Below are 230,686 nucleotides of genomic sequence, written 5' to 3' on the forward strand. Positions count from 1 at the left end.
TTGTTTTTTTATTCCCATGACATTGCTTTCCACCATCTCTGATGTGAGCATTTGTCGCATTTCAGTTTTTCCGCTCGGATCTCCCACAAGCCCTGTCCCGCCTCCGACAAGTGCCATAGGGCGATGCCCGTGTCTTTGCATATGTGCGAGCGACATAATAGGAACAAGGCTTCCGACGTGAAGACTGGAAGCAGTGGGGTCAAAACCGATATAACATGTGATATTCTCTTTATTAAGAAACGCTTCTAATTCTTTCTCATGGGTTGTTTTTTCAATAAATCCTCGTTCATAAAGAACATCAAGCACACTCATTAGTCTAAACTCCTCCTTTTATCTGTAAAAGAGGCCGGGATATCCAAAAATTCTTCTTTTTTTGTTCCCAAAGTCCGGACCGAACCCGGGAACAAAATTTTTTTACTTATTTGCATATTCCACGGCTCTTGTCTCACGAATAACCATCACTTTGATCTGTCCCGGAAAGGTTAATGACTCTTCTATCTTTTTCACGATATCTTTACTGAGCAAAATCGCTTCTTCATCTGAAACCATCCCGCTCTCAACAATAACCCTGATTTCCCTTCCGGCCTGAATTGCATAAGAGTTAGCAACGCCTCTGAATGAATTCGATATATTTTCAAGTTCTTCCAATCGCTTAATATAATTTTCAAGCAGTTCCCTTCGCGCACCTGGCCTTGCTCCTGAAAGGCCATCTGCTGCCTGAACCAGAAAAGCGTAAACACTTGAAGGCGGGACATCTTCGTGGTGAGCTGCGACAGCGTGAACCACTTTTGGGGACTCACCGAATTTTTTGGCAAGCTTGGAGCCGATCAGCGCATGAGGTCCTTCAACTTCATGATCTATGGCTTTGCCAATGTCATGTAATAATCCCATGCGTCTCGCCATCTTCTGATTAAGTCCTAATTCAGCCGCCATGACACCTGTAAGAAATCCGACTTCGACCGAATGCTGCAAGACATTTTGGGCATAGCTTGTTCGAAATTTAAGTCTGCCAATATACTTAATTAATTCATGATGAATACCATGCACCCCTAATTCAAATGCGGCCTGTTCTCCGGCTTCTTTTATAACAGCATCAACTTCATGTCCGACCTTTTTAACAATATCCTCGATACGCGCGGGATGGATTCTGCCGTCTGAAATCAGGCGCATCAGCGATATACGCGCCACTTCCCGTCTCACCGGATTAAATCCTGACAAAATAACGGCTTCCGGAGTGTCATCTATAATAAGGTCAATACCTGTGGCTGCCTCAAGGGAACGAATATTACGCCCTTCTCTGCCGATAATGCGCCCCTTCATCTCATCACTCGGAAGCTGGACCACAGAAACAGTACGTTCCGCGACAAAATCACCGGCATATCTTTGGATCGCCGTGGCAATGATATTTTTAGCTTTTTTGTCTGCCTCTTCTTTTGCCTCATTTTCTATTCTTTTGATCAGCTTGGCCCCCTCATATCGCGCTTCGTTCTCCATGGCCCGAATCAGGAGTTCTTTTGCCTGTTCAGCGGTAAGGCCGCAAATTTTTTCAAGTTGCTTTTTCTGCTCTTCAACAAGCTCGTTATATTTCAGTCTGTCATGCTCAATTTCCTCTTCCTTCTTCAGCATTTTTTTTTCTTTGCGAGATACCTCACGCTCTCTTCGTTCGAACTGTTCATTTTTCCGGTCAATATTCTCTTCTTTCTGTATCAACCATTTTTCCTTTTTTTTTAATTCAGCCCGGGTATCTCTTGTTTCAGCGTCAAACTCACTCTTCATCTTAAAGTGTCTGTCTTTGGCTTCAAGTTTCGCTTCTTTTAAAAGGGTTTCGGCCCGGCGTTTGGCATCTTCTATTAATCGTAATCCCTCACTTTCAGCATCTTTGAGTTTCTGAGATACAATTTTACCTTTGGCCCAATAGGCAAAAGCAAAGCCTGCCACTATGCCGATCATGCCTATTAATACACTATATTCATTCATTATTTTTCTCCTTGACAAACTCAATTGATCCATATTCTTCATATTGTCGTCATATCTTAAAATATCAGATTATATAGTTCCCAAACGATTCATTCCATAAAGCAGAGAAAAAAGTCAATGGGGTGAGAAGAGTATTCAAAGACAGAAATATCCTACTTTGTCGCCCCCTAAAAATTTTCTTCAAAACAAAATTGAAAAGCGCAAAAAACCGTCATAACCAGATGCATTCATTCGAAAAAAACAAAAATCAGCAGATGCCTTTCCGAACAAATGATTGATTTTGATTTTTGAAAAAAAATTAATAAACTATAATGATTGATTTTTTGTTTGTCATGCCACCCAAATTGCCTTGTTTGCACCAGTTGCTTTCTTTTGATTTACCGTGAAAATACATTTTAAAAAGCCGGGTTTTTTATCTGAGAATATTTTCATAACCGGAGGGGGGGCGAAAAACGCGGCTTTTTTATGAGCGTTTACTTTGGCAAATTTTCTGACGTAACACTGTTTATTTTTATCAATTTTCGATGGTATCGTAAAAAATAAGACACAAGCTGTTTCAGCCTGATCATAACTAACTTATTTTACAAATAATAATCTCAAAAATCTGATTTTTCACAAAACCATCATTTTTATATTACAGCAAAACCTTTGCCACAATAAGTTTGAATTTTATCAATATATTAGCGTCTTCATAACTGAATTCACAAATATGGCAACACATATAGAAAAACCTTATGAGGTGAATTTGGGGTGAGACTTTCAGAAGAGCAAAACAATAAAAGGTATGTTATTTACTGAACTCGTGAGTCATAAATTCTCCGGGATTTCCGCGGTCGTTCTGATAACCGTCTGAAATCAATCCTCCTGAATTTTGTGAATACCTTTAAAATATCATTGTTTTCAGTTGGTTATAAAAAATTATAACTGACGAGTTACTGAAATTATAATTCTAAAAAATGACCCCCGCCACAGTGCCGTGTTGGTAGGCCTTTGAACCATGTATTCATGGTGGACACCCTGTAATTTTTTTAGGCTTTTTCTGTTCCGACAGAAACCTGCACACCAAAATCAGAGAGGGTTTCCTTTTATATAGTGTTGGCACAAAGAACATCTCCCAATCACGAACACGACAGGGGTCACACTCAATTCCGTCAATCTTATGCGTGTTTAAAGAAGTGATCCGACAGTTCAATTTTTCTTCAACGCAGAATGCCATGTATCCGGATGTGGCACTCCTGATAAAGCCATAGCCCGCAACCAGTATCCAATATCTAAAAATCGCTATCCAGTATTCAGCACCACTCAGCATTTTAACCTTATCATCATTGTTAAAGCCACACGTCATTTTGCCAGCATCACCTACATTAATACAAACATGTATCTACCAAACGTATCAGATTGTCGGATCGTTCGGATATATCTTGTAACAGCTCTGAATATTTTTTTTTCAGTTTATAGTTTTCACCGGCAATATTCAATGCAGCTAAAATCAAAATCGTTTGTTTTGTTATTATTGTTGATTTTCCTGATAATTGAATTTCAACCTTGGCTACTTCTTTTAACAGTAAATCAGCCACCTCTTTTGCTTTTGAGACTTCCGTTTCCGTTCCGAATGTGTATGACTGACCTAAAATTTCTATTGTTATAAGCTGTTCCAATGGTCTGTGGATTTTACCTTTTACGCCGCCATCCGCTTGTTTTTGTTAAGATACTTCGGTAATGTCCTTCAATCTGACCAACAAGTTGTCAATTTTTGACCGGATGAAAGCCTTTTCTTCGGCATGACCTTTTTCCACATCAGCCTTCTCTTGAAGTTCATGCTCTAGCCGATTAATTTTATTTATAAGCTGTGCATTGTCCGCTTTAAGGGACTGACACAGCTCGATTAATTTTTCAACCTTTTGTTCAATTTCTTCAAATTGTCGCAGTATTTCCTCATTTTCCAATCTTTCACCTCATATTGTTTATATAATAATCTTTCCTATAAATGAAAGTCAAGACATTTTAATTTGCCTGTCGTTTATAATGGTTTCAACCGTCATCAGATCATGAGGTGTGTTGACCCCGACAACTTCATTGGCATCAGTGCCAATCAGTACCCCGATAACTTTTTCTGCTTTATAGGCTATTTCGATAATATCCGTAAGATAAAACTCACCCTGGGCATTATCCGGCTTAACTTGTTGCAATGCATTTATTAAAATCTCCTTTTTTACGCAGTAAATACCCGTATTAATCGTTTTTATCTTTTTTTGTTCATCTGTTGCATCTGCTTCTTCAACAATTCCGACAAGATTCATTTTTTTATCAGTAAGAATCCTGCCATAGCCTTTGGGATTATCCACCTGAACCGCCAGAAGAGATACATCACGCTTTTTTTCTGTATGATCATCTATAAACTGCATAAGCGTATCAGAACGAATTAACGGCACATCTCCGCATAAAATAATGACATCTTCGATGTGTTCAGGTATGGCAGATATCGCGCACAGAACAGCATGGCCTGTGCCAAGCTGCTTTTCCTGCAACGCAAAAATAACATCATTATTTTTTTCTGAGACGACCTCCCGCACCTTCTCAGCCTGGTTTCCGATTACCAAAATGATATCATTGGTAATCATCTTTGCTGTTTCAACAACATACAAAACCATAGGTTTGCCAAGGATTTCATGCAAAACTTTGGCCTTGTCTGACTTCATACGTGTTCCCATACCCGCGGCAAGTATGATGACCGCAACCTTTTTTTCCTGCATTTTATTTTCCTTTCCGTTGATAATTGATAATTGATAAATCGCAAATCACAAATCGCAGGTCGCAAATCGCAAATCACAAATCACAAATCACAAATCACAAATCGCAAATCGCAAATCACAAATCACAAACACCTAACACCTAACACGCTTTCATATAAAAAAGGGCAAACCCCATTTTTCCGAGTCTGCCCTTTAATAAATAATATTCCCTTAATATTCAGAGTAATTGTCAAATACTTACTGTCATCTTGTTTCGCCCACCCTCATTCTGTGCATGGCTCTTTCCAAAGCCGCTCTGGCTCTTGTGAAATCTATTTCTTCTTTTTTCTGGTCATCCAGACGTTTTTGCGCACGCTCCAGAGCAGCCTTTGCGCGTTCCAAGTCTATATCGCGTCTTCTCTCGGCCGACTCTGCCAGGATGGTAACTTTATCAGGAAGTGCTTCTGCAAACCCTCCGCTGACAAATATGCTCCTTTCCTTTCCATCCGCATCTGTATAGCGGACAGCACCCAGTTTAAGCGTAGTCAGGAAAGGGGTATGGCCGACAAGCACACCAAATTCACCCAGGGAACCCGGAGCCATTACAATCTGAGCGTCCTCGCTGACAACAGATTTTTCAGGGGTGACAATTTCCAATCGTATATTTCCAGCCATTTTTTCCCCCCTATAATGGTTTATGCCTCAGCCATTTTTTTGGCTTTTTCAACAGCTTCCTCGATTCCTCCCACCATATAGAATGCCTGCTCAGGAATATCATCATGTTTCCCGTCGCAAATTTCCTTAAAAGCTCTTACCGTATCTTCGATCTTCACATACTTACCCGCTGTCCCGGTAAAAGTTTCAGCCACATGAAAAGGCTGTGACAAAAATCTCTGCATTTTTCTTGCCCGGGACACAGTAACCTTATCTTCGTCAGACAATTCTTCAATACCCAGAATAGCGATGATATCCTGGAGTTCTTTATATTTCTGAAGAATACTCTGAACCTGACGGGCCACCCCGTAATGCTCATCACCAATATAAGCAGCATCAAGAATCCTGGAAGTTGAATCCAGCGGATCCACAGCAGGATAAATCCCCAGCTCGGCAATCTGTCGTGACAAAACAACCGTACCGTCCAAATGAGCAAACGTTGTCGCAGGAGCAGGGTCAGTCAGATCGTCAGCAGGCACATAAACACACTGAACAGCAGTGATGGAACCTTTGTCAGTTGAAGTAATACGTTCCTGAAGCTCACCCAGATCAACCGCCAATGTGGGCTGATATCCGACAGCAGAAGGCATACGACCGAGAAGAGCTGAAACCTCGGAACCCGCCTGTGTGAAACGGAAAATATTATCAATAAAAATAAGAACGTCCTGACCTTCCTCATCCCGGAAATACTCAGCAGCAGTCAGAGCGGAAAGCGCAACACGGGCACGGGCTCCCGGAGGCTCGGTCATCTGTCCGTAAACCAGGGCAGCCTTAGGAAGAACACCTGAGTCCTTCATTTCATGATAAAGATCATTTCCCTCACGAGTCCGTTCTCCCACACCCGCAAACACGGAAATACCACCATGCTGCATGGCGATATTATGAACCATTTCCATCATAATAACGGTTTTGCCAACGCCTGCGCCGCCAAACATTCCCATCTTACCACCCCGAGGGAAGGGAACAAGCAGGTCAATAACCTTGACACCGGTCTCAAGCACCCGGACAGTTGTATCCTGTTCGGTAAATTTGGGGGCTTCCCGATGAATCGGCAGCATTTTGTCCTGGCTTATAGGACCCAGACCATCCACAGGCCGTCCCACAACATTCAGCACACGACCCAGCCCCGCCTCTCCCACAGGCATCATGATCGGTTTGCCAGTATCTTTTACCGACTGACCCCGCGTCAGACCGTCGGTCACATCCATAGCAATCGTGCGAACCACATTATCCCCGAGATGCTGGGCAACCTCGACAACAAGATTGTCCCCCTCATCACTGATGGCAGGATTGCTGATCAGAAGCGCTGTATAAATAGTAGGCAGCTTTCCCTGCTCAAACTCAACATCAACAACAGGTCCCATAACCTGTGTGATTTTTCCTATATTTTCTCCCATCAAATAGACCTCCGTTTGATAACTGATAACTGATAACTGATAATTGATAATTCTCAATTCCCAATTCCCAATCCTCAATTAATAATTATCCTTTCAATGCCTCCGCACCACCGACGATATCCATCAGATCCGCAGTAATAGCTGCCTGTCGGGCTTTGTTATATGCCAGAGTGAGATTCTCAATCATATCATTACACGCCTTGGTTGCATTATCCATGGCAGCCATGCGTGCGGCATGTTCGCTGGTAGATGTCTCCAGCAAACCGCTGTATATTTGAACATAAACATTTTTCGGAAGCATATCCCCCAGCAATTCACCAGGCGACGGCTCACAAATATGCTCCGCCAGGAACACACCCTCTTCTGCTTCCTCTTCTTCTTCAGCCAATTCCATAGGCGGTATCGGAAGCAGCTGCTTCAGGACAGGTGACTGCCTTGCCATGCTGATAAACTCCGAATAAATGATATAAACCTCGTCATAAATTCCGTCAAGAAAATCGTCAATCAGCTTCTGTCCCGCATTTGAAGCAACACTGAACTCAAAATTGCTTCCCACGACATTTAAATGCTCGCTTGCAATGAACTGTTTGTTATTGCGGCACCAGTCACGCCCCTTCTTACCGAAATTCGTAAATGAAACCTCCGCATCCTGTCCGGCCCTCTCTTTCAAAAACAATTCCGCCTTTGAAATCAGATTCGCATTAAAACCGCCGCACAGGCCCCTGTCGGAAGTACACAAAATGACATTTATCTTTTTTACGTCCTCACGTGGTATCAGCAAAGGGCTTGTCTCCTCGCCCGCCTTTTCCGCAAGACTCCCCAGCACATCAGCAAACTTTCCCGCATAAGGGCGAAACCCGTCCATCCTCGTCTGAGCCCCCCGCAGCCTCGAAGCCGCCACCATGTTCATGGCCTTGGTGATCTGCTTAGTCTTCTTTACCGCACCGATCTTCGTTTGGACATCTTTTAACGTTGCCATACGACCTCATAATAATTGAAAATTGAAAATTGAGAACTGAAAAATTCTCACTTCCCACTTCCCACTTCTCACTTTATAACGTGTCCTTAAATTCCTCGCCATATTCGCCCAGAGCTTTTGTCATCAGCTTGTCCAGATCATCAGTAATCTCCTGCTTGTCCGCAAGATCTGTGAAAATCTGAGGATATCTGTCTTCTATGAACGAATAAAGACCGGCCTCATATTTTGCCAGCGCATCCAAAGAAAGCTCGTCAAGAAACCCCCTCGTGCCCGCATACAGTATTGACACCTGCTTTTCCAAAGATAATGGCTGATACTGAGGCTGTTTCAGAATCTCAACAAGTCTGGCCCCCCGGGTCAGCTGTTTCTGAGTTGCAGCATCCAGATCACTTCCGAAAGCCGCAAACGCCTCAAGCTCACGATACTGAGCCAGATCAAGCCGCAGGGTTCCTGCCACCTGTTTCATGGCTTTCACCTGGGCAGAGCCGCCCACACGTGACACGGAAAGTCCCACATTAATCGAAGGTCTCACACCTGCGAAAAACAGACTCGGTTCCAGATAAATCTGTCCGTCAGTAATGGAAATAACATTCGTCGGAATATATGCGGACACATCACCGGCCTGAGTTTCAATAATAGGCAACGCCGTCAGGGACCCGGCACCCGCCTTATACATAGGACTCAGATCAGGAGCATTGTCAGCCAGCTTGGCAGACCTCTCCAGCAATCTGGAGTGATTATAGAAAATATCACCCGGATAAGCCTCACGTCCCGGAGGACGTCTCAGAAGCAGCGAAACCTGGCGATATGCGGCAGCCTGTTTTGAAAGATCATCATATATGATGAGCGCATGCTTGCCCCTGTCACGGAAATACTCGCCCATGGCGCATCCCGCATAAGGTGCGATATACTGCAACGTGGCCGGATCACTGGCGCAGGCCGAAACCACCGTGGTATATTCCATGGCACCGTATTTTTCAAGCACAGAAACCACCTGGGCAACAGTTGATTTTTTCTGACCGCATGCCACATAAATACAATAAACATCTGTGTTTTTCTGAGCAAGAATTGCGTCAATGGCACATGCGGTCTTACCGATCTGGCGGTCACCGATAATCAGCTCACGCTGTCCCTTGCCCACCGGAGTCATGGCATCAATCGCCTTAAGCCCCGTGTAACAGGGTTCATGAACACTCTTTCTGGCAATAACACCCGGAGCGACCACTTCCACTCTGGAAAACTCTTTTGCATTAAGAGGCCCCTTGCCGTCTATCGGCTCACCCATGGCCGAAACCACACGCCCCAGAACAGCCTCTCCCACAGGAACCTGTGCAATACGTTTTGTCCGCTTGACAATATCGCCTTCTTTAATATGGATGTCCTCACCCATAATGGCAACACCCACATTGTCTTCTTCAAGGTTCAGCACAAGACCCAGAATACCGCCCGGAAACTCAACCAGTTCCATGGCCATGGCTTTTTCAAGACCATATACTCTGGCGATACCGTCACCTACCGACAACACAACGCCGGTTTCACTCAGCTCGACTTTTTTGTCGTAATCTGTAATTTGTTCTTTAATGATCTGACTTATTTCTTCAGCTCTTAATTCCATTAAACCCTGATTCCTTTCTTGCATGCAAAATATGCATACGGCAAAGTTCTCGACTTAACCAAGTTGGTCATAATACCAAACAAATATGACATCATTGCCATCTTGTACACGAGCGTTTTCCCACAAATTCCTGCAGTATGATCTCGCCGCATTTTCACTGCCTGCCTCAGATCGCTTAATCAAAATCAAAGTTTATCAGACACCTTCACCGTTTCACATTGCATATTTTGCGTGTTCGGAAATTCTCCAACAGCAGTACCACCATCTTCCGATCTTATCCGCAACATCTTGAATTATTAAGCGAAATTAAAAACCTGCGAGCACAGGCTGTGATTTTAATCTGCGGGCAAACTTTTTACCGCTTATTCACCCCTTTTTAAGGATTCTCTCATATTAATCAATTGTGTCTTAATGCTCCCATCCAAAACAAGGTCCCCTATCCTGGTAACAATTCCTCCGATAAGACCGGGATCCTGTCTGACATCCAAAACAATCTCCTTGCCAGTCTTTTTTGACAGGGCAATACTAATCTTTTCAACGGTTTCTTCTGAAAGCTCAGTGGCCGAAACCAGGCTGGCACGTGCCACCCCTTTTAGCTCATCAGCCATTTTCTGATAAAAATCATTAATATTATTTAAGAATCCAATCCGCCCTTTGTCAAACAGCAAAAAGAGAAATGTCTTCACGATCCTTGAGAGTTCCAGCCTCTCCACCAGTGCCTGCAGAACCTTTTTTCGGCCGGCAGCATCGTAAAGGGGGTTACAAATTGCCTGTTCAAGTTTTTTTTCTTTTGCAATCAGAATTGAAAAACCATCAAGCTCTTCTCTGTACGTTTCCGCCTGGCCGTCCGCCTTGCCAATCAGCAGAAGCGCCTTGGCATAACGCCTTGCTATAGCTAAATTTTTCACTACGCTACCACCTTTCTACTTAAAAAAAACCTCAGCATCGTTCCCGGGTCGAAAGCACTGAGAACGAGACTGAGGTTTTCTCTACGCCACCACCTTCTCCAAGTATTCATCTACCAGTCTTTCCTGGTCTTTATCCGTAATCCTTTGCTTTACAACTTGTTCAGCCTTGATCAGGGCTTTCTCAAGTATATCCTGCTGAAGCTGTAATTTGGCACGTTCAAACTCATTTTCAATGTTCCGACTGGCCTGAACCTCCAGTTTTTCAGCAGCGGATTCCGCCTCCCTGAGAATTCTTTCCTTTGCCTCGTTGCCTTGTTTTATGTACTCAGCAACAATTTTCTCGGTTTCCTGCTCCAAAAGCAAAAGTTTCTTATTGTACTGAGCCAGTTCTGTCTCAGCATCTTTTTTTCTGACCTCCAGCTCGCTCAGTTGTTCCCGTATTCCTCTGATACGTGCATCCAGCGCCTGTGACACGGGTTTACGCAGTATCAGAAAGAGAGCGATTGCCAACACAGCAAAATTCATGACTCGGTAGGTGTCTGTGGCTATCCATCCCTTTGGTTCGGCACCATGGCCCTCATCGCCGCCCGAGCCCAGCGCCGCACCGGAAAAAAAGAACAGAACCGATACCATAAGACATATTATTACCGCTCTTTTCATCAGACAGCCCTCCCCAAAATTTTCTTACCGATATCACGTGCAAATGTATCAATCTCTTTCACCAGAGAATTTCTCACACCCTCTGCGTCTTTTGCAATTTTTTCCCGAACTTTTGCAAGTTCGGCAGCAGCCTTTTCATTAATCTTCCCCACGATCTCTTTTTCTTCATTCTCGGCAGCCTGAACCATAACATCCTTTTCTTTCAGCCCCTTTGCCCTGGCTGCTTTCATACCGGAAGAAAAAGCATCTGATTTCTCTTTTGCATCTTTTTGGGAAAGATCAATATCCCGCTCAAGACCTGTGACTTTTTCTTTTCTCTGACGCAATACATTTCGGATAGGCTTATACAAGATTGTATTCAAAATCCATATCAAAATGAGGAAATTAGCAATCTGTATAAAAAGGGACCCATCTATACTTACCATACAATATCCTCCACCGAATAAAATGATTTAAAACACCGCATGACATTAAAAAAATACACCCCAGACACACCTGAATTCTCCATCGTTCCCCTTTTTTGTGCCGTAAATAAAGAGGCTGTGAAAATCTGAGCATAAAAACGGTTTTCTTTATTTATCAATAAGGTATGCCGTTTGCTCATTAATTCATGGATAATCCGGGCTAAGTTTTATATCCTGATATTTGTAACATCAAGTTTCTCAATTTGTCAAGTTTTTTGAAAAATATTATTTCTTTTTCGGCTCGTCAGTGATTGCCAGCTTTTCAGAGGAATCCGGGGATTTTTTTTCAAAAACGGTTTGCTGTCCTTTCATGCCGCAGTTTCCATTAAACACCGCCCCCGTGTCAATTGAAATCATAGGTGCCTGAATATCACCGACAACACGGCCCGGGGGATAAACCTCGATCCTGTCCTTGGCATCTATGGTGCCGTTGACCTCCCCCATAATAATAGCCCCGTCAACAATAATATCCGCATTAATCACAGCCTTCTCACCAACAATGACCGTACCGCCGTTACTGGTAATCCTGCCCCTCACATTTCCGTCCAGCCGTATGGTCCCCTGAAACTCAAGCGTCCCCTCTATACTGGAACCATAACCCAGAAACGTGGAAATCGAACCCACCTTTTTCTTCCTGCCCATACCTCCCCCCGGTAAAAAAACAAACCCTGAAAACCAGACCTATTCCATCAGAAAGCGCCTCATACTCACATTCATCAGAACACCGACACACATCATCACAGTAATCACAGAAGACCCCCCGTAACTGATAAAAGGCAAAGGAACCCCCACCACCGGCATCAGACCCGTCACCATAGCCACATTAATAAAAACCTGCCAAAAAATCATAGCCGTCACCCCCACCGAAACAATCGTGCCAAAAGGCTCCCTGCACCCGTGCGCAACATTCAGCCCCCACACAACCAGCATCAGAAAAAGAAAAATCATAAAAAAAGAACCCGCAAACCCCAGCTCCTCAGCCAGCACCGAAAAAATAAAATCCGTATGCTGCTCAGGCAAAAAAGAAAGCGCGTTCTGAGGCCCCCTGCCCAGCCCCCTCCCCAAAAACATCCCCGACCCAATAGCAATCTTGGACTGAATAATATGATACCCCGCACCAAGAGGATCCAGATCAGGATTCAGAAACGTCAGTATCCGCTGCTTCTGATACCCCTTAAGACAAAACCACACCAAAGGCCCCCCCGTCACCGAAATAAAACCCAGACAGACAAACAACCGTTTCTCAACCTTCACAAAAAGCGTCATGGAAACAGCAATCAGCAAAACCACCATCGCCGTCCCCAAATCAGGCTGCCTCACAATCAGCATAAAAGGAACAGCAACAACAACAAACGGCCTGAAAAGCTCATAAAAAGTAAGACCATTCACATTTGCAACCCTCGCATAATACCGGGCCAGCATAACAATCACCGCAAGCTTCACAAACTCCGAAGGCTGAATCGAAACAACCCCCAGTCCCAGCCATCGCCTTGACCCCCCCGCATACTTACCAAAAACCAGAACACAAACCAGAAGAAAAACAGAAAACCCGTAAATCACATAGGCCCATTGCTCCAACAACTTGTACTCACACAAAAGAAAAACACCAATAATACCCCCCCGGCTCCGTACCAAAGCACCTGCCTCACCACCAGCAGCTTCCGCGGCGCATCAGACCCCGCGGTCACAGCCGAATATAACACAACCAGCCCCATGCACCCGAGAAGAAACATCAGCCCGAACAAACACCAGTCAAAACGCTGAACAAACGGTCGGTCAAACACAGACAGCCTCCTGAAAAAAAACAACACACCTCAAAAAAAAGGACCCCCCGAAAACTCATACAACACCGGAACATCCCCGGGATCAGAAACCACAGAAACATCCGGCACCCCCTGAAAACCCATAAACATCTTAATAAGCTCCCTCGCAATCGGAGCAGCCGTACCCGACCCATGCTCTCCGTGTTCCACAAGAACTGCCACGGCAATCCGGGGATCATCAGGCTCCGCATAAGCCACAAACCAGGCATGTGACTTCAGATGAAGCGATCTCACTCTGCGGTCACCGCTCTTTCTCTTACGGCTCACAACCTGGGCAGTCCCAGTTTTCCCGCTGATCCCAAGCCCCCTGACCCGGGCGACCCGGGCAGTCCCGGCTCTGCCATGCGTCACTTCCCACAGACCCTTTCTCACTATATCCAAATTCTTCCTGCTCACAGGAAGCCTGCCGACAATTTCCCTGTCGCCTCTGTAAACGGTCCGGCCCTCGACAGTCTCCCTTTTTTTCACTATCAGCGGCCGGTACAAAATACCACCGTTTGCAACAGCAGCTGTCAGCACAGCCATTTGCAACGGCGTGACAAGATTATACCCCTGACCAATGGCAATTGACAGATTCTCCCCTTTCTGCCACGGAACCCCCATACGTTTTTCCTTCCATTCTGATGTGGGGATCAGCCCCCGGGCCTCATGATTCAGATCCACATGAGTCAGTGTCCCGAGTCCGCATGCCCCGGCATAATCCGCAAGACGGTCCACTCCCAGCCGCAGTCCCACCTGATAAAAAAAAACATCACAGGATCCGGCCAGCGCTTTCACAATGTCAACTGAACCATGACCGCTTCTTTTCCAGCACCGGAAAATATTATTCCCATACCGATGGTATCCCGGACAAAAATATGTTGTATTTCTGTTGATAACTCCCTCTTCCAGCCCCGCAATGGCAGTCACAATTTTATAAGTGGATGCCGGCGGATATTCCCCCTGAATCACTTTGTTCTCCATGGGCCTGAAAGGATCGGAAATCAGCGCATTCCATTCTCTGTGAGACATTCCTCCGATAAAGGTATTGGGATCAAAAGACGGACTGCTCACCATGGCCAGAATATGCCCTGTGCCCGGATCCATGGCCACCACAGCTCCCGGAATTCCTTCCATAAGCAGTTCCGCTTTCTGTTGCAGTTCCTGATCAATTGTCAGAAAAATATTTTGCCCGGGCTCCGCATCAACGGTCCTCAGCACCCGGATCACCTGTCCTTTGGCATTCACTTCAACCTGACGCCCCCCCCGCTTCCCCCTCAGAAACCGCTCTGACGACTTTTCAACTCCGAATTTCCCGACAAAATCCCCGGTCCGATACCCCATATCTTTCCAATAACTCAGTTCGGCCGCACTTATCTCCCCCATGTATCCTGTCACATGCGCAGCTGTCCGTCCCTGCGCATAAAACCGCTTCTGCCTCACTTCAATAACAATCCCCGGCAGATCAAACCGGTGAACTTCAATTGCGGCCAGCACATCCCTCCCGATATCCTGTTTCAGCAGAACCGGCTTATAAGAAGGAATTCCTCTGCCGGCTCTGATTTTTGACATCAGCTGGCTCTTAGGAATATCCGCATACTTGGAAAGCTTTTCCAAAGTCATTTCCGCAGGCCCGGCATCTTTTAATATGATACTCAGATCAAAAGACGGCCGGTTGTCTGCCAGCAAATTTCCTTTGCGATCAAAAATCAGCCCCCTGGGCGGCTCTATGCTCTGCAGCCGGATGGACTGATTTTCAGAAAACCTCCTGAACTCCTCCCCTTCAAGCACCTGAAGCTGAAACAGCCGGCCTCCCAGAACAACAAAAGCCAGCATCACATAAATCATGGCCGTAACCAGTCTGTGCTTATACCAATTTCTGTCAGCAGTATCTAAATATTTATCCATACAGATACAAAAAACAGGAACAAAACTATTTGTAAAACCGTCATATGCCGACAACATTCAGTGCCTCACCCTTTCCTCGAGCCGGACACAGAACAATCGTCAGACACCGTTCCCCTCCTGCTTTGCAGCCTGTCTGTCCAGCAGCCATTCATCCCATTTTTTATAAATGTGATAAAAAACCATAAGAAAAAACACGCCCGTAAAAATTGCCCACAAAATCTGTTCAGCAAATGTTTTCAAAGCATTTTCCGGAAACTGATATTCTGTCAGAAAAACAAACACTCCGAAAAAAATAAAATTTTCAGTCAGCACTCCCAGAGCAGCCACAAACGGCAAAAGCATATAATTATTCACATGCAGAAATGTCGCAATCCATCTGGCTCCTGCAAACAGCCATAAATATGTCACTCCGTACAGCCCAAAAGGCCCCCCGGAAAGATTGTCCATGAAAAATCCCAGAAAAAACACGGAGAAAAGACTTTCATGAACAGGACGGAACATGCCCATAAACAAAATAAAAGGAACAGATAAGTCATAAAATTTTCCAGCTGAGAAAAAATCCGATATAAAGGCTGTCTGAAAAATAATCAGTCCGAAACATATAAACATGCAAAAACAGATTCTCACTGCCTGCCTTCTTTCTTTTCTATTTTGTCTTCTGAGGGGAATCCGAGGAAGTTTCCTCTTTCGGAAGCGAATGAAGAAAAAAAGGATGACTTGGCAGATTCAGCACAATCAGAACTTCTTCAAGTGTTTCAAAATCAACACTGGGTGTCACTGTGATTTCCTGAAAAATACCTGAATTGCTCCGGCTGACATCTGAGACTGTTCCGATACAGCGCCCTTTTGGAAAAACTCCGTCCAGACCGGATGAAACAACTCTGTCCCCTTTTGCAACGTCATATTTGCTCAGCACATACTCAAAAACATACCGGTCCGATCTGCCTCTGATAACTCCCCGTGCTCTTGTTTTTTGCAAAAGCGCATCCACCGCACTGTTCTGATCAATACTCAGAAGAACTTTTGAATAATAATATGACACATCTGTGACCAGTCCCGCAATTCCTTCGGGAACCACAACAGGCATTCCTTTTTTCACACCGTGGGTTCGGCCTTTGTCAATAATCACACTTCTGAACCAGGGAGAGGGGTCTTTGCTGACAATTTCGGCCGCAAGAACATCCTCGTTTATACTTTCCCGAAAATCCAGCAACTTGCGCAGCCGGAGATTGGAAAGCGCTGTTTCCTTGCAGCGGTGATTTTCCCTGACAGCATCCTTCAGCTGTTTTCTGAGCCTGTCATTGTCCTGCGCTGCGGAAACAAGAAAGAAATAATGGGTCCAGATTCTTCTTGCAAAACAAACAGAATAAGTTCTGACGTCCTGAAAGGGAGCCACAAAAAACATGACAATTCCGGCTCCGCAGGAAATATGTCTTTGTCTGGCGGAAACAGAAAGACCTGTGACACAGACAGCCGCCAGAACAATCAGACCGACAACAACCATTGTCCTTTTTGAAAACATAACCAGATATCACCAAACAACATTTATCCGCCGGCCAAAAAACATCAGCAAACTATATGACAACAAATCAGGTAATTACAACTTGTCTGAGAATACCGATAGTGTCAAGCGCTTTGCCGGAACCCAGCGCCACAGTTGACAAAGGGTCCTCAGTGACTTTTATGGGAAGCCCTGTTTCTTCGCTCAGAAGCGTATCCAAATTTGTCAGCTGACCCCCGCCGCCTGTCAGCACAATCCCTTTGTCAACGATATCTGCTGACAATTCCGGAGGTGTCTGCTCCAAAGCCATTTTCACAGTTTCAACAATAGCATCTATCTGCTCGGAAATGGCAACCCGTATTTCTTCGGTGCCGATTGTAAGAATTTTGGGAATGCCTGACACAAGGTCCCTGCCTTTGACGTCTATTGTCTCAAGTTTCTGAGGATCAGGATACGCGTTCCCGATGGTGGTCTTAATAATCTCAGCTGTTCTTTCGCCAATGAGCAGATTATATTTCCGCTTAATATACTGCATGACCGAGGCATCCATTTTATCCCCGGCCACCCGGATGGACCGGCTGTAAACAATACCAGCCAGGGAGATCACAGCAACTTCGGTTGTGCCGCCGCCAATGTCAATGACCATGTTGCAGGTCGGTTCGGTAATGGGAAGCCCCGCTCCGATTGCGGCAGCCATAGGTTCCTCAATCAGGAAAACCTCCCGGGCGCCTGCTGACTCGGCTGATTCCCTGACAGCCCGCTTCTCAACCTGAGTAATTCCCGATGGCACGGCAACAATGACTCTGGGTCTCACAAATGTTCGCCTGTTATGCACTTTGCGAATAAAATGACGAATCATTGCCTCAGTAACTTCAAAATCAGCAATGACTCCGTCACGCATCGGACGAATGGCCACAATGTTCCCCGGTGTCCGTCCCAGCATATTGTGAGCCTCAAGACCCACAGCCAGCACACGGTTTTTCGTTCTGTTGTCAGTACGCACCGCGACCACCGAAGGTTCACTTAATACGATTCCCTTGCCCTTGACATACACCAGCGTATTTGCAGTCCCCAGATCAATTGCAAGATCATTTGAAAATATACCTAGAAATCCATCAAACAGACTCATGTCATCCCTTCTGAGTGGTTAAGTATTCAGTTTAGTGTTCTATGTTTAATAAATAAAAAAACAAACATTGATCTTTATCAAAAATACGTTATTATTACAAGTGAAAAATATTTATTTATATCGCTATTCCGCCATGCTTGCAACATTTTTCATCACAACATCATGCAGCTCTGGTCTGAAAGATTTTATTTTAATATTATCACGTGACGGATGCACACGGTTGGTCAGCAGTATCACAATAACAGAACAATCAAGATCCATCCAGAACGACGTGCCGGTAAATCCCAGATGCCCCACACTCTTTTTTGAAAAACAGCGGCCGGAACTGGAATCACGCACAGAAGGGGTGTCAAATCCCAAGGCCCTGCCCGTATTTTCATGGCGTTCAAAAAATACGTTCAGGACATCCCTTTCAAATACGAAGTTTGAACAATGTCCCTGAAATGTTGCCAAGAGTTCTGACAGAAGGCTGCCAATATCCCCGGCAGTTCCGAAAAGACCCGCATGTCCCTGAATACCTCCGGTCACATAAGCATTGTCATCATGTACGGCCCCTTCCAGAACAATATCGCGCCAGGGGCAATGTTCTGTTGCTGCAAAATTTCGCTGTTGGGAGAGATCATCCCTGCCCGCGGAATAATTCTTTTGAAAATTTTCATGTTGTGGAAAAGGGCAGAGAAAATTTTTTACAAAAAAAAGATGTTCAAGACAAAGCGGTTTGTATATCTGCTCTGTTACAAAACGGTCAAGGGACTTTCCTGACACATTTTCAACCAGCCAGCCGAGAATCATAAACCCCAGATCACTGTATAACATCTGGCTGCCCACGGGGCATATCAGCGATTCGTTCACAAGAAAACTTTTTAAAGCCACGTTGCGCTCATCAGGGGAAAGCTGGCATAACTCTTTATAATACGGACGATAATCAGGAAGCCCTGAATTATGTCCGAGAAGATGTTTTATTTTTATCAGCCCCTTGTCTGTGTTTTTAAATTCAGGAATCACAGATTCAAGGAGCTGGTCAAGTTCCAACTCAGAATCCTGAATCAGCTTTATCACTGCCAAAGTGGTGGCAAGCGGTTTTGTAAGAGACGCCAAATCAAAAATCGTATCCTTTGTCATTACGCGTTTTGAAAATATATTCGCATAGCCATAGGCCTCAAAAAAAAGAGTCTGACCTTCCTTTAAAACCAGGAGTACCCCCCCGGGAAAAACATTATGCTGTATTGCCTGTCTCATCAACCTGTCAACTTGTATCATGATTTATCATTTGGGATTTGTTATTTGTCATTTATCACAGGCACTGTTGCAGGCTCCTGAAATAACAGTAAATGATCATCAGCGTCGAGCTTTGCTCCGAGTCCCATCGGAATTGTGAGATTGGGCTTCCCATGTCCCATATCAAAACCTGCAAGTATCGGAACAGGGGCTTCTTTGAAAATATCATCCACAATCCTCAAAATGGCATCCATCATACCGCAATCCTCAAAGGACCCGAGAATAAGACCGCCAAGTCCGTCAAAACAACCGGCAAGTTTCATCTGAGAAAGCATTCTGTCAATTTTATAGGCAGGCTCTCTCCTGTCTTCAATAATCAGAATGTGTCCTTTGAAATCAGGTTGAAAAGGAGTTCCCAGGAGGTGGCACAGTGTACTCAGATTTCCCCCTGAGACCGGCCCTGACACAGAACCATGTCTGACTGTAATCCCGTTTTCTGATTTTATTTTAAGACTGATATCGGATGAAATTGCTGAGAACATGGCATGTTTTGTCTGCTGATCCGCGTCTGCCAGGGTCTCCACCATAGGGCCATGAAAAGTGACAAGCCCGCATTTTGTATAGAACCCGGATAAAAGTGCCGAGATGTCACTGAATCCGACAAATATTTTCGGATTTTTCCGAATGGTTTCAAAATCCAGAAACGACAGTATTCTGATGGAACCAAAACCGCCTCTTGCACAAACAATTGCCTTTATTTTTTTATCGGAAAAAAGGGTGTTCACCAGCCTGGCACGATGTCTGTCTGACCCGGCAAGATACCCGTTTTTTTTAAAAAGATCATCAGAAACAACTGTATGAAATCCCATGGACTCCAGGATGTTTATCCCCCGGTAAAAGCTGTCCGTGTCAAAGGGACTCGCGGGAGCCGCTATTCCGATTGTATCACCCGGTAAAACCCGGGGAGGTACCAATGTTTTTTTTTTCTTAACATCCATGACAAATAATGATCAGCTGTCTGAAACAACATTTTTTGTATCTGAAAACGGCCGAATAAAGGCTAAGAACGGCTCATCATTCTCCTTGTTAATTGATAAATAAACCATTTTTTTATCTGATCCGCATTTTTTATTACAGGATAAAAATACATAAAAATCAAAAATATAAGTCAGATTATGCCTTAATATAAAAAAACGGGTCTCAAGTAATTCATCTTTTGTATTGACAGATCAGATTCAAAGTAATATACCTCCATTCAGTCGGGGCGTAGCGCAGTCTGGTAGCGCACTTGAATGGGGTTCAAGGGGTCGGAGGTTCAAATCCTCTCGCCCCGACCATAATTTTCCTTCCTTGTAAATGTGTTGAAACACATCCACAATATCAGGATCAAACTGGGTTCCAGCGCCTTTCTCGATTAATCTCAATATCTTGCTTTCTTCCATTCTCTCTCTGTAAATTCGATCAGAGGACATGGCATCATAAACGTCGGCCACGGAAAGAATACGCGCAAGAAAAGGGATTTCCTCCTTTTTTAACCCGTCAGGATAACCTGTGCCGTCATAATGCTCATGATGATGTCTGATGATCTGCTGCTCTCTGTCCCAAAGTCCGAGCTGTTTGACAATCCTCCCACCAATAACCGGATGCTCCTTGATTTTTTCGAATTCTTCGGCCGTAAGCCTTCCGGGCTTCAGCAAAATTTCATCTTTGATACCAATCTTACCGATATCATGAAGCCGTCCGGCAACTTTGAGAATATCAAGCTCTTCCGCACTACAGCACATCTCTTTGGCTATGGCAACCGCGATACTGGCCACCTGTTCCGAGTGTCTTTTTGTATAAGGGTCCCTGGCTTCTATTGTCTGTACAAGCGTGTTAAGAGTTGAAAAAAGATTTTCGTAAATATTCTCATACAAAGCAAGATTCTCAATGGCATAAGCAGCCTTATGGGTCATAAATGACAAATAATACAAAGCCTTCTCAGTAAAAAGCGCATGGCCGTTATGAACAGAGGCAGTCAGCACCCCAAATATTTTTCCCCGAATGATCAACGGTACCGCCATAAAAGACAGAATTTCTTCAGATAAATTCCGATGCACCCTGTTGTCCGAAATCAGAAGAGGTGATTTGTCTGACAACACCCCCATGATTAGTTTATGTTCCCCGTTCTCAGAACCCGGCCGATGATGGGAAAATATTTTTCCATCCGAACCGATATTGCTTGCAACATCAGATTGGTTCACAAAAGATGCTGTCACTTCAAACGGAAATTTCATTGTCTCGTTAACAACATAAAACCTGGACTCATCCGCATAGGTAATCTCCGTGGTCATGTCAACCAGACGGTCAAAGACATCCGAGCTCGTGCTGATCATGGAAAATTCGCTCATAATCTTGTTCAGAATGTGAAGTTCTTCAACTTTATGGCTCAGTTCCTGATTGAGTTTTTCAAGCTGCTTTTTTTTCTCAACCTCCTGTTTCAATATCAGATTATCTATAAACAGTTGCCGTTCACGCAAAACACGCCGCACGCAGATTTCCATCTGGTTCAGGTTCACCGGCTTAATCAGAAAGTCAACAACACCGTTTTTCAAAGTCCGGATCGTATTGTCCAACGAAGGAAAACCAGTCATAATAATTACAGGTATTGTATTATCAATCTTTGTTCTCAGATATTCTGCAAGTTCAAGTCCGTCCATTTCAGGCATATTAATATCGGTAAAGCAGCAGTCTATTTTCTCATTTTCCAGAATTTCTACTGCCTCAGACCCGTTCCTCGCGGTGATCACATAGTATCCCCTCTGCCGAAAATAGTCATTGGCAATTTCCAAGATACTTTCTTCATCATCTACGAACAGGAGCGTTTCTTTTTCTTTATTATCCATTGCTTAAAGTACCTAACAACACAAATTATAAAATCTGTAAAAACAATTATTTATAATATATCAATACTTTTCAAAGCTTGTCAAGTTTTCAAAGTTGTTGAAATATTCACTTGAAAATTAAAAAAAACATAAATATTATATGACATTATCCAAGCAGTTCGGACAGTCTTTACAACCTGTTGTTTTTATAAAATTTCCTAATTCCGATCTCAGGCACCGATAGCTTTTAATTTCAACAGGTTATTTTAGTTTATATAAAAAAGAGGTCAGGTGTTAATAAAAATTACAACTTTTTCATGCTTCGTTGTGACCGGCCGAGCATGACCGTTTATGAAAAAGTATCCGACATATTGATCATCACATAAAAAAACTTCGAACAGCCCTGAAAATATTCTCAGGCCATGCCGGCTTCTGAAAAAATGACCGAGTTGTAAACTTTAACACTGGTAAATTCGTCTATAGCCTACAGAAGACTAAGATAAGATTTATCATCCGAACACGATACACTCCTGTTTTTCAAAGACTCTTTTTCGCGGGTTGTGAGAAATGAACTCATCTGAATGATTCAAACTTACAATCTTTAACTGTATGCCTGATAAGTGATTCAAAATGCCAGTATATGAATATAACGCCCTGGATATGAAGGGTAAAACTGTCTCCGGAATTATTGATGCTGAAAGTTCCTCCGCAGCCCGTCAGAAGCTCCGCAGTTCCAGGATATTCCCTGTTTCCATAAAGGAAGCATATAAAACATCTGCCAAAAAAGAAAGCGGATTTTTACAAAAAACTCGTTTTCTTTCCCTCTCCCGTGTCAAACCTTCCGAAGTTGCCATGATGACAAGACAGTTGGCCACGCTGGTAGGCGCGGGGTTTCCGCTTGTATCAGGAATTGACACGCTGATACCTCAGACCAAATCCCAGGTGTTTAAAAAAGACCTGGCGCAGATCAAGGATTCAATTGTTGAGGGAAACAGTTTTGCAGCGTCCCTGTCCATGTATCCTGGAATTTTTTCCCAGCTTTATATCAACATGGTTTCCGCGGGTGAGAGTTCGGGAACCCTTGAAATTGTATTGGATCGTCTCGCTGATATTACCGAAAAACAGCAGGCATTAAAAAGCCGGATACGGTCAGCCCTGGCTTACCCTGTTCTGATGTCCTTTATCGGCGCGGCTGTTTTATTTTTTCTTCTGACATTTATTGTTCCCACCATATCCTCAATTTTTGAGGATATGAATCGGGTTCTTCCGGCTTCGACACAATTTCTTATCACCACAAGCCATATTTTTAAATCCTATTGGTGGGGTATTTTCATTCTGATGGCAGGAATAGTCATTGTCATTCGCAGTATGAGAAAAACAAAAAAAGGACGTCATTTTTTGGATAAAATCATCCTTTCGCTGCCGGGTATCGGCGGCTTATCTAAAAAACTGGCAGTGGCCCGGTTTTCCAGAACCCTCGGATCGCTTCTTGAAAACGGGGTTTCCATGCTGTCTGCCCTTGACATCGTAAAAAATATTGTGGGAAATGTGCTGCTTTCCGACGCAATTGCAGAAGCTTCTCAGGAAGTCGGAAAAGGCCAGGGGTTGGGGATGTCTCTGTCAAAAGGCGATGTTTTCCCCAGTCTTTCCATCCAAATGATCCAGGTAGGAGAACAAAGCGGGCAGTTGGAATCCATGCTGAACAAAATTGCCGATGTGTATGAACGTGAGGTGGAATCCACTGTGATGAGCATGACGTCATTGCTGGAACCAATAATGATTCTGCTCATGGGCATGGTTACGGGCTTTATCGTGCTTTCAATCTGCCTTCCCATTTTTGAAATGAATCAGCTTGTAAGATAAATGTACTGAGTGTGTATGAGTGTTTGACAAAACGAAGTGCCGGTGACAACGGAGGGACAAAATGAAAAATCGTGGTTTCATGCTCATTGAAGGAATTGCAGGCTTTGGCAGAACCTCCACAAGGAGCCTCTATAAATGCAAGCAAATATCCCAAGGGTGGCTATCTTGAAAAAAGCAACATGCCGAAAGACCCGTGGAAATATGATTATATTTACATGAGTCCCGGATATAGCGGCAAAGAATATGACCTCATTTCATATGGAAGAGATGGCGAGCCCGGTGGGGAAGGCTTTGACAAGGATATCATTTGTTGGGAAATTGAGTAACTGAATTTTTTTCTGAAAGGGAGAAATAATGAGTGTAATAAAAAAAATACTACCAAAAGCAACGAACAATAGCGGTTTTACACTGATTGAACTGATGGTTGTCATTGTAATCCTGGGAATTCTTGCCGGGCTTATCGTACCGAAAGTAATGGATAAGCCTGGAGAAGCAAAACAGGCTGCCGCGAGAATAGACATTAAAGCACTGGAATCCGCCTTGAAATTCTACAAACTGCATCACGGGACATATCCCACTACAGAGCAGGGATTGCAGGCATTGGTCGAGCCTCCTACTGGCGGGGCTTCCATAAATTCAAGCAAATATCCCAAGGGCGGCTATCTTGAAAAAAGCAAAGTCCCGACCGACTCCTGGGGAAATGAATTTATCTATCTTTCTCCCGGGGTTCATGGTGATATTGATATCATTTCATACGGAGCTGACGGCGTGCCAGAAGGCGAAGGCGAAAACGCCGACATTAACAGTTGGGAAATTGAATGATAAGTACCTGAGCAAAAGAAACCCGGGTTTTTCCGTCAGAGGAAAGCGCCTCATCCGGAAAAAAAGCCGGGTTTCTTCCCCCGTACCGTAGCTTTTTACAAATAAATGTTTGAAAACTTATGGTTAAATACTTACATATGCCGAATGCAGAGTGTGTCAAAAAGCGAAATGCCGAAGATGGGTTCACTCTTATTGAACTCATTGTCGTCATTTCGCTCATCAGCATCATGTTTTTTTTCACCATGCCCCGGTTCCAGGAGGCCATCGGACTCAATGAATCTCAGAAAGTCTCAGGCTGGATCATGGTGAAAACACAGACGCTTAAAGAGAATGCGGTTCGTAATCAGAAGCTTCACACCCTGCATATCGGCCTGGACAGCGGAACAATGTGGACAAGCAGCGGGGATGTAACAGAGGAAGCACTGGAAGAAGGCGAACTCAAAGGATATAAGATACCTGAAGATATAAGAATAACCGCTGTTGAATATCCGGTCAAAGGCAACGTTTCAATGGGCAGGGCTGATATCTGTTTTTATAAACAGGGCTATTCCGACAAAGTACTGATCCATATTGAAGACGACGACAATAATCAACGCTCCCTTCTTATAGAGCCGTTTCTGTCAAAAATAAAAATCTATGAAGAACATGTGGGATTTGAGGAGTGAAACTTGAAACCTGAAACTGGAAACTGGAAACTGGAAACTGGAAACTGGAAACTGGAAACTGGAAACTGGAAACTGGAAACTCGGGACTTGAGATTTGAAACTCGAAACTCAAAAGTCGAAAGTCGAAAGTCGAAACTTCAGAACCAAGTTTCAAGTTTCAAGTTTCAAGTTTCCGGTTTCACGCTGCTTGAAGTCATGGTGGCTGTTTCCATTATTTCCTTCGTGCTTGTGGCTGTTTATAAAATGCACGCTCAGACGGTTGCAATGACCATTGCTTCAAGATTTTACACAACTGCGCCTCTGCTGGCGCAGAGCAAGATCGCAGAATTGGAAATAAAATCTGCGGATGATCTGACAAGTGACTCAGGAGACTTTGGCGATGATTTTGCAGGTTACAGTTGGAGTGCATCCGTAGAGGATGTTGAATCTGAATTTCTCGGCAGTGTGGCGGAACGTCTGAAACGAATTGATATAAATGTAAACTTTAATGAGGGGGAATTCGTCTATACTTTCAGAACATACAGACTTGCGGACGAAAAAGGATAAAAAAACTCCGAAAAATATTTGCCGGACAGATGAGGTTTCAAACCCCGTCCGGCAAATTGCAAACCCCGTCCGGCAAAATTGTAATGAAAACTCAGAAGTCGCCAGGCCCTTTATGAAAAAACAGGAAACATCATCAGGATTTACGCTGATTGAAATTTTAATTGCAATTTTTATTTTCAGTATCATTGTCACCACTATTTTCGGCTCATTTACTTCTGTATTTTCCAGCGCAAAAATGATTGATGAGGATATTGATGCCTATGAAATGGCAAAGAACTGTTTTGACAGGATGATCCTGGATCTGCGGTCAGTCCGTATCTCATCGGAATTTAATTATATTCGCCCGGGGATTGGTACGGACAACCCTCCGGATCCGTATCGTATTGTGGGAGATATCAGTTATGCGGAAACCGGCAGTTTCTCAAGAATAAGATTTACCTCCCAAACCCATCTGCCTCTTGAAAAAAGCACGCAGGACGGAATTGCGGAAATTGTTTATTATGTTCAGAGTACAGATGATGATTCTTATGTGCTGAGGCGGGCAGACAGTTTGTACCCGTACAAACGGTTCGAGGGAAAGGTTTTTGAAGAAAAAAAGACTGACCCTGTATTGTGTGAAAATATCAAGTCTCTGGAAATTAAATATTATGATGACGAAGAGACAGAACATGATCATTGGGACTCCGAATCCCAGGAGTTCAAATATGCAACTCCCAGGGCAGTACGGATAAAACTGGAGTTCGGAGATGATTCTGCTTCTCTTTTGTTTGAAACTATGGTAAGCTTATTAGTTTACAGAGAAAAAGTTAAATAAAAGGTGTTAGGTGTTAGGTGTTAGGTGTTAGGTACTCAGAAAAAACTCATTATCCCAACATAAGCATCATACACAAATTGTTTGAACTTCATACATCAAAAACTGGAATAATGAGTTTAATCCGAGTACCTTAAGAAGAACAAAGTTGCCTGTTCCTAACACCTAACACCTAACACTTAACACCTAACACCCTAACACCTAAAATTTATGCCGTTAAAACTTCTGAAAAATAAGCGGGGAATGGCGCTTCTTCTTACGGTAACGATCACCACATTATTAATTGCGGCAACTTTGGAACTGAACCGAAAGGTACGGGCCACTGTAATGACCACAGCTACGACCCGGGATCGCTTTACCCTTTCATATATGGCATCTGCCGGTGTTCATGCGGCAATGGCTATGCTTATAAAAGATAAAATGTCAGACCCGGGGTCAGGTCTGGATTCTATTCAGGAAGACTGGGCCGATCCTGAAAAAATAAGCGAAGTGCTTCAGGCCATCCCTTTTGAAGAAGGAAGTGTGACATTTAAAATCAGTGATGAGCTGGGTAAGATTCAGGTGAACGCACTTGTGGATTTTCCCAGAGGACGCAAGTTTAAAGAATTCCAGGCAAGCATATGGGACAATCTGATTCGGCCTGTCATTTCGCTGGATGAGGACAGAGATATAAATGAGACAACAGCCATCATAAACTCAGTAAAAGACTGGCTGGATTCAGGAGATGACGATGCAATCACAGGCCTGAGCGGAGCAGAATCAGAACATTATCAGGCGCTTGATCCTCCTTATTCATGCAGAAATGCCCCGTTTACTGATCTTGACGAAGTTGCGCGGGTAAAGGGAATTAATCCGGAGCTTTTCTACGGAGCCGGTGAAATACCGGGGATTTCCGATTATATGACGGTTTATGGCATGACAAAAGCACCTCGGAAAGTTGACAAAAAAAACTTTACATATGAGGGGAAAATCAATATCAACACAGCAGAGCTTCCTGTACTCGGAGCGCTTGTGGGGCCGGAAAATCTGGAATGCGCCCAGGCAATTTACGATTACCGCCAGGAAAGTGAAGAAACCTCGGATTCAAAAAGGTTTATAAACAGCCTTTCAGGCTCTACCTGGTATAAAAACGCTCCGGGGTGCAGTGATGTCACCATCAACTCCAAGGTGATCACAAACTCAAGTAATTTTTTTCGGATCGAAGCTACTGCAAAATTACATGATATAGAATTAACCATATCAGCCGTGGTTTTCCGGGAGAGGGATAAGAAAACCCGTAAATGGAAATGCAGACCTCTGAGCTGGCAGACCCTTTGATAATTGATAATTGATAATTGAGAGAACTGGAAACTGACCTGATAACTGACAACTTATTATGAGTAAAAAAATTCTCGGCTTAGATATTCGACAGGACGCCGTGGCAGCGGTTCTGGTAAAAAGCGGCATCAAGGGAAACTGGATAGAAAGCTATGCGCGTGTGCCGACAGATCAGAAAGAAATTGAAACTAGTCTGCCTGCTGCCCTGGAAACGATTACCCGACAGATAGATACTGCCGGTTCCCTATGTGTAGCGTCTTTTCCCGGAGATCAGGTATGCTACAGAAATATTCAGATTCCGTTCAGAGATCAGAAAAAAATCAGGCAGGTGCTTCCTTTTGAACTCGAACCGACGCTGCCTTTTCCCATAGAAGATGTGACAACAGATTTTCATATCATCAATTTGCCTGATTCCAAAGACCACACGAATATTATTACGGCGACAGTTGAAAAGACTAAGCTGAAATTATACCTGAATACGCTCGTATCTCTGAAAATGGAGCCTGAAATTGTGACGGTCGGAGGATATGCCACGGCGCTTTGCCTGGCAAAATTTGCAAATATTCCTGAAGACTGCCTTTTTATGGACATTGATACGGATAAATGTTCAGTTTTTGTTATTATCTCCGGGCAAATATACCTTATTCGCTCTTTTCCGATTAATTCAAATGCAGGAAGAACGGAGTCCCTTTGCATTGAAGTACAGCGCACACTTGCCGCATTTGAAGAAATTTTTCCATTAAACTTAAATTACCAGCCAAATGAGATACATATCGCAGGATACGGCACAGATACCGATTTTACCAGCGGGTTTGAACCGGAAGCAGAACGGATACTGGGGATTCCTGTAAGACGGGCAGATATTGTCAAAGACACAGGAACCATTATAAGAATGCGGTCTTCCGCAAGTTCCCCGGAGATGAACTGGGAACAGGAGCAGAAAGCATCCGGCCAGATGGATAATGCGTATGCCCTTGCCCTGCTTGAAACGGAAGGACTGAACAGTTTAAATTTCCGCAGAGGTGAATTTGCACCGAAAAAACAATGGGCAGAGCATAAATCCAGCATTATCAAAACAGGTATTCTGGCGTCACTGATGCTGATTTTGCTTTTTTGTAACATGATGACAGATTCATATTCCCTGGAAAAAAAAGTGGCTGAACTGGACCGTCAGATAATTAATATTTTCAAAACAACATTTCCAGATGTGAAAAGAATTATTGATCCCCTGTCTCAGATGCAGGTTGCAATTCAAGAAGTAAAGAAAACAGCTGCTTTGCCAGGAGGAACGGAAAATATACGAACAACCGACATTCTTAATGAAATCAGCAAACGCATTCCTCAGGAGACTGATGTTGAATTTAAACGGCTTGTCATCGGAGAGAACAACATTCTGATTTCCGGAGACACTGACACATACAATGCCGTGGACGACATAAAAAACAAGCTTGAACAGGCAGATATTTTTAAAGAAGTCACGATCACTTCTTCCACTATTGCCAAAGGGGGCAATCGTGTGCGCTTTAAGCTGAAGGTGGATTTGTGATTGGGGCGAGGGGCTTGGGGCGAGAGGCTCGGGGCTTGTAATTTGTCATTTGCGATTTATTTGGGATTTCTCATTTTTAGGTACTCAGATGAAATTAAACAAACGAGAAAAATATACCGTTTTCGCAGGAGGGGCTTTTGTATGCCTTTTTATTCTGCTTCAGTTTATCGTGTTTCCGTTTATGGAAAAAAAGGAACGGCTTGAAAGAAATTTGCTATCGAAAACAAAAACCCTTGAAGAGATGCGTGCCCTTCAATCTGAATATAATGTCCTTACAAAACAGGCTGAATTATCGAAAATACGTTTTGCCCGAAAAAAAAAAGGCTTCACACTTTTTTCCTTTTTAGACAGGCTCGCGGGCGAAGCAGGCATAAAGGATAATATTGCCTATATGAAACCTTCGAAATCCGACAAAAAAGACAGCCCGTTCAAGCTTTCACTGGTTGAAATGAAACTTCAGGGTATTAATTTAAAGCAACTGACACCGTATCTGCATAAGATAGAAACTTCGGAAAACAGTGTATTTATCAGGAAGATTTCAATTACCAAAAAAGGGAAGGAAAAAGGTTTTATAAACGCTGTTTTACAGGTTGAAACATTTGAAATTTAATTTCAGATGGATACAGGATAAAATGGGGGAAGAAACCCGGCTTTTTTCCCCGTTCCCCGGATAAGGCGTTTTCCCCTGTTAGAAAAAGCCGGGTTTCTTTGCCGAATCGGATGTCCGTCAAACACACAGACACTCAAAGACTGTTGAACCCATGAATATTTTAAAAAAAATACTTCTATATTCCATATACATTATCGCGGCAACAGCTTTTTTTCTTTACTATCTTTTTCCGTCAGAGGAAATAAAAAAGTATGTTACATTAAAAATAAACAATGCCAATCCCGAGCTTAACATTAAAATTGACCAGATAAAACCAGCTATTCCTCCCGGGTTGAAATTTAGCAATGTCAATTTGTTTCGCGAAGAGAATTTACTCTTTGAAGCTGAACATATCAAAGTGGCTCCCGGACTGATGTCACTGTTTCGCCCTGAGACGGTTCTTTTCTTCAAAGGAAAATCATATGACGGAACCTGGGAAGGCAAAGCGTCCCTTGTAAAATCAGACACAGACTCACGCGTTCAGATTGCCGGGGCTGATGCGGTCCTGTCAGGAATTCAAATAAAAAAGATCAGCGCAATACAAACTTCTCCTGACTATGACATATCAGGAATACTTAACGGGAACATAACACACAACAGCAGCGAGGCGTCTGAGAAGACCACAGATACCAAATTTGTCATATCAGATTGTGAGATTGAACTTTCCATGTCTGATTCAAAACTGGGACTTTTAGCGCCTGTTTTAAAATCGAAAAAATTTATTTTCAAGACCATTAATGCGGATATAACAATTGATAACAACAGGAAACTTCAAATAAAAGAGTGTATTGCAAAGGGGGACCAGGCAAATGTTGATCTTACCGGTTCCATAGATCTAAAGACGCCTGTTGAAAAAAGTGTCCTGAACCTTACAGGAAGCATCAGCCCTCATCCTTCATTTATTGCAGATTTGGGAAGTGCGGCAGCATTAATTTTCCGGGAAGGATCATTTCCGTTGAGGATCAGAGGTACATTTAAAAATCCCAAATTATAGGGCCTTGTGTTAAATAAACCGTAAGCTGACACGCGGGGACTGACAAAAACGAGGGGTGCTATGAAAAAATATTTTATAATATTAAATGTTTTGTTAATAACAGGTATGCTTTATTTCAGTGTGAAAGCATTCTATCGAATCGCGACAGCACAACTGGATTACGGGTCTCCGGCCGAAACAGTTAACAGAGAGGTGACATCTTCTGAAAATGAAACCCGCCAGCCTCTGGCTCATTATGATCCGATAATCAAACGAAATCTTTTCAATACAAAAGAAGAAGAGAAAGTAGAGGAAAAAAAAGAAGAGCCGGAAGAGAAAAATGAAGAGTTGGAGGAAACCAAGTTAAAGCTGAAACTGTGGGGAACTTTCACCGGTGACACAGAAGAAGCATATGCTATTATTGAAAATATAAAAGAAAAAAAACAAAGCCTTTACTCCGAAGGGGATTATATTCCCGATTTTCAGGATACAATAATAGATCAGGTATTAAGGCAAGAAGTGAGACTGCTTGTAAAAGGTAAAAAAGAAGTGCTGAGAATGGAGGAAAAGAAATCCGGGTCCAAAAGAACTAGCAGAAAAAGGGGCAGATCATCAGAAAGGAGAGCATCCGCTTCCTCTTCACGAGAAGATGCCAAAAAAATATCATTGAAACGTTCCGAGATAGAAGAGGCAGTCAGTGATATCAATACTCTCATGAAACAAGCAAAAATACGGCCTCATTTTAAAAATGGAAAACCAGACGGCCTCACGCTGACAAGAGTTAAGAGAAATTCCATCTTTACAAAACTGGGGCTGAGAAGCGGAGATATTCTTACCGGTATTGACGGAAACGATATTGAATCCGTAGATGACGCCCTGAAGTTTTACAACAGTCTGAAGTCCGCTTCCAACGTAGATGTTGAAGTAAAACGAAGAGGCCGGATGCAACATATAAATTATTCAATAGATGATGAATAGGTTTGAAACTTGAAACTCGAAACTCGAAACTTGAAACTTGAAACTCGAAACTTGAAACTCGAAACTTGAAATTTGAAACTTGAAACTCGAAACCAGAGTTTTTTTCCTAACGCTCGATAATCAAATTTTGTTCTGTCATTCCTGCGAAAGCAGGAATGACAGGTCGGTTCGGATCAAAAAACCTGATTATCGAGTAACACATAAGACTTAACACACTTAACACCTGACACCTAACACCTAAACACTTTCACAGAATTACAGGAACAGCTTATTTATGAACTTTTCAATAAAATTTTTTGGTATTTTTTCTTTATCTGTAAGGGGATTGAAAACCATAGCACTTTTTGTTCTGATCTTTCTGATGCTGACATCTCAATTATCCTTGGCACAAAAATCCGGAAAATCTTCGGGGAAGTCAGAAGAAATGTATATTTCCTTAAATTTGACTGATGTTGATATTGGTGAATTCATCAGGCTTGTCAGTAAGGTGACGAAAAAGAACTTTATTATTGATGACCGGGTAAAGGGAAAAGTGACCATCATCTCTCCTGAAAAGAAAATTTCTGCAAAAGAACTTTACAAGGTTTTTGAATCTGTTTTGGAGGTTCATGGCTATGCCACGGTGGAAGCGGGTGAGGTGACAAAAATTGTTTCTTCGGGTGATGCACGCTCAAAGAATATTGAAACCATGGTGGAAGAGACATGGCGATCCTCGGAAGATAAGCTCGTCACCCAGCTCATGCCGTTAAAATATGCGGAGACTCGTGAAATCAGCCGGCTTTTTAAGCCGCTGGTTTCAAAGAACAGTAATATTCTGGCGTATGCCCCGACCAATACGCTGATCATAACGGATATTTACTCAAATATAAAGCGTCTGCTTAAAATCCTGAAAAAAATAGATGTTCCGGGTGTGGGGCAGGAAATTTCCGTCATTCCCCTTGAACATTCTGACGCTACAAAGCTGGTCAGACTTCTGACCACTGTTTTTCAGCAAAAAAGAACTAAGAAAAAAAGAACAACAGACACAATCAAATTTGTGGCTGATGAACGGACAAACACGATTGTATCGCTTGCCAGCGAGGATGACACGCTGAGAATCAAGGATCTGATTGCCCGGCTGGATAAGGAGCTGCCTCGCGGCACAGAAAATATACGGGTATATTATCTTGAATATGCCACTGCAGAAGATCTGGCAAAAGTTCTTCAGTCTCTGTCAACCAAACAGAAACGTACTTCTACGAAAAAAGGGAAAAAACAGGCCCCCATTGTTTCAGAGGCCACCAACATCACTGCTGACAAGGCCACGAACAGCCTTATCATCATGGCGGAAAAGGATGATTACATTGTTCTTGAAGAGGTCATCAAGAAATTAGACATTCCCAGGGCAATGGTTTATATTGAATGCCTGATCATGGAAGTCAATGTGGATAAGGAATTTAATTTAGGGACAGAGTGGATGGCAATGGGTGAGGCCAGTCACGACGGCACAGACGGCGGATTCGGTGGCGGATTCAGTGGCGGAGGCGACAGTCCGTACAGCAACATCAAGGGATTAGCTGTGGGTGCCGGAGGGATTGGCGTTTTGCCTTCGGGTTTTTCGCTGGGAATATTTAGTGAAGCCATTGAAATCGGAGGCGTTAAATTCCCCAACCTTTCAACAATGATACAGGCATATAAAAAGGACAAAAATACCCATATCCTTTCAACACCCCAGCTTCTGACCACAGATAATGAGGAAGCGAGTATCACTGTGGGAAAAAATGTCCCTTATCAGACAAAAACAGGAACCACCAGCACTTCCGAATCATATAACACTTATGAATACAAGGATGTTGCCATAACCTTAAAGGTTACGCCTCAGATCAGCAGGGATCGGATGATTCGTCTCAAAATTGCCCAGGAGGTCAGCAAGCTCGACACCACCGCACAAAGCGGGGATGAACGTCCCACCACGTTAAAGCGTACCATTGATACGACTGTCATTGTCCAGGATAAGAATACCATAGCCCTCGGAGGTCTTATTGACGACAGTTTTTCCTTAACAGAATATAAAGTCCCTTGTCTTGGCGACATACCAGGACTCGGATGGCTTTTCAAATCCATATCAAAAGGGCGTGAGAAGACCAATCTTTTTGTTTTTCTGACACCTCATGTGATTGAAAACCCTGCGGAAGCAGAAGAAATCTTTCTTAAAAAGAAAGAACACATTGACACGGTTGAGGAAGGCGGCATCAAGATGTACAATCAGCAAAATCTTGAGGAAGCTTTGCCAGAGCCTGTTGAATAAAGAAGTTCAGAGTTTCGCCTTCAGGTGGCTTCCTCATATTTCTTAATTTTCAGATAGGCTCCCAGTGTCTTTGCAGCTATTTTTTTTGCCACGAAGACACGAAGGCACGAAGGTTCTCGAACTTTCTTTATGTTCCTCAGTGTCTTCAGGCTGTTTTTTTGCCACGAAGACACGAAGGCACGAAGGTTCTCGAACTTTCTTTATGTTCCTCAGTGTCTTCAGGCTGTTTTTTTGCCACGAAGACACGAAGGCACGAAGGTTCTCGAACTTTCTTTATGTTCCTCAGTGTCTTCAGGCTGTTTTTTTGCCACGAAGACACGAAGGCACGAAGGTTCTCGAAGTTTCTTTATGTTCCTCAGTGTCTTCAGGCTGTTTTTTTGCCACGAAGACACGAAGGCACGAAGGTTCTCGAACTTTCTTTATGTTCCTCAGTGTCTTCAGGCTGTTTTTTTGCCACGAAGACACGAAGGCACGAAGGTTCTCGAACTTTCTTTATGTTCCTCAGTGTCTTCAGGCTGTTTTTTTGCCACGAAGACACGAAGGCACGAAGGTTCTCGAACTTTCTTTATGTTCCTCAGTGTCTTCAGGCTGTTTTTTTGCCACGAAGACACGAAGGCACGAAGGTTCTCGAAGTTTCTTTGTGTTACTTAGTGTCCAGGTGTCTTTGCGGCTATTTTTTTTGCCGTGAAGGACACGAAGACTCAGGGGGTTTCTTTGTGTTCCTTTGTGTCTTCGTGTCTTTGTGGCTAATTTTTTTTGCCGCGAGGACACTGGGAGCGTGTCTGAAAAGTAATTCCGAACACGGCCCGGTAAGTCGGAAAGGGGACAGGCTACGCATGTTCCTTGCTTTTCAAACAGGCTCTTATTAAGTGTCTGAAGACATGCAAACCGCCTAAAGGCGGAACTCCGAACTTTTTTTCAACCCAATGATCAATTATCAATTATGAAAAAGCATCTTTCACAAATATTAAGAGACAACGTCGGGATTTCAGAAGAAGACTATGAAGAAGTCCAAAGAATACGAATGGAAAAAGGGGGAAATACCGGCGAGATTCTCATCAAAAAAAAATTCCTTACAGAAGCGCAATTGCTTGAAGCATTGAGCATCCAATATGATATCCCTTTCTGGCCCAAGCTTCCTCTGAATAATATTGGAACAGATATCACCCATAATGTGCCCATGCAGTTTCTTAAAAAATATTTCATGGTTCCTCTGGAGAGCAACAGTAAAAAAGAAACTGAGGAAACAGATGAAACTTACCAGGAGTCTGAGGTGTCAGATGTCTCCGGGGAACCGGGATATATCATTGCCATAAATGATCCGACCAACCTCCAGCCCCTTGATGATTTGGTAAGGATTATCGAAGCGAATAATTTTCAAGTTGTTCTTTCAACCAAAGACACGATCCTTTCCGCCATAAACATATCTTATGACCTTAACAGAGGCTCTGCCGAACAACTGGTTCAGGATATGGAAATGGAGGAAAACGGCACCATGATCATCAGTGAAATCGAAGACACTGCGGATCTCATGGATGATACCAGTGATGCTCCCATTATCAAACTCGTGAATCACATTATTTCACAGTCTGCAAAAGCCCGCGCCAGCGATATTCATATTGAGCCGTATCAGGACAGTTTCAATGTCCGATACCGTGTTGACGGTATTTTGTATGATCTCCTCACGCCGCCGAAATGGATTCAGCCTGCCCTGACATCGCGAATAAAGGTCATGGCAAAAATGAACATTGCGGAAAAACGTCTTCCTCAGGATGGGCGTATCGAGGTCAAAATCGGGGATCAGGAAATTGATATTCGTGTTTCCACCATCCCTATTTCATTTGGCGAACGTGTGGTGATGAGACTTCTGAATAAGTCAACGTCACTTCTGACACTTTCGGATATTGGTCTGTCTTCCGAAACGCTTGACTTGCTTAAAGAACTTGTCACGTCCCCGAATGGAATTATCCTGGTGACCGGTCCTACCGGAAGCGGCAAAACAACGACGCTGTATGCGGTTTTGTCCTCCATCAACAAACCGGATATTAACATTATCACCATTGAAGACCCTGTTGAATACCAGCTCAGAGGAATCAGTCAGATACAGGTGAATCCCAAAATAGACCTGACTTTTGCACGGGGGCTGAGATCCATCGTCAGGCAGGACCCGGATGTTGTGCTTGTGGGTGAAATCCGAGACCGTGAAACCGCAGAGATAGCAGTTCAGTCCGCGCTGACAGGGCATCTTGTTTTTTCCACGCTTCATACAAATGATTCTGCAAGCGCAATTACCCGCCTTGTTGATATTGGGGTGGAACCTTTTTTAATTTCATCTTCGGTGATTGCTGTCGCGGCGCAAAGACTGGTCAGAGTACTTTGTCCCCACTGCAAAGAACCTTATACTCCGGATGACATGGCTTTGAAAACCATCGGTATTACACCGGCTCAGATGAGAAACCACACCATCTATCGTACCCGGGGTTGTCAGGAGTGTTTAAACACAGGCTACAAAGGGCGGATTGTCATTGTTGAAATCATGGTGATGGACGCTAATTTAAAAAGCCTCATCCTGAAGACTTATGATTCAAACCGGATAAAAAACGAGGCAAACATGATCACCCTGCGTCAGGACGGGATCCATAAAATTTTAAGCGGGATCACAACCATCGAAGAAGTGCTTAGGGTTACGCAGCTTTAAAGGCGAATTTATGATTGGTATTTACTAAACACAAATCTCAAATCTCAAACCTCAAATCTCAAATCACAAGTAAATAACAAATGATAAATCTCAAATCTCAAATCACCAAGCCCCTCGCCCCTCGCCTCATCCTCTTAATATTCTTTATTCTTTTCCTGCCCATTTCTCAGGCTTTTGCCGAAAATATCCTTGTAATAGATTCTGATAAGCAGTTCAATCTTGCAGAGCATTATTTTTCAACGGGCGAATACTTCAGGGCCATTGGCGAATATGAGCGGTTTGTATATTTTTTCCCGGAGGATGAAAGGGTTGAACTGGCAATGCACAAAATCGGCATGTCATATTTTGAGAGCAAGCAATTCAGAAAGGCTATAAATGCTTTCACAGCAATCATAGACAAACCCAATGAATTTCAAGTTTCAAGTTTCAAGTTTCAAGTTTCAAGTTTCATCACCAAGGCGTATTTTATGATTAGCAAATGCCATGTAAAACTGAATGCCCCGGGGGCCGGGATTACCAATCTTCAAAATCTGATTGCCATAGCAGAGGACAGGGATGTGCGGGATGAAGTCCATTACAGAATCGGATGGATATACCTTGAAACAGCGGCATGGGACAGGGCACGTTCATTTTTTGGAAAGATAAGCCCTGAAAATAAAGATAAATACCGGCTGAAAAAACTGTCTGCCGAGCTTGACAGGGAAAGTTCTATTCCTAAAAAGCTTCCCGGGCTGGCGGGATTTCTTTCAATCCTTCCGGGAGCGGGATATCTTTATTGCGGGAGATACCGGGATGCTGCAACCGCATTTTTGCTCAATGGCGCTCTGATGTATGCGGCGTATGAGTCTTTTGACAACGGCAATGAAGCCCTCGGAGGTCTCATTACCTTTGTCGGACTGGGGTTTTATACGGGCAGCATTTATGGTTCCATAAGCAGTGTTCACAAATATAACCGGACAAAAAACATGGGGTTCATCGAAAATTTGAAAAGAAACACAAAGATCGGGCTTTCAGGCGGATTAAAAAATGATGGTATTGCAGTCTCTTTTCAATATGCTTTTTAGGGTTCAACCAATCAATCGAAAAATTAGTACCTCGAAACGCCTTCCCCATCAACTTTGCCGCTCATGATTCATGGTCTTTGAAAAAGTCGGCAATATCTACCTGGATTGTTGCAGATACTCATTAACCATTAAAATTATTAGGACTTGACCTGAATGTACCCTTTGTGGTACATTTAAAATATGAATACTGACCCAATTTTATCAGTTATATTTTTTAAAAGCTTATCAGGACGTGAGCCTGTAAGAGAATGGTTAAAAGAATTGGATAAGGATGAGAGAAAAATTATCGGTGAAGTGATAAAACTTGTTCAGTTCCGTTGGCCTCTGGGAATGCCTGTGGTCAGAAAAATTGATACTGGTCTATGGGAAGTTCGAATTCATCTGGATAAAAAAAATCATATAGCCAGAGTATTTTTTACTGTTCATGCACATGAAATGATATTACTTCACGGTTTCATTAAAAAATCTCAGAAGACCCCGTTAAAAGAGATAAATCTGGCTCGCAAACGGAAAATTCAATATCTCAGAGAGGTAAAATAATGAACAAACACAAAGGTGGCAGTTTTGACGCTTTTTTAGAAGAGGAAGGTATTCTTGAAGAGGTATCGGCAAAGGCTCATAAACGTTTAATCAGTTTACAATTATCTGATATCATGAAACAATCCGGAATTACAAAAGTTAATTTGGCAAAAAGACTGCAAACCAGCCGATCTCAGTTAGATCGTATTTTAGACCCTGAAAATACAACAATATCCTTAGAGTCTTTAGAACGTGTAGCTCACGCAGTGGGGAAAAAATTACACATAGAAATTGCATAACCGTGATGCTGCCCACAGTAAAAGTACAGGGAAAAAAGATAAGAAAAGGAAAAATGGCCTTCCTTTTCTTATCTTTTTTCCCTGTACTTTTTTTCAGGACAACCTGACACACCTCAATAAAAAAGGGCGCGGAATATAAAATTCCCCGCCCTTTTCTTTTACTTACTCACGGCGTTAAAACCGCTTTGATGCGCTTATCATCGCTTACATATTTCTCCTAAGAAAAACACTTGCGATACCGCCAATTACCGTCATCAGCATAAGCATCAGCACAGAGGAACTTCCTGAGCCATTTGCAGCTGTGGTAATAAAACAGTTGTCATCTCCGTCATCTGATTTCTTCTTAAATTTTACAGAAATGGTTTGGTCCTTCATGACATTTTGCAATGTGTAAGTGCTATGAATGTAGTTACCTTCACTGTCGTTCACAGGCAAAATTTCATCTTCTGCTACTGATTCACCATCTACCAAAACATCTCCGATCTCATAACCATCAGCAGGTGTCAGAGTAAAGACACGGGCAAGCCCTTCATACACAGCAACTTCGCCAGAAGGATCTATGGTTCCGTTGCCTTCGACTGAAGCATTTACAATGTAAGTAACAGCTTCCGGAGAAGGCTTAAAGGTTGCAGCAATTGTATGATTGGCAACCACGTCTGTAAAGGTATAGACGGTTATGGCACCTTTGGATACACCATCAACCTTAACATCTGCCACGGCATAACCATCGGCCGGTTTTATAACAAACTGCTGGCTGTCCCCTTCATTAACTGTCTGAACTTCCGAAGGTTCTATGGTTCCGTTCAGTCCGAAAGAAGGTGTTATCATGTAAGTTTCCGGCGGAATCAGCTTAAAGCTTACACTGATTTCATGCGCTTCAGTAACATCATAGAAGGTATAGTCCGCTACTGCGCCTACAGAAACATTGTCCACCAGAACTTCATCCACCGCGTACCCGTCATCCGCACGCATAAAGAAAGTCTGATCTCCGTTTGCGTCCACAGGAACATAGCCGGAGGGGCTGATATTTCCATTCGCTCCTGAAGTGGCCACGATGTCATAAGTATCGACCAGAATCTTCTCAAAGGCTACAGAAATAGTACTGTCAGCATCCATAGATGAGAAAGTATAGCTCATCACTGCGCCTACAGATACGCCATTTACCAGAACATCAGCAACTCTGTATCCGTTGTCAGGTATCATTTCAAATGTCTGACTTGCATCCGCAACCACCAAAATTTCGCCTGACGGAGATATGCTTCCGTTTTCTCCTGATATCGTAGCTGTTATGATATATTCGGGTCCCGGCTCAATCGGTTCAAAAGTTACAGAGATATTATGATTCTGCATAACACCATAAAAAGTGTAACTGGTGATCTTGCCCTGGGATACTCCGTTAACCTCAACATCATCTACCGCATATCCATAATCAGCCTGCATTGTAAATGTCTGGTTCGTACCACCATACACATAGACATCGTCTGAGGGATAGATCGTTCCGTTCTCAAATGCGGTCGCTGTGATTATGTACTGGTCCTTCTGCTTGAAGGTTACATAGATGGTATGGTCAGCATCAACATCTGAGAAGGTGTAGCTGGAAACGGCTCCCACAGATACGCCATCAACTTTCACATCCTCCACAAGATAGCCGTCAAAAGGAGACATTGTAAAAGTCTTACTATTCCCCTCATCTACAAGCGTCTTACCTGATGGCCAAATGCTACCGTTTGCCCCTGATGTAGCCTGTATTTCATACTGTACAGCTTCTTTAAAAGTGACCTCAATGGTATGACCATCTTCGGTAACATTTTCAAAGGTATAAGTGGTAACTGCTTCTGCCAGAGGTTCTCCGTCAACGGTGACAACATCCACGACATATCCGGCATCAGGTGTTATCGTAAAGACCTGATTCTCACCGGCAACGACATCAACATCACCTTCGGGAGAGATGCTACCGTTTTCTCCTGCTGCGGCCGTTATTGTATAAACAAGCCCAACCGGTCTGAAAGTCACGTTTATTGTCTGGTCTTTAATGATGTTCAGGAAAGTATAGCTTGTACCAGCTTCTGCCTGAACTTCCCCGTTTACTGTGACAACATCCACTTCATACTCATCAGCAGGAATAAATGTAAACGTCTGATTTGCACCCTTATCCACAAGAACAGCACCTGAAGGATCAATTGTTCCGTTTTCCCCTGCTGTAGCTGTTATCGTGTATTTGTCAGGTTCAGCCAACTTAAAGGTGGCATTCAGGGCAATTTCACCTTCAGCAAAGGTGTAGGTATTACCAACCAGTTCTGCAACTTCTCCGTCAACGGTAACAACATCTACCACATATTCGGGATCAGGAATCAGAGTGGCTGTCCGTGTCAGGGTCTCATCTTCATTTACCGCAACAGTTACGGTTACAATTCCATTTTCTTCTTCTGTAACGGTTATCGGAGAGTCCTGAAATTTTACATATATCATACAGCCGATAACACCGCCGCACGCATTGCAGTCCGCACATTCATCAGACAGCTGATCACCATTGGCGCAAAGGGTGACACCGTCACTGCAAACAAGACCGCCCTCTTCCGCACAACAATCACTGCTGCATGAAATGTCTTCACAAGCTCCGGGCCACCAGCACGGGTCCAAAGCAGCGACTGATCTTGCTTCTGTACCTGGGTTAAAACACTCATCCAGCGAGTAAGTGGCAATTGAACCAAATGATTTGCCATTTATCATAACATCGCCGACTTCATATCCGGAGTGAGAATCGATTATGATCAGATCATCCCGAACCAGTATTCTGCCTCCGTCAATGGGTTCCCATGCGCCTACTTTCTCAAAAACTGCCACGATTTCATAGTTTTCAGTGACGTTTTCAAAGGTGTAGGAAGCCTGAGGTCCTTTGGAGTCTCCATTTACGGTCACATCTTTCAGAATATATCCGTTGTCAGCTTTTATGGCAAATGTCAGGGTTCCGCCAATAGCGACGCTGACGGTTCCTGACGGTTCTATGGTTCCGCCTGTTTCCGCTGTAGCGGTTATTGTATGAATATTAGTTAAAGGCTTAAAGGTTACATGAATTTCACCATCAGCGGTGACATTTTCAAACTCATATTTTGTCAGCGCACCTTTGGATTCACCGTTCACCTTTACTTCTGCCACGGTATATTCGCCATCAGGCACCATCTCAAAGAGCTGATTCTGGCCATGATCCACTTTAACATCGCCCACCGGGTTGATCGTGCCGTTCTCTCCGGATGTCGCTTTTATCGTATATTGTTTACCGCTCTTAAAGGTTGCGAGCAGTGTGTGATCTCCGCCCTCAGCAAAAACATATGTTCTTCCTGTGAGTTCCACAGCCTCGCCATCAACCAGAACCTCATCCACGATATAATCAGGATCAGGAATTATAGTGGCTGTCCGGATGTCATTCGCTACTGTGACAGTTACAATTCCGTTAGGTCCGTTTTCCCCTCTTATCGGAGATGTTTCAAAGGTTGCACATATACTGCATCCGTCATCAACGTCGCCAGTGTCATCAGGACAGGAACCAGGCCACCAACACTCGTCTATGGCTGCCGACGCTGACTTTGCACTTCTGCTGCCAGATTCAAAACACTCGGCCGGAAAAGAAGCATATTCGGCAACAGATCCTACTGACACACCGTTTACCTGAACATCCTTTACTTCATACCCCTCAGCGGAATCTATTATCGCTTTTTTATCCTGGATAATAATTGTTCCGTTCTCAAGGGTGTCGCAAACCAATATTCCCATGGACTTGAATACAGCAAGAATTCGATGATCAGCGTTAACATTTGTGAAAGTATAGGTGTTATCAACAACATCTGCCATAACGGAAACACCATCTACCAGCACATCATCCAAGCCATATCCTTCTTCATTAGGCATCATGGTAAATGTCTGACTCATTCCCTGTTCCACATAGATAATGTAGTCCGGGGAAATGGTCCCATTACCTTCTGCCATAGCTTCTATGGTGAAACCGGTGACCGGCGGTTCTTCCACATACTTCTTAATCGTGAGAGGATCAGGAATAAATGGGTCTTTTTCGATTCCGCCTTCAGCGCGTCCGTACACCACTTCTGCCGGAATGGTTATTGTCCCATCTGCGTCTGCGGGAACATTCAACGTATAGGTGAAATCAATGGGGCTGGCAGGTGTGTCAATCCAATACATCTTCAAAGTGTTGCCAACCAGTTCTTCACTCTCCGGCTTATTGTCTCCTCCGATGGAATACCCTTCGGTCCAGCCATTGGGTAATGTCGCCTCAAATCCGAGGGAATTCAGAGTTCCGGTGTATTTGATCTGATTTGTAACTGTCAGGGTTTCCCCTGGTTTATAATCGTCAGCGCTATGGGTTGCGGTCAGTGTTTCACCCGCGGCAGCATTGATTGTAAGCGGAGCCACATCCATGGTCTGAGGTGCGGGATCGCCGACCCGTGCATAGATCAGTTTGGCGTCAACAACTTTTTGGCCCTCTTCGCCTGCGGGAACATTCACCGTATACGCGAAATTGATGGGGCTGGCAGGGATGTCGGCCCAGGCAAAATTCACCTTATTGCCATCCTGCTTTGCAGTAATGGGAGTGCCGTCTTTTCGATCAACTGAAACATATGTCCAGTTTTCAGGAAGGGTAACTTCCAGACCCAGGGTTGTCAACGGGCCGGTATATACAATCTGAGGTTCGATCACCAGCTTGCTGCCTGCGAGATAATCCCCCGAAGTCTGGCTCGCACTCAGCGTTATGGTCCCTTCGTTCACAGTAAGATCGTCTGCCTGTGCAGACTTCATTTCTTCGTCTTTGAACAGATATGACGCCGTGGCAGAAATTGTCTGCACACCCGCCATTGCATTGGGAATCACTCTGTAGGTGAAATCAATGGGAGTGGCGGGAATATCTGCCCAGACCAGTTCCAACTCATTACCGGTCTGTTTTGCGTTGGCAGGCGCATCATCTCCGTTTATTGAATCTTCAGAATAAGTCCAGCCTGCCGGCAGTGCGATCTTAACCCCCAGCGCGTCTAACTGGCCGTCACTATACTCTATCTTACCTGCAAGGGTCAGTTCGCCGCCAGCCACATAACCTGTGTCCGGAGGAAGCTGGCTTATGGACAGCATACCTTCAACCGGAGGTTCACCGGATGCCTGGATTGAAAGAAGTTCCGGGGTTACGGAAATTTTTACCGGATTACTCGTTCCTCCGGTCGCGGGATCAGTATTTCCTGTAGCACGCGCATATGTCACACTGGCTGAAATATTCTGGTCATCCGCTATTCCTTTGGGAGTTACCGTATAGGAAAGTGCAACCGGGCTGGTAGGGATTTCAATCCATCCAAAATCCAAGTCTCCGGTATCACCAGCTTTTGGTTTCACAAAAGGATCATTTCCACTGGCTTCCACAAATGAAACAAATTCCCATCCGTCGGGCAATGTAGCCTTAATTCCCAACATGGAAACTTCGCCGGTGTATTCTACCGTGGTTGTAACTGTCAAATTTTCTCCGATAGTGTATTCAGCACTATCTGTGATGTGCGTCGCGGTCAGCGTATCCTGAGCATTCGCACAGGGCACCTGAAAAATTCCCCCCGCCAACGCCATAACGATTGCAAGCGCAAACGCCATGCTCATCACGCGAATAAAGCTTTTCTTAGAAGAATCCAGAAAAGGCCGCATAATTTTTTCTCCTCTTTTTTTCTTATAAACAATTTGAGACTTTTACAACTCTTCGCCGTCAGGAAATAAACATAAACAAATATTTCTCCCTTGGGCACTCGGAAAAAGACCGCCTGAGAACGGAACTCCGAACAGGGGTAGAATGAAATGTTTGAAGTTCCGCTCATAGGCGGTTCTGAAGGGTTAATACAGATTTGATCATAAGAATGAATCATACAAATTCTGATAATGTTTTTATCAGATTTCTACAGATTTTACTCTTTCACAATGATTTCACTAATCTCTGCTGAACACCCATCGCCAGAAACTGTATATGAAAATGTAAAAGGCGAAGCAGGGATGTTTATCCATGCAAAGTCAAGGGTTCCGGCAGCACCGGCTTTCGGTGTGATCTCAGGTGCATTGTCTCCGTCCACCACGTTCACAAAAGAACAGCCATCCTGCAATGTTATCTTGGCTCCCAGGGCTGTCGCGTTCCCCGCATATTCTATGGTTTGCGTAATCGTATCATCTGCCAGTGCGGATGATGCAAAAGCACAGGTTACGACCATTGCCAATGCAAAAATAAACGCAGTTTTAAAGTTAGTCATCTTGTTCCTCCTTACCATTTATCCTTACAACATTTATTGAATGCTAGATTTTTGTTCCACTTTATGTCTTTCATACAAAACAACCCCACCTGCAAAAAGATGAGGTTGTTTTATGTGAGTTACCGATTTTCAGGATTATTCCATACCCGGGGCAAATCCATCCGGAGTTGTCTCATCCACATGATATCCGTCTTCGGTATTGTAGAACTGAATTGCCCGAAGCAGTTCGTAAAAATCAATGGTCCAATCCTGGGTGTTCCCCATTTCCGGATCATCGTAATCCGAGCCATGAGGTTTGCAATTATAATCTGTCAAAGCATCATAACTCACACCCTGCTCATCCGGAGCAAACCCGTCCACACCAGTCTCATCGCAGTGATACCCATCTGCGTTATAAAGCTGGATGACACGAAGCAGTTCATCAAAAATAATCATGAAGTCATAGTCGTAATCTCCGCCGTTCAATACGATGCGCGCATCTTTATGCTCGAAGGAAGCAACGATTGTATGGGCAGCATCTATGCTTTCAATAGTGTAAGCGCCATCTGTAAGTTCCACTTCTGCACCATCTACCGTCACCATCTTAACTTCGTAATCTTCATCAGGCGTTACAGTAAATGTCAGACTATCTCCGTCAGCGACCATAATTTCTCCTGCGGGGTCTATGGTTCCGTTCTTCCCTGCAGAAGCTGTAATGGTGTACATTTTATCAAATCTTACATCAAAAGTATGGTCAGTGGCAATTTCATCAAAAGTGTAGCTGAAAGAAGTATTATCTTTTATGTCCTGCTTCTTATCGTCCACTTTCACTTTCTTGATGTAGTAGCCTTCTTTAGCCGTCACTTTGAGTTTCTGATCTGCGCCGGCAACCACTGTCACCACGCCATCTACGATCTCGTTATCCACGGCTTCCACACTTCCGCCGGATTCCTTTATTACCGTAATTTCAAATACACCCGGTTTAAAGGTCACATCTATGGTAGCAGGTCCTTCGAGTGGAGCAAAAGTGTAAACAGCAGATTTATCATCATTCAGCACATAGTTTGCACTGCCTGTTACATCAGCACCATCAACCGTGACGGTGTCAATTACATAATTATTGGCTGTGTCAGGTGTGATGGTATATGCCGGTGTTGAAAGAGCGGAATATAATGTTTCTTCTGCCGGAGAAATCTTTCCGTTTTCGCCAGCCGTTGCCGTCACAGCATATTGTTTGATCTTAAAAGTTACAGAGATGGTTGAATCCGCTGCGATAGCTGCATAATCGTATGAATATGTGCCGTTTCCGTTGTCTGTCAATGCGGCAGTATCATCTCCGAGTACTTCAAATGTTTCAACTTCATAATGAGCATCAGGTGTTACTGTATATGTCGGAGTTGCTCCCTCATTATACGTCATTTCACCTGCATCGCTTATTGTTCCGTTTTCACCTGCTGATGCTGTCACTGTGTATGTGGGGATCAGTTTAAAAGCTACATCTATAGCTATATTATCCCCTGCTACCAATCCAGTAGTAAAAGTATATGTGCCGCCAGCGGTTCCGTTGCTAAGTTCTGAAAGCTTATCCTGACCTCCAACCGTAAATATCAGCACTTGGTAGCCAGCAGCCGGAGTTACCGTATATGTCGGGGTTTGATTCTCCTCGTAAGTGGTTGTACCCTCAGGTTCTATGGTTCCTTCTGGTGCTGATACGGTGGCTGTCACCTTAGGTGCTCTTGCAATTTCAATATCTCCGCCCGTAATTGTCAGTTCTAAAGGTGTCATCGTATCATCAAGAATACCTTTGCTTGCGTCAGTTTCATCGTAAGTAATGGCAAATTTATAGGAACCATCGGGAATAGAGGTTGCAGCGTCAAAAGAAAGCTGTACCAGCGTTGTCTCCGCAGCTTCCGGAACCTGTCCGGCACTTCCTGCCAAAAGGACATGGACTGAACCTGTGCCAGGGGTGATGTTGCCGATCATCCAGGTACTGCCATCCATTGTCTGTCCGCCATTGCACTTAGCAAAAACTTCGGTGGGATATGTAATGTTAAAATCCGCCCCTCTGAAATTCGGGTGATTCTTTACCACAATATCCACCGTAATCCCCGTTTGTTCCTCTGCAATCGCCGAATCCCCCGTCAGATTCTCAATCTCGACATCGGCAGTCGCAGCCAACGCAGAAGATGCTGTTCCGCCGAAGAGAAGCAGCAGTGCCAGCAGAAAACTCACCCAATAATTTCCTCTTCTTTTCTCCATAATTACACCTCAACAAATTAAAAAGTTAAAAGTCAAAAAATTATAACACCTAAACCTTTTATATATGAATTAAGGGCTGAACTGAGATAAAACGAATGAGTCACACCGAACGACTGTTGAAACGTTTCCGTTCCACATCATCTTTTATAACTCATTGTTTTCATTATCTGCAAAATTCAACCCTCAATTTATACATTACATTTTATCAATTATTGCCAACAGGTCAAGAAGGTTAGCGTTTCCATCACCATTCACATCAGCAGCACCCGGACTCGGACTACCCATAAGATCAATAACAGCAAGGAGATCAAGAAGGTTAATATTTCCGTCTCCGGTCACATCTTCTGCTGGACCGGTTGAACCAACCGTCACATCTCCACCCGTAAGAGTAGTCCCTAATGCAGGAAAGACATTCGTAAAATTACCATCAGCATCGGGCATAGCTCCCAGTACGTCAACGGTTGTTCCATTTGTCGTATTATAGCCAGCACTCTCATTATCCAGTTCCGTAGCAGCTACATCTACAGAAAGCACATCTCCCTCAGCAGCATCCGCTTTTACAACTTTAAACTGTACATTAAAGATTATGCCCTCACTAAGTGCGGTAGCAGAAGCGGCAGCGATCAGCACTTCACCATTTGCATTTGCATCCGCAGCGTCAGTATGCTGATAAAATAAATCGCTCGCAGTTGCCTCACCTGCGGTGTACGGATCATCACTAAACCCCGTAGGATCTTTAACTGAAACGTCACCATCTGTAAGCCCGACAAATTCCAGTTCATCTTTATTAAAAGTCAAAGTAAAAGCCACTCCGCCAACATCAGCAGTTGCGGTAAAAGCTACAGGATAATCAAAAACAGTTCCATCTGCTGGGCCAGTTGCAGGACCCGTAGTCAGAGTTCCGGTTTGTTCAGCCGCAAACGCTGAACCGGCAAAGACAAAAAGCCCGATTAGCAGTACCATCCAACATGGTGTTGTTCTTTTAAAATGTTTCATTTTCTTTCTACCTCCATACCTAAAATTTATTTAAAAAATTTAACAACGAATTTAAGTTACATTGATTTGGTATTTCACCGGAAATATTCATATCACAGAGTTCATCCCCGGGTCGGGTTCGGCGATGCGATTCATAACCGATGCGCCCCGCTCATATCATCTGCTATCTTTTCAGCAATATTCTGAATCCTGCCTGCTCAAAATGATGATCTGTTGTGAACAGTTCAGTAATTCCAATATCTTTTGATACAATCATACTGATACAGTCCACAAGACCCCATTCTTTGTCCCTCACCTGTCTGAATTTCCGAAACCCTCTTTCCATAAGTGTCTCATCCGTGCTGACACATCGCCATTTTTTTGAATTTCTGACAGCTTCGATCATTTTTACGGCGACAGGTCTCAGACTTACCGCACTGAAGGCATTTCCGAATTCGAGCAGAACTGCGTCCGTTGTCACAAAGTTTCTCCGGGACTGTCTCAGTTCTTTCCTTATTTTTAAAGCCTGTGAATGAAAGACATCTCTTCTGTTTCCCATGGCAATAAGGGCTGACGTGTCAACAAAAACCAGTTACATAAGCGTTTCGGGGTTCCGTACAGATAATGATCGTGATTTTCGGCAAAATCTTCAATACCTGTGTCAACAGCAATTTCCTCAATATCAAGACTGTCCCACGGATCATCATGTGCGGACGTTTTTTTTTTCGATTTCACAGGATATGCCTTCCCTCACAAAAATTTCTTCTATTTCCGTAATCAGCCGTAAAATCTTTTCATTCGGAAGTAAGCTGGATACATTTATTGTCAGTTGCATTTTTTTACCGTTTCTTACTTTTTTTACAAGGCATCCCCTGAAATCAGCAGACACCCTGTGGAGGTGGGGTAAGGGGTTCAAGATCAACCATATAAGAATTGGTATATTCACCGAATCTGACAATCGTCGCGTCCAGAGAATAATAAAAAGGATAGGAAGATTGAAGTGCCAAAAACAGATTATCAGATGAAACTGTTTTTGACTCTGTCACAGGTTTGATATGTTCTTTCAAACCTGCCACAATATGTAATGCAGAAAGTGTTTTTTGCATGGTGGTTGTAAATGCCGCAGGCTGCTCAACCGTAAGGGCAACATCCTTTACCAGCAGAATAGCGTCCTGCAAATCTACTCTTCTGTCTCTGCTTGCATCCTCAGGGCTGAAAAATGGCAGCCCCGACACAACCAGCATACTGATGAGGATCACACTGAAAACGTGTTTGGTCTTTTGCATACGCCTGTCAACCACCTGTTCTATTGCCCGGCACAGAATTGCATTCTTTCAATGCTGTGATATAATAATACCCAAATCATACAAAAATCTTTCAAAAAAATCAGCCAGCATACGCACTTCAGATTCTAAAAATTATACCACTTTGTCTTCAAAATGCAAGAAAAATTTATCCTGTTCTTATTTTTTATGTTCAAGATCATCAGGCGTACCACATCTCATACACCTTAAAATATAATAATAAATTTAAGGCTGATTTGTTACTAACAAATTATCTCAATGTCAAGAATAAAAAAGCTCGTTGATTTTTTATCTTCACAAATTTTTTATTTTACCGTGAAAATACATTTTGAAAAGCCGGGTTTTTTTCTGAAAATATTTTTATGACCGGGGGCGAAAAAACCCGGCTTTTTCATGAGCGTTTATTAAATAATAATCAAAGTAGCAGCTACAGGGATTTTGTATAAGAAGCGGATGATAACAAATGATTTTTTTTCCCTTTCTTATCCCTTTTCCCTGTACTTTTTTGTGCTCTTTTTATAATCTCCCCACAGGGATTTTGTATAAGAAGCAGATGATAAGGGATTTCCCCAAAAATAAAATACCCGGTGCAGGGTGGGTGGAGCGAAGCGCAACCCACCGCACAAGGTGGGTTGCGCTTCGCTCCACCCACCCTACGTTTTTTGTATCGGGTATATTATTTATTTCGATTTCCCTAATAAAGGGATCAACCCCTCTTCATCACAAATTACAAGTGACAAATCACAAATCACAAATCACGTCAATGGGGTAAAAAAAGTATTTACAGGGTGAAAAAAGCGAATTTTATTTAGCAAGCATGGCTCTCATCATATCCCCGGCATTTTCAGCATAATCTGCCACAGCGCCCAATGTTTCAGCCAGTCTGACCATATGGAATATGGTGACAGGATCCTGAATCACAGAAAAAATTTTTCTTTTCAAAGCATCCTCCAAGATATCTGCTTCATGTTCCAGATTCCGAAGATTTTGGATAATATCCTTTACCCGTTTTCGTTGTTGTTCTGAATACGTTCTGAAATACTTTCTTGCCTCAGCCACCATTGTGTTTAATTCCTCAATTGGCTGAACAATCGCATCAATCATCAGAAGAAAATCTTTTTCAAGTGATTCCGGGATTCCGGGTTCGGGTCTGTAAGAAATCCAGTCGAGGGTTTCCTTCACTGCGTCAAGGACATGATCCTGTTCTCTTAAATATCTGAATAACTGAAATTTATCCACGGGCATCAGGGTTCCTTTTGGAAGATGGCCGCGTATGCGTCGTTTAATGACATCAGCCTCATTTTCCAGTTTTCTGACTTCCTGTCTGAACTCCTCATATGATGAGCATTTGCTTGAAATATGACATTCAACAGCCTGCTGAAATGCCCACACACATTCCTTTACTTTTTCCGCATGTTCCTGAAGGCCGTCAAATGGGGATGTTATAAACAAAGATAAAAATGGAAAGCGCATACAAACTCCTTAATTATAAAAACAACAGAAGTATTTTGAATATAGCCATAGAGGTTATGGCGGAAGCAGGCACTGTCAGCACCCAGTAAAGCATTATCTTAAATATAATCCTGAAATTAACCGCTTCCACTCCCCGTGCCAGCCCTACGCCCAGGACCCCGCCCACAGCAGCATGGGTTGTGGATACGGGCAGCCCCAGTTTGGAGGCCACAAGCACAGTTGTCGCGGCAGCAAAATCAACAGAAAAACCGCGTGTATTGCTAAGCGTGGTTATTTTTGTACCAATGGTATCCATAACACGATATCCGCACATGGAAACTCCGCAGGCAATTCCCAGACCCCCAAACAGAAGGAGATACACAGGTACGGATACTGTGCCTTCCACACTCCCGGTTTTTACCATGAAATAAATGATCGCAAGCGGACCAATGGCGTTTGCAACATCGTTCGCCCCTTGGGACAGCGCAACATAACAGGAGGTTCCGATCTGGATACGCCTGAATATCTCTTCAGTGCCATTATGTCCCTTGTCCTTTAAAAACCGCTTTAAAAGTTCTTTTCCCACAAGCCCCAGACTGACAGATAAAATCAGAGCGATAAGCAAAGCCACCGGCGTTGACACTGCCAAGGTTTTTCCCAGAGGGGTTTTGAACAGAAATGAAAGCACTACAATAAAAAATGTAAGCCCCATAAAAAAAGGGGAAAGTTCCAATCCCCGGGCAAATGAATCCTCCTTGGAAAGTATCAGTTTTACAATCGTCTTTAACATTAAAAATGCAATGACAAGGCTGAAAACCGGGGAAATGATCCAGCTCATCACAACAGCAAGAAGATTTTTCCAGTTAATGACAGAAAATCCCCCGGCCATGATTCCGAAACCGATCATTGCGCCGACAATCGAATGTGTTGTTGAAACTGGCAACGACTTCCAGGTCGAAAAACTGACCCACAAAGAAGCCGCAAGAAGCGCGGAAAGCCCTCCGATAAGAACCAGGTGGGGATCTTGAAAAATCTCAGTCGAAACAATTCCTTTACGAATTGTGTTCGTAACATGAGAACCGATAAACGTAGCGCCGACGATATTCAGAATACCTGCAATAAATACGGCCTGCCGAAGGGTAATCGCCTTTGCGCCGACAGCCGAAGCCATGGAATTGGCAACATCATTGGCCCCGATGTTCCAGGACATATAAAAACCAAGAATATAGCCAGTAATCAGAATGTAATATTCTATGGACATTTTTCCTTTAATTTAAATAAGATAAAATTTTCTTCCTGTTTCAGATTAAATTCCCCACAAGATTTGATTTGTCGGGTGGCACTCAGATTTAACATGCAGTTATCAATTCCTATAAATATTGTAAAGAAGAAACTTGATCAATTTAATGTATGCCCATTTTGCCATATTCAGCAGATCGAAAAATTTCCGGGCTGTGGACGGGACCCCAAAGAAACCCGGCTTTTTTCCCGGACGAACTGTCTCCCCGGCCCGAAAAGCCGGGTTTCTCCCCATATGCATCAGGCTAAGATTACAACCTACTGTTTTTATTAACTCTGATTTTGCCGGACGGGGTTTGCAACCCCGTCCGGAATATTTTCCGGATCGCCGCCCGCAAACGTTTCGGACGGGGTTGCAAACCCCGTCCGGCAGCCGTCCCGCATTCTTAGCCTGATGCATATGGGGTTTCTCCCCCCTTTTACACATCCGAAAAAATCAGCCACAAAGCCACAAAGAGACTTCGTGAAACTTCGTGCCTTCGTGCCTTTGTGGCTTTGTGGCGAAAAAAACGGATATCTCCCCGCCTCTTACACATAAAACCTGTCCTTGTGTAAAAGGTGGGACATATCCAAAAATAAATTAAAAATGCTTTGACGGAGTACGCTTCTTTTCTCTTACCCGGTATTTTCTGATTTCCCTCAGCATTTCCTCAAGTTCGAGCTTTTTATCCGGATCAGAAGTAAGGTTCAGAGATTTTTTCAAATGAAACTCGGCGTTTTTCCACTTTTCAGCATTTTTATAATAAATTCCGAGGTAATAATGGGCCTCCTTTAATTTTCCCTGTTTGCCGTAAGCTTCCCCGAGGAAATAAAATGCCTGTTTATAATCCGGGTGTTTTTCCACAAGCGTCTCAAACGTGGATGCGGCCTTTTCAAATGTATTCAGTTCCATCTGAGTTCGCCCGAGAAAAAAAAGTCCCTCAGCATTAAAAGGTTCGATGCTGACAGAACCTTCCAGAGCTTTTAATGCTTCCGGATAGTTGCCATCAAGCAAATAGGCTCTGCCAAGGTCTTTTAAAATATACGGGTCAAACATCCTTTTTTCCAAAGCTTTTTTAAAATGAACGATTGCATCTTTACGGTTGCCTGTTCTTTCCAGAATCAGCCCGTACCCATAACGCGCCAGCGGATCACGGGGATATTTGCGGACCCCAACCTCAAATCTTTCTAATGCTTTGTTTCTATTTCCATACACAGCGACAAGCCGGGTATGCGCCCTTCTGAACGCCGAATTCCGAATTTCCAGTTTCGAGTTTCCAGTTTCAAGTTTCAAATTTCCACTAATATAGCCAATGCGCTCTTCCACAGCAGGATGGGTCATAAGGTATGTGGGAATTACGTCTGACCCGAACCATTGTTTATTCCTGATTTTTTTCAGAACAGTCAGCAAGCCTGCCGCACTGTATCCTGTGCGGGCCAGATATTTCAGTCCGAGCTGGTCCGCCTGTCTTTCATCGTCACGGCTGTAGGCAAGAGACAGGGACTGACCTGCGGCCACAGTTCCCACACTCACGGCATTGGCTGCCGCGCCTGCTCCGCCGATCCCCAGAAATATACCTGCGGCAATACCCGCAAGCGTTGCCAGCCCGATTTTTGATGAACGTTCAATTTTTTGGGACACATGGCGGCAAACCACATGCGCGATTTCATGGGCAAGAATTCCTGCAAGTTCCTCCTCAGTTTCCATGTCCTCAAAAAGTCCGCTGTATATAAAGATATGACCGGCCGGTGTTGCAAATGCATTATAATTATCTTCTTTTATAACATAAAAATGATATTTAAACGGCTGGGCAGGAAGCGATGAAACAATTTTCTGGCCGACGTTGTTCACATAATCCGTAATCGGGGGATCTTTAATTAATTTAAGATGTTTAAAAACAACTTTCATGAATTCACGGGAAAGTTCTTCTTCTTCTCTGATGGTGATACATAAGGCATTTTTTGGGAAAAATATATGAGCAGTGAGCATGACAGCAATATAAATGATAAATAATTTTCTGACAGACTCTTTCATAAAGCACCTCTTTTAGCGTGAAAATACATTTTGAAAAGCCGGGTTTTTTATCTGAAAATATTTTCATAACCAGGGGCGAAAAACCCGGCTTTTTCATGAATGTTTATATGAAAGTCCGGAGTGCAAAAATTAAGCGAAGCGGTTTTTTGCAGAAACTTTCATGCCTCGTTGTGACCGGCAGATCATGGCCGTTTATATGAAAGTGTTAGGTGTTAAGTGTTAAGTGTTAGGAAAAACAGCAAAATTTTCATCATTCGTTGTGACCGGCAGATCATGGCCGTTTATTTGAATTTGAAAATTTCCTTTATGCCAAGGATATTTAAAAATAGCCGAAAAAAGATTGTGTTGTCAAATTCTAATTTACGCGATGTGCAACCTGTAATGCCACGAAGACACAAAGGCACGAAGTTCCGCGAAGGCGATTTGTGCTCCTTTGTGCCTCCGTGTCTTTGTGGCATTTGTTTGTCCGTGATCTCCCCGGTTAAAAAAAAGTTGCACCTGGCGTTAATTTATAACTTATTGAAAAGACAGAGGGGCATATTTAAAAATTCGAATATGCCATTTCTCTGGGCAGTTCAGTACCATCCCTGATGCAAAGTATTTTTTCGTTGAACTTATCAGGTCTCCCGGTTTCTTCTTTTGTAAGGATAAAACTAAGTTTTGACATGCAAGCGTTTCCATGTTAATTTTCTTTGCAACAGACGTTATCAGCAGATGGGTCACACCCAGCCTCGTTCCTATGTTCGCGTGCGAATGCCTTCACGCTTCGCGTCCAGGACGAAATCAGGACGCGAAGCGTCCGTCCTGCATTCCCACGCAAAGCGTGGGAACGAGATTGCCGAAAATTTTTTTTAATCTTTGGGAAAGATAAGCCATGAATCCGAAGTTTAGCCTCGTTCCCATGCTTCGCGTGGGAATGCCTTCGGGACGCTTCGCGTCCCGGACAAAATCAGGACGCGAAGCGTCCGTGCTGCATTCCCACGCAAAGCGTGGGAACGAGGTTTCTGGAAATTTTTTTTAATCTTTGGGAAAGATAAGCCATGAATCCGAAGTTTAGCCTCGTTCCCATGCTTCGCGTGGGAATGCCTTCGGGACGCTTCGCGTCCCGGACAAAATCAGGACGCGAAGCGTCCGTCCTGCGTTCCCACGCAAAGCGTGGGAACGAGATTGCCGGAATTTTTTTTAATCTTTGGGAAAGATAAGCCATGAATCCGAAGTTTCTGAGTATTGTTGAACAAATCAGCAGTGTTATTTTAGGTAAGGAAGAGCAAATCAAACTGGCCCTGACCTGTTTGTTTGCCAAAGGACATCTGCTCATCGAAGACATTCCCGGAATTGGCAAAACCACTCTGGCCAAGGTGCTGTCCAAATGTCTGGGGCTTGATTTCCGCCGCGTGCAATTTACAAGCGACATGCTTCCCGGTGATATCCTGGGCATTTCGGTTTTTGAACAAAAAAGCAGTTCCTTTGTGTTTCATCCCGGGCCGGTATTTACCCAGGTACTTCTCGCGGATGAAATTAACCGGGCAACCCCCAAGACCCAGAGCGCGCTGCTTGAAGCCATGGAGGAACAGCAGGTCACAATTGAAGATAAGACACGACGTCTGAAAAGCCCTTTTTTCGTCATTGCCACTCAGAATCCCTTTGAACATTCCGGTACTTTTCCCCTTCCGGAATCCCAGCTGGACCGTTTTCTCATGCGTATTGAGCTTGGCTATCCCGGGAGAGAGGCAGAAAAAGAACTTCTGAAAGGAGGGGGAAGCCAGAACTTTTTTTCTGATATGGATTCCTGCCTCATAGCTGACGATGTTCTGACGATCCAGGAAAAAATCACCCGGATTCATATTTCAGACGCCCTTTTGGAATATCTTCAGGATATCCTTGATTTTACACGCACATCTTCTTATTTCTACACAGGACTCTCTCCGCGAGCCGGTCTTGCCCTTTTGCGGGCAGTCCGGTCCTGGGCGTTTCTCCATGGCAGGGATTATGCCCTGCCCGAAGACCTTCAAAAAATCCTGCCCTGGGTGGTCGGACACAGGCTCCGCGCCAAAGAAGATTTTGGGGAATTCTCCCGGGACAGACTTAACGCGCTTTTAACGGAGGTCCCGATTCCATGATGAAACGTTTTTTCTTGAAAAAATTCTTCTGGAAGACAACCCCCTCGCCCCGGGCTTTGAGAAAAAAAATATATATCCTTCCGACCCGCTACGGTTTGCTGTTTCTCATCATTCTGGTGGCCATGCTTGCGGGATCCGCAAACTATAATAACAACCTCGGATTTTTACTGACCTTTCTTTTGGGGAGCATGGCTTTCATCTCTGTTTTGCATACGTTCAGAAACATTTCCGGAATTCAGATTGTATCTGTCAGAACAAAACCCGTTTTTGCCAATCAGAAAGCGGTTTTTGAATTTATTGTTCGTATGGGAGCCACCCCTCAGTTGGCGATTTCATTCAGGTTTCCCGGGGGAGAAACCACCCGGGGGGATATCTTGCCGGATAAAGGCAATTCAGTCAGAGATAATTTGGTCAGCGTCCGGGTCATGGCCGAACAAAGGGGGATATTCAGGCCCGGGCCTTTGCACATTTCCACTGAATATCCCCTGGGACTTTTCCGTTCATGGTACAGACTTTATCTTGATCTGGAATGTACTGTTTATCCGCGTCCCTTCTCCGGCTTCTTCGATCCTGTGAACGCAGATTCCTCAGCATACGACAATGACACAGAAAACGAGGCAGGTCCGGGAGTTGATGATTTTAAAGGACTGAAGGCTTATCAGCCAGGGGATCCGCTTCAGCACATTTCCTGGAAAGCCTTTTCCCGGGGCCAGGGACTCCTTACCAAAGAATTTGTCACACACTCCGGTTCATCTGTTGTTTTGGACTGGTATGCGCTTAAAGACTCGGATACAGAACGAAAATTATCCAAGCTCTGCGATATGGTTCTGAAAGCAAACCGCCTCAATTTGGAGTACGAACTCAGACTGCCGGGAAAAACCATCGGACCGGACAAAGGCGAAGCTCATAAGCATAATTGCTTAAAATCAATGGCAATTTTCGCCTTGCCCCCGGAGGATGTATGAAAACATCCGACAGGTATGTTCCGCCGATTCTTATGACGCTTTTTGTGGCAATGGTCCCTTTTGTATTTCGACTTCCGTTTTGGATCATTTTGTGGTGTCTTTTTCTCTGGGGCTATATATTACTGACAGTGAAATACGCATGGCCCTGGCCCAAAAAGCAGATTCGTCTGCTGCTGACGCTCTGCGGCTTTGCCGGTGTTCTGCTGGACGCGGGCTATGTCTTTGGCGGGGATGCATATGTGGGCGTGTTGTCCGTCATGGCAGGTCTGAAGCCCCTGGAGATGCGGTCCCACCGGGACAGAATGATCACCGTTTTCATTGCTTATTTTATCATCATCACTGGTTTGTTTGAGTCTGAATCTTTGGCAATAACCATCTATATGTTTTTGTCTGTTTTTGTCACCACAGCAGTTTTGATCCATATCAACCATCCCGGGGGACAGCTAAAAGCAAAATTACGTTTATCCGCTCTGATTATAATGCAGGCGATCCCCCTGATGATCGTGCTTTTTTTTCTTTTTCCGAGAATTCACGGCAGCTTGTGGGGAATTCCGATACAAGGCAGTGGCAAAACAGGTTTTACAGACAGCCTGAGTCCGGGAAACATATCTGATCTTGTCCGCAGTCATAAAACAGCGTTCAGAGCGGAATTCGAAGAAAGTATTCCTGAACGTTATCTCCTCTATTGGCGGGGTATTGTGTTTGAATATTTCGACGGAATGCGTTGGCATCAGGGGAAAAAAATTCCGACAGCCGCCGGCCCCGAACACGGCAAAGGTCCTGTCGGATACAGCATTACCCTGGAACCTCATCATCAGAAATGGCTCTTTGCCCTGGATATGCCCCTTTCCCCCCCTCCCATTGGAAGAATGCTCCATGATTATACCCTGGTGTCAATACGCAAGGTCAGACAAAAAATTCGTTATCAGCTTAAATCCTATACCAGTTATAACACTGCATCGGATACCACATGGAAACATCAAGTTATGGAACTTCCTGACCGGGGAAATCCCAAAGCCAGGGAACTGGCTCAGAAATGGGCTGATGACACGGATAATGCCTGGCAAATCATTGACTCGGCCCTCACATTCTTCAGGAAAAACAAATTCATTTATACCCTCCGACCGCCGCTTCTCAGAAAAGATTCCATTGATGATTTCTTATTCAGAACCCAAAAAGGGTATTGTGAGCATTACGCGTCCGCGTTTGTTTTTCTTATGCGCGCTGCAAATATTCCGTCCCGAATCGTGGGCGGATATCTCGGGGGACAGGTAAATCCATATGGAAACTATCTCATTGTCCGGCAATCCGATGCACATGCCTGGGCCGAGGTCTGGCTTGACAAAAAAGGATGGGTAAGAGTTGATCCCACATCAGCCGTGGCCCCGGAAAGAATCGAAAGCGGCATTGAAGAAGTGCTTTCCCTTGAAGAAATTCCTGATTTTCTGTCACTAAAGCAGCTCGGCCCTTTTGCAGAATACTGGAAAAAAATTCAACTCGGATGGGATGTTGTGAATACCCAGTGGGATATATGGTTTGTCGGGTATTCATCTGATCAGCAGAAAACTTTGCTATCAAAAATCGGAATAAAAAACGGTCACTGGAAAGGACCCGTAAAATGGATTCTTTTATCCGTGGGGATGATAAGTGTTTTTGTTTTTCTGTTTTCAATACGGATACTTAAAAAACCTTCTGCAAAAAAAGACCTTGTTCAGCAATTCTATAATGAATTTTGTGAAAAATTTGCCCGGGTCGGCATTCCCAGAAGACCGGATCAGGGGCCTTCGGATTATGCGAAAATGATAGGGACGCTGAGACAGGACCTGAAAGCAAGTGTTAATGAAATTACCGAACTTTATATTTCACTTCGATATGGGCACGGAGGAGAGCCGGACGACCTGAAACGGTTTAAATCTCTGGTTAAAAAAATCAGAATTGAAAATTGAAAATTGAAAATTGAAAATTGAAAATTAATCTTTGCAGATGTCAGTATATAATGAAAATTGATAGCATTAATACTTGAATATGTTAAAAGTATGTTTATTGTTTTTAAATTATGTTAAATCAATAGGTCACGATCTTTGAAATGATCTGAATCTGTTTGTAAATCCACCGGGACTCAGGATTGCCGAACGCGTCGGCAAACAGCCTTCACTCTGTCCGTCCTTATACATATGTGTAATATTTTTGTCGGGAATAAAACATATTTACCATTACAATATATTGAAAAATCTACTAAAAATTTCATATTATTCAAAGAAATATGCTTCATCGTTTTTTTTTGCTTCATTACCGCGTTCAGTTACCCGGGAGTCTGTGAAGCGACTCAGGATCAGACAAAAGGCTCCCGGGTAAAAGATATTCTGGATACTGCCCATGCTTATGTTTCTACGAAGATAAACGATATCGCATACGACATTGACACTTTTTTTATTGACGAACGAATTGATGAAGAATTAAAAAACAGTCGTCTTCGTATCCGACTCGGGGCCCGGTTCACCGAAGGCAGGGACAGCCGTATGTGGCAGCGGGTGAGATTGAATATAAAGCTTCCTCAGACAAACCGCCGTCTGCAACTGGTGGCTGATGGCCTCTTCCAAGATGACAATGTCAAAGAATCTCAAAAAATATCAGATACAGATAACAGCTTTGACACGGCCTTGCGCCTTGTGCTCAGAGAGACGAAAGCTGACCGGCTTCAGTTCAGCGCGGGCCTCAAGTTCAGACCGGAACCGGATCCTTATTTGAGAATTCGGTGGCGGGGTATCATCCCAGTGAAAGAATGGGTTATTTCTCCGACCCAGTTTTTCATTTGGAGAAATCAGGATAAATTTTCTGAAACCACGCGTTTGGATATCGAACAAAGATTGCCTGAAAACGCTTTGTTTCGAATGAGAGGAGAAGTAACGTGGTCAGAGTTCGATTCAGAGATCCTTTTCAGGAGTTCAATATCCTATTCCCAGACGCTTTCTGATTTGCTCGGGTTCGGATTTAGCCTAAGCGCGGAGGGAAATATCCGGCCTCTGCCGGCCATGGAAAACTACCGAATGAGCTTCAGATACCGGCAGGCTGTATATCAAGATTGGCTGTTTCTCCAATTGGAACCAGCGGTTAATTTTTTTCGGGATGATGATTATACGTTGTCACCTGGTATCAGCATTCAGTTAGAGGGTATTTTTGGCGGAGATTGAAACTTGAAACTTGAAACTTGAAACTTGAAACTTGAAATTTGAAACTTGAAATTTGAAATTTGAAACTGGAAACTGGAAACTGGAAACTGGAAACTTGAAACTGGAAACTTGAAATTTGAAACTTGAAACTTGAAAAATATGGATACAATTTTATGGTTAGTGCCTCTGGCTTTTATGCTTGATTTGTTTTTAGGTGATCCGGTCTATTCTTTTCATCCGATAAGAATTATCGGTAATGGAATTATCACACCAATAGAAAAAATGCTTCGATCCTTCAGATTTGACGGCAGGGGCGGCGGTTTTATTCTTATGATCGCCACGCTTTCAATTTCTGCGGGAACCATTCTTGTCTTAAATAATTATCTTAAACAATATACGGTTATTTTTTTCATTGTTAACCTTTATTTTATCTATTCCTGCATTGCGGTCAAGGATCTTCGGAACCATGTCGGAAAAGTAATGGAAGCTCTTGAACAGGATCATATTGAAAACGCGAGAGAATATCTGAGCGCGATTGTGGGGCGCGAAACCGAACATCTTGATGCGGAAGGCATTGCCAGGGCATGCGTGGAAACATTGGCAGAAAATTTTTCAGACGGTATTATTGCGCCGCTGTTTTATGCGTTTATCGGCGGCGCTCCGTTTGCCATCTTTTACAAAGCCGCTAACACCATGGATTCCATGGTGGGCTATAAGAATGAGCGTTACAAAAATTTTGGTTATTTTCCAGCCAAATTTGACGACGTTATGAACTGGATTCCCGCGAGGCTGTCGCTGTTTCTTGTCATGCTGGCGGGAAAAAAATATTCCCAGAACTGGGGCAATGCCTGGACAGCGGCCCTCCGTGACAAACACAATCACACTTCCCCTAATGCAGCGTATCCTGAAGCGGCTATGGCAGGCGTCCTGAATCTGCGGCTTGGCGGTCCCAATTTTTATCACGGACAGCGGCTTGAAAAACCTTATATAAACAAGAGCGGAAATCCGGTTACGCTGAAACATATCCGGGCAGCGTGGAATGTCACGTTTGCTTCGGCAATCATTGCGCTGATTGTATTTTCAGGTGTGCGGATGCTTTTATTAAATTGGATATGAATATGAAAAAAAAATCAAATATCATATTTCTCGGGACCGGATCAGATGTCGGTAAAAGTGTGACAGCAACCGCGTTTTGCCGGATACTGAAACATCGCGGATATCGCGTGGCTCCGTTTAAAGCCCAGAATATGTCAAACAACTCTTTTGTAACCCTTGAAGGCGGTGAAATCGGCCGCGCCCAGGTGACACAGGCGGAAGCCTGCGGCCTTGCCCCGTCAGTGCATATGAATCCTGTGCTGTTGAAACCCAACAGCGATATGGGATCCCAGGTGGTGCTTCAGGGTCAGGTCTATGGAAATATGGCTGCCAGGGATTATTACGGCCTGAAGTCAGAGATTAAAAGCAAAGTCAGGGAAAGTTATCAGAAACTCGAACAGGAATATGATACCATTGTCATGGAAGGCGCGGGATCCTGCTGCGAGGTCAATCTCAGAGAGCATGATATCGTTAATTTTGAAATGGCGCTGTCGGTCGGAGCGCCGGTGGTGCTGGTTGCTGACATAGACAAAGGCGGGGTATTTGCCCAGATTATCGGCGCTCTGGAAATTATTTCCCCTGAAGAGCGTAATCTTGTTGCAGGATTCATCATAAACAAATTCCGGGGAGACCCCGGTCTGTTTAAAACAGGAATTGAGTATATCGAACAGCGAACCGGCAAACCGGTTTTCGGACTTGTGCCGGTTTTCACGGATTTCAAAATAGATGCCGAAGACAGCATGTCACTGGAAAAAACAATAGCTTCTCATTCCCATGCCAGAGCATCGGAACGAGAAAGCCCCAAATCCGACCAGTGTATTCATATCGCTGTTGTGAGACTGCCGCATGTTTCCAATTTTACTGATCTTGAAGTGCTTGAAAATGAACCGGAAGTCATGATCACCTGGCTAAAAACGCCGGACCAGCTTGAGAAATACGATGTCATTATTCTGCCGGGAAGCAAAAGTACGGTAAGTGATATGACGTGGCTGCATGAACGCGGATGGGTAACACCTGTAAAAAAATTTGCAGACAGGGATAACAAACTGGTTGTGGGACTTTGCGGCGGCTTTCAGATGCTCGGAATAGAAATAGGCGATCCCCACGAAATCGAGGGAAGGACGAAAAAAACACAAGGACTGGGTCTGCTCAATGTTTTCACAGAAATAGAAAAAACCAAAGTTGTCAGGCGTTCTGTTGGTCAGGATAAATTATTCGGTGTCAAAGTCTGCGGCTATGAGATACATATGGGACGGACGAAATTATCCTCTTCTTCCCGAACAGAAGGCCGAGAAGCAGATAAAAATTTTTTGGAACTGGAAACCGGCCCGGACGGTGCCATCAATTCCCGGGGAAATGTCTTCGGAACTTACCTGCACGGGCTTTTCGATTCAGGCGCATTCCGTAAAAAATTTCTTGAGCATGTTGCCAAAGAAAAAGGAATATTGTTTGACAATGCCATTGAAAGAAGGGATTACTGGGCTGAAAAAGACAAAAACTATGATCAGCTTGCCGAACATTTCTCAAAATATGTTGATGTGGAACATATCATAAGAATAATGGAAAAGAGAATTGATAATTGATAATTGATAATTGCCAATTGATATTTGATATTTGAGCCTAATTCCTGATTCCTAATTCCCAAGTTCCTGATTGTAGCAGGTTATTTTTCAAAAAGGCCATAAGAAATCGGTAAGATGTTTCAATGGCATACAGGCGAAAATGGTCATCTTTTTCATCATCTGTGTGATCTGTTACTGTTTTGACAATCAGACATGAATCTGCCTTTTCAACGTTGGCTGTTTCAAAAATTTTTCGGATGTGCCTGTTCATCAGAGGAAACAGTTCCGGATTTTCTTCCGTGTGTGTTTCAGTTCCCATCGGAGTGATGTGAACCGTTGGCTTATCAGACACCGCTGTAATCATAGCCGGTCGTCTGCTTTTTATCGTGCGTACCCAGTCCGAAGAAAAATTTTGGGCATTTTGAATCCATAACGAATTAAAATTACAATTAGTTATCTCATTAAAAGCGTCTTCTTTTTTTGCCCCTCCTTCATGAAAAGCTTTTATTTTTCCCGCATCATAATGAAACATGCGTTCAGCAACAACCACATCTCCCAAAGCCATTTTACCCTGCCGCCCCGGACAAACACCAACCATTGAAATCCAGCGCGGCTTTAGCTCGTTCATTAAACGACATGTGTCGTCTGAAGCAGAAGTTTTTTCCATATCAATGGGCTGCATAACTGCAAATGAAAATCCGTTTCCCATATTCCCATTAACATTTCGGGTGTAATAGGCAACTCCTTTACTGTCTTCCTGATCCTGCCAGTCTGGTTCTGCTTCAAGAATAATTTCAAGTTCATCCCTGAGCGTAGTGATTAGCAACACGTCAACCTGAGAATCTCTTTTAAGCATTTTTAATCCCTTTCCCCTATAGTTAAAATTATTTGAACTTTGAGAATATTCTTTGCCTATGGTTATGTGAAATGTTGCGGACGGGGTTGCAAACCCCGTCCGGCTAAACATTTTTAATCCCTCTCCTTATAGTTAAAGTTATTTGAACTTTAAGAATATTCGGAACATCTAAAAATATTTGTTTCATAAAACAAGGAGGTATACAAATCAATAAGGTAAAGACAGTATTCAGCGGTAGGAAAATCCTACTTTCAGATAAGGGAAAGGGGTTGTTTCTTTGTTACAATTCTGTTAAAGAAAAAGAATTTCGGAAAAAATAGTATATAACAATTTTAAATAATTAATAATAAATAGCATTAGCTGATATTAATCCGCCTGAAAAAAAGGAACAGTTATGAAATCATTCTCCAAACTATTTGATTACAGTAAAAGTATGACAGCAAAAATCCTCTTACTGAATCTGATAATTTTCATTGTGTTTGGAATCATTATAGGCGTCATGGTCCTGGCCTTTCGCGATATAGGCGAACTCACGGATAAAATTATTGACAGAGAGGCCAGACAGATTATCCATAATGCGGGAATGGCAAGAGAAATTTCAGGCGTTTTTGACAGAGCCAACATGCTGATCGGGACATTTTACAAAAATGAAGCACTCTTGAAAACCAACGGAGATATTCTTTTAAATGAAACAGAGCGTCTCTCAAGCCAAAAAATGGATGAAAAATTGAAAAAATCGCTCACAGATTTTAAAACCCGGCTGGAACTTTTTTTAAAACAATGTGCGCGGATTAACGATATTTCCAAACATGTTCATTTGATTAACGACGATCTCACTAACAGCCTTGCTAAAATGGATAATATAATTTCCGAGAAGATCATTTTGCTTATCACGGAGGAAAAAGACGTGTCTGATCTTAGGCAACTGAGCATTCTGATTCCCTCATACAGAGAATATCTGCTTAAAGTGAATCTTCAGTTTGCAGCGCTGGAAACGCTGCGTTCTGAGAAAAACGCAGAGACGATCTGTGCCTTATTGGCGGAACTGCATCTCAGACTCAGAACGCTTCTCACATTCGATCCTCAGGTCCTGAGCTGCAAAAATAATTTACTCAACGGTGTTTCAGAATATGAGAAATACATTGCAGTTTTTAATGATGCCGTCACTGAATTTCATATCCGTCTGACTGAACTGAACAGAGGGAAACAACAGATTATCGGTGTCATGGAGAACTTAAATAAAGAAATCATAAACAAATTTCATCATATTCATGAAAAAACGAAAAAAGTAATGCGATCTTCCATGTATTTTGTTTATATTTTGTCCGGCACCGTTATTATTCTGTTCGGCGTACTTACCTATATCTTTTTTCTGCTGAATATCCGAAAACCCATGGAATTAATTTGCCAGGAACTGGAATCCGTGGGAAACGGAGATTTTGACGCCCGGATCCGGCTTGAAAGAGTTGATGAGTGGAGTGTGATTGAACAATCTCTTAACAAAATGGTGTCGGAGATATGGGACTCTTATTCCGAGCTTTACCTCAAAAATGAACAACTGCAAAAAATGCACAAGGAATTAGAAGCCACGGCAACATATCTGGAGGCCGAGGTCGCAGAGCGTAAGCGGACAGAGAAAAAACTATGGAAAAGTCAGCAATACATAAAAAATATCATTGATTTTATGCCTTCAGCCATGATCGGAGTGGATAACGAAGGCCGAGTCACCCATTGGAACATGGCCGCGGAAAAAGTGGTCGGCATCAGCGCTGAAGAGGCTCAGAACAAATTTGTCACAGATGTTTATCCCGAGCTGGATCCTCAGATGAATCGCATCCGCAGGTCACTGACAGATCTCAGGCCGTTAAAAGCTGAAAAACAGATCCGGCTCAGGCAAGATGAAATCTGCTACGATGATATTATGATCTATCCGCTGGCTGCTGACGGTGAGGAAGGAGCGGTCATTCGGATAGATGATGTCACTTCACGGGTACGGATTGAGGAGATGATGATTCAGACCGAAAAAATGATGTCCGTAGGCGGACTGGCCGCGGGCATGGCCCATGAAATCAATAACCCCCTGGGGGTGATCCTTCAGGGTACACAGAATACATTTCGCCGCCTCTCCCCGGAACTTGAGGTAAACCTGAAAGTTGCCAGAGAATGCGGAACAGATTTGGAAACCATTCGTTCTTATTTAAAAAAGCGTAGTATTTTAAGATATATGAACGGAATAAAAGACGCGGGCACACGGGCAGCCAAAATTGTGACCAACATGCTCAACTTCAGCCGCCAAAGCGAGGCAAATATGGTTCCGACGAATATTAACAAACTGCTCGACAATACCATAGAACTCGCTGCAAATGATTATGATCTCAAAAAAAAATATGATTTCAGATATATTGTGATCATAAGGGATTATGCTCATCAGCTGACAGAGGTTCCCTGCATTGTCACAGAAATCGAACAGGTTATCCTCAACCTGTTGAGAAATTCCGCTCAGGCCATGGCTGAGATAAAAGAAAGAAAAAACACTTCCAAAATTATTTTACGAACAAAAAGGGAAGCAGAGCATGTGCAAATTGAAATCCAGGATAACGGTCCCGGAATGGATGAAAAAATCCGCACCCGTATTTTTGAACCGTTCTTTACCACAAAAACTGTCGGGCTCGGCACAGGTCTGGGGCTTTCTGTTTCATACTTTATTATTACCAAGAATCATAGGGGAACCATGTCTGTTGAATCCGAACCCGGGAGAGGAGCTAAATTTATCATTCGTCTGCCGCTGACAAGGACACCGCCTAATGAGCGGATTTATCGTTCCTATTCCCCCGGAAATATTTGAACCACACGTCCCCGCATACGGATGGTAAAAAAGCAATCCACTGTCAGATGGAAGAATATCCGTTATAATCAGAAAATCAGCGCAAAATCTGTGTTATCTGCGTTAATCTGTGGTTCAAATCCTTTTAGGTTGATTTTTATTTGATAAATTCCATGTGCTTAAAATTTTTCTGGACATTTTTTTTGAATATCTGATATATGACGGATATAGCTGTTTATATTCAAAGCGTTATTTTCCTGCCCAGGTTTTTCATATTTTCTGGAAAAGGAGGCTGACGAGTCAGATATCATCAGTTCTGCTGTTACAGACACAATCGTGATACTCATATATTGCTTTTTATATGAAAGTGATTCAGGATTCAGGATTTGCCCCGAGTTTCATCGCTCGTTGTGACCGGCAGATCATAGCCGTTTATACCAGTTATCAGAAACCCATGTCCAGAAAAATTTTCAGCAACTCGGATTTACCGAATAATGACAGGAACATACCCTATTATCCGGAGTGCCAGGCTTACAGTTCGCTAATGAGGTTTCCGCCAAACTGCAAGTTTGGCACTCCGGAGCGACAGATATTTTCTTAAATACTATGATTAATAAAACACTCGGCAGGTTGCGTGCCTTTCATATTTTTGAAGGATTATGCGAAGGACTCTCTCTTTTTTCCGGGCCGACTCGTGCGGCCCTTGTTTACGCCTCAAGACCGGACAGCCCGATAAAAATCTATGATCCCCAGGAACTTCTCCGGGGGCATGAACCCAAACTCAAAGAACTTTATTTGGATTCGGACAAATGGCGTGATTTCCCGAATATCCGGAAGGTGAGGTGTCTGAAATATCCCCTCAGTATCGAAGATAGCCTTGAACTGACCGGACTTATTTCTCGCGGAGGGAGGTCCCCGTCTGTGTTTTATCAGATGTGGTTTACAGAGCATCATCCGGATATGTGTTCCATCGGCCCCACAGAACGATGGCTGGAGCAGGCCATATGGCTTCTCTCTCACGAGGCTGCCACTGAAAGCACCATCCACACCGGAACTTCGGGATGTGTTCTTAGGGAATACTCGACCCATGCTGTGCGGGATTACATTGTGGATGAACTGAATATTGCATTGGGAATGGATCTTCAGCTACGGGTCTATCCTGTTTTGGATGCTGTGCTTGGTATTTCCAAAACCCTGGAAGAAGGCGCGTGGCCAAGGGGAAAGATGGTCTGTATCGAGTCCAGGGCATTATCAAAAGTGAATTTTCTGGCCCGTTTCCCAGATTTTGAACAGCCCAGCCTGAAAAATTTTAAGCATGTGCGAAAGTTGCTTCAGGCAGTGGAATATTCTGAGCGAAAACTGATTTCTGACGGAAAGTTCATTATCGGCATTGCAACCGGCGAAATGCCGAAATATCGGATCAGTGCTGATTTCAGAGGCGGACATGGTTTTCTGCTATTAAATGGAAATCAGATTTGCAGCTTTTTTGACGGGCGTTTTCACTCCTCCACCCGCCAAGCCAAACTGGTGGAGCTGGAAGAGATTCTCATTGAATCTCAGTTGGATACGCCGGACCAGCACACGCTTTTTAAAATTATCTCCGCAATTGTTCATAACGCGGAAGATCACAAGCACGGCTGCACTCTTGTTGTTGATCTCAATGATCCGCCCATAAAAATCTCCGGCCAGCATTTGGAAGCGCCCCTTGATCTTCAGCAGGACTGTTTTCTGGAACTGACCCAATCTCTGTCAGCGCTTGACGGATCATTGCATATTGGGAGAGACCTGAAACTATGGGGGTTTGCCTGTATTCTTGACGGCAGGGCCATACCCGGTGAAGACAGAGCCAGGGGTGCCCGGTTTAATTCAGCGCTTCGGTTTACCGCGGAACATCATAATATCGTTGTGGTAGTTGTCTCATCAGACAGACCTGTCTCCGTAATTCAGGAGGGCGTGGAACTCACCGCCCAATGCGAGTGGAAACCCGTCTCCGCACGCCTGCCCACTCCGCCGACATTGGAACAGTGGCTTGAAGAATAAAAAATAGGCGTTAGGTGCATGAGCAGGATTAGGACCAGATTTTAGCCTTAACACCTAACACCTAACACCTAACACCTTATAAAAACGTAACTTATGGAAAAAACGACAATTAAATTGGGGATAAGCAGTTGTCTTCTGGGGCATAAGGTTCGGTATGACGGGGGACATAAACGGGACCGCTTTCTCACAGACACGCTGGGAAAATATGTCGAATATGTTCCGGTTTGTCCTGAAACAGATTGCGGCATGGGCGTTCCGAGAGAAACCCTGCGGCTGGTCGGATCCCCCGATGCTCCGCGTCTTATGACCACTCGTACAAAACAGGATCGCACTGAACAAATGATCCGATGGGCCTCCGAACGGGTGAGAACGTTGGAACACGAGGAACTTTGCGGATTTATCTTTAAAAAAGATTCTCCCAGCAGCGGCATGGAAAGGGTAAAGGTTTATAGTGAGAAAGGAGGGATGTCAAAAACCGGCGTGGGCATCTTTGCCAGAATGTTCATGGAACATTTCCCCCTGCTCCCGGTGGAGGACGAAGGCCGTCTCCATGATCCCAAACTCCGTGAAAATTTCATTGAACGCATCTTTGTTTACAAGCGATGGCGGGAGCTTTCGGCCCGAAAGAAAACCAGAGGGGACTTGGTAGATTATCACACCCGGCATAAGCTGCTGATTTTGTCTCACAGCCAAAAGCATTACAGAATCATGGGAAAGCTCGTGGCTGAGGCCAAAGGAACGCGGATAAATGAGTTATATGAGAAGTATGAGAACATTTTAACAGAGGCTCTGCAGCTGAAGACAACGCCCAAAAAAAATGCAAATGTGCTTCAGCATATTATGGGGTATTTCAAAGCGCAGCTTTCATCCGATGAAAAGCAGGAACTCATTGAAGTCATTGATTATTATCGAACCGAGAATATTCCCCTGATCGTGCCGGTCACGCTCTTGAATCATTACATACGAAAATATGATCAGCCTTATCTGAAAGCACAGCACTACCTCAGCCCTCACCCCATAGAACTTCAACTGAGAAATCATGTCTGATCCCGGTGTTTAGTTCTTCTCAATGGTATGAGATGAGACAGAAGGAGAACGACGCGTCAGCTTGGGATTATTCCAATGTCGTTTTTTATCCCGTTCTGTCTTTTTTTCAAAATTTTTCCGAATGGCTTCGGTTAAATCAATCCCCGTCTGATTCGCAATGCAAACCACGACAAAAAGCACATCTGCCAGTTCATCTGCCAAATCATAGTATGCCTCGGATTTTTTAAAGCTCTGATCCCCATAGACCCTGGACATGATTCTCGCCACTTCTCCGACCTCCTCCGTCAACTGGGCCAGATTTGTCAGTTCGGAGAAATATCTTACCCCGATGGTATGAACCCAGTCATCAATCATCGCCTGATATTCCTTAATCGTTAATTCTGGCATTCTGTTTTCCTCTTCTGTATGTAAACTCGTTTCCATTGTAAAAGCCCTGAAAGAGTGATTTATCATCTCGAAAACTTTTCGGGACCAAAAGGAGTGCAAAAATAGAGCGAAGCGGTTTTTTGCACACGCCGGAAAAATTTTCGCTCTGCTGATTTTCCCGGATAAAGGAGTGCAAAAATAGAGCGAAGCGGTTTTTTGCACACGCCGGAAAAAATTTTTGCTCTGCTGAATTTCCCGGATAAAGGAGTGCAAAAATAGAGCGAAGCGGTTTTTTGCATACTCTCTCCGGAAAAATTTTTGCTCTGCTGATTTTCCCGGATAAAGGAGTGCAAAAATAGAGCGAAGCGGTTTTTTGCATACGCCGGAAAAATTTTCGCTCCGCTGAATTTCCCGGATAAAGGAGTGCAAAAATAGAGCGAAGCGGTTTTTTGCATACTCTCTCCGGAAAAAATTTTCGCTCCGCTGAATTTCCCGGATAAAGGAGTGCAAAAATAGAGCGAAGCGGTTTTTTGCATACGCCGGAAAAATTTTCGCTCCGCTGAATTTCCCGGATAAAGGAGTGCAAAAATAGAGCGAAGCGGTTTTTTGCATACTCTCTCCGGAAAAAATTTTCGCTCCGCTGAATTTCCCGGATAAAGGAGTGCAAAAATAGAGCGAAGCGGTTTTTTGCATACTCTCTCCGGAAAAAATTTTCGCTCCGCTGAATTTCCCGGATAAAGGAGTGCAAAAATAGAGCGAAGCGGTTTTTTGCATACTCCGGAAAAAATTTTTGCTCTGCTGAATTTCCCGGATTGCTGTTTTTCAGATGACTGGGTTCGATAATCTGTGCAATTTTTCGACCTGTGCGGTTACAATTTTTGTAGGGTGGGTGGAGCGAAGCGGAACCCACCGAAATTCAGTAAACGGTGGGTTCCGCTTCGCTCCACCCACCCTACAGATTTTTTAATTTCAAATAGTTATGTTTAACCGCACAGGTCGCAATTTTTACATCCGAAAAAAGCGTCTGTTCAACCCATAGGCAAAGATATTATAATCCTGGTTTCATCAGGTTCCGAGGTGTCAAGACGGATACTTCCGCCTTGTGTCTCGGCAATTAATTTGGCGGAATAAGTGCCCAGCCCTGTCCCTCCACGTTTGCCAGATGTCACATATTTCTCAAAAAATGTGTCCCGGATATCTTCCGGAACAGCCCCTTTGTTATGAATAGAGATGACAGCCATATCCCCCTGGTCAAAAGAAACCTCAACAGGCTCTCCTATGGGCGAAGCTTCAACGGCATTCTGAATCAAATTGGAGAGCATGGAGTAACACAGCAATTCCTCTCCTCGGGCTGTAAATATATCCCCATTATCCGAAGGATTGCTGCCCAGCAACAGATTCACTTCTTTTGCCTGTGCCAGGCTTTCTGTTTCTGCAATGACTTTTCTGGTTATCTCTAATATATTCAAGCGGACAGGATTAAGCTGATATATCCCCCTCTCCATCTTGAACATATCCAGAGAAAGATTGATCATTTCCAACATCTGACAGGCAGATTGTTCAATTATGCTAAGATATTCGATTTGTTCCGGACTGAGAATATGATCGCTCATAAGCAGCCTGGAAAACCCGATAATCGGATTAAGAGGATTTTTGAGATCATGACGGGATATCCGTTCAACATCTTCACGAAGTTTTTCAGCTTCAATGAGCTTTCTGTTTTGTTCCTCGATTTTTCGTTTCTGTTCTTCAATTTCCTCACGGGACCGCTTCAGTTCCAGATGGTTTTTTACCCTTGCCAATAACTCAGCCCCATTAAAGGGCTTGGTAATATAATCCACGCCCCCGGTTTCAAATCCTTTTAAAATACTTTCAGTATCTGTTTTCGCTGTTAAAAAAATAATCGGTATATCTTTGGTTTCAGGCTTTTTTTTCAGTCTTTCACAAACCTCGTACCCGTCCATATCCGGCATCATTATATCCAGAAGAATCAGATCAAATGACATCGCCTCTGTATGCGAAAGGGCATCTTCACCGTTTAACGCAAACGCCATCTGATAGCCTTCTTCCTTTAACGTATTCGCGACCATCTGGATATTTTCAGAAATATCATCAACAATTAGCACGTTGAATTTTTTACTCATACTTCTCTCCTCTGAAACTTGAAACTCGAAACTTGAAACTTGAAACTTGAAACTCGGAACTTGAAACTCGGAACTTGAAACTTGAAACTCGAAACTCGAAAATAGATGTCGAGTAGCATGCAGGTTTGCAGCCCCCCACAGGGCTTTCCCGGCATCCCCTAAATCCGCTGCCGGACGGGGTTTGCAACCCCGTCCGAAACGTTTGCGGGCGGCGATCCGGGAAAATATTCCGGACGGGGTTGCAAACCCCGTCCGGCAAAAGTTATAATCAGCAAATTTCAAGTTTCCAGTTTCCAGTTTCCAGTTTCCAGTTTCAAATTTCAAATTTCAAATTTCAAATTTCAAATTTTTGACGCGATCAATTAATGTCGGATATGAACTTAACATTCTTTCGATGCTGTCAATATCAAAATGATGAACATGAGTCAATAACTCACTGCCGAATTTTATGATAAATCCCAAGGAATATCTTTCTCCGAGTGTTCCGGTCTCAGCGGCAAATTTTTCAATATCATCAAACATCTGTTTCTGTCGTGCGGAATGCCATGACACAGTAAGTTCATTTTCAAGTTGTTCAATAATTTCAGGAAGCTTATCCAAAGTTTCCGAGGAAATATTTTCAACCTTTTGTTTCGGTTCCGGTTCACGCTGATTTTCCTCGGCCTCATCGAAACAGGGGATAAAATGGGATAACGCTCCGAAAAGTTCTGATTTCTGAACAGGCTTTTTCAAATACCCGTCAAATAAGCTTTGCATAATTTTTTTCTCATCTTCCTTCATGGCAAAAGCAGTCACGGCAATCACAGGAATATGTTTCAGTTTCTCGTCTTTTTTGATTTGTTCTGTGGCTTCATATCCGTCCATCACCGGCATCCTGATATCCATCAGAACAATATCCGGTTTGTATTGCCTGGCAAGAGACATGGCCTGTTCCCCGTTTTCAGCTTCGATGACATGAATATTCGTATTCCGAAAATGGGCTCTCAGCAAAAAGCGATTCATCAGAACGTCATCTGCGGATAAAAGTGTTGCCTTTTCAAAGACAATATTCTCACCCTCAGTGTATTTTTCTTTTTTTTCTCCGATCTCACAAATTTTCCCGGCAGCAGATACATCATGAAATCTTATCTCAAAGCAGCTTCCCCTGTTTAATTCACTTCTGACAGTGATCGTTCCGTTCATCATTTCAACCAGTCGTTTTGTAATTGCCAGCCCCAGTCCGGTTCCGCCGTATTTTCTGGTGTTCTGACTGTCCTGCTGCTTAAACGCCTCAAATATCTTCTCCTGTGATTCAGGAGGAATACCGATGCCGGTATCTTCCACAGCCACGATCAGTTCAGTCCTGTTATTCGTAAATGTAATTTCAGCAGCAAGTGTGATTTTTCCCTTTTCTGTAAATTTTATGGCATTGCCAACCAGATTAAAGAAAATTTGTCTCATACGAGCCTCATCCAGAAGCAGATTTTCAGGAATATTTTCGGCAATGCGAACCACAAAATCAAGATTTTTCTGAGATATTTCCATAGAAAATATATGCCTGATTTCATTAAAAACAGTATAAAGACTGACAGGCGCATACTGAATTTCCATTTTTCCGGCTTCAATTTTGGAAAGATCAAGAATGTCGTTAATCAGGGTCAGCAGATTTTTACCGCCTGATTTAACCGCTTCAAGGTAACTTTTTTGTTTTTCATCGGTAATAAGGGAGTCAAGTAATTCCGTAAAACCGAGTATGGCGTTCATGGGGGTTCTGATTTCATGACTCATGTTGGCAAGAAATTCGCTTTTGGCCCGGTTGGCCGCGTCTGCGGCTTCTTTGGCTTTTTCCAATTCTTTTTTTGCCTGCTCACGCTCGTCATGGGTCCGAATCGCCATAATCCTGTACATGATATCATCGGCCACATCCTCAAGCAGACCCACCTCAGCCACATCAAAAGCATCCGCTGTTTTTGAATAAATCGTTATCGCACCCAAAATTTTATCTTCCAGCTTCAGAGGAATGGCAACTAAGGCGTCATATCCTCGCTGTAAAGCCTGGGAACGCCAGGGTTCAAAATCAGGATCAGTTGCAGTGTTTCTGATCAAACAGGGCTTACCTGTACGAATTGCTCTGCCCACCGGACCCTGTCCGAATTTGTTTTCTCCCCAACTGATTCTCGCAGACTCCAGATATCCCTCTTCGTATCCGAACTGAGCTACCGGACGCACGGTTTTTTCAGGGTCATGTTCTGCAAATCCGATCCATACCAGACGATAGTCCACCACCTTCACAAGTGTCCAACAGATATTTTCAAGCAGAGATTTCTCGTCTTTGGCATGAATAAGCACCCGGCGGCATTCAGTCAGTGCGGTGAGTTCCTGATTCACTTTTTTCAGTTCATCCTCTGCCTGTTTGCGGTCATTGATATCACGAAAAATCCCCAGGAGCATTGGCTTATTTTGTATATTAACTGTTTGTGCCAAGACTTCGACATATCTGGTTGTGCCATCAGAACGAAGAACAAAATTTTGAAGAGGGAGGGTTGCTCCTTTTTTTTCTTGCTCTTTGACATGAAGACAGAACGTATCTCTTGACCTTTTTTCCACTTCAGGCGGATGCAACTCGGTCTGATGCAGCCCGATAATCTGTTCACGGGGCATCAGCAATAATTTCGATGCGGCCTGGTTTGTGTCAAGAATTTCGCCGGATTCAGGATCTGCCAAAAACATTGCATCAGGCGCAAACTCAAACATATCCCGGAATCGCTTCTCACTTTCTCTCAGCGAGTTCTCAGCCAGTTTGCGTTCAGTCTGATCCTGAACCGCTCCTATCATCTGAACCGGATTTCCATTTTCATCTGACAGCAGAGACCCCTGCGCCCATATGTGCCGCACTTCTCCGTCCGGCCGGATGATTCGGTATTCCAGATGATGTGCTGCTTTTCTTTTCGTAAGAACATCACTCATGGCTTTTTGCATGGTCTTTCTGTCTTCAGGATGTATCACCTTGAATACGACCTCCGGATCGCCGCTGAATTCCTCTGGTGATATTCCGAACAGCCGGTGCATTCCCGCGGACCATTTTGCTGTGTTGCTTATGATATCCCAGCTCCAGGAACCTGAATCAGCCACCTCCTCAGCCTGTGCCAGCAATTGCTGACTCGCCAGCAGGTCTTTCATGGCCTGCCTTACTTCGGTCAGATCATGCATCAGGGCCAAAGCACATGGAAGAGCGTCTCCGGTCACAACCACCGAGGTCGAAATGGATAAAAGCCGTTTGTCCCCGTCTTTTCGGGTAATTTCCCATTCTTCCTGTTCAATATTCTTACCTTCCCGCATTTGGCGCATGCGTTCTTTTGCACGCTCCTGAACATCAGGATCAGGATATACGGTCTGATACCACCCCAGCCGGTTGATCTCTTCCATGGTATATCCGGTTATTTCTGTCATGCTTTCATTCCACACGTTAAACCGCACATAAGGATATTCTTCCACAGCATAACAGACGCAGATGCCCTCGCTCGCTGAATTGATAATGCAATTTCGGAAAACGCTCTCAGCTTCAAGATATCTCTCCGCCTGCCTGCGCTCGTAAATCTCCTTTGAAAGCGTTCTGTTCCAGAAAAGCGTCAGGCCAAAGATGAGGCACGATGCCAATATCCAGGGCCAGACAAAGGCCCAGTCCACCCGATGCTCATATCGGAGAGACATCCATTTCCCACGGATATTTTCGTGTTCTTCAGGGGTAACGGTAGAAAGGGCTTTATTGACAATACTCAGCAGCTCGGGCCAGTCACTGCGAACAGCAAACATCATCTTTTTATCATCAATTCCCGCGGGCGCGGCAATTTTGAGGTTGGCAATATTGTGTTGCTGAATCAGATGGCTAACTATCGTCAGACTGCCGATAAAAGCATCTGCACTGCCTTCAGACACCGCTTCAAGTGCTTTCAGAGTGTCAGGAAGAGGAAGCAGTTCAATTTCCGGATGCTCTCGCGACAGATGTTTATGGATATCAAACTCCTCAGCAACAGCAATTTTTTTTTGGGCTAAACTTTCAATTCCTCTGACAAACGGAGCATCATTCTGAGTGATAATCACAAAAGACATGGAAAAAAAAGGGGGGGTCAGATTCATACCGCTTTTGTTTTCAAACGTCTCACCCGTGCAGAAAATATCTACTTCCCGGGCGTTTGCTTTGGAAAGGATTTCATGCGGTTTCAAAAAGACCGGCTGAACAGATATGCCGATACGCTCGCTGATCATGCGAACATAATCCGCAAATATGCCATCATAAACCTTCTCCTCTCCCTGATACGAAAACGGAGGAAATCCCGGGTCCGCACCGAGACGAATTGTGCGATGCTTATCCAGCCAGGCCTCCTCGGCAGCGGTGAGGCGTATGTTTTTTTCATGGGTTTTGTAATACTGTTTATCAGAATCGCCTATCCATCGGCTTTCAATCCCAGCCAGTTCTTTATTCGACATTGTGTCCAGCCCTTTATCCACCAAATCAAGCAGTTCTTTATTTCCTTTCAGAACACCGGCATGAAGCTTTCTTGTATAAAGCACCTCATTGAGAGTGTCAAACTCTCCGGAGAGTCCGAGTCGGGCCAAAACCGCCCAGGTTGACAATGGCTCGTCCAGAAATGCCCGGATATGTCCGTCCCGTGCGGCATGGATCATCTCTTCCACAGATTGGAAGGTGACAATCTCTGTGTTCGGCCAGTGCTTTCGCAAGTATTCCTCCTCATAAGAACGGATAATACACCCTGTCTTCTGCCCCGGGAGCATGTCCGGGTCTGAGCGTTTTTCTCCTTTGACTGGAAAGTAAACACCCATTCCGATTTCATAAAATGGCTGGGAATAGGCAATCCATTTTGTCCTGCTCTCCGTATGGAAAAGACCCGAATGGATATCAGCGTCTCCGTTCCTGAGAGCCTCCAGAGTCTCCTTCCAGGAGAGCGCCCGAAATTCGACTTTTCTTCCTGTTTTTTCTGCCCAGAGCCGCCACATATCAACATACATGCCCGCGGGTTTACCTTCGGCATTGAGAAAGGTAAACGGAGGAAAATCATTCGGCAGTGCAATAATCAGCGTATCTTTGGTTCTGCTCCGGGATGTGCCCAGCCACTTTCGCTCTGTCATGGCGCGTTCATCTGATGTGATCAGATTCATTCCCTCAGAGATCACCCTGCAAAGTTCAGTATCTTCTTCCCGCACAGCCGCAAAAAAAGGACGCCTGTACAACGGACGGTCCGCGTGAAAGCGGAAAGCGCCAAGCAGTCCGCGTTCTTTTAATGCCCAGAGCGTATTTTCAACTGATCTGACAAAGACCAGTATTTCTCCTTTTTCAGCCGCATCCAACAGATCGGGAACTGTCGGATAACTTGACAAAACAGCTCCGGGAAGATGTTCCCGGACATATTTTTCACTATATGAGGCGCTGATCACCCCGATTTTGAAGCCCCTGAGGTCCTCAAGACTTTTCAGACCGAACATGTTCTTATGAAAGAAAAAATTGACATCTGTATGGGCGATCAGTCCGACATAATTCAGCCATCGGTCACGCTCCCGGGTATAAACAATCCCTGCATGGACATCAGCCCTGCTGTCACGAATCATATCAAGACTCTCTTTCCACTCGCCGGGCATGAATCTGATACAGATGCCTGTTTTTTCGGACCACAGATGCCAGATATCAGCGCCGATACCGCTCATTTCTCCGTTTTCATTCATAAAAAAGAATGGCGGAGAGACTTTGGGACAAGCAATGGAAATACTTCTGATTTGTTCAGGCACGAATATCTCTGACCGGGGTATTGTTTCCTCAGCACAGATTGCCTCTGCAATACTCAGCAATAAAATAAGAATAAGCATTTTCAGTTTCATGGGTTCTTTCCTTTGAATTAAGAAAATCAGACATCATCCGGAGTGCCAAACTTGCAGTTTGGCAAGCTTTGACATTAAGCTGATTATAACGGATTTAGGGGAAGCCGACAAAGCCCCGTAGAGGCGGCATATTTGTAGCATTCATCATGTCTGGCAGGCAAAGCCCTGTAGAGGCGGCATATTTGTAGCATTCATCATGCGGGGCCTGCGAACCTGCCGCTTACGGAGTGCAGAACTTGCTGTTTGGCAAGTTCTCTCCGGATAAAATATGCTTTGCCAAACTACAAGTTTGGCACTCCTTACTGCACGACATCCCCCCTGTAACAGATTACCCCGTTTTTTGCAACGCTGTAAAATATCTGGTGAATGTCTGTTTTCCCTTGCCTTTCCATGCTGTTATATGGTATTTTGAGTATTTGACAGGAGAGGGTCTGAGAACATTGTCCGAGCCGGAGAAAAAAAGCCTGAACACCGAACACATCAAAACATAAAAAGGGAAGATCATTATGGCAAGCATTGAAGAAACCATTGAAAAATTTGAGCATGATCTGTTGTCAGTTGATCGTCTGGCAGCCCGGGCCACGTTGGCTGAATTAAGTAAGCACCTTGAACTGACCGAAATTTCAGATAAAATAATCACACCGGCTTTGGAAAAGATCGGAGAAAAATGGAATGCGGGAGATGCGGCACTTTCTCAGGTGTATATGAGCGGAATTATCTGTGAGGAGCTTCTGGACACACTCCTCCCTAAAAAAAAATCATCCCAAAGCAATTCCTCATCCATCGCAATCGTCACCTTTGAAGACTATCATATCCTGGGAAAACGAATCGTGCTGTCCGTTATGAGAGCAAGCGGATTCGAAGTTTCTGACTATGGTAGCGGCGTACAAACAGATGATCTTGTAGAAATGGTCAAAAATGGCGGAATCAAAATTCTTCTCATTTCAACGTTGATGTTTCCATCTGCCCTCCACATCAGAAACTTCAGGGAAAAACTGGAAAGCCTGGGACTGAACATTAAAATCATCGTGGGAGGGGCACCTTTCCGATTCGACGAAACACTTTGGAAAAAAGTCGGGGCAGATGCAATGGGACGCACAGCAGCAGACGCAGTGAAGCTGACTCGGAAAATGCTGAAACTTGAAACTTGAAACTTGAAACTCGAAACTTGAAACTTGAAACTTGAAACTTGAAACTCGAAACTCGAAACTCGAAACTCGAAACTCGAAACTTGAAACTCGAAACTTGAAACTCGAAACTTGAAACTTATAGCTGGGGGGAGATGCTATGAAAAAAACAAGTATGACTTCATTGGAAAGGGTTCTGACGACACTGGGACATAAAGAACCGGACCGCGTTCCGTTATTCTTACTGCCGACAATGCATGGCGCAAAAGAACTGGGGCTTTCTATAAAATCGTATTTCTCCAAAGCAGAATATGTCGCGGAAGGGCAGATTCGCCTGATGAAAAAATATCGCAATGACTGTGCTTCCGGCTTTTTTTACGGACCGTTGGAAACCGAAGCCTGGGGTGCGGAAGTGATCTATAGCGATGACGGTCCTCCCAATTCCGGCGAACCTTTCATTCGTAATGTTCAGACGATTAAAAACCTGGAAATTCCGAGTATCAGAGAGACATCTTGCCTGTTAAAAGTTTTGAAAGCCATAGAAATGCTCAGGGAAAAGATTCAGGATGGCGCTCCGATTATCGGCGTTGCGATCTCGCCTTTTTCATTACCAGTGATGCAAATGGGGTTTGATAAATACATCGAACTCATGTATGAGCAGCCGGAAGTATTTGGGCATCTGATGAGAATCAATGAAGAATTCTGTGTGCAATGGGCAAATGCTCAGTTGGAAGCCGGCGCGACCGCGATATGCTATTTTGATCCGGTGTCATCCGCAACAATAAGTCCGAGAGAAATGTACCTTAAAACAGGGTTTGAAATTGCCAAAAGAACCATCGCACGGATCAAGGGACCTACCGCGACGCATATGGCATCGGGGCGGTGTCTTCCCATTGCGGATGATATTGCAAAAACAGGAACAGCCGCGATAGGAATCAGTTGTCTGGAGGATATTGCTGAACTAAAGTCAGTCTGCAAAGGAAAAATCAGCATACTGGGCAACCTGAATGGCATAGAAATGGCGAGATGGACACCGGAACACGCTGAAAAAATTGTAAAGGAATCCATTGCAAAAGCAGCCGGAGGCGGCGGATATATTCTTTCGGATAATCACGGAGAAATTCCTTTTCAAGTTCCGGACGATATTCTCTTCGCCATATCAGAAGCAGTTCATCAATGGGGACATTATCCGCTGAACTGGACTGAGAATTATGAAAAATAAACTTTGCTTTTTTATGTGTGAGAATTACCAAGGAGAGATACAAAGCATCCTGGATTCAGATCCATTTGAAAATGTTGAATATGCCCTTTTTCCATCAAAATGCGGTCATCCGCCTTTAAATTTGGAACAAATCATAAAAAGAGAGAATACGTTAACCGAATACAATAAAATTTGCATTCTCGGAAGCAGATGTATCGAGATACCCGATAAATTTCAAACGCAACGCCATGACATGTTTTTCGAAATAAAGGACAATTGTTTTTATTTGCTCACAAATAAAACACTTGTTGATGCGCTTATCCGAGAAGGCAGTTATCTGACGACCCCGGGCTGGGTATCCCGATGGAAATTCCATATGGAAAAATGGGGATTTGACAGGGAAACCGCACGAAAATTCTTTGGCGAATTTGCCAAGCAACTGATCCTGCTGGATACCGGCGTAAATTCCGATGCAGCTGAGAACCTCCGTGAGATGGCAGATTTCCTGGACCTTCCATACAAAATTTTCCCGGTGGGAACAGATTTTCTCCGTCTGTTCTTAATGAAAATCTTTCAGAGATGGCAGTTGGAAAAGGAAACAAAAAAATCAGCAGCAGTTCTGGCGGATTCAGGCAAAAAACTGGCGGATTACGAGATGATGTATAGCTTGTTAAACAGAATATCCGCTATTAACGCGGAAGAGGATGTCATCAGAGGCATTCTCGAACTTTTCACACTTCTCTGTGCGCCTTCCCAGTTGCTTTATCTGCCTGTTACAGATGGGAAAGCAGGCGAGATACAATTTTCCGGGGCTGGTTCAGGAAATCTTGAACATGAAGTTGAGAGTATGCTGAATTTTGAAGCAAATTACGCGTGGACAGAGAATCAGGACGGTTTTTATTTACGGATCAGTTATATGAACAAACCTGTTGGAATTCTTAAATTAAACAGCTTTGCCTTTCCGGAATATAAAGCGCATTATCTCAATGTGGCCCATACCATTGGAAATGTTTGCGGACTTGCCATTGATAATGCCCGAAAATACAGAAAACTGGAGATCGCAGGAGAAGACATAAAAAAAGCCAAAGAAGCCGCTGATATCGCCAATCGCGCCAAAAGCGAGTTTCTTGCTAATATGAGCCATGAACTCCGCACCCCTCTCAACGGCATCCTGGGATATGCCCAGATTCTCAGAAGAGATGAAAGTCTGACGGACTCTCAGAAAGTGGGAATTGATATCATTGAACGCAGCGGAAGGCATCTTCTGAATCTGATCAATGAGATTCTGGATCTGTCCAAAATTGAGGCCAGGAAGATGGAAATTTACGAGAGTGGTTTTCTTTTTCCCGAATTTCTCAATGCGCTGGCTAAGATCATTCGGATACAGGCACAGCAAAAAGGAATCTCATTTCACGCGGAATTTGCCCCTGACCTTCCGGCCGCTGTTCGCGGGGATGAAAAACGACTGAGCCAGATTCTGCTCAATCTGATGAGCAATGCTGTCAAATTTACTGACCAAGGCGGCGTTGTGTTGCGAGTCAGAAAAGACAAAGCCGAAGATGAGGTTTGTTCATCGCACGCGCTGAATATGAATCCGGAAGATCAGACTCCTCGCTCCGCATCTTTAATACATTTTCAGGTGGAAGATTCAGGCATAGGGATATCCCGTGAGCAGTTGAAAGACATCTTCTCGCCCTTCAAACAGGTGGGCGAACACACCCGAAGCATTGAAGGCACAGGATTGGGACTGACCATCAGCCGAAAACTTGTCCGCCTGATGGGCGGCGATTTGAATGTGAAAAGTACCGTGGGAAAGGGGAGTGTGTTTTATTTTGATTTGGAATTGCCGGAGACTTCCGAATGGACAGAAACAAAACCGTCAGATGAGGAAAATATCATTGGTTACAAAGGAAGAACGCGGAAAATTCTGGTAACAGATGACAGATGGGAGAACCGGGCAGTTCTGCTCAAATTACTTTCATCTCTGGGATTTGAAGTTTCCGAAGCCACTGACGGGGATGAGGGAATCCGCATTGCTTCAAAATTTCAGCCTGATCTGATTTTTATGGATCTGGTGATGCCGGGGACGGACGGATTTGAAGCAACACGACAGCTCCGGAGTAATTCAAATCTGAGGAAACAGATTAAGATCATTGCCGTGTCAGCAAGCTCCTTGCGCTCTCCCCGGGAAATCATCTCAGAAAACGGTTTTGATGATTTTATTTCAAAGCCCATACAGCTCAAAGAAATTTTCGAGAAATTAGAAACACATCTCGAACTGGAATGGGAATATAAAAATCATGATGAATCTGTCATGCCTGAGCGAAAAGACGACAAAATATCTTTCATACCGTCGCTGTCAGAGCTTACCATGTTGCATAATCTTGTCCGCAACGGCGACATTATGGGAATTCGTAAGCAACTGGATGAAATTGAACAGGCAGATAAGCAATATGTTCCGTTCACAGAAGAGATTCGTAAACTGGCAATGACATTTCAGATCAGACAAATTCGTAACATCGTTGAAAAACATCTCGGAGATAAAGAATGAATACCGGAGAAATAAAAATGATCGTATGAGAGGTTTTCCTTGCATATTATACAATACTGAGATATCTTATGGTCAATTTCAAACCAGTTCTTTTACCACACAGGTGCTTATGAAAACAGATGCGCTGTTTTACAAACTGTTCCGGATCGCTCCCCGGAGCCTGTTCCGGCTTGTCCGGCTGAAACTGGACGGTGATTATGCTTTTGAGAGCATCACCGTCAAGACAACCGAAAAACGTTTTGACGGTTTTATGAAACCTAAGGACGGGAAAGGTCCTAATGTCTTCGTCGAAATTCAGGGCTATGATGACAATACGATTTACTGGCGTTCCTTCCGTGAGGTGTGCGCGTGGTATGAGGAGAACGACAGCGCCAGGCCGTTCATCCTGATCATTCTTTTTACTGATGAGAAATATGATCCTGACAACCGCATGCTGTCATGCAGACCGCCCTGCCGGCTGATCCGCAAAAATCTTGCAGACTGTCTGAAGGGGATAGGAAAAAAGGCGGGCGTGCTGACCGTGCTGAAACCGCTGATGCTCTCGGACAGGAAAAAAGACCGGGAAAGGCTGCCGGAGCTTGTTCCGCAGTGGGAGGAGGCCATCCGTTCCCTGGAACTCCCGGAGCATGAGACAAACGAACTCACGGAACTGCTGTTATATGCTGTTGTGCAGCGGTTCCGAAAGCTCACCCTGAAGGAGGTGGAAAAAATGATACAACTGACCCCGCTGGACCAGACCGTTGCCGGTCAGGAACTTATTCAGATCGGAGAAAAAAAAGGAAGAGAAGAAGGAAGAGAAGAAGGAAGAGAAGAAGGTGAACTGATTGGCAGAATTCAGACAATGCAGCAGTTCCTGAAACGTCCGGTCATGTCCAAAAAGAAACTCTTTGACAAAAATATCAGTGAATTGAAATCAGTACTAAAAAAACTGGAATCCGAGCTGAAGCTCTGAACACGGAATCTGACAGTTTCACAGTGCGATTCGGCACATCTTGGCTGTCAGCCGGAGGCGACCGGTCTCTTGCTGCTGCCGTCTGAAAAATTATAAGTACCTGATCAAAATTTTTTATACATCTTTTTTTCTGTGAGCGGCAGAGAAACCCGGCTTTTTCCTTTGTCGGAAAAGCATCATTCCGGAAAAAAAGCCGGGTTTCTTCCCCGGGCAGATATTAAAAACTTATGGTTAGGTACTTAATTTTTTGACATAAGCGCAGGAATGTCAGATAAGAAAAGTATAAAAAATAATATGTGTTATATGACATTCCCGGAGAACGGAAGAAAATGCTCGTATGAGAGGTTTTCCTTGCATCTTATACAATACTGAGATATCTTATTGTCAATTCTAAACCAGTTCTTTTACCACACAGGTGCTTATGAAAACAGATGCGCTGTTTTACAAACTGTTCCGGATCGCTCCCCGGAGCCTGTTCCGGCTTGTCCGGCTGAAACTGGACGGTGATTATGCTTTTGAGAGCATCACCGTCAAGACAACCGAAAAACGTTTTGACGGTTTTATGAAACCTAAGGACGGGAAAGGTCCTAATGTCTTCGTCGAAATTCAGGGCTATGATGACAATACGATTTACTGGCGTTCCTTCCGTGAGGTGTGCGCGTGGTATGAGGAGAACGACAGCGACAGGCCGTTCATCCTGATCATTCTTTTTACTGATGAGAAATATGATCCTGACAACCGCATGCTGTCATGCAGACCGCCCTGCCGGCTGATCCGCAAAAATCTTGCAGACTGTCTGAAGGGGATAGGAAAAAAGGCGGGCGTGCTGACCGTGCTGAAACCGCTGATGCTCTCGGACAGGAAAAAAGACCGGGAAAGGCTGCCGGAGCTTGTTCCGCAGTGGGAGGAGGCCATCCGTTCCCTGGAACTCCCGGAGCATGAGACAAACGAACTCACGGAACTGCTGTTATATGCTGTTGTGCAGCGGTTCCGAAAGCTCACCCTGAAGGAGGTGGAAAAAATGATACAACTGACCCCGCTGGACCAGACCGTTGCCGGTCAGGAACTTATTCAGATCGGAGAAAAAAAAGGAAGAGAAGAAGGTGAACTGATTGGCAGAATTCAGACAATGCAGCAGTTCCTGAAACGCCCGGTCACATCTAAAAAGAAACTCTTTGACAAAAATATCAGTGAATTGAAATCAGTACTAAAAAAACTGGAATCCGAGCTGAAGCTCTGAACACGGAATCTGACAGTTTCACGGTGCGATTCGGCACATCTTGGCTGTCAGCCGGAGGCGACTGGTCTCTTGCTGCTGCCGTCTGAAAAATTATAAGTACCTGATCAAAATTTTTTATACATCTTTTTTTCTGTGAGCGGCAGAGAAACCCGGCTTTTTCCTTTGTCGGAAAAGCATCATTCCGGAAAAAAAGCCGGGTTTCTTCCCCGGGCAGATATTAAAAACTTATGGTTAGGTACTTAATTTTTTGACATAAGCGCAGGAATGTCAGATAAGAAAAGTATAAAAAATAATATGTGTTATATGACATTCCCGGAGAACGGAAGAAAATGCTCGTATGAGAGGTTTTCCTTGCATATTATACAATACTGAGATATCTTATTGTCAATTTCAAACCAGTTCTTTTACCACACAGGTGCTTATGAAAACAGATGCGCTGTTTTACAAACTGTTCCGGATCGCTCCCCGGAGCCTGTTCCGGCTTGTCCGGCTGAAACTGGACGGTGATTATGCTTTTGAGAGCATCACCGTCAAGACAACCGAAAAACGTTTTGACGGTTTTATGAAACCTAAGGACGGGAAAGGTCCTAATGTCTTCGTCGAAATTCAGGGCTATGATGACAATACGATTTACTGGCGTTCCTTCCGTGAGGTGTGCGCGTGGTATGAGGAGAACGACAGCGACAGGCCGTTCATCCTGATCATTCTTTTTACTGATGAGAAATATGATCCTGACAACCGCATGCTGTCATGCAGACCGCCCTGCCGGCTGATCCGCAAAAATCTTGCAGACTGTCTGAAGGGGATAGGAAAAAAGGCGGGCGTGCTGACCGTGCTGAAACCGCTGATGCTCTCGGACAGGAAAAAAGACCGGGAAAGGCTGCCGGAGCTTGTTCCGCAGTGGGAGGAGGCCATCCGTTCCCTGGAACTCCCGGAGCATGAGACAAACGAACTCACGGAACTGCTGTTATATGCTGTTGTGCAGCGGTTCCGAAAGCTCACCCTGAAGGAGGTGGAAAAAATGATACAACTGACCCCGCTGGACCAGACCGTTGCCGGTCAGGAACTTATTCAGATCGGAGTGGAGATCGGAGAGGAAAAAGGAAGAGAAGAAGGAAGAGAAAAAGGAAGAGAAGAAGGAAGAGAAGAAGGTGAACTGATTGGCAGAATTCAGACAATGCAGCAGTTCCTGAAACGCCCGGTCATGTCCAAAAAGAAACTCTTTGACAAAAATATCAGTGAATTGAAATCAGTACTAAAAAAACTGGAATCCGAGCTGAAGCTCTGAACACGGAATCTGACAGTTTCACGGTGCGATTCGGCACATTTTGGCTGTCATATAAAAAATTATAAACTTTTATTATAACCGCAAGAATGTCAGATGAGAAAAGGATAAAAAAAAACCATCTTCTTATCTGACATTCCTGTAATGCACGACTCCGCATTCAATTTTCAAAATTTTTCACTGTCCACTCGCCATCTTCCCCCTGAATTTTCTCACCCGCGGCGGCATTCTCCGCATTAAACTTACCAAATATCCGGCGGATTTTCGGCAAGTCTTCTTCGGTCAGGTTCTCGTTCATCTCAATGGCCCGGCGCATGATGATTTTCCTTGCCTCATTGACTTGGGAAATCACAGCATTGAATTCATCTTCCGTGTATCTCTCTGCAAAATCTTTCAGATTCTCAGGCACGTCCTTTTTCTCCATAGAAAAGATCGTGAGCAGCCCCTCATTGTTTTCCCCGACCCATCTTAGCTGCTTAAACGCCTGAAGATCATCCGCATGAAATGCCTGAATCTGCATGGCAGTCACAGCGTCCTTATGCTCCTGGCTGTGAACACGCGGTTTACGGATAGTTCCATCAGAGTCAACCCCTCTCACAGAGGCCAGCAAAAGCATCTCTTTGTCAAGCGAGTTATATGTTCCGAGAACCTGATTCTCCAAACTCGTGCGCTCGCTCATCACTTCAACCTTGACTTCCGCCAGCGTACAGCCGCATAACACAACAAGAATGACCAAAAATATTTTTCTCATTTTACCCTCCTTGGTTTGAAACTTGAAACTTGAAACTTGAAACTGGAAACTGGAAACTGGAAACTGGAAACTGGAAACTGGAAACTGGAAACTGGAAACTTGAAATTTGAAACTTGAAACTGGAAACTGGAAACTCGAAACTTGAAACTTGAAACTTGAAACTTGAAACTTGAAACTTGAAACTGGAAACTCGAAACTCGAAACTTGAAACTCGAAACTTGAAAGCTATTTCAATTTTCGAGTTTCAAGTTTTTATCCACTGTTAAAACATCTGCCGAAAAAATTTTCAGGGCCTTGATGACGGGGTTGAAAACGGTGATCTGTGTTCCGAATCGGTCAAGCCCTGACAAATTGGCGATGTTGAGACGATCCACCCGGGGGATTTCCAGGGAAATTCCTTTTACTTCAACTTCGCCAGTTAATGAGAGATTGCCATTCCTGACTGTCAGCCTGATCCATCGGGGTGTCCCTTTCTGAAAAAGCTGGCGCTGAGAAATGATGGCTTCGTTGCTTTCGTAAGGGTCCAGCGAATAGAGAAGCTGACCTATGGCCCGGGAACCGATATGGCTGAGTCGGATGTCTGCTTTTAATTCTCGGATCAGCGGTTTTAACTTGGTAAACAGCGGAAGAAAAAGCGATAGTTCTCCGCTTACCTGCGTGTCTTCGCCGCCCGCTTCCTGGTCACCCCCGGAGAACATTTCAGCGGTGTTTAACCCCGAAAAAGTCACGCGGGCCTGAAGGAAAAACGCATCTGCTTTCTGTAATATTGAAACTGAGCCTATTACAGTTCCGCCAAATAAGTCAATTTGAAAATAGTCAATCGCAGGCATTTCTTTGTTCAGATCAAGGTCGAGTTTGGCGTGTCCGAGTTTCACAGGCATGGAGCCGCTTCCGATGCGGGCGGAGTTGAAGGAAAGGGAATGCTGTGTGGTAAAGCGGTTTTGCATTTCATCCATGAACCGCTGAACCAGATGATTTCCTGCTTCAGATACAGACGCGGCAGCAGAATCAGGCGTCATAACTTCGGCTGATAAAGGCGTTTTTGCAGGCCGGTCACGGTTTGCCTTCCTTTTATCTCCGGTTCCGCGTGTTCTTATCTGATAGTTTTTCTCCAGATTGAGAGCAGAACCCAGGCCCTTTATGTTGAATGAATTTCCTTTATGAATATCCATTTCAGATGCATTTATCCAGATTTTTGTCCTGAGATTCCGGCTCGGAGACAGTTCGGCCTCTGTTCCGAACTCTAATCCTCCGCTGATTTTTATGGTATCCGTGAATATTGCCAATTTTGAAGTATCCGAAATACTCACGTTTCCACGAAGCGTTCCTCCGAGATATTTAAGCCACAACGTCAATGGCATTTTAAAATTCTGTTTCAGAATGCGATCCATGCCGTAAACAGATGCATCCACCTTATTTTTTACAATGAAAGGCGCTGTTTCCATGGTCTGAGAAAATGTGACAGCTTTAAGGTGATCATGCTGACATAAAAACGACAGATCAACGCCTAAGGGCTGCTTAATTTTTGTGAAAGGTATATCCTCAATACGTTTTATGGAAATATTGGCGGAAAGCTTTCCGGCTCCGGTTTTTCTGTCAAACGCATATTTCAGCGGAGGGGAGAGAGAAAAAGACTTAATTTTCAGTCGGTGCTTTTTCTTTAATGAAAACTCCGCATCCGCATCTTTCATTCCATAAGAAATATTCAATTTGTCAAGAAAAGGCAAATCTTTTTCCAAGTCAAAGGATGACATTGATTTCAATTTTCTGAGTTCACCGTCATTGGGAAGCCTGCCGGAAATATGCCAGCCCAATTGTGCGTCTCCTCCTAACCGCATTTTATCCTTTGGCGAAGCAGAGGACAGGTCTGATTGTTTCTCAAGAAAATTTTCAGACAGCCGCGTCAGATTTACGGCAATTTTTCCCTTTGTATTGAGAAAGGCCAGGGCCGTATCCTTTGCATCCGCACTGATCTCCATTTTCAGGACGTTTTTGTTATCAGGCGTATTAATAATGATACGAGATGTCAAATCGCTGATATCTAATTTCAAGGGCCTGAGCCCCTGAAAATTCATTTCAGATACAGCCGTATTAAAATCAAAACCTGCTTTGAATGTGCCGTGTTTGGGATGTCCGAACGTCACCAGAGGCGCGGACACTGCTAGATTTTCTAACACAAGTTCGGGGCCTCTGTCCGTCCGCAACCGGCCTTTTGCCTTCAGCGCGTGCTGTCCCTTCTTAATGTCAATGACCGAGGGAATGTTCAATCTGTTTATGCGAAGCGATTCTCTTATGGAAAACCGTGAACTCAGACCCAAAAAACCCTTTTCTGATTTACGAATATCTTCTGCGTTAAATGTCATGCCGGGGATTTCCAACTGTTTTATTGATATCTCTTTTTTTCCTTTTATGAGAAGCGTATTCAGACTTAAAGATGCCACCAATTCTGCCTGTCTTGGAAAAAAATTCGTAAGTACTGAGTTTATACTGGAGATTGAAAGGCTCAGGTCCGTGGCTGACAGAGCTGATTTGGCAGAGTTGAACTGACATTCAGGTATTTTTAACTTTAAATCACTGAGTCTGATACTGCTCGGACCTGATGGAATGGTTCCTGCAAAACGAGCATTTTTTACTTCCAGAACCGGAGAATGAGCTGTTATCCCCTTTTTACTGGCCCGGGTGAAGCGAAGAGGAAATGTGTCAGGTATGAACATTTTTCCTGTGTTAAGCAACTCTCCGAGATCAAGTTTTAACGAGTCCAAATTAAGATCAATTTCCGGAGAAGGTGTATTCAGTTTTTCGGCAATTCCGCGCCATGAGAAGCCACAATTTTCAAGCAAATCAAGTCTGCTGCTTTTCACTGACAGCATTCCTTTTTGTGCGTCAAATTTTCCCTTAGCGGAGATATCAAAGCGGACCGGACCAATGCGCTTGTCTTTAACAGGTCCGCCGGAAAGTCTGAGGTCATTGCCATCCGCATTGACATCATAGGATAATAGTTGTCCGGGATTTCCAAAAGCGTGTATCTCAAATTTGAGATTTCCGGAAATATGAGCCTCAGACATGGGCGGCCGGAGAACTGTTTGCAGTTTGTTAAATATTTCTTCCAGATCAGAGAATGAACCTGCCAGTTTTAAATGAATGTCCTGTATTCCATTTTTTAAATCCGATACATGGCCGCTCCAAGACAGCCTGCTCTTTTCGAGCAAGTCAAGTTCGCCTGTTCGGATTGATAATTTTCCGGAGGCCCTGTCAAAGTTCCCTTTGTTGGAAATTTTAAAATGAACCGGCCCGAGGCTTTTATCATTTATCAGCGCACCGGAAAGGCCCAGTCCGGTTCCTTCCAAGGCTGTATCAAAGAATATGGATTGTCGGGGATCCCCGGAAACAGATGTTACAAGTTTAAGATTTCCTGCAATTTCAGTGGCGGAAATCGGACGCGGCATGAATGGCTTCAGGACTTCAGTAAGCTGCTTCAGATTCATCTCTGCCTGACTTTTAAGCGTTCTTTCCTTCAAGTCGCTGCGGATGGCAAGGCGAAGCCCCGGCAGTTCAGTCTCGGTATCAACATAAATCCCCGTCAGATCGGGCTTTCCACGGGAATCAAAGATATTTTTGATGAAAACCTTCAGATGAGCACGCGGCACTTGCCGGCCGTCCAGCTTCATATCTGATGAAACATTGAGAGCTATCGGTCTTGAATAAAGGGAAGGCATATCCAGGTGTATTGAAGCATCTTTTAATGTCAGAAGCCTGTCTGTCGAGCGATCTTCCGAGAGAAAAGATATTTTGTTCAGGTAAATTTTGCTCTGAATATCAATGGGTATGGCAAGAGACAACTGAGATTTTTCTTTTTTTTTCGGTTCTGAAGCTCGGATCTGTGAGAGCAGCTTTTCCACATTGGTCTGTCCGTTCTTATCTCGGATAACTCGGATATCCATGGCATCCAAAAACAAGTTAAAAATCAGACAGAATTCTTTAATGACTTTAATGCGTATCTCTGCGGTAATTCTCTCCGCAGATAACAGAGGCTTGTCGGAAAAGGCAGGATCATCTGGTATGCGGATACCTTTAATCAGAATCCCTTCTGACCATTTCCATTGAATGCTTTCAATAAGTACGGGACGGTTAAGCGTGTTTGAAATTCGGCTTTCAATGAACCCTCCGAACCATGGCGTTGAAACGAACACAGGCAAAAGGAGAAGTGTGCAGATCAGGCAGATTATCCCACCTGTTATGACAAGGCCCGGCCAAAGCAGAAGCTTCCGAAGGACGCGCAGGGTTGGTTCCTTTTTTTTTGGTGAGTTCATTATTTCTGATTATAACGGATTTTACGGATCCGCCGACAATAAATTGCCGGGCTGTTCTCAGCCGTCTCTCCGGGACTTCAGATAAAATATTTCGCAGGTGACACGAGACCTCCGAGGTTTTCAAAACCTCGGAGGTCTTTCACAGTGGAATTGCATTCTCAATTCATCCGTCCTTCCACCAGGACAAATCCAGCTTTTTCTTTTTTTGCTGTTTTTTCTTACCTAATTTCTTAAAAAACTTATACCCGGTCTCACGCTCCACATCTCCCACCGACATGACATAATTCCACAGTTCACCCGCTTTGATGTCTTTGTTAGGAATGATAAATCCGATGAACGAATTATGACTGAATGAATAGACAACTTTATAAAAAGTGCGGGGAACAGGAATATCGTTCACCCGGGTGGAACGTTTGCCATACAAAGGACCTGTGACAACAGCCAGCTTGCCTTTGGTATGGGTCCACCCCCGGATAACTCCCTCCAGACTTCCCCATGCCTGACGATTTAATTTGGGATGCTGAAGCGCGATATTTGACATGGCAAATGTTTCATTATTGCTTTTAACGCTGTAATCAATGGCCGCGCTCGGGGCCAGATGGCCTTTGTCATATCCTGTATTCCTGAAATCATCAGGTCTGACCCTGTATTTTTCAGGGATATCAGGATCAGGATAAAAGATATTACCTCTCTCAACATCAACGCCAATGGATTTTTTTGAGATAATGTAAGAGACCCATAGCGCGCATTTTCTCTGGGTACTGAACCCCAGACTGTAACCGCTGCGATCAAGCACAATATCTGTTTCACACGGTTCTCCCAATTTTCTATGGTTTCTGAGGGCAAACCACCATGTATAAGTTTTGTGTCGGTTCGGCCACAGATGAGACGATATGACATAGTGTGACATAGCCCCCCCGATACCTGATACCAGACACGGCAGAAACAACTCTGATTCTGTCATTTGCCTTAACCATATAAGCTCCATAAAATAAAACCTCCTGTTTTTTTCTATAATCAGCAGATGGAAAGCTGATCTCATTCCCACGCTTCGAATGGGAATGCAGTGCGGACACTTTGCGTCCCGAATCTGCCGGTCGCCCCGCCGGACGCAGATTCGATCCGCCACCGGACGCGAAGCATGGGAACATGCAGATATCTCGATGATCAAGTTTTCTGACCCGATTCGGACAAAAAGCCTGTCATTCCGTTCGGCGTGAGTTCAGATTTCGGCGAACTCAGTCGGGTCGCCGAACGGAATGACAAAAAACTTAAACATCGAGAGATCAAAAATTCTTTCCGGAGTATGCAAAAAACTGCTTCGCTCTTTTTTGGCACTCATTTTAATTTATCCTGCAAAACCTATGATGTCAAAAAAGTAGTGTGGTGTAAATAATTTAATCTGTTATTGTAATTAATAACAAAGGGGGAAATCTGCCTGAGACGGGTTCTTTCTGACTGAAAAAATGATTAAAGTTTTCTCAGATAGTTATTACTCGATAATCAAATTTTTTCTGCCATTTCTGCGAAAGCAGGAACAACAGACGTCCGGCCGGATCGAGTATTATTAACACATTGTCCTGTCAACATCAGCAAAGAAATTCCCCTTTCTGAGTAATTTATTCAGATTACCGTTTATTTTATTTTTTTATTTAACATAAAAACTTTTGTTTGAAAAATGAATTTGTATCTGTTATTTACTTTGATATAAAAAACACATATTAAAAATTATAAAATACGCACAGGGCAAATAAACAGATAAAGCCAACAGGTTGAAAAATATCTGGAAAAATAACCACATATCCAAAATTATCAGCATTTGAAAGGAAAAAACAGGAAATGGGCAATTTTTCCAAAGACGAAGAATTGGTTGATCAATATGCCAGGCAAAATGACAAGGAACACGCTGTTAAGTTGCTATTTGACTTAATTGTCAGATATGCCAGAAAAAAAAACTTTGTAAAAGCGGAAGCACTGAGGGAAAAACTTTTTGAACTTGATCCCATGTCGCTGACTGAAATCATAAAATCTGCTGAAATCATCGAGGAAGAAAAAAGTGGTTCCATAGATCATGACCACCTGGACATCTGGTCAGCCCTGTATGATTCACTGACCACCGAAGAAGCACACACGCTGTATTTAGCGTTGAAAAACGGTGTCTATGATACGGATGATCCTATTTTCAGACAAGGCGAATTAAGTCCCTATCTCTATTTCATCAATCATGGACAGTTGAAAATGTTTTACAGCAAGGAAGGGAGGGAGATTCTGCTGGAAACATTAGGCCCCGGTGATATTGCGGGGGAAGATACTTTTTTTTCCATCAGTGTCTGCACAAGATCCCTGATAACACTATCCCGGGTAAAACTCAGCTTTTTGGAAAAAAATATATTTGTGAAATGGCAGAAAGAATTCCCCACGCTTTCGGCAAAACTGAATGATTACTGTCTTATGCTTTCGAAGCCTGTTGATCTGTTCAACGACGAAGGCATGGATCGCAGGTCTCACAAGCGGCTCAGAATATCAGGAAAGCTGATGTTCCAGATACTGAACCCCTCGGGAAATCCCATTGGAAAAGCATACAAAGGAAATATTTCAGATATTTCAGTCGGCGGATTATCTTTTGACATTAAAACCACTAAAAAGAATGCGCTTCTGCTGCTTGCCCGGGGGCTGAATGTAAAATTCATTCTCCCTAAAAATAAATCCCGGATTCAAATAGAAAGAAACGGGATGATCATCGGAGTTACAAACAGTTATTTGAATGGTAATTATACAATCCATATGAAATTTTACAAGATGCTGAATGAAATAGAAGAGGGCGGGGAAGAATGGTTAAAAACGAAAATTTAAAAAACGATATTTTAATAAAGCGATCTCAGGAAGTTATTTATGAACTGCTTAAAAGTATTGACCATTCAGTCTTTCACAGGGAAAGAAAGCTTAAGATTAAAAGAGACAGCCCGGTTAATTCTGCATTGATAAAAATTTTTGCTTACAGGCATACTTGTGAAAATTTTGAGATGCTGAAAACGATAATCATTCAGGTTGCTGAAGAGATAGGGTCTCCGGCAATAAAAGAAGAATTAAAAGGACTGGAAGCCAAAAATGACAAAAAATCAAAAAAACCGGATTCTGATGCTTTTAAATTAATAAAAAACATTCTTTTTCTTTTTCGGGAAGAAGTGGAAAGACGCCTGGCAGAAAAGGAAAGAGAAAATCAAAGTCAGGCCAATGACAGATGGAGTACCATCATTCAGGTCGCCAGAAAAATAGCGTTAACAGAAGCAAGGGGAAATCCGGAAAACTCGGGTGATGATACCCCCAAGTTAATAAAAATCATTCTTTTTCTTTTGCGGGAAGAAATAGAGGAATATTATTTCAGGGAAAGAATAAAAGAAAATTGGAAAAAAGCAGAGGAACACGGTGACTGGTGTTCATCGGATTATCTTATGGCAAACCTCGGAGATAAAGCATTAGATGAGATTATGAATCCGTCCGAGAAAAACGCCACAGCTTTGCCGGCAGATACTGATACAGATGTTCCTCATGAAAATTCAGAAAGCAGAGCCTCAGATGAAGTAACGACGAATGAAGCGGAAGACAAGTCTGTGGCGTGGGCCGCCAATACGGATTCGGATTTTCTCGTTACAAATCTGGAAAGCAAACCACCTGAAAAGTCAGATAAGGTCGTACCCGCGGACGTATTGGCGAAAGATATCACCACGAATGAACAGGAAGACAAAGCCGTGGCATGGGCGGTCAATACAGATTCGGATTTTCTTGTTGCAAACCTGGGGGTTAAAGAACTGGATGAACTGATGCCGCCGAAGATTGTGTCAGATGAGACCGCAGATGAAGCAGATGTATCACCAAATATGGATACAGATTCAGATTATCTTGTGGCAAAACTCGGGGTGAAAGAGCTGGATGAACTTCTCTATCCAAAGTTGGAACCGCATGAACTCGAAGAGGAGGACGCGGACGAGGACAAAGATGACGAGAAGTGGATGGGCTGGATAGATTAAACTTTTGCAATGATTCTGCTATTCAGAATTCAGTGGGGTTTCGGGAGGGAATCAATCCTGAGTCGTCTTCTGGCACCTGACCAGTTACAAAATCCATGATTTCTGTCTCCTATGGCAATTCTTTGGAACGCTAAAATGAAACGAAGCGGTGTTTTTGCGGAAATTCCGCTTTGCTTCATTTCCGCACTCTTTTAACTCTATGTTCAAGTTTTTTGACCCGGTTCGACTGAAAAGCCTGTCATTCCTGCGAAAGCAGGAATGACAAAAAAAAACTTGATTATCGAGTTACAGAAAAACTTTTGTGATTTTTTATACCAGGATCAGAAGATGCCTGCAAAAATTTCCTGTGGCTTTGATGATTTTTCCTGTCAGTATGAGCGCATCTGGTCAGCGGTGACGGCATGTGATAGGTATTCGTGGGTGATGTGATGACGATATCTGTCAGTGCTGGCGGAAACACTCATCAATTTCGGTAAGCATGTCCAAAGCATCTGCTGGTTTCCCGGAGACCACATTTGCCTCATCGTCTATATGAACATGGTAAGGAAAATTATCCAGTTCCGGATGGTGAGGCACATTGTCCCATCGTTTTACAAGACTTCCGTCCCTGTTTTGCCAGTGAAAGCTGTAAGTCGTTGATTCCCGTTGTCCTTCTGATTCGACAATTCTTTCTCTCATTTCCAGAAGTCCGCCGTCAGAGAGATTAATCCGAATACGATAAATGAGAATTTCTTCTTTGTCTGTTTCGAGAACATCGTGACGAATCAGCCGCACCGATGCCGCCCATGTGCGTGAGCCGAGGAAAGAGGTTATTTACTGAAAGTATTCTTCAATCATCAGACTCCGGCCTCCCTGATCGGCTCATATTGCCGTCGCAGGGCCAGAAAATTTTCAAAAAGCATCATCCATTCCATAATATCTCCGTCGTCACCGAGCTTTCCGCTCTGATATGCCGTCCATGCGTTCCGGCTTTCCATTCCGAAGCGTTCCTCAAATGGCGCAAGCTCCTTTTTCAGATGTTCCATTTTTTGCTGGCACTTTCCCATCTCAAACTGTGCCATTTTCTTCAAGGTGCTGTGAACGACAGCCTCTCCCATAATGTCGGCTATTTTTCTGGATCGGGTTTCAATGTTCATAATAATTCTCCTCTTATTGCTTTTGATATCATGAGGATTGCAAAATTTCAGAGTGTCAGGGAAACTCTGACCAATGATGTCATCCGAACTGATTTCGGAACATGTCCCTGTTCATAAACAATCCTTGTAGGAATTGTCATTTATATCAAAATAAGAAGATGCTTGCAAGAATTTCCTGTGGTTTTGATGAGTTTTCCTGCCAGTCCGGGCGCATCTGGTCAGTGGTGACGGGCTGTGTCGGACATTCATCTGCCAATGCAGGTTGGGTGGGGGAACGAAACTGGACGTCCTTATACTCAAACATCGGCGTTGGGTTTCGTTCCTCAACCCAACCTACATCTACTATTCCGTCATATCTGGAGCAAAACCGTCGGATGTTGTCTCATCCACATGATATCCGTCACTGTTGTAGAACTGAATTGCCCGCAGGAGCTCGCCAAAATCAATGACCCAATCCTGGGCATTCCCCATTTCCGCGTCATCGTAGTCTGAACCGTGAGGTTTGCAGGCGTAATCTGTGAGAGGATCGCCCTCGCCCGGAGCAAATCCGTCCATGCCGCTCTCATCACAGTGATACGCCCCTGAGTTGTAAAGCTGGATAATACGAAGCAGCTCGTCAAAAATGATCCTGAAGTCGTAGTCGTAATCTCCGCCGTTCAGTATGATGTCTGCTATTCCTCGCCATCGCCTGAATGAAGCGGCGATTGCATGGTTGGCATCCACGCTTTCAAAGGTGTAGGTTCCGTCTGTAAGTTCCACCTCCGTACCATCCACAGTCACCGCCTCAACCACATAATTCTCATCAGGTGTGATCGTAAATGTCACGCTGTCCCCGTCAGCAACCATGATATCTCCTGCGGGGCTTATGGTTCCGTTCTCCCCGGCGAAAGCTGTTATCGTATGCATTTCGCCAAATTTTACCTTAAAAGTATGGTCGGCATCAATGGCTCTGAAGGTGTAGCTAAAAGAAGTGACCTCATCTTCATCTAACGGTATTTTTTCTCCGTCCACCTTCACTCGCTTAATGTAGTAGCCCTCTTTGGCCGTGACTTTGAATTTCTGATCATCGCCTGCAAACACCGTAACCACATCATCTATTATCTCGTTATCCACGGCTTTCACACTTCCGCCGATTCCCCTTGTCACTGTAATATTAAGTATGCCCGTAAAGGTCGCCTCTATGACGGCGGGGCCCTCAAGAGCAGGGAACGTATAAACAGCGGTTCTGTCTTCATTCAGCACATAATTCTCCGTGCCGGTCACGTCAGCACCGTCAACCGTGACGGTGTCAATCACACAGTTGTAGAGCGGGTTCGGTGTGATGGTATATTCCGGAGTTGAAAGCGCGGCATATTCTGTCTCCCCTGCCGGAGAAATGGCTCCGTTTTCGTCAGCGGTCGCTGTCACAGCGTATTGTTTGATTTTGAAAGTCGCAGCGATGGCAGAACCCGCCGGAAGGGCCGCAAAAGTGTATGAGTATGTGCCGTCCCCGTTGTCTGTCAACACGGCATTCTCATCTCCGAGAACTTCAAATGTGTCAATTTCATAATGCGGATCAGGTGTCACCGTATATGTCGGGGTCTCGCCCTCATTACAAATCATCGGGCCGCTTATTGTTCCGTTCTCGCTTGGTAATATTACCGGACATCCGCCGGGCAGACGACATCCGGGTAGCTGTTCAAAAGCAACCGTGATGGCTATGTTGTCGCCATTGAGCAGAGGGGGGTAAAAAGTAAATGTGCCGCCTGAAGTTCCGTTACTAAGTTCTGCGAGTCTATCCTCACCGTCAACCGTAAATGCCAACACCCCGTAGCAGTCAGACGGAGTTATCGTGTATGTCGGAGTATCTCCTGCGTTGAAAAAAGATTCTCCGGCAGGTTCTATGATCCCTGTTTCCGCTCCCGTTGAAACCGTAGCTGTCACTCTGATAGGTAGAGAGACACTTTCGCCCGTAATCGTCAGAATCAGCGGTGTCATCGTGTCATCAATGATACCTTTGCTTGGGTCAGTTTCATCGTAAGTAATGGCAAAGTTATAGGAATCGTCAGGAATCATATCTGCTGTGTCAAAAAAAAGTTGCAACAGCGTCGTCTCAACGGCGGCAGGAACCTGTCCGGCAGCTCCTGCCAAAAGCACGTTGACCGAACCCGGCCCGTCGTCGGTGAAGTTGGCTATCGGCCAAGAACTGCCGTCCGTTGTCTGTCCGTCTATATAGGTAAAGATATAAGGATCATAAGTGATGTTAAAATCCGCCCCTCTGAAATTCGGGTGATCCCTTACCACGATATCCACCGTGACCACCTCCCCTGCCACGAAGAACGTCGGAGCCACAATTTCGACATCGGCACTCTGTGCCAGCGCAGAAGATGCTGTCCCTCCGAAGAGAAGCGACAGTGCCAGCAGAAAACTCATCCAATAATTTTTTCTTCTTTTCTCCATAATTACACCTCATTAAATTAAAAAGTTAAAAATCCGAAATTATAAATGCCAAACCCTTTTATTGTAATCCTAAATGAGTTGTGGGATTAGGAGATGTACGCTTCTGATTTCGGAAAACCATGCCGAGTCCTTCTGTAAGGTGCCGTCATCTCCTGCCGCATACTGGGTGGTCTGCCCAAAGGGGGAAGTTTATGTGGAAAGTTGTGAATGCGAATCTCGCATTTAGGAATCACAGGTGGTCTCTCGCAGGGGGCGGGAAAATTTTTCCTTACCCACCTCCTTACAGGTGACAGGATTCGAGGCAGAGCCTCTGTGTATGGGTTCCCAGGCGGAGCCTGGGAACCAGAAAAAAGATATAAGGATCATAAGTGATGTTAAAATCCGCCCCTCTGAAATTCGGGTGATCCCTTACCACGATATCCACCGTGACCACCTCCCCTGCCACGAAGAACGTCGGAGCCACAATTTCGACATCGGCACTCTGTGCCAGCGCAGAAGATGCTGTCCCTCCGAAGAGAAGCGACAGTGCCAGCAGAAAACTCATCCAATAATTTTTTCTTCTTTTCTCCATAATTACACCTCATTAAATTAAAAAGTTAAAAATCCGAAATTATAAATGCCAAACCCTTTTATTGTAATCCTAAATGAGTTGTGGGATTAGGAGATGTACGCTTCTGATTTCGGAAAACCATGCCGAGTCCTTCTGTAAGGTGCCGTCATCTCCTGCCGCATACTGGGTGGTCTGCCCAAAGGGGGAAGTTTATGTGGAAAGTTGTGAATGCGAATCTCGCATTTAGGAATCACAGGTGGTCTCTCGCAGGGGGCGGGAAAATTTTTCCTTACCCACCTCCTTACAGGTGACAGGATTCGAGGCAGAGCCTCTGTGTATGGGTTCCCAGGCGGAGCCTGGGAACCAGAAAAGACTTGTGTTCAAATGTTATCACAGCCTGATTGGCATCCAATCTGTAAAGGCTTTTGCTTACAGGGTTGTATTGGAAAAGGGCTATCGGTATGTCCACCAACTGCCATCCCCACAGATTGCCTGTACTCACATTATGAAAAAGGGTTGAGGGAAAACGGGCATTGGTCGCATATATCTCCTCATTCTGCCCTTGTTGGTTCAAAACCGGTTCATCCTGGTTCACAGTCGGCACAGGCGTGGGGCGGACTTCCCAAGCATCCTGAGACTCAACCGGATTCGACTCAACCGTTGATCTTTTCACTGAAACTTCAATGGTTGACAGATCAGCCCCCGGAGGAACCAGGGTCTTGACAACCTGATACGGAAGCGCCGGCTCACCGGTTTGGCTGAGATACTGGATTCCCTCACCTGAAAAACTGGCATAGCCATTTGCATCTTTTATAACCGTCACTTCCACAGGCGGTATATCTATGGTGATTTGATCAGACAAAGCGTTTGAGGCTGATACAGATATGATTATTAAAGCAAACAAAGCCGTCAAAAGTAACCTCAGTCCTTTTTCACTATTTTTATTAAACATGGCTGCCTCCCATCTATTTTTTTTTTAGCTTGTTATCCATATATATCCGCTCTCAATTTCGAATATGAACATTTGCGGCGGAAGGTCAGCCAAAGCCAGTTTTTGCTCCTTTTTTCAAAGCCATGTAAAAGACAGGTGAGATTTCAAAGGTGGGGATTTGATTTGTCATAATGCGGCTCCTTATGAGCCTGCAAAAAAAAGGGCGCAGACTCTTCTTCTGCGCCCAGACTAGGTACCGCCAAGCACCCCACACAGACACAAAACAAGAGCCGCGCCCGTACGGGCGCGGCTCCGTCTGCATCGTCTGTGTTAGAAATTGGCGGTTTCAGTCTGGACGATGACTACATTAACGCTAAACCATATATTTACTTTTAGCTTATTTTATAATAAGTTAGCTGCTCCTTTTAAGAGATATTTAACCTGCTGAATAAAATTACTAACTTAAAACAAATGAGCGTGTCAAGTAAAAAAACAGGCTGAAATTTCCCGGCAATTTTTATTCCGGCTGCAAACCGATTCCCTTGAGACCGCAACATCCTGAAAGACTTCCATAACAGGAATTGGCAAAACTTACGATTGAAATATATGTGCTGAAACCCTGTTCCCGAGAAATCAAACAGGTTTAATTGCCTGCTATCTGCGAATCATGGGAATAACCTCAAATGCCCTTCCGTCTTTCATGCGGTATATATAAAAATCACCGTCTGTCGTGAATATTCGATATAATTTTCGGCTCTCTGCCGTAACTACCAATGAGGCATCAGCCAAATCCATCGGAATATCACGATACTTTCCCATGAGTTCTGCCATGCGATCTGTTTCCGGCGGTGTCAGTTCATGGAAAATCAGATATCCGTCTGAGCGGAGTTTCCACAGAGCTTCCTGATATCTGTATCCGCCTGCCGCTCCGAGGAGATACATGGCTTCAGTGAAGCAAGGCCATGTTGTCAGCAGTTTGCCGGGTGGAAGGCGTTTCAGGGCAGCCACGCATAATTCATGGTAAGTGTCATCCGCATCCAGGAGAGCTATCAGAGGTCCGGTATCCGTAAGAATCATATCTTTCCCTGTTCCCGTTTTCTGACAAGCCCTTTGGTGAATTTTGTGCCGCAGTCTTCTGACATACGCGCACCGCCCGGAATGCGCTCGCTGCTGTGCAGAACACCGATATGTTCATGAAGCATGTCAGCAAGCGTCTCACATTGTTCCGTGACGACGGATTTGTCTGTCAGCAGAAATATTGAGCGCAGCGTTCCCAGCACAAGCAGTTCGGGGGTTGTTCCCTGAATCCGGGCGTATTCGTTTACTGCCTGCTCAATGTCAGGTGTAAGTGTAATTCTCATCATAAATATTCCTTTATAAAAATGCCGGCCAGCACAGGTTGGTAGCGTTCTAAAACTGAATATAAGCCCATATAACTATCTGAATCAATAAAGTAAATATTGGTGGATATCCAAATTCGGAACATCACCTAAATCTCCATCATATTACCTTTTATCTGCCTGTGTCCGGGCAATTTGATAAACAAAACAGGTCTGTCAGAATAAATTAGTTTACATTACAAACTAACAATTTCAGTAACATAAGAAAAGATATTTGTCAAGAGCGACCGGTGTTTCCGGCACTTCCCATTCAGACCGCAACAGATTCCGATGAAACCACAATATCCTGAAATCATAAATTTTCCCAGATCATCCTGCCCGAATTCCGGCAGTGACGCTTTCCAAAATCAAAATTGCCGTTTTTTTTCAAAGATGAGTCTTCCTCAGCGTCCGTCTCCGAGTCAGTTATTCTGATCCAACAATAATATTTCCTTTGCCAGAATCTTTAAATTTTGTAAAATTAACTGAGGGAAGAATTATTGGCTTGTAGCCAGAGTTCAAAGTAAGCTTTGCAAAAAAGGAAATGCTATGGCAGGTGCGTTGATCTTTGGAAAGTGAGAGTTTTTAAATCGGTCGTCAATAAGTTCGGATGTTTTGAAAAGGCAGGCAAATTCAATATCAATCAACAGATAAGGAAGGCACTTTAATTTAAGAAAAAAATAATCTCAAAAATCGCCTTCCTGCTCTCCGTGTTTGTAGCTAATGGCAAAAGACAGGCTGAAAACGAGCTTTTGGAAACTTCGGAGATATTGTGTGCGAGAATTTATGATCAGGTACTTATCAGCAGATCGAAAAAATTTTCCACATATTGTGTCTCCGATGACAATTCTTCGGAGCGATAAGATGAAACGAGGCAAGTATTTTTGCGAAAATTCCGCTTCGCTCCATTTCCGCACTCCTTTTGTTCCGAAAACTTTTCGAGCTGCTGAAAATAAATTGCAGTTCCGGAGAGTGTATATTTCCGAAACTGCCAATGTTTTTTTACAGCATAAAACTCCACAAAACACCTGCCGCAACCGCCGAACCGATAACTCCTGACACATTGGGTGCCATGGCATGCATGAGCAGAAAATTTGTCGGATCTTCATGCTGTCCCACATGCTGAACCACGCGGGCAGAATCAGGAACAGCCGATACTCCTGCTGCTCCTAAAAGCGGATTTATCTTTACAGTGAGAAAAAGATTCATTACTTTCGCAAAGATAACACCGGATGCTGTCGCGATACCAAAAGATACCGCACCAAGTATAAAAATCCCAACAGACTGGGGCGTGAGAAAAACATCGCCCTGGGTGCTGGCTCCCACGGTCATACCTAACAATATGGTCACACTGTCAATAATTGACGAACGGGCTGCCACAGCAAGACGTTCCGTGACAACTGCCTCTTTCATCAGGTTGCCAAAGAACAGCATTCCCAGAAGCGGCAATGCTGCCGGCGCGAGGAAACAGCAAAGCAGAAAGCCAATGATAGGAAAAATAATTTTTTCCTTTTTTGAAACTTCGCGAGGTTCTTCCATCCGTATCAGTCGTTCTTTCCGGGTCGTCAGCAGCTTCATGATCGGCGGCTGAATCACCGGAACAAGTGCCATGTAAGAATACGCGGCAACCGCAATGGGGCCGATCAGTGCCGGTGCCAGCTTTGCCGTGAGAAAAATGGCCGTGGGACCGTCAGCCCCGCCGATAATACCGATGGATGCGGCTTCATTGGGAGCAAATCCCAGAGCAAGGGCTCCCAGAAATGTAATAAAAATTCCTGTCTGAGCCGCGGCACCCAGAAGCATCAGCAAGGGACGGGCAAGCATTGTTGAAAAGTCGGTCATCGCTCCGATCCCCATAAAGATTAGTGGGGGATAAACCCCCGAAGTAACACCAAAATAAAGGTAATGCAGGACACTATTGTCTTCATATATTGCAAGTCCCAGCCCTTTGAATACTGGAATATTTCCCATCAGAATACCAAAACCGATGGGCACAAGAAGAAGCGGTTCATATTGCTTTGCAATTCCGAGATAAATAAATACAAGCCCTATCACAATCATTATTATATAACGGTAGTCAGCCAGTGCAAAACCAGTGTTGGCTATAAATTCCGTCAACAGATTTGTCAGATTTTCCATTGATTAGCTATTACTCCTTTTTTTCAAAAGTTTATTTTTTTCAACTGGCCATAAGAAACCAGGTCTTTTTGAAAAAGCCTGGCTTCCTTCTGCTATTTTATTATGAGAAACCTATTTATTTTCATTCCAATAGAAATAACCTTTCCCATCAGGAAGGATGCGTTCTGTCCTGAGCAAATAGTTAATCGCCGAGTGGGGGCGAAACAATCCGCATCTTTCAGAAATTTCAAGAAGCTTGGGAAGTGGGAAAGGCTCGCCGATCCGTTTGGTTAAAAGTTTAAACTGACGAGTAATTTCGTCAATATCCTGAGCTAAACAAAAATCAGGAATAGTCTCCTCTTCCTCTTCCTCTTCTTTTTCTTCCCGGGGTTCTTCCTTTTTCCACAGTTGCTTTACCTGCTGGGAAAACTTGTCCCGCTCATCCCAAAATTTGATGACTTTATGCAACTGAGAAATTGTAAGAGAAAGCAGGGTCAGTCCTGTAAAAACGATTGAAACACCCACGACAGAGATGGCCCATCCGTTATGAGCTGCTATTGCCTCCAAACCATTCAATCCGCTACCTCCTTTGAGTTGATAAATTTTTATAAAAAACAGCAAACTCCGCCTTTAACTGGCGAAAATCCAATACAATTTATTATATAATCTTTATTATTCTGATTTTTCGGAACATCATATTGTCAAGGCAATGCAATTATGACAACCGTTACTTTTCGCGGGAAAAGCTGTGCCTTCAAAAAATCAGAAAAAAAAATTTACAAATAAATATTATAATACTTTTAACAATATTGAATCAAGAAATATATGGGAAACTCATCAATTATCCTCAGATTCCTTTCTTATTTCCGAAACAAAAGGCATTCTTTCTACAACCACAGCGTTGATTTTTTTCATAATCTTATCTCCCAGAACTGAATTCCCCTGAATAAGACGAAGAAAGTTCTGTCCCGGGAGAGACAAAATTTCACTATCGGTCAGGGCCACGCCCGTACCTGTGTATTGAAAAGGGGTGATCACTGTGGACCAGCCCATGATATCGCCCCTGTTATGCAATGTGATTGCCCGGTCATCTTTAAAATGGACCATAAAATTGCCTGACAAGACAATATAGAAGGTATGAGCAGGATCGCCCCTCCGCATGACGGTTTCCCCCTCCATTATCTTCAGTGGGGTCATCAGGGAAGCAATCTCCTCCACATCCTCATGAGCAAGCTCTGAAAAGATTTCTAATGATTTAAGTGTCTGAACATCTGCTGACATCCTTTTATCCTTTCTTTAAAGGGTTATAAAATTTTTGATAACGATTCAGGTATTCAGGAATCACCGACATGACAGACTTTTTTCTGCCGGATTTTCTCATGCACAGCACAGACAACCCCGCTTATTCTGATTCCGGCATCCTGAGAAATTACAGTTTTTTATTTTTTATATAAAGAATTATAAAAATTATCCCATTTGCATAGAACTAATTTACTAAGGATTAAAGAAAATTGTTTGACACTGATTCAATCCTTATTAAAGGAATCTCTGTAGTTTTGTTTTTTTGACAATTCCGGGCAGGACTGTTATTTTATCTATTCAAGATGATATCCTATGCCCCTTTTTTCTGGGGTTGTGCATTTGTCCGGTGATTTAATTTACAACCCTGAATTTTATATAAACGAGGCTTATATGACAAGTATAAAAAATATGCAAGCATTGAAAAATAATAATTCGAACTGTTTTTTGAGAAATTATGAATATAATGATATAACTTATTTAATTTAAATAATATTATTATATAATTAAAAAATCAGATTTGAAAGAATGTGCAGATCGAAAAACCCCGAACCAGTCTTGTTTCCGGCCACTGACATGGAAACAAGCCTGACCCGGGCTTGGAACAATGCTGTTGACTTAGGAAGTTCCGGGCGGATCCGGAGTGCAAAAATTTTATTTTTGCGATTGCGAAAAAGTATTTTTCGCACTCCGGAGAAATTCGCCTGCTCTTAAGTCAACAGTATCGCGGGCCTGGGAAGGAGGGGGGTCTCTTGTTATTCCCACTCAATAGTGCTGGGCGGTTTTGAACTGATATCGTAAACCACCCGGTTTACACCTCTCACCTCATTGATTATTCTGTTTGAAATATTGCTTAACAGATCATAGGGCAGCCTTGCCCAGTCCGCTGTCATTGCGTCCTTGCTGGTCACTGCCCGGATGGCCACAATATTCTCATATGTCCGCTGATCTCCCATGACTCCCACGCTCTTAATGGGCAGCAGAACAGCGAATGACTGCCATAATTGTCTGTAGTATCCGCTGGCTTTTATTTCTTCAAGCAAAACAGCGTCTGCTTCTCTCAGCACCGAAAGCCGCTCTTTGGTGATCTCTCCGATCACCCTGATCGCCAGTCCCGGGCCCGGAAAGGGCTGACGCCATACCAGTTCTTCCTCAAGACCGATCTCCTCACCCAGAACACGTACCTCATCTTTAAACAGATATTTCAGAGGCTCCACAAGCTGCAATTTCATCTTTTCAGGAAGCCCTCCCACATTATGATGGGATTTTATCACGGCCGTGGGGCCGCCAAAAGCAGATACAGATTCGATCACATCAGGATACAGGGTTCCCTGGGCCAAAAATTCAGCATCCTTTATTTTACCGGCCTCATCCTCAAAAACGTCCATAAAAATTTTGCCGATAATTTTACGTTTTTTTTCCGGGTCTGTCACCCCGGCAAGGGCTTTGAGAAAAGCGTCCTCAGCGTTTACAAATCGTATGTTGATGTCAAGATGCCGGGTCAGTGTCTTTTTCAGCTTTTCCCCTTCATCTTTTCGCAACAGGCCATTATCCACAAAAATACAGGTGAGGCTTTTCCCAATGGCTTTGTGAATCAGCAAAGCCGTCACAGAGGAATCCACTCCCCCGCTCAGACCTAATATGACTTTTTTATCCTGAACAGTTTCCCTTATTTCAGCAATGCTGTCTTTGGCAAAAGAGGCCATGGTCCATTCCGGTCTGCATCCGCACACGTCAGAAAGAAAATTTGCAAGCATGGTTTTGCCTTCCGGGGTATGCTCAACTTCAGGATGAAACTGAAGACCGTAAAGATTTCTCTCCTGATGAACAATTGCGGCGATGTCTGTGTTTTCCGTGGAAGCGGTGATTTCAAATCCTTCCGGAAGGGATGCCACGGAATCCCCATGACTCATCCAGCATTTTGTTTTCTTATCAATGTCTTTAAAAAGTCCTTTGTTTTTATTAATGATAAGTTCTGCAAACCCGTATTCCCGTTTTCCTGCTCCTTTCACGGTTCCCCCGAGCGCATCAACCATAAACTGCATCCCGTAACAGATGCCGAGTATGGGAATTCCCAGATCAAAAATACCTTTATCCGCCTTGGGACTTTCTTTTTCATAAATACTTGAAGGTCCGCCGGATAATATGATTCCTTCCGGATTCAGTGTTCTGATGTAATCTGTGTCAATATTGGGCGGCTCAATCTGACAATACACATGGTACTCCCGCACACGACGTGCGATGAGCTGATTGTATTGCGAGCCGAAATCTATGATCAGTATCATGGGTTTCCTTTTTTATTATAACAGAGAATTATAAAATTGAAGGTTAAAATTAAAAATCATAACCATTGAAATTCCTGATTTCTGTTGGGTTGCCTAAATAAATCAAATATGTTAAAGGCTGCTTTAAATGCCGATTTTATATTTTGGATGAAAAGAAAAGTTATGAGATTCCGTCTTGGGAGGCTGTGATAAATCGCTCTTTCAGGGCTTTTCCTAAAGGTTTTCAATTTGCTGATATAGCTTTTAAGAATATGTGCGAAAAACCGCTTCGCTCTATTTTCGCACTCCGGATAATTTTTTTTCTTGAAACTCGATAATCAAGTCTCTTTCTGTCATTCCTGCGAAAGCAGGAATGACAGACTTTTTGTTCGGTCCGGGTCAAAAAACTTGATTATCGAGTTTTAAGAATATGTGCGAAAAACCGCTTCGCTCTATTTTCGCACTCCGGATAATTTTTTTCTTGAAACTCGATAATCAAGTCTCTTTCTGTCATTCCTGCGAAAGCAGGAATGACAGACTTTTTGTTCGGTCCGGGTCAAAAAACTTGATTATCGAGTTTTAAGAATATGTGCGAAAAACCGCTTCGCTCTATTTTCGCACTCCGGATAATTTTTTTCTTGAAACTCGATAATCAAGTCTCTTTCTGTCATTCCTGCGAAAGCAGGAATCCACTGCTCCCGGAAGCGCCGCACCTGCCAAAAACGGATTCCTGCTTTCGCACGAATGACAGACTTTTTGTTCGGTCCGGGTCAAAAAACTTGATTATCGAGTTTTAAGAATATGTGCGAAAAACCGCTTCGCTCTATTTTCGCACTCCGGATATTTTTTTTCTTGAAACTCGATAATCAAGTCTCTTTCTGTCATTCCTGCGAAAGCAGGAATCCACTGCTCCCGGAAGCGCCGCACCTGCCAAAAACGGATTCCTGCTTTCGCACGAATGACAGACTTTTTGTTCGGTCCGGGTCAAAAAACTTGATTATCAAGTTTTAAGAATATGTGCGAAAAACCGCTTCGCTCTATTTTCGCACTCCGGATATTTTTTTTCTTGAAACTCGATAATCAAGTCTCTTTCTGTCATTCCTGCGAAAGCAGGAATCCACTGCTCCCGGAAGCGCCGCACCTGCCAAAAACGGATTCCTGCTTTCGCACGAATGACAGACTTTTTGTTCGGTCCGGGTCAAAAAACTTGATTATCGAGTTTTAAGAATATGTGCGAAAAACCGCTTCGCTCTATTTTCGCACTCCGGATAATTTTTTTCTGTCATTCCTGCGAAAGCAGGAAAGACAGACTTTTTGTTCGGTCCGGGTCAAAAAACTTGATTATCGAGTTTTAAGAATATGTGCGAAAAACCGCTTCGCTCTATTTTCGCACTCCGGATATTTTTTTTTCTTGAAACTCGATAATCAAGTTTTTTTCTGTCATTCCTGCGAAAGCAGGAATTTCAGGAAGAAATATCCTCTGTTTTATCATAGATTTCTGAAAGTTCCAACTCACATCCGATGCTTTCCAGAAAAACTGAGGGGTTTTCCTTATCCGACTCCGTAAGTACCCATTGTTGTTTTTCATTTTTATGAAATCGTTCGATCTTCCGACAGTGCTGAGAGATCATCACATATTCTTTCAATGACCCCACTTTTCTGTAATTCTGAAACTTCCTGCCCCTGTCATAACTCTCGGTGGAATCGGAAAGCACCTCGATAATCACATCGGGATTCAGCAGGGTGTCCTGTCTCTCATCAGTGAATTTTTCATCTCCGCAGACCACCATGACATCCGGATAAGTATATAAACCGGTTGCCTCAGTCTTCAGGCGCATATCGCTCGGATAGGTCCGACAGGGTTTATTTTTTAATTGATAACGAAGTTCACCGATAACATTTGCTACAATAAGATTATGCTTTCTCGAAGCCCCTGCCATGGCAAATATCTCGCCCTGATAATACTCGCTTTTTATCTCCGCGGTTCTTTCCTGCTCGATATATTCCGCCTCGGAAATCATAGAAACAGCCTGTTGCTGCATTTTTCAGCCTCCTTTTGTGGTAAGTATTCGGTGAAACCTGTCAAGGTTATCCTTCATGCTCAGTTCTGGCCGACAAATCTGAACACGCCATCCGGCCGGGGTACACTGTATGCTGTACAGATTGATTTCCATCTATGGCTTGACCAGATTAATAAGATACCTTAAAACTGTGTTAAACTTATTGATTTATCAACAGAAGCCCCAAATATTCCGTATCTGTTTAATTAGGTCAGGCCATAATTTGGCATGATGTTATATTTTTAAATATTATTTCATATAAAACAAAGAAAATCAATAGGGAGGGAGTATTTTTTGAATTATTTTGATTTCTCAGGTTTGCCATGATAGTAACAAAGTTTTCGATAAAAATAAGTTGCTATTTATGATTATTCGGCTATTTTATCAGAAAGTAATAAACAACATCCCCTGATCTCCTTCAGAGAGAAAACCGATCTGGCCTCGTTATCGCCGCCTCTGTTACAGAGGGCAGGGGATATCAACATCAGAAAATAGGAGGAAAAAAATGGGTGAAATCAGGATGACCGGAGAAATTCGGACGGATTATGATTGCGAAGCCACAGGGCTTCCCGCAGAAAGATGGGGAGAAGCTGTCTTCAAAGTAGGAGACGAAGAACTTGTTCTGGAAGTCAGTGTGGAGGAAAATGTCATTGTTGCAATTATGGCAGGTGAGGATGCTGTGTGGAAAGGCACGCTTGATGGCTTAAAGCAGCTTCTCAAAAGTGAGATCAAAGCCAGATAAATTTCAGTCCGGAGTGCCAAACTTGCAGTTTGGCAGAATTCCTCTGTTTCCGGAAATCGGAAATATTGCCAAACTGCAAGTTCGGCACTCCGGATGGCTGTTTTATCGCTTCGTTCTCTGTGATCTGTCCGTCAGCGTTTCGGATGATACAAAAATATCATAAAAAATTTTAGTGACTCATGTACTGATTTGTGCTATGTCCCTTCCGTAATAAATCTGAAAGGAAAAAAATTATAACGCAGATTTCGACTGGTTCGCATTGCTTTTTATATGAAAGTGTTAGGTGTTAGGTGTTAAGTGTTAGGAAAAACTATAAAATTTTTCTGATTGTAACGGAGTTAGGGAAGGGCCGACCAAGCCCTGTAAGGGCGGCATATTTGTAGCAGATCGTTCCCATGTCTCGCGTGGGAGTGCCTTCCGGACGCTTTGCGTCCCGGACAACAGGTGAAAACACGACGCGAAGCGTCTGGGCTGCATTCCCACACGAAGCGTGGGAACGAGACCGAACGAGACTGCTGAGATTGCTGAGTTTTTTATATGCTAATTATAACATAGGGTTATCTGCTTGAAAAAGGGATACTCCGCAACATTTAAAAAGGAGACTGAGAATTATGAAAAAATTTGTTTTTATCATTTCCGCGTTGGCGATGTATTGTTTTGTGTCTTTTTCCGCTTTTGGCGCTGAGAAAAAAATATTGAAAATAGGAACAGGCTCAAAACAGGGAGTCTATAGCACAATTGCCGCGCCGATTATCAAAAAAAATCTCGCTGGCACCAATCTGACCCTGGAGATTGTTCCCGGGGGCAGTAAAATCAATCTGGATAAACTGAAGAAAAAAGAAATTGAGCTTGCCATTGTTCAGTTTGACGCATTGCTTCAGGCAAATGCGGATATTGCGACAATCGGCTTTCTCCATGATGAATATGCCCATCTGGTTGTTTCAAAAAAAAGCAAAATCAACGAGTTCAGCGACCTGAACAAATCGCATACCGTTGCGGTGGGTCCTCTTAATGCCGGGTCTCGTATCACATGGAACAACTTTATTTCGCTGGATAAAAAATATAAAGACGTTGCCACGTTGCCGCTTCGGAATACCAGAGCCATTACCGCGCTTGAATCCGGAGAGGCAGATGCATATTTCTGCGTTACAGGACTGCGGGACAAATATTTGATGGAGGCCAGTAAAAAAAAGGCTTTTACACTTGTTGAAATTGATGCGTGGGCGTTTAATAATCTTAAATACAAAAAGCGCAAAGTCTATGAATTTTTTAAGATTGATGATGATGTCTATCCCGGGCTGATGCCTTCCAAACTGACAACGGCTGTGAAATCCATAAAATTATCAGCAGTGGTCGTGTGCCTCGGGGAATGGGCTGATGAACATGAAGAGGAATTTGAGACGTTGGCGGCCGCAGTATCCAATGCACTGCCTTTGATTAAGCAAAAAACCGAAAATGACTGATTCGGATTCATGTGTCAGTCCGCCAGTGCCCAACTGCACTGACTCTGACGGGTGATATCAGACCTCCGAGGTTTTCAAAACCTCGGAGGTCTTCGGCCGCCCGCCAACAGGATAAACATTTCGGACGGGGTTGCAAGCTAAGGCCCCATTCGACAAGCTCAGGGGACGGAGCTATGCTGTTGACTTAATTAAAAAATTCCGGGCCGATCCGGAGTGCAAAAATTGTATTTTTGCACTTGCGAAAAAGCATTTTTCGCACTCCGGAAAGAACACCGGAAAACCTGTTCAGCCTTAGGTCAACAGTATTGACTTAATTAAAAAATTCCGGGCCGATCCGGAGTGCAAAAATTGTATTTTTGCACTTGCGAAAAAAGCATTTTTCGCACTCCGGAAAGAACAGTATTGACTTAATTAAAAAGTTCCGGGCCGATCCGGAGTGCAAAAATTGTATTTTTGCACTTGCGAAAAAGCATTTTTCGCACTCCGGAAAGAACAGTATTGACTTAATTAAAAAGTTCCGGGCCGATCCGGAGTGCAAAAATTGTATTTTTGCACTTGCGAAAAAGCATTTTTCGCACTCCGGAAAGAACAGTATTGACTTAATTAAAAAGTTCCGGGCCGATCCGGAGTGCAAAAATTGTATTTTTGCACTTGCGAAAAAGCATTTTTCGCACTCCGGAAAGAACACCGGAAAACCTGTTCAGCCTTAAGTCAACAGTATTGACTTAATTAAAAAATTCCGGGCCGATCCGGAGTGCAAAAATTGTATTTTTGCACTTGCGAAAAAGCATTTTTCGCACTCCGGAAAGAACACCGGAAAACCTGTTCAGCCTTAAGTCAACAGTATTGACTTAATTAAAAAGTTCCGGGCCGATCCGGAGTGCAAAAATTGTATTTTTGCAATTGCGAAAAAGCATTTTTCGCACTCCGGAAAGAACAGTATTGACTTAATTAAAAAGTTCCGGGCCGATCCGGAGTGCAAAAATTGTATTTTTGCACTTGCGAAAAAGCATTTTTCGCACTCCGGAAAGAACAGTATTGACTTAATTAAAAAGTTCCGGGCCGATCCGGAGTGCAAAAATTGTATTTTTGCACTTGCGAAAAAGCATTTTTCGCACTCCGGAAAAAACAGTATTGACTTAATTAAAAAGTTCCGGGCCGATCCGGAGTGCAAAAATTGTATTTTTGCACTTGCGAAAAAGCATTTTTCGCACTCCGGAAAGAACACCGGAAAACCTGTTCAGCCTTAAGTCTGGGGCGTCTAAAAACAGCCTTTTTGGCTTAATTTTTTTAACTACAATTTGGACCTCTTCATGTAATCAATTATAGATTCATCTTGATAATATATAGTTTGATTGTTATTTTAACATATTTACCATACTATTATGTCAATATTAATAAAATTACGAGGATTATTATGAGTTCAAAGTCCAAATTGATAAAAAGCAGAGATAACTGGAAGAAAAAAGCGATTGAACGTGGCAAGAATGCACGTTATCATGAAAAAGAAAAGCGCCGTATTAAAAAAGAGCGTGATAAATACAAGAAAGATGCCGATGAAGCCAGAAAACAACTGGAAAAAGAACGTCAGAAAAATACTCAGCCTGTTCACAACAAAGAAGAACTTATCTATATTTGTTTGAAGCTTTTTATAGTTGCTCATATAAGTTTCCGAGCGGTACCGAGAGTTCTCAGAGTTCTTGCTGATTACTTGGGAATAACAAAAGTCCCATGTGTTCAGACAATTATTAACTGGGTCACCCGATTATCCGTAGCAAGACTCCGAAATGCCGTCCCGCTGCGCGGGGCTGAAATTAACAGCAATCCGTTTTCCAACGGCTTTGTTTATATAATAGATATCAGTATTGCCTTAGGAAAAGGTAAAATTCTTACTTTGCTGTCATTGAATGCTAACCATCATGATTTGAATGAAACCGCTCCTACTCTTAAAGATGTAAACTGCGTTGCTGTTTCAGTAGCAGTATCCTGGACTGGTGAGGCCATAGCTGATTTTTTGAAAAAAGTTATCGGTATCGGGGGAATGCCGGTAGCATATCTCAAAGACGGAGGAACAGACCTTGCCAAAGCTACCAGGCTTTTGGCGGAACAAGGCCTTCCCAGTGTCAGCATTGACGATATATCACACACTGTCGCTAATCTTTTAAAACATGAATATCAGAATCATCCGATGTTTGATATCTTTATCTCTGCGGTCGGTAAAGTTTCAAAAAAATTCAAACAGACTGTTCTTGCCTGTCTTGCACCTCCGAAGGTTTCAACAAAATCAAGATTTATGAACCTCCGCCGCCTGGTGAATTGGGCGGCTCAGTTGCTCAGACATTCTCCGAGAGGTCGTGCCCCAAAGGGATCCGTCCTTTCAAAGCTGCGAGCAGGCATTGATCAGATTCCGAGGTGCAGAAATTTTATAGAATGTTTTCTTCGCGACTCAGGTACTCTTTCAGAATGCCAGAAAATACTTAAAACTAAGGGGCTTAACCTGGAAACTTATGAAGAAAGTAAAAAGCTGCTTGAAGCCATTCCTCCGCGATCATCTGTGCGTACAGGTTTTACTAATTGGTTAGACAAACATATCATAATTGCCAAGGAGCTTAAATTAGAAAATATAGGAATGCCAATAACTTCTGATAATATAGAGTCTCTGTTCGCAGTTTCAAAGCAACATGGAACCGGAGAGATAAAAGACGCCAATCGCATAGCTCTGCGCATGCCCGCCATGTGTGGTGAACTGACCAGAGAAGATGCCCGAAGAGTCATGAATATCAGTCTCAGAGAGCAACAAGAATTTTCAGAGTCTTTATTTTCTTTAACCAAACAACGTCGTAAAATCCTGGCAAACCCTGGCAGTCTTGAAATACTCTCGGATAAAACAGCAGAAAATTCTGAGTTTATTCCGGAGTCCGAAAAACGAGCAAAAAAAATTATAAATATAAATATTTCAAGTAATTGTAAAAAAATAACCGGCCCCCTGACCGAGTTGGAAAATCGAGCTGAATCGCTCCCGGAAATTAAGATTTCAGAGGCGGCATGCGGATAAAGTTTTTTTAGGTCAGAGGGATGGTCCAAAAAGCAGTCAAGAAATCGGAGTGAATTTAGACGCCCCACCTTAAGTCAACAGTATTGACTTAGGAATGAGCATGAAATAATATGCCCATTTTGATTTTTATATGTTAAAAAATTGCGTAATCCTGTAAAGTGTATTTCAAAATCACTTTATCAAAAGGAGATTATTATGCAACCCTATTCCTTAGAAGTAGAAGAAATCATGCGGCGATACTATGAGAGTCTGAATGAAAAAGACCGCCGGCGATATGCCGGTATTGAAGCTTTGAAATTGGGACATGGCGGACAAAATTATATTGCCAAAGTCTTGGGTTGCAGCAGGCGGACTGTGCGCAAAGGAGCGATCGAAGTAAGCGGCCTGCCCGGACACATCGTAGCAAAACAAATTGGAAAATCTCCTGCTGAATCTTCTGAAATACGTAAAAAAGGTGGCGGACGCAAACAGTATCTGACTGAGCACCCTGAAATAGACGAGCAGTTTTTGAATGTGGTGCGTGAGCATACAGCAGGAGATCCGATGGATGAAAAGGTACGATGGACAAATCTGAGGGAGTGGGAAATCGCGGAGGCTCTGGAAAAAAAATACGGAGTAAAAGTGAGTCGTAACATTGTCCGTCAATTGCTCAAAAAGCATGACTATCGGTTGCGTAAAGCTCAGAAACGCAAACCTATGAAAAAAAACGTACCAGATCGCGACGCTCAGTTTGACAATATTTTGAAACTCAGATCAGAATACCGGAAGGCCGGTAATCCCGTTATCAGCATGGATACCAAGAAAAAAGAATATCTTGGAAATTTTTACAGGAAAGGCCGACTATATACGCTGGAGGAATTGCAAGTTTTCGATCATGATTTTACAAGTTTTGCCGAAGGTGTCATAATTCCGCATTGTTTTTATGACCTGCGACTCAATATCGGGTATGTTCAGGTGGGAACAAGTCATGATACCAGTGAATTTGCCTGTGACAGTTTCCGTCATTGGTGGTATGGTTACGGTTGCCGAATATATCCAAATGCCACGTCAGTTTTGATATTGTGCGATGGTGGCGGCAGCAACAGTTCCCGACATTACCTTTTCAAACAAGATTTACAAATTCTGGCGGATGAAATCGGGATTGAAATCCGAATCGCTCATTACCCGCCCTATTGTTCCAAATTTAATCCGATCGAACATCGCCTGTTTCCTCATATTACTCGTGCGTGTCAGGGAGTAATCTTTTCAAGTTTGGAGGTGGTGACTGATCTGATAGCCAAAACACATACCAAAAAAGGTTTAAAAGTCTTTGTCCATGTTATTGATAAAGTCTATGAAACCGGTCGAAAAGTTGCTGAAACTTTTAAATCAGAAATGCGAATTGTATTCGACAAAATTTTACCCAAATGGAATTATCGTGCAATTCCAATAAATTAAAATGGGAAAGTTATTTAATACCGATTCCTTAATTAAAAAATTCCGGGCCGATCCGGAGTGCAAAAATTGTATTTTTGCACTTGCGAAAAAGCATTTTTCGCACTCCGGAAAGAACACCGGAAAACCTGTTCAGCCTTAAGTCAACAGTATTGACTTAATTAAAAAATTCCGGGCCGATCCGGAGTGCAAAAATTGTATTTTTGCAATTACGAAAAAGCATTTTTCGCACTCCGGAAAGAACACCGGAAAACCTGTTCAGCCTTAAGTCAACAGTATTGACTTAATTAAAAAGTTCCGGGCCGATCCGGAGTGCAAAAATTGTATTTTTGCAATTGCGAAAAAGCATTTTTCGCACTCCGGAAAGAACAGTATTGACTTAATTAAAAAATTCCGGGCCGATCCGGAGTGCAAAAATTGTATTTTTGCAATTACGAAAAAGCATTTTTCGCACTCCGGAAAGAACACCGGAAAACCTGTTCAGCCTTAAGTCAACAGTATTGACTTAATTAAAAAATTCCGGGCCGATCCGGAGTGCAAAAATTGTATTTTTGCACTTGCGAAAAAGCATTTTTCGCACTCCGGAAAGAACACCGGAAAACCTGTTCAGCCTTAGGTCAACAGTATTGAGGGGACAGAGGCGGGGGCCGGGGTCAGGGTGCAGGGGCCGGAGTTTAGCAGAATCGCTACTCATTGAGCCTCTCGAAACGAGCAAACACCTAACACCTTCATAAGATGGATAAATTAATGAGAAGTCAGTTATTATTTCCCATACTCATTTTCATTGCAGTAACATGCCTTGTCAGCGGATGCACTGATGAACCTGAACAAAAAAATCAGGGCGTGAACACACTCATGCAAATGCTCATGGATTTGAGAAATGAAAATGTTCAACTGAGGAAAAATATGGCAAAAAAGGCAGAAAAATTCGGCAGTCTCACAGAGCAAATCACATTGTTAAGCACTGAAAACGCCCGTCTTAAAACAAATGTTGCAAAAACAAATATTCACTCGGTGGGGAATAAGTTTCTCCTGATTCTGGTATTTTTAATTGTATTGATTATTAATAACGCAGTCTGGTTCATCATCTATAGGAGAAAGCAATGACAGATATGTTATTCCGTATCTTAACGAAAATGTTCCTGAGATTTGTCCTTCCGATCATACTCATCATTATAGGCTCAATATTTGCTTTCAATCTCATTAGTTATAATATTTCCAATACATCAGCTCACACCACCCTGGATGGTCTGCTGAACAATCTGGTTCATTCCATAGAAAAAAATTCAGGTGAAAAAGTGTCAATTGTAAAAGAATATGAAAAAAGAATCTATGACATGATGCTTTCTGATCTGCAAAATGACAAAACAATGTTTTACATATTAATGGTAGCCATCTCACTTATTTTTTTGGTCATTTTTATGAACCTTATTAAAATATTAACGGCTTTAAATCCGAGCATTCTTATCTTTCCCGAACGGTATGAGGTTGTTCCGAAGGAGGAAGCCGAGGCAATGAAAGTGCTTAAAAAAGTTATCGGACAGGAACAATTAATGAAGGAAAATGTCATGCGGTTACTGGATCACAGAAAACAGAAACGCAGTTCAAGGGCATAGCGTTTCGGGAATGCGCCAATTACAGTTTGGCAAATATTTTCAGCGAAAATACTTGCCAAATTGTAAGTTTGGCACTCCTTGTTTATGTGGGGGGGCAATTAATCAGGAACTCTTCCTTGGAAATAGTTTATCACCACATTGACGACCAGACTGATACTCATCAGAATCATTCCGAGGGCCACGGCCAGAACAAATTCTCCTTTGTCATATTCCAGTGCCATTGCAGTTGTCATGGTTCGGGTAAAGCCCTTGGCATTTCCGCCCAGCATCATGCTGATCCCTATCTCCGAGATTACCCGCCCGAATCCCCCGACAATGGCGGAGACGATTCCGAAACGGGCTTCATGTAAAAGTACCAGTGCTGTCTGCACCTGATTCGCTCCGAGGGTCATGGCGGTCTTTCTGTAGCGGCTGTCAATGCGGCTGATGGCCGAGATGGTGAACGTGGTCACTATGGGAATGATCAGGATGATCTGTCCGATGATAATGGCCTTCTGGGTGTAAAGCAAATCAAAGTCCCCGAGTATTCCTCTTCTGGAAATGAACGCGTAGGTGAAAAGACCAATGACCACCGTGGGCAGCGCCAGCATGGTGTTCAATATGGTGATCACGGCTCTCCTGGCCTTAAACTGACTTACGGAAATGAAAAACCCCAGGGGAACCCCCGCGAGAGAAGCGATCAGAGTGGAGGACAGACTTACTCTGAGAGAAACAACAACAATATTGAACAGATCAGGATCAAAAGACTTCAGAAGCGTCAATGCTGATAAAAAGCTGTCTGTAAAAAAATTCATGGCTCAGTTGATTTATATTTTTGTTGTTTCAGGACCGATCAGCAGGGCAAGAGAAACCAGACTCACCAACCCCCATATGGCATCCCCTGCAAAACAGGCTTCAATGGAACGATCAAAAAGAACGGAAATTCTGGGTTCAAATTCCTCATCACCTTCCCAGAGAAGATAATACAGAGGAACCCTGGGAAAAGGCAGCAACATATATGCAACATCTGCCATATCTGCGGGCCTGCCTTTCAGATATTCCGCTGCTTTTCTGAATCCGTCCGGGTCATTCCCGTAACGCTCCAAAAGAGGAGCAGTTTTAAGTTCATGAGGCCCCTGAAAAAAATGAGCTTCTCTGAGGTCTTTGGCACCCACGATATCCTTTCCAAAGGGATAAAGAGAATTCACATGATTCAGATAGACCAGTGTGATCAGTTCAAGGAGGGGATCATCTGTCTTTTCCCACTGTCCCCTGTTCAGACGTTTCAGACAGCGGCTTCCAATATCCACCCGCACGTTTTCATGCAAAAAACGAAAAACCAGTCCTCCGGAAGGATGCGGGTCCGCGAGAGTAAAATTACAGAGTTTGTTTACATCTCTTTGTTGCAGTTTATCCCAGAACTCCGGGGGGACAGTGATCCGGACTTTGTTGTGGTCTAAAGCCGGGGGTCTCTGCTCACGCCGTCTTTTCTGCATTTCCAGAAATCCCTGACCAAAAGGATAAAGCCCCATCAAGAAGTTATCACAGGGAAATGAATCACAGTCTCTCATACAATACTCAAAATTGTTCATACATGCGCAGGACAGAACAGCGCAGGAAGCGCCGAAAATTTTTTCCTGAGCCTCAATTTTCATACGGGCTTCCAGGCTCTTTCCTGATCCGCAGCCAGAACATACCTCCAGAAGTTTTAATTTGCAAACATCACAATTGATTCCACAGGCTCCGGTTGGCATGGTGTCACCTCCTTGTCAGTTGTCAGTTGTCTGATTCTGACGAATTTTATTGACGGTTATATTCTGTTTCCGAAAGTACAGGGAAGCGGGATAAGAAAAGGAAAGCGCGCTTTCCCGTCTTTTTCCGAAAGTACGGGAAAATCGGTTAAGAAAAGAAAAATACGCTTTCCCCTTCTTATCTTTCGTGCCTGTACTTTTTACACAACTGTCATTTTTTCACCTGCCAGGTGAGATACTGTTCCCTCATAACCTCCTGATGGATGATAGCTAAATTAATTATATATTCATGTTGTTATTCAGCCATCAGATAGATAGCTCCGATTTCAAACCCCTCTTCAGGCGTACCATGATCAGAGCCGTTATGAAAAAAAGTCGGTTCGTATTTCTCTTTGCTATATGTGTAAAACGCCACACTCCATCTGTCTTCTGAAAAATGACGAAGTCTGCAAAGATGTGTGGGCGTGTTTCGAACCCTTTCAATATACTGCTCACGAGTTTCCGGGTACCCGGGCGGTGGAAAACCATCCGGCACATGGGGTTCCATATATGCGTCAATATAGCAGAACTGTTTCCGAAAACGTATCTCAAGACGCGTATATCTGCCAGCATAATGTTTTTCAGCATAAGCCAAAATTCGTTTTCTGGTACTTTCTTTTGTTTTTTCCGGAATTTTCACTCCTCCCGCGTGAGGATCATAAACCCATGGCATAATATTAATTTCCTCTCTTCTGATTAAGCTGTTGGTAAAAAAGAAACCCGGCTTTCGTGACAGCGGAGAAACCCGGCTTTCGGACAGCGGAGAAACCCGGCTTTTTTTCCGGACAAAGTGTCTCCCCGGCCCGGAAAAGCCGGGTTTCTTCCCCGTCCGTCCTGTCTGCCCCGCGGGCCTGAAAACCTTTTCGATCTGGTGATTCTATGTAAACAGATGTGCTGGCCCCGGGTTAATGACTCTGTTTTTCGGACCGCATATCTTTTGCCAGTTTTTTTATTTTGCTGATTTCCAGTCCTGTGAACAAGGCGATCTGTTCCGCTGTCAGCACTCCGGAACTCAGCATTTTTATCGCTGTCTCTTCCAAAGCCTCAGTTCGGCCTTTTTCCATTCCTTTTTCCATTCCTACTTCTTCAACAGACTGTAACATTTTTACCTCCTGATAAATCGGGTTTGTCCGAATAATTTCCTGAAACTGCTTTTCCTCCTCGCTGTTCAGTCTGATACTCGATGATCAGGTTCATTTCTGTCATTCCGTTCGACGACTCGACTGAGCTTGCCGAAGTATGATCTCGCCGAAGTATGAACTCACGCCGAAGCCTGCAAAAGCAGGAATCCGAAGCTTTCGGAAGCGCCGCATCAGCCAAAAACTCCTCCGGAATCCCGGGTATCCCCTTCACCGTCCCGGCCTTGATCATGGGGCATTTTTTCTTAGAATAATAATAAGAAGCTGCCGGTGCGTTCCCAAACTGTCGTTTCTGCGGATTTGTCACTGACTTATTTCAGTTCTGCTGACCTGGGCTTAATGACTCTGTTTTTCGGACTGTATATCTTTTGCCAGTTTTTTTATTTTGCTGATTTCCAGTCCTGTGAACAAGGCGATCTGTTCCGCTGTCAGCACTCCGGAACTCAGCATTTTTATAGCGGTTTCTTCCAGAGCCTCAGTTCGGCCTTTTTCAACCCCTATCTCAACCCCTTCCTCAATTCCTACTTCTCTGACAGACTGTAACATTTTTACCTCCTGATAAATCGGGTTTGTCCGAATAATTTCCTGAAACTGCTTTTCCTCCTCGCTGTTCAGTCTGATACTCTCCTGAATCAGCGAATAAAGCGTGGCCCGTTTCCTCCCCTCCGGAATCCCGGCTATCCCCTTCACCGCTCTGGCTTTGATCATGGGGCGTTCTTTCTTAGGATAATCCGTGAGGGGCAGATATGCGGCAGCCAGAGGGTTTTCTCCGATCTTTTTCTCAAAATCCTCCGCCTTGTGCGTTTTCAGCTTAATCAGACGGTATGTAAATTCATTTATGGGATATCGGCCCAGGGAAAGCGAAAATTTGTCTTTCACAGGTTTTCGCCATTTTGCAGGATCGGTGAACATGGCAATGGGAAAGATCAGTTTTTCATGCCTGAAATAAATCCCGCAAAAATAGTGAAACATGCGTTTTTCAAAATCTGTTTCCCGCCCGCTCTGCTGTTCCCAGTGAATCAGTATCCACTCCGGTTTTCCGTTCAGATGTATCTGAAGCAGTATCAGGGCATCCGTGATTTCATAATGATCCTCTTCTGTTTTTTCATCTTCGGATTCTCCGGCCAGAAGCGCGATCAGTTCCTTGTCCAGAAATATCGCTGTTTCGAATTGCATGATCTTCGCAAGATCAGGAAAGAACAGTTCAAAATATTCCTTCAGGAAAAGTGTCAGTGTCTCCTTATGACGAATATCGAATTTGTTGGATGCTTTTTTCTTTTTCTTCAAGATGTCTCCTCTGTTTCAAATGTTCTGCCCGCTTGTTTTTCAGATAGAATATTGCCGGCGCATTCCAAAAATGCTGTGCTGATGGAAAATTGTTGAAAATCATTTTTTCATTGTCTGAACCGCTGATTGCACTGACTATAATTTTAATATATCAGGAAATGATTCGGTAAGCAAATGAATTTTATCATCGGAAAATGGAACCATCCGAATTTTCTTTGTTTTTTTGTGCGTCTGCGGCGTTCACTGATTTGCGGATGATGTGAAATAAAAGCAGGACAGATGAACTCACACAAACCCGGTGATGAATCAGGCAGACTCCCCTCAAAATTCGATATCAAGATCACTCGCCAGCTCAAATGAAAGGCTGTTCAGGTGCCGGAATATCCCCTCAGATACTGTGATTGTGGTGACACTCATCTTTTTTTGACCCGAGACAGAATATGCCGGGCTTATTTTTTTCTGTATTTGATATTCAGAATATCACTTCATTCTCTTTTTGTCAAAGCCATAATTTGTCTTGTTTCAAATCATCCCCCTGGCTCCAAGCCGCCACCGGACACGCGCCATGGTCAGCGGAACAATTTCCCCGGACACACCGGCCTGCCTTCGCAACACCCGGACCGCCTCCTTTAAGGTCGCTCCGGAACCAATATAATCATCCAAAAGCAGCACCCCGTGTCCGGAGATGTTCGGAAGCTGATGCGTGATGTGCATTTTGTCCCTGACGTTCTCCCTTCGCTGGTCGTTATTGAGCAATTCTCCCTGGCGATGCGCGGGCATCTCTTTCCAGGAAAGCAGGTCAAAATAAACAGGAATGCCGATCATTCGGGATGCCGCATTACCGGTAAATTCCCGTTGCATCCAGGTTCTTGAGGGAAGCAGAACCACGGCCCCGAACTCATGACGTTTCCTCAGAAACTCCAGTTTTCTGAGGAGCAGTTTTTCAAGATCAGGAGGTAACTGAGGAAAGCTTTTTCCTTTGCTGTTTTCAGCCCGCTGGCGCATGAATTGGACAAACAGCGGTGCCCGAAGGTCTCCGTTCAGCAAAGAAAAACCTTGTGACATCTTCGGGATTTTTGTCGCGGAAATAGGCACATCTCGTTCAGCCAACCATCGGGCCGCATCTCCTGTGAAGGAAGCTGCGAAATCCGAGGGAAACACATCCGGACGACACTGGCTGCACCGGCCGCAGGGTTCCGCGTGATCATCTCCCAGGGCCACTCTGAGCGACTGCATCAGACAACCGGCTTCTCCCCGTCCATAGTTAAGCATGGATTCCAGCTCCGTCTTGCGCACGCTATTCTGGTTTGTGTAGCGGGTGAGATCAGGTGCAGTTTTTTTCTCTGTGCGGCAATAGACCTGTTTCCGGCTGACCAGCTTTTTTTTGATCAGTCCCTGCTCCGTGAGTTCTGCCAGAATCAAATTCACCCGCGTGGGATGAAGGCCAGTTCTGACTTTCACGGCAAAGAGGCCCGGGAGGGCATTTTTCTCATCAGGCCGGATATTCGCATACACGGTGCGGAAATCCTCCAGGCTGGGCAGGGCCGACCGGATAAAGTGATCCTGAATGCGCCGGTCCCTTTCATCAAACAGGAGAATTCCCCGGGCAGGAAGACCGTCTCTGCCAGCCCTGCCCACTTCCTGATAATACGCGGTAACAGAACCTGGAATGTCTGTATGAACGATAAAACGAATATCAGGCTTGTCAATGCCCATTCCCAGAGCATTGGTGGCCGCAATGGCCTTGCGGGTTCCCTCCATGAATGCCTGTTGTAACTCACGTTTCCGTTCCGAATCATATCCCGCATGATAGGAAACAACATCCAGATTTTTCTCTGTAAGGTATTCGCTGATGACCTCAGTTCCTTCTCTGGTGGCGCAATAAAGAATACCGGCGCCTTCTGCCTCCCGGACAAGCTTTTCCAAGACTTCGAGTTTCTGAGCGGTTCCCTGTACCGGTATCACCCAAAGGCTGATATTGGGGCGGTCCATGCCTGTCCGAAGGATTTTCAGAGGATTGCCTGCGGGATCTGTCAGCTGACGGGCAATATCCGCTTCTGTGCGCTGATTTGCCGTGGCTGTGAGGCCCAGGACCCGGAGATGAGGGGTCTTTTCCTCAAAACTGCGGACCGCGTTCACGATCTGACGATAGGAAGGGCGGAAATCATGGCCCCAGGTGGAGATGCAATGGGCCTCATCCACCACCAGGAGGCCCACATTCAGCCCAAGGAGAAATTCGTAGGTTTCCAGATTGTCCAGCTTTTCAGGGGCCACAAAGAGGATTCGAATGCGGCCCTGAGACGCGGAACGCTGGGCCGCGGCGTTTTCCTCAGCGGTCTGATCAGAATTAATGCTGGCGGCCGGGATGCCGAAGCGTTCGTTCAAATGCCGGATCTGATCCCGCATCAGCGCCAGCAGCGGAGAAATCACCAGGGTCAGTCCGTCCGTCCACAAAGACGGCAACTGATACAGCAAAGATTTTCCATATCCTGTGGGCTGAATGCATAACACCCGACGATCTTCCATCAGGGTTCGGATGGCCGCTTTCTGGCCGGGCCGGAAGGCATCAAAACCGAAATATTTTCGAAGGTCTTGTTCCATATTGATTTTGGAGAGGTCTTTCATTTGATTTTTCCTTCAGCAGGATGCGCAGGTGACTGCTCACGCTTGCATCTTCGCAGATATCTGATTATAAAGGATTTAGGGGAGGGCTTGGTCGGCTCCCCTAACTCTCTGTGTAAAGGACAAAAAGAAAATGTAGGGTGGGTTTCGCTTCGCTGCACCCACCCTACTTTTTTACATTTCGGGCAGATTATTTTTTGGGAATTTCCTTAAACTTCCGCAACAGATTCTTTGAGCTTCCGCGGGGCGGGCCGAAAAACAGGCAGGCTGGTCAGACAAATGGAGAGCAATACCAGGGTTCCCCCGCCAATCTGAATGCGCGTGAGCTTTTCTCCGAGCAATACCCATGCCCCCAGAGCCGTCACCACGGGAATGCAATTGATAAATAACGATGCCCGAGATGCGGATATCCGTGTGAGCGCGTAATTGTAACACATAAACGCGGCCACGGTGGCGAACACCGTGAGATAAACAACCGCTGTCAGGGAACGTCCGCTGATTGCTGACCAGTTTATCCCCGGGAGTTCCCATAAAAAAGCCGGGGCATAGAAAAACGCCCCGTAAATAATCTGCAATCCTGTAATCTCAAGGGCAGTGTGATTTCGTCCCAAATCTCTGGCACAAATGATATAAAAGGCCGCGGAAATCACTGCTCCGAATATCAGAATATCTCCGACCAGGGAACCACCCCATCCCCAACGGAACTGCGGATCTCCCACCACCAAAATTGAAATGCCCGCAAGAGAGATGCCGATCCCCAGGAAACTCAGCATACTCGTGCGTTCGCCAAGCAGCAATGATGCCAACACAGTTACCGCCAAGGGAATCGTGGCAATAATCAAAGCAGCTTTGGGCGCGGTGGTGTGCTGCAAGCCAATGGTTTCAAAGATGAAATAAAGCCCGGGTTCAAACATCGCTGTAAGCAGCAGTTTGCCATGCTCTCTTAGCGTGAACAAAGGAAATCCGAACCGCATCATCAGAGCCAAAAACAGACACGCGGCCAGCCCAAAACGGATAAAGATCAATGTAAATGTGGGAAGGCTCTCAAGCGCGACTTTTGTCGCCACAAATGACAGCCCCCAAAAAATCACGGTCACGGTCAGGGCCAGATACGTGATAACCTGATTGTTCTGATTCATATCATACACCTTTCTTATTTTTTCAAAGCTGCTGCCCATGTTCGACAGATGCTCAGATATTCAGATATTTTTCTTTCCAATATCTCCCGGCAATACACAACGCGGATATTGTTCCCACGGATTCAATCAGTTCGGGCAAAGATATTTGCCGGTTAAACTCGCCAAGATGCGGCCCGCTTTGAATAACAATTTCCTCGGCCCCTTTTCGAAATTTTTTTATTTCCTCATCCGAAAACCCCCTGACTTCCAGGAACCGTCTGAATTCCTTAGCGGTCATGGCATTCTGATCCGCAACCCTTAATATCTCTTCCATATGGCGATCCACCCCCATTTCTTCAATCATCCGGGAGGTAAGCACATCCAGATCAAAAGGCATTTCACCGCTGAAATCCGTTCCGGTGAATCCCTGATAGTAATGCAGGAACACTCCGCGAATACTCTCCCTGAGAACGTGTTCGTCAAAAAGTGACCTCGCGTCCACAGGCTCGCCCTCAGCATCAAAGCCGACCTTGTCTTTGTCTTTATTGCGGAAATAACTCCCGATCACCAGCAACAGGCTCAGAACATGGTTGCCGATATGACGATAAAGGGTCCGGTCTGATACGCCTCTGAAAGTGACCAGGTGTTCAAAATCCCTGATACCTGTGGGACCCAGATTCGGATAAGCGCAGGATTCAAGCCATCGGTCAAGTCTTCCTGCCCGGAACCATTCATAAAGCCCCTGATCTCTTCTCCGTGTCCGCTGAACCCGGTTATGAAAGAGCGGAATGGGGGCTGAATGGATAATCCCCAGTGCGGTCAGTTTTCCCAGCAGCCACGCGTTTCTGAACATCACTTCCCTGAACTCCGTGTCCCCGGGCCGTGTCTCCGGCACGGAATCATTGGGATAGGTGAAGTAATCCTTATCCGCGATAAAGCCGATGGCATATCTTTCAGGGTGAAGGTTCTTATTTCCGGCTGTTGCTGAAGGAATCCCCTTCAAACTGAACAGATAGGTGTTCTTAATTTTTATGGCCGCGGGGATATTAAATCTCGGAGGAAAAGAATATTCTCCTGATGCAAGATGTTCCATCCAAAGCGCTTCTCTGACCAGGGCATTCGGCGAATCATCGGATCTGGCGAATTTGAACACCAGCAGCCCGTTGTTCCGGGCAAGACCGGCAACAAAACTCCTTCCGATAAATTCAGGCGGCGAAGCAATCTCAAACCCTTTTTCATCCAAAACTTTCTGCCAGGACACGCGGGGAACATTTTTTATCGGAATGTCTTTAAGTTCAGGGCCGTGAACTGAAAAGGGAAGGCTTCCCAGAGATTCGGCCGCCACTCGGTGCGAATCCCCGCCGGTTGTATTCAGAATATTTTTCAGTGCGGAGAATGCCAGTTCGGCGATGTCTCTGTCATGGGAACGGACAATAAGGGAACTTAGCGTTTCAGCCGCCTGCCTGAACAAAAAAAAGCTCCGTCTCTGATGAGAAATCTTTGATTTTTTTATGAGCCTTTCCAGTGTGAGAATGGTCTCCGGTTCTATGATATCCGGGTCTGTTTCGGAAAGTGAATATAAATAGCTGACAGCAAAGTATTTTGATGTGAAATCAGAGGTGCTGTCGTTTATCGTGTCCTCTGAACGCATTCTTTGTTTTTTTAAATAAATGTCCTTCATAAGTCTTTGTATGAAAAAGGTGTTAGGTGTTAGGTGTTAGGTGTTAAGTGTTAGGTGTTAGGTGTCAGGTGTTAAGTGTTAAGTGTTAAGTGTTAGGTGTTAGGTGTTAGGTGTTAGGTGTTACTCGATAATCAAGTTTTTTTGATACAATCCGGACGGAAAGCCTGTCATTCCTGCGAAAGCAGGAATCCGTTCCGGGCCGATGCCGCGGTTCCGGGAGCCGTGGATTCCTGCTTTCGCAGGAATGACAGAAAAAAACTTGATCATCGAGTGTTAGGTGTTACTCGATAATCAAGTTTTTTTGATACAATCCGGACGGAAAGCCTGTCATTCCTGCGAAAGCAGGAATCCGTTCCGGGCCGAGGCCGCGGTTCCGGGAGCCGTGGATTCCTGCTTTCGCAGGAATGACAGAAAAAAACTTGATCATCGAGTGTTAATTACCTAACCATAAGTTTTCGATATATTCCCGGAGAAGAAACCCGGCTTTTTCCGGAAGGGTCCTCGGCCTGTGATGGAAAAACCCGGGTTTCTCCGCTGTTCGCAAAAAAAAGATATATAAAAAACTTTTGATCAGCTACTTATCAGAGAATGTCTCTGCGGAACTGAAAAAAAGGTCCGCATATTTGACTATGCCAGGGTCAGCTTTTCAATAATTTCGATATGTTCCGGGTACATGGCAATTAATTCATATCTGTCTGCCATTTCAAAGTCATGAAAGTCAAACCCCGGGGCAACGGTACATCCGACCAAAGAATATGCGTCGGAAATGTCAACTGTGGCACCGAACCAGCACCCGTTTTCAACGACGGCCTGAAACACTTCGCCATTATCCAAATCACGGCCAAGTCGTATCTGCTTATATTGCCCGTGAGGATCAATCATATGAATGGTCATGGCACTGCCATCATAAAAGTGCCATAATTCATCTGATTTAATGCGATGAAGATGCGAAACCTGATCTCCTCTGAGCAGGAAGTAAATGGCCGTGGAGAACGACCGTTGCCCGTCAAACCTTTTTGGCAGGGCATTCCCGGCAACAGATTCGTGTGAACGGTGTGTTTCCCTGAAGTATCCGCCCTCAGGATGCTTCACTAATTTCAGTTTACGGATCCAGTAATCAGAATTTTTCATCAGAAACCCTCCGGATACACCCGCGGCCGGATACACCTGATATTTCATGAATCAGGGCATAAGGCAGCAGATGCTGAAAATAAATTGACTGTAAACAAAATAGCGCGGTATATTTGTTTTGCAAGGGGAAAATCCTGCTCTGACTTATTTTTTCCTACACTTAATTTGTCTTAAATGCAAGGCATTGTTTTAAAGCAGGGACACATCATTCGGATATCCGTCTGGCAGACGATATGGAAGAAATGCCGAGGCACGGCTGAAATGACTTTCATATTTTTTTGTTCCTTGCTTTCATTGTCAAATCAGTTTAAAATAATCAACTGGCGCAAAGAGGAGCAAGTATCAGCAGATGGATATGGATTTTCCATCTGCTGAATATGACAAAACCTGATGAACTGAGATCGTCAGTCTGATCAGGGGATCAAACCAATTGTTCGTAAAGGAAAAATATAATGGTAAATTTTTCAGGAACCACGCTTCCGGAACCTGGTCAGCTCGTGGATGTCCGCAGCCGAAATTTTATCGTCACCGAGGTTCACGTTCCTTGTTTTCCACCGGATCTGTCCGCACAAGGTCTGAAAAAGCCCATGCACCTGGTATCGCTTTCCTCTGTGGAAGATGATGCCCTGGGGGATGAACTTCAGGTGCTTTGGGAGATAGAACCCGGAACCCGTATTTTTGAAAAACCTGCGTTGCCATCTCCGAATGGCTTTGATGATCCCCCGCGGCTGGATGCTTTTTTGGATTCGGTCCGATGGGGGGCGGTTTCTTCTGCTGATATTCAGTCCCTGCAGTCCCCTTTTCGCAGCGGCATAGATATTGAAGATTATCAATTGGATCCGGTTGTCCGTGCCCTGAGAATGCCGCGGGTGAATCTCCTGATTGCAGATGATGTGGGACTTGGCAAAACCATTGAGGCGGGTCTGGTGATTCAGGAGCTGATTCTCCGCCACAGGGCCAGAACCGTTCTGGTGATCTGTCCGGCTTCCTTACAAGTCCAGTGGCAGGAACAGATGCGGGACAAATTCGGGCTGGAATTCCGTATTATTGACAGCAGGATGATGAAACAACTGCGGCGTGAGCGGGGGCTGCATGTAAACCCCTGGAATCACTTCCCCCGGCTCATCACCTCCATAGACTTTCTCAAGCGTGACCGTCCCATGCGCCTGTTCCGGGAACTGTTGCCTGCCCATGGAAAATCCACGTATCCCCGGCGTTTTGATATGCTCATTGTGGATGAGGCCCATAATGTGGCCCCGTCCGGGGCGGGGAATTATGCGATTCCTTCTTTGCGCACAAAGACCATTCTGACCCTTGCCCCGCATTTTGAACATAAGCTCTTTCTCACGGCAACGCCCCATAACGGGTATCCGGAAAGCTTTTCCGCCCTTTTGGAACTTTTGGATAACCAGCGCTTTGCCAGGGCAGTCAGGCCCACACCTGATCAACTTGCGGCCGTGATGGTGCGCCGTCTGAAAACAGAACTTTTTTCATGGGACGGGACCTCCCGCTTTCCAACCCGTGTCATTGAACCCCTTGAGGTGGATTATGGCAAAACCGAACAGACAGCGCATCAGAAATTAAGAGAATACACGGAATTACGCAGGCAAAGCATTTCAGACGGTTCTGAAAAATATGCCACGGAATTTGTCCTCAAGCTGCTGAAAAAAAGACTGTTCAGCTCACCTGCCGCATTCCTGTCCACATTGGAACAGCATATAAAGACCCTTCGCAATTCAGGACAGAAGAAACGGTCGGTTACAAAACGTCCCTCTTTGGACATTCTGCGCAAACGTCTTGAAGCAATCGAGGAGGATTTTGCCGATGATGATGTGTATGAAAACGGAACCATTGAAGCTGTTGAGAATGCCACTTCGGTTCTCCGTGATCTGCGTCCCGAGGAGGAGAAGCTTCTGACCGAACTGAAAACCTATGCTGAAAAAGCTTCTGCCATTCGGGATTCCAAAGCAGACACTCTTATCAGATGGCTGAATGAAACTTTGCGCCCCAATGGGAAATGGAACAATGAGCGCGTGCTGATTTTTACGGAATATCGCACCACTCAGAAATGGCTGCATGACATACTTGTGAGAGAAAATTTTGCCCGCAATGACCGGCTCATGCTCATTTACGGCGGCATGGATACCAAAGACCGGGAACAGGTGAAAGCCGCGTTTCAGACAACGCCTGAGAAATCTTCGGTGCGGATTCTTCTGGCAACAGACGCGGCTTCCGAAGGGCTGGATTTGCAAAATTACTGTCATCGCCTGATTCATTATGAAATCCCCTGGAACCCCAACCGGCTGGAACAGAGAAACGGCAGGCTGGACCGCCACGGACAAAAATCATCTGAGGTGCTGATTCATCATTTTGTCACAAAGGGGTTTGAGAGGGATGCTCATGATAAAACGGTTTCTCCGGGAGAGCTGAAAGGGGACCTTGAATTTTTAATGCGGGCGGTGATCAAGGTGAATCAGATTCGGGAGGATTTGGGCAAAGTCGGCCCGGTCATTGCCACTCAGGTTGAGCAGGCCATGCTGGGAAAGCGAACCCGGCTGGACACCCGGGACGCGGAAGCGGCAGCGGGAGCGCCTCGGAAGCAACTGCGCTTTGAACGTGATCTGCGACATCAGATTGGCAAACTCCATGAGCAGTTGCAGGAATCAAGACGTGAACTCAGGGTGTCACCTGAAAATGTTCATGCGGTGGTATCCGCGGCCCTGGCACTTGCAAATCAGCCGCCTCTTGAGGAAACCAAACTTCCGGGAATATATCCGGATCCCGCAGGTCAGCGAACTTCCTCTCCTGTATATATCCTGCCTGTTCTCCAAGGAAGCTGGGCGAGATGCTCGGAAGGCATTGCCCATCCCCACACCGGAGAAATCAGACCGGTCACATTTGATCATTCTGTGGCACAGGGCAGGGATGACGTGGTCCTGATTCATCTGAATCACCGGCTGGTTCAGATGGCCACCCGGCTTTTGCGTGCGGAAATATGGTCTTCGGATTCAGAGCAATATCTGAACCGGGTCACCGCGAGACAGGTTCCGGATAGTGTTCTTGACACGCCCGGTGTCATTGCTTATGGGCGTCTGGTGGTCCTTGGCGGGGTTCATCACCGTCTGCATGAGGAAATCATCACTGCCGGGGGAACCATCCGGGAGGGACGTTTTAAACGCCTGAATGTGACACAGGTTCAGAAAGCCTTAAAAGCCGCGCTGCCGGTTCGGGCTTCGCAAAAGATTGAAAAACGACTGAACAAGTTATGGGCAACAATTGAAAAGCCCCTTTTCCAGTCCCTTGAAGCACGGATGCGGGATCGGACCAAAAATCTTCAGAAATTTTTGGATGACCGGGAAAGCAGAGAAGTTCGGGATATGACAGAAATTTTAAGCCAGTTGGCGGAAAATATCGCGAACGAACTGAAAACCGAAGCGCCTCAGCAGCTTTCATTATGGTCAGATCCGGAACGGGAACAGTTCGAAAAAAACCGGGACAGTCTGCAAGTCCGTCTGGAGGAAATCCCCTATGAAATTGAACGGGAGACAAACGCGGTTCATAAAAAATACGAAAATCCCACCCCGCGGCTGTTTCCTGTGGCAGTGACGTTTCTGATTCCCAACAAACTTGCTGAAAAATGATTTTTGAGTTTTTCTTTTTGTCATTCCTGCTTTCGCAGGAATGACAGTTTTTTTGCCGGACGGGGTTGCAAACCCTGTCCGGCAACGACAGCTCCGCCATTCTGAACAGGATGTCATATTCTGTTCCCAAAAGTACAGGGATCATTTCATAATTTCACAAAAAATCCCTTGATCATCACCAATCCTTGCAGATATAAGAAAAGGATGATCATAAAAAAAATCCCTGCTTATAAACAATCCTTGCAGATATAGAAAGACATTTTTTGAGGAGAACGACAATGCAAATTCCAGCCGAACAATTTAAAGAAAGATGTATGGAACTGATAGAAAATATTCAGAAGAACCCGGAAGACATCACCATTACCCACAGCGGCAGACCTGTTGCCCATCTGATCCCTTTTTTGGGAAAAAAAGAGCGCACACAGGAAATTTTTGGATTTTTAAAAGGGATGGTTGAAATTCGGGAGGATATTATAAAACCGCTTGAAGAGAAATGGAAAGCCGATGAATAATCCCCTTATTTTGTTAGACACCCATGTTTGGATTTGGCTGATGAACGGTGATAAGACATTAGGTTCCTCTGTCTGCCTGGAAGCGATCAACAACGCGGCGGCAAACGGGAATATTCGTATTTCTGCGATTTCGATCTGGGAAATTGGCATGTTGGAAGCGAAAGGGAGAATTTCTTTTTCAGGAGATGTTCTGACATGGGTTGAACAGGCACTGACAGCTCCGGGTGTCCGATTAGCTCCGATCACTCCGAAAATAGCAATAGAAAGCAGCCGATTACCCGGAGATTTTCACGGAGATCCTGCTGACCGCATTATCGTCGCGGCTACGCGTGAACTCGGAGCAACCCTGATAACTCGGGACAGAAAGATTATTGAATATGGCCAGGCAGGTTATGTCAGGACGTTGAGAGCCTGACATATATTTTTCTGGTCCGCATATATTTCAGACTGATTTCATGGTGATAATATCATTTCATAAAAGCCCCCATGATTATCAAAAATCCTTGCAGATATAAGAAAAGGATGATCATAAAAAAAATCCCTGCTTATAAACAATCCTTGCACATATAAGCAGGGGGAACCATGAGAAGAAATAAAAGGGAGCAATTCAGTCCCGGAGGGACCACTGAGAATAACCCGGCAATTCATTGCCGGGGTGGGATGTTAATTTTAAAAGAAAGGTTTGACAATGGCACGGCTGATTGGCGTTATGGCAGGGATTTCTGTCCGATACAGAAAGGAGGTGGCAGCATGATCGCATCTCAGATTCAGGTTTCAGCACGGGTATCACCGGAGACCAAGAGAATGATGGATGAATATGTTCAGGCCAAAGGGGAAAAAGAGACAGTTCTGATTGAGACGGCTCTGCTCCATCATTTGCAGGCTCTCAGAGAATTGCCGGAGGATGTGGTCATTCCACCCCGCATCCTGGTATCTGAAGACTCCGGCATTCACACATCCGAAAAAATCAGCCACAAAGACACAAAGACACAAAGGAGGCACAAAGAGACTTCGTGAGACTTCGCGCCTTCGTGGCAAAAAAAACGGATGTGTCCCGCCTTTTATCCAAAAAAATCAGCCACAAAGACACAAAGGAAGCACAAAGAGACTTTGTGAGACTTTGTGAGACTTTGCGCCTTCGTGCCTTCGTGGCAAAAAAACGGATGCGTCCCGCCTTTTACACATAAAACCTGTTCCTGTGTAAAAGCCGGGGCACACCCGCAAATATGCCGCCCTTACAGGGCCTGGTCGGCCCTCCCCTAAATCCGTTATAATCAGGAAAGTTTTTATACTGATGATCGGAAAAAGGGAGAATTTTTATACTGTCTTGAAAAAGAGAGTCTGAATCAGAACCCGAACTGTGATGAAATCGAATCCCCATACGTTCTTAACCATAATCCATGCAGATAGATACACCAATAAAAAAAGGCGCGGCCGCGGATCTTTCTACAGAGGATTTTATCAAACAATTTCCGGATGCCTTTCAAAAGGAAAATGCAGGACCCGGACTTTTTCGGAAGGATAAATAATGTCAATTGCACGTCATCATATTGAATGGATACAACTTATCGAGGTTTCAGGGCCTTTCCTGTCCCTGCCGGTGCTGATGCGTATTTTTCCGCAGGGCCTGGAAACTCATGATTCTGAACATTTTCGCTATGTGAAAGCCGCGTTTGAAGAATGGCAGGATAATCAGCAGGGGCTTTGTCCTGATCCTGCCCTCCATGAGGAATGGATCCGGTTTGTCATCACAGAAACCCTGGCCTGGGGAGAGGAACAACTTGAAGAGGAGCTGCTGATAAGGGGCAAAGATTTACCGTCTGATCTTTATGTGCGGACGCGGGAAAATGACATGCCGCTGCCGGATTTTGCCTTGATGAATCCTGAAGGCATAGGCATTCCTGGCAAACCCAGAATTCTGATTTCTGTCTTGCCTTTGCATCAGGATTTGGAAAAAAGCAAACAGGAAAGTATGTCCCCGGCAGCATGTATGATGCAACTGCTGCGTGCCTGCGATGTCAGAACCGGCTTGCTGACTAATGGTGAGAAATGGATGCTGATTTATGCCCCGGAGGAAGGCACGGTCTCTTATGTCACTTGGTACGCTTCTTTGTGGTTTGAGGAACATATCACGCTGAGGGCCTTCCGGAGCCTGCTTTCTTCTCTCCGGTTTGTCGGCGTGTCAGAAAAAGATACCCTTGAGGCACTTTTCCAGGAAAGCGCGGAAAATCAGAAAGATGTCACAGATCAGCTCGGGTTCCAGGTGAGAAAGGCCGTGGAGGTGCTGATTCAGTCGCTGGATCGTGAGGATAAGAATGCTGTGTCTCCGCTGCTGAGGGATGTGGATGAAAAAGCGGTTTATGATGCGGCCCTGACCATCATGATGCGTCTGGTATTCCTGTTCTCTGCTGAGGAACGCAAGCTTCTGCTGCTGGGTGAGGATTTGTATAATCAGTATTATTCGATTTCAATGCTTCGTGAACAGCTTCAGAAAGACGCGGACCGGTTTGGCGAGGAGGTGCTGGAATACAGAAAGGACGCGTGGTATCGTCTGCTTGCAACATTCCGGGCCGTGTATGGCGGCATGAATCATGATTTGCTGCATCTTCCTGCTTATGGCGGGCGGCTTTTTGATCCGGACCGGTTTCCGTTTTTGGAAGGGCGTGAGCCAGGAACCTCATGGAAAGATACCCCGGCAATGCCTTTGCCTGTGAATAATCGCACGGTGTTACATTTGTTGTCAGCGTTGCAGATTCTTCAGGAAAAAATTCCCGGCGGCGGTCCCGCGGAGGCACGGCGGTTGTCTTTCCGTTCTTTGGGCGTGGAACAGATCGGTTATGTGTATGAGGGGCTTCTGGATCATACCGCGGTTCGCGCAGAGGAGCCTGTTCTCGGACTCCGATGCGGCAGAGACAAGGACGGAGAGGTTCTGCTGTCAGAACTGGAACGGCTCCGGGAAAAAGATGAGGAGGAACTGATTAAGTTTCTTAAAAAGCAGACCGGCAGAACTGTCAAGGCCATCCGCCATGAGCTTGCCGAACCGCCCGTGATTGACGAACAACAGCTTTTGGTGGCGTGTGACAATGATCAGGATTTGAAGGCGCGTGTCATGCCTTATGCGGCATTGCTTCGGGAAGATTCCATGGGCTATCCGGTGGTGATTACTGAAAACAGTGTTTATGTGACCCAGGGAACAGACCGCCGCACCAGCGGAACCCATTACACACCGCCAGAACTCACAGAACCCATTGTAAGGCATACGCTGGAGCCGCTGGTGTATGAGGGCGTTTCCGAGGGCAGGCCCGAAAAAGAATGGAAACTGAGAACGGCTAGAGAGATTCTGAGTCTCAAGGTGTGTGACATGGCTATGGGGTCCGGCGCGTTTCTGGTGCAGGGCGGGCGATATCTTGCGAGATGTCTGACAGGGGCCTGGAATGCGCTTGAAAAGAATGCTGAGGGCCAGTTTGTCATCACGCCAGAGGGGGAGTTGTCAAAGAATAACGGAGAAGAGGAATATCCCATTCCGGAGGATTCAGATGAACGATATACGCTTGCGCTGCGGCTGATTTCCGAGCGATGTCTTTATGGGGTGGACAAAAATCCCATGGCTGTTGAAATGGCAAAGCTGTCCTTATGGCTTGAAACCATGGCAAAGAACCGGCCCTTCACGTTTCTGGATCATGCGCTGAAATGCGGTGATTCTCTGCTGGGGGTGGACCGGGTGCAGTTGAAAAACTGGTCTGCGACAAATAAGGATGAGGATTCGTTCAGGCCCATGCTCAAGGAGATCAATGATGCCATTGCTCACCGCAAGGCGTTGGAGAGTATGCGAAGTCTGGATATTCGGGATGTGGAGCGCAAGGCCTCGCTGCATAAAAAGGCTGAGGCAAAGATCGGGCGTTTGAAACTGGCCGGGGATATGTTTGTTGCGCCGTATCTGATGAAGGGAACAAAGACAGCCCAGGAAAAAAAACGCCTGGAATTTTTTTCGTGGTTTTCAGCGTTCAGGACAACTGAGATTGTGGACACTCTGAGAGAAAAGGCAGATGAACTCTTAGGGGATCATTCTCCGTTTCATTGGCCTCTGGAATTTCCGGAAATTTTTATGGATGATCATCGGAAGGAGGGGTTTGATGCAATTATAGGGAATCCGCCGTTTCTATGGGGTAATAGAATTAGTAGTTATTTCGGTGATGAATATCGGGATTGGCTGCTTTTGACTCAAGAAGGAGTTCATGGAAATGCGGATCTATGTGCTCGTTTTTTTCGTAAAGCAATAACTCTTTTGAAGATGAATGGCTGCATGGGACTCGTTGCAACAAATTCGATTAAAGAGACAGATAACAGGGATTCAAGTCTTGTTCCAATTGTTAAAAATGGTTCACATATCATAAGAGCGGATCCAGATTTGCCTTGGCCGGGTTCTGCTTCTCTCCAAATAGCCTGTGTATATATATTTAAAGGCAATTATCAAGGACAATACTTCTTGGCTGGAAAAGCTGTAAAATTTATTTCTACTTTTTTAGATAGTGCAATTGATGAAAGAAAGCCTTATAAGCTTTTATCTCAAGCAAATATCGGCTTTAAAGGTGTTGATATAGGAGGACTTGGATTTGTTATATCAGAGGATGAAAAGAAGAACATCATAGCGGAGGAACCAAAGTCAATAGATTTCATCTGGCCTTTCTTAAACGGAAAAGATTTTTTAACTCATCCTGATCAAAATTCTTCAAGAATGGTAATCAATTTTTCAGGAATGACTCAAGATAACGCGTCTAAATATAATTTGCTGATGCAAATTGTAAAAGAAAGAGTTTATCCTTATCGGCAAACGGTCAAACGCAAGGCTAATCGCGATAACTGGTGGATTTATAATGAAGCGAGACCAGGACTTTATAGGGCTATTTCTTCCATTGAGATGCCAATTGTCAACTGTGTTGTATCAAAATATATCTGCTTTGAATTTATGGTCTCTAAAATAGTTTTTTCCAATGCACTAAATGTGTTCGCTCTTGAAACTTTCTTTAATTTTGCAGTTCTTCAATCTTCACTACATGAAGTATGGGCACGCTATTATGGTTCTTCACTTGAAACACGAAATCGTTACAACTTAACAGATTGTTTTGAAACATTTCCATTCCCAGAGACAAATGATAATCTGGAGAATATTGGACAGGAATATTACGACCACCGCCAATCCATCATGAAAACCCGGCAGGAAGGCTTAACCGCCACCTACAACCGCTTCCACAGCGAAGATGAAAACGACAGCGACATTGAAAAACTCCGAAAGCTTCATATCCAAATGGACAACGCCGTTGCCCAGGCATATGGCTGGACAGACCTTGATCTTGAACACGGGTTTCACGAAACCAAGCAGGGCATCCGCTTCACCCTGTCCGAATCAGCCCGCCGTGAAATCTTAGACCGCCTCCTCCGCCTGAACCATGAACGCTACGCCGAGGAAGTCGCATTAGGGCTTCATGACAAAGGCAGAAAGAAAAACACAACCCCATCAAAGAAATCTAAAAAAACAAAAATTTCAAAGCAAAAGCGTTTATTTGGTGAGTGAATCCCGTGGGGCAAGAGGCGAAAGAAAACCATTTAAGGAAAGAAAAAATGAAAATCGAATTCATACGATTGAAAAACTTTTACTCGTTACAAGGCTCTGCCTTGTAACGCATATCGTGAGGCTCTGCCTCACCCACCGGCAAAGTTTCAGAATAAAGGAGCGGAGGATCAAATCAGTAAAACAGACGAACATCATATTCCATACCTGAAAAGCAACTCTCTGAAAAGTTACGTTCATCTGAACGAAATACGCTTAGACAAATTAGAAGACAGGAAGAAATTTATATTGTCGGTGAAAACGGATACGGCGAAACGCTGTTTGCAAATATTGAGATAAAGATAACTCCTGATGAAGTCATCTTCAATGAAAGAGGGTTGGATATCGGATTTGAGCAACTATCCGACTGAAGACTTTTGGTCAGGTACTTATGCGGAATTTTTGCATTTCCGCGTAATTCACAAGGGAGTGCGGAAATGGAGCCGCTAGGCGGAATTTTCGCATTTGGTCGGGATTTTCGCATTTTCTCGGAATTCGCAAGGGAGTGCGGAAATGGAGCCGCTAGGCGGAATTTTCGCATTTGGTCGGAATTCACAAGGGAGTGCGGAAATGGAATTTTCGCATTTGGAGAACCGCAAAAATTCCGCCTAGCGGCTCCATTTTTGCACTCCCTTTTGCCGGGAATTTACACGGGGGAGTGCGAAAATGGAATTTTCGCATTTGGTCGGAATTCGCAAGGGAGTGCGGAAATGGAATTTTCGCATTTGGAGAACCGCAAAAATTCCGCCTAGCGGCTCCATTTTTGCACTCCCTTTTGCCGGGAATTTACACGGGGGAGTGCGAAAATGGAATTTTCGCATTTGGAGAACCGCAAAAATTCCGCCTGGCGGCTCCATTTTTGCACTCCCTTTTGCCGGGAATTTACACGGGGGAGTGCGGAAATAGAATTTTCGCATTTGGTCGGAATTCACAAAGGAGTGCGGAAATGGAATTTTCGCATTTGGTCGGAATTCACAAGGGAGTGCGGAAATGGAATTTTCGCATTTGGAGAACCGCAAAAATTCCGCCTAGCGGCTCCATTTTTGCACTCCCTTTTGCCGGGAATTTACACGGGGGAGTGCGAAAATGGAATTTTCGCATTTGGTCGGAATTCGCAAGGGAGTGCGGAAATGGAATTTTCGCATTTGGAGAACCGCAAAAATTCCGCCTAGCGGCTCCATTTTTGCACTCCCTTTTGCCGGGAATTTACACGGGGGAGTGCGGAAATGGAATTTTCGCATTTCGGCGTAATTCACAAGGGAGTGCGAAAATGGAATTTTCGCATTTGGAGAACCGCAAAAATTCCGCCTGGCGGCTCCATTTTTGCACTCCCTTTTGCCGGGAATTTACACGGGGGAGTGCGGAAATGGAATTTTCGCATTTGGTCGGAATTCACAAGGGAGTGCGGAAATGGAATTTTCGCATTTGGTCGGAATTCACAAGGGAGTGCGAAAATGGAATTTTCGCATTTGGTCGGAATTCACAAGGGAGTGCGAAAATGGAATTTTCGCATTTGGAGAACCGCAAAAATTCCGCCTGGCGGCTCCATTTTTGCACTCCCTTTTGCCGACTTTGGAAAATTTCAGAACTTTAGGAAATTAACAGAAAGGAGGAGAAAATATATGTTGAAACGGAGTGATCATACGCCGGCGCATCTGCTGCTTGACAACAAACCTTACTTCATCACAGCCGCCATTTATGAAAAGCGGATGCTGCTCGCCGACCCGGAACTGAAAAAAGAACTCATCGGCCTCATTCGGAAAAATTTCGCCGATTATGACTGGGAACTGCATCAGTGGGTGATCCTGGACAATCATTATCATCTGATGGGAAAAAGCCACAGAGGAAAGGATCTGCCGGCAATCATCCGGAATATCCACCGTGCCTCGGCATTTCTGATACTTGATGCCACGAGGTGTGAAAAGCCCGTATGGTGGAATTACTGGGATTACTGCCCCCGGAAGAAAGATGACAACAGGGACTACATGATTCGGGTCACCTATCTGCTGGACAACCCGGTGAAGCACGGTTATACAAAGGATCTGAGGGATTATCCATTCTCCAGCTTTCACGAACTTTACGCAGAAAAGGGCAGAGAACACCTGGCCCGTCAGTTTAAGAATTACAAGGAATACAAAACCCTCGTTCTCCACGAGGCCCTTGAAGACGATTTTTAACACAATAACACAAGGGAGTGCGGAAATGGAGCCGCCAGGCGGAATTTTCGCATTTTCTCGGAATTCGCAAGGGAGTGCGGAAATGGAATTTTCGCATTTGGTCGGAATTCACAAGGGAGTGCGAAAATGGAATTTTCGCATTTTCTCGGAATTCACAAGGGAGTGCGAAAATGGAATTTTCGCATTTTCTCGGAATTCACAAGGGAGTGCGAAAATGGAATTTTCGCATTTGGAGAACCGCAAAAATTCCGCCTAGCGGCTCCATTTTTGCACTCCCTTTTGCCGGGAATTTACACGGGGGAGTGCGAAAATGGAATTTTCGCATTTGGTCGGAATTCGCAAGGGAGTGCGAAAATGGAATTTTCGCATTTGGAGAACCGCAAAAATTCCGCCTGGCGGCTCCATTTTTGCACTCCCTTTTGCCGGGGATTTACACAGGGGAGTGCGGAAATGGAGCCGCCAGGCGGAATTTTCGCATTTTCTCGGAATTCGCAAGGGAGTGCGGAAATGGAGCCGCCAGGCGGAATTTTCGCATTTGGAGAACCGCAAAAATTCCGCCTGGCGGCTCCATTTTTGCACTCCCTTTTGCCGGGGATTTACACAGGGGATTGCGGAAATGGAACCGCCAGGCGCATTTTGACGAAATAATTTAAGGAAAAACAATGACAGAAACACTGACAAACGATTCAAAGTCTCCTGCAGAGCTTCGGGCCATGCTTGAGAATTTGGTAATCAAAGACCTCCTCGGTCCCTGCGACGGTGAACAAGAGGTTCTGAACGAATATGAAGACCGTGTCTCAGAAAGATACCTCGTGGGCAAGCTCGCGCCCAAAAGCGTCTCGGTCAACCCCGGGGAAATGGACGACATTGCCGCCGCGGGAACAGATTCCTATGACGAAGGAACCCCTGATCTTTCACCTGTACAGTCAGACACCATGTTCCCCTCATCCATGGGCATGACCTTTGCTGTAAGCCAAAAAGCAAAACAATTGAAACTCACCGTGCGATGGGGGCGTTACACCAAGAAAAACACCGGCAGAGTCAGAGAAAAGTCCGGCAAAACCATTTATGTGTGGAAACGGGAGCAAGTGGAAAATATCTTATCCATCCCCATAAAACAGGGAGTTATCTCCCCCATGACCATCACGGAACAACAACCCCAGGTCACGATTCAGGGGAGAATGCGTCAGACAGATGACGGATGGTTAGCCACCCTGTTTTTGGTCAACGGTCAGAAAGAACCCGGACGAAACAAAGACACGGCATGGCTGTTTCAGGCAGAAATGATGGCAGAAGCTTCGGACGGGGCAGCCATTTTCCGCAAGCGGTTCAATCACACTGTGGATTATGACAAAATGGATCCCGTCACCCGGACCGAATTACAATCCCTGACCATGGTCTATCGCAAACAGACAGAATTTGCCGTGGGACACAGCATCAGTGTTCATGCGGACCTTGATCCGAAAGACCCGCAACGGGCAATCCGTCTGAAAACCCAAAGCATTCCCGCTTATGAAGTCCCCAGGACCACGCCGCCTACAAAACAGGACAATCCTGATCTTGAAAACCTCGTGCTGGACATGAAGGAACTGTCAGAAACACCAGACGCCCAGCTCCCGGAAAAATTAATGCCCCTGGCACAAGCTTATGAAAACTGGATTCACAGGCAGCAGGAGAAAATCAGGGACCCGGGGGAAGGATTGGAATTCCATACTCACGCTGCTGAGGAAACCATAAAAAACTGCCAGAAAGCACTGTCACGCATTCGGGAAGGAATCACCCTTCTCACTCAGGACAAACATGCGGCCGAGGCCTTCCGGTTTGCCAATCAAGCCATGCACCTTCAGCGCATTCGCTCCATTTTTGCAAAACAAATCCGCAAACAGCAGCGTAAGAAAAAAGATGGCACAAAAGATATTGACATCCCTCGGAACCGCACCTGGTATCCGTTCCAACTGGCTTTTGTCCTGCTCAATCTCCCCAGTGTGACCGATTTGCACCACAAAGACCGGAGCCATGAAACACAGGCCCTCGCGGACCTGTTATGGTTTCCCACAGGCGGCGGAAAAACCGAAGCCTATCTTGGTTTGGCAGCTTATACCATGGCATTGCGCCGGTTGCAGGGAAATATCGGAGGGCGTTCCGGGGAACACGGCGTCGCAGTACTCATGCGCTACACCCTGCGACTGCTGACACTTCAGCAGTTTCAGCGAGCCACAACCCTTATCTGCGCGTGCGAAGTCATCCGAAGGCAAGACCCGGATAAATGGGGGCAGGCCCCTTTTCGTATTGGCCTGTGGGTAGGCATGCGGGCCACACCCAATACAACCAAACAGGCGCAGGATGCCATTGCCAATGCTCATGGCAGAGGCATGGGAACCGGCGGAAGCGGCACGCCCGCGCAGCTGACCACCTGCCCCTGGTGCGGAACAGCCATAGACCCTGGCAAACACATCAAAGTTTGTTCAGGCATGGGAACCATCCATCGCACCCTTATGTATTGCGGTGATCCCATGGGACATCGCTGCCCTTTTACCCAGCTTCAGTCTCCGGATGAAGGCATTCCCGCGCGGGTTGTGGATGAGGAAATTTACCGACATCCGCCCACTCTGCTCATTGCCACAGTGGACAAATTTGCCCAGATGCCGTGGAAAGGGGCGGTTCAGATGCTGTTTGGTCAGGTCAACGGCTTCTGCACCCGGCACGGGTTCCGTTCTCCGGAAATCGAAGGTCGCAACTCCCATCCCAAAAGCGGCTCCCTGGCACCTGCCAGAACCCTGCCCCATCCGCTGCTGCGTCCCCCGGACCTCATTATCCAGGATGAATTGCATCTCATCAGCGGGCCGCTGGGGTCCATGGTGGGATTGTATGAAACCGCAGTGGACACGCTATGCACCTGGATTGTTGACGGCAAAAATGTGCGTCCAAAAGTGATCGCGTCCACAGCCACCATCCGACGGGCAAAAGATCAGGTGAACAAACTCTTTCTGCGGGAAGTGAGTGTGTTTCCGCCGCACGGCACGGACATTACGGACAATTTTTTCTCCCTGCAACGCGATCCTGCCAAAGAACCCGGACGGCGCTATCTGGGAATCTGCGCCATTGGCAGACGGTATCCCTCGGTGATCATCCGGGTGTATGTGGCGCTGCTCGGGGCCGCAAAAAAACTCTATGATCAATACGGTGCTGCCGCGGATCCCTGGATGACCCTGGCCGGTTATTTCAACTCCATCCGGGAGCTGGGCGGAACCCGCCGTCTTGTGGAGGATGACATCTCCAATCGCCTGCGTAATGCTGACCAGCGGGGGCTGGCAAAACGATTCCGTATCTATCTTGAAGAACTGACCTCCCGAAAAAGCAGTGCGGACATTCCCAGGATATTGGACCGGCTGGATGTGGGATTCAGCAAACAGGATGAGGCCAGACGTAAAGTTCAGCGAAAATCAGGTGAAAAAGTCTCCATGCCCGCGCCATTGGATGTGGTTCTGGCAACCAACATGATATCCGTGGGCGTTGATGTGGACCGGCTCGGACTTATGGCGGTCGCGGGACAGCCCAAAAGCACGGCTGAATATATTCAGGCCACCAGCCGGGTGGGGCGGAAATATCCGGGACTGGTCGTGACGGTCTATAACTGGGCCCGTCCTCGTGATCTTTCCCATTATGAGCAGTTTGAGCATTATCATGCCACATTTTACCAGCATGTCGAGGCCTTGTCTGTCACGCCCTTTGCGCCCCGTGCGCTGGACCGAGGGCTGTCAGGAATCATGGTCTCTCTGATCCGGCTGGTAAGTGATGAACTCAATGAGAATTCCAGGGCAAGTGATCTGACCGCAGATCATGAGCAGCTTGAGAATGCCATTGAATCCATCATCACACGGGTCGAACTCGCGGAGGGAAATAAGGAAATCCGCGAAAATGTGAGAAAGATGCTGCTTGAGCGCCGGGATTTCTGGCTGAGTGAAATTAAAAGGGCCAGAACCTGGACGCTGGGGTATAAAGAAAAACGGGACGGAACCACCCTGGGTCTGCTTAAAGTTCCGGGTAAAGAAAAATGGCAAAAATTTACATGCCTCAACTCATTGCGGGATGTTGAGCCGTCCGTGAGTCTTGTCTTAGATGAAAACAGTTTCGGGCTGAATGAAGACACCGACCCGTAAAGAGGGCCTGTGATCCGGAGTGCAAAAATAGAGCGAAGCGGTTTTTTGCAGAGATTCGTAAAGAGGGCCTGTGATCCGGAGTGCAAAAATAGAGCGAAGCGGTTTTTTGCAGAGATTCGTAAAGAGGGCCTGTGATCCGGAGTGCAAAAATAGAGCGAAGCGGTTTTTTGCAGAGATTCGTAAAGAGGGCCTGTGATCCGGAGTGCAAAAATAGAGCGAAGCGGTTTTTTTGCAGAGATTCGTAAAGAGGGCCTGTGATCCGGAGTGCAAAAATAGAGCGAAGCGGTTTTTTGCAGAGATTCCGTAAAGAGGGCCTGTGATCCGGAGTGCAAAAATAGAGCGAAGCGGTTTTTTGCAGAGATTCGTAAAGAGGGCCTGTGATCCGGAGTGCAAAAATAGAGCGAAGCGGTTTTTTTGCAGAGATTCGTAAAGAGGGCCTGTGATCCGGAGTGCAAAAATAGAGCGAAGCGGTTTTTTGCAGAGATTCGTAAAGAGGGCCTGTGATCCGGAGTGCAAAAATAGAGCGAAGCGGTTTTTTGCAGAGATTCGTAAAGAGGGCCTGTGATCCGGAGTGCAAAAATAGAGCGAAGCGGTTTTTTGCAGAGATTCGTAAAGAGGGCCTGTGATCCGGAGTGCAAAAATAGAGCGAAGCGGTTTTTTGCAGAGATTCGTAAAGAGGGCCTGTGATCCGGAGTGCAAAAATAGAGCGAAGCGGTTTTTTGCAGAGATTCGTAAAGAGGGCCTGTGATCCGGAGTGCAAAAATAGAGCGAAGCGGTTTTTTGCAGAGATTCGTAAAGAGGGCCTGTGATCCGGAGTGCAAAAATAGAGCGAAGCGGTTTTTTGCACCGAGAGCGGAGCGGTTTTTTTGCATCCACCTGGAATTATTTAAATATCATCTTTAAAAAAAACGTTTTTCTTAATTTTTTGCGATCCGGCTTGATGATGCAAAAAACCGCTTCGCTCTATTTTTGCACTCCGGATTGATGCTTGATGATGCAAAAAACCGCTTCGCTCTATTTTTGCACTCCGGATTGATGCTTGATGATGCAAAAAACCGCTTCGCTCTATTTTTGCACTCCGGATTGATGCTTGATGATGCAAAAAACCGCTTCGCTCTATTTTTGCACTCCGGATTGATGATGATGATGAATAATGGAGAAACAAAAATGATAAAACTAGGAGATTTGAGACCCAGTCAGCTTTTATACACCTTTGGCATTGGCTCGCTCATAGATTTGCCGAATATGTCTGTTCTGGTCATGGGACTGGATGACTGGGATACCTCACGTTGCCAGCCTGTCACAGAAGAACGCCTGCTCGCAGCACTCAGGTTAAGACTTGGCTCACAACTGCAAAAACTCAGTATGCCGCCTTTTGATCCGGATGCAAAAGACCATGACAATCCTTTTGGTCCTCAGATCGGAGTGCCTGTTGTTCCTTTTCCCCGGTGGCTGCGCTGTTCCAGATGCAATCATATTTCAACCGTGGATTCAGGTCTCTTCAAATTAAAGTCCGTGCCTTATTATCCTGACCGAACCCGCTATGTTCATATCAACTGCAACAAAGCAAAAGAACCCCCCGCGTTGCCCGTGCGCTTTGTCGTGGCCTGCAAAAACGGACATCTGCATGATTTCCCCTGGACAGACTATGTGCATAGGGGGCAGAGATGTTCTGAAAAAACTTCTGTTCTCATACTAAAAGAAGTCGGTGTGTCAGGTGAGGCATCAGACATTATCGTAAAATGCGAATCCTGTGGCATGGAGAGACGCATGGGAGATGCGCTCGGTCCCGGAGGCAGTGATGTGCTGCCTTCCTGCAAAGCATGGCATCCTCACCTGAGAACCCGGGACAAAGACGGATGTTCCGAACCTCTCAGAGTCACCCTGCTGGGCGCTTCCAATGCCTGGTTTCCCATAACATTATCAGCCATATCTATTCCCAATTCAGCGACCCGGCTCATACAAATCCTTCATGACAACTGGGCAACCCTGGAACCGGTGACAAGTTTGGATATCCTCAGAGCCTTTCGTCAGACCCCTTTTTTCTCATTTCTCACAGAATTTTCAGATGAGGAAATATGGGACGCTATTGTAAAGAAACGAGCATCTGAGGATCAGGCAGACACCCGGGACAACGAAGAAGAAAGCCTGAAAATACCGGAATGGGAAGTCTTTTCAAATCCCGAAGGCAGTCCTGTCACAGATGACTTCAAACTTCGTGCGGTGGCACCGCCCGCGGGGTATGAGAAATTTATAGAAAAAACAGTTCTGGTTGAGCGCATTCGTGAGGTGCGGGCCATCATGAATTTCACTCGTATTGAAAGCCCCGGTGATTTTATGGATGGTGATGAAATCCCCGAAGAAAGACTTGCGCCCCTTTCCCGGAAGGATCCCACATGGCTGCCTGCGGCCGAGGTCCATGGTGAAGGATTGTTCCTGCATTTCAAAGAATCCGCAATCCGTGAATGGTATGAAAAGCGGGCCGTGAAAAAGAGAAATCAGCTCTTTTTCACAGGTCACATCGGATGGCGCAAAATGAGAAAGATTGAGCCGAATGACCACGGGTTTCCTTCTCTCCGATATGTCATGCTTCATTCTTTTGCCCATGGGCTGATGCGGCAGTTGTCCATTGAATGCGGTTATACCGCGGCCAGTATCCGTGAACGGATTTATTCACGTTATTCAGAAGACCCTGAAGAACTGTCCATGGCAGGCATCCTGATTTACACTGCGGCATCAGACAGCGAAGGTACCCTGGGCGGTCTGGTGAATCTTGGCGATCCTGAGACACTGGGCAGGCATATTGACCAGGCTCTTGAGCAGATACGGGTATGTGCGTCGGATCCCCTGTGTGCGGAACATTTGCCCACAGAAAACACCACCGGCATTCACGGTGCAGCCTGTCATGCGTGCCTTTTTGCCCCTGAAACCTCCTGCGAGCGGGGCAACAAGTATCTGGACAGAGCCACCCTGGTTGAAACATTTTCAATGCAGGGTACAGCTTTTTTTGAGTAAGATAAGAATTGTTGGAAAAGTGCGGTGGGTTTCGCTTCGCTCCACCCACCCTACACCGGGTATTTTATTTTTGGGGATATTCCTTGGGTCTTATTGGATAAATGAGGCAGTGCGGTGGGTTTCGCTTCGCTTCACCCACCCTACACCGGGTATTTTATTTTTGGGGATATTCCTTGGGTCTTATTGGATAAATGAGGCAGAAACGCCCGCTGAATCAGTCCCCAGCAGGAATTCCAGGAACGAAATCGCATTTTTTGCCACAACATGGATGCCTGTGCGTTCGGCAAAATCAGGATCATATCTGAACACCGGGCCGCCCGCGATAATCCGGGTTTTTTGGGGAAGCTGTGCGCTGATCTCCGCCACGAGCGTGTCCGTATCCAGCTGGAGAACGGTAAGCCCGAGGAAATCAGGACGATGCTTTTGGCATTCGGACACGATGTTTTCGGGTGTCTGAAGCAGTCCGAGCGGAACAACCCGCAGCCCGGCCACCTCTGCGTAGCGGTGAATCACTTTCAGCCCCATGCCCATTCCGTCATCAAGAGTGGCAGTGAGCATCAGCAGCGGATTTTTCCAAAGCCCTGTGATTCCCCGGTCCGCTTTCCATTCCAGCAGTTCTCCGGCTCTGGCTTCAAATTCGGACCGGGAAGGAATGCCTTTGTCTTTCCATTCCCGAATGGTGTCTGTCAATTTTGTCCTGAACAATGTGCAGGTAGGGTCCATTGAGTCTCCTTGTTATTTTTATTTTGTTCTCGCTTTTATGCCGGACTATGCCGGACTATGCCCTGTGCCGGACGGGGGTTGTAACTCCGTCCGAAATATTATGCCGACTATGCCGGGCGGGGTTTGCAACCCCGTTTGAAATATTTTTGCAAACTTCGGCAGTCTGCCTTCTGAAGACTACAAATATTTTTCTTTCAGTTTCAATATCCGCCGGACAGACGCCTCTCCTCTTGTCTTTATTTCCTGAGTGTCTGTAATGCCCTTCAGAATCTCTTCAAAGGCAATTTCAATATTCGGCCCTTTGTGGCAAATCAGCGTGATATCTATATCAGCAGAAAGGATTTGTTGTATGACTGTTCTGATATCATAATGTTTTTTTATCGCGCCCATGTCCAAATCATCGGTTATCACGATGCCGGCAAACCCCATCATGTTTCGCAGAAGTTTCTTTGCAATCCGGGGAGACAGACTTGCAGGCCATTTCGGATCAATTTTATTATAAAAAATGTGAGATAACATGATTCCCGCGACCGCCTGTTTTATCGCGGCTTCAAAGGGCAGAAGGTCAAAAGACTCAAGCGCCGCCATATCCGCATTGAGAAAAGGCATGTCATTGTGAGAATCCGAGGTGGTGCGCCCTATTCCCGGAAAATGTTTTGCAACGGCCATGACGCGATTATTTTGCAAATGCCTGATAACCTTGGTCCCCAAAGCAGATACCCGTTCGGGGGTATGTCCGAAAACCCTTTCTGCCATTATACTCTGAACTCCCTCCGGTGCGACATCCATGACAGGTGCCATGTTCATATTGACCCCGAGCTCTGTTAATTCTGCTGCTGTGACTTTGGCAAAATGCACAGCATCTGCCTCATCTTTCATTTTGGGATTACCGGGAAACTGTGTAAAAGGTTCCTTCAGCCTGGCCACCTGTCCCCCTTCCTGGTCAATGGCAATAAACAGGGGAGGCTGTCCCCTTATGCGTGCGTATTCCTGAACCGACTGGCACAGTTCCTTTATCTGATCCGGACCGGACAGATTTCTCGTAAAGAGTATAATGCCTCCGATTTTTAGTGTATCAATCAGAAATTTCAGGTCGTTGTTTAAATCTGTTCCGTCAAACCCCGCCATCACACGCTGTCCGGCAAGTTGTTCTTTTGAAAATGTTGTAATGTTCATAAATTTCACCTTTTAAAACCGGGGCTTCCGGCCCGGGACTGTAATAAATTCATTGCAGAACAGAGCAAAAGGCTCAGCAGGCGGTGTTCCGACAGGCTCAGCAGGCGGTGTTTCTGCCCGCGTCTGCAAAATTTTTCCTGAAAGTTTTTGATCAGTTGATAATCAGTAGATGGAAAAAGTTCGTAGTTCCGCCTTCAGGCGGTCTGTTGTGCAAGTGTAAGCATCTGTTTTCACTGAGACCGCCTGAAGGCGGAACTACGAACTTTGCGGATTAATCGGATTTTTTCCATCTACTGATAATACCCCACGGGAATCGGGAAATTTTTTTCTACTTTGATAATTGATATTTTCGCACGGCTCTGTTATGGTCTTTCAATGTTTTTGAAAATTTATGTGTGCTGTCTTTTTTTGAAACAAAATAGAGATAAGAGGTGTCAGCAGGCCAGAGCGCTGATTTTATGGACTCGGCTCCGGGATTTGCAATTGGCCCCGGTGGAAGTCCTTTTATTTTATAAGTGTTATAAGGTGTCAGAGTTTTAAGATGCTTTCGGGTGATATTACCGTTAAAATCTTTTATACCGTAAATCACCGTGGGGTCACTCTGAAGACGCATCCTTTTTTTTAAACGATTGTGAAAAACCGAAGATATGACAGGACGTTCAGCAGCAACACCTGTTTCCTTTTCAATAATGGATGCCAGCGTGACCACCTGATGAACTGAAAGTTTCAGTTTCTCAGCCTGCTCTTTCCATTCAGGGGTGAATACGGACCAGAAACGACTGACCAATGTGGATATCATTTTTTTAGCGGTCACACCTTTTGGGAAATAATAAGTATCCGGAAAAAGATATCCTTCAAAGGTCCAGGCATTAATTCCTTTTTCATGTATAAAATCCGTATCTGTCGCGGCCGCCAAAAACTCTTTTTCAGATCCAAGCCCGAGTTTGGCAACAGTTGAAGCAATCTGATGCAGATCATAGCCCTCGGGCAGGGTCAGCTTGCAGAGAAAAACCTTTCCCTTTGCCATTATGTCAAGGATTTCATTGGGCGACATAGCGGAAGAGAGGCGATATTCACCCGCTTTTATTTTTTTGTCATGTCCTTTGATTCGGGCAAGCAATCTGAATTTATAAGGATTTTTAATAATGCCCGCCTGATGCAACTGTTCGGAAGTGAGACTGAACCGCTGGCCCGGAGGGACAACCACAAATATTTCCTGATCTGTATTTGCGGAGATATCTGCATATCGTAAAATATCCAGAAAAAAATACGAAAAAACACCAATGAATGAAAATAAAATGATTACCAATAATTTCTTCAATTTTAAATACTCCCTGTCTGCCGTGTCGTTTGTCATTTATGATTTTTCAGAAATAATGACTGATAGAAAATTATATGTCAAACAACTGCGGATTGTCAAAGGTGTTTAAATTTATGATGGAAAAATGTTGACAAAAAAGTTTTCTGTAGTATAATAACTCTTAAATGGTGAGCGGGCATAGCTCAGCTGGTAGAGTACAAGCTTCCCAAGCTTGGTGTCGCGAGTTCGAATCTCGTTGCCCGCTCCATGGAAAGTCCGATTTTTTATAAAGGCTATCTGAGGATAGACCTTTTCCTTATTATGAGTGTATGTATGATTCGGGATTAACTTTTTTGTTATGGCTATATATATGAACAGATAAAGTTTTTAAATACACTATGGTAAAGGTCTATGTGGTTGAAAAAAGCGGGCGGCAGCCCGTTTTTTTATTTTGTTTTTATAATAAAGATAAGGCACATACAGATAAAATAGAAAATTTAAAAACAATAAAATCAGCTCCGGGAGTGCGAAAATCATTTTTCGCAACGACTCCGAAAAATGATTTTCAGAGTCCGGATTTTATTATTTTCTGTACAAAAATAGAAACTACAGGGAGCTAAGACAGGAAAGGAATTTTTTTCCCTTCTTATCCGGCTTCCTTGTCGCTTTTACAAATTTTTATTATTTCCTGTACAGTAAAAAAGGATACTTCAAGGTGAAACACCGCCGGCGACATAAAAACCGACCGATTGAAAAAAAAGCTTCTCGTTCCGGAAAATCACGTCGGCAAACTGATTCCGAAGAACGGGACAGCCAGAAAGATGAAAAAAAACGTGACCACGTAAAAGCTGAAGAGATAAGGCAGATAGCAGAACCTTTGTGTGAAGCTGAAGGAATGGAACTGGCGCACGTCGAATATCAGCGTGAGGCAGGGGGCAGGGTGCTTCGTCTGTATATAGACAGACCCGGAGGGGTTACGTTAAATGACTGTGTTTACATCAGCCGTCAGGTCAATGATCTTCTGGATGTTCATTTTATGTCCTCAGGTATTGAAGATGAGCCATACAATCTTGAAGTCTCTTCACCGGGTCCGAATCGCCCTTTGGGAAAAAGAACTGATTTTGAAAGATTCCGGGGGAAAAAAGTAAAGATCAGAACCCTTGGTCCTGTTGATGGGAAAAAAAATATCCAGGGGGTTTTGGCAGGATTATCGGAAGAAATAGTACCCCCCTCTGTTTCCGGGCTAAAATCAGATCCGGTAACCTCGGAAGTTTGTGTAAAACTCTTGGTCGATGACAAAATCCTGCTGATTCCATATCAGGAAATTACGCGGGCGCGGCTTGTGCCAGAAAAAGTTGATTGATAATTGATGATTGATAATTATCAGTTATCAATTATCAATTAAAATATCTCTTTAACGGAGAATAATGGATGTTTATAACAGATATAAGGCGTGTCATTGAGCAGGTGAGCCGGGATAAGGGCATTGAAAGTGACATTCTTATCAGAGCAATTGAAGAAGCGCTGAGGTCTGCGGCCAGAAAAAGATTCGGGAATAAGATTGATATTGAAGTCAAATATAATGAAGAATTAGGTGAAATCGAAGTATTTCAGTTCAGAGAAGTGGTGGAGAAGATCAGCGAACCTGTTGAAGAATATGAGATGCTCCAAATCACTGTGAAAGAAGGACTCAAACTTGATCCGGAATGTGAAATTGGCGACAGTCTCGGCACCAAAATGGACACAGGCACTTTTGGCAGGATTGCGGCCCAATCCGCCAAACAGGTCATTATCCAAAAAATGAAAGACGCTGAAAGAGAGGCCGTTTATTCAGGATTTATTGATCGGAAAGGTGAGATCATAAACGGCATTGTCCAGCGTATTGACCGGGGCAGTATTATTGTCAATCTGGGGCAGACCGAAGCTGTTCTTCCTGAGCGTGAACAGGTTCCGAGAGAAACCTACAGACGCGGGGACAGAATACGAGCCTATATAATGGATGTACGGCAGGACACGCGGGGACCTCAGATTATTCTGTCAAGAACGCATCCGAACTTTCTGATCAATCTTTTTAAAACAGAAGTACCTGAAATCAGCGAGAGTATCGTGACCATCATGGGGGCGGCCCGCGAACCCGGGGTTCGGGCAAAATTTGCAGTATCCTCCAATGATTCAGACATAGACCCGGTCGGAGCCTGCGTGGGCATGAAAGGAAGCCGGGTGCAAAATGTTGTCCAGGAACTCAGAGGCGAAAAAATAGATATCATATCCTGGCATGTTGATCCCGCGAAATTTGTTTGTAATGCCCTGGCTCCTGCGGAGATATCAAGGGTTATTATTGACGAGGAAAACCGTTCCATGGAAGTCATTGTCCCTGATGAATTTTTGTCCGTGGCAATTGGAAAAGGCGGACAGAATGTGCGGCTTGCTTCCAAATTAACCCGGTGGCGTCTGGATGTCAAAAGTGAGGCTCAGTACAGCGAAGACATGGAAGATGCTTATAATTCTCTGATGGCATTGCCGGGGATGACCATAAGCTTGGCAGATGCGTTGTATGAAAGAGGCTTTTTTTCTGCTGAGGAACTCAGCAAAAGTTCTGTGGAAGATTTGACTCAGGTCAGGGATATTACCGAAGAAAAAGCTCTGGAACTCATTGAAATTGCAAAAAAATATATGGAAGACCCTGATGGGGAGATATTACATCTGACTTCCGAGATCACTCAGGAGCAAACATCTCCGGATAAAAGTGTCAGAGGCAATTCCGAAGCTGAGGAGGATTTGTCGGACAGTCCGGGGGACCCTGAGACGACTGAGGAAGAGGCTTTGCCGGATGATTCAACGAATACTGAGACAGATGAAGATACTTTGTCAAAAAATTCAACGGACACCGAGATGCCCGAATATGCCTCAGCGAATGATCCGATTGACAATAACGATCTGGTTGAGTCGGACGGTTCATCTGTCCCGGATGTTCAAAAACAGGTTGAAAATGATAATGAGAATAATACACTTTAATTGAAGATTGAAGATTGAAGATTGGGTAATCTGCGAATTCAAATCCCCAATTGTCAATCTTCAATCTTCAATCTTCAATTTAAAAAAAGGGGGATGGATGGCTAAGATCAGAGTATATGAGCTTGCCAGGGACCTTAACATGAAAAGCAAAGTACTCCTTGAAAAATTAAAGGATATGGATATTACGGTAGGCAGTCATGTAAGCTCTCTGGATGATGATGTTGTAACCCGGGTCAGAGCCGATGTTTTCGGTGCAAAATCTGACTCATCCGATGTAAAACGTTTAAAATCAACGGTTATCCGAAGGCGCAAAAAACGCGTACTGGGAAAGCCTGGTCAGCCAGAACCCATTGAATCTAAAGAACATCCTCCTGTTGACATCTCTGCGAAGGATAATACAGAACCCCCCGGACAAGATCAGATGCCTGATATGAAAAATATTGAGCAGCCATCTGATAAAAGTGAAAAATCCCCTCAAGAACTGCTCGTGGAAGATAAAATCAAGGAACCTGTGGAAGATAAAGCTAAAATTACCGAAGCACCTGCTCCTGACTATGACCAGAAAAAAGCCGGTACTCAAAAAAATGCGAAGGAAAGTCTTTCTGTCGCAGGGGAAACCTCCCCGGATGTGACGGACAAACATAATGATGCTGATTCAAAAAAGGCAGGCCAGTCAGCAGTCAAACCTGTCAAACCTGTTCGTCCGTCACAGGAGCGACCCTCCGTATCAAAGGATGAAAAACCGGCTCAGGCTTTAAAAAATGAAAAGCGGTCCAGAAAAAGAAAAAAAAGAAAAAAAGAGACCCCTGCAAAGATTATAAAATTGCCAACAGAACAGGAAAAAGCATCAGCACCAAAGGAAGTGATCAAAAAAAAAGGGTTGGCTGAAAAATCATCAAGAGGCAGACGACAGACGACAGCTTCGGCCCCATATGGTGCGAAGACACCTCCGACAGACAGAACGGTACAAAAAGATTCACCCCTGAGAGATAAAAAGAAAAAGAATCAGAGAAAAAAATCAGACGCGGACATGACCCGGCGCGTTGTTTCTCAGGATAAACCGTCCTCGGGAAAAGAAATAAAGTGGACCAAAAAGAAAATTTCTTTTAAACGAAAAGAGGTGGTTGAAGGAGCTGCACTTTACGACAGATCACAACGAGGTAAAAAAGGCCGCAGGGGTGCTGCCAAGGCCAAAAATGTCAAAGCCCAGAAGCCTCAGATCACAACGCCGAAAGCTATCAAACGGAGAGTCAAAATTGATGACACCATTGTTCTTTCTGATCTGGCAAAACGGATGGGCATCAAAGCCAATGAAATGATCCAGAAGCTGATCGGTCTGGGCGTCATGGTGACGGTGAACCAGACAATAGATTTCGACACAGCAGTTCTGGTGGCTTCGGAATTTGATTATGAATTGGAAAGAGCCTCGTTTGAGGAAGAAAGCATTTTAAGCGAAACCACGGAAAAAGATGATCCTGCCAAGCTCACGGAAAGGTCCCCGGTGGTTACGATCATGGGGCATGTGGATCATGGTAAGACTTCGCTTTTGGATGTCATACGCAAGACCAGAATAACAGAAATCGAAGCCGGAGGCATCACCCAGCACATCGGTGCATACAATGTTTCAACAGACAACGGACAGATCACCTTTTTGGATACACCGGGACATGAGGCGTTTACATCAATGCGTGCCCGGGGAGCCAAGGTGACGGATCTGGTCGTTTTGGTGGTGGCTGCTGATGACGGGGTCATGCCCCAGACAGTGGAAGCAATCAACCACTCCAAAGCCGCCGGGGTTCCCATCATTGTAGCGGTCAACAAAATTGACAAGGCAAATGCGGATACTGACCGGGTGGTGCGCGAACTTTCCGAACAAGGACTTGTACCGGAAGACTGGGGAGGAGACACCATTTTTGTCAAGGTTTCTGCAAAACAGAATCAGGGCATTGACAATCTTCTGGAGATGATACTGCTTCAGTCCGAAGTCCTTGAGCTGAAAGCCAATGCAGATAAGCTCGCCAAGGGGTATGTGGTGGAATCAAAACTGGACTCCGGCAGAGGCTCTGTTGCCACCGTGCTTGTGCAGGAAGGGACCCTTCACGCGGGAAATTCGGTCGTATGCGGCATTCATCACGGAAAAATCCGGGCCATGCTGAACGACAGAGGCGTGCAGGTCGAATCCGCGGGTCCTTCGATCCCGGTGGAAGTGATCGGACTTTCCGGAGTGCCCAATGCCGGTGATGAGCTTATTGCTGTGAGCGACGATAAAAGCGCCAAGCAGGTCAGTGTTCATCGGGTTCAGAAGCAGCGGGCCAAAGAACTGGCAAAAACCAGCCGGATGAGCCTTGAAAAACTTTTTGAGAAGATGAAAGAAGGCGAAGTCAAGGAACTCAATCTCATCATAAAGGCAGATGTGCATGGCTCTATTGAAGCGATTACAGATTCTTTGGTAAAACTTTCCAACGAAGAAGTCACCATCCATGTGGTTCATTCCGCGACCGGTACCATCACCGAATCAGATGTTTCCCTGGCAGCGGTATCTGATGCCATCATCATTGGTTTTAATGTCCGCCCCACGCCGAAAGTACAGGCATTTGCCAGTGAAGAACATGTGGATATGCGCTTTTACAATGTCATATACAATGCCATCAAAGACATCCAGGATGCCATTGTGGGCATGATGGCGTCCACATATGAAGAGCGGGTCCTGGGCAGGGCTGAGGTTCGCCAGGTATTTCATGTCCCCAAAGTCGGCTCGGTTGCGGGAACTTATGTGACCGACGGAAAGATATCGCGAGGCAAGCTTGTGCGCCTTCTCCGGGACGGCGTTGTCTTTTTTGAAGGCAAGCTGGCTTCTCTCCGTCGTTTCAAAGATGATGTGAAGGAAGTGCAAAGCGGTTATGAATGCGGGATCGGCATCGAAGATTACAATGACATCAAAGTCGGTGACATCATAGAATGTTATTATCTGGAAGAGATTAAACCGGAAATCTCATAAAGAATTGATAATTGATAATTGATAATTGATAATTTTTCAAGGCATTCTTCATTTGTCAGTTTACACTTTACTACAGAACAATTTTGCAAATTGTTCCAGATGCCGGAAAAAGTGTAAACTACTTTTTAGTCTGTATGAAGGATGCCTTGATAATTTTTTAATTTTCAATTTTCAACTTTTAATTCTCAATTAAAATATGGTCATAGGTATCGGAATCATTACATTCAGGATTCATGACTGCCGTTCTCTGAAAGGAAAGAGAAAGGTGGTGAAATCCGTCATTACCCAGTTGCGCAATCATTTTAATGTTTCGGTCGCGGAAGTGGGATCGAATGATATTTATCAAAGGGCGGAAATTGGTTTCGCGTTGACAGGAAATGATCAGAAGGTCATAAATTCTAAAATAGATAAATTATTTAATCTGGCAGAAAATCTGGGCCTTGCTGAAATTATTGACACTGAAATGGAAATCATCAGTTATTGAGAAAAGAGAAGTGAGAATTTCTTTTTTTTCAATTCTCAATTCTCAATTCTCAATTAAAATTATGAAACCTTTTAAACGAGCAGACAGAGTCGGCGGCCTGATACAAGAAACTTTGTCCGATATTTTACGGAAAAAGATTAAAGATCCCCGCCTCGATATGACAGTCATCACGGGCGTTGAAATGTCAGCGGATTTGAAAAACGCACGTATATTTTTTTCCACATCAGCAGGCAGCGAAGACAGACAAAAAGAAGTGGCAGCGGGCTTTCAAAGTGCGATGGGGTATATAAGACGCACGCTTGCCCGGGAACTTGAGTTACGATATATGCCCACTCTTAAATTCTATTATGATACGTCTTTTGACTATGGCGCACATATTGACAACGTACTTAAAAAAATTGAAGATTGATGCCTGAACTGAAACGTGTTCAATGTTCAATTAATGCAAGTCATGGAGAATATCATACGCTATCTGAAGCACAGCGAAAATGTGCTCATTGCCTCTCACGTCAATCCGGACGGCGACGCGGTTGGTTCTCTGATTGCTATGGGCCTTGCGCTGAATGCGTTGAATATAAAAACAACGCTTTATAACGAAAGCAAGATCCCGACTGTCTATTGCTTCCTGCCATCAGTCGCTCGCATCGTTCCGACACTCGACAACATTCAAAACTCGACATTTGAATATGACGCTGCCATTGTTCTCGACTGCGGAGATATACAGAGAGTGGGTAAGATGGGGTCGGAATTAGGGAAGTCAGGTTCCGGGTTTCAACTCATCAATATTGATCATCATATCACCAACACATATTTTGGTGATTTTCACCTGATTGATATATCTGCATGTGCCACCGCGGAAATCATATATCGTCTGATAAAAAAAATGGGGGTTCCGATAACTTCGGCCATTGCCACATGCATATACACGGGAATTCTGACAGATACGGGTTCGTTCCGTTTTTCAAACACCAACAAGGCAGCGTTTGAAATTTGTAATGAAATGGTGGCACTGGGCGTTGATCCGTATAATGTTGCCAAGCATGTGTATGGAAGATATTCCATGGGGCGTCTGAAGCTTTTAAATCTGGCCCTTGATACCCTTGAAGTTTCATATAATGGTAAGGTGTCCATGATGACAATTACCCGGGATATGTTTGATGAAACCGGTACGCAGGCTGAGGACACGGACGGGCTGATCAATTATGCCAGACGGATAAAAGATGTCAAACTCGCTGTTCTTATTCAGGAATGCTGGCTTCCTGACTGCCAACTGCCAGTTTCGGATTATCATATTCCGGTCAAAAAACAACAGTCAGAAATCAAAAAACGTCCCGGGTCTGTTGCGAAAAATCGAAATTTTCATGTCAGCCTGCGTTCCGACGGAACGATTGATGTGGCGTCAATTGCCGCCAATTTTGGCGGTGGCGGACATCGGACTGCGGCGGGATTTAATATTGAGTCTTCGATATCTGATCTGAAATACGGAATTTTTAATCTGGCCAAAGAAATTGTCAACTGAACTCAACAACTCGACAAGTCCGATTTGCTCCGTGTCTTCAACAGATTTTAATATATGCAGAATGAATTAAATGGAATTTTTGTTATTGACAAGCCTGTCAATGTAACTTCCGCCCAGGTCGTCGCTCGTGTAAAAAAACTGCTTGGCGTCAGAAAAGCGGGCCATACAGGTACGCTTGACCCGTTTGCAACAGGGGTCATGTTATGCTGTGTCAATCAGGCCACAAAACTTGCCAGATTTTTTCTGCATGGCGATAAAACATATGAAGCTGTTCTTCATCTGGGAATTGAAACAGATACTCAGGATCTGACCGGAACGATTATTTCAAGGCATGATGAGATAAATATTTCTGAAGAGACCATAACATCTGTATTCAGGCAGTTTGAAGGAAAAACTGAGCAGGTCCCCCCGGTTTATTCGGCCTTAAAACATAAAGGCGTCCCTCTTTATAAGCTTGCCAGAAAAGGCAAACCTGTCCAAAAACCGGCCAGGCAGGTTTTTATTTCATCCATTAACATACTTGATATCAGTCTTCCGGAAATACGTTTTGACGTATCCTGCTCCGGAGGAACTTATATCAGAACACTGGCTTCGGATATCGGAGCATCCCTGGGATGCGGAGGCCACCTTAAAGAACTCAGACGGACTAAAAGCACCGGCTTTACTATAAATGAAGCCGTATCCCTGTCAGAACTGGCACAACTCATTTCCCCCGAGGGGGAATTCAGCAGGGTCTCAGATCGGATGGTCCCCATGTCAGACGCTTTGCGGGACATGCCTGCTTATGTTGCTGATAATGTTTTGACTAAAAAAATAATGTATGGTAACGTCATAACAAAAAAGGATGTTATGCTTGCAGAAACAGATAATACACAGAATTTTGTTAAAATTGTTGATACAGATAACAACCTTCTGGCCATATTAAGTGATAATAAAGGAAGTCATCGTTATAAATATTGTTGTGTTTTTCATTCGTCACAGACTGACAAATAACGAATGACAGATAAGGAGGCAAAAAAAAGTGGTTTTCACAACAGAAGAAAAAAAAGTACTGATTGATCGTTTTAAACTGCATGAAGATGATACAGGCTCACCTGAGGTTCAGATCGGGCTTCTGACCCATCGCATTACTTATCTTACAGAACATTTAAAGGTTCATAAAAAGGATCATCACTCCAGGAGAGGGTTGCTGATGCTGGTCGGAAGACGTCGCAGACTTTTAAATTATGTAAAAAACAAAGATGTGAAACGATACAGAACGATCATTCAGGCTCTGGGACTGAGACGATAGTGAATCAGTGATCAGTAAACTGTGCAGTTACCAGTCATCAGCTAATAATTGATAATTGATAATTGATCGCTGTTGACTGATAACTGATAACTGATAACTGTTTTCAGGAGATAAACATGGAAATTTTGTTTAAAGCAGAAATTGGGGGAAAGTCCCTGAGTATTCAGACCGGCAAAGTTGCCAAGCAGGCCTCCGGGTCTGTGGTCGTTCAATATGGAGAGACCATTGTACTTGTCACAGTGGTTGCTGCCAATGAACCGAGAGTCGGTACGGATTTTCTGCCGCTTTCAGTGGAATATCAGGAAAAAATCTATGCGGCAGGCCGTATTCCGGGAAATTATTTCAGGCGGGAAGTCGGAAGACCCAGTGAAAAAGAGACGTTGACAGCCCGGCTGATTGACCGTCCCATACGCCCCCTTTTTCCCAAGGATTTTTTTTATGAGACCCAGGTGATTGCAACAGTACTGTCCATGGATCACGAAAATGATCCGGATACGCTCGCCATGACAGGGGCATCCGCGGCCCTTGAGATATCAGACATACCATTTGAGGGTCCCATTGCATGTGTCCGCGTGGGGCGCATAGACGGGGAGTTTATTATCAATCCTCCCATAGCGGACTGGGAAAAATGTGATATCAACATCATTATCGCCGGCTCAAAAACTGGCGTGGTCATGGTGGAGGGCGGCGGTAATATTGTCAGCGAAGCAGATATGCTTGAAGCCATCTTTTTTGGCCATTCGGCAATGCAGCCGCTTATAGATTTACAAGTGAAACTGAAAGAGGCAGCCGGGGCTCCGAAGCGACCCTTTGTTCCACCTGAAAAGGACCTGGAACTGGCTCAGAAAATCGAAGCTTTCGCGATGCCGAAACTATGTGAAGCCATTGTGATACCTGAAAAGGTAAAACGCGGCAAAGCGCTCAGAGCCATCAAAACAGAGATATTTGAGGAACTCGGAGAAGATTATGCGGATCGCAAAGGTGAAGTTTATGAAGTGTTTAATGATCTTCATAAAAAAGTCTCCAGAGAGCTTATACTGAAACAGGGACGCCGTATTGACAACAGAAAATTTGATGAAATACGGCCCATCACCTGTGAAGTCGGCATTCTTCCGAGACCTCACGGCAGTGCGCTTTTTACCCGGGGAGAAACCCAGGCCCTTGGTATTCTGACCATCGGATCCGGTATGGATGAACAGCGGGTGGAAACATTAAGCGGAGAGGAATTCAGACCTTTTATGCTTCATTATAATTTCCCGCCGTTTTCAGTGGGAGAGGTCAAACGCATCGGAGGACCCAGCCGCAGAGATATCGGTCATGGCGGGCTTTCCACACGGGCCATCGAACCCATTCTGCCGCCAAAAGAAGAATTTGATTATACCATTCGTCTGGTTTCGGAGATACTTGAATCCAACGGATCTTCCTCCATGGCAACAGTCTGCGCCGGAAGTCTGTCCCTGATGGACGGAGGGGTTCCCATCAAGGCACCGGTCGCGGGCATTGCAATGGGGCTGATGAAGGATGAGGACAAGGTGGTTATCCTTTCTGATATCATGGGGGATGAAGACCACACCGGGGACATGGATTTTAAGGTGGCCGGTACAAATGAGGGCATAACTTCGCTTCAGATGGATATTAAAATTCATGAGCTTTCACAGGACATCATGAAAAAGGCCCTTGAACAGGCCCGTACAGGCCGGCTGTTTATCCTTGAAAAAATGCTGAAAACGCTGGAGCAGCCGCGGGAGGAAATTTCACCTTATGCCCCGAAAGTGATCAGTATTAAGATTAACCCTGAAAAAATTCGGGATATTATCGGACCTGGCGGAAAAATTATCCGTGCGATTCAGGCTGAAACAAATACTCGGATTGAGATTGATGATTCAGGGATCGTTAAAATTTCTTCTAATTCACAAGAGGAATCCGACGCGGCTTTAAACCGGATCAGTGAAATTACAATAGAACCGGAAGTCGGACAGATTTATGACGGGACAGTTGTAAAAATAACAGATTTCGGTGCGTTTGTCCAAATTTTACCCGGAACAGACGGTCTGTTACATATCTCAGAGCTTTCAAAACGCCGTGTAAAAAAGGTTACGGATGTTGTGAAAGAAGGAGAGACGATTCAGGTCAAAGTTCTTGAAATCAGGAAAGACGGAAAAATCAGCCTGAGCCATAAAGCACTTTTAGAAGAAAAAAATTAAGCGCCTCTGCCTTTCGCTGGTTTAGCAAAACTTTTCTATGAATATGCTATGAAAAGAGAAATTGTTCTTAAAGGCAGAGCAATTTCTCTGGAACCCGCCATATTATTAATCAAACCAAATTTCCTTCATCTCTGATCTACTTCGTTATACATATCGGAGTGTCGCGAATACGCTTAAAACTGACTGCCTTCCGCACCGCCGGATGGCGTCAGCTTTTCCATTTTCCTACTTTACGAGCATGGCCCGCATCATATCGCCTGCATTTTCAGCATAATCTGCTATGGCACTGATGGTTTCCGGATAATTCGGGGGACACAATACTTATTTATTCGGTCTCAGTTTTCTGTCGGGCTTTTCTTTGTCAGGAAATAAGTATTGTGTCCCCTGAATTACAGGGATTCCCCCGATCACCCGCGGGGTAACATTATCGAATTTCACGAGACTTGCGCCCGATTCCAACGATCCGGATTTATCTTGGCACGACAAACGACGGGTTATTTTTTTTATATTTTGTTTATATCATGTGACAAATTTTTCAATGAATGTCTTCCCCCTGACCACTCTGACTTTCGGAAATCTGACATCCTTCAATATATTGTAATGCTTGTCATTTGTAATCAGAAAGTCCGCACTGCCGCAAACCGCACAATCAACAAATTTCTGATCATCCTCGTCGGCAAAGGGAAGCTGAAAACTGAAAGTCGGACTGACGAAGACCACATTTTCGGAAGTCAGGACAAAGAGCCAGAACTGCTCCAGCAGTTCTTTCGGAAACACTCTCTGCAAAATCTCCTCATATTCAAACAGAACAGGAGTTGAGACCAGCAGCTTGCACTTTCCCGAATATATGCCCCTGAGAATCGGATGATAGTAACTTTTGGGACTCAGGCCGGAGAAAAATATGTTTGTGTCAACGACCAGTCTCACTTTTTCCTCTTTTTCTCCCTGTGTCTTTCGACAATCTCAAAAAAATCGTCTTCGCTCCATCTGTTTTTTTCAAAAGTTTCGGCAATTCCTTCCGACAGACTTTCAAAAGCAGCCTGATTTATCAGTTTTTTTATGTTGATCTGATATGTTCTTGTTTTTAATTCGTGAATCATCCGAATGGTGTTTATTTCATCTTCATCAAAACCGATTTTTCCGAGTTTGCTGCAAATCTCGGGTGTGATTGTCTGAAGCATCTGTTTTTCCTTTTCTTAAAAACCGTGATATCTGATAAAAACTATAACGAGCCAGATAAGCGACGGTGGGGGATTCGCTGATACAGCCAACTGAACTTTTACAGGTGTTGCTTTCATGTTAGCCCCATAACCTTGTTCGATTTATAGTGTTTGTCTCTGATAATCTGAAATAATGGATTCAGATGACAGACACTAATTGATTACAGAAATGTCTTATTCCTCCTCATCTTTTGCTTCACCCACCAGATAACCTATTGTTCCTGCAAGTGCTGTTCCAACAGCCACACCGGGCGGGCCTGCAAAAGAACCTAACAAGCCACCGATAAGACCGCCAACTCCACTGCCGACCGTAGCATTTTTATGACCACGTTTGTCAGCTTCATCAATAACCTTGTCTGCGAACTCTCTGATAACGCTGTCATTTCTTTCTTTTACCTCTTTAGACGCCATGCTCTCCCCTTTGATTTAGTTAAAGAATAATCGGGGTAGGACAACTGCCCCCTCACAGCCCCCTGCGTGCGGAATTACCGCACAAAGTTCCTCAGAGTTACTCGCTTCGATACTCCGCTCAAAAATTACGGTTATTGCTATTCTCCGCAGTGAGGTTTGCTCCGCTTATCCGGATCAGCATTGTCCGGGCGTAGTTTCCTTTGCGGACTGCGCAACTCTGCTCACCCCTTCCCCATCAGATCAGCCTTACCGTATCAGAGTATTATGAGTGAGTATGACTCCCCGGAAGTCATCGGCGATCCTCCTTCTTCTCATCGGGTACGCTTACCTGCTGCCTTTCTCCATATCAGAGAAAGTCAGGGGTTGTCACCTTTTTCCGGCAGGAACTTTGAGGGTCTCCCAAGTTCCTGTGTACTTCTCTTCATACATGCCACGCCCTGCGGACACCGGCAGCCCATCCGGAATCTCGCCCGATCAAAGCTAAAGCAAGCTTTGCAGTGCTTCTAACGATTCCTTTGTGTTGGCTTCCGTTGCGTTAAGAACGCCGCCGTCTGCATTTTTAGTCTTGACGATGTGTTAACATGCTTCAGGGGAGCGACGTTCCTCCCCCTGTGGCCTGTAACGCTTCATACGGGTCGTTCGACGGTATGCCCGTCCTGACCGCACGCGACACTCGGTACGGGCGGCTGGCCGGACCTTATCCGGCAGAGACTTTCACCCCGTAAGAAGCACCAAGCTTCGCTTGGCGCGCAACGATCCGGATTTATCTTGGCACGATCAGCCCCGGGCTATGCGAGTGGCTGCTTACCAAACTTCTTTTCTTTACAGTAATCCTGTTTCGATTTCCGGATGTAATCGTTCATCAGAAGTATTTCTCACTAAAATTAGGAATTAATGTTCTTCCTGAAATATCTTATTTAAAAGTTGAGTGAGTTGAGATTTTGTGTACGGTTTTGCTATAACTCCGCAAAAGCCGTATTCATTATAATTAGCCATGATCGGATCATTTGAATAACCACTTGAGACAATCGCCTTAACTTTTGGATCGATCTTCAATAACTCCAAAATGGTTTCTGCTCCTCCCATTCCTCCGGGAACTGTAAGATCAAGGATTATTAAATCATATGGGTGTTGGGATTGATATGCTTTTTGGTACATTTCAACAGCCTGAACGCCATCTGTTGAAAATGCCGTCTCATAGCCCATCTGATTTAATAATCTGCCAAGCATTTCTAAGATAGGTTCTTGATCGTCCATGATCAGAATCTTGCCTTGCCCATGATGTGAATGGTCTTTATTTTCTTTAATTTCTTTGTAAATATCAGATGAGGCAGGCAGATAAATATGAAAAGCTGTTCCCTTATCAAGCTCTGAGTAAACGGTGATGTGACCACCATGTTTTTTAATTATTGAGTAGGATGTGGCAAGTCCGAGTCCGCTCCCTTTTTGTTTTGTTGAAAAAAACGGTTCAAAGATTTTTTTAAGATGTTTTTCTGAAATGCCGATACCTTGGTCTTCAACAGTGACTTTGATGAATCTGTCAGCTTGTTGAGTCAGGTTATTGTCAGCTTCAATCTCCGTATTTTCTGTCCGAATTTTAATTCTGCCACCATCAGGCATTGCTTGAGATGCATTTATTATCAAATTGCTGATGACTTGATTGATTTGTCCGCTGTCAATTTCAACAGCCCATAAATCATTTGCTAAACTGAATTCACATTTTGATTTAGCCCCCCGGGTAACGAACTTAGCAGATTCTATAATAAGATGATTAAGGTTTGCCGTTCTTTTTATCGGCTCACCGCCTTTGGCAAAAGTAAGAAGTTGCTGAGTCAGGTTTTGAGCTTGTTTTGTTCCCTCTTGTACATCTTCTAATGCTTCGAATAGCTCTTTACTATAATTTAATTGCGATAAAGCAAAAGAAACATTTCCTGAGATAACTCCAAGCAAATTATTAAAATCATGAGCAATGCCGCCTGCAAGTACTCCTATGGCTTCCATTTTTTGGTTTTGCCTAAGTTGCTCTTCCATTTTTTTACGATAATCTATATCTTCAATAACCCCGATGAAATATTGCGGTTCCCCGGTATTACCCCGAACTAATGAAACAGTTAAATTAACCCAAACAATAGAATTATCCTTACGTATGAAACGTTTTTCCATTGAATAAGTCTGAATTTCATTATTTACTACCTGCTTAACATATTCTAAGTCAGCTTCAAGGTCATCAGGATGGGTAATATCCTGCCATGTCAATAAAAATATTTCATTCTTAGAATAACCGACAATATCAGAAAATCGTTTGTTAAGCCTTACAAATTTTCCACTTGGATTCGTATGACATATTCCAACCGCAGCTTGTTCAAATGTGCTTCTGAATCGCAGTTCACTTTCACGCAGCGCTTTTTCCGAATGTTTACGTTTAGTAATATCAATGAATGTCAACGCAAACAGATCGTCTTCTATCGGAAATGCACCGACTTGCAGAGTTCGATCATAAATTGTAAAGTGTTGTTCATATTCATAAGGTTTTCCTGTGGCTACAACCTGTCCGTATATCTTTATAATATTGGCAATATCTTCTATTGCTGCTACTTCTAAAGCACGTTTACCTACAAGCGTTTCGGGATTGAAACCGGTATGCCGCCTGGTGGCAGCGTTAACCTGAAGATGTTCAAAGTCAATGGCTCTGCCTTTCTCATCCTTAATCAAACGGCAGATAATGATACCGAATGCTGCGTTTTCGAACAAGTTTCTAAAACGAGCATTGCTGAACCTTAATGATTTTTCCGATTGCTTATGTTCAGTTTTGATTTGTTTCAGAGCCTGTTCTAATTCCTTAACTCTTTGTTCTAATTCTTTATATGTTGGTTTATTCGTCATTGATCGAAAGTCCAAAATTTCAACTACCTGAAAATAAAACGGTAGTCCCGCACATGGGGGGAGGGAGCGTAGCGACCGGAACCCTTTCGCGTCCGAGTTCCGGGTAAAGGCATCAGTTACCTGACGCCCTCCCCACAGATCCGGACGTGAAGGTTTCCCTCATCCGGTTCCTCGGTTCTGACCCTTTTTACCGGGTCGGAAACCAAACAGGCGACACTCCGTCTGGCGCATAACTTTGCTGCCCACAGACTTTTTTTTTTTTCAAATGTCATGGATTATCCTGGGTAACGGCAGAGGGAATCCTGCTTTGATTTTCACAAATTTTTCCCACGTTATTCCGCCCTTATGGCTCCGGCGACTCAGCCAGTACCGCCAGGCTTTCACCGCATGTTCATGAACAACAGCCAATGCTCTGTAATTGCTCCGTACTCCGAAATACTGATAGTACCCACGAAGCTTCTCACATAACGCTCTGTATTGTTCTTTCAAGGGTTTATGGCGATTCCTCCTGCACCAGTCCCACAGCGCTTTCAGGAAGCGGGACAGCCTCTTTCTGGCTGTTTTCTTCTTTATTATCCAGTATCCTTTAAGGGATTTTCCCCAGTAGAATGTGAATCCGAGAAAGTCGAATGTTCCGGGTCTGTATTTCCCGGCTTTGTCCGGTTTGCCGAACGGTATCAGTTTTGTCTTTTTCATATTCAGAGAAAGACCGAACCGTTCAAATCGTTTCGGCAGGACTTCCATTACCCTGTATACATCTGATTTTGCCTCAAAACCGAGTATAAAATCATCTGCCCATCGGATAATGAAGCACCGCCCTTTCATGCGGGGCTTCACCTCTTTTACAAACCAGTCATCCAGGACGTTGTGCAGAAATATATTCGCCAGCAAGGGGGAGATTACACCTCATAGGTGTAAAGTTAAGGATACTTAACTAACCTGCTAACGGTATGATTTCAAAAAATAAATTCACATTTATCAGATTGAAAAGACGGAAAGACAGAGGCATGCCTTTACCCGGCTGCCCGAGTTCCGAGAGGTTTACCTTTACATATTTATAGTTTTCAAGAACTGCTCCGTCGATAAGTACATCAAGGGAGTTTTTTCTGCTTTTCTGCCTCTCTTTCCGGCATGTGTCAGTTATTTTTGCTATCATTTTCCTGACATGTTTTGCCGCTTTGTCAGCAGAATCCGAAAGCAGCACTGTCAGACCGGCTATGTTTCTTCTGAAATATTTCACTGTCTTGTCAATACTTACCTCTTCGCCGAGTATCCGCCATGCCTCTGATCTGGCATTCGAATAACAGTAGGATATGAACATCACAACTATCGCTTTTCCCAATACTTCGCACCTGAGCCTGTCCTCATTGTTTCTTACTTCTGTTTTATGAATGTTCAATACCGATTTAAACTGTTTGAAAAATAATTCCACAGACCATCTGATCGGATAAAATGCAAGGATGGTTCTCACATCCTCCGTTTTCTCAGCAGGAATATTTGTCATCATAAAGTTCCACTCACACAGTCGCAGTGATTCTTTCTTGGGGGTTCTTCCTTTCTTTTTGGCATTCTGACACATTTTTCTCCGTTTTTTGTTTGCAACTTCTTCCGGAACTCTGACTGCGAAAAAGCGTATCTTTATCTTTTTCTCTTTGTTTCCCGTATAACATTCGAATTCAAATATTGTCTCATTGCCGTTCAGCTTTTTCAATATCTCCGAGATTCCGATTCTCTCATATTCTTCCCCTTTCTTTATATACAGACCGATTCCGGAATAATTAAAACGGGATATGAAAAAGGCTTCTTTGTCATCAGTTATTTTCAGCATGTCCGCAATTGAATATCCCAGATCGAAAATAAGCAGATCATCCGCGCTGATCTGATCGCCCAGTGTCTTCGAATAACTCTGATCGTTACACGTTTGTTTTTTTATATCAAACAGCTGAATCACTCCGGTTTTGTAATCATACATTAACTGAACTTTGCAACCCGCAATGTTATATCCCGGAAATGCGGATTTCAGGCCCGGGGGCAGCTCCCATGACGAACTGTCAATAATATTCACTCTGCCGAACTGATTTAATACGTCAATATTGATATTATGTCCGTTTTCAGTCGCCGTTCTGAAAAAAAATGAAAAAACTTCTGTCAGAAAATCAATGGCATACTGATTAAAACGGTCATTTATTCCCGCCCTTGAAATACATTCGGACAGATTTTCCGCTATGGCACCCAGAGTTATTGTGGTCGTTGTCAGCGAACCGAAAGTCAGCGATATGAAAAATTCGAATGCGTCCAATTTCCGTTTTCTCTTTATGAAACCGGTTTTTTCAGCTATTTTTCTGATCTTTCCTTTTTTGAAAAACTTTTTAACTGTTCTGACATCAATTTTAATCTGTTTATTTATCATTGCACAGTCCTCCCAAATATGATCTTATGAGATTGTCGGATATTTTGTTTTTTTCACACAGTCCGGAATATCAGCATGTGCTGAGAGATGCAATGAAAAAGTAATTTGCGACACGGCATTTCTTGCATTTTATTTAAACAACAACCATATGTTATAAAAGGATATTTTTACAATTCAGCAGTTCCTTAACTTTACACCTATGGATTACACCTCCCTGCGGGGTGCCGCTTTCCGGACGGCTCAACTTTTCGCCATCCAGCACTCCGGCATTCAGCCACTTTCCAATCAGCTTCCGTATTCCGCCGTCGTTTACTCTCTGCTTTATCATATCCTGCAGATAATTATGGTTTATATTGTCAAAAAATCCGCTTACATCCGCATCCACAACCCAGTTGATGTTCAGTCTCAGACATTGTTCACGCACTTCGTGAATTGCCATATGCTGACTGTGCCCTTTCCGGAATCCGTGAGAAAAATCATAAAAATCTACGTCATAAATGACGTATAGAACCGTCTCCACCGCCTTCTGAACAATTTTATCCTCCAGCGCAGGTATTCCTATCGGTCGTTTTTCTCCGTTCTCCTTATCCAGCCATATCCTTTTTACCGGGGTTGCCACGTACTGACCTCTTCGCAGCCGCTCATACAGATTATAGAGGTTTTTATCAAGATTTTCAGCATATTCCTTTGCTGTCATCCCGTCAACTCCGGCGGCTTCACTTTTCCGGACTGCCCGGAATGAATCTCTCAGTAAGCTGAGATCAATCCGGTGTGCCAGGGATGTGAAAACCATGTCAGGATTATTTTCCGCCAGCATCCGTATCTTCCCGAAGGATGTCTCTCCGACTAATACCGGCGGGCTTATACCGGCTTTCAGGCCGGCTTCCGTCTTTGCCGGATTGCAGCAAGTCTGTTCCGCAATCTCCTGATTTACCGTTGATATGGTTTGTGATCTCTGCGTATCTCCCATAGTTCCTACCAGAAAAACGTTATACCCTGCTTCTCCTTCCCTGCGGCGGGTCGCACGGGCTTTACTTCCCCGCCTTACCGGACGGCACTTTATCCGCCATCCGTCGGTACTATGATCCGCTAAGACTTCCGCATGTCCGTCTCAGGTTCGTTCGCTCTCCGCTATCCTTGCCTGATACCCTGCTTTGCCCTTCTTTTGTGTTTGTGTTCCTGCCTTTCAGCAGGCTCGTCAGTGCGGCGGGGCTTCCTCCACTGCGCCGGGATTCTGTCTTCTGACCGGATTTCCTTACACCTTTCTTTCTCCGCAGGGAAACATACGGATCTCTCAAGTTCCCAGGTTGTCCCCATGAGTGCATGCCCTGCTCTCAGACCCCGGTGGTATCCTGAATACTTGCCATATCGTTTTCAGGATTGCCGCCTTCCGTTCGCTGAACAACGTCGGCTTTCACTTCCGGTTTCCCGGAAGCTTATCCTCCTGACCACAACTATACCCATTTCGGGGCTCAGTCACACAGCCTGCACCCTCGTTCCGTCCGGCTTCGGACGCCCGTTGCCGGGTTTGCCCTCGGACTTCACTTACGGCCTGTCGGCCACACTTTAGCCGTGCGGGACTTTCTTGTTTTCCGATCACCCGCTGGACAACATTATCGAATTTCATGAACTTTCGTTCAGTTCCAACGATCTGGATTTAACTTGACACAATCAGCTCCGGGTTAGCCCTTTGAATTTACTAATATTTTTCAAATTCATAATCTTTGATACTTTCATCAGGTTCCATATTTATCTCATTCTGCTTTTTCATGTTATTTTGATGCTCTTTGGGAGTTATCGTTAATTCAAAATTATCAGTTTTAATATTCTGAAAAGTTTCCGAAATAGTTTTCATCACTTTGTCCTCTATCTGTGAAATGTCATTGATTTTAATATTATCCTCAAGATTAAAGAATCTGACTGCATCTTTTAAGCATCGGCTCTGACCTGACAGCTCTTCCGAACATGCTGACAAGTCTTCCGAACTTGCTGAATTTTGCTGAACAACTAAATTAAACTCCTGAATCACCTCGTTTATCTGATTTGCAGTTTCATTCTGTTCGATGCTTGAGGCGGCTATTTCCTGAACCAATTTGGCTGTATTCTGCACATCAGGTACGGCTTGCGATAATATCATTTTGGCATTTTCACTAATACCAACACTTGAATTCACTAAGTTTATTATAATGTTAGCTGCTTTCCGACTTTTTTCCGCCAACTTTTTTATTTGTTGAGCTACAACAGAAAAACCTTTTCCGAATTCACCCGCTCTTGCTGCTTCTATTGATGCATTTATTGAGAGCATATCTGTTTTTATTGCTATCTCATCAATAATCATTATCTTTTCCGAAATCTTCAGCATTGTTTCCAATGTATTTTCAGTCGCTTTTTGTCCCTCTATTATACTGTGTTCTGCTTTTGCAGCCATTTCTTCTGTATGCTTTGCGTTTTCGGCATTTTGTTCTATTGTTGCAGAGAGTTCCTCAATTGAACTGCTAATTTCTTCGGAAGATGCTGCCTGTTGATTTGCACCTTCCGCTATCTGCTGAGAACGCATTGAAATCTGCTCACTTCCGTCACTTACATTTTCTGCGCTTTCCATTATTGATAAAACTGTCTCTTTTAGTTTTTTTATCATAGAATTGAAGGAGGTGGCAAGATCACCTATTTCATTATTCTGCTTTAATTGTATCTCCACGTTCAGATTTCCTTCCGATATCTGTCTCGCATTATCTGCCAAATTTATTAACGGTTTTGAAATCTTATTGGAAAGCCAGTAGCCAACCACAGAAGAAATTGAAAAAAGTATAACTGCCGCCAACAGAAATCTGTACATCAACTTCTTTTTAATCTCTTTATAAAATACTTCGTCTCTTCCACCTGCCCCGATTATCCAGTCCCAAGGTTCATAATGTAGCTGATAGGCTAAAAATGTATAAACCGGTTCTCCAGGATTTTGCCATAATTCTCTAAACAAAAATCCTGTTCTTTTAGGATTTCCCCAGCTGTCACGAGTTGTGTATTTCCCATCAATATTTAAATCCCAGGCACTTGTCGATTCAGTGTTAAAAGGATGCATAACTATATTTCCTTTACTGTCAAGTCCCCAGACATACATATAAGGGTCTTTTTCCTTACCGCTGAAATTCAGATTCATCCTGCTTTTTGATGCATCTCTGCTTCTATCTTGTAATTTGGGACCGTTTACATATTCTCTTACCTCATCCTGTGCAGTTTGTAATGAAATTTCTCCGTTTCCGACTCTTTCATCCTGTAATTCAATAAAACCCAGAACATCCTTACATATTCTGGCGAACATTTCTCCCTTTGCATCTATGATCTCTTTTTTGGCTATGCTATAACAGATCATAAACATGGATAATATTGAAACAGACAATATTATTGAAACAAACATCATCAACTGTAATCGAATTCCAATTTTAAAATTTTTCATAACACACTTTAGTGTATAATCTTGAGTATATTTGCACAAAAAATAACAGTTATGAGAACATTTTGGGTAGTGTTCCAAAACTGGAGCTAAAATCTTTAACCGTTTGAATCAATTTAGGAAATATCGGCTCAGATCCAGTTTTAGAACACCACCGAAAGGATTTTGCCTCGCAATTCTCATTCTGACACAGGTAACGCTGCTTTCCCTCATCTGTCTTTCCTCTTTTTTCACTTTCTCACCTCCGCAGAGCGTCCAGCGGACAGGAATCAGTGCCATCGAAATATTCCTCCGAAAACAGTTTTTTATCCTGAATGACTATACTATAATAACACAGATTTCAGAAAAGTCCAGTTTTAGAACACTACCTCATAATGTGTCCCCGTGTGCCATGCAAACGGGAGGTTCAGGAACCTCCGCCACAAATGACCGGTCCTCATAGTTCCGATAAATAATAAATTAAAAACATTCAGGATTTCCATACCGATCAGTTCGCCGTCCCCGTTTATCTCGGCAATGATGTTCGGAGTTATTTCCACACTTCCCGCCTCCTTTTCCTCGGAAATGACAAGGTGCAGAATGTCATCATCTTTGAAGTATTTCATTTCTGATTTATTTGTAAATCCATAATTCAGGAAATTCAGGGGACACAATATTATTCAGTCCCAATTTCCAGACTTTTTTTCTCAAGAAATAAGTATTGTGTCCCCCGAATTTTGTCGAATTTGTCCCCCGAATTTCTCCCTAAATTCCGAATGCCCCCTGAAATTCCGAAATTATCATCATTTCGTATCGCCGGATGAGGTAACGATTTCTTCAATTATTTTATCGCACTCAATATCAGGTTGCCCCTGACGAGCATAATAAGAGGAAAAACGGGATAATATATCTTTTATGAAGTCTGGCGATATCTGAATATGTGGTTGTTTATACGCACTCTTAACCTCCTCTTTGGTACGAGTTGATATTTTTCTAAAATTAAGAAAACCCCCCTCAAAAAATTTTGTATGAGGCAGCCAATGAGAGTACGCATTGTAATTATTGCCGAAGACATCTTTTAGTCTGTTTTTCTTCTTTTTTTTATTAGTAATATCTTTCAACGCTGCATCAATAAACAATTCCCTTTTTTCTATCTCCACCAGCATAATGCGATCTGTTTTATATTCACCATTCTTTCTGACGACAAGATCACAAGCCGGATTTAATATGGCATAAAGGCTTTTGTCATCCTCTTTCTCAATAACACTTCCCGTCTTCAAAGCATCTGACAGTGGTGGGTAAATGTATATTTCTTCCGGGAAGCATTGCTCCTCGTCCTCATCAAGTATCTGCATCAGATGATTGAGCGTAAAGCGCAACAATGCCTTCTCGGTTCTTGACGAATTTGACTTTCCGTAAGCTTTCCATGTCTCCAACTGGGGCAAAAGGTTTTTCAGAAAAACTTCATTTGTCAAATGCTCGATCATGCAAAGCGTTTAAGCAAAGGCCATTACTGGGATTAAGGCGATTATCTTCATCCACTGACCAGGGTACGATATGGCTTGCAATTAATAAATCAGGAACGAACATGCCGGTAATGCAACATGTGTTGTTGTAGGAGGCCAGAATCATTTGTCTGAAAAAGTTCTGATTTATTCGGCTTTTTACAACAACATCCCTTGTTTTTCCTTCAGCCACCTTATTGAACTCAAATTCAGACTTTTCACCTTTTGACACGGCCATGCTCAGTTCACTTTCTAAAGCCATGCCTTCCCAGTTTTCAAAAAATTCGTTCCATACTTCCCGGTCGAGCTTGTTCGTATGAGATGCACCTTTCCTTTTAAGTGAAGGATCGAGACTTGCAAAATTAGCAAGTTTATAGCTGACTGATCCTGCACTCCTCCCCATTTTTTTTGCCAGGTCTATTATTTCCGGATTTCTGATATGGATTTTTCCAAACGGGGTTTTGCAATAGAGATTAATCGCAAGGATAAGCTCTTCTCTTGTCCATGATTTTCGTTTTATTTTATTCATGCCATAACCTCATTTCATATTCCGAAACACAGGACTGACTTCTTATATTGTCGAAATAAAGATTACATCTTCATCTTTAGCTGACAGAAGACCAGTCACATTCTCGAAGACGAAAAAGGATGGACGGTAATGTTTAAGGAACTCAGCATAATAGACATAAAGATAGTTTCTGCTATCGCCTCTCATACGGTTTTTGTCCCTTGAACGACCGACAATTGAGTATGCCTGACAGGGCGGCCCCCCGATAATCAGATCAAGCTTATCACCATCAAGCAATTCATCTGTTTTTATAAATATTTCCGGCAAAGAATCTTTACTGATTTCAGCATTGATTACAGAGTTGATGGGACGATCCGGAACAAGACTGTAAAGCTCCGAACGCGAAATCTTTCTATACAGATAATCATTATATTGCTCGGCCCGGCCCTCTGACTTCAACCAGTGGTAAGCCATCCTCGTTCGCAGTGTGAAACAGGCTGCCTGATCAGCTTCCACATGCGCCACCGGACAGAAGCCGGCCCGGACAAATCCTTCAGATAAACCACCGGCTCCTGCAAAGAGATCAAGAAATTTTAATTTCATATAATTTTTTTTCTTTGTATATATAAAAAATTATTTGGTAGTGTCCCAAATCTGAATTTTATCCAATATTCAGTATGTTAATTCAAATTGTTACAGAATTCACATATAGAGTTGAAACACTACCAAATATTTTAATTATTCTTATTCACTCGATGTTCAAGTTTTTTTCTGTTGACCGAATTTATTATTAATTTTTAGGCCGGATTTTTATGTGGCAATCAATAAATTCAGCAGGTTGTATTTTCAAAGTTTGCAAAGGGAATATTTATCCCGAAATTTTAGCTCGTTAAAAATACTAATTTTATTTAGTCAAGGACAAAAAACTTGAACATCGAGTATTCAGCACCTTAACCGCCCCCGGGGTCTCCCCAATCCCTCTGATTTCCGGCCGGTACATGGATTCCACAAACGGCGGCGGCACAGTGAAAGTCCCCGGAGAGACAACCCGGATCAGATAAAACAAATGAGTCAGAGAATGCTCATTAAGTTTCACAACCGCCACATACCTGTCATCCCGATAATTCGGGGGACACAATATTTATTTATTCGGTATCAATTTTCTGCCGGGCTTTCTTTGTCAGGAAATAAGTATTGTGCTTCCTGAATTGCCGTGGCTTTTTGCGTTCGCTGAAAAGCATGATTCTGACGTTGTTCGGTATTGATGTAATTCGGCATCAATTCGTTCTGAAAGAAATATTTTTAGTAGCGACTGATAAGGGACATCTCGTTTATTGGCTAATAATTTCAATTCTTCAATCATTGACTCGGGAAGGCGGATTGATATAGTTCGAGTTGAAGGCTTCAGCTGAGAAAATACAACTTCCTCCGCATCAGACCAGTCAAGATATTCTGAAGAATCGTTTTGCTGCCAAAAAACGCGCTCTTCCGCCTCACTATTAAATTTGGGGATTTTCTTTTTCATTTTAAGTACCTCTCTGTCTCCGCCCCGGTCATATCCCGCGCTGAAATAATTCTTATTTTTTTGTTTCTAACGGTGAATACGACAAAAAGAAATCTGTCCATATTCGTCTGACCAAGTGCGTAGTATCGGTTTTCAAGTTTGGAATGTTCTTTGTCACGCTTTACAATAAGGGGCTTGTTAAAGAAGATTTGTTCACATTCTGCTGCTGATACGTCATGCTTATCCCAATTCTTGGAAATATTCCCATTATCCCATTCGAAACCTGTGCAATTCGCTAATTTTCTTTTCGGTTTAACCATACCAATCTATATCATATATCTCCGTCTGAATCTCATCCGGCTTTGACTAACCCACAGCGACAAACATCGCTATACCCACAAAGATTAACGATGCTATCGCATACATGTGGAAACCGACGTGATAAGTACCTAACCATAAGTTTTCGATATTTGCCCGGAAAAGAAACCCGGCTTTTTTTCCCGGAATGACCCGCGGCCTGTGACGGAAAAAGCCGGGTTTCTCCCCCATTCGCGGAAAAAGAGATGTATGAAAAATTTTTGCTCAGGTACTTATTTCATCAGCAGATTAAGTTCGGGGTCATTTGTAATTTTGAGGACATCATTCGCCTGTTTCCACAGTTGGGATGTGTTCAGTACACTGAAGATAATGTTTCCAGTAATAGTATGCCCCAATTCTTCACAGCGTTTCTTGACCTTCTGGGCAAGAATCGGGAAGAAGGGGAATTGAACAAGACATAAAAACATAAAATTGCCCCAAGCGAAGACGAACCAAGGATTCTGTTCCATTTCATCGGTCATAGTTTTCCTTGTATAGCTTTTAACAGAAAGATTGGCCGGAGTGTAAAACTTGCTTTATGAGATGCGTCCGGCCCGGAACTGTGAATCCGAGGGAGTCATAAAGCAAACTTTGCACTCCGGATTGACAAATAAATATTATGTTAAAGGCTCTCAGCATTTTCTGATTCGGCTCTGTGTTTTATAGACTCAGACCAGATAAGTACCTGAGCAAAAGTTTTTTATACAGCTTTTTTTCTGTGAGCGGCAGAGAAACCCGGCTTTTTCCTTTTTCGGAGAAGCATCATTCCGGAAAAAAAGCCGGGTTTCTTTCCCGGGCAGATATTAAAAACTTATGGTCAGGTACTTAAGTACCTGAGCAAAAGTTTTTTATACAGCTTTTTTTCTGTGAGCGGCGGAGAAACCCGGCTTTTTCCTTTTTCGGAGAAGCATCATTCCGGAAAAAAAGCCGGGTTTCTTTCCCGGGCAGATATTAAAAACTTATGGTCAGGTACTTATATTCCATAATCCCGCATGAATGCCGTGTAATTGCAGATTCTAATTATTCTTATTCAGCACTTTGACCGGCTCCGGCGTCTCCCCAATCCCTCTGATTTCCGGCCGGTACATGGATTCCACAAACGGCGGCGGCACAGTGAAGGTTCCCGGAGAGACCACCCGGGTCAGATAAAACAAATGTGTGGGAGAATGCTCATTCAGCTTCACAACGGCCACATACCGGTCATCCAGATATTCCTCATGCACCATGTCCGCCTGCTCCTTGAGCCGCCATATGGATTTCCCCTCCATCTGAATATCATCCAGTTTCACGCTGTGCATGAGATTCTGGTTCTCAAGCTCAAATCCCGCAGGCAGGAGATCCGCAACCAGGGCGTCAGGAATCCATTCTTTGGAATTGATCCGAAGATGCGCCACCAGCAGTTCGCCCACATTAAACTCATTCCGCTGAATGAAATTTCCTTCTGAATCATACAATTCCCGCTCAATGGAAATATGAGAGTCATCCTTTGGCGGCGGCGTCTTTGTATAGCCGCTGATAATGGCGGACGCGTACAGAAAACCCGGTGTTTCTGAAGCAAAAGTGATGCCCCGTGTTAGGTCTTTCACTGACGGACTTGCAATATACGCACCTTTTTTCTTAATCACAGATTCCTTACCGGCAATCGTCATCCGTCCCTTCCACTCCTTACCTGCCCGTCCTTCCAGACCCAGACCGGCTTTGAAAATGGCGAATTTCTCCTGGGTGCTGAACCACTGGCGATCATGTAACGCATCCTCCAAATCCAGCATTAATTTGTCAAACCCCTCAGTGCCATCAGCCTTATTTTCAATAAACAGCGCGATGGTCAGCCCCAAATCCCGGATAAGACTGCCGTAATCCCCCCAGTATCCGTACCGGCTGCAGCGTTTTTCAGTTGCCAGTTTCAGGGCTTCCTTACTGCGCTTATTGTCTCCCATTTTCTCAAGGGCAATACCGAGATGCGCCAGCGGCAGACTGGAACCGGATTCTTTGCGGTGATTGTCGTAAAGGGTGCGTAATGTGCCAAGATCGGCCCAGCTTACTTTTGCCAGAACATAGGCCGCATAACTGCGAACTGCAAAATCAAGATGCAGCCTTTCCTCATTGGTCCCGTATTCGGACAAGGACGCTCCGCCTGACAGATATTTCTCAAGCCGTTCCAATGCATTGTCCAGCATATCCTCCGGCACATCCACGCTGAGATCCCGTGCCGTGACCAGAAAATCTGTGGCATAAACCGTAAGCCAGGGCGTTTCCGGGCTGCTCTTGTTCCATAATCCGAAACCGCCGGATGCCAACTGCATGGTGGAGAGACGCTGAATCCCCTTCTCCAGACGGCTGATTCTCTCCTCGTGGGTGAGACGCGGCAAATTGAACTGCGCCACCCGCTCAGGCGTGGCAAAAAGCAGGGGATATGCCCGGCTGGCGGTCTGCTCCAGACATCCGTAAGGATAGGAAATCAGTCCCTGCATCGCGTTCCGAATATCCAAAGGAATCACTGGTGAAATTTTCAGGCTGACATCAACCGTACTCGGAATCAGATCCGCAGCCTGCGAAGCCCCCAGCATAAAAATTTTCTCATCCTTGTTCAGAATCTTCCGGACTTTGCGGACAATGCCGGGATACCCGGGCCGGATACCCAGTTGCCAGTCCCGTGCCAAAGCAATGCCCTCGCCCTCAAGCTCCATGCGGATGGTACTTGACATGATCCCCTGATCCGAAGTCCCTCTCATTCCCCGGCTCCATTTGGGAAAAGGAAGCGATTTCACAGGAAAGCGCAGCGTAGTTTTCTGCTGGTCAGCAAGCTGAAGAATCCGCTCGCCTCTTTCCAATTTCAGAGGATTCGTTGCGCTCATCTCCAAAGTGAGCTGCTGATCATCGCCGCTGAGATTATGAACATCCAGGGTAAATTCCGTGACATCCTCCGGAGCCAGGAAACGAGGCATCGCCAGTTGCGTGACCGTGGGCGCGGCAACCGTGACCTCTGTTTCCGCAGAACCAAAGCTGTCTTTGGTGAAAGCAACCGCCATTAATCTCAGCCTGCCGTTGAAATCAGGCAGATCAAACGTAAGCAGAGCCTCGCCATTGTCATCAAACCGCATTGGCCCCTGAAACAGCGAAATCAGCTTGACCTCACTTTCCGGACGTTTGCCGCCAAAATCCGCATCACCGCCAAACCGCAGCTTTGCCAACTGACCTTTGAGATTTTCAATGACTTTGCCGTAAATATCGTAACTGTTCACATCATAGCGCCGGCGTTCAAAAAACCAGCCAAACGGATCCGGAGTCTTAAATTCCGTGATATTCAGAATCCCCACATCCACTGCGGCCAGGGTGACGAAACTTGAAACTTGAAACTTGAAACTTGAGGCGGGCTGGTGTGTTCCAAGTTTCGAGTTTCCAGTTTCCAGTTTCAAACGAACAGTCATGGGGCCTTGTGAGGCAACTTTTTCAGGGGCGTTTATGTCTATGCTTAATTTTCGTGAGGACCGGTCCAGGGGAAGATGGACAAGACCCACCGCACGATTGGGGGTGATTTTCTCCTTTGCGCTCGCGGGCCGGAATACCACGGCACTGATATAAATATTGTGGCTGTCCCAGCTCGCGGATACGGGGATTTCAACCACAGTCCCTTCCGCGGAAACCTTCATCCGCTTAAACCAGAGCAGGCTTTCCCCTTCCACCAGAATCACAGCATCTCCGTCATGGGGAGGTGTCACTGTCAGCTGAACAATATCTCCGGGACGATACGCGGGTTTGTCAGGCGTCAGCACGACCTTGTCAGGACGAGCGGCCCCCCCCTGGTCAGCGCCGTAGTACCACCAGGCCCCCACCCGAAAACGAAGACTGGTGATCAGATTGGTTTTCGTGTCTCTGATGGCAAGCACATACTGCCCTTTTTGTAACTGAAGTGTATAAGGCGCGGGCTTTCCTGCTTTGATATTCAGGGTTTCGGTGAGAAACTGATACTTCTTTTCCGTATATCGGTACTGCCAGCCTGTGGACTCGGAATATTCCCAATAATAATCACGGTCTTCCTTGGTCAGTTCAACCATCAGATTGTTCGCAGGCACCAAGGTTCCGTCCGGGTTTATTTTTGCCACTTCAAATTTCACAGGGCCTTCATCTGCTGATTTTTCATCAAAAAGCGGACGGATGCCGATGAGGGTTTTACCGGGCCAGATGGTTTTCTCAATATTGCGGACAACAGGCCGTCCTCCGCTTTCATAAAGGCTGGCAATCACACGCACGGAAAGGGGACTCTTTATCTCCTTCCATCGGCTGGGAATTGTCAATGACAGCTTTCCCTGATCATCCATTGTCGTTTCTGATAATTCCCAATGATCCTGATAGGTCTCATCCCGGACATCCCCAAACTGAAAGCCTTTCAGTTTCTCAGACATCTCGCGTTTTGCCCTGACACGAACACGGGCAGACAATGTATTTCCTGCCGCGGGCGCGCCATACAGATATTCTCCGGAAATATCAATTTTCAGATCATCCTCCGGCCCCGGAGCCTGCTGCTCAGAACTTAATTCAAGTTTCATCCGTTCCGGTAAAAAATCTTCCACATGAAACTCAAAAACGCCGGCAGGCGATTTCGCGGAGGGATTGTCCCACAGTTTGAGACTCCAAAGCCCTGTCTGAGCCTCTTTGGAGATATCCAATTCGGTCTGATAATAACTGAGCTGCTCACTGCTCCCGATATCCCGGGCGTGCCAGGTAAAGCTCTTCATTTCCCGGCCATCTGCCCGGTACAATTTGGCTTTGAGGGGCAGCGCTTCGACTGACCTGCCGTCATAGTTTCTCAGCAGCGCGGATACAATCACTTTTTCCCCCGGGCGGTACAAGTCCCGGGGACTGAAAATATAAATCTCACGAGCCTGATAACTGCGTTTGCCCAGATCAAACTCACTCATATCCAGGGCAGGGACATTCAGCGGCAACACACTGATATGCCCACCTGAAACTGCTTTGATCATGAAAACTTTTCCCAGGAGTTTTTCAGGATAACGATAACGCCCGTCCAAATCTGTTTGCCCCTCGCCCACGGACACACCCTTCTTATCATAAAAGGTCAGGCTGACATCAGGCAGAGGTGATCCGGTACTCAGGGAGGAAGTGACAAGAAGGGATTCATTTTCATAAATTCTGGCATGAAGTCCGATATCGCTCACCAGGAAATAAGTGGCCTGGTAGTTATAAGCATATTCTCCCGGCTCCCGCATCACCGCGAGATAGACTCCCGGGGCCTGCAACGCGCTGATATCTTCCACGGGAATATGACAGACCGTCCGCTTGTTTCGGGGCGCATTCAGATCAAAACAACCTGAAAAAACAAGATCACCATATTTTTGAATCCGACTGAGTTTGTAATAATCTTTGCGTCCGGTTGTGTTCTTCCAATTCACAAAGTGGACCAGCCCTTTTTCATTCAGTCTGAAGAACTCAATCTCGACATTTTCCACATTAACAGTGACAACAGGCAGCCCGTCAGTCGTTTTTGCCGGAAGCACAAACCCCTCACTGGCAAAGCTGACAATAGGCGTAATCTTACGCGTGGTGATAGTTTTGCTTACCCGCCTGCTGAGTTGCTGTCCGCTTGCAGAGCGTAAGGATTCCAACACAGAAACAGAATATTCGGTTTCCGATTCCACATGCGGAAAAAAGAGAAGACGATGATCATCAGAAAGGACCCAGGCACTTTTAAGCAATCCCTCCGAACTGCTGATACGGAGGTGTTCATCATGGCGTTTTTTAGGATCCAGCGATTCTGAACAAAGAACAGCAATGGCAGGCCCCCCGTCATAAGTGCGCTCACTGATATCCAGTACTCGGAAGAGCTGAGAACTTTCAATTGAAGATTGAATATTTTTAGCATCAGATGTTTGCATATGACACATCATTATAAACATAAAAAAGAACAAAATGAAAAAAGCCGTTGTTTTTCTTTCCATTTTTTTGTCTCCTGGTTTTGAAACTTGAAACTTGAAACCTGACCCCAGTTTCAAGTTTCCAGTCTCCAGTTTCAACTTTCAGTCTTTAAAGGAAAAATCAAAAATAAGACTTTCTATAATTTCAATATCTTTATGGGAAATACTCAGCAGTTCAAAGCCAATATCATAGAAATCGGGCTTGATGCTTTTTTCAACCCACTGAGTTCTGGCATCAAAAGTAATTTGTTTGTGATCTCTTATTTCTTCAGGCAATAACATGATTAATTGCAGAATTACGCCTGATTTTATAGGAAATTCAGTGGTTAACATAACCCCGTCCGTTGTGATATCAACCAGTTTCCCAACGAATTGGCCGGTTTTTCTTTCAAAAACATCCAAATAATAAATCAGATGTCTTCTTTTCAGTTTTCTCTTTTCCGCCATTTTCTTTGTCCCTGATTTTGGTTGTTCAGATTGATCACTGATGAGGCCGGCGAGGGCAGATTTGGTATGAAATTTGCGTTTATTATAAAAATGCAGGTAAAAACGTAATGTCTGTAAGGTGGTCAAAGGGTCGGCATGCAGCCATAAGGCTTGTGTGTCGGCTGCGTGCCGATTTTAAGGAGTTGAATAATAACAGGCAGAAGACGCGGCAACCTGCATTATTTATTGTGATTATGAGTCGTTTTTACTCGTCAGTCATAAGTTCTCATAACAATACTGAAATCGTCAGAACTGTAAAAATAAGCATGAAATGTTCGGCGTTCATCATTTCAGTCAAAAATCGGAATGACCTTCAAAATCTCCGGAGAATTTATGATTGTCGAGGTATTTAAAGGATAACGCTACCCTGGCACGATACGCTGCCACTTTTCCGTTCTCAATTTTCAGGTCCAACTTGCTGATCTCCGCGATTCTGAGGTTCCTGAGACCTTGGGCAGCGGTTTCCACGGCATTTGTTGCGGCTTTTTCCCAGGATTCAGTGCTTTTTCCTACCACTTCGATCACCTTATAAACGCTTTCAGACATAATTTTTTCTCCTTTTTTGGTTAAAAATTATTTCACGGTCAACGTTTTGAAGCGTCTCTGCCTGACGAGAGCATACCTGCATCGCCGTTTTTATTGTCAGGGCTTATGATTCGTATTTAAAGGATAATGCTACCCTGGCACGATACGCCGCCACTTTTCCATTCTCAATTTTCAGGTCCAGCTTGTTGATTTCCGCGATTCTGAGGTTATTGATGCTTTTGGAAGCGACTTCCACGGCATTTGTTGCGGCTTTTTCCCAGGATTCGGTGCTTGTTCCCACCACTTCGATAACTTTATAAACGCTTTCAGACATAATCATTCTCCTTTTTTTGAAAAAAATGTTTTGAGATTACGTTTTGAAGCCTTTTTGTCTGCCTGATGAGGGCATACCGGCATAACAAATTTTATGGGGTCATCTGAATCACCTCCTTATTTAATTTAATTGGCTAAATTTTATTATTTATCTTATATCAAAACAAGATGAAAACTACAAGCATTCTTAGTCTTTTTTTCTCAGTTTTTTTTCAAAACGCTGAACTCGTGCCTGAGTGCTTGATTTCAAAACACTTATTTGGTATTAACATACTGAGTTGAAATTTCACTGACGATTTTTATCCAAATCAAACAAGCGTTCGGAAATGTCGGAATTTTCCCAAGTCCGAAATTTTAAAAAAATAACATTATGATTTTCAACACAAATCCCTATATTGTCGGAAAGCCGGTGGGCGGAACCCGGGCCTTTGTCGGTCGTGCAAATATTTTACAAAAAGTGCTGCGATTTATCAGAGAACCTTATGAAAATACAATGGTTTTCTATGGAAAAAAACACATTGGGAAAACATCTGTCTTACAAGAACTGACAGTGCGTTTGCCCCGGAAAGGGCCTTATGTTCCGATTTATTTTGATTTGCAGGACAAGGCCAGTTTTTCTCCGGAGCAGGTGATAAGATATCTGACCCATCAGATTTTGCATATTCTTGATATTTCTCCGTCAGACCATTTAAAAGCTTTTTTTGATTCTCAGAAGGCTGTTTCCGATACCCCGGGAGATGGTGATATTTTAATAAAATTTCAAAAAATTTTTCTTCCTTATGTCCTTTCCCGCCTGCCTGAGGGGGCCTCGCTTATATTACTTTTTGATGAATTTGATATGCTGGACAACTTTGGCAATGAGCCGTCTGTGTCCGTGCTTTTTCCTTACCTGCGTAATTTGATGACCATGAGTCCCGCATTGGAAACGAAGAAGCAGACATTATCTGATACAAGACGGTTAAAATTCGTTTTCACAGTTGCACGGCGTCCCAAGGATCTTTCCCGTGCATGTCTTTCTCTTTTCAGAGGAATAAAATTTCATCATATTTCTCTTTTATCTCAGAAAGACCTGTCTGAACTGGTGTATCTTTCAAAACAGAATGCTTCTTTAAAGTGGCCTGATGAACTGTTAATACAAATTCGGCATCTGACAGGCGGCCATGCCTGCCTGACCCAGTGGCTCTGCCGGACCATATGGGAAAAAATTTATGATAAAAACCCGGAAGAGGTCCCTGTTGTTCAGGCCAAAGATATAGAAATGGCAGTTCCTGAAGCCCTGGAAAATGCCAAAGATACATTGGAACACTTATGGGAGGGATTAGGTCTGGCTGAACGGGTGGTTGCCTCTGCTTTGGCTGAAACAGGCTCCCAGACAATTTCCAGGGAGGAATTTGAGAAACATCTCCGGGGAAGCGGTGCGCATATCCTGATCGGAGATTTGCAGAATGTCCCCAAATCGCTTAAAGAATGGGATCTGATCGAGCCGGAAGGGAACGGATACCGCATCCGGATTGAAATGTGGCGGCAATGGCTTATTCAATACAAACCCCTGGCCCGGGTTCGGGAAGAAATACAAAAAATTTTAGAGACTTCGGAACAGCTTTTCAAAGCAGCCCGAAAATTCTATAAAAGCGGTGAGCTTGAAGAGGCATCTCCGTTACTTCAGCAGGTGGTTCATCTTGATCCCAGTCAGCGCAAAGCTTATCAGATGCTGGCTGAGATTTTTCTGGCTCAGGGAAATACCGATGAGGCTTTAAAATCACTTGAATCTCTTTATAAACACAATCCCTGGACAGCACGTCCCCGTCTTGTCCAGGCGCTGATCAGTCAGACCAGACATAAAAAACAGGAAACTGAGAAGCTGGCGCTTTATGAAAAAATTCTGGAATTAGATCCCAGACAGCCCGAAGCTGTTTCAGAATATAAAAAGATTTATGAAAAACAAGGGGATATGGCTTATGAAAACAATGAATTATATAAGGCCATGGAAGCCTACAAAAAAATCGGGGCAAAGGAAAAAGCCGAGAAGGTAAAAAAAAGGCTCAGGTTGGAGAATTTATACCAGCAGGCACTGGATGCGCTGAAAAAAAATAAAAAAGAAACTGCTCAGAAATTATTGGCAAAAGTGCTGTCCGAGGAACCTTCGTTCCGGGAGGCGACACGCTATATGCACATGGCCGTGACCGGCATGGATATTATCAGTTTTAAGAATCCGATTACAGGATTCAGGGAAAGCAGTCTTGAAAAAATATGGCCGGATTTTAAATCCGTTTCTCACAAATTTCAGAAATGGCTTCCCTCGTCCAAACTTACAAGTGAAAAACTGGGCGGGATTGGCACTTACAAACTGATCCGCAAGATCGCAAGCGGGGGAATGGCGGATTTGTTTCTGGCGGTCAACGAAAAAGGGGAGTTCCGGCGAACCGTTATCATCAAAAAAGTCTTACCTCATCTTGTTGAAAATGAGCAGTTTATCGCAATGTTTAAGCAGGAGGCGAGGCTGGCGGCTTCGCTGTATCACCCCAATATTGTTCAGATCATTGACTTTTACGAAGACCAGAATGCCATTATCATGGAATACATCCGGGGAAAAAATTTGTCTGAAATCACAGATGTGGTAAAAACGCCTTTTTCTGTTGATCAGGCGGTTTTTGTCGCGTCACAAATCTGCAAGGGCTTGCAGCATGCCCATTTTAAAAAACATGATGAGCAGAGGACATGGCTGAATATTGTTCATCGGGATATTAAGCCGAGCAATATCCTTATCTCATTTAACGGCGAAGTAAAGATCACGGATTTCGGAATTTCCAAAGCAAATTCTGAAACCATGTCCGGGGTGATGACCATGCCCGGGGAAGTCAAAGGCACACTTGCCTATATCGCTCCTGAACAGTTGTCAGAAGGTGTGAAACACTTGGACAGCAGAGGAGATATTTATTCTTTTGGTCTTGTTTTCTACGAGATTTTATCCGGAAAAAAATTACGCCATTTTATTGATGAGGTCACTCCGATAAAAGTGTATAAACTAATTATACAAAATGATATTGTCCCTATTATAAAACTGAGGTCAGATATTCCGCGTGAATTAAACCGGATTGTAATGAAATGCCTGGAAAGTGATAAAGAATCAAGATACCAGAATACACAGAAACTGAATCAAGACCTGGATCGCCTCAGAAAAAGCCTGAACATGACTTATGACGCGTCAAATCTTGCAGATTTCATGAAAAAATATTTCAGAGACGCACAAAAAGACCAGGGATTTTAACAGACAGCTAAAGGAACTCGAACTAAATAATATACCCGATAAAATGGGAATGCAGAATTTCACCCCTCAGCACTTATCTGGTCGGATACAATATGCTTTAGCTTCTGTATAGCGGCTGTCAATGGAAGATGATTCCCATTGACAAGTCTCCTGATAATCCTGAAAAACCGGATTTCATCTGGCAGTCTGTTTACCACCATTTCCGGAAAAGGTGGTAAATAGTCTTAAAAATTTTTAAAATCAGAACACCGAAAGCATCAGATCGCTTTCGGGCCTTTTGTAACCGAACCTTGACGGTATTTTACACCCTGCTCATCTTTTCAAACCGCAGTGCTTTACTGCACTTTTATCCAGCATTTCCGGAAGGCTGCCCTGGTCGGCCGGAACAAATCCGAGCGATTTTTCCCACACTTCATCATCTTCCATGCAAAAATAAACCAGCACATCAGGGGCGATGTCCTTTATCCAGGACGCCACTTTTTGATAGAGCGCAATTCTGAGCGGCTTAAAATAACGCATTTTGTTGTCAATGCCTGAAATAAATTCCCCATAAACAATCTTTGAATCCGGAAAACGCTGCTGGATGATCGGCTTCAGAGACGGCATAAACCGAAAACTTCCCAGGCTGATCCATACGATATTATCCGCGGAGACATATGAAAACAGTTGTCTGATCACCTGTTTATAGTCTTCTTCACACCCATCATAAATCACCATGGGATCAAAATGGAACGCAACAGGATAGCCCCAGGATTCACACGTTGCCGCGGCCCTGAGCCTTGCGGAAAGCGATGTTGTGCGCCGTTCTTCACTGTGAATGACTTTTTCCGTGTTTAAAGACCAGGCAACAATGGTTTTGCGGTTATGGGGAAGATCTTTTAAGCCCTCAATCGCGGTAGTCTTGGTCTTCAGTTCCAACACAGCCCGGGACTGCCCGGAAAACTTGGGTACAAGCAGACCTGAAAGACCGGTCCACCATTCCCATATCATGCTGTCTGTAAACTCGCCGGTTCCGATTCGGGATATGGTTTTTTCAGCAAACAGGTCATCCAGTTCAGCGAGCATGTCATTATGATTGACAAAATACTGAAGCACAGGCGGATGGAAATAAGACTGCAAAATGCAGTATGAGCAGTCCATCACACAAAATGTTCCGATGTGCAGAATTTTATAACCACAGCAGGTATAATAACGGGTTCCCGGACATTTTCGGACAAAAGCGCCTTTGTTTTGGGTAAGAAAAAGGATATCCTTTCCTTTTCGGACCGGATCCTTTGCCGAAGACACCGTGTCAAAGACCTCACGCACATCATTAATAATTACGGACGGGACATGAACATGTGACCGGACAGCAAGAACTTCGGCCGTATCAGCAACCTGGTGATCTATATAAAGCTTGGAAAGTCGCAAAGATAAAATAAATCCTACAGATGAATATCGAAATACGAAACAAATCTGAAATCTGATGATAAAAAAAAGCAACATCTTCAGATTTCAGTTTCTTTTACAAGAATTTGTTGACGTTAAGACCGTCTCCTGAATTTGTTTCGTATTTCGTGTTTCCCCTCTTTCAAGGGAGGTTCTGACTAAGGTTTGACCAATCGGCACACCATATCGCGCGCTGTTTCCAGATCAACCTTGCTCATATTAAGGACTATATGATAAAGATCCGGGTGGTCATAGTCTTTTTTACCAAATTTACGGTATAAATTAATTCTTCGTTTGTCATCCATTTCAACAGCCTGAAGAGCCTGTTTGGACGTAAGATCGTAATGTTCTTCCATAAATTTCACACGATCTTCTTTTTCACCGATAAGCAGCAGGTGAAAAGTGTCTTCACGCTCTTTTAAAACATACTGGCCGCCTCTTCCGATGATGACCACATTGCCCGCATCCGCAAGCCTGGAAATAATTTTATGAAGCGAATCCACATAGATTTCTTCATCAATATAACCTCGTTTCTCATCCAGAACACGATCCACCAGACTTTTCGGGACCACTCCGGAGATAAATTTCAGGAATTTTCCGCCTGCCTCCTTTTCAATGGATTCCACCCATTGGGATGAAACCTTTGCTTTTTCTGCAACCATTTGGATGATCTCATTATCCACAAGAGAATATCCCAATTTCTCGGAAATCATTTTCCCCAAGGTTTTGCCACCAGCACCAAATTGCCTGGAAATTGTGATAATTGACATGCAAAGCTCCTTTCATTGTCATTGGTCATTGTCATTGGTCATTGGTCATTTGTCAATGACCAATAATGAATAATGATTCCATATCATACGATTCCGGTAAAATCAAAACCTAATTTTCCCTGAAATTTTTCTATTCTTTTAAAAATTTCTTTCAGCACGGTCTGCTCTATGCGGGAGAGTTCTTTCGGATTAATATAATTATCCGGTTTTGCATTTTCTTCGGTAACAGCCGTGACCTGCCGGACAAATCGTAGCTGCATCAGAAAACTGTATGCATGTTTAAGATCACTGTAATCTTTATAGGATAAAACATTTTTCATATGAAGCAGTTTCAGCCTTTTCAGTGTGTTGGTTTCTTCAATCTTATTTTTCAGCGAGTATATTCTTGCAAAATCAACAATCGGCATCATCGCGCTTTTTATGTCAAACTTGTTACGATGTTCGCCTTTTGACTCAACAACAAAATTACGGAAAAATCCGATGGGGGGTCTGAAATGAAGTGCGTTTTCAGTAAGATGACGTAAAAAAACTGACCAGTTGCCAACAGAACTGAAAATATAGCCGCGCAGTTCGTCTGTGAGGCTTATGTCCCCGTAAATTCCCCTGAAATCGAAAAAAATGCTTGCCTGAGACAAATCTTCCGGGGCCTCGGCAAGCATCCATGATGAAAAATAGTCTTTCCATACAGACAACGGCTGGCACCATTTGGGATTTTTTGCCATGATATCAAAGTCACAGAAATCATAGCCTGCCTGATCCAGCCAGGTGCAGACCTTTTCCCCGAACTTTAAAAAATAATCTCTGACGTTTTTTTCTGATTCTTTTGGCACATCTTCAAATATAATGGCATTGTCCTGATCTGTTTTCAGAGTTTGTTCTTTTCTTCCTTCACTGCCCAGCGTCATAAATACAAACCTGGCCGGTGCCGGTCCCAGTTCATCAAGGGCAAAACCGATCAGTTTATATAGTATGGCATCTGAAATCGTGGTGATGAGACTGTTGATATTTTTTGCCTTTGCACCGCCGTAGATAAGGTTTTTTATAATTGGCGGCAGTTTGCCGTGTTTATCTGTAATTTCCGCGCTGCCGCGGGCCTGGGATATCTCACGAATAAGAAAGAAAGGGCACTGAGTCTGTGTGATCAGCAGGCTGCTGTTGGTTATCACACCGATAACCCTGTCATTGTCATCTGTAACTGCAAGATGTTTTATGTTTTGCCTCATGATTGACATCAGCCCTTCAAAAACAAGCGCCCGGGCCGAAATGGTACGCAAAGGGGAAGACATGATGCCGGAAACACGCTTTTGAATATCATATCCCTTTGAAATCACCTTTCTTCTCAGATCACTGTCCGTAACAATGCCCACAACATCTCCTTCTGTGTCCCTGATAAAGATGGAACTGCTTCTGTGTCTGGTCATTACGGACGCGGCTTCCTGAATGGGTGTATCCATATCACAGAAAGCCAGCGACTTGTTACAAACGCCTGAAATGGGCTGATTCAGAAATTGCAGGGACTCGTCTCCCGAGTGCATTGTTTTTGTGATAATTGAGGCATATGTTTTGTCAATCATCTGTTTGCCGAACGTGTCAGTGAAATATTCGGAAAAGGTTTCATGCTGGTTGCAAATATCCAAAAAAAAATTTTTGGGTAACGTATAAAAATATGATTTTTCAATAGTCCTGAGCGTGCGAACGGAAATACTGTTATTTATCAGCATGGAAATTCCGCCATAAATATCCCCTTCGTACAACACGCCCCGTAATTTTTTTTTGCCACTTTTTTCTTCATAATAGCGTTCCACGGCACCTTTCTGAAGAATATAAAGATGTTCAACTTCTGACTGTCCCTGAACAAGCATGACCGTGTTTTTGGGATAATGCACAACAGAAAGATGTGAGGCAATTTTTTCAAGGTCCTCTTCATGAAGAAAGGAAAACGGAACCACCCCGGACAGAAAATGAGATGCCTGGCCTGTTGCAATAATGGAAGCATACGACTCATCACGCATGAATTTGCCATAGATTTTTACAAAAAAATCCCGAAATATCTCAGAACGGTTGCAGACTTCCGCAAATATTTCTCTGGGGATGGTGTAAAACGAAGAATCCTGATTCACTCTGACTGTTCGCACCGCGGTGGCTGAATTCATGAGCGTTGCGATTGCGCCACACACTTCCCCTGGTTTAAGAAATCCGGGTTGTATTTTTTTCCCTTCTGCCTCATAATAAAGTTCCAGTGAACCATGTTTTATGACAAAGATATGATCCACGGTTGATTTGCCCTGAACAGATAAAATGGTGTTCTTTGGATAATTTTTCTCAGATATATTGTCGGCTATCCTTCGGACTTCACTTTCAGGAAGAAAAGAAAAGGGTTTTAAATTTGACAAAAACTGAAACGCCTGATCAGTCATGGACTCTCCCAATGAAATAGGTGTTAGGTGTTAGGTGTTAGGTATCAGGTGTCAGACTGCATTATTCTTAAGCTGATCTTGCTTACGAGGATGTATTTGAATTTTCCATCTGGTGATCATTCAGGTCAGATGTTCGGAATATCAGGTATTCAGAACATATCTTTTGTTTTTCCCAAGTCTTAACACCTGACATTTTTTTACTGATCTGAAAAACAGATGTCATTTCATGATGCTTTGTTGATCCAATTTTTTTTGCTCTGCTTCCATTTGTCTGATATTATTTATTTCTTTCAGATATTTATCATCCGGTCTTATTTTATTCGCTTTTTTAAGGACTTCCACTGCTTCAGCAAACATATAATTATATTCGTAGGCAAGTCCGAGATTATACAATATGTCAGGATTGTTCGGACTTTTTTGGGCAGCCAGTTCAAATTGTTCCAAGGCGTCCCGCCACAGTCCGTTTTTTGCAAAACGGATGCCGCTTTTCCCTTCGGGCAGCGCTGAGTCTGCAAATTTCACCTGAACATATTCAGTATAAGGCGCAATCATTTTCATAAAAGTGTCAAGGGTTTTGTTCACTGCATCGTCAACCAGTGATTCTTTATAAGGCGGCCGGGGCCATCGGTTATCCTCTGACATGGCATCCGTTGCTTCCTGGGATATTGATTTTGCAGCCAGAATTTTTCCGGTTTCCAAGCTGACCACCCGAAAGGATGTGAGCGCCTTGGCAATCCCTTTTATGTGATAATTTCGGTGAAATTTTCCATCATTATCTTTATATGCCTCGTCTTTCCAGCGTTTTTGCTGATATGTCATTACAGAATGTCCGAAAATGAGAGCGGACGTCCCTGTAAGCTTGCCCAGCTTTACAGCGGTTTGCTCATCCACAAGGCCGCTGAGGTTTAACTGATGTTCCTGCATAATCCGGTCAATATTTTCCCTGTCCAGGACTTGAAAATAACCAGATTCGAATAATCTGCTTGTAAGCAGGTCAGCCATTCTCGGGCCCATATTCCCGGTGATTCTTCCGATGGCGATTTTATTTGCGCGGCCCAGATCAATTTCAGCGGGTCTGATAACAGGAACACTTATCCCGTGACCGCATCCTGTTAAAAGCAGTATGATTATAATTACAGAAAAAACAGAAAATAAATGACAGGAAGATTTCATTTTTTATTCCTCAGCATTCAGATTAAAAAAAATTGTTCCTCTCATGGCATTCTTCATAGAAGCTGAAAAGCAGTTTGCATTTTTTCGACCTGTGCGGTTACAATATTTGTAGGGTGGGTGGAGCGAAGCGGAACCCACCCTACATATTTTTTAAATTTCAAATAGTTATGTTTAACCGCACAGGTCGCATTTTTTTCGGTATGTGAAACAATTTTTCAAATTGTTTCAGACAATTTGCAAAATTGTCTTACAGCAAAGTACAGACTGGCAAATGAAGGATGCCCTTCTCCTTAACCACTTTCAGCAGATCAGAAATTTTTGGGAACTGACAGTCAGTAGATCGAAAAGTTTCCGGACTGTGTGGGGCATGGCAGAGAAACCCGGCTTTTTTCCCCGGACAGAAGGCTCCCCCCGCCGGAAAAAGCCGGGTTTCTCCCCATATGCATCAGGCTAAGATCGTAACTCATTGTTTTTATTAACCTGTGATCTGCCTCTGCCGGACGGGGTTTGCAACCCCGTCCGAAATATTTTCCGACCCCCGAAAACAAACGTTTCGGACGGGGTTGCAAACCCCGTCCGGCAGTCTTAGCCTGATGCATATGGGGTTTCTCCCCCGTTCGCCGTGTCTGTCCCGCGACAGCCCGAAAACTTTTCGATCTACTGACTGTCTCTGACGCCTGAATGCGGTTTTTTAAGTGATCATTCATAAGTAAGCTGAACATACTGAAACATATAATTAAAATCAAGAACAATCTGAAAATACCGAGGCTATGCGCTTTATTGACACATAAATATTTCTTTTTTATATTCCGGATTTATTAATTTTATGCTGATTATAACGGATTTTGGGGAGGCCGGTCCGCTCCCTGAGCCTGTCGAAGGGGGGACTTCCTGTTTTGATAAGTTCAATTTTATAAACGGCCATGAGCTGCCGGCACAACGAATGATGAAAATTTTGCTGTTTTTCCTAACACTTAACACCTAACACCTGACACTTTCATATAAAAATAAAAACGATAGGTTACGGAGGGATGTTTTTCAAAAAATCAGATTTTTAACTCCGAGGCTGAAAATTTATATTGCATTCTCTTCCGGCTTATAGTAATAAAGAGATAAAATTCATTTCTTTAAAAACGGACACTGACTGTCAGCAGACTGAGGCGTTCCCATCCTGCCCGTGAAACCGCAGTATTCGAAAAATTACGATTTGCTGACTGTAAATATCATACCTGTTTTATTTTTGGGATAAATGCAATAACATATTGTCGGAGGATATTATTTTTTATAATAAGCAGCTCGGAAAAAAACACATTGTTCCGGCCGGCCTCGGACGCACACTTTTCAGTCCTCATGGAATAATGCGTTTTTCCAAGTCTTAAAAAAAGCCTTCACCGAATTTTTCAAATATAATTTTTGTAATATAAAAATATAAAAACGCTGCTGAGTCTAAAACCCGGACTGAAAGGAACAAAAAAACTTTCAACCCAGTACGGAGATCGTCTTGTATGTGTCCGATATCGAGTATGATGAGGAAAAAAGCGGTTTAAAACGGTCGAACTGATTACCGAGGAGTCTGATTGGGAGCCGGGAGGTAAGAAGAAAACTGGCTGTGACACGTCCCATCTCATCGTGGGGGTTCGTGTCGGACGGGGGGAGAAATTCCCAAAAGCATATAGATATATATGCTTGCATACAGATATATATGCCGGGATTTTCCGCATAATCCAAAGTTATATTTTTCAGCGAACTCAGTAAAATAAAAAGCCCATGAAGATATTTTTGTTTAAAATTCTTGTCTTGTTGTTTTCGTTATACTTTTTGTCAGCATGTACGGGCAGTCAGAAACTTGCACCGTTTATTCATATTGGGGATTTTAAGATAATCCAGCAAAACGCTTCCGATATGAGACTGGAAGGAGTAGTTCAAGATTACAGTTTGTATGTTGCTGATAATTGGTATCTTGTATTTAAAGACGATAAGCTGGTTTATGCTAACAGTTCAGCGGATCCCTTATCCGCCTCTATTGAGCGTTCTGAGTGGATAAAGAAACAGCTTCGAGATCCTGCACAGCAAATTGAAATAAAAGGTTTGGAAAGGATGCCCAGACACGGAGGATGCTGCGAACTCAGTTCCCAACGGGTGAGGGAGATTGTGGAATCTGACTTAAACGACCTTAAAGCAGCGATCTTGCAGGATAACAAAATGCTTCAGGCATTGCCCGGGGAATTTATTGAACCCGAGGTGATCAACAAAGTGATGATCCCCAAGATAATACAGACCAAATACCCTGAACTCAGCCATGAGGAGGTTGAAGAAATTCGCGAGTATGTTCTGGCGGATTCGGTCATCAAAAACAGTGAAATCAAGGAAGTTGGTAACAAACGCTTTGTGCGGATGGCAGGGAAATTTGTCAATATCGAAGACCTTCACATTGATCTGATTGATCGGGTGAATCCGTTTCAGAAGGCATTTGAAGTGCTTTCAAAATCAGTGACGGCAAAATTGTTGAAAGTGATCCAGGAAACCATTGACGCGGGTCGCATCCAGATGACGGACGAGGAGGCAGTGATTCTTTATCGCGACAAAATCGGGCCATTTATGAAAAAAAACAACGGACGAGAGCCGGATATTCATTCACCAGACCCATTGGAAAAAAGGATGGCCGAGGCATTGGTCTATCTCAGAAACAAGAAACGACAACGGCAAATGAAAAAGAACAAATGATTGATTTTATCAAAGAGATGGAGAGTATTCTGGAAACTGACACGTTAGGGTTACTGGAGGTAAAGCCAAAGGCATCGTCAGCGATTAGCGCAGATGAGCGGCTGATTGCTTCGTTTGAGGAGATCATCGCTTTTGTGCGGGAGCATAACCGTGAGCCTGCCAAGACTCGGGACATCAGCGAGCGGAAACTTTACAGTCGCTTAAAAGGATTACGGGAGAACCCTGAGAAAGCTGCCGCACTGGCAGCGTCTGATACCCTTCATTTGCTGGGTGACGTAAGAATACCCGAGCCCAAAGCGATTAACACAATAGATGATGTGCTGGAGGATGATGTGTTCGGGTTGTTGGGAGATGATCTGTCGGACGAAGCTGATCTGAATGACATTTTCAATCTGAAAAATGTCCCGAAGCCTGCTGACACGCCGGACTATATCGCCAAACGTAAGCCATGTGAGGAATTCGGGCAATTTGAGCCTTTATTTAAGCAGACTCATGCTGAACTGGCATCAAAGAAGAAAGTGCTGAGATCATTTAGCAGTGAACAGCAGATCACCTCCGGTGCGTTTTTCATTCTACAAGGCATGATGGTTTATGTGGCAAATGTTGGTAAAAGAGAACTGAGAAACTTCGGTAATACAGACGCTCGGCTTTACTGTGTTTTTGAAAACGGAACCGAGTCCAATCTGCTGCTGCGGTCTCTGGCTTCGGCGCTCTGGAAAGATGAAACCAGTCGTCAGATAGTGGATGATGTTCAGATGGAATTGTTTGGTGAATCAGAACAGATTACACCGGACGACAAAGCAACTGGCTATATTTATGTATTGCAATCTCTGAGTGAAGATCCGCAGATCAGGGAAATCAGGAATCTGTACAAGATCGGTTTTTCGAGTCAGCCAATTAAACAGCGCATCCGGAATGCAAAGCAGGAACCTACCTGTCTGATGGCAGACGTGAAGCTGGTAACTGAGTTTGAAACATACAACTTAAATCCGCAAAAACTGGAAATGCTGTTACATACATTTTTTGCGGAATCCTGTTTGAATCTTGATGTTTTTGATAGTGAAGGAAAACGGCATACACCTCGAGAATGGTTCATTGTGCCGCTGCATGTCATTGAAACAGCGGTTCGGCTTCTGATAAATGGAGACATTGTTAATTATCACTATGACAGTCAGCAACAGAAAATTGTAGAAAAGTGAACACGGAGATGAGAATTAAGAGAATCTGACAAGGCAAATTCACTCGGACAGCAAAAACGCCGCTGCTTCGTTGCTCTGTTTTTTGCTACTGGTGAGAAGTTCCGTAGGTCGGGTTGAGGAACGAAACCCGACAACGACGATCATCTCTCATATTGACGGCCCGCAAAAGTGTTGGGTTTCGTTCCTCAACCCGGCCTACATGGCTGTAGGCGTCCTCCGGTGGCGACCGCCTCATCGTCAAACAGCACTAAACGACAAAACATCTTGAATTGAAATGGAGAAACAATATGTCAACATCCAATCTCTCTGGCAAAAAAAACGGTAACGGTACGAGTACTTCAATAAGAAAATGTAATAATGAGAAACTGCAAAATCACTACGTCTATGTTTCAGATGAATTCAATAAGGATATTGAAACGACAGATATTTCAGAGGCGTTTGTCACAGGATTCATCAATGAACTACAAAAGAGCGAAGCACCGTTTCTTCTCGGAGACTGTATCAAAAATTCCAACCTGTTCAAAAAAACGAGGGATCGAACCTATCGATTCTTATTCCAGAAAGAGTCTTTAATCATCGAGAAGGAAGAGATTACATTCGTCTGTCTTCGGCGGATTTTAAGAGGTCGTTCCAAAGACGAAGCGGAATACAAGAAAATCATTCATGACCCTTCGGAGTTTATCGCTGGATTCAAAAATGAAGAGGCAGCTCTCAAATCGTCTTACCATAAATGGGACAAAGAGCGCCGGAGCTTGAAGGAAAAAGAAGAACGCGAAAAAGTAGCTGAAGATGAAGTGAAACTGGCTGAAATCAGTCAATGGATCGACAATTTTAAAATCAACTTTCATTTCGATGTCTATGAAACTTACGAATGGAAGCAGAGCATTTTTGAAAAGCTTGACACTTACGGCCCGGATTTCCTGACACTTCTGGAACGGATTATCGTCAAGAAAGAGAGCGAAGGCATATCCTTCGACACTATCCCGCACCCTGATCGTCCTTACATCTTCAAAGCGAGTATGGGGGGGATTTGCATTTTATACGAAAAATTGAGCATCCAGGGGGAAACCAAATATCTGCTGCACAATGCGTTTGAAAAATGTGGTGAACAGTCCGACGCCATAGATCGGGCCATTGCGACTATTATGGACGATCCAAGATTCTACTTTACGGTCATCGATGGAAATTATGATAAAAAAGAAGTGAGTCGATGTGCGGAACGTGCCTACCCCAGTATGATCATCGACGTAGAGGATCGTGAAATCTGGTTCGACATCCAAAAAAGCATCGATGATAACGCCAACCTGTCGTTGTTACCCGATCAGGTGGAGCTGCTTGAACAGATTCGATTCCCCGTTTTTATCAATGGGCAGGCGGGCAGCGGCAAGTCCACCATGCTCTATTATCTGTTCGCTCAACTTTGCTACAAAAAAATTATCGAACCCGACAATGATAACACACCACGGAACGAGATCGTTTTCATTACAGAAAATCAGCATCTGCTGAAAAATTCGATGAAAGAGATCGCCATGCTGCTCCGGAAAAATCCGCAATACTCACTGGATATCAATGAGATGTTCGGACAGTCCATTGATCCGGAAACCCCTGAAAGTCTCAAGAAGGAAATCATTCAAGATGCCCTTGAAAAGAGAATCGCCAATTATTTTTCATCCTTCATCGGATTTCTGAGAAAGGCCCTCGATCTTTCGGAAGGGGAGTACCACTTGAATCAATACATTAACTTCTATCGCTTTCGTGAAGCTTATCTCTACTCACGAATACTTGATGAACATGGAAAATGGACAACGATCGGAATCCACCATATCTCGGATCAGATGCGAAAAAAGTACTCACCGGAAGTCGCTTGGTACATTATCCGTACTTTTATCAAGGGATATCGTCTCTCAACGGAATTAATGGAAAACGACTTCCATGAAATCGTCAGGGATGACAGGGGGAATCTGGATGAGGATACATATCGGTATGTCTATAAAGAGATCTATGAACAATTTTACAAGAAACTAACCGATAAAGGATATTGGGATAACATCGATCTTATTAACGAGATCGAACGTCAGAAAAAGGCGAATGAAAAAGACAAAGACATTGATCGGCAAGATCGATTTCAGTCCAATTTTTCCATTATTCTCTGTGATGAGGCCCAGGATTTTACAAAAGTCGAGCTTCAGATATTGACACGCTTCTCCGAGTTCAGTAATTTTAACGATCTCTCCACAAGAAGCAGTTTTCCCGTCATCTTTGCCGGCGACCCGTTTCAAACCGTCAATCCCACAGGATTTAGCTGGACCCGCCTTAGAAGCATGTTCACCGAAGATATCGTTCGGAAATTCAAGCTGCCCATCAACATAGAAGAACGATTTATTGAGTTGAAGATGAATTATCGGTCAACCCACACGATTGTGAAACTTGCCAATATGATACAGTATTTCAGACGGGTATTTCTTTTTGAAAAAGATATTAAGTTTCCCCAGGTTGCACGTCAATATGCTAATGACCAGGTTGTCAAACCCGCACTTCTCGAAATGAAAGGGAGTCTCACCGAATATAGAAACTCCAAACTGGGACTAAGTATTTTCATCGCCCCTTGCGAGCCCGGAGGTGAAGATACCTTCATCGCGGAAGACGGACTGGAACCGGAAGACTTCATTATCAAGTCGGCTGCCTTTTTAAAAGGACTGGAGCACGATACTGTTGTCGTTTATAAATACGGTGAGCACTTTATCAATGAAATTCTTGACAACATCAAAGTGACTCAGCTACTGAACCGAAACAATATCGCCCAGAAAAGCATCCTGAACGGTGGTGCATTTGAACACTTCTTTGACATTTTCCAGAACGAGGATTTCAATGATGACAACATTACATTCAAGGTTGCCTATTTTTTCAACAAATTGTATGTTGCCGTCACCCGGGCAAGGCAGGAACTTATAGTCATGGATACTCCCAAAGGAATCAATGGGTTCTGGAAGCCATTTCTGACCGGAATTGAGGCGTATCTCAACGGTGAGCCAGTTCTACCCGAAACTTGCCAGGACGATGAAAAAAGTCGTGACTGGCGTTATCAAATTTTGGGAAAAGAAACAGTTCTCGATACCTTTGAGAGCAATCCTGATTACAAACAGAACATTTCCAAGAGTCAGCAAGCCCGGATTGCACTAAAAGAGGCGGAGCATTACTTCCGGAAAGCCACGGAAGAGGGCGCGGTGGGTAGTGCCGCCATCGAACGACTGAACATTGCCATCCAATATTACAAACGCTCGGGGCTTTCTCAAGAGCATGAAGAGGAGCATATCAATCTCTGCAAGGCCCATATTGCACGAATCGATGGACGATGGGCGGATGCGGGTACTTATTTTGAACAGGCGGAAGATCGGACTGCTGCGGTTCAGTGTTATTGGAACGGCGGCTGCTGGCCGGAACTGATCAACGCGTCGAAAGATGAGCATATGCTGTTTGTGGGGGAGTTCATGCTTCGATCCCGCTTCGATGTGAAGGTGCTGACGGAAAAATCGCAACAGCTGGCCGATCTCTTTACGGAAAATGAGATTATCTGGCTCCATGAATTTGAAGAGAAACTGATCGGACGCATTTCCAATCTGTTAAAAAAGAAGACTCTGCAAGTCTCCACCGATTCCGACCAGCTCGAAGAATTGGCAGATGCCATGCTTCGCCTGAAACTCCCCGGTTACAGATGCTCAAAAAACATTGCGGAAATCTATTTTTCCTTAAAGATGTTCGACAAGGCGCTGGCATTGTGGGATCCTGAAAAAGAGAAGCAGAATATCCAATTTTTGTATGCGACGGCTGTGGAAAGCCAGGAGATCGAAAAAAAATTCGCCCACTACTTCACGTTGTATGACCTGATGAAAAAGAACAAGCCCGGGGAGAAGCCGATCACCATCGACCATATTCAGTGTGAGATCGCACAGTTGTACGAGCGTCATCCGTCCATCCCATTTTCGCCGAAGCATTGCGCTATTTTGTCGGAAATATTGATGCAGGTGCCGGGAAAGACAACTCAATCGAATCGGATCGAGACGATCTTGACCCTTCTATTCCGCAATTTTGAAAACACCCCGGCAGAATATACGGATCAGGTGGTAAGACTGATTCGTGCTCAAAAGGACGCGCAGTTTATCGTAACGCTTCTGAAATACCTCCATGACCATGCCAAACTCAATCCACAATTTGTCCAGATTCTTGAAGTAGAATTTTACAGTGCGATTTTGTATACGAAATATGTTCGGAAGGTGTTGAGAAAAATTCTAAAAGCCATCAGAAAAAAACCCTATCAGCAGTATGTCATAAATGAGATATTCTCGTCCGATAATGCAGGCATTGTTCGGACTATTTTGGAAATACTCATCAAAATTATGGTACATGCCACCGATATCAAACCGGAACGATTAAAATCCAAAGACAGCAAGTCAATCCCGCTGGATCATTTAATTTTATCGTTTGCAAAATACTATGTCAACAATTTCAAAAATCCGACGGGATCCGGTGATATTATGCTCAAGTATGAGGAATTGGCCAATGCTGTCGAGCGAACCAATCGGCAATACTCGGAAATCGCCAGATTTTACGATACGGATATCGACATTTCAGACAGTAATTCCCACATTTCGGAAGAGACTCGATCCTTTCTGCGACACCGTTGGCTCAAAATCAAACAAAAACAGCATCAGATGGACGTTTCCAGTTCATCGGGAATGGCGGACGAAAGCAAAACATTGAAAACATTTTCTAAAGCCATTGCAGATTGGGAGATGGGACAGGTGACTATGGATATCATTGAAAAGGATTCCAAGCGTTTTCCCGAATATCCGAATCTATACGGTATTGCTCTTCAGGATAAGTTTCTCATTCAGACACATGACACCGTTACAGCCAATGGCACCGTTGACCCGTTGACAGCTTCGGAGCCGGAGCCCCGAGCCGAGGACATTGACTTGGCGGAAACCACCCATGAGCCGGAGCGGGAGGACAAGCAAACGCCAATTGTCGATGACACCAAAGCGCTTGAAACGCCCGAGAAGCTCGAAACCACAGAAGCATTGGAAGCACCTGAAGATGCAGAGGCTGCAATAAGTGTATCCAATACTTTTGACACCCCCCCATCATCGGATGTCAAATTGTCGATAAAGAATGAGAATCAAGAAAAAGATGAGGAGAATCAGACAGGTCCAGCCGTTTCGACAGAGATCATACAGAAAAAGAGTCATCCGAACTATGAGCAGCTATACATTGATGAAAAACAACAGAACACGCATCTGTTGAAAAAAATAGAGACGCTGGAGTCCGATATGGCGCAGTCTCGATCCATTATCCGAGAGTTGGAGCATAAACTGGAAGTTGTCTGCGGATCAAAATCCAATGATATGACGAAAACCGGGAGTCTCTCCCCTTCCGGTAGCGGTGAAGTGCTATTGGACACTTTGAATCGTGCCAGAGATATTATCAGCGAGATCAACAAGCGTGTGGCAACCCTCCAACAACTGCACGATCTGCCGGAAGCCAAGTCAGCGGTCGGGCCTGTGGAGTCAGCAATCGATGAGTTGGTGGACAAGCTGATTTCAGACAGCATTTCCCCCGCCATAGACAAGGTGCTCACATCACATCTTTCCGGTTTGAACAAGGCGCTTCATCTAAATATCGACTGGGAAAAACCTTTTAAAAGCGCCAGCATTCATATAGCGAAATAAGTGCATGTGAGAACATTTCTTTCCGAAATTCCAGGACACCTAACTTAATTTTGCAGTCATAAGAAAAAGAAAGGATTTGAAAGAGAAAAATTGGAATAAATAGAAAAAGAATAGCGGCCTAAACGCCGTCAAACCTGATCAATGAAGCGGGCTAAAGCCTGTCATTGGAGTCGGGCCGTGCCAACTATCAGATATTAAAGAAACTGTTTCTGATTATAACGGATTTAGGGGAGAGCCTGGCCCATATGCATCAGGCTAAGATTACAACCTACTGTTTTTATTAACTCTGATTTTGCAGGACGGGGTTTGCAACCCCGTCCGGAATATTTTCCGGATCGCCGCCCGCAAACGTTTCGGACGGGGTTGCAAACCCCGTCCGGCAGCCGTCCCGCATTCTTAGCCTGATGCATATGGGGCCTGGCCGGCCCGGCATGACGGATGCTGCAAACATATCGTCCCCACGGGGTTTTGCCGGCCCTCCCCTAAATCCGTTATAATCAGAACTGTTTCTTTATTTGGGCTTTAAACAGTCCTTATATCAGAAAATTCCGGAGAAAATTCCGGGGACACCATACCTAATTTTTTCAAGAACTATCAAATCAAATGCCTGAAAATAAGTATGGTGTCCCCGGATTTCTCTTGTTATGCATTTATAGTTGATTTGGTATTTTTGTTAACGGATGTAATTTTATTTCCAACCGGCATCCGACAGCTTTTGCATATTTATTAAGTGTTGCAACAGACGGAGAATGCTGTTTACTACCTCCGCCGCTTTCGAGACGTGCTATTGCCGGAACTTTAGTATCCATCCGTCTTGCAACTTCGGCCTGAGTCAATCCGGCCTTTTTACGAGCTTTGATTAATTCATCGAATAGTGCAAATTTATCCTCAAGTGCATCATATTCTGCTTTGAACACCGGATCTTCCATCCATCCGGATACCATTTCATTGTGGGATTTCATGACACCTCCTTCATTCTTTTTCGTGCAATTCTTAACTCGTTAACTGGCGTTTTTTGGGATTTTTTTATAAAAGAATGGAGGATTATAACTTTGGAACCAATGACAGTACAGAAAAATGCCCTGCCAATACCCTCGCGTCCTTTTGCACGAATTTCAAACAGACCGTCACCCATGGAACGCGTTAATGGCAGACCCAAATTGGGTCCGAATACAATTATTCGTTCTGTAATCCGGGCATAAACAGCACGAATACTGACAGGCCATGAATCAATTTCATTTTGTACTTTTTCATTGTAATAATATATTTCCCAATTCATAGTATCTATATTAACAAATATGTTAACTTAAAATCAAGAAAAATTTTAATAGAACAGATCTGCAAACCAGCCGCACAGTTGTTTCAACAAAAACATGAAGTTATGCCGCACTTCAGATCACTCAGTATGAGACATGCCTCATACTGAAATTGCGGAAGCGGCAAATAACGCTCAGACGGGTGATTCAAAACGAACATAATCCTGCTATCTCTGAATACCGATATCGGATTCGGCAATATTCCCAAACTCTCAGAAAGCTGACTGCCAGATAGCGGGTGTATAGGGGGGTATAGAGTCGGGGGTATAGAGTCGGGCAGTGGCAAGTATTTAATATCAGACGAATTACCTGCTTATTTTGGCCTGAAATTGGGCTTATATCGCTCTTTTCGGGGCAAAAAAGAGCGATATAGGAAAAAAACTCAGAATCCTGTAACGCTCTTTCTGATACCGAAAAATGTGACATAGGCCCTGAAATCGCCTGTTTTAAGGAGTGTTTTTTTATTTTTTCAATATGTTGGCGTGGCCCGACCCCAACAGCCCCAACAGCCCGCTTCGGGCGACTTACCCAAACCAAGGAGGACATATGATTGTATTAAATGTGAACGGTACGAAAAGGCAGGTTGATGCTGCCCCGGGGAACCCTTTGTTGTGGGTCCTGCGGGACAACCTGGGGATTACGAGTGTGAAATACACCTGTGGCATTGCCGAATGCGGTATGTGTACGGTTCTTATTGACGGCCAGGCCCGGCGTTCCTGTGTTGTTAACGTGGAAGATGTCCTGGAAAGTGAGATCACGACCATTGAGGGCCTGCCGGAAAATCACCCGGTAAAAGTTGCCTGGATCGAAAAACAGGTGCCCCAGTGCGGATACTGCCAGCCGGGCATCATGCTTCAGACGGTTGATTTTCTTTCACGTGAGCCAAATCCGACCGAAGAACAGATCAACAATGAGATGGATCATATGATTTGCCGCTGCGGCACGCATCCTCGGATCAAAAAGGCGATTCAAATGGCCGCGGAAATGACTGCAAAACAGGGAGGGTAAGCCATGAATACACATATGACTCGAAGAGATTTCCTAAAAAAAAGCAGCCTTGTGGTCGCGGCAGCAGCCCTGCCCGGCAAGCTGAATATCTTTAACGCCTCACTGGTGCTGGCCCATGCGGGTACCTCCTTTAAACCCCACGCTTTTCTGGAGATTGCTACGGATGACACCATCACTGTCTGGATGGGTCAGACAAATCTCGGCCAGGGCACCCACACTGGTATTCCCATGATTATCGCGGACGAACTGGATGCACCATGGGAAAAAATACAGGTAAGAATGGCGCTTGCGGCAGAGCCGTTTAAAAGCCCTGTATGGCATGTACAGGTGACCGGAGGCAGCAGCAGTATCCGCCATCGCTGGGATATGCTTCGCGAGGTGGGGGCCGCGGCCCGGGGAATGCTGGTTGAAACAGCATCTGAGAAGTGGGGCATTCCTCCGAAAAAATGTGTCACAAAAGAGGGCAAAGTCATTCATCCGGACGGACGCAGCCTTACCTATGGGCAACTGGCGAAAGCTGCTGGAAAACGGCCGGTTCCTGAAAATCCTCCTCTGAAGTCTCCAAAGGATTATCGTATTATCGGCACCCAAAGGAACCGACTGGATATCCCGGACAAAGTGATGGGCAAAACTGTTTATGGTATTGACTTCACCCTGCCCGGTATGTGCATCGCGGTTGTGGCCCGTCCGCCCCGTTACGGAGCCGTGTCCCGGTCCTATAATGCAGAAGCGGCCATGGCGGTCAAAGGGGTGATCAAAGTGGTGCCCCTTGAGAACAGAATCGCAGTCTGTGCGGAAACGACCTATGCGGCCATGCAGGGCCGGAATGCCCTCGAAATAAAGTGGTCAGACGGGTCCCATCCGGACCTTAATGATGACACCCTGGATGCTTTGTATAAAGCACATCTTGAAAAATCAGGAGCAGTTGCCCAAAAAAGTGGCGATGTGAAAAAGGCATTGGCAGGAGCCGCTCAGACAATAGAACAATCCTACAAGTTGCCTTATATCTCTCACGCCCAGGCGGAGCCGATTAATTGCACCGCCCATGTGGAAAAAGAGCGCTGCCGTTTGTGGATTCCGACCCAGGCTCAGACCGCTACCCAGCTCACGGCATCCAAGCTGACCGGTCTGCCTGTTGAAAAAGTGGAAGTCATGACCACGCCTGCCGGCGGCGGTTTTGGTCTGCGCGGGGAACAGGACCCGGTTGAGGATTCGGTTTTGCTCTCCAAAACACTGAACCGTCCGGTCAAAGTGATCCAAAGCCGTGAAGATGAGTTTGCCAACGACTGTTTCCGTCCGGCGAGTCAGTGCAGAATAAAGGCCGGATTGGATAAGGGCGGTCGGCTGGTCGCGTGGTCACATAAGGTTGCCGCACCATCTGTTATGTCCAGGAAGATGCCCCAATATGTGAAGAACAACATTGATTCGGATGCGGTTTCGGGCATCAGGGATATGCCGTATTCACTCCCAAACCTGCTGGTGAACTATGTGATGGTGAATCTTCCCATAACGGTGGGGTGGTGGCGGTCGGTGGGCTACTCTGTCAATGTTTTCACTGTTGAATCTTTTATGGATGAGATGGCCCATGCCGCGGGAAAGGATCCGATTCAGTTCCGTCTTGATCACATGAAAAAAGGCTCCAGACCTTATAATATCCTGTCACTTTTGGCTGAAAAAGGCGGATGGGGCAGTCCTGTGTCCAAAGGCAGGGCAAGAGGGGTGGCTGTCACGTCCTGCTTTGAGTCGTTTGCCGCTCACATGGCAGAGGTGTCGGTCAGCAAAAAGGGGAAGATCACGGTTCACAAGATGGTCTGCGCTCTGGACTGCGGCACTGCTGTTTATCCGGATGCGATCCGGGCCCAGGCCGAAGCCGGTGTGGTCATGGGACTGAGTGTGGCGTTTTATGAAAAGGTCAGTTTTGCAAACGGTGGTGTAAAAACGGCCAATTATGATGATTATCCAATACTTACCATGTCTGAAGTACCGGATATTGAAGTGCATATTGCCCGGAACAACCTTAAAGCCGGGGGGATCGGTGAGCCTGTTTTCCCATCGGTTGCCCCTGCTGTGGCCAATGCCGTATTCAGAGCTACGGGGATCAGGCTGAGAGAGCTGCCCTTTAAAAGAGAATTGCTGATCAGGGGATAAAAGCTTCTGAAAAGGTTTATGTGAAAAAGTGTTAGGTGTTAGGTGTTAGGTGTTAGGAAAAACTATAAAACTTTCATCGTTCGTTGTGACCGGGCCGATCATGGCCGTTTATATGAAAGTCCGGAGTGCAAAAATTAAGCGAAGCGGTTTTTTGCAGAGACTTTCATGCCTCTTTGTGACCGTCAGGTCATGGCCGTTTATATGAAAGTGTCAGGGGTCAGGTGTTAAGTGTTAGGAAAAACTATAAAATTTCATCATTTGTTGTGACCGGCAGCTCATGGGAGTTTATAAGCACCTGAGCTGAAGTTTTTTATACTCGATGTTCAAGTTTTTCTATGTCATTCCTGCGAAAGCAGGAATGACAGGCTTTTTGGTCGAACAGGGTCAAAAAACTTGAACATCGAGTTATACCTGTTTTTTATGTGAAATGCGAAAAAACCCGATTTTTTCCATCACGGGTGGCGGCTCATTCCGGGGAAAAACCCGGGTTTCTTTTCCAGGCAAATATCAGAAAACTTATGGTCTGGTGCTTATTTTTGTCTGCTTTACTTTTTTTCTGATTATAACGGATTTTGGGGAGGCTCCGGCCGTGAATATGACAGCGGATAAAAAGGATGAAACGGATATGACTTTTCAGATCGGCTTCCCGCGGCACCGGATTACGGGCTGCCTGCCGGGATAAGGGATAGGGCTTTCCGGATCGGAAACACCCTTCGGGGAACCGCTGTCATATCGGCCGGTACTATCCGTTTCATCCCCTGAATCCGTTGTCATATTGCCGGCCTCCCCTAACTCCGTTATAATCAGCTTTTTTTGATTATAACGGAGTTAGGGGATGCAGGCAATGCCCCGTAGGGGCAGCATATTTGTAGCTTTTGAAAGGAAAAAATGATGAAGACCGTCTCACAATATTTTTTTGTTCTTTTTATGCTGATTGTCATCGCTGTTCCGGTTCATGCGGACGGGACTCACCCGCGGGGCATTAAACTGGACGGAACCCTCGGAAATGCGGGAAAGCTGAGTCTCCCGGGGCCGGATTATGAGATTAAGGCCGAATTCGGCAGGCAGGCCGGGGCAAATCTGTTCCACAGCTTTCAGCAGTTCAATATCCATACGGATGAGCGTGCGACCTTTTCCGGTCCGGATTCGGTGCAAAACATCATCTCCCGTGTCACCGGGGGAAATGTTTCGTGGATTGACGGCCGGCTCGGTTCGGCCATCCCCGGAGCGGATCTGTACATGCTGAATCCCGCGGGGGTGATGTTCGGGGCAAATGCCTCGCTGGATTTAAGCGGGTCGTTTCATGTCAGCACTGCGGATTATCTGCGCCTGGGCCAAAATGAACGCTTTTACGCAAATCCGCTGGAAAGCGATGTGCTTTCCACGGCCGCTCCGAGCGCTTTCGGATTTCTGGATGACAGTGTCGGGAAGATCACATTTGAAGGCGGGGAGATTGCGCCCCGTGATGATGAAAATGACACCGGTCTTCTCGGTGTTCCCGAAGGTGAAACCGTGTCCGTCATCGGCGGGGACATTGAAATAAAAGGCATATTTTACCGGAGACAGGCGATTGATGACGAAGGCAATCCGGAATTTGTAAAAGCCGTTGATGAAAACGGGGAACCGGTGTCTGATGATGAGGGCAATCCTGTTTTGGCAACTGATGAGGACGGCAATCCCATTCCTGAGATGGAAACCGTGAATCTGAGAGATATCAAAGCCCCGGGCGGACGGATCAACATGGCGGCTGTTGCCTCCGAGGGGGAAGTCATACCGAGCGAATTTGATCTGCATGTCACTTCTTCGGAAAAGGGAGATATAACGCTTTCCGAAAAAGCCGCTCTGGATGTCAGCGGAACCGGAGGCGGAAGCGTATTTATCCGGGGCGGTCAGTTTGTTGCTGATAACAGCGGCATTCGGTCTGAAACCACGGGGGACAGGGACGGTCGAGTGATTGATATTCAGACAGATGCGTTATCTCTGGGACATGGTGCCCGGATTTCTGCGGAAACCTCTGGTACGGGAAAAGGAAGTGACATACGGCTTAAAGTATCGGAAGATGCCGTCTTTTCCGGTTATTATGATCGCATGAACTCCATTAAGACGGTAACTCGGGGACAGGAAGAAGGTGCGGGAGATTCAGGCAGCATTTTCATTGAAGCGAAAAATATTGATTCGGAAAATACCACGATTTCAACGCGCACATCCGGCAAAGGCGGCGGAGGGGATATCTCCCTCAAAGCATCTGAATCTGTCAATTTGACAATGAATCCTAAAAATGCCACAAATGATCTCGGGTGTGGCCCGTTTTACGGGGTTGATGTTCTGGGCACTTACGGAGAGAACTCCGGAAGAGCGGGAAATCTTTCTGTTGACTCAAAAGTCATTTCTCTCCGACGAGGCACGGTTATTGCCAGCAAAGCCAAAGGCGATGGTGATCCGGGAGATATAAGGCTTAAAGGAACCGAATCGGTTCATTCTGATTTTGCGTGGATTAATTCTGTGAATGGCGGAAATATTTCTGTTGAAGCCAAAAATATCGAAATTGCAAAAGGCTCGGTTGTTCAGGCAGGAACAGACGGGAATGCCGACGGGGGCAACATCATTCTTAATGCCGAGGAAACAGTTGCATTCCGTGGTCACACAGATGAGCTTAATGGGTCGGAACCGAGCAAGATCAGGGTGATCACCCAAAGTTCCCAGGAAGATGCGGGAGATTCGGGAAGTCTTCGGATACAAGCCAAAAGCATTTTATTCGAAGATGAAGCATCTGTCTCGGCAGGTACGAAAGGCGTGGGAAACGGCGGCGATATTATGCTGGATGCGGATACCATTTCATTTAGCATTTATGCCCGTATCTTATCGGAAACACAGGGACGGGGAAATGCGGGAGATATTACCCTGAATGCTGATAGAGTTTCATTTACAAAGGGAGCGCATATTTTATCCGAGACAGAGGGGAAGGGAAATGGTGGAAATATTACCCTGAATGCCAGCGAATCTGTCAATTTTTCAGATTATTATCACCTTAGCGGAACTTATGGCACCAGCAGCGGAATCGGACTGAGGAGCAAAAGCCACGGAAAATCGGGTACCCTTGTGATCGGAGCAAAAGACATTTCATTCCAAGATGGCGCATATATATCCGGAGAAAGTTATGACAAAGGCAAAGGGGGCGATGTGATTCTTAAAGCTTCTGAAACCGTTAACTTTTCAGGTCATACTTTAGTCAAACATATATGCCCCGATGCACGGGGATACGGCAGCACCGGAATCGGTATGCGGACGGAACACGGCGGGGACAAGGGAGACGGAGATTCTGGCAGTCTTTTCATTGAAGCAAAAAATATCCGGTTTGATGAAACCGCCAATATAACATCGGCCACATACGGAAGCGGCAAAGGCGCTGATGTGAACCTGAAAGCAGATGAATCGGTCATCTTTTCCGGGAAAAGCAGCGATGATTTCGGGTCCAGCGGGATATCACTGATAACCCGAAGTACGGACGAGAATTCCGGAACTGGCGGCTCTCTTTATGTCGAAGCCGCTGATATTATATTTCAGGAAGGAAGTTTTATTGCTGCCAACACTCATGGAAAGGGGAAAGGAGGCGATGTCACGTTAAACGCTGATGCGTCTGTCACATTTTCCGGTGACAGCGGTCAGAGATGGGATAATAGTGAGCATCTGATCAATTCTGTGGAAAATAATAAACAATGGCAGACATCCGGGAATCCCGAATGGGAGGACAATTATTCCTATTTTATTTGTGGTACCCTTTCAAACAGTTATAGCCCGGATTCCATTATAATAACCATGTATGATCTGATATTGCCCAGTGGTATTTATGCGGAAACATTTTATCAGGGAGAAGACGCGGGGGATGCCGGAACAGTTCAGATTGAGGCGGATAATATCTATTTTAAAGATGGTGCGTTCATTCAATCCGAGACAAGGGGGAAAGGAAACGCCGGCAATGTAATCCTCCGCGCACGAGAATCCCTCTGTTTTACCGGGGAGGCGAGTGATCCCGGGCTTTCCAGCAATGTTTACGCTGAAGTGGATGCGAGAAGCAATGGCGGCAACGGAGGAGATGTCTTACTGGAAGCGGAGGATATCCTGTTAGATGACGGTGCCAAGATTGTCACAAGTGCATTCGGGCCAGGAAATGGCGGCAACGTTGCAATTAATGCCCGCGAAACATTGACCCTCACAGGCGCTGACAGTAAAGGCTGGAGCAGCTCAATCGCCTCATCTTCCAACCCCAAAGAAACCGGAACACCTGCCGGACACGGAGGAAATGTATTCATAGAAGCCGGAGAGATGTTTCTCGAAAACGGCGGACAGATCGCCAGCAGTTCCATCGCCCCTCAGGGAAAAACAAGTGGTCAGGCCGGGGAAGTCAGTATTCAGGTCGCGGGGACGACCCGACTCTCCGGCGTCAATCCTCACGGTGAAAACGAGGACGGATTCGGATCCGGCATTTACGCACGAACCAGAGGTGTGGGCGATAATTCGGGCAATGCTGGAAAAATCACCCTGGAAACCGGTTCTCTTATTATTAAAAACGGGTCAGTCATTGAAAGCGGCACAAACTGCGATGCAGATGGCGGGAATATTGAAATCCGGGCGCAGGATTCGGTTCATATTTCCGGTGATGCATCCGGCATACAACTGAAAGAAAGAGCAGAGAGTCAGTCAGAATATTTGACAGGATTTTCAACTGAGAATTACAACCGGTCTGTCAGCGGTGTTTATTCAGAATCCGAAGGAGCAGATGAAAATGCGGGAAGAGGCGGTAAAATTGACCTCACGGCACAGAACTTGACGCTTTCCGAGAGAGGGAAAATATCCACCTCAGGTGCGGGCGGCGGAAAAGCCGGAAACATCACCTTGAACGTCAGCCATCTGAGGCTTGGCACAGATGCATCAGTCTCTTCTGAAAGTCTGACTGCCAATGTGTATAATTTTGCAGATATTTCGGAACGGGATAAAATGGCCCTGATACCGGGCGATCTGATAAATGTTGCGGACAGGGGTGACGGAAGATCAGAGAAATATATCTTTACAGAAAGCGGGTTGATGAGAATCCAGTCTGTTTATGAAGCTTCTGATATCGAGGAATTGAATGGACTCTCAGACAAATACGCCATAGCTGAAGGTGATGTGATTGAGGTCGAGGACACGGGCGATGGCAAACCCGGACGCTTTGCCTATTCATCCGATAAATGGAGCGAACTCGGCAATAGCAATGCGCTTATCGTCTCCATAGCTGATGATGGTCAGTGTGCGGGGGAGGTAATTTGCGTACCTTCACAGCGTCTAGTCGTATTAAATCACATTACCGTGGCGGGCACTGCGGAACTGAATGAACTTTCCGAACAGGGGCCTTTTATTACGGACGGTTTCATGGCTAATGTCACAGATACCGGCAATGGATCAGAAGCCCGTTTTGTTTTTTACAAAAACGAGTGGATAAACGCTGAGAATGCGCTTAATATTGCTGATCAAAACACATTGTTTCATCTTCAGGCAGGCACCGTGGCAAACGTGGCAAACGCCGGGGACGGAAGGCCGACGAGTTTTTTTTATTCGGGAAAAGAATGGATTACGTTGAACGACACCCGGGCGGTTTCGAATATGACAGAGCGGGACAGTCTTTCTTCTCAGACTGGCGATGTGGTAAAAGTATCTGACATGGGAAACGGCGAGTCGGAAACGTTTCTGTATGCAGAGGGAGCGTGGATAAAACTCCTTAAAGGGGACGCGGGAACCGTTGCCATCAATGCCGACACCCTGCGAATGGAAAATGGCAGTTCTGTCAGCACATCAGCCAACGGATACGGTAATGCGGGAAATATCACGCTCACAGCCGGAACGCTTGAGATGGGCACACAGTCACAGATTTCCTCAGCCAGCAATGCAGTGAATCTGGGCGGCGATGCAGGTGAAATAAAGGTCAGTGCCGACAATATCAGACTGACAGGCAATGCATCTCTCACGACAGAGGCAAAAGGAGCAGGCGGCGGGAAAATAAATGTGAATGCCGCAAACAAAATTTATCTGCTGAACGGTAAGATCACCAGTAGCGTGAGACTGGGCAAGGGAGAGGGCGGGGATGTCACAACCGACTCCAAACTCGTTATTCTGAATCACAGCCCTGTGGAAGCCAATGCTCAGGACGGAGACGGCGGAGCTGTTTTTATCCGTACTGACAATTACATCAAATCCTCGGACAGCAAAGTCACGGCCACATCAGAGCGGGGCAAGCACGGAACTGTGAGAATCGAAGCCCCGGACATTGATATTACCAGTGGGCTGACGATATTACCCGCTGATTATCTTGACGCGTCGCAATGGATGAAAGCCCCCTGCTCCGGCCGTTCCGGTGCGGATGTGAGCCGTTTTGTGATAAGGGGACGGGACGGCGCTGCTGCCGCTCCCGGCGATCTTCAGGCAGGTTCTCCGGTGTGGTCTGACGAGCCGGATTCGGATGATTGTCCGCCCGGGAAAAAATAGCTACCTGAGCAAAAGTTTTTCATACATCTTTTTTTCTGAGTGGCAAAGAAACCCGGGTTTTTCCTCCGCGGATGGCGGGTCATTCCGGAAAAAAAGCCAGGTTTCTTTCCCGGATAACTATCCTGATTATAACGGATTTTGGGGAGGCCGATCCGCACCCTGAGCTTGCAGAAGGGCGGTTTCCATTTACCCGTCCCGGACCTGTCCGAGGAGACCTTCCGGAAAATCCGAAACATACGTCTTTTTTCCGTGTATGCCGCAGTTTTCCCGGGGCATCCCTTAAATCCGTTATAATCAGAATATTTTTATAACATTATGATCAGAAGTCAATATTTTTTTCAGAGGTCAGCCTGACATAAGGCGCTGAGAAGGCTTACTCTTTCATTCCTATAATTTTCTGTGTCAGTAAGGTGATAATGATGAGAAAATACATAACCCTGATGGCGGGATTTGTCTGTCTGACCATCAGCGGAGGCATTCTGACAAAAGCCTTTGCTGTTCCTGTACTGACCGATTTGCCCATTCAGATGACAATAAACGAGGATGAAAAAATATCGAACAACTTTTACATACAAGGAGATAACAGCCCTTATTCGTCCATAATTACGGAGAATGCTTCACCAGAATTATTAAAAAATGATAATATTCTGATTAAAAGCTCAGGTGTGATAAATACAAAAGGAGAAAAATGGTTAATTGAAATTGTTCCGGAACCCGACAAAAATGGAACAACCAACATTACCATAAGATTCTCCGATGCCAGCGGCGACGTCACGGATCATACCATACAAATAAACGTATTGCCGGCAAATGATCCTCCTGCGGCAAGGAGAGGAAATTTGCAAGTCAGCGAAGACTCCTCAGAATCAGGTAAACTGGAAGCCAGTGACGCGGATAACCAAGCTGCGGAAGGAGATATCCTGATCTACAGCATTACAAAAGGGCCTTCCCATGGAAAGGTGACACTCAATGAAGACACCGGAGACTATGAATATTTTCCTGATGCAAATTTTAACGGACCAGATACTTTTACCTTTCAGGTCACGGACAATAAGCTTGCCAGCGACAGCGCGGCTGTTTCAATCACTGTCTCCCCGGTCAATGATTTTCCCTCCGCACACAATGGCGATCTGACGACCAATGAAGATATCTCAGTATCAGGCCGTCTCATTGCCGGCGATGTGGACAGCGATACACTGACTTATCATATCCCTTTCCCACCGGAAAATGGGAGTGTGACGGATTTAAATAAATACACCGGAGATTTTTTATACACGCCCGATCCTGATTTTAACGGAACAGACACCTTTGCCTTCCGAGTCAATGACGAGGAATCGGATTCCAACACCGCCATAATGACAGTAACTGTGATGCCGGTCAATGATCCGCCCACGTTTACCAAGGGAGAGAATCCTGTGGGAGACAGAAAGGCCGGAGAAAACACAATCCAGGCATGGGCTGCTGACATGCGTACCGGTCCCGGGAACGAATCTGATCAGACATTGCTGGGATTCAATGTCACAACAGAGAACGAAGATATATTTGAATCCCCGCCTGAAATTGATTTGGACGGAACCCTCAGATTTACGCTTGCATCCGTATCTGCACCAGAGGACCCGCCCTTGGTGAAAGTGACAGCCACGCTGACTGACAATGGCGGTATCGACAATGGCGGAGAAAATACCAGTCCCCCGCAGACCTTCGTCATTATTATTTCTGACGGTCCTAAGGACAATATTCCCCCGGATACTCCAGCGGGCATCTTCCCGGCAGAAGGTTCTGTGTTGCCGAAAGGTAAGGTCTTTTTCAGCGCAGGTGAGTTTTCAGACCCTGAAGGTGATACGCATATCCGCACCCATTGGTTTATAAGACAGGCCAGGGGAATAAAATGTCCTGATGACGACGCGTCATTTGACTTTACAGCGGAGGCAACAGCGCTGACTCAATATACTGCTTCCGACCTTGAACCGGGTCTGGAATATGTCTGGAAGGTGGGGTATGAGGATTCAGGAAGCAAAAAAATTGCATGGTCTCCGTACTATATGTTCAGGTTAGGTGATTCCGAGCAAAACACTGAGGTTCGCACCGAGCCAGGAACCAAAGAGGAGCAGTTTGTAATGCTGTCTTTTGTCCAGTGGCCCGATGAACCGGGGTCCCAAAGCGTATTCGGTGATATGATAACAGGAGACTATTACACCGAAAATTTCACTATCGCCACTTATGATCCTCGAAACGGAGATGGCGAGTATGTGGAATACGGAAGCGATGATTTTAAAGTTGAGCCTGGAAGAGCATACTGGTTTATTGCCCGGCACGGGTTTCATATCAGAATGGACGGCATTCCTCTGGATACGGATTATGATAAAGAGGTGCGGCTGTTTTATAATTCTGACACCGGAAATGGCTGGAACATGATCGCGTGTCCCAACAATGCGGATTATGAGTGGAGTGATGTGGAAGTCGTAATATATGACGAGGCTTGCAATATTACCGATGCCCGCGGCAATATGATTGATAAAAGTGAAATCAGAACCATCTCCCAACTAGAAGATGACAATCCCTATATTCACAAAGGGTTGTGGAGATGGGAACACGGTATTTATTGCTCGGACACTCAGCAAATGAGAAGATATGAGGGATACTGGGTGAAAGCCAGGCGGGAAAATGTTTTTCTAAGATTTCCTGCACAGTCTCAGTCAAAACCGGAAACTGAAAATTCAATTCTCAGTTCTCAATTCTCAATTCTCAATTCTCCTAAGCAGGCCATGGCCTACTCCGGCGATTATCCCCCGGGTCCGATTGGGATTTTTAGCGAAAGTCCGGATGAAAACGCTTCCTCATCAGAAATAGGGAGCGGTGGCAACGGCGGAGGCTGCTTTATTACCACAGCAGCCTCTGAATCGCCGTGACACAAAATTTTATATGAAAGTGTTAAGTGTCAGGTGTTAGGTGTTAGGAGAAACTGCAAAATTTTCATCATTCGTTGTGACCGGCAGGTCATGGCCGTTTATAAGAAATGCTCATGAAAAAACCGGGTTTTTCACCCCCGGTCATGAAAATATGTGGTGAGAACAGACAAAAAACCCGGGTTTTCCAAATGTATTTTCATGGTAAAAGGATTCCATTCAACCGGGAACCCGTAATTCCCTTTTTACACACAATTCATGCAGACTCACAACTCATGCGGATGCAGCAAATGAGAACTGAATCTGTTGGGCAATGCTCCGCTTTTGTTCACTTTGCATGGTTGACCGCCTATCGGGGATTTCTGTATAAATCATCGTGGTCAAGAAAACGTAAGAGAAGGATCGAAGCAGACCAATTCGGGTTCCCTGAAAGCAGGAATTCTTCCGGCTCAAAAGATATTCGGTATTTGCGATCAATGCGAACAGACCATGCCTTCGGATCATTCACAATTCGCTCAAGGTTCAAACCGGGATGAAGCGGGTTTTTTTCAAGGAAAGATAGCGTTTTGGCAATTTTTTCCGCATCGTCACATCTGACTGAAATTTATTAATATCCTTAACAAATTTTTTGCTTGGTATCAGCTTCGGCATTCTGCATATCCCCGATCAGCCATTCCGGCAGTTCTCCTGTTCCGCTTTTCCTGGCTTCTTCAAGTTTGGTCAGTCCCTTCTCGTTAAGTCGGATATTACGTTGAACAGCAACGGGTTCAAGCACAATGACCTTCCCGTCCTCGACAGACAGTTCAAGGTATGATTCCTGATCCAGTCTGAGTTCCCTCCTGAGCGAAACCGGGAGTGTTATACTTCCGTATTTATCTATGGAAATGAGCATTATTCTCTCCTCTGTACATCGTTTTACTCGATAATCAAGTTTTTTGATCCAATCCTGCGCCGGACAGCCTGTCATTCCTGCGAAAGCAGGAATCCGTTTTTGACCGATGCGCCAATTCCGGAAACAGTGGATTCGTGCTTTCGCAGGAATGACAGAAAAAAACTTAAACATCGGGTAATAATAATATTGATTTGATCCAATGTCAATATGCGTCTTTAATTTTTTATCGGCGCATAATTCAGAATAATTGGAACCGGTCCTTTTATGCGGTCAGGCTCCGTCATCTTCTGACTTGCAATGACTTCATATAGACTTTAAGAAAAAGATTGTCCGGAGCGACAGGCATTTTCCCAAAAAACTACGGAGGGAAATGTCCTGCAAAGACAGGGGAGTCAAAATCCTGCTTATCTGAAAAAAGAGTTGCGAATGAAACGAATCGCATATATAATATTAAAATATAAAGGGATAAGAGAAGGTTTATCAGCAGATTGAAAATTAAAAAAAATAGCTGATTATAACGGATTTAGGGGATGCTGATAAAATCCCGCAGGGGCTACAAACCTGCTGCTACAAATATGCAGCCCTTAGAAATTTCCCAAAAAATAATCTGCCCGAAATGTAGGGTGTAGGGTGGGTGGAGCGAAGCGGAACCCACCTTGTGCGGTGGGTTCCGCTTCGCTCCACCCACCCTACATTTCTGCTGCTACAAATATGCCGCCTTTACAGGGCTTGATCAGCCCTCCCCTGAATTCGTTATAATCAGAAAAATAGTTGTTAATATAAAGAGGAGTTATAATGAATAACGACACTCAGAGGCTGACCTCCATTCTTGAGGCCATGGAAGATGGAATTTATATTGTCAGCCAGGATTATCAGGTTGAATTCATGAACAAAGCCATGATCAAAGTCTTCGGAGAAGGCACGGGAAAGAAATGTTATCAGGTAATAACAGGCCATGATGAAATATGTCCCCGGTGCAGAGCAAAAGAAGTGTTTGAAGAAGGAAAAACACTCCATTATGAGTTGAAGATTCCAGGCACAGACAAGGTCTATGAACTGACCCAGCTGCCGTTAAGAAACACTGACGGAACAACATCAAAGCTGACAATATATCGTGATATCACTCATGAAAAGAAACAGGAGGAGAAACTTAAAGCCACAGAAGAAGATTACAAGCGATTATTTGATCTGGTGGCCTGCGGTGTGTTCATCAGCACCAAAGAGGGAAAATTTCTGGATGTGAATCAGGCGCTTCTGGATATGCTGGGTTACGATAACAAAGAAGAATTTCTCAGAATTGATATTACCAAGGATCTGTATGTGAGACCTGAGGAGCGTCAGAAATTCAGGGAAATGATTGAACAGGAAGGCCATGTGATTGATTACGAAGTTGAATTCAAACGCAGGGACGGAAGTATCATTCCGGTCCTGCTTACAGGGCATGTCCGTTATGACCATCAGGGCAATGTACTCGGATACGAGGGGATCAATCTGGATCAGTCCCAGCGAAAGCAGATGGAAAAAGAACTCAAAGAAGCGCATGATTTTCTTGATAATCTTGTTAAAAGTTCTCCCAACGCCATCATGGCAACAGATATGAAGGGAAATATTATTCTCTGGAACCAGGCGGCCGAAGAAACCCTCGGATACATGGCAAAGGATGTGATCAGAAATATCCATATCACAGAAATTTATCCGGAGGGCATGGCCCGAAAAGTGATGAAAATGATGCGGAGTTCCGAGTACGGCGGTCTGGGCAAATTAAGGTCTTATCCTATCGTGTTTCTGAGAAAAGATGGCAAAAGCGTCGAAGGCAATCTTTCCGCAAATATTATTTACGATGCAAAGGGAAATCAGATTGCTTCCGTAGGCATGTTTGTTGATCTTGAGGAACGGCTGGAGATGGAGCGAAGGCTGAGACAGACCCAGGAACAGTTATTGCACTCTGAAAAACTCGCGGCCATGGGACGACTGATCTCTCAGATTGCCCATGAACTGAACAATCCGCTTTATGGCATTATGAACACCTTGGAATTGATGAAAACCGAAATTTCTCCTGAGAACAAGCGGAGAAAGCTTCTGGACATGTCGCTTTCCGAGACCATGAGACTGGCTGAAATGCTGCGAAAAATGCTCTCTTTTTCCAAGCCTGACCAGGAAGAACGCCAGCCAACGGATATCAATACCACCATAGATGAGATTCTGCTTCTGCATCATAAACAATTGCAGGAAAACAGCATCAAAGTTTTTTCTTCGTTTGATGAAAATCCGGGGCAGGTTTACGCGTCAAAAAGCCAGTTGCGGCAAGTTTTTCTTAATATGATCTCAAATGCCAAAGATGCCATGCCTGAAGGCGGAGTGCTGACTGTGGAAACGGAATCTGACGAAAATTATTTTCAAATTAAAATTTCCGACACGGGCAGAGGCATAAAAAAAAAGAATCTTGCCAAGGTGTTTGAAGCGTTTTTTACCACCAAAAAGGACAGCGTGAAAGGCGTGGGACTTGGTTTGTCAGTTTGTTACGGATTCATAAAAGATCACGGCGGCGATATTAAGGTTGAAAGCAAAGTTGGATACGGAACAACCTTTACCATTGTTCTTCCTGTGTATAAAACAACGACAGAGGGCATATAAACACGATTCTTTTTTCATAAAAGAGAGAGTAATGTTTATCAGTCCGGAGTGCAAAAATTTTATTTTTGCAGGCAGCGAATCCGGAGTGCAAAAATTTTATTTTTGCAGGCAGCGAATCCGGAGTGCAAAAATTTTATTTTTGCAGGCAGCGAATCCGGAGTGCAAAAATTTTATTTTTGCAGGCAGCGAATCCGGAGTGCAAAAATTTTATTTTTGCACGCAGCGAATCCGGAGTGCAAAAATTTTATTTTTGCACGCAGCGAATCCGGAGTGCAAAAATTTTATTTTTGCACGCAGCGAATCCGGAGTGCAAAAATTTTATTTTTGCAGAGGCAGAAATGCAAAAATGCAATTTTTGCACTCCGGAAATTTACGCAGAAGTGCAAAAATGCAATTTTTGCACTCCGGAGATTTACGCAGAAATGCAAAAATGCAATTTTTGCACTCCGGAGATTTACGCAGAAATGCAAAAATGCAATTTTTGCACGCCGGAGATTTACGCAGAAATGCAAAAATGCAATTTTTGCACGCCGGAAGGGTTTGTACGCTTAAAAGTCATCTTCCATTGCCTCGTGCAAAACAAGGGATTTATAATCAGGATATTCCCGAAATTGTCTTACCAGAGCTTCCCTGCCATGTTCCGTGTAAAGTTTATGAAAACCGGAAAAAGGATAATCATGAAGGCTCCTCACATAACCGTGCCTGACCGGATTAAACAGCAGATAATTGGCACGGGTCATATGTTCCTTCTCATTTCTCGGACAGTAATCCCAGTAATTCCACCATACAGGCTTTTCACAGCATGTTGCTTTGTGAATTTCCTTGGCCGAAAGAATATGAACATTTCGCATAATTGCTGACAAATCTTTTCCTTTCCGGCTTCTTCCTATGAGATGGTAATGATTGTCCAGGATGACCCAGTGATGCAGTTCCCAGCCATGTTTGTCAAAATACCCCTGAAAAAGTTCGAAAAGTCCGAGTTTCAGACTTGGACTGTTCAGCAGCGGACGTTTCCGGTAAATTGCACCTGTGATAAAGTAAGAAGTGTCATCAATAAACAGATGCGCCGGCGTATGAATATAACGCTTCAGCATTTTTTCCTCCGCAGTGTAAAAAACAGTATCCGGAGTGCAAAAATTGTATTTTTGCAGGCATCGGGTCCGGAGTGCAAAAATTACATTTTTGCAAGCGGCGAATCCGGAGTGCAAAAATTTTATTTTTGCAAGCGGCGAATCCGGAGTGCAAAAATTGCATTTTTGCAAGCGGCGAATCCGGAGTGCAAAAATGCAATTTTTGCAAGCAGCGAATCCGGAGTGCAAAAATGCAATTTTTGCAAGCAGCGAATCCGGAGTGCAAAAATGCAATTTTTGCAAGTAGCGAATCCGGAGTGCAAAAATGCAATTTTTGCAAGTAGCGAATCCGGAGTGCAAAAATGCAATTTTTGCACTCCGGAGATTTACGCGGAAATGCAAAAATGCAATTTTTGCACTCCGGAGATTTACGCGGAAATGCAAAAATGCAATTTTTGCACTCCGGAGATTTATGCGGAAATGCAAAAATGCAATTTTTGCACTCCGGAAATTTACGCGGAAATGCAAAAATGCAATTTTTGCACTCCGGAAATTTACGCGGAAATGCAAAAATGCAATTTTTGCACTCCGGAAATTTACGCGGAAATGCAAAAATGCAATTTTTGCACTCCGGAGATTTACGCGGAAATGCAAAAATGCAATTTTTGCACTCCGGAGATTTATGCAAAAATGCAAAAATGCAATTTTTGCACTCCGGAGATTTATGCAAAAATGCAAAAATGCAATTTTTGCACTCCGGAGATTTATGCGGAAATGCAAAAATGCAATTTTTGCACTCCGGAAATTTATGCAAAAATGCAAAAATGCAATTTTTGCACTCCGGAGATTTATGCAAAAATGCAAAAATGCAATTTTTGCACTCCTTTTTTTTATTTCGAGATTTCTTGCAAAATCCAAATCAGCTCTTCGGGGCCGGTTTTTCCGTCGCCGTTCATGTCCGATTCGGGACAGATTTCTCCTGTGTCTGTTCCTGAAAGCGTCCGTATCACCTGCACCGCATCTTTTATGTCAATGACTCCGCTGGCATCTGTGTCACCCGGGAGACAGCCTTCCACGGTGATTCTGATTTCCGAATCAGCGGACCCGTCGCCAATCTCGTCGGTGTCCCGGGTGATGTCGCTCACACCGTCGCCGTCGGTGTCATAAGACACGGTTCCGCCGAATGAGATCATTTCTCCGGTCTCTGTTCCGGGTCTCACCCTGAGATCAAAGGATATCTCCGCAGTCTCTCCGGATCCGATGTCTCCGATCCACTCCGTCTGACTCAGTTCGCTGTCATACACAGGCGCGGAAGCCTTTCCGAGGTTTCTGAAAACAGAACGGATCACCGCACCGGCAGTGTCCTCGGCATAGTCGGTGCTTTCAGGAAGGGGAAGCGCAAACCTCACGCCTTCGGCATCCCGGTCCCCGGTGTTGGAGATGCTGACTGTGTAAGGCAGAACCCCGCCCGGAGCCACGGTGTTTCCGGTATCGGCTGCAATCTGTGCGGATGCCCGGAGTTCCGGCCCTGTGGTCACGGTCAGGACAAAGTCTGTCTCCGTGGATATGCTTCCGTCGTCCACGGACACGGTGACATTTGCCGCTCCGGACATGCCTGTGACCGGCGTGAGAATGACGGTGCGACTCTCGCCTGATCCGCCGAATCTGATGTTTTCCGCAGGCAGGAGATCGGGACTGTCCGAGGCTGCCGAGAATCTCAGGGCCGATAATGCTGTGTCCTGATCACTCACAGTGAATTCCGCTGTCACGGGAACCTCGTCATCCGTGCCGAGATCGGAAATGCGGGAGATGACAGCTGCTTCTGCCATGTCCAGAATCTCGACGGAGAGCTGCTTTGTGTAAGCCAGTCCTGTGCTGTCCGTGGTGCGGACAAGAACGCTCCTGGAGGCTCCTCCGGCTTCGTAATCAAAGGCCGCTTTTGTTCTCAGCGTGTCGCCCTCAAGGGTGAAAGAGGCATTGTCCGTGTCTCCCTCGCCGGAGACCAGCTCGTAAGTGTGCGAGTCATCGCCGTCATCGTCCTTGGCAACGAGTGTTCCCACGTCGGTTCCCGCAGGCGAGTCCTCCCTCACGCCGTCATAATTCCGCAGTTGAAGATCAGACGGGGCCTCGGGCACATCCGTGACCCTGATGTCAAAATGACAGGTCTTCAGGTTGCTGTGTGCGTCATGGGTCTGTATCCAGATGCGGCAGGATTTTTTCTTCTCAAAATCAAAGGGCTTTCTCGTGATCAGCTGGTTTCCCTGAATGGAAAAGGAGGGGTTACATCCGAGTATCCCCCCGGGAGCGAACAGCGCATAGGTGTGAGTATCTCCGCCGGCCGTGGCATCTTCGGCGGACAGGTTTCCGATGAGCGTTCCCGCTGCCTGGTTCTCGGGCACGGTGATGGTTCCGCCGCAGTCCGCGTCAGTACCCCCATTAAGCGAGATACTGCTGGGAAGCGGATCATATGGCGGACAGGCCGCTGTTATTATTTTGGCTATTACGGCAGGTTCTGAGTCGCCGTCTGCGTTATGTGCAAGGACCCGATACGAATACTGCCAACTGCATCTCAGGGTACTGTCTGTGAAACTCGTGACATCTGCCCCGGTCATGGTGACCCGCACCCACGGCGACATGTTGTCCGTGCGCTCTATGATGAAGCCAGTCTCGCTGCCGCTGTTGTCCGTCCAACTGAGCCTGATCCGGGTGGCGGAAATTACCGTGGCTGTCAGACCGGTCGGGGACGCAAGTGTTCCCCCGGGAGGCGGTGTCCCGCCGCTCCATGTGGTGACAACATTGTATGCGGGTGCTGTAGTTTTCTTAAAATGAATCCACCCCACGTTCTCCGCCCACGCGTAGCCGTCAAAAGAGCCGTCTGCGCCGATGGTTACGCCGCCATGGCTCGGGTCGAATTTGATCCAGCCGACATTGGTATCTGTCATGCTCACTGGGGCCAGGGCGATCTTGCAGTCAATAGACCTCATCGTGCTTCCCGATATCAATCAGCAAAGCATGATCATCTCCGACAAACTCAAATACAACTCTGCGATCATCATCCACAGTGAAAGCCCATAATCCTGTCAGCCTGCCATACAACTTATGGGTTCTCAGTCCGGGAAAAAAGGGATCCGACGAAAACTGCTCCAGTTTCTGCCAAAATTTTTTCTTCAGCCGCTGATTGTCCGCCACACGTTTTTTGTAACTTTTTTTGAAGCCTTTGTCCCATGAAATCTCAATCATCTTCAAGATCCTCGTACAAATCCCGGATGGTCCCGGTTTTCACTCTCCCTTTGTCAAAATTTGCCTTTGCCTCCGCGGCCCTGCGGGCAACCCTTTCCCTTCCGAGTTCGGCAAGCTGTTTTATCATCACATTCGCGACATACTCCTTGTCGTCCCAGGAAAGAAGATGAAATTCCTCGATTATTCTGTCGATGGCCGAAAAAGACATTGTGATCCTCCTTTCTTCATGTCTGCCGGAATGTCCTTTAAAAAATTAAGTTGATGATGATCCGGAGTGCAGAAATTCTATTTTTGCGAGCGTCCAAAAAATTACATGTCTTATTTCCATGTAAAGGACAAAAAAATGAGCGACAAAGAAACCCAGCTTTTTTATGAGCGTTTATTATAATAATCTGAACAGAATGATTTGTAAAGACTCAGTTTGAAAAAATCAATTCTTTTTGAATTCAGAATGTTATTTGTCAGCAAATCTGTTTTGGGAAAAAGGAGAATGCCTTTTCCCCGAAGACCGGCCCGGCCGGGGATGTTCCTTTTGACACTGCCGCAGTTTGAACGTATTCTGACAACAGAAAATGATAAAAAGGAGTGCGAAAATAAAATTTTCGCACTTCTTTTTATCATTAACTGATTCTTCATGAGCGAACTGGCCCTTCTTATAGTGGACAGACCTGCTGACGTTAATTTTATAGTTTTTTCTGTTTTTACAGATTTTTTTAATCTGCCGTAAACAGCAACAAGTGACCAGAAACAATGACACACATAATTCAAGATAGTTATTTAAATCCATTTAAAAGTTTATGGGTTCTGATGATTTCAAATCAGCGATTTATTATTTTTTCTTGACAAACTAAAAATTCTATAATAACTATAATAACTAAATTAAAAAAATCGAAACAACATTTTTTTAAAATATTTTTTTTAAAATATTTAATGATAGTTATGATGGGATTTCAAAAAATCCGCTTGACAAACAGAAAAAACTATAATAACTGAAATAAATACAAACAAGGAGGGCTGCGTAATGGACGATACACTGACCGTTTTTAAAGCAAGCAAGCATTGCAATGTTTCTTCCAAGACCATTATCAATTGGATAGATGCCGGTCATATCAAGGCGTATAAGACCGTGGGCGGGCATCGTCGGATAAAAAAGGCGGACCTTGAAGAGTTTATGAAAAGACAAGGTATCCCGATTCCCGAGGAGGAGGAGACCGAAACAAAAAAAAGAATCCTTGTGGTGGACGATGATCCCATCATTGTTGAAACCATTGTCCAGGCCCTGGAAGAGGATGAGTTTGATTATGAGGTCATTTCCGCTTCTGACGGGTTCGAGGCCGGGTTGCAGGTCAATCATTTCATGCCACATCTTCTGATACTGGATATCATGATGCCTGATATCAAAGGATACGAAGTATGTAAGACAATAAAGTCCAATGAGGATACCAAGGATACAAAAATCATCGTGCTGTCCGCATATCTGGATGAAGAAAAGTTTAAGCAAATGAAGGAACACGGCGCGGATGTCTGTTTTTCCAAACCCCTGCCTTTGCCCCAGCTCAAAGAAGAAGTTGCCCGCTTGCTGGGGCTGCGATGAAAGGAGGCCCGCATGAATTTAAAAGACGCCTTGAAAAAAAAGAGATTTGTCGTTACTTCCGAAGTCCAGGCCCCCCTGGGAGATGATGACCCTGAAGAACTGGTTGAGAGTCTCAAACGGGTGCGGGGCCGTGTGGACGGTGTTTCAGTGTCAGAGGTGGAAATGGAGGGAATTGTGGGTGATTCCATTAAAACCTGTGAAATACTGAAGCAAAACCGCTTCAACCCCATATATCAGACCACGCTCCGGGAAAAGAATCGCATACAACTGCAAAAAGACCTTGTACTTGCCCATGAGTCCGGAGTGGAGAATCTTCTCGTTTTTACAGAGGATTACCGTATTACCGGGGACAGCCTCCAGGAGATGATGTTTTTCCATGTTGATTCAGGAAAACTCGCGTCGGTGCTGGCATACATACGCGAAGGTTCCACTGTTGACGGAAAAGAACTGGCCTCCAGGGCTGAATTCATACTGGGGTCCGGTGTGGAGTCCGCATGGGGAAAGAATGTTCCGGAACTGGAGATGAAAGAAATGGAAACCATGACAGATATCGGCGCGGGATATTTTCTCACCACGCCGGTGTTTGATCTGGATCGTTTTGAAAAATTCATTAAACAGGCTGGCACGTTTAATGTCCCGGTGATCGCGGAAGTATTGATTCTGAGAACTGCCGGCATGGGCCGGTTCCTCAACCGCCATTTAAAATCAGGACTGGTTCCGGATTGGACTATTCAAAAACTGGCAAGAGCAAAGGATAAGCAAAGGGCCAGCATAGAGCTTTTTACCGATACCGTAACCGGTCTGAGAGACCTCTGCCAGGGGGTTCACATCATCACCATCGGCGGAGAAGACAAGCTGGGAAATTATCTTGACGCTGCAAAACTGAGATAAAAACTAAGACGTGAAACCCGGTTATTCGGTTCTCATTTTCCGGGTTCAGGAAAAAGGAGCCAGTTTTGGAAACCATCGCACTCATCATTGACAATAAGAAGATCAGTTGCCCCCCCGGAACCAGCATTCTGGAGGCTGCCCAACAGAACGGTATAAAAATTCCCACCCTGTGCTACCATCCTGACCTCAAGCCGTTCGGCGCGTGCCGTCTTTGTCTGGTGGAGGATGAAAACACAGGCCGTCTTATGGCCTCCTGTGTCACGCCGGTCGCCCCCAATATGAGCATCCGAACCGATTCTCCTGATATAAAACGACACCGCCGGAATATCGTCCGCCTGATGATGGCCGAACATCCTGAATCCTGCATTGTCTGCAACAAAGGGAACCGGTGTCAGTTGCGCGCCATCGCTGCCCAGTTGGGGATCGGGGAAACCAAGCTTTATTCCATGCCGAATTACAAACCACTGGAGCAGGCAAATGAGTTCATTGTCAGAGACCTGAGCAAATGTATCCTGTGCGGCAAATGTATCCGGGCAGATCATGAACTGGTGGTTGTGGGCGCAATTGATTATAATCACAGGGGGTTCATATCCCGTCCTGCCACGGTCCATGAGCAGCCTTTGGAAAAATCAAACTGCATCTTCTGCGGCACATGTGTGTCTCTGTGTCCCACGGGCGCGCTGTCTCCGAAAACTGAGTATTATGTGGGAACTCCTGAAAGAGAATCCCGCTCCGTGTGCGGATTCTGCGGTGTGGGCTGTTCCGTGACCATGGGCGTTGTCGGTGATCAGATCGCAGAAGTCAGCCCCTCACATGTGCGAACCAGCGTAAACGGTTCAACCCTCTGCGTCCGGGGCCATTTCCCCCATGAGTTTCTCAAGGCTGAACGACTGACCCAGCCTCTGCTCCGTAAAGATGGAGAACCGGCTCCTGCTTCATGGGAGGAGTCGCTGGAGATCGTGTCCACCCGTATCCTCGATATCAGAAAGCAATACGGGCCGCAGAGCGTGGCATTTATCGGGTCTTCAGAATGTAACAATGAGGAAGCCTATCTTTTCCAAAAAATCGCCCGGGTCCTTGTGGAAACGAATAACGTGGATAATCCGAGGGCCGCATACACTCAGGCTGTGTTACGCAGGATTGATGAGAAAACAAACGGAAGGTGCCGGAAAAATCCGCTTGCCCGGCTTGAAAACGGAGACGCTGTTTTTATCCTGAATGCTGATCCCGGGGAAATGAACACCGTAGCGAGTTTTTATCTTAAAAGAGGTTCCAGGAAAGGCGTTTCCCTGGTGATGGCGAATCCGGTACGAACAGAACTCACGGCTTTTTCATCCGCTTTTCTCGAAATAAGGCCCCAAAGCGAATTTGAACTCATCAAAGGCATTGGGGCTTTGTTATATGAGGAACAGGCAACGGAGAACGGATGTGCTTCGCCGGAAATGCAACAGCGCAGCCTGTTTTCCGACACGGATTTGGATAAAGTTTGCCAGGCAGCCGGTGTGAACATGGACTCTCTGAAACAGGCGGCAAATGTTCTCCGGGGGAAAAAAGTCAGTGTTGTCACCGGGGATGAGATCATGCTGGCTGAAAACGGGGCGGAAACCGTGAATGCCCTTCTTGAACTCATGGCGATGACCCAAAGCCTCGGAAAAGAAGACACAGGGTTCTATGTGCTTGCCAAAGCGTGCAATGAGACAGGGGCTTATGACATGGGGCTTCTGCCGGACGCGCTCCCGGGCCGTCAGCTTCTCAGCGATGATTCCGCACGAAAGCACTGGGAGGATACTTGGAAAGTCAGGCTTTCACCGGATCAGGGACTCAGCGCGGTTCGTATGATCGAGGAAGCGGAAAAGGGCAATCTCAAGGCATTGTATATCCTGAGAGAAAATCCCTTTGAGATTCTCCCTGACCCGGACAGGGTTCGCAAGGCCCTTGAGAACTTGGATTTTATGGTGGTTCAGGATATCTTTCCGGGAGAACTCACTGAAATGGCAGATGTGGTTTTGCCGGGTGCGGCTTTTTTTGAGAAAGGCGGCTCATTTACCAATATGGAAGGAAGGATTCAAGTTTTCGAGCCTGTGGTATCCCCGCCGGGAGAAGCACGGCAGGATTGGGAAATTCTCGGTCATCTTACTGCAAAATTGGGACATTCGGAACCTTACGATTCTGTTGAAAAAATAAAACAGGAAATCGCCCGGGTGATTCCCATGTATTCGGAAGACGGGCGCACTTACGGAGACTGGATAAGGTAAATCAGATGAAAGTGGAATCCGTTTCTATTCAAAAATTCAAGTTATTTGAAAATCTTGATGTGTCGTTCAAAAATAAAACGATTGAGGAGGTCACCAATCGTTTTGTGATACTTGGTGATAACGGCACAGGAAAGACGACTTTGCTTCAGGCAGTTGCTCTGCCGTTAGCATTGGCAACCCGGTCTGTTCAGAGCGTATTTGACTTTGACTGGATAGGTTTCTTGGCAGGCCGCTTTTGGAAATGGGGCGCTCCTCGAATTGAATTGCAAATATCATTTGAAGACGAGGAACTTGAAGCCACACGAAAAATCGCCCGAATCTGGTATGACTCGCAATCAAATGAATTTCGGGCAGATCACTCCTATGTTGAGCCAGGTGACAGCCATTCTGTGAAATTGATCTTAGATGGTGACTACTGGAAAGCTGGAGAAAAACCTGAAGAACGGATGCAGTTTCAGGGGCGTTATTATGCCCGGAGCCTGCTGAGGACAAATCCTTCTGTTCGTTCAAGCTTTTCAAAACTCCCGGGCATATTCTGGTTTGATCAGTTTCGCAACCTGGGATCAGGTTTATATGCGGAAAAAAGAGGGGAAAGATCGAAAGAGCAAAGCGGAGATATTTCTTTTGAATTCGGAGCGGGGCGGCTGCGCCAGTATCTCATTGATTGGAAACGCAGGCAGGAGTCAGGAACATCGGATTATTTAATGGCACTGGAGAATTATTACAAAAAAATTTTCCCAGGACGGTCATTTTCAGGGGTGGAGGAGATGCCCAGTTTGGATTCCCCTGTGGAACAAGAATCTTATTTTGTACTCAATGACGGACATCACACTTACGATATTGCGGAAATGTCAGCCGGAGAACAGTCTGTATTTCCAATTTTGTATGAGTTTGTCCGACAGCAGATTGCCTACTCAGTTGTACTGATTGACGAGATTGACCTGAATCTCCATCCTCCTGCGGCGCAGTTTTTG

General features: G+C 44.6%; 170 protein-coding genes, 2 tRNA genes, 1 other RNA gene and 2 pseudogenes (2 of these 175 running past the window's edge). 76 read left to right on the forward strand and 99 right to left on the reverse strand.

The features are described 5' to 3' along the window. The 22 genes from tyrS to dnm_RS28520 form a co-directional block, all read right to left on the reverse strand. A protein-coding gene (tyrS, locus tag dnm_RS28420) for a tyrosine--tRNA ligase (protein ID WP_207680241.1) crosses the window boundary here: on the reverse strand, positions 1-312 show its 5' portion. The gene continues 978 nt to the left of window position 1, outside the view; 312 of the gene's 1,290 nt are visible here — the first part of the coding sequence; the start codon lies at positions 310-312; its stop codon lies off the left edge, out of view. 102 nt (positions 313-414) lie between these two features. Beyond that, positions 415-1,977, reverse strand: coding sequence for a ribonuclease Y (rny, locus tag dnm_RS28425; RefSeq protein ID WP_207680242.1), 1,563 nt, complete (start codon positions 1,975-1,977; stop codon positions 415-417). A 956-nt stretch (positions 1,978-2,933) separates the two neighbouring features. After that, positions 2,934-3,116, reverse strand: a non-coding RNA gene (ssrS, locus tag dnm_RS28430) — 6S RNA. 225 nt (positions 3,117-3,341) lie between these two features. Further along, complete coding sequence (locus dnm_RS28435; protein WP_207680243.1) at positions 3,342-3,635, reverse strand: cell division protein ZapA; 294 nt, start codon at positions 3,633-3,635, stop codon at positions 3,342-3,344. Positions 3,636-3,680: 45 nt separating this feature from the next. Beyond that, positions 3,681-3,923, reverse strand: a complete 243-nt coding sequence (locus dnm_RS28440) for a hypothetical protein (RefSeq protein ID WP_207680244.1) — start codon at positions 3,921-3,923, stop codon at positions 3,681-3,683. Positions 3,924-3,971: 48 nt separating this feature from the next. Then, a complete protein-coding gene (locus dnm_RS28445; RefSeq protein WP_207680245.1) occupies positions 3,972-4,730 on the reverse strand; it encodes a sugar phosphate nucleotidyltransferase in 759 nt (252 codons plus the stop codon). A gap of 243 nt (positions 4,731-4,973) precedes the next feature. Beyond that, a complete protein-coding gene (locus dnm_RS28450) occupies positions 4,974-5,384 on the reverse strand; it encodes a F0F1 ATP synthase subunit epsilon (RefSeq protein ID WP_207680246.1) in 411 nt (136 codons plus the stop codon). A gap of 20 nt (positions 5,385-5,404) precedes the next feature. Then, a complete protein-coding gene (gene atpD / locus dnm_RS28455; protein ID WP_207680247.1) occupies positions 5,405-6,820 on the reverse strand; it encodes a F0F1 ATP synthase subunit beta in 1,416 nt (471 codons plus the stop codon). Positions 6,821-6,905: 85 nt separating this feature from the next. After that, positions 6,906-7,799 carry an ATP synthase F1 subunit gamma gene (gene atpG, locus dnm_RS28460; RefSeq protein ID WP_207680248.1) on the reverse strand — a complete coding sequence of 298 codons (894 nt, stop codon included), beginning with the start codon at positions 7,797-7,799 and terminating at the stop codon, positions 6,906-6,908. A 73-nt stretch (positions 7,800-7,872) separates the two neighbouring features. Beyond that, positions 7,873-9,414, reverse strand: coding sequence for a F0F1 ATP synthase subunit alpha (gene atpA / locus dnm_RS28465; RefSeq protein WP_207680249.1), 1,542 nt, complete (start codon positions 9,412-9,414; stop codon positions 7,873-7,875). Positions 9,415-9,776: 362 nt separating this feature from the next. Beyond that, a complete protein-coding gene (gene atpH, locus dnm_RS28470; RefSeq protein WP_207680250.1) occupies positions 9,777-10,322 on the reverse strand; it encodes an ATP synthase F1 subunit delta in 546 nt (181 codons plus the stop codon). An 81-nt stretch (positions 10,323-10,403) separates the two neighbouring features. Then, positions 10,404-10,982, reverse strand: a complete 579-nt coding sequence (locus tag dnm_RS28475) for a F0F1 ATP synthase subunit B (protein ID WP_207680251.1) — start codon at positions 10,980-10,982, stop codon at positions 10,404-10,406. Further along, positions 10,982-11,407: a F0F1 ATP synthase subunit B gene (locus dnm_RS28480; protein ID WP_207680252.1), complete on the reverse strand. Its 426-nt coding sequence runs from the start codon at positions 11,405-11,407 to the stop codon at positions 10,982-10,984. Before dnm_RS28480 ends, dnm_RS28475 begins: the two co-directional genes overlap by 1 nt. A 264-nt stretch (positions 11,408-11,671) precedes the next feature. Next, entirely contained in the window at positions 11,672-12,088 is a 417-nt protein-coding gene (locus tag dnm_RS28485) for a bactofilin family protein (RefSeq protein WP_207680253.1), read from the reverse strand. A gap of 39 nt (positions 12,089-12,127) precedes the next feature. After that, positions 12,128-13,027 carry a rod shape-determining protein RodA gene (gene rodA, locus dnm_RS28490; protein WP_337833591.1) on the reverse strand — a complete coding sequence of 300 codons (900 nt, stop codon included), beginning with the start codon at positions 13,025-13,027 and terminating at the stop codon, positions 12,128-12,130. Beyond that, positions 13,003-13,230: a hypothetical protein gene (locus tag dnm_RS31490; protein ID WP_337833592.1), complete on the reverse strand. Its 228-nt coding sequence runs from the start codon at positions 13,228-13,230 to the stop codon at positions 13,003-13,005. Before dnm_RS31490 ends, rodA begins: the two co-directional genes overlap by 25 nt. 30 nt (positions 13,231-13,260) lie before the next feature. Continuing rightward, positions 13,261-15,213, reverse strand: a complete 1,953-nt coding sequence (gene mrdA, locus dnm_RS28495; protein WP_246556134.1) for a penicillin-binding protein 2 — start codon at positions 15,211-15,213, stop codon at positions 13,261-13,263. Positions 15,214-15,255: 42 nt separating this feature from the next. After that, positions 15,256-15,603, reverse strand: coding sequence for a hypothetical protein (locus dnm_RS28500; protein ID WP_207680254.1), 348 nt, complete (start codon positions 15,601-15,603; stop codon positions 15,256-15,258). Between the two features lie 199 nt (positions 15,604-15,802). After that, positions 15,803-16,678 carry a rod shape-determining protein MreC gene (gene mreC, locus dnm_RS28505; RefSeq protein ID WP_207680255.1) on the reverse strand — a complete coding sequence of 292 codons (876 nt, stop codon included), beginning with the start codon at positions 16,676-16,678 and terminating at the stop codon, positions 15,803-15,805. Positions 16,679-16,745: 67 nt separating this feature from the next. After that, complete coding sequence (locus dnm_RS28510) at positions 16,746-17,786, reverse strand: rod shape-determining protein (RefSeq protein ID WP_276571834.1); 1,041 nt, start codon at positions 17,784-17,786, stop codon at positions 16,746-16,748. A gap of 123 nt (positions 17,787-17,909) precedes the next feature. Next, a complete protein-coding gene (locus tag dnm_RS28515) occupies positions 17,910-19,046 on the reverse strand; it encodes a serine hydrolase domain-containing protein (protein ID WP_207680256.1) in 1,137 nt (378 codons plus the stop codon). Between the two features lie 20 nt (positions 19,047-19,066). Continuing rightward, on the reverse strand, positions 19,067-20,002 hold the full coding sequence (locus tag dnm_RS28520) for a S66 peptidase family protein (RefSeq protein WP_207680257.1): 936 nt from the start codon (positions 20,000-20,002) through the stop codon (positions 19,067-19,069). A 262-nt stretch (positions 20,003-20,264) separates the two neighbouring features. On the opposite strand from dnm_RS28520, the gene dnm_RS28525 reads away from it, so the two are divergent. Continuing rightward, a tRNA-Pro gene (locus dnm_RS28525) sits at positions 20,265-20,341 on the forward strand. Positions 20,342-20,392: 51 nt separating this feature from the next. Here dnm_RS28525 and dnm_RS31745 read toward each other — a convergent pair. Continuing rightward, positions 20,393-21,889: pseudogene (locus dnm_RS31745) on the reverse strand (HD-GYP domain-containing protein); the annotation flags it as partial. A 609-nt stretch (positions 21,890-22,498) separates the two neighbouring features. Here dnm_RS31745 and gspF point away from each other — a divergent pair. From gspF to dnm_RS28615, 16 genes are all read left to right on the forward strand, one after another. Beyond that, positions 22,499-23,731, forward strand: coding sequence for a type II secretion system inner membrane protein GspF (gene gspF, locus dnm_RS28540; RefSeq protein WP_207680258.1), 1,233 nt, complete (start codon positions 22,499-22,501; stop codon positions 23,729-23,731). Between the two features lie 104 nt (positions 23,732-23,835). Further along, positions 23,836-24,057: a type II secretion system protein GspG gene (locus tag dnm_RS28545; protein WP_246556135.1), complete on the forward strand. Its 222-nt coding sequence runs from the start codon at positions 23,836-23,838 to the stop codon at positions 24,055-24,057. A gap of 28 nt (positions 24,058-24,085) precedes the next feature. Further along, positions 24,086-24,553 (forward strand): type II secretion system major pseudopilin GspG, encoded by a 468-nt coding sequence (gspG, locus tag dnm_RS28550; RefSeq protein ID WP_207680259.1) that lies wholly within the window; start codon positions 24,086-24,088, stop codon positions 24,551-24,553. Positions 24,554-24,672: 119 nt separating this feature from the next. After that, positions 24,673-25,218, forward strand: a complete 546-nt coding sequence (locus dnm_RS28555) for a type II secretion system protein (RefSeq protein WP_207680260.1) — start codon at positions 24,673-24,675, stop codon at positions 25,216-25,218. A gap of 3 nt (positions 25,219-25,221) precedes the next feature. Then, positions 25,222-25,764, forward strand: a complete 543-nt coding sequence (locus dnm_RS28560) for a type IV pilus modification PilV family protein (protein ID WP_207680261.1) — start codon at positions 25,222-25,224, stop codon at positions 25,762-25,764. A 112-nt stretch (positions 25,765-25,876) separates the two neighbouring features. After that, a complete protein-coding gene (locus dnm_RS28565) occupies positions 25,877-26,578 on the forward strand; it encodes a PulJ/GspJ family protein (protein WP_207680262.1) in 702 nt (233 codons plus the stop codon). A 240-nt stretch (positions 26,579-26,818) separates the two neighbouring features. Continuing rightward, a complete protein-coding gene (locus tag dnm_RS28570; protein ID WP_207680263.1) occupies positions 26,819-27,892 on the forward strand; it encodes a type II secretion system minor pseudopilin in 1,074 nt (357 codons plus the stop codon). 58 nt (positions 27,893-27,950) lie between these two features. Continuing rightward, positions 27,951-29,438, forward strand: coding sequence for a type II secretion system protein GspL (gene gspL / locus dnm_RS28575; RefSeq protein ID WP_207680264.1), 1,488 nt, complete (start codon positions 27,951-27,953; stop codon positions 29,436-29,438). Between the two features lie 88 nt (positions 29,439-29,526). Beyond that, positions 29,527-30,048 carry a type II secretion system protein GspM gene (locus tag dnm_RS28580; protein ID WP_207680265.1) on the forward strand — a complete coding sequence of 174 codons (522 nt, stop codon included), beginning with the start codon at positions 29,527-29,529 and terminating at the stop codon, positions 30,046-30,048. A 151-nt stretch (positions 30,049-30,199) separates the two neighbouring features. Next, positions 30,200-31,081 (forward strand): type II secretion system protein GspN, encoded by an 882-nt coding sequence (gspN, locus tag dnm_RS28585; protein ID WP_207680266.1) that lies wholly within the window; start codon positions 30,200-30,202, stop codon positions 31,079-31,081. 60 nt (positions 31,082-31,141) lie between these two features. Then, a complete protein-coding gene (gene gspC, locus dnm_RS28590) occupies positions 31,142-32,038 on the forward strand; it encodes a type II secretion system protein GspC (RefSeq protein ID WP_207680267.1) in 897 nt (298 codons plus the stop codon). Between the two features lie 274 nt (positions 32,039-32,312). Then, positions 32,313-34,325, forward strand: a complete 2,013-nt coding sequence (gene gspD, locus dnm_RS28595) for a type II secretion system secretin GspD (RefSeq protein WP_207680268.1) — start codon at positions 32,313-32,315, stop codon at positions 34,323-34,325. A gap of 943 nt (positions 34,326-35,268) precedes the next feature. Beyond that, positions 35,269-37,023: a type II secretion system ATPase GspE gene (gene gspE / locus dnm_RS28600; protein ID WP_207680269.1), complete on the forward strand. Its 1,755-nt coding sequence runs from the start codon at positions 35,269-35,271 to the stop codon at positions 37,021-37,023. A gap of 80 nt (positions 37,024-37,103) precedes the next feature. Beyond that, positions 37,104-38,087, forward strand: coding sequence for a tetratricopeptide repeat protein (locus dnm_RS28605; protein ID WP_207680270.1), 984 nt, complete (start codon positions 37,104-37,106; stop codon positions 38,085-38,087). Positions 38,088-38,267: 180 nt separating this feature from the next. Beyond that, positions 38,268-38,627, forward strand: coding sequence for a type II toxin-antitoxin system RelE/ParE family toxin (locus dnm_RS28610; protein WP_207680271.1), 360 nt, complete (start codon positions 38,268-38,270; stop codon positions 38,625-38,627). Beyond that, a complete protein-coding gene (locus tag dnm_RS28615) occupies positions 38,627-38,905 on the forward strand; it encodes a helix-turn-helix domain-containing protein (RefSeq protein ID WP_207680272.1) in 279 nt (92 codons plus the stop codon). The genes dnm_RS28610 and dnm_RS28615 overlap by 1 nt, the downstream gene beginning before the upstream one ends. A gap of 204 nt (positions 38,906-39,109) precedes the next feature. On the opposite strand, the gene dnm_RS28620 is transcribed toward dnm_RS28615, so the two are convergent. The 10 genes from dnm_RS28620 to dnm_RS28665 all read right to left on the reverse strand — a co-directional run bounded on the left by dnm_RS28620 (position 39,110) and on the right by dnm_RS28665 (position 54,468). Then, the gene (locus tag dnm_RS28620) at positions 39,110-44,596 is read right to left on the reverse strand and encodes an InlB B-repeat-containing protein (protein WP_207680273.1); all 5,487 of its coding nucleotides are present in this window, start codon (positions 44,594-44,596) and stop codon (positions 39,110-39,112) included. A 254-nt stretch (positions 44,597-44,850) separates the two neighbouring features. Continuing rightward, positions 44,851-45,186: a hypothetical protein gene (locus dnm_RS28625; protein WP_207680274.1), complete on the reverse strand. Its 336-nt coding sequence runs from the start codon at positions 45,184-45,186 to the stop codon at positions 44,851-44,853. A gap of 135 nt (positions 45,187-45,321) precedes the next feature. Next, positions 45,322-47,424: an InlB B-repeat-containing protein gene (locus tag dnm_RS28630; RefSeq protein ID WP_207680275.1), complete on the reverse strand. Its 2,103-nt coding sequence runs from the start codon at positions 47,422-47,424 to the stop codon at positions 45,322-45,324. A gap of 195 nt (positions 47,425-47,619) precedes the next feature. Then, on the reverse strand, positions 47,620-48,420 hold the full coding sequence (locus dnm_RS28635) for a dockerin type I domain-containing protein (protein ID WP_207680276.1): 801 nt from the start codon (positions 48,418-48,420) through the stop codon (positions 47,620-47,622). A 163-nt stretch (positions 48,421-48,583) separates the two neighbouring features. After that, positions 48,584-48,958 carry a type II toxin-antitoxin system VapC family toxin gene (locus dnm_RS28640; RefSeq protein WP_207680277.1) on the reverse strand — a complete coding sequence of 125 codons (375 nt, stop codon included), beginning with the start codon at positions 48,956-48,958 and terminating at the stop codon, positions 48,584-48,586. Next, positions 48,919-49,134 (reverse strand): hypothetical protein, encoded by a 216-nt coding sequence (locus dnm_RS28645; RefSeq protein WP_207680278.1) that lies wholly within the window; start codon positions 49,132-49,134, stop codon positions 48,919-48,921. The genes dnm_RS28640 and dnm_RS28645 overlap by 40 nt, the downstream gene beginning before the upstream one ends. Before the next feature lie 143 nt (positions 49,135-49,277). Continuing rightward, on the reverse strand, positions 49,278-49,685 hold the full coding sequence (locus tag dnm_RS28650) for a hypothetical protein (RefSeq protein ID WP_207680279.1): 408 nt from the start codon (positions 49,683-49,685) through the stop codon (positions 49,278-49,280). An 822-nt stretch (positions 49,686-50,507) separates the two neighbouring features. Further along, positions 50,508-51,176 (reverse strand): TIGR00153 family protein, encoded by a 669-nt coding sequence (locus dnm_RS28655; RefSeq protein ID WP_207680280.1) that lies wholly within the window; start codon positions 51,174-51,176, stop codon positions 50,508-50,510. A 13-nt stretch (positions 51,177-51,189) separates the two neighbouring features. Further along, positions 51,190-52,416, reverse strand: a complete 1,227-nt coding sequence (locus tag dnm_RS28660) for an inorganic phosphate transporter (RefSeq protein ID WP_207680281.1) — start codon at positions 52,414-52,416, stop codon at positions 51,190-51,192. A gap of 618 nt (positions 52,417-53,034) precedes the next feature. After that, the gene (locus tag dnm_RS28665) at positions 53,035-54,468 is read right to left on the reverse strand and encodes a M48 family metallopeptidase (RefSeq protein WP_207680282.1); all 1,434 of its coding nucleotides are present in this window, start codon (positions 54,466-54,468) and stop codon (positions 53,035-53,037) included. Positions 54,469-55,342: 874 nt separating this feature from the next. On the opposite strand from dnm_RS28665, the gene dnm_RS28670 reads away from it, so the two are divergent. The 8 genes from dnm_RS28670 to dnm_RS28705 all read left to right on the forward strand — a co-directional run bounded on the left by dnm_RS28670 (position 55,343) and on the right by dnm_RS28705 (position 63,401). Continuing rightward, a complete protein-coding gene (locus dnm_RS28670; protein ID WP_207680283.1) occupies positions 55,343-55,489 on the forward strand; it encodes a hypothetical protein in 147 nt (48 codons plus the stop codon). 19 nt (positions 55,490-55,508) lie between these two features. Further along, a complete protein-coding gene (locus dnm_RS28675; RefSeq protein WP_207680284.1) occupies positions 55,509-55,670 on the forward strand; it encodes a hypothetical protein in 162 nt (53 codons plus the stop codon). A gap of 3 nt (positions 55,671-55,673) precedes the next feature. Continuing rightward, positions 55,674-56,588: an AAA family ATPase gene (locus dnm_RS28680; RefSeq protein ID WP_207680285.1), complete on the forward strand. Its 915-nt coding sequence runs from the start codon at positions 55,674-55,676 to the stop codon at positions 56,586-56,588. Then, positions 56,585-57,553, forward strand: a complete 969-nt coding sequence (locus dnm_RS28685) for a DUF58 domain-containing protein (RefSeq protein WP_207680286.1) — start codon at positions 56,585-56,587, stop codon at positions 57,551-57,553. The genes dnm_RS28680 and dnm_RS28685 overlap by 4 nt, the downstream gene beginning before the upstream one ends. Then, complete coding sequence (locus dnm_RS28690; RefSeq protein WP_207680287.1) at positions 57,550-59,499, forward strand: transglutaminase TgpA family protein; 1,950 nt, start codon at positions 57,550-57,552, stop codon at positions 59,497-59,499. Before dnm_RS28685 ends, dnm_RS28690 begins: the two co-directional genes overlap by 4 nt. A gap of 228 nt (positions 59,500-59,727) precedes the next feature. Continuing rightward, a complete protein-coding gene (locus dnm_RS28695) occupies positions 59,728-60,744 on the forward strand; it encodes a hypothetical protein (RefSeq protein ID WP_207680288.1) in 1,017 nt (338 codons plus the stop codon). 138 nt (positions 60,745-60,882) lie between these two features. Next, complete coding sequence (gene cbiB / locus dnm_RS28700) at positions 60,883-61,839, forward strand: adenosylcobinamide-phosphate synthase CbiB (protein WP_207680289.1); 957 nt, start codon at positions 60,883-60,885, stop codon at positions 61,837-61,839. Positions 61,840-61,841: 2 nt separating this feature from the next. Further along, positions 61,842-63,401, forward strand: a complete 1,560-nt coding sequence (locus dnm_RS28705) for a cobyric acid synthase (protein WP_207680290.1) — start codon at positions 61,842-61,844, stop codon at positions 63,399-63,401. 37 nt (positions 63,402-63,438) lie between these two features. On the opposite strand, the gene dnm_RS28710 is transcribed toward dnm_RS28705, so the two are convergent. After that, a complete protein-coding gene (locus tag dnm_RS28710) occupies positions 63,439-64,236 on the reverse strand; it encodes a hypothetical protein (protein ID WP_207680291.1) in 798 nt (265 codons plus the stop codon). A gap of 394 nt (positions 64,237-64,630) precedes the next feature. Between dnm_RS28710 and dnm_RS28715 the strand changes: the two genes are divergently transcribed. The 3 genes from dnm_RS28715 (at position 64,631) to dnm_RS28725 (ending at position 70,147) form a co-directional block, all read left to right on the forward strand. Then, positions 64,631-67,081 (forward strand): sensor histidine kinase, encoded by a 2,451-nt coding sequence (locus dnm_RS28715; protein ID WP_207680292.1) that lies wholly within the window; start codon positions 64,631-64,633, stop codon positions 67,079-67,081. A 585-nt stretch (positions 67,082-67,666) separates the two neighbouring features. Further along, positions 67,667-69,100: a DNA integrity scanning protein DisA nucleotide-binding domain protein gene (locus tag dnm_RS28720; protein ID WP_207680293.1), complete on the forward strand. Its 1,434-nt coding sequence runs from the start codon at positions 67,667-67,669 to the stop codon at positions 69,098-69,100. 93 nt (positions 69,101-69,193) lie between these two features. Then, positions 69,194-70,147, forward strand: a complete 954-nt coding sequence (locus tag dnm_RS28725) for a YbgA family protein (RefSeq protein ID WP_207680294.1) — start codon at positions 69,194-69,196, stop codon at positions 70,145-70,147. Between the two features lie 9 nt (positions 70,148-70,156). Here the strand turns inward: dnm_RS28725 and dnm_RS31075 are convergent, their stop codons facing one another. From dnm_RS31075 to dnm_RS28740, 3 genes are all read right to left on the reverse strand, one after another. Continuing rightward, positions 70,157-71,206: a nucleotide pyrophosphohydrolase gene (locus dnm_RS31075; RefSeq protein WP_246556136.1), complete on the reverse strand. Its 1,050-nt coding sequence runs from the start codon at positions 71,204-71,206 to the stop codon at positions 70,157-70,159. A 335-nt stretch (positions 71,207-71,541) separates the two neighbouring features. Next, positions 71,542-72,981, reverse strand: coding sequence for a hybrid sensor histidine kinase/response regulator (locus dnm_RS28735; protein ID WP_207680295.1), 1,440 nt, complete (start codon positions 72,979-72,981; stop codon positions 71,542-71,544). 3 nt (positions 72,982-72,984) lie between these two features. Beyond that, positions 72,985-78,528, reverse strand: a complete 5,544-nt coding sequence (locus dnm_RS28740; RefSeq protein WP_207680296.1) for a transporter substrate-binding domain-containing protein — start codon at positions 78,526-78,528, stop codon at positions 72,985-72,987. Between the two features lie 506 nt (positions 78,529-79,034). Here dnm_RS28740 and dnm_RS28745 point away from each other — a divergent pair. The 6 genes from dnm_RS28745 (at position 79,035) to dnm_RS28770 (ending at position 86,887) form a co-directional block, all read left to right on the forward strand. Next, positions 79,035-79,679, forward strand: coding sequence for a cobalamin B12-binding domain-containing protein (locus dnm_RS28745; protein ID WP_207680297.1), 645 nt, complete (start codon positions 79,035-79,037; stop codon positions 79,677-79,679). 136 nt (positions 79,680-79,815) lie between these two features. Then, a complete protein-coding gene (locus dnm_RS28750; RefSeq protein ID WP_207680298.1) occupies positions 79,816-80,877 on the forward strand; it encodes a uroporphyrinogen decarboxylase family protein in 1,062 nt (353 codons plus the stop codon). Continuing rightward, a complete protein-coding gene (locus tag dnm_RS28755; protein ID WP_207680299.1) occupies positions 80,867-83,407 on the forward strand; it encodes a hybrid sensor histidine kinase/response regulator in 2,541 nt (846 codons plus the stop codon). The genes dnm_RS28750 and dnm_RS28755 overlap by 11 nt, the downstream gene beginning before the upstream one ends. Before the next feature lie 25 nt (positions 83,408-83,432). Then, complete coding sequence (locus dnm_RS28760) at positions 83,433-84,359, forward strand: DUF2887 domain-containing protein (RefSeq protein WP_207680300.1); 927 nt, start codon at positions 83,433-83,435, stop codon at positions 84,357-84,359. 421 nt (positions 84,360-84,780) lie between these two features. Beyond that, a complete protein-coding gene (locus dnm_RS28765) occupies positions 84,781-85,599 on the forward strand; it encodes a DUF2887 domain-containing protein (protein ID WP_207680301.1) in 819 nt (272 codons plus the stop codon). 337 nt (positions 85,600-85,936) lie between these two features. Beyond that, on the forward strand, positions 85,937-86,887 hold the full coding sequence (locus dnm_RS28770) for a DUF2887 domain-containing protein (protein ID WP_207680302.1): 951 nt from the start codon (positions 85,937-85,939) through the stop codon (positions 86,885-86,887). 157 nt (positions 86,888-87,044) lie between these two features. Here dnm_RS28770 and dnm_RS28775 read toward each other — a convergent pair whose 3' ends face one another. From dnm_RS28775 to dnm_RS28785, 3 genes are all read right to left on the reverse strand, one after another. Beyond that, the gene (locus dnm_RS28775; protein WP_207680303.1) at positions 87,045-87,635 is read right to left on the reverse strand and encodes a DUF1318 domain-containing protein; all 591 of its coding nucleotides are present in this window, start codon (positions 87,633-87,635) and stop codon (positions 87,045-87,047) included. A gap of 230 nt (positions 87,636-87,865) precedes the next feature. Continuing rightward, a complete protein-coding gene (locus tag dnm_RS28780; protein ID WP_207680304.1) occupies positions 87,866-91,945 on the reverse strand; it encodes an AsmA family protein in 4,080 nt (1,359 codons plus the stop codon). Positions 91,946-92,108: 163 nt separating this feature from the next. Next, positions 92,109-92,933, reverse strand: coding sequence for a DNA/RNA non-specific endonuclease (locus dnm_RS28785; protein WP_207680305.1), 825 nt, complete (start codon positions 92,931-92,933; stop codon positions 92,109-92,111). A gap of 851 nt (positions 92,934-93,784) precedes the next feature. Between dnm_RS28785 and dnm_RS28790 the strand changes: the two genes are divergently transcribed. Together dnm_RS28790 and dnm_RS28795 are read left to right on the forward strand one after the other, a co-directional pair. Then, positions 93,785-94,798 carry a cyclic nucleotide-binding domain-containing protein gene (locus dnm_RS28790; RefSeq protein WP_207680306.1) on the forward strand — a complete coding sequence of 338 codons (1,014 nt, stop codon included), beginning with the start codon at positions 93,785-93,787 and terminating at the stop codon, positions 94,796-94,798. Continuing rightward, on the forward strand, positions 94,777-95,973 hold the full coding sequence (locus dnm_RS28795; RefSeq protein ID WP_207680307.1) for a hypothetical protein: 1,197 nt from the start codon (positions 94,777-94,779) through the stop codon (positions 95,971-95,973). The genes dnm_RS28790 and dnm_RS28795 overlap by 22 nt, the downstream gene beginning before the upstream one ends. A 29-nt stretch (positions 95,974-96,002) precedes the next feature. On the opposite strand, the gene dnm_RS28800 is transcribed toward dnm_RS28795, so the two are convergent. The 13 genes from dnm_RS28800 to dnm_RS28860 all read right to left on the reverse strand — a co-directional run bounded on the left by dnm_RS28800 (position 96,003) and on the right by dnm_RS28860 (position 110,131). Next, entirely contained in the window at positions 96,003-96,152 is a 150-nt protein-coding gene (locus dnm_RS28800; protein WP_207680308.1) for a hypothetical protein, read from the reverse strand. 262 nt (positions 96,153-96,414) lie between these two features. Continuing rightward, entirely contained in the window at positions 96,415-96,747 is a 333-nt protein-coding gene (locus tag dnm_RS28805; protein ID WP_207680309.1) for a toxin-antitoxin system TumE family protein, read from the reverse strand. A 62-nt stretch (positions 96,748-96,809) separates the two neighbouring features. Further along, positions 96,810-97,109, reverse strand: a complete 300-nt coding sequence (locus dnm_RS28810) for a hypothetical protein (RefSeq protein ID WP_207680310.1) — start codon at positions 97,107-97,109, stop codon at positions 96,810-96,812. 342 nt (positions 97,110-97,451) lie between these two features. Then, positions 97,452-99,548 (reverse strand): InlB B-repeat-containing protein, encoded by a 2,097-nt coding sequence (locus tag dnm_RS28815; RefSeq protein WP_207680311.1) that lies wholly within the window; start codon positions 99,546-99,548, stop codon positions 97,452-97,454. Positions 99,549-99,828: 280 nt separating this feature from the next. After that, positions 99,829-100,119 (reverse strand): cohesin domain-containing protein, encoded by a 291-nt coding sequence (locus dnm_RS28820; RefSeq protein WP_207680312.1) that lies wholly within the window; start codon positions 100,117-100,119, stop codon positions 99,829-99,831. Positions 100,120-100,399: 280 nt separating this feature from the next. Further along, the gene (locus dnm_RS28825; RefSeq protein ID WP_207680313.1) at positions 100,400-101,050 is read right to left on the reverse strand and encodes a C25 family peptidase propeptide domain-containing protein; all 651 of its coding nucleotides are present in this window, start codon (positions 101,048-101,050) and stop codon (positions 100,400-100,402) included. A gap of 633 nt (positions 101,051-101,683) precedes the next feature. Beyond that, entirely contained in the window at positions 101,684-102,106 is a 423-nt protein-coding gene (locus dnm_RS28830; RefSeq protein WP_207680314.1) for a type II toxin-antitoxin system VapC family toxin, read from the reverse strand. Further along, complete coding sequence (locus tag dnm_RS28835; RefSeq protein ID WP_207680315.1) at positions 102,103-102,393, reverse strand: hypothetical protein; 291 nt, start codon at positions 102,391-102,393, stop codon at positions 102,103-102,105. Before dnm_RS28835 ends, dnm_RS28830 begins: the two co-directional genes overlap by 4 nt. A gap of 1,017 nt (positions 102,394-103,410) precedes the next feature. Continuing rightward, positions 103,411-104,547, reverse strand: a complete 1,137-nt coding sequence (locus tag dnm_RS28840) for a sodium ion-translocating decarboxylase subunit beta (protein ID WP_207680316.1) — start codon at positions 104,545-104,547, stop codon at positions 103,411-103,413. A gap of 111 nt (positions 104,548-104,658) precedes the next feature. Then, entirely contained in the window at positions 104,659-105,102 is a 444-nt protein-coding gene (locus tag dnm_RS28845; protein ID WP_207680317.1) for an OadG family protein, read from the reverse strand. A 261-nt stretch (positions 105,103-105,363) separates the two neighbouring features. Next, entirely contained in the window at positions 105,364-105,807 is a 444-nt protein-coding gene (locus dnm_RS28850; protein ID WP_207680318.1) for a cyclic nucleotide-binding domain-containing protein, read from the reverse strand. Between the two features lie 773 nt (positions 105,808-106,580). Then, positions 106,581-108,110 carry a glutamine-hydrolyzing GMP synthase gene (gene guaA, locus dnm_RS28855; protein ID WP_207680319.1) on the reverse strand — a complete coding sequence of 510 codons (1,530 nt, stop codon included), beginning with the start codon at positions 108,108-108,110 and terminating at the stop codon, positions 106,581-106,583. 1,442 nt (positions 108,111-109,552) lie between these two features. Further along, positions 109,553-110,131 (reverse strand): Uma2 family endonuclease, encoded by a 579-nt coding sequence (locus tag dnm_RS28860; protein WP_207680320.1) that lies wholly within the window; start codon positions 110,129-110,131, stop codon positions 109,553-109,555. Positions 110,132-110,654: 523 nt separating this feature from the next. Between dnm_RS28860 and dnm_RS28865 the strand changes: the two genes are divergently transcribed. The 7 genes from dnm_RS28865 (at position 110,655) to dnm_RS28895 (ending at position 118,459) form a co-directional block, all read left to right on the forward strand. Continuing rightward, complete coding sequence (locus dnm_RS28865) at positions 110,655-110,891, forward strand: hypothetical protein (RefSeq protein WP_207680321.1); 237 nt, start codon at positions 110,655-110,657, stop codon at positions 110,889-110,891. A gap of 22 nt (positions 110,892-110,913) precedes the next feature. Continuing rightward, complete coding sequence (locus tag dnm_RS28870; RefSeq protein WP_207680322.1) at positions 110,914-111,054, forward strand: hypothetical protein; 141 nt, start codon at positions 110,914-110,916, stop codon at positions 111,052-111,054. Between the two features lie 448 nt (positions 111,055-111,502). Continuing rightward, positions 111,503-112,354 (forward strand): TAXI family TRAP transporter solute-binding subunit, encoded by an 852-nt coding sequence (locus tag dnm_RS28875; protein ID WP_207680323.1) that lies wholly within the window; start codon positions 111,503-111,505, stop codon positions 112,352-112,354. A 1,417-nt stretch (positions 112,355-113,771) separates the two neighbouring features. Then, on the forward strand, positions 113,772-115,409 hold the full coding sequence (locus tag dnm_RS28880; RefSeq protein ID WP_207678195.1) for a hypothetical protein: 1,638 nt from the start codon (positions 113,772-113,774) through the stop codon (positions 115,407-115,409). Between the two features lie 195 nt (positions 115,410-115,604). Then, positions 115,605-116,846 (forward strand): ISAzo13 family transposase, encoded by a 1,242-nt coding sequence (locus dnm_RS28885; protein WP_246555998.1) that lies wholly within the window; start codon positions 115,605-115,607, stop codon positions 116,844-116,846. 744 nt (positions 116,847-117,590) lie between these two features. Then, positions 117,591-117,950: a hypothetical protein gene (locus dnm_RS28890; protein WP_207680324.1), complete on the forward strand. Its 360-nt coding sequence runs from the start codon at positions 117,591-117,593 to the stop codon at positions 117,948-117,950. After that, complete coding sequence (locus tag dnm_RS28895) at positions 117,947-118,459, forward strand: hypothetical protein (protein WP_207680325.1); 513 nt, start codon at positions 117,947-117,949, stop codon at positions 118,457-118,459. The genes dnm_RS28890 and dnm_RS28895 overlap by 4 nt, the downstream gene beginning before the upstream one ends. 98 nt (positions 118,460-118,557) lie before the next feature. Here the strand turns inward: dnm_RS28895 and dnm_RS28900 are convergent, their stop codons facing one another. The 10 genes from dnm_RS28900 to dnm_RS28945 all read right to left on the reverse strand — a co-directional run bounded on the left by dnm_RS28900 (position 118,558) and on the right by dnm_RS28945 (position 129,206). Next, positions 118,558-119,253: an ABC transporter permease gene (locus dnm_RS28900; RefSeq protein ID WP_207680326.1), complete on the reverse strand. Its 696-nt coding sequence runs from the start codon at positions 119,251-119,253 to the stop codon at positions 118,558-118,560. Positions 119,254-119,265: 12 nt separating this feature from the next. Next, a complete protein-coding gene (locus dnm_RS28905; protein ID WP_207680327.1) occupies positions 119,266-120,192 on the reverse strand; it encodes a DUF3786 domain-containing protein in 927 nt (308 codons plus the stop codon). Positions 120,193-120,484: 292 nt separating this feature from the next. Next, positions 120,485-120,901 (reverse strand): hypothetical protein, encoded by a 417-nt coding sequence (locus dnm_RS28910; RefSeq protein ID WP_207680328.1) that lies wholly within the window; start codon positions 120,899-120,901, stop codon positions 120,485-120,487. A 232-nt stretch (positions 120,902-121,133) separates the two neighbouring features. After that, complete coding sequence (locus dnm_RS28915; RefSeq protein ID WP_207680329.1) at positions 121,134-121,331, reverse strand: hypothetical protein; 198 nt, start codon at positions 121,329-121,331, stop codon at positions 121,134-121,136. Further along, a complete protein-coding gene (locus dnm_RS28920; RefSeq protein WP_207680330.1) occupies positions 121,315-121,674 on the reverse strand; it encodes a hypothetical protein in 360 nt (119 codons plus the stop codon). The genes dnm_RS28915 and dnm_RS28920 overlap by 17 nt, the downstream gene beginning before the upstream one ends. A 29-nt stretch (positions 121,675-121,703) precedes the next feature. After that, positions 121,704-122,654, reverse strand: coding sequence for an RpnC/YadD family protein (locus dnm_RS28925; protein WP_207680331.1), 951 nt, complete (start codon positions 122,652-122,654; stop codon positions 121,704-121,706). Between the two features lie 522 nt (positions 122,655-123,176). After that, on the reverse strand, positions 123,177-125,279 hold the full coding sequence (locus tag dnm_RS28930) for a RecQ family ATP-dependent DNA helicase (RefSeq protein WP_207680332.1): 2,103 nt from the start codon (positions 125,277-125,279) through the stop codon (positions 123,177-123,179). 206 nt (positions 125,280-125,485) lie between these two features. After that, positions 125,486-126,415: a DMT family transporter gene (locus dnm_RS28935; protein ID WP_207680333.1), complete on the reverse strand. Its 930-nt coding sequence runs from the start codon at positions 126,413-126,415 to the stop codon at positions 125,486-125,488. 52 nt (positions 126,416-126,467) lie between these two features. Beyond that, positions 126,468-128,045, reverse strand: a complete 1,578-nt coding sequence (locus dnm_RS28940; RefSeq protein ID WP_207680334.1) for a SidJ-related pseudokinase — start codon at positions 128,043-128,045, stop codon at positions 126,468-126,470. 657 nt (positions 128,046-128,702) lie between these two features. Further along, positions 128,703-129,206, reverse strand: coding sequence for a cupin domain-containing protein (locus tag dnm_RS28945; RefSeq protein WP_207680335.1), 504 nt, complete (start codon positions 129,204-129,206; stop codon positions 128,703-128,705). Between the two features lie 452 nt (positions 129,207-129,658). Between dnm_RS28945 and drmD the strand changes: the two genes are divergently transcribed. The 9 genes from drmD to drmA all read left to right on the forward strand — a co-directional run bounded on the left by drmD (position 129,659) and on the right by drmA (position 145,304). Next, on the forward strand, positions 129,659-132,847 hold the full coding sequence (gene drmD, locus dnm_RS28950; RefSeq protein ID WP_207680336.1) for a DISARM system SNF2-like helicase DrmD: 3,189 nt from the start codon (positions 129,659-129,661) through the stop codon (positions 132,845-132,847). A 278-nt stretch (positions 132,848-133,125) separates the two neighbouring features. Next, positions 133,126-133,359, forward strand: coding sequence for a type II toxin-antitoxin system Phd/YefM family antitoxin (locus tag dnm_RS28955; RefSeq protein ID WP_207680337.1), 234 nt, complete (start codon positions 133,126-133,128; stop codon positions 133,357-133,359). Continuing rightward, positions 133,352-133,774 carry a type II toxin-antitoxin system VapC family toxin gene (locus tag dnm_RS28960; protein WP_207680338.1) on the forward strand — a complete coding sequence of 141 codons (423 nt, stop codon included), beginning with the start codon at positions 133,352-133,354 and terminating at the stop codon, positions 133,772-133,774. The genes dnm_RS28955 and dnm_RS28960 overlap by 8 nt, the downstream gene beginning before the upstream one ends. A gap of 167 nt (positions 133,775-133,941) precedes the next feature. Then, positions 133,942-134,376 (forward strand): hypothetical protein, encoded by a 435-nt coding sequence (locus dnm_RS28965; RefSeq protein ID WP_207680339.1) that lies wholly within the window; start codon positions 133,942-133,944, stop codon positions 134,374-134,376. Continuing rightward, positions 134,373-134,546 (forward strand): hypothetical protein, encoded by a 174-nt coding sequence (locus dnm_RS28970; RefSeq protein ID WP_207680340.1) that lies wholly within the window; start codon positions 134,373-134,375, stop codon positions 134,544-134,546. The genes dnm_RS28965 and dnm_RS28970 overlap by 4 nt, the downstream gene beginning before the upstream one ends. Before the next feature lie 341 nt (positions 134,547-134,887). Further along, a complete protein-coding gene (locus dnm_RS28975; protein WP_207680341.1) occupies positions 134,888-138,931 on the forward strand; it encodes an Eco57I restriction-modification methylase domain-containing protein in 4,044 nt (1,347 codons plus the stop codon). A 1,658-nt stretch (positions 138,932-140,589) separates the two neighbouring features. Continuing rightward, complete coding sequence (locus dnm_RS28980; protein ID WP_207680342.1) at positions 140,590-141,144, forward strand: REP-associated tyrosine transposase; 555 nt, start codon at positions 140,590-140,592, stop codon at positions 141,142-141,144. Between the two features lie 310 nt (positions 141,145-141,454). Continuing rightward, on the forward strand, positions 141,455-141,784 hold the full coding sequence (locus tag dnm_RS28985) for a hypothetical protein (RefSeq protein ID WP_207680343.1): 330 nt from the start codon (positions 141,455-141,457) through the stop codon (positions 141,782-141,784). 22 nt (positions 141,785-141,806) lie between these two features. Continuing rightward, a complete protein-coding gene (gene drmA / locus dnm_RS28990) occupies positions 141,807-145,304 on the forward strand; it encodes a DISARM system helicase DrmA (RefSeq protein WP_207680344.1) in 3,498 nt (1,165 codons plus the stop codon). On the opposite strand, the gene dnm_RS28995 is transcribed toward drmA, so the two are convergent. After that, complete coding sequence (locus dnm_RS28995) at positions 145,260-146,180, reverse strand: hypothetical protein (protein ID WP_207680345.1); 921 nt, start codon at positions 146,178-146,180, stop codon at positions 145,260-145,262. The two genes, drmA and dnm_RS28995, sit on opposite strands and share 45 nt — an antisense overlap. Positions 146,181-146,288: 108 nt before the next feature. Here dnm_RS28995 and drmB point away from each other — a divergent pair, with 108 nt between their 5' ends. Next, on the forward strand, positions 146,289-148,319 hold the full coding sequence (gene drmB / locus dnm_RS29000; RefSeq protein WP_207680346.1) for an MrfA Zn-binding domain-containing protein: 2,031 nt from the start codon (positions 146,289-146,291) through the stop codon (positions 148,317-148,319). Positions 148,320-148,499: 180 nt separating this feature from the next. Here the strand turns inward: drmB and dnm_RS29005 are convergent, their stop codons facing one another. The 3 genes from dnm_RS29005 to mltG all read right to left on the reverse strand — a co-directional run bounded on the left by dnm_RS29005 (position 148,500) and on the right by mltG (position 151,575). Beyond that, a complete protein-coding gene (locus dnm_RS29005; protein WP_207680347.1) occupies positions 148,500-149,042 on the reverse strand; it encodes a cobalamin B12-binding domain-containing protein in 543 nt (180 codons plus the stop codon). A 177-nt stretch (positions 149,043-149,219) separates the two neighbouring features. After that, on the reverse strand, positions 149,220-150,218 hold the full coding sequence (gene nagZ / locus dnm_RS29010) for a beta-N-acetylhexosaminidase (RefSeq protein WP_207680348.1): 999 nt from the start codon (positions 150,216-150,218) through the stop codon (positions 149,220-149,222). A gap of 328 nt (positions 150,219-150,546) precedes the next feature. After that, a complete protein-coding gene (gene mltG, locus dnm_RS29015) occupies positions 150,547-151,575 on the reverse strand; it encodes an endolytic transglycosylase MltG (RefSeq protein ID WP_207680349.1) in 1,029 nt (342 codons plus the stop codon). 135 nt (positions 151,576-151,710) lie between these two features. Here mltG and dnm_RS29020 point away from each other — a divergent pair. The 10 genes from dnm_RS29020 (at position 151,711) to pnp (ending at position 163,029) form a co-directional block, all read left to right on the forward strand. Next, positions 151,711-151,786, forward strand: a tRNA-Gly gene (locus dnm_RS29020). A 447-nt stretch (positions 151,787-152,233) separates the two neighbouring features. Then, a complete protein-coding gene (gene rimP, locus dnm_RS29025) occupies positions 152,234-152,881 on the forward strand; it encodes a ribosome maturation factor RimP (protein WP_246556137.1) in 648 nt (215 codons plus the stop codon). 68 nt (positions 152,882-152,949) lie between these two features. Beyond that, a complete protein-coding gene (gene nusA, locus dnm_RS29030) occupies positions 152,950-154,533 on the forward strand; it encodes a transcription termination factor NusA (protein WP_207680350.1) in 1,584 nt (527 codons plus the stop codon). A 97-nt stretch (positions 154,534-154,630) separates the two neighbouring features. Further along, positions 154,631-157,531, forward strand: coding sequence for a translation initiation factor IF-2 (infB, locus tag dnm_RS29035; protein ID WP_207680351.1), 2,901 nt, complete (start codon positions 154,631-154,633; stop codon positions 157,529-157,531). 196 nt (positions 157,532-157,727) lie between these two features. Beyond that, positions 157,728-158,015: a DUF503 domain-containing protein gene (locus tag dnm_RS29040; RefSeq protein WP_207680352.1), complete on the forward strand. Its 288-nt coding sequence runs from the start codon at positions 157,728-157,730 to the stop codon at positions 158,013-158,015. 61 nt (positions 158,016-158,076) lie between these two features. Then, entirely contained in the window at positions 158,077-158,424 is a 348-nt protein-coding gene (gene rbfA, locus dnm_RS29045; RefSeq protein WP_207680353.1) for a 30S ribosome-binding factor RbfA, read from the forward strand. A 15-nt stretch (positions 158,425-158,439) separates the two neighbouring features. After that, positions 158,440-159,534 (forward strand): DHH family phosphoesterase, encoded by a 1,095-nt coding sequence (locus dnm_RS31080; protein ID WP_246556138.1) that lies wholly within the window; start codon positions 158,440-158,442, stop codon positions 159,532-159,534. A 54-nt stretch (positions 159,535-159,588) separates the two neighbouring features. Continuing rightward, positions 159,589-160,527: a tRNA pseudouridine(55) synthase TruB gene (truB, locus tag dnm_RS29055; protein ID WP_207680354.1), complete on the forward strand. Its 939-nt coding sequence runs from the start codon at positions 159,589-159,591 to the stop codon at positions 160,525-160,527. 28 nt (positions 160,528-160,555) lie between these two features. Further along, positions 160,556-160,825 (forward strand): 30S ribosomal protein S15, encoded by a 270-nt coding sequence (rpsO, locus tag dnm_RS29060; RefSeq protein WP_207680355.1) that lies wholly within the window; start codon positions 160,556-160,558, stop codon positions 160,823-160,825. Positions 160,826-160,941: 116 nt separating this feature from the next. Beyond that, positions 160,942-163,029: a polyribonucleotide nucleotidyltransferase gene (gene pnp, locus dnm_RS29065; protein WP_207680356.1), complete on the forward strand. Its 2,088-nt coding sequence runs from the start codon at positions 160,942-160,944 to the stop codon at positions 163,027-163,029. A gap of 519 nt (positions 163,030-163,548) precedes the next feature. Here pnp and dnm_RS29070 read toward each other — a convergent pair. The 21 genes and pseudogenes from dnm_RS29070 to dnm_RS29170 all read right to left on the reverse strand — a co-directional run bounded on the left by dnm_RS29070 (position 163,549) and on the right by dnm_RS29170 (position 184,535). Then, positions 163,549-163,956, reverse strand: a complete 408-nt coding sequence (locus dnm_RS29070) for a putative toxin-antitoxin system toxin component, PIN family (protein ID WP_207680357.1) — start codon at positions 163,954-163,956, stop codon at positions 163,549-163,551. Beyond that, positions 163,953-164,210 (reverse strand): hypothetical protein, encoded by a 258-nt coding sequence (locus tag dnm_RS29075; protein WP_207680358.1) that lies wholly within the window; start codon positions 164,208-164,210, stop codon positions 163,953-163,955. The genes dnm_RS29070 and dnm_RS29075 overlap by 4 nt, the downstream gene beginning before the upstream one ends. Positions 164,211-164,423: 213 nt before the next feature. Continuing rightward, positions 164,424-164,660 (reverse strand): glycine zipper domain-containing protein, encoded by a 237-nt coding sequence (locus dnm_RS29080; protein WP_207680359.1) that lies wholly within the window; start codon positions 164,658-164,660, stop codon positions 164,424-164,426. 891 nt (positions 164,661-165,551) lie between these two features. Continuing rightward, positions 165,552-167,543, reverse strand: coding sequence for a PAS domain-containing hybrid sensor histidine kinase/response regulator (locus dnm_RS29085; protein WP_207680360.1), 1,992 nt, complete (start codon positions 167,541-167,543; stop codon positions 165,552-165,554). Positions 167,544-167,804: 261 nt separating this feature from the next. Beyond that, positions 167,805-168,434: a reverse transcriptase domain-containing protein gene (locus dnm_RS29090; RefSeq protein ID WP_246556139.1), complete on the reverse strand. Its 630-nt coding sequence runs from the start codon at positions 168,432-168,434 to the stop codon at positions 167,805-167,807. Positions 168,435-168,477: 43 nt separating this feature from the next. Beyond that, positions 168,478-169,953, reverse strand: coding sequence for an IS4 family transposase (locus tag dnm_RS29095; protein WP_207679109.1), 1,476 nt, complete (start codon positions 169,951-169,953; stop codon positions 168,478-168,480). A 151-nt stretch (positions 169,954-170,104) separates the two neighbouring features. Then, the gene (locus dnm_RS29100; RefSeq protein ID WP_207680361.1) at positions 170,105-170,923 is read right to left on the reverse strand and encodes a reverse transcriptase domain-containing protein; all 819 of its coding nucleotides are present in this window, start codon (positions 170,921-170,923) and stop codon (positions 170,105-170,107) included. A 729-nt stretch (positions 170,924-171,652) separates the two neighbouring features. Continuing rightward, on the reverse strand, positions 171,653-173,407 hold the full coding sequence (locus dnm_RS29105) for a methyl-accepting chemotaxis protein (RefSeq protein WP_207680362.1): 1,755 nt from the start codon (positions 173,405-173,407) through the stop codon (positions 171,653-171,655). Between the two features lie 154 nt (positions 173,408-173,561). Next, a pseudogene (locus tag dnm_RS29110) lies at positions 173,562-173,683 on the reverse strand (IS1/IS1595 family N-terminal zinc-binding domain-containing protein); the annotation flags it as partial. Between the two features lie 77 nt (positions 173,684-173,760). Beyond that, entirely contained in the window at positions 173,761-174,009 is a 249-nt protein-coding gene (locus tag dnm_RS29115) for a DUF2283 domain-containing protein (protein ID WP_207680364.1), read from the reverse strand. Between the two features lie 177 nt (positions 174,010-174,186). Continuing rightward, entirely contained in the window at positions 174,187-174,762 is a 576-nt protein-coding gene (locus dnm_RS29120; protein WP_207680365.1) for a hypothetical protein, read from the reverse strand. An 85-nt stretch (positions 174,763-174,847) separates the two neighbouring features. Further along, the gene (locus tag dnm_RS29125; protein ID WP_207680366.1) at positions 174,848-175,417 is read right to left on the reverse strand and encodes an HNH endonuclease; all 570 of its coding nucleotides are present in this window, start codon (positions 175,415-175,417) and stop codon (positions 174,848-174,850) included. Between the two features lie 42 nt (positions 175,418-175,459). Then, a complete protein-coding gene (locus tag dnm_RS29130; protein ID WP_207680367.1) occupies positions 175,460-175,999 on the reverse strand; it encodes a DNA cytosine methyltransferase in 540 nt (179 codons plus the stop codon). 301 nt (positions 176,000-176,300) lie between these two features. Then, the gene (locus dnm_RS31750; RefSeq protein ID WP_353740329.1) at positions 176,301-176,534 is read right to left on the reverse strand and encodes an alpha-2-macroglobulin family protein; all 234 of its coding nucleotides are present in this window, start codon (positions 176,532-176,534) and stop codon (positions 176,301-176,303) included. 42 nt (positions 176,535-176,576) lie between these two features. Then, positions 176,577-176,921, reverse strand: a complete 345-nt coding sequence (locus dnm_RS29140; protein WP_207680369.1) for a BrnA antitoxin family protein — start codon at positions 176,919-176,921, stop codon at positions 176,577-176,579. After that, on the reverse strand, positions 176,918-177,220 hold the full coding sequence (locus dnm_RS29145; protein ID WP_207680370.1) for a BrnT family toxin: 303 nt from the start codon (positions 177,218-177,220) through the stop codon (positions 176,918-176,920). The genes dnm_RS29140 and dnm_RS29145 overlap by 4 nt, the downstream gene beginning before the upstream one ends. Before the next feature lie 270 nt (positions 177,221-177,490). After that, positions 177,491-177,739, reverse strand: coding sequence for a hypothetical protein (locus tag dnm_RS29150; RefSeq protein WP_207680371.1), 249 nt, complete (start codon positions 177,737-177,739; stop codon positions 177,491-177,493). Positions 177,740-178,273: 534 nt separating this feature from the next. After that, positions 178,274-183,214, reverse strand: a complete 4,941-nt coding sequence (locus tag dnm_RS29155; protein ID WP_207680372.1) for an alpha-2-macroglobulin family protein — start codon at positions 183,212-183,214, stop codon at positions 178,274-178,276. A 78-nt stretch (positions 183,215-183,292) separates the two neighbouring features. Then, complete coding sequence (locus tag dnm_RS29160; protein ID WP_207680373.1) at positions 183,293-183,637, reverse strand: PilZ domain-containing protein; 345 nt, start codon at positions 183,635-183,637, stop codon at positions 183,293-183,295. A gap of 333 nt (positions 183,638-183,970) precedes the next feature. Then, complete coding sequence (locus dnm_RS29165; protein WP_207680374.1) at positions 183,971-184,222, reverse strand: dodecin family protein; 252 nt, start codon at positions 184,220-184,222, stop codon at positions 183,971-183,973. Positions 184,223-184,325: 103 nt separating this feature from the next. Then, positions 184,326-184,535, reverse strand: coding sequence for a dodecin family protein (locus tag dnm_RS29170; protein WP_207680375.1), 210 nt, complete (start codon positions 184,533-184,535; stop codon positions 184,326-184,328). A gap of 369 nt (positions 184,536-184,904) precedes the next feature. Between dnm_RS29170 and dnm_RS29175 the strand changes: the two genes are divergently transcribed. Further along, the gene (locus dnm_RS29175) at positions 184,905-187,802 is read left to right on the forward strand and encodes a protein kinase domain-containing protein (protein WP_207680376.1); all 2,898 of its coding nucleotides are present in this window, start codon (positions 184,905-184,907) and stop codon (positions 187,800-187,802) included. A gap of 312 nt (positions 187,803-188,114) precedes the next feature. On the opposite strand, the gene dnm_RS29180 is transcribed toward dnm_RS29175, so the two are convergent. The 4 genes from dnm_RS29180 to dnm_RS29195 all read right to left on the reverse strand — a co-directional run bounded on the left by dnm_RS29180 (position 188,115) and on the right by dnm_RS29195 (position 193,590). Next, a complete protein-coding gene (locus tag dnm_RS29180) occupies positions 188,115-189,212 on the reverse strand; it encodes an SPL family radical SAM protein (RefSeq protein ID WP_207680377.1) in 1,098 nt (365 codons plus the stop codon). A 176-nt stretch (positions 189,213-189,388) separates the two neighbouring features. After that, on the reverse strand, positions 189,389-190,000 hold the full coding sequence (locus dnm_RS29185) for a cytidylate kinase-like family protein (RefSeq protein WP_207680378.1): 612 nt from the start codon (positions 189,998-190,000) through the stop codon (positions 189,389-189,391). A gap of 83 nt (positions 190,001-190,083) precedes the next feature. Then, complete coding sequence (locus dnm_RS29190; protein ID WP_207680379.1) at positions 190,084-192,417, reverse strand: putative nucleotidyltransferase substrate binding domain-containing protein; 2,334 nt, start codon at positions 192,415-192,417, stop codon at positions 190,084-190,086. 219 nt (positions 192,418-192,636) lie between these two features. Continuing rightward, complete coding sequence (locus dnm_RS29195) at positions 192,637-193,590, reverse strand: CsgG/HfaB family protein (RefSeq protein ID WP_207680380.1); 954 nt, start codon at positions 193,588-193,590, stop codon at positions 192,637-192,639. Positions 193,591-195,492: 1,902 nt separating this feature from the next. Here dnm_RS29195 and dnm_RS29200 point away from each other — a divergent pair. From dnm_RS29200 to dnm_RS29210, 3 genes are all read left to right on the forward strand, one after another. After that, positions 195,493-196,314 carry a hypothetical protein gene (locus tag dnm_RS29200; RefSeq protein ID WP_207680381.1) on the forward strand — a complete coding sequence of 274 codons (822 nt, stop codon included), beginning with the start codon at positions 195,493-195,495 and terminating at the stop codon, positions 196,312-196,314. Continuing rightward, positions 196,311-197,513, forward strand: a complete 1,203-nt coding sequence (locus tag dnm_RS29205; protein WP_207680382.1) for a GIY-YIG nuclease family protein — start codon at positions 196,311-196,313, stop codon at positions 197,511-197,513. Before dnm_RS29200 ends, dnm_RS29205 begins: the two co-directional genes overlap by 4 nt. Before the next feature lie 287 nt (positions 197,514-197,800). After that, positions 197,801-203,239: a UvrD-helicase domain-containing protein gene (locus dnm_RS29210; RefSeq protein ID WP_207680383.1), complete on the forward strand. Its 5,439-nt coding sequence runs from the start codon at positions 197,801-197,803 to the stop codon at positions 203,237-203,239. A gap of 650 nt (positions 203,240-203,889) precedes the next feature. On the opposite strand, the gene relB is transcribed toward dnm_RS29210, so the two are convergent. Next, positions 203,890-204,201: a type II toxin-antitoxin system RelB family anti-toxin gene (relB, locus tag dnm_RS29215; protein ID WP_207680384.1), complete on the reverse strand. Its 312-nt coding sequence runs from the start codon at positions 204,199-204,201 to the stop codon at positions 203,890-203,892. Continuing rightward, the gene (locus dnm_RS29220; protein ID WP_207680385.1) at positions 204,198-204,518 is read right to left on the reverse strand and encodes a type II toxin-antitoxin system RelE/ParE family toxin; all 321 of its coding nucleotides are present in this window, start codon (positions 204,516-204,518) and stop codon (positions 204,198-204,200) included. Before dnm_RS29220 ends, relB begins: the two co-directional genes overlap by 4 nt. Before the next feature lie 583 nt (positions 204,519-205,101). Here dnm_RS29220 and dnm_RS29225 point away from each other — a divergent pair. From dnm_RS29225 to dnm_RS29240, 4 genes are all read left to right on the forward strand, one after another. Beyond that, entirely contained in the window at positions 205,102-205,563 is a 462-nt protein-coding gene (locus dnm_RS29225) for a (2Fe-2S)-binding protein (RefSeq protein ID WP_207680386.1), read from the forward strand. A 3-nt stretch (positions 205,564-205,566) separates the two neighbouring features. Continuing rightward, complete coding sequence (locus dnm_RS29230) at positions 205,567-207,711, forward strand: xanthine dehydrogenase family protein molybdopterin-binding subunit (RefSeq protein WP_207680387.1); 2,145 nt, start codon at positions 205,567-205,569, stop codon at positions 207,709-207,711. Between the two features lie 888 nt (positions 207,712-208,599). Further along, on the forward strand, positions 208,600-214,230 hold the full coding sequence (locus dnm_RS29235; RefSeq protein WP_207680388.1) for a two-partner secretion domain-containing protein: 5,631 nt from the start codon (positions 208,600-208,602) through the stop codon (positions 214,228-214,230). A 416-nt stretch (positions 214,231-214,646) separates the two neighbouring features. Continuing rightward, positions 214,647-217,139 carry a tandem-95 repeat protein gene (locus dnm_RS29240; RefSeq protein ID WP_207680389.1) on the forward strand — a complete coding sequence of 831 codons (2,493 nt, stop codon included), beginning with the start codon at positions 214,647-214,649 and terminating at the stop codon, positions 217,137-217,139. A gap of 613 nt (positions 217,140-217,752) precedes the next feature. Here dnm_RS29240 and dnm_RS29245 read toward each other — a convergent pair. Then, the gene (locus dnm_RS29245) at positions 217,753-218,028 is read right to left on the reverse strand and encodes an AbrB/MazE/SpoVT family DNA-binding domain-containing protein (protein WP_207680390.1); all 276 of its coding nucleotides are present in this window, start codon (positions 218,026-218,028) and stop codon (positions 217,753-217,755) included. 795 nt (positions 218,029-218,823) lie between these two features. Here dnm_RS29245 and dnm_RS29250 point away from each other — a divergent pair. After that, a complete protein-coding gene (locus dnm_RS29250) occupies positions 218,824-220,662 on the forward strand; it encodes a PAS domain-containing sensor histidine kinase (protein WP_207680391.1) in 1,839 nt (612 codons plus the stop codon). Between the two features lie 548 nt (positions 220,663-221,210). On the opposite strand, the gene dnm_RS29255 is transcribed toward dnm_RS29250, so the two are convergent. The 4 genes from dnm_RS29255 to dnm_RS29270 all read right to left on the reverse strand — a co-directional run bounded on the left by dnm_RS29255 (position 221,211) and on the right by dnm_RS29270 (position 225,180). Then, the gene (locus dnm_RS29255) at positions 221,211-221,924 is read right to left on the reverse strand and encodes an REP-associated tyrosine transposase (protein ID WP_207680392.1); all 714 of its coding nucleotides are present in this window, start codon (positions 221,922-221,924) and stop codon (positions 221,211-221,213) included. A 698-nt stretch (positions 221,925-222,622) separates the two neighbouring features. Continuing rightward, the gene (locus dnm_RS29260; protein WP_207680393.1) at positions 222,623-224,716 is read right to left on the reverse strand and encodes a fibronectin type III domain-containing protein; all 2,094 of its coding nucleotides are present in this window, start codon (positions 224,714-224,716) and stop codon (positions 222,623-222,625) included. Continuing rightward, a complete protein-coding gene (locus dnm_RS29265; RefSeq protein WP_207680394.1) occupies positions 224,703-224,972 on the reverse strand; it encodes a type II toxin-antitoxin system RelE/ParE family toxin in 270 nt (89 codons plus the stop codon). The genes dnm_RS29260 and dnm_RS29265 overlap by 14 nt, the downstream gene beginning before the upstream one ends. Then, positions 224,965-225,180, reverse strand: a complete 216-nt coding sequence (locus dnm_RS29270) for a hypothetical protein (RefSeq protein WP_207680395.1) — start codon at positions 225,178-225,180, stop codon at positions 224,965-224,967. The genes dnm_RS29265 and dnm_RS29270 overlap by 8 nt, the downstream gene beginning before the upstream one ends. A gap of 813 nt (positions 225,181-225,993) precedes the next feature. Between dnm_RS29270 and dnm_RS29275 the strand changes: the two genes are divergently transcribed. From dnm_RS29275 to dnm_RS29290, 4 genes are all read left to right on the forward strand, one after another. Further along, complete coding sequence (locus dnm_RS29275) at positions 225,994-226,566, forward strand: response regulator (RefSeq protein ID WP_207680396.1); 573 nt, start codon at positions 225,994-225,996, stop codon at positions 226,564-226,566. A gap of 12 nt (positions 226,567-226,578) precedes the next feature. Continuing rightward, positions 226,579-227,457: a methylenetetrahydrofolate reductase gene (locus tag dnm_RS29280; RefSeq protein WP_207680397.1), complete on the forward strand. Its 879-nt coding sequence runs from the start codon at positions 226,579-226,581 to the stop codon at positions 227,455-227,457. A 65-nt stretch (positions 227,458-227,522) separates the two neighbouring features. After that, positions 227,523-229,712 (forward strand): molybdopterin-dependent oxidoreductase, encoded by a 2,190-nt coding sequence (locus tag dnm_RS29285; protein WP_207680398.1) that lies wholly within the window; start codon positions 227,523-227,525, stop codon positions 229,710-229,712. Between the two features lie 5 nt (positions 229,713-229,717). After that, positions 229,718-230,686: the 5' portion of an AAA family ATPase gene (locus dnm_RS29290; protein WP_207680399.1), read on the forward strand. Its footprint extends 126 nt past the window's final position; the window shows 969 of its 1,095 coding nt (coding positions 1-969); its start codon is at positions 229,718-229,720; its stop codon lies off the right edge, out of view.

Source organism: Desulfonema magnum, from assembly GCF_017377395.1.
GTDB classification, from domain to species: domain Bacteria; phylum Desulfobacterota; class Desulfobacteria; order Desulfobacterales; family 4be13; genus Desulfonema_C; species Desulfonema_C magnum.

Bases quoted from the DNA above. Each gene is read 5' to 3' on its own strand.
- rny (WP_207680242.1), bottom strand. From the start codon at position 1,977: ATGAATGAATATAGTGTATTAATAGGCATGATCGGCATAGTGGCAGGC.
- dnm_RS28445 (WP_207680245.1), bottom strand. From the start codon at position 4,730: ATGCAGGAAAAAAAGGTTGCGGTCATCATACTTGCCGCGGGTATGGGA.
- dnm_RS28450 (WP_207680246.1), bottom strand. From the start codon at position 5,384: ATGGCTGGAAATATACGATTGGAAATTGTCACCCCTGAAAAATCTGTT.
- atpD (WP_207680247.1), bottom strand. From the start codon at position 6,820: ATGGGAGAAAATATAGGAAAAATCACACAGGTTATGGGACCTGTTGTT.
- atpG (WP_207680248.1), bottom strand. From the start codon at position 7,799: ATGGCAACGTTAAAAGATGTCCAAACGAAGATCGGTGCGGTAAAGAAG.
- atpA (WP_207680249.1), bottom strand. From the start codon at position 9,414: ATGGAATTAAGAGCTGAAGAAATAAGTCAGATCATTAAAGAACAAATT.
- dnm_RS28475 (WP_207680251.1), bottom strand. From the start codon at position 10,982: ATGAAAAGAGCGGTAATAATATGTCTTATGGTATCGGTTCTGTTCTTT.
- dnm_RS28480 (WP_207680252.1), bottom strand. From the start codon at position 11,407: ATGGTAAGTATAGATGGGTCCCTTTTTATACAGATTGCTAATTTCCTC.
- dnm_RS28485 (WP_207680253.1), bottom strand. From the start codon at position 12,088: ATGGGCAGGAAGAAAAAGGTGGGTTCGATTTCCACGTTTCTGGGTTAT.
- mrdA (WP_246556134.1), bottom strand. From the start codon at position 15,213: ATGTTGTCGGCATATGACGGTTTTACAAATAGTTTTGTTCCTGTTTTT.
- dnm_RS28500 (WP_207680254.1), bottom strand. From the start codon at position 15,603: ATGGACAATCTTTCCGGGGGGCCTTTTGGGCTGTACGGAGTGACATAT.
- mreC (WP_207680255.1), bottom strand. From the start codon at position 16,678: ATGTTTTCAAAAAGGACAATGGTTGTTGTCGGTCTGATTGTTCTGGCG.
- dnm_RS28510 (WP_276571834.1), bottom strand. From the start codon at position 17,786: ATGAGTCTGTTTGATGGATTTCTAGGTATATTTTCAAATGATCTTGCA.
- dnm_RS28515 (WP_207680256.1), bottom strand. From the start codon at position 19,046: ATGATACAAGTTGACAGGTTGATGAGACAGGCAATACAGCATAATGTT.
- dnm_RS28520 (WP_207680257.1), bottom strand. From the start codon at position 20,002: ATGGATGTTAAGAAAAAAAAAACATTGGTACCTCCCCGGGTTTTACCG.
- gspF (WP_207680258.1), top strand. From the start codon at position 22,499: ATGCCAGTATATGAATATAACGCCCTGGATATGAAGGGTAAAACTGTC.
- gspG (WP_207680259.1), top strand. From the start codon at position 24,086: ATGAGTGTAATAAAAAAAATACTACCAAAAGCAACGAACAATAGCGGT.
- dnm_RS28555 (WP_207680260.1), top strand. From the start codon at position 24,673: ATGGTTAAATACTTACATATGCCGAATGCAGAGTGTGTCAAAAAGCGA.
- dnm_RS28565 (WP_207680262.1), top strand. From the start codon at position 25,877: ATGAAAAAACAGGAAACATCATCAGGATTTACGCTGATTGAAATTTTA.
- dnm_RS28570 (WP_207680263.1), top strand. From the start codon at position 26,819: ATGGCGCTTCTTCTTACGGTAACGATCACCACATTATTAATTGCGGCA.
- gspL (WP_207680264.1), top strand. From the start codon at position 27,951: ATGAGTAAAAAAATTCTCGGCTTAGATATTCGACAGGACGCCGTGGCA.
- dnm_RS28580 (WP_207680265.1), top strand. From the start codon at position 29,527: ATGAAATTAAACAAACGAGAAAAATATACCGTTTTCGCAGGAGGGGCT.
- gspN (WP_207680266.1), top strand. From the start codon at position 30,200: ATGAATATTTTAAAAAAAATACTTCTATATTCCATATACATTATCGCG.
- gspC (WP_207680267.1), top strand. From the start codon at position 31,142: ATGAAAAAATATTTTATAATATTAAATGTTTTGTTAATAACAGGTATG.
- gspD (WP_207680268.1), top strand. From the start codon at position 32,313: ATGAACTTTTCAATAAAATTTTTTGGTATTTTTTCTTTATCTGTAAGG.
- gspE (WP_207680269.1), top strand. From the start codon at position 35,269: ATGAAAAAGCATCTTTCACAAATATTAAGAGACAACGTCGGGATTTCA.
- dnm_RS28605 (WP_207680270.1), top strand. From the start codon at position 37,104: ATGATAAATCTCAAATCTCAAATCACCAAGCCCCTCGCCCCTCGCCTC.
- dnm_RS28610 (WP_207680271.1), top strand. From the start codon at position 38,268: ATGAATACTGACCCAATTTTATCAGTTATATTTTTTAAAAGCTTATCA.
- dnm_RS28615 (WP_207680272.1), top strand. From the start codon at position 38,627: ATGAACAAACACAAAGGTGGCAGTTTTGACGCTTTTTTAGAAGAGGAA.
- dnm_RS28620 (WP_207680273.1), bottom strand. From the start codon at position 44,596: ATGCGGCCTTTTCTGGATTCTTCTAAGAAAAGCTTTATTCGCGTGATG.
- dnm_RS28625 (WP_207680274.1), bottom strand. From the start codon at position 45,186: ATGACTAACTTTAAAACTGCGTTTATTTTTGCATTGGCAATGGTCGTA.
- dnm_RS28630 (WP_207680275.1), bottom strand. From the start codon at position 47,424: ATGGAGAAAAGAAGAGGAAATTATTGGGTGAGTTTTCTGCTGGCACTG.
- dnm_RS28635 (WP_207680276.1), bottom strand. From the start codon at position 48,420: ATGAAACATTTTAAAAGAACAACACCATGTTGGATGGTACTGCTAATC.
- dnm_RS28640 (WP_207680277.1), bottom strand. From the start codon at position 48,958: ATGGGAAACAGAAGAGATGTCTTTCATTCACAGGCTTTAAAAATAAGG.
- dnm_RS28650 (WP_207680279.1), bottom strand. From the start codon at position 49,685: ATGCAAAAGACCAAACACGTTTTCAGTGTGATCCTCATCAGTATGCTG.
- dnm_RS28655 (WP_207680280.1), bottom strand. From the start codon at position 51,176: ATGCGCTTTCCATTTTTATCTTTGTTTATAACATCCCCATTTGACGGC.
- dnm_RS28660 (WP_207680281.1), bottom strand. From the start codon at position 52,416: ATGTCCATAGAATATTACATTCTGATTACTGGCTATATTCTTGGTTTT.
- dnm_RS28665 (WP_207680282.1), bottom strand. From the start codon at position 54,468: ATGAAAGAGTCTGTCAGAAAATTATTTATCATTTATATTGCTGTCATG.
- dnm_RS28670 (WP_207680283.1), top strand. From the start codon at position 55,343: ATGAATCCGAAGTTTAGCCTCGTTCCCATGCTTCGCGTGGGAATGCCT.
- dnm_RS28675 (WP_207680284.1), top strand. From the start codon at position 55,509: ATGAATCCGAAGTTTAGCCTCGTTCCCATGCTTCGCGTGGGAATGCCT.
- dnm_RS28680 (WP_207680285.1), top strand. From the start codon at position 55,674: ATGAATCCGAAGTTTCTGAGTATTGTTGAACAAATCAGCAGTGTTATT.
- dnm_RS28685 (WP_207680286.1), top strand. From the start codon at position 56,585: ATGATGAAACGTTTTTTCTTGAAAAAATTCTTCTGGAAGACAACCCCC.
- dnm_RS28690 (WP_207680287.1), top strand. From the start codon at position 57,550: ATGAAAACATCCGACAGGTATGTTCCGCCGATTCTTATGACGCTTTTT.
- dnm_RS28695 (WP_207680288.1), top strand. From the start codon at position 59,728: ATGTGTAATATTTTTGTCGGGAATAAAACATATTTACCATTACAATAT.
- cbiB (WP_207680289.1), top strand. From the start codon at position 60,883: ATGGATACAATTTTATGGTTAGTGCCTCTGGCTTTTATGCTTGATTTG.
- dnm_RS28705 (WP_207680290.1), top strand. From the start codon at position 61,842: ATGAAAAAAAAATCAAATATCATATTTCTCGGGACCGGATCAGATGTC.
- dnm_RS28710 (WP_207680291.1), bottom strand. From the start codon at position 64,236: ATGCTTAAAAGAGATTCTCAGGTTGACGTGTTGCTAATCACTACGCTC.
- dnm_RS28715 (WP_207680292.1), top strand. From the start codon at position 64,631: ATGAAATCATTCTCCAAACTATTTGATTACAGTAAAAGTATGACAGCA.
- dnm_RS28720 (WP_207680293.1), top strand. From the start codon at position 67,667: ATGATTAATAAAACACTCGGCAGGTTGCGTGCCTTTCATATTTTTGAA.
- dnm_RS28725 (WP_207680294.1), top strand. From the start codon at position 69,194: ATGGAAAAAACGACAATTAAATTGGGGATAAGCAGTTGTCTTCTGGGG.
- dnm_RS31075 (WP_246556136.1), bottom strand. From the start codon at position 71,206: ATGCAAAAAACCGCTTCGCTCTATTTTTGCACTCCTTTATCCGGGAAA.
- dnm_RS28740 (WP_207680296.1), bottom strand. From the start codon at position 78,528: ATGAAACTGAAAATGCTTATTCTTATTTTATTGCTGAGTATTGCAGAG.
- dnm_RS28745 (WP_207680297.1), top strand. From the start codon at position 79,035: ATGGCAAGCATTGAAGAAACCATTGAAAAATTTGAGCATGATCTGTTG.
- dnm_RS28750 (WP_207680298.1), top strand. From the start codon at position 79,816: ATGAAAAAAACAAGTATGACTTCATTGGAAAGGGTTCTGACGACACTG.
- dnm_RS28755 (WP_207680299.1), top strand. From the start codon at position 80,867: ATGAAAAATAAACTTTGCTTTTTTATGTGTGAGAATTACCAAGGAGAG.
- dnm_RS28760 (WP_207680300.1), top strand. From the start codon at position 83,433: ATGAGAGGTTTTCCTTGCATATTATACAATACTGAGATATCTTATGGT.
- dnm_RS28765 (WP_207680301.1), top strand. From the start codon at position 84,781: ATGAAAACAGATGCGCTGTTTTACAAACTGTTCCGGATCGCTCCCCGG.
- dnm_RS28770 (WP_207680302.1), top strand. From the start codon at position 85,937: ATGAGAGGTTTTCCTTGCATATTATACAATACTGAGATATCTTATTGT.
- dnm_RS28775 (WP_207680303.1), bottom strand. From the start codon at position 87,635: ATGAGAAAAATATTTTTGGTCATTCTTGTTGTGTTATGCGGCTGTACG.
- dnm_RS28780 (WP_207680304.1), bottom strand. From the start codon at position 91,945: ATGAACTCACCAAAAAAAAAGGAACCAACCCTGCGCGTCCTTCGGAAG.
- dnm_RS28785 (WP_207680305.1), bottom strand. From the start codon at position 92,933: ATGGAGCTTATATGGTTAAGGCAAATGACAGAATCAGAGTTGTTTCTG.
- dnm_RS28790 (WP_207680306.1), top strand. From the start codon at position 93,785: ATGGGCAATTTTTCCAAAGACGAAGAATTGGTTGATCAATATGCCAGG.
- dnm_RS28795 (WP_207680307.1), top strand. From the start codon at position 94,777: ATGGTTAAAAACGAAAATTTAAAAAACGATATTTTAATAAAGCGATCT.
- dnm_RS28800 (WP_207680308.1), bottom strand. From the start codon at position 96,152: ATGAAGCAAAGCGGAATTTCCGCAAAAACACCGCTTCGTTTCATTTTA.
- dnm_RS28810 (WP_207680310.1), bottom strand. From the start codon at position 97,109: ATGAACATTGAAACCCGATCCAGAAAAATAGCCGACATTATGGGAGAG.
- dnm_RS28815 (WP_207680311.1), bottom strand. From the start codon at position 99,548: ATGGAGAAAAGAAGAAAAAATTATTGGATGAGTTTTCTGCTGGCACTG.
- dnm_RS28820 (WP_207680312.1), bottom strand. From the start codon at position 100,119: ATGGAGAAAAGAAGAAAAAATTATTGGATGAGTTTTCTGCTGGCACTG.
- dnm_RS28825 (WP_207680313.1), bottom strand. From the start codon at position 101,050: ATGTTTAATAAAAATAGTGAAAAAGGACTGAGGTTACTTTTGACGGCT.
- dnm_RS28830 (WP_207680314.1), bottom strand. From the start codon at position 102,106: ATGATTCTTACGGATACCGGACCTCTGATAGCTCTCCTGGATGCGGAT.
- dnm_RS28835 (WP_207680315.1), bottom strand. From the start codon at position 102,393: ATGATGAGAATTACACTTACACCTGACATTGAGCAGGCAGTAAACGAA.
- dnm_RS28840 (WP_207680316.1), bottom strand. From the start codon at position 104,547: ATGGAAAATCTGACAAATCTGTTGACGGAATTTATAGCCAACACTGGT.
- dnm_RS28850 (WP_207680318.1), bottom strand. From the start codon at position 105,807: ATGTCAGCAGATGTTCAGACACTTAAATCATTAGAAATCTTTTCAGAG.
- guaA (WP_207680319.1), bottom strand. From the start codon at position 108,110: ATGATACTGATCATAGATTTCGGCTCGCAATACAATCAGCTCATCGCA.
- dnm_RS28860 (WP_207680320.1), bottom strand. From the start codon at position 110,131: ATGCAGCAACAGGCTGTTTCTATGATTTCCGAGGCGGAATATATCGAG.
- dnm_RS28865 (WP_207680321.1), top strand. From the start codon at position 110,655: ATGGGTGAAATCAGGATGACCGGAGAAATTCGGACGGATTATGATTGC.
- dnm_RS28875 (WP_207680323.1), top strand. From the start codon at position 111,503: ATGAAAAAATTTGTTTTTATCATTTCCGCGTTGGCGATGTATTGTTTT.
- dnm_RS28880 (WP_207678195.1), top strand. From the start codon at position 113,772: ATGAGTTCAAAGTCCAAATTGATAAAAAGCAGAGATAACTGGAAGAAA.
- dnm_RS28885 (WP_246555998.1), top strand. From the start codon at position 115,605: ATGCAACCCTATTCCTTAGAAGTAGAAGAAATCATGCGGCGATACTAT.
- dnm_RS28890 (WP_207680324.1), top strand. From the start codon at position 117,591: ATGAGAAGTCAGTTATTATTTCCCATACTCATTTTCATTGCAGTAACA.
- dnm_RS28895 (WP_207680325.1), top strand. From the start codon at position 117,947: ATGACAGATATGTTATTCCGTATCTTAACGAAAATGTTCCTGAGATTT.
- dnm_RS28900 (WP_207680326.1), bottom strand. From the start codon at position 119,253: ATGAATTTTTTTACAGACAGCTTTTTATCAGCATTGACGCTTCTGAAG.
- dnm_RS28905 (WP_207680327.1), bottom strand. From the start codon at position 120,192: ATGCCAACCGGAGCCTGTGGAATCAATTGTGATGTTTGCAAATTAAAA.
- dnm_RS28910 (WP_207680328.1), bottom strand. From the start codon at position 120,901: ATGCCATGGGTTTATGATCCTCACGCGGGAGGAGTGAAAATTCCGGAA.
- dnm_RS28915 (WP_207680329.1), bottom strand. From the start codon at position 121,331: ATGTTACAGTCTGTTGAAGAAGTAGGAATGGAAAAAGGAATGGAAAAA.
- dnm_RS28930 (WP_207680332.1), bottom strand. From the start codon at position 125,279: ATGAAAGACCTCTCCAAAATCAATATGGAACAAGACCTTCGAAAATAT.
- dnm_RS28935 (WP_207680333.1), bottom strand. From the start codon at position 126,415: ATGAATCAGAACAATCAGGTTATCACGTATCTGGCCCTGACCGTGACC.
- dnm_RS28940 (WP_207680334.1), bottom strand. From the start codon at position 128,045: ATGCGTTCAGAGGACACGATAAACGACAGCACCTCTGATTTCACATCA.
- dnm_RS28945 (WP_207680335.1), bottom strand. From the start codon at position 129,206: ATGAAAAATTCTGATTACTGGATCCGTAAACTGAAATTAGTGAAGCAT.
- drmD (WP_207680336.1), top strand. From the start codon at position 129,659: ATGGTAAATTTTTCAGGAACCACGCTTCCGGAACCTGGTCAGCTCGTG.
- dnm_RS28955 (WP_207680337.1), top strand. From the start codon at position 133,126: ATGCAAATTCCAGCCGAACAATTTAAAGAAAGATGTATGGAACTGATA.
- dnm_RS28960 (WP_207680338.1), top strand. From the start codon at position 133,352: ATGAATAATCCCCTTATTTTGTTAGACACCCATGTTTGGATTTGGCTG.
- dnm_RS28965 (WP_207680339.1), top strand. From the start codon at position 133,942: ATGAGAAGAAATAAAAGGGAGCAATTCAGTCCCGGAGGGACCACTGAG.
- dnm_RS28975 (WP_207680341.1), top strand. From the start codon at position 134,888: ATGTCAATTGCACGTCATCATATTGAATGGATACAACTTATCGAGGTT.
- dnm_RS28980 (WP_207680342.1), top strand. From the start codon at position 140,590: ATGTTGAAACGGAGTGATCATACGCCGGCGCATCTGCTGCTTGACAAC.
- dnm_RS28985 (WP_207680343.1), top strand. From the start codon at position 141,455: ATGGAATTTTCGCATTTGGTCGGAATTCGCAAGGGAGTGCGAAAATGG.
- drmA (WP_207680344.1), top strand. From the start codon at position 141,807: ATGACAGAAACACTGACAAACGATTCAAAGTCTCCTGCAGAGCTTCGG.
- drmB (WP_207680346.1), top strand. From the start codon at position 146,289: ATGCTTGATGATGCAAAAAACCGCTTCGCTCTATTTTTGCACTCCGGA.
- dnm_RS29005 (WP_207680347.1), bottom strand. From the start codon at position 149,042: ATGGACCCTACCTGCACATTGTTCAGGACAAAATTGACAGACACCATT.
- nagZ (WP_207680348.1), bottom strand. From the start codon at position 150,218: ATGAACATTACAACATTTTCAAAAGAACAACTTGCCGGACAGCGTGTG.
- mltG (WP_207680349.1), bottom strand. From the start codon at position 151,575: ATGACAAACGACACGGCAGACAGGGAGTATTTAAAATTGAAGAAATTA.
- nusA (WP_207680350.1), top strand. From the start codon at position 152,950: ATGTTTATAACAGATATAAGGCGTGTCATTGAGCAGGTGAGCCGGGAT.
- infB (WP_207680351.1), top strand. From the start codon at position 154,631: ATGGCTAAGATCAGAGTATATGAGCTTGCCAGGGACCTTAACATGAAA.
- dnm_RS29040 (WP_207680352.1), top strand. From the start codon at position 157,728: ATGGTCATAGGTATCGGAATCATTACATTCAGGATTCATGACTGCCGT.
- rbfA (WP_207680353.1), top strand. From the start codon at position 158,077: ATGAAACCTTTTAAACGAGCAGACAGAGTCGGCGGCCTGATACAAGAA.
- truB (WP_207680354.1), top strand. From the start codon at position 159,589: ATGCAGAATGAATTAAATGGAATTTTTGTTATTGACAAGCCTGTCAAT.
- pnp (WP_207680356.1), top strand. From the start codon at position 160,942: ATGGAAATTTTGTTTAAAGCAGAAATTGGGGGAAAGTCCCTGAGTATT.
- dnm_RS29075 (WP_207680358.1), bottom strand. From the start codon at position 164,210: ATGCTTCAGACAATCACACCCGAGATTTGCAGCAAACTCGGAAAAATC.
- dnm_RS29080 (WP_207680359.1), bottom strand. From the start codon at position 164,660: ATGGCGTCTAAAGAGGTAAAAGAAAGAAATGACAGCGTTATCAGAGAG.
- dnm_RS29085 (WP_207680360.1), bottom strand. From the start codon at position 167,543: ATGACGAATAAACCAACATATAAAGAATTAGAACAAAGAGTTAAGGAA.
- dnm_RS29095 (WP_207679109.1), bottom strand. From the start codon at position 169,953: ATGATAAATAAACAGATTAAAATTGATGTCAGAACAGTTAAAAAGTTT.
- dnm_RS29100 (WP_207680361.1), bottom strand. From the start codon at position 170,923: ATGGGAGATACGCAGAGATCACAAACCATATCAACGGTAAATCAGGAG.
- dnm_RS29105 (WP_207680362.1), bottom strand. From the start codon at position 173,407: ATGAAAAATTTTAAAATTGGAATTCGATTACAGTTGATGATGTTTGTT.
- dnm_RS29115 (WP_207680364.1), bottom strand. From the start codon at position 174,009: ATGAAATACTTCAAAGATGATGACATTCTGCACCTTGTCATTTCCGAG.
- dnm_RS29125 (WP_207680366.1), bottom strand. From the start codon at position 175,417: ATGAATAAAATAAAACGAAAATCATGGACAAGAGAAGAGCTTATCCTT.
- dnm_RS29130 (WP_207680367.1), bottom strand. From the start codon at position 175,999: ATGAAATTAAAATTTCTTGATCTCTTTGCAGGAGCCGGTGGTTTATCT.
- dnm_RS29140 (WP_207680369.1), bottom strand. From the start codon at position 176,921: ATGAAAAAGAAAATCCCCAAATTTAATAGTGAGGCGGAAGAGCGCGTT.
- dnm_RS29145 (WP_207680370.1), bottom strand. From the start codon at position 177,220: ATGGTTAAACCGAAAAGAAAATTAGCGAATTGCACAGGTTTCGAATGG.
- dnm_RS29150 (WP_207680371.1), bottom strand. From the start codon at position 177,739: ATGACCGATGAAATGGAACAGAATCCTTGGTTCGTCTTCGCTTGGGGC.
- dnm_RS29155 (WP_207680372.1), bottom strand. From the start codon at position 183,214: ATGGAAAGAAAAACAACGGCTTTTTTCATTTTGTTCTTTTTTATGTTT.
- dnm_RS29160 (WP_207680373.1), bottom strand. From the start codon at position 183,637: ATGGCGGAAAAGAGAAAACTGAAAAGAAGACATCTGATTTATTATTTG.
- dnm_RS29165 (WP_207680374.1), bottom strand. From the start codon at position 184,222: ATGTCTGAAAGCGTTTATAAGGTGATCGAAGTGGTAGGAAAAAGCACT.
- dnm_RS29170 (WP_207680375.1), bottom strand. From the start codon at position 184,535: ATGTCTGAAAGCGTTTATAAAGTTATCGAAGTGGTGGGAACAAGCACC.
- dnm_RS29175 (WP_207680376.1), top strand. From the start codon at position 184,905: ATGATTTTCAACACAAATCCCTATATTGTCGGAAAGCCGGTGGGCGGA.
- dnm_RS29185 (WP_207680378.1), bottom strand. From the start codon at position 190,000: ATGTCAATTATCACAATTTCCAGGCAATTTGGTGCTGGTGGCAAAACC.
- dnm_RS29190 (WP_207680379.1), bottom strand. From the start codon at position 192,417: ATGACTGATCAGGCGTTTCAGTTTTTGTCAAATTTAAAACCCTTTTCT.
- dnm_RS29195 (WP_207680380.1), bottom strand. From the start codon at position 193,590: ATGAAATCTTCCTGTCATTTATTTTCTGTTTTTTCTGTAATTATAATC.
- dnm_RS29200 (WP_207680381.1), top strand. From the start codon at position 195,493: ATGAGACTGGAAGGAGTAGTTCAAGATTACAGTTTGTATGTTGCTGAT.
- dnm_RS29205 (WP_207680382.1), top strand. From the start codon at position 196,311: ATGATTGATTTTATCAAAGAGATGGAGAGTATTCTGGAAACTGACACG.
- dnm_RS29210 (WP_207680383.1), top strand. From the start codon at position 197,801: ATGTCAACATCCAATCTCTCTGGCAAAAAAAACGGTAACGGTACGAGT.
- relB (WP_207680384.1), bottom strand. From the start codon at position 204,201: ATGAAATCCCACAATGAAATGGTATCCGGATGGATGGAAGATCCGGTG.
- dnm_RS29220 (WP_207680385.1), bottom strand. From the start codon at position 204,518: ATGAATTGGGAAATATATTATTACAATGAAAAAGTACAAAATGAAATT.
- dnm_RS29225 (WP_207680386.1), top strand. From the start codon at position 205,102: ATGATTGTATTAAATGTGAACGGTACGAAAAGGCAGGTTGATGCTGCC.
- dnm_RS29230 (WP_207680387.1), top strand. From the start codon at position 205,567: ATGAATACACATATGACTCGAAGAGATTTCCTAAAAAAAAGCAGCCTT.
- dnm_RS29235 (WP_207680388.1), top strand. From the start codon at position 208,600: ATGATGAAGACCGTCTCACAATATTTTTTTGTTCTTTTTATGCTGATT.
- dnm_RS29240 (WP_207680389.1), top strand. From the start codon at position 214,647: ATGATGAGAAAATACATAACCCTGATGGCGGGATTTGTCTGTCTGACC.
- dnm_RS29245 (WP_207680390.1), bottom strand. From the start codon at position 218,028: ATGCTCATTTCCATAGATAAATACGGAAGTATAACACTCCCGGTTTCG.
- dnm_RS29250 (WP_207680391.1), top strand. From the start codon at position 218,824: ATGAATAACGACACTCAGAGGCTGACCTCCATTCTTGAGGCCATGGAA.
- dnm_RS29260 (WP_207680393.1), bottom strand. From the start codon at position 224,716: ATGAGGTCTATTGACTGCAAGATCGCCCTGGCCCCAGTGAGCATGACA.
- dnm_RS29265 (WP_207680394.1), bottom strand. From the start codon at position 224,972: ATGATTGAGATTTCATGGGACAAAGGCTTCAAAAAAAGTTACAAAAAA.
- dnm_RS29270 (WP_207680395.1), bottom strand. From the start codon at position 225,180: ATGTCTTTTTCGGCCATCGACAGAATAATCGAGGAATTTCATCTTCTT.
- dnm_RS29275 (WP_207680396.1), top strand. From the start codon at position 225,994: ATGGACGATACACTGACCGTTTTTAAAGCAAGCAAGCATTGCAATGTT.
- dnm_RS29280 (WP_207680397.1), top strand. From the start codon at position 226,579: ATGAATTTAAAAGACGCCTTGAAAAAAAAGAGATTTGTCGTTACTTCC.